At 71.5% G+C, this 230,686-nt stretch carries 206 protein-coding genes, 1 tRNA gene and 1 riboswitch (2 of these 208 cut by a window edge); of the genes, 76 read left to right on the top strand and 131 right to left on the bottom strand.

From position 1 onward, the window contains the following. On the top strand, window positions 1–3,365 hold the 3' portion of the coding sequence (locus WMR31_RS10770) for a multifunctional oxoglutarate decarboxylase/oxoglutarate dehydrogenase thiamine pyrophosphate-binding subunit/dihydrolipoyllysine-residue succinyltransferase subunit (protein WP_445321624.1). It extends 361 nt beyond the left edge of the window; 3,365 of the gene's 3,726 nt are visible here — the last part of the coding sequence; its start codon lies beyond the left edge, outside the window; its stop codon occupies window positions 3,363–3,365. Window positions 3,366–3,489: 124 nt separating this feature from the next. Here WMR31_RS10770 and WMR31_RS10765 read toward each other — a convergent pair whose 3' ends face one another. Together WMR31_RS10765 and WMR31_RS10760 are read right to left on the bottom strand one after the other, a co-directional pair. Beyond that, the gene (locus tag WMR31_RS10765; protein WP_340538813.1) at window positions 3,490–3,693 is read right to left on the bottom strand and encodes a hypothetical protein; all 204 of its coding nucleotides are present in this window, start codon (window positions 3,691–3,693) and stop codon (window positions 3,490–3,492) included. A gap of 11 nt (window positions 3,694–3,704) precedes the next feature. Next, entirely contained in the window at window positions 3,705–4,193 is a 489-nt protein-coding gene (locus WMR31_RS10760) for a DsbA family protein (protein WP_340538812.1), read from the bottom strand. A 222-nt stretch (window positions 4,194–4,415) separates the two neighbouring features. Here WMR31_RS10760 and WMR31_RS10755 point away from each other — a divergent pair, with 222 nt between their 5' ends. Genes WMR31_RS10755 through WMR31_RS10745 form a run of 3 tightly spaced genes read left to right on the top strand, consistent with a single transcriptional unit; the run spans window position 4,416 to window position 6,548 of the window. Then, window positions 4,416–4,592 (top strand): DUF6104 family protein, encoded by a 177-nt coding sequence (locus WMR31_RS10755; protein ID WP_340538811.1) that lies wholly within the window; start codon window positions 4,416–4,418, stop codon window positions 4,590–4,592. 4 nt (window positions 4,593–4,596) lie between these two features. Continuing rightward, window positions 4,597–5,253, top strand: a complete 657-nt coding sequence (locus WMR31_RS10750; RefSeq protein ID WP_340538810.1) for a thymidine kinase — start codon at window positions 4,597–4,599, stop codon at window positions 5,251–5,253. Between the two features lie 59 nt (window positions 5,254–5,312). Next, entirely contained in the window at window positions 5,313–6,548 is a 1,236-nt protein-coding gene (locus tag WMR31_RS10745) for an SGNH/GDSL hydrolase family protein (RefSeq protein WP_340538809.1), read from the top strand. Window positions 6,549–6,558: 10 nt separating this feature from the next. Here the strand turns inward: WMR31_RS10745 and WMR31_RS10740 are convergent, their stop codons facing one another. The 4 genes from WMR31_RS10740 to WMR31_RS10725 all read right to left on the bottom strand — a co-directional run bounded on the left by WMR31_RS10740 (window position 6,559) and on the right by WMR31_RS10725 (window position 11,762). Beyond that, window positions 6,559–7,695, bottom strand: a complete 1,137-nt coding sequence (locus tag WMR31_RS10740; RefSeq protein WP_340538808.1) for an alkaline phosphatase family protein — start codon at window positions 7,693–7,695, stop codon at window positions 6,559–6,561. Between the two features lie 14 nt (window positions 7,696–7,709). Continuing rightward, complete coding sequence (locus WMR31_RS10735) at window positions 7,710–8,315, bottom strand: DUF5998 family protein (protein ID WP_340538807.1); 606 nt, start codon at window positions 8,313–8,315, stop codon at window positions 7,710–7,712. 24 nt (window positions 8,316–8,339) lie between these two features. After that, complete coding sequence (locus tag WMR31_RS10730) at window positions 8,340–8,774, bottom strand: LysE family translocator (protein ID WP_340538806.1); 435 nt, start codon at window positions 8,772–8,774, stop codon at window positions 8,340–8,342. Between the two features lie 282 nt (window positions 8,775–9,056). Further along, entirely contained in the window at window positions 9,057–11,762 is a 2,706-nt protein-coding gene (locus WMR31_RS10725) for a bifunctional acetate--CoA ligase family protein/GNAT family N-acetyltransferase (protein WP_340538805.1), read from the bottom strand. Window positions 11,763–11,851: 89 nt separating this feature from the next. Here WMR31_RS10725 and WMR31_RS10720 point away from each other — a divergent pair, with 89 nt between their 5' ends. From WMR31_RS10720 to WMR31_RS10700, 5 genes are read left to right on the top strand one after another with little or no spacing between them, the layout of a single operon-like run. Continuing rightward, a complete protein-coding gene (locus WMR31_RS10720; protein WP_340538804.1) occupies window positions 11,852–14,356 on the top strand; it encodes a DNA gyrase/topoisomerase IV subunit A in 2,505 nt (834 codons plus the stop codon). A gap of 5 nt (window positions 14,357–14,361) precedes the next feature. Further along, window positions 14,362–15,072 carry an LppX_LprAFG lipoprotein gene (locus WMR31_RS10715; RefSeq protein WP_340538803.1) on the top strand — a complete coding sequence of 237 codons (711 nt, stop codon included), beginning with the start codon at window positions 14,362–14,364 and terminating at the stop codon, window positions 15,070–15,072. Continuing rightward, window positions 15,069–16,847, top strand: coding sequence for an MFS transporter (locus WMR31_RS10710; RefSeq protein ID WP_340538802.1), 1,779 nt, complete (start codon window positions 15,069–15,071; stop codon window positions 16,845–16,847). Before WMR31_RS10715 ends, WMR31_RS10710 begins: the two co-directional genes overlap by 4 nt. Before the next feature lie 17 nt (window positions 16,848–16,864). Next, entirely contained in the window at window positions 16,865–17,368 is a 504-nt protein-coding gene (locus tag WMR31_RS10705) for a beta-class carbonic anhydrase (RefSeq protein ID WP_340538801.1), read from the top strand. Window positions 17,369–17,387: 19 nt separating this feature from the next. Then, window positions 17,388–19,103, top strand: a complete 1,716-nt coding sequence (locus WMR31_RS10700) for a cation:proton antiporter (protein ID WP_340538800.1) — start codon at window positions 17,388–17,390, stop codon at window positions 19,101–19,103. Between the two features lie 13 nt (window positions 19,104–19,116). Here WMR31_RS10700 and WMR31_RS10695 read toward each other — a convergent pair whose 3' ends face one another. Next, entirely contained in the window at window positions 19,117–19,848 is a 732-nt protein-coding gene (locus WMR31_RS10695) for a TetR/AcrR family transcriptional regulator C-terminal domain-containing protein (protein WP_340538799.1), read from the bottom strand. 118 nt (window positions 19,849–19,966) lie between these two features. Here WMR31_RS10695 and WMR31_RS10690 point away from each other — a divergent pair, with 118 nt between their 5' ends. Beyond that, window positions 19,967–21,475: an MFS transporter gene (locus WMR31_RS10690; protein ID WP_340538798.1), complete on the top strand. Its 1,509-nt coding sequence runs from the start codon at window positions 19,967–19,969 to the stop codon at window positions 21,473–21,475. Window positions 21,476–21,651: 176 nt separating this feature from the next. On the opposite strand, the gene WMR31_RS10685 is transcribed toward WMR31_RS10690, so the two are convergent. Further along, window positions 21,652–23,757, bottom strand: a complete 2,106-nt coding sequence (locus tag WMR31_RS10685; RefSeq protein ID WP_510182518.1) for a DNA gyrase/topoisomerase IV subunit B — start codon at window positions 23,755–23,757, stop codon at window positions 21,652–21,654. A 332-nt stretch (window positions 23,758–24,089) separates the two neighbouring features. Here WMR31_RS10685 and WMR31_RS10680 point away from each other — a divergent pair, with 332 nt between their 5' ends. Beyond that, window positions 24,090–24,320 (top strand): DUF7455 domain-containing protein, encoded by a 231-nt coding sequence (locus WMR31_RS10680; RefSeq protein ID WP_340538797.1) that lies wholly within the window; start codon window positions 24,090–24,092, stop codon window positions 24,318–24,320. Window positions 24,321–24,404: 84 nt separating this feature from the next. On the opposite strand, the gene WMR31_RS10675 is transcribed toward WMR31_RS10680, so the two are convergent. The 4 genes from WMR31_RS10675 to WMR31_RS10660 all read right to left on the bottom strand — a co-directional run bounded on the left by WMR31_RS10675 (window position 24,405) and on the right by WMR31_RS10660 (window position 27,988). After that, on the bottom strand, window positions 24,405–24,968 hold the full coding sequence (locus WMR31_RS10675) for a hypothetical protein (RefSeq protein WP_340538796.1): 564 nt from the start codon (window positions 24,966–24,968) through the stop codon (window positions 24,405–24,407). A gap of 94 nt (window positions 24,969–25,062) precedes the next feature. Continuing rightward, on the bottom strand, window positions 25,063–25,629 hold the full coding sequence (locus WMR31_RS10670) for a hypothetical protein (protein WP_340538795.1): 567 nt from the start codon (window positions 25,627–25,629) through the stop codon (window positions 25,063–25,065). A 136-nt stretch (window positions 25,630–25,765) separates the two neighbouring features. Further along, window positions 25,766–27,262: an RNA polymerase sigma factor gene (locus tag WMR31_RS10665; RefSeq protein WP_340538794.1), complete on the bottom strand. Its 1,497-nt coding sequence runs from the start codon at window positions 27,260–27,262 to the stop codon at window positions 25,766–25,768. Window positions 27,263–27,418: 156 nt separating this feature from the next. Beyond that, window positions 27,419–27,988, bottom strand: coding sequence for an HhH-GPD-type base excision DNA repair protein (locus WMR31_RS10660; protein WP_340538793.1), 570 nt, complete (start codon window positions 27,986–27,988; stop codon window positions 27,419–27,421). A gap of 64 nt (window positions 27,989–28,052) precedes the next feature. Here WMR31_RS10660 and WMR31_RS10655 point away from each other — a divergent pair, with 64 nt between their 5' ends. From WMR31_RS10655 to WMR31_RS10645, 3 genes are all read left to right on the top strand, one after another. Further along, window positions 28,053–28,868: a GNAT family N-acetyltransferase gene (locus WMR31_RS10655; protein WP_340538792.1), complete on the top strand. Its 816-nt coding sequence runs from the start codon at window positions 28,053–28,055 to the stop codon at window positions 28,866–28,868. Window positions 28,869–28,974: 106 nt separating this feature from the next. After that, complete coding sequence (locus tag WMR31_RS10650; RefSeq protein ID WP_340538791.1) at window positions 28,975–29,214, top strand: DUF6458 family protein; 240 nt, start codon at window positions 28,975–28,977, stop codon at window positions 29,212–29,214. 191 nt (window positions 29,215–29,405) lie between these two features. Further along, window positions 29,406–30,533: a ScyD/ScyE family protein gene (locus WMR31_RS10645; RefSeq protein WP_340538790.1), complete on the top strand. Its 1,128-nt coding sequence runs from the start codon at window positions 29,406–29,408 to the stop codon at window positions 30,531–30,533. Here the strand turns inward: WMR31_RS10645 and WMR31_RS10640 are convergent. The 3 genes from WMR31_RS10640 to WMR31_RS10630 form a co-directional block, all read right to left on the bottom strand. After that, entirely contained in the window at window positions 30,523–30,900 is a 378-nt protein-coding gene (locus tag WMR31_RS10640) for a universal stress protein (protein ID WP_340538789.1), read from the bottom strand. The genes WMR31_RS10645 and WMR31_RS10640 overlap by 11 nt on opposite strands. A gap of 71 nt (window positions 30,901–30,971) precedes the next feature. Beyond that, complete coding sequence (locus WMR31_RS10635) at window positions 30,972–32,459, bottom strand: glutamate-cysteine ligase family protein (RefSeq protein ID WP_340538788.1); 1,488 nt, start codon at window positions 32,457–32,459, stop codon at window positions 30,972–30,974. 45 nt (window positions 32,460–32,504) lie between these two features. Further along, window positions 32,505–33,467: a DUF4192 domain-containing protein gene (locus WMR31_RS10630; protein ID WP_340538787.1), complete on the bottom strand. Its 963-nt coding sequence runs from the start codon at window positions 33,465–33,467 to the stop codon at window positions 32,505–32,507. A gap of 251 nt (window positions 33,468–33,718) precedes the next feature. Between WMR31_RS10630 and WMR31_RS10625 the strand changes: the two genes are divergently transcribed. Together WMR31_RS10625 and WMR31_RS10620 are read left to right on the top strand one after the other, a co-directional pair. Further along, window positions 33,719–35,089, top strand: coding sequence for a DNA polymerase IV (locus tag WMR31_RS10625; protein ID WP_340538786.1), 1,371 nt, complete (start codon window positions 33,719–33,721; stop codon window positions 35,087–35,089). Between the two features lie 9 nt (window positions 35,090–35,098). Then, on the top strand, window positions 35,099–36,103 hold the full coding sequence (locus tag WMR31_RS10620) for a GNAT family N-acetyltransferase (RefSeq protein WP_340538785.1): 1,005 nt from the start codon (window positions 35,099–35,101) through the stop codon (window positions 36,101–36,103). On the opposite strand, the gene WMR31_RS10615 is transcribed toward WMR31_RS10620, so the two are convergent. From WMR31_RS10615 to WMR31_RS10600, 4 genes are all read right to left on the bottom strand, one after another. After that, window positions 36,090–36,944 carry a 5-oxoprolinase subunit C family protein gene (locus WMR31_RS10615; protein WP_340538784.1) on the bottom strand — a complete coding sequence of 285 codons (855 nt, stop codon included), beginning with the start codon at window positions 36,942–36,944 and terminating at the stop codon, window positions 36,090–36,092. The two genes, WMR31_RS10620 and WMR31_RS10615, sit on opposite strands and share 14 nt — an antisense overlap. Then, window positions 36,941–37,585, bottom strand: a complete 645-nt coding sequence (locus WMR31_RS10610; RefSeq protein ID WP_340538783.1) for a 5-oxoprolinase subunit B family protein — start codon at window positions 37,583–37,585, stop codon at window positions 36,941–36,943. The genes WMR31_RS10615 and WMR31_RS10610 overlap by 4 nt, the downstream gene beginning before the upstream one ends. Window positions 37,586–38,019: 434 nt before the next feature. Then, window positions 38,020–38,721: a LamB/YcsF family protein gene (locus tag WMR31_RS10605; RefSeq protein WP_340538782.1), complete on the bottom strand. Its 702-nt coding sequence runs from the start codon at window positions 38,719–38,721 to the stop codon at window positions 38,020–38,022. 12 nt (window positions 38,722–38,733) lie between these two features. Beyond that, window positions 38,734–39,624, bottom strand: a complete 891-nt coding sequence (locus WMR31_RS10600) for a GNAT family N-acetyltransferase (protein ID WP_340538781.1) — start codon at window positions 39,622–39,624, stop codon at window positions 38,734–38,736. 46 nt (window positions 39,625–39,670) lie between these two features. Between WMR31_RS10600 and WMR31_RS10595 the strand changes: the two genes are divergently transcribed. From WMR31_RS10595 to WMR31_RS10585, 3 genes are all read left to right on the top strand, one after another. Beyond that, window positions 39,671–41,815 (top strand): S9 family peptidase, encoded by a 2,145-nt coding sequence (locus WMR31_RS10595; RefSeq protein WP_340538780.1) that lies wholly within the window; start codon window positions 39,671–39,673, stop codon window positions 41,813–41,815. A gap of 204 nt (window positions 41,816–42,019) precedes the next feature. After that, window positions 42,020–42,985 carry a sigma-70 family RNA polymerase sigma factor gene (locus WMR31_RS10590; protein WP_340538779.1) on the top strand — a complete coding sequence of 322 codons (966 nt, stop codon included), beginning with the start codon at window positions 42,020–42,022 and terminating at the stop codon, window positions 42,983–42,985. 93 nt (window positions 42,986–43,078) lie between these two features. Continuing rightward, window positions 43,079–43,858 carry an SDR family oxidoreductase gene (locus WMR31_RS10585; RefSeq protein ID WP_340538778.1) on the top strand — a complete coding sequence of 260 codons (780 nt, stop codon included), beginning with the start codon at window positions 43,079–43,081 and terminating at the stop codon, window positions 43,856–43,858. 57 nt (window positions 43,859–43,915) lie between these two features. Here the strand turns inward: WMR31_RS10585 and WMR31_RS10580 are convergent, their stop codons facing one another. The 5 genes from WMR31_RS10580 to WMR31_RS10560 all read right to left on the bottom strand — a co-directional run bounded on the left by WMR31_RS10580 (window position 43,916) and on the right by WMR31_RS10560 (window position 49,840). Next, entirely contained in the window at window positions 43,916–45,124 is a 1,209-nt protein-coding gene (locus tag WMR31_RS10580) for an HNH endonuclease signature motif containing protein (protein ID WP_340538777.1), read from the bottom strand. A 580-nt stretch (window positions 45,125–45,704) separates the two neighbouring features. Then, window positions 45,705–46,343, bottom strand: a complete 639-nt coding sequence (locus WMR31_RS10575; RefSeq protein WP_340538776.1) for a PepSY domain-containing protein — start codon at window positions 46,341–46,343, stop codon at window positions 45,705–45,707. A 56-nt stretch (window positions 46,344–46,399) separates the two neighbouring features. Continuing rightward, window positions 46,400–47,755, bottom strand: a complete 1,356-nt coding sequence (locus tag WMR31_RS10570; RefSeq protein WP_340538775.1) for a sensor histidine kinase — start codon at window positions 47,753–47,755, stop codon at window positions 46,400–46,402. Between the two features lie 3 nt (window positions 47,756–47,758). Beyond that, window positions 47,759–48,436: a response regulator transcription factor gene (locus WMR31_RS10565; RefSeq protein ID WP_340538774.1), complete on the bottom strand. Its 678-nt coding sequence runs from the start codon at window positions 48,434–48,436 to the stop codon at window positions 47,759–47,761. A 63-nt stretch (window positions 48,437–48,499) separates the two neighbouring features. Next, window positions 48,500–49,840, bottom strand: coding sequence for a VWA domain-containing protein (locus WMR31_RS10560; RefSeq protein ID WP_340538773.1), 1,341 nt, complete (start codon window positions 49,838–49,840; stop codon window positions 48,500–48,502). A 136-nt stretch (window positions 49,841–49,976) separates the two neighbouring features. Between WMR31_RS10560 and WMR31_RS10555 the strand changes: the two genes are divergently transcribed. Then, on the top strand, window positions 49,977–50,408 hold the full coding sequence (locus WMR31_RS10555) for a hypothetical protein (RefSeq protein ID WP_340538772.1): 432 nt from the start codon (window positions 49,977–49,979) through the stop codon (window positions 50,406–50,408). Between the two features lie 15 nt (window positions 50,409–50,423). On the opposite strand, the gene WMR31_RS10550 is transcribed toward WMR31_RS10555, so the two are convergent. Continuing rightward, window positions 50,424–51,659: an MFS transporter gene (locus tag WMR31_RS10550; protein ID WP_340538771.1), complete on the bottom strand. Its 1,236-nt coding sequence runs from the start codon at window positions 51,657–51,659 to the stop codon at window positions 50,424–50,426. Continuing rightward, window positions 51,656–52,246 (bottom strand): dephospho-CoA kinase, encoded by a 591-nt coding sequence (gene coaE, locus WMR31_RS10545; protein ID WP_340538770.1) that lies wholly within the window; start codon window positions 52,244–52,246, stop codon window positions 51,656–51,658. The genes WMR31_RS10550 and coaE overlap by 4 nt, the downstream gene beginning before the upstream one ends. A gap of 60 nt (window positions 52,247–52,306) precedes the next feature. Between coaE and WMR31_RS10540 the strand changes: the two genes are divergently transcribed. Next, entirely contained in the window at window positions 52,307–53,554 is a 1,248-nt protein-coding gene (locus WMR31_RS10540; protein WP_340538769.1) for a class I adenylate-forming enzyme family protein, read from the top strand. Between the two features lie 306 nt (window positions 53,555–53,860). On the opposite strand, the gene WMR31_RS10535 is transcribed toward WMR31_RS10540, so the two are convergent. Next, window positions 53,861–54,805: a helix-turn-helix domain-containing protein gene (locus tag WMR31_RS10535; RefSeq protein WP_340538768.1), complete on the bottom strand. Its 945-nt coding sequence runs from the start codon at window positions 54,803–54,805 to the stop codon at window positions 53,861–53,863. A 93-nt stretch (window positions 54,806–54,898) separates the two neighbouring features. On the opposite strand from WMR31_RS10535, the gene WMR31_RS10530 reads away from it, so the two are divergent. Beyond that, the gene (locus tag WMR31_RS10530; protein WP_340538767.1) at window positions 54,899–55,042 is read left to right on the top strand and encodes a hypothetical protein; all 144 of its coding nucleotides are present in this window, start codon (window positions 54,899–54,901) and stop codon (window positions 55,040–55,042) included. Window positions 55,043–55,108: 66 nt separating this feature from the next. Here WMR31_RS10530 and rpsA read toward each other — a convergent pair whose 3' ends face one another. Beyond that, the gene (rpsA, locus tag WMR31_RS10525; protein WP_340538766.1) at window positions 55,109–56,575 is read right to left on the bottom strand and encodes a 30S ribosomal protein S1; all 1,467 of its coding nucleotides are present in this window, start codon (window positions 56,573–56,575) and stop codon (window positions 55,109–55,111) included. A gap of 157 nt (window positions 56,576–56,732) precedes the next feature. Beyond that, window positions 56,733–57,647, bottom strand: coding sequence for a phosphotransferase family protein (locus WMR31_RS10520; RefSeq protein ID WP_340538765.1), 915 nt, complete (start codon window positions 57,645–57,647; stop codon window positions 56,733–56,735). 63 nt (window positions 57,648–57,710) lie between these two features. Between WMR31_RS10520 and WMR31_RS10515 the strand changes: the two genes are divergently transcribed. Both WMR31_RS10515 and WMR31_RS10510 read left to right on the top strand, forming a co-directional pair. Next, a complete protein-coding gene (locus WMR31_RS10515; protein ID WP_340538764.1) occupies window positions 57,711–58,061 on the top strand; it encodes a hypothetical protein in 351 nt (116 codons plus the stop codon). A gap of 53 nt (window positions 58,062–58,114) precedes the next feature. Next, window positions 58,115–59,008: a class I SAM-dependent methyltransferase gene (locus tag WMR31_RS10510; protein WP_340538763.1), complete on the top strand. Its 894-nt coding sequence runs from the start codon at window positions 58,115–58,117 to the stop codon at window positions 59,006–59,008. Here the strand turns inward: WMR31_RS10510 and WMR31_RS10505 are convergent. The 5 genes from WMR31_RS10505 to WMR31_RS10485 all read right to left on the bottom strand — a co-directional run bounded on the left by WMR31_RS10505 (window position 58,986) and on the right by WMR31_RS10485 (window position 65,105). Beyond that, window positions 58,986–61,187 carry a transglutaminase TgpA family protein gene (locus tag WMR31_RS10505; RefSeq protein ID WP_340538762.1) on the bottom strand — a complete coding sequence of 734 codons (2,202 nt, stop codon included), beginning with the start codon at window positions 61,185–61,187 and terminating at the stop codon, window positions 58,986–58,988. The two genes, WMR31_RS10510 and WMR31_RS10505, sit on opposite strands and share 23 nt — an antisense overlap. After that, window positions 61,184–62,434, bottom strand: coding sequence for a DUF58 domain-containing protein (locus WMR31_RS10500; RefSeq protein WP_340538761.1), 1,251 nt, complete (start codon window positions 62,432–62,434; stop codon window positions 61,184–61,186). The genes WMR31_RS10505 and WMR31_RS10500 overlap by 4 nt, the downstream gene beginning before the upstream one ends. Then, window positions 62,379–63,344, bottom strand: a complete 966-nt coding sequence (locus tag WMR31_RS10495; protein WP_340538760.1) for an AAA family ATPase — start codon at window positions 63,342–63,344, stop codon at window positions 62,379–62,381. The genes WMR31_RS10500 and WMR31_RS10495 overlap by 56 nt, the downstream gene beginning before the upstream one ends. A 26-nt stretch (window positions 63,345–63,370) precedes the next feature. Beyond that, window positions 63,371–64,276 carry a cell envelope lipid trafficking protein PgfA gene (gene pgfA, locus WMR31_RS10490; RefSeq protein ID WP_340538823.1) on the bottom strand — a complete coding sequence of 302 codons (906 nt, stop codon included), beginning with the start codon at window positions 64,274–64,276 and terminating at the stop codon, window positions 63,371–63,373. Between the two features lie 133 nt (window positions 64,277–64,409). Beyond that, the gene (locus tag WMR31_RS10485) at window positions 64,410–65,105 is read right to left on the bottom strand and encodes a class I SAM-dependent methyltransferase (protein WP_340538759.1); all 696 of its coding nucleotides are present in this window, start codon (window positions 65,103–65,105) and stop codon (window positions 64,410–64,412) included. Between the two features lie 100 nt (window positions 65,106–65,205). Here WMR31_RS10485 and WMR31_RS10480 point away from each other — a divergent pair, with 100 nt between their 5' ends. After that, a complete protein-coding gene (locus tag WMR31_RS10480; RefSeq protein WP_340538758.1) occupies window positions 65,206–66,366 on the top strand; it encodes a glycosyltransferase family 4 protein in 1,161 nt (386 codons plus the stop codon). Between the two features lie 44 nt (window positions 66,367–66,410). Here WMR31_RS10480 and WMR31_RS10475 read toward each other — a convergent pair whose 3' ends face one another. Continuing rightward, window positions 66,411–66,566: a DUF2613 family protein gene (locus tag WMR31_RS10475; protein WP_340538757.1), complete on the bottom strand. Its 156-nt coding sequence runs from the start codon at window positions 66,564–66,566 to the stop codon at window positions 66,411–66,413. 53 nt (window positions 66,567–66,619) lie between these two features. Beyond that, window positions 66,620–68,350: an MmpA family trehalose lipid delivery protein gene (locus WMR31_RS10470; protein WP_340538756.1), complete on the bottom strand. Its 1,731-nt coding sequence runs from the start codon at window positions 68,348–68,350 to the stop codon at window positions 66,620–66,622. Window positions 68,351–68,416: 66 nt separating this feature from the next. On the opposite strand from WMR31_RS10470, the gene WMR31_RS10465 reads away from it, so the two are divergent. Continuing rightward, window positions 68,417–69,649, top strand: a complete 1,233-nt coding sequence (locus tag WMR31_RS10465) for an oligosaccharide flippase family protein (RefSeq protein ID WP_340538755.1) — start codon at window positions 68,417–68,419, stop codon at window positions 69,647–69,649. Here the strand turns inward: WMR31_RS10465 and WMR31_RS10460 are convergent. Beyond that, a complete protein-coding gene (locus WMR31_RS10460; protein ID WP_340538754.1) occupies window positions 69,642–75,434 on the bottom strand; it encodes an alpha-(1->3)-arabinofuranosyltransferase domain-containing protein in 5,793 nt (1,930 codons plus the stop codon). The genes WMR31_RS10465 and WMR31_RS10460 overlap by 8 nt on opposite strands. Before the next feature lie 137 nt (window positions 75,435–75,571). Between WMR31_RS10460 and WMR31_RS10455 the strand changes: the two genes are divergently transcribed. Further along, complete coding sequence (locus tag WMR31_RS10455) at window positions 75,572–76,300, top strand: class I SAM-dependent methyltransferase (RefSeq protein WP_340538753.1); 729 nt, start codon at window positions 75,572–75,574, stop codon at window positions 76,298–76,300. A gap of 37 nt (window positions 76,301–76,337) precedes the next feature. Here WMR31_RS10455 and WMR31_RS10450 read toward each other — a convergent pair whose 3' ends face one another. The 4 genes from WMR31_RS10450 to WMR31_RS10435 form a co-directional block, all read right to left on the bottom strand. Then, window positions 76,338–77,153 carry a class I SAM-dependent methyltransferase gene (locus WMR31_RS10450; protein ID WP_340538752.1) on the bottom strand — a complete coding sequence of 272 codons (816 nt, stop codon included), beginning with the start codon at window positions 77,151–77,153 and terminating at the stop codon, window positions 76,338–76,340. A gap of 62 nt (window positions 77,154–77,215) precedes the next feature. After that, window positions 77,216–77,671, bottom strand: coding sequence for a DUF6892 domain-containing protein (locus WMR31_RS10445; protein WP_340538751.1), 456 nt, complete (start codon window positions 77,669–77,671; stop codon window positions 77,216–77,218). Between the two features lie 203 nt (window positions 77,672–77,874). After that, window positions 77,875–80,574 carry a DNA polymerase I gene (polA, locus tag WMR31_RS10440; RefSeq protein ID WP_340538750.1) on the bottom strand — a complete coding sequence of 900 codons (2,700 nt, stop codon included), beginning with the start codon at window positions 80,572–80,574 and terminating at the stop codon, window positions 77,875–77,877. 559 nt (window positions 80,575–81,133) lie between these two features. Next, window positions 81,134–81,691, bottom strand: coding sequence for a GNAT family N-acetyltransferase (locus tag WMR31_RS10435; RefSeq protein ID WP_340538749.1), 558 nt, complete (start codon window positions 81,689–81,691; stop codon window positions 81,134–81,136). A gap of 229 nt (window positions 81,692–81,920) precedes the next feature. Here WMR31_RS10435 and WMR31_RS10430 point away from each other — a divergent pair, with 229 nt between their 5' ends. The 4 genes from WMR31_RS10430 to WMR31_RS10415 are packed head-to-tail and all read left to right on the top strand — an operon-like array spanning window position 81,921 to window position 86,151. After that, window positions 81,921–83,342 (top strand): branched-chain amino acid ABC transporter permease, encoded by a 1,422-nt coding sequence (locus WMR31_RS10430; protein WP_340538747.1) that lies wholly within the window; start codon window positions 81,921–81,923, stop codon window positions 83,340–83,342. Between the two features lie 13 nt (window positions 83,343–83,355). Continuing rightward, the gene (locus WMR31_RS10425) at window positions 83,356–84,354 is read left to right on the top strand and encodes a branched-chain amino acid ABC transporter permease (RefSeq protein WP_340538746.1); all 999 of its coding nucleotides are present in this window, start codon (window positions 83,356–83,358) and stop codon (window positions 84,352–84,354) included. Then, window positions 84,344–85,321 carry an ABC transporter ATP-binding protein gene (locus tag WMR31_RS10420; protein WP_340538744.1) on the top strand — a complete coding sequence of 326 codons (978 nt, stop codon included), beginning with the start codon at window positions 84,344–84,346 and terminating at the stop codon, window positions 85,319–85,321. Before WMR31_RS10425 ends, WMR31_RS10420 begins: the two co-directional genes overlap by 11 nt. Further along, window positions 85,318–86,151 carry an ABC transporter ATP-binding protein gene (locus WMR31_RS10415; RefSeq protein ID WP_340538743.1) on the top strand — a complete coding sequence of 278 codons (834 nt, stop codon included), beginning with the start codon at window positions 85,318–85,320 and terminating at the stop codon, window positions 86,149–86,151. The genes WMR31_RS10420 and WMR31_RS10415 overlap by 4 nt, the downstream gene beginning before the upstream one ends. A gap of 175 nt (window positions 86,152–86,326) precedes the next feature. Here WMR31_RS10415 and WMR31_RS10410 read toward each other — a convergent pair whose 3' ends face one another. The 3 genes from WMR31_RS10410 to WMR31_RS10400 all read right to left on the bottom strand — a co-directional run bounded on the left by WMR31_RS10410 (window position 86,327) and on the right by WMR31_RS10400 (window position 88,580). Continuing rightward, a complete protein-coding gene (locus tag WMR31_RS10410) occupies window positions 86,327–87,640 on the bottom strand; it encodes an ABC transporter substrate-binding protein (protein ID WP_340538742.1) in 1,314 nt (437 codons plus the stop codon). Window positions 87,641–87,796: 156 nt separating this feature from the next. Continuing rightward, window positions 87,797–88,399, bottom strand: a complete 603-nt coding sequence (locus WMR31_RS10405; RefSeq protein ID WP_340538741.1) for an ANTAR domain-containing response regulator — start codon at window positions 88,397–88,399, stop codon at window positions 87,797–87,799. 28 nt (window positions 88,400–88,427) lie between these two features. Continuing rightward, complete coding sequence (locus tag WMR31_RS10400) at window positions 88,428–88,580, bottom strand: hypothetical protein (RefSeq protein ID WP_340538740.1); 153 nt, start codon at window positions 88,578–88,580, stop codon at window positions 88,428–88,430. A gap of 133 nt (window positions 88,581–88,713) precedes the next feature. Between WMR31_RS10400 and WMR31_RS10395 the strand changes: the two genes are divergently transcribed. Then, window positions 88,714–88,786: transfer RNA gene (locus tag WMR31_RS10395), tRNA-Leu, on the top strand. A 58-nt stretch (window positions 88,787–88,844) separates the two neighbouring features. Here WMR31_RS10395 and pyk read toward each other — a convergent pair. The 8 genes from pyk to trpC all read right to left on the bottom strand — a co-directional run bounded on the left by pyk (window position 88,845) and on the right by trpC (window position 101,341). Then, window positions 88,845–90,308: a pyruvate kinase gene (pyk, locus tag WMR31_RS10390; RefSeq protein WP_340538739.1), complete on the bottom strand. Its 1,464-nt coding sequence runs from the start codon at window positions 90,306–90,308 to the stop codon at window positions 88,845–88,847. Window positions 90,309–90,449: 141 nt separating this feature from the next. Continuing rightward, window positions 90,450–91,925: a glutamate synthase subunit beta gene (locus WMR31_RS10385; protein WP_340538738.1), complete on the bottom strand. Its 1,476-nt coding sequence runs from the start codon at window positions 91,923–91,925 to the stop codon at window positions 90,450–90,452. Beyond that, window positions 91,918–96,486, bottom strand: coding sequence for a glutamate synthase large subunit (gene gltB, locus WMR31_RS10380; protein ID WP_340538737.1), 4,569 nt, complete (start codon window positions 96,484–96,486; stop codon window positions 91,918–91,920). Before gltB ends, WMR31_RS10385 begins: the two co-directional genes overlap by 8 nt. 349 nt (window positions 96,487–96,835) lie before the next feature. Further along, window positions 96,836–97,921 carry a prolipoprotein diacylglyceryl transferase gene (gene lgt / locus WMR31_RS10375; protein WP_340538736.1) on the bottom strand — a complete coding sequence of 362 codons (1,086 nt, stop codon included), beginning with the start codon at window positions 97,919–97,921 and terminating at the stop codon, window positions 96,836–96,838. A gap of 19 nt (window positions 97,922–97,940) precedes the next feature. Next, entirely contained in the window at window positions 97,941–98,546 is a 606-nt protein-coding gene (locus WMR31_RS10370) for an SCO family protein (protein WP_340538735.1), read from the bottom strand. Continuing rightward, window positions 98,527–99,339 carry a tryptophan synthase subunit alpha gene (gene trpA / locus WMR31_RS10365; protein WP_340538734.1) on the bottom strand — a complete coding sequence of 271 codons (813 nt, stop codon included), beginning with the start codon at window positions 99,337–99,339 and terminating at the stop codon, window positions 98,527–98,529. Before trpA ends, WMR31_RS10370 begins: the two co-directional genes overlap by 20 nt. After that, entirely contained in the window at window positions 99,336–100,562 is a 1,227-nt protein-coding gene (gene trpB / locus WMR31_RS10360; RefSeq protein WP_340538733.1) for a tryptophan synthase subunit beta, read from the bottom strand. The genes trpA and trpB overlap by 4 nt, the downstream gene beginning before the upstream one ends. Next, on the bottom strand, window positions 100,559–101,341 hold the full coding sequence (trpC, locus tag WMR31_RS10355; RefSeq protein ID WP_340538732.1) for an indole-3-glycerol phosphate synthase TrpC: 783 nt from the start codon (window positions 101,339–101,341) through the stop codon (window positions 100,559–100,561). The genes trpB and trpC overlap by 4 nt, the downstream gene beginning before the upstream one ends. Before the next feature lie 148 nt (window positions 101,342–101,489). Between trpC and WMR31_RS10350 the strand changes: the two genes are divergently transcribed. Continuing rightward, window positions 101,490–101,822, top strand: coding sequence for a DUF4190 domain-containing protein (locus WMR31_RS10350; protein ID WP_340538731.1), 333 nt, complete (start codon window positions 101,490–101,492; stop codon window positions 101,820–101,822). 111 nt (window positions 101,823–101,933) lie between these two features. Next, window positions 101,934–102,266 (top strand): DUF4190 domain-containing protein, encoded by a 333-nt coding sequence (locus WMR31_RS10345; RefSeq protein WP_340538730.1) that lies wholly within the window; start codon window positions 101,934–101,936, stop codon window positions 102,264–102,266. Window positions 102,267–102,347: 81 nt separating this feature from the next. Here WMR31_RS10345 and WMR31_RS10340 read toward each other — a convergent pair whose 3' ends face one another. From WMR31_RS10340 to hisD, 13 genes are all read right to left on the bottom strand, one after another. Next, entirely contained in the window at window positions 102,348–102,821 is a 474-nt protein-coding gene (locus tag WMR31_RS10340; protein ID WP_340538729.1) for a DUF2752 domain-containing protein, read from the bottom strand. 7 nt (window positions 102,822–102,828) lie between these two features. Further along, on the bottom strand, window positions 102,829–103,029 hold the full coding sequence (locus tag WMR31_RS10335) for an HGxxPAAW family protein (protein ID WP_340538728.1): 201 nt from the start codon (window positions 103,027–103,029) through the stop codon (window positions 102,829–102,831). A 52-nt stretch (window positions 103,030–103,081) separates the two neighbouring features. Beyond that, window positions 103,082–103,711, bottom strand: a complete 630-nt coding sequence (locus WMR31_RS10330) for a Trp biosynthesis-associated membrane protein (RefSeq protein ID WP_340538727.1) — start codon at window positions 103,709–103,711, stop codon at window positions 103,082–103,084. After that, window positions 103,704–104,069, bottom strand: a complete 366-nt coding sequence (hisI, locus tag WMR31_RS10325; RefSeq protein WP_340538726.1) for a phosphoribosyl-AMP cyclohydrolase — start codon at window positions 104,067–104,069, stop codon at window positions 103,704–103,706. Before hisI ends, WMR31_RS10330 begins: the two co-directional genes overlap by 8 nt. Before the next feature lie 81 nt (window positions 104,070–104,150). After that, the gene (locus tag WMR31_RS10320; RefSeq protein ID WP_340538725.1) at window positions 104,151–105,980 is read right to left on the bottom strand and encodes an ABC transporter ATP-binding protein; all 1,830 of its coding nucleotides are present in this window, start codon (window positions 105,978–105,980) and stop codon (window positions 104,151–104,153) included. Further along, on the bottom strand, window positions 105,977–107,773 hold the full coding sequence (locus WMR31_RS10315) for an ABC transporter ATP-binding protein (protein ID WP_340538724.1): 1,797 nt from the start codon (window positions 107,771–107,773) through the stop codon (window positions 105,977–105,979). Before WMR31_RS10315 ends, WMR31_RS10320 begins: the two co-directional genes overlap by 4 nt. Before the next feature lie 62 nt (window positions 107,774–107,835). Further along, window positions 107,836–108,393 carry a Uma2 family endonuclease gene (locus WMR31_RS10310; protein WP_340538723.1) on the bottom strand — a complete coding sequence of 186 codons (558 nt, stop codon included), beginning with the start codon at window positions 108,391–108,393 and terminating at the stop codon, window positions 107,836–107,838. A 234-nt stretch (window positions 108,394–108,627) separates the two neighbouring features. Beyond that, window positions 108,628–109,401: an imidazole glycerol phosphate synthase subunit HisF gene (hisF, locus tag WMR31_RS10305; RefSeq protein ID WP_340538722.1), complete on the bottom strand. Its 774-nt coding sequence runs from the start codon at window positions 109,399–109,401 to the stop codon at window positions 108,628–108,630. Further along, a complete protein-coding gene (gene priA, locus WMR31_RS10300; protein ID WP_340538721.1) occupies window positions 109,398–110,129 on the bottom strand; it encodes a bifunctional 1-(5-phosphoribosyl)-5-((5-phosphoribosylamino)methylideneamino)imidazole-4-carboxamide isomerase/phosphoribosylanthranilate isomerase PriA in 732 nt (243 codons plus the stop codon). Before priA ends, hisF begins: the two co-directional genes overlap by 4 nt. A 31-nt stretch (window positions 110,130–110,160) precedes the next feature. Further along, complete coding sequence (hisH, locus tag WMR31_RS10295; RefSeq protein WP_340538720.1) at window positions 110,161–110,796, bottom strand: imidazole glycerol phosphate synthase subunit HisH; 636 nt, start codon at window positions 110,794–110,796, stop codon at window positions 110,161–110,163. 19 nt (window positions 110,797–110,815) lie between these two features. Further along, window positions 110,816–111,442, bottom strand: coding sequence for an imidazoleglycerol-phosphate dehydratase HisB (hisB, locus tag WMR31_RS10290; protein ID WP_340538719.1), 627 nt, complete (start codon window positions 111,440–111,442; stop codon window positions 110,816–110,818). Next, entirely contained in the window at window positions 111,439–112,533 is a 1,095-nt protein-coding gene (locus tag WMR31_RS10285; protein ID WP_340538718.1) for a histidinol-phosphate transaminase, read from the bottom strand. Before WMR31_RS10285 ends, hisB begins: the two co-directional genes overlap by 4 nt. Next, window positions 112,530–113,828 carry a histidinol dehydrogenase gene (gene hisD, locus WMR31_RS10280; protein WP_340538717.1) on the bottom strand — a complete coding sequence of 433 codons (1,299 nt, stop codon included), beginning with the start codon at window positions 113,826–113,828 and terminating at the stop codon, window positions 112,530–112,532. The genes WMR31_RS10285 and hisD overlap by 4 nt, the downstream gene beginning before the upstream one ends. A gap of 82 nt (window positions 113,829–113,910) precedes the next feature. On the opposite strand from hisD, the gene WMR31_RS10275 reads away from it, so the two are divergent. Continuing rightward, entirely contained in the window at window positions 113,911–114,576 is a 666-nt protein-coding gene (locus WMR31_RS10275) for an LON peptidase substrate-binding domain-containing protein (protein WP_340538716.1), read from the top strand. Window positions 114,577–114,593: 17 nt separating this feature from the next. Next, on the top strand, window positions 114,594–115,082 hold the full coding sequence (gene ybaK / locus WMR31_RS10270) for a Cys-tRNA(Pro) deacylase (protein WP_340538715.1): 489 nt from the start codon (window positions 114,594–114,596) through the stop codon (window positions 115,080–115,082). 20 nt (window positions 115,083–115,102) lie between these two features. Here the strand turns inward: ybaK and WMR31_RS10265 are convergent, their stop codons facing one another. From WMR31_RS10265 to mraZ, 26 genes are all read right to left on the bottom strand, one after another. Further along, window positions 115,103–117,082 (bottom strand): DUF3352 domain-containing protein, encoded by a 1,980-nt coding sequence (locus WMR31_RS10265; protein WP_340538714.1) that lies wholly within the window; start codon window positions 117,080–117,082, stop codon window positions 115,103–115,105. A gap of 66 nt (window positions 117,083–117,148) precedes the next feature. Beyond that, window positions 117,149–117,877: a hypothetical protein gene (locus tag WMR31_RS10260; protein ID WP_340538713.1), complete on the bottom strand. Its 729-nt coding sequence runs from the start codon at window positions 117,875–117,877 to the stop codon at window positions 117,149–117,151. Then, window positions 117,874–121,440, bottom strand: coding sequence for a DNA polymerase III subunit alpha (gene dnaE, locus WMR31_RS10255; RefSeq protein WP_340538712.1), 3,567 nt, complete (start codon window positions 121,438–121,440; stop codon window positions 117,874–117,876). The genes WMR31_RS10260 and dnaE overlap by 4 nt, the downstream gene beginning before the upstream one ends. Window positions 121,441–121,647: 207 nt before the next feature. Then, a complete protein-coding gene (locus WMR31_RS10250) occupies window positions 121,648–122,139 on the bottom strand; it encodes a GNAT family N-acetyltransferase (protein ID WP_340538711.1) in 492 nt (163 codons plus the stop codon). Continuing rightward, complete coding sequence (locus tag WMR31_RS10245) at window positions 122,126–123,055, bottom strand: RluA family pseudouridine synthase (protein ID WP_340538710.1); 930 nt, start codon at window positions 123,053–123,055, stop codon at window positions 122,126–122,128. Before WMR31_RS10245 ends, WMR31_RS10250 begins: the two co-directional genes overlap by 14 nt. Continuing rightward, complete coding sequence (gene lspA / locus WMR31_RS10240) at window positions 123,048–123,692, bottom strand: signal peptidase II (RefSeq protein ID WP_340538709.1); 645 nt, start codon at window positions 123,690–123,692, stop codon at window positions 123,048–123,050. Before lspA ends, WMR31_RS10245 begins: the two co-directional genes overlap by 8 nt. Further along, window positions 123,665–124,687 carry a TraR/DksA family transcriptional regulator gene (locus WMR31_RS10235; protein WP_340538708.1) on the bottom strand — a complete coding sequence of 341 codons (1,023 nt, stop codon included), beginning with the start codon at window positions 124,685–124,687 and terminating at the stop codon, window positions 123,665–123,667. Before WMR31_RS10235 ends, lspA begins: the two co-directional genes overlap by 28 nt. Window positions 124,688–124,867: 180 nt before the next feature. Further along, window positions 124,868–125,674, bottom strand: coding sequence for a DivIVA domain-containing protein (locus tag WMR31_RS10230; protein WP_340538707.1), 807 nt, complete (start codon window positions 125,672–125,674; stop codon window positions 124,868–124,870). Window positions 125,675–125,861: 187 nt separating this feature from the next. Further along, entirely contained in the window at window positions 125,862–126,152 is a 291-nt protein-coding gene (locus tag WMR31_RS10225) for a YggT family protein (protein ID WP_340538706.1), read from the bottom strand. A gap of 7 nt (window positions 126,153–126,159) precedes the next feature. Further along, window positions 126,160–126,705, bottom strand: coding sequence for a cell division protein SepF (locus WMR31_RS10220; protein WP_340538705.1), 546 nt, complete (start codon window positions 126,703–126,705; stop codon window positions 126,160–126,162). A 57-nt stretch (window positions 126,706–126,762) separates the two neighbouring features. Then, on the bottom strand, window positions 126,763–127,467 hold the full coding sequence (locus WMR31_RS10215) for a YggS family pyridoxal phosphate-dependent enzyme (RefSeq protein WP_340538704.1): 705 nt from the start codon (window positions 127,465–127,467) through the stop codon (window positions 126,763–126,765). Then, window positions 127,464–128,180 (bottom strand): peptidoglycan editing factor PgeF, encoded by a 717-nt coding sequence (gene pgeF / locus WMR31_RS10210; RefSeq protein ID WP_340538822.1) that lies wholly within the window; start codon window positions 128,178–128,180, stop codon window positions 127,464–127,466. The genes WMR31_RS10215 and pgeF overlap by 4 nt, the downstream gene beginning before the upstream one ends. Before the next feature lie 52 nt (window positions 128,181–128,232). Then, entirely contained in the window at window positions 128,233–129,525 is a 1,293-nt protein-coding gene (gene ftsZ / locus WMR31_RS10205) for a cell division protein FtsZ (RefSeq protein WP_340538703.1), read from the bottom strand. Between the two features lie 267 nt (window positions 129,526–129,792). Then, entirely contained in the window at window positions 129,793–130,608 is an 816-nt protein-coding gene (locus WMR31_RS10200) for a cell division protein FtsQ/DivIB (RefSeq protein WP_340538702.1), read from the bottom strand. Further along, window positions 130,605–131,972 (bottom strand): UDP-N-acetylmuramate--L-alanine ligase, encoded by a 1,368-nt coding sequence (gene murC, locus WMR31_RS10195; protein WP_340538701.1) that lies wholly within the window; start codon window positions 131,970–131,972, stop codon window positions 130,605–130,607. The genes WMR31_RS10200 and murC overlap by 4 nt, the downstream gene beginning before the upstream one ends. Further along, entirely contained in the window at window positions 131,969–133,048 is a 1,080-nt protein-coding gene (gene murG, locus WMR31_RS10190) for an undecaprenyldiphospho-muramoylpentapeptide beta-N-acetylglucosaminyltransferase (protein WP_340538700.1), read from the bottom strand. The genes murC and murG overlap by 4 nt, the downstream gene beginning before the upstream one ends. 50 nt (window positions 133,049–133,098) lie before the next feature. After that, on the bottom strand, window positions 133,099–134,394 hold the full coding sequence (gene ftsW, locus WMR31_RS10185; RefSeq protein WP_340538699.1) for a putative lipid II flippase FtsW: 1,296 nt from the start codon (window positions 134,392–134,394) through the stop codon (window positions 133,099–133,101). A 27-nt stretch (window positions 134,395–134,421) separates the two neighbouring features. Next, complete coding sequence (murD, locus tag WMR31_RS10180) at window positions 134,422–135,954, bottom strand: UDP-N-acetylmuramoyl-L-alanine--D-glutamate ligase (protein WP_445321623.1); 1,533 nt, start codon at window positions 135,952–135,954, stop codon at window positions 134,422–134,424. Beyond that, a complete protein-coding gene (mraY, locus tag WMR31_RS10175; RefSeq protein ID WP_340538697.1) occupies window positions 135,936–137,045 on the bottom strand; it encodes a phospho-N-acetylmuramoyl-pentapeptide-transferase in 1,110 nt (369 codons plus the stop codon). The genes murD and mraY overlap by 19 nt, the downstream gene beginning before the upstream one ends. Then, entirely contained in the window at window positions 137,042–138,415 is a 1,374-nt protein-coding gene (locus tag WMR31_RS10170) for a UDP-N-acetylmuramoyl-tripeptide--D-alanyl-D-alanine ligase (RefSeq protein ID WP_340538696.1), read from the bottom strand. Before WMR31_RS10170 ends, mraY begins: the two co-directional genes overlap by 4 nt. Beyond that, entirely contained in the window at window positions 138,412–139,983 is a 1,572-nt protein-coding gene (locus WMR31_RS10165; RefSeq protein ID WP_340538695.1) for a UDP-N-acetylmuramoyl-L-alanyl-D-glutamate--2,6-diaminopimelate ligase, read from the bottom strand. The genes WMR31_RS10170 and WMR31_RS10165 overlap by 4 nt, the downstream gene beginning before the upstream one ends. Window positions 139,984–140,014: 31 nt before the next feature. Continuing rightward, on the bottom strand, window positions 140,015–141,865 hold the full coding sequence (locus WMR31_RS10160; RefSeq protein ID WP_340538694.1) for a peptidoglycan D,D-transpeptidase FtsI family protein: 1,851 nt from the start codon (window positions 141,863–141,865) through the stop codon (window positions 140,015–140,017). 8 nt (window positions 141,866–141,873) lie between these two features. After that, window positions 141,874–142,341 carry a cell division protein FtsL gene (gene ftsL, locus WMR31_RS10155; RefSeq protein WP_340538693.1) on the bottom strand — a complete coding sequence of 156 codons (468 nt, stop codon included), beginning with the start codon at window positions 142,339–142,341 and terminating at the stop codon, window positions 141,874–141,876. After that, a complete protein-coding gene (gene rsmH, locus WMR31_RS10150) occupies window positions 142,338–143,375 on the bottom strand; it encodes a 16S rRNA (cytosine(1402)-N(4))-methyltransferase RsmH (RefSeq protein WP_340538692.1) in 1,038 nt (345 codons plus the stop codon). Before rsmH ends, ftsL begins: the two co-directional genes overlap by 4 nt. A 1-nt stretch (window position 143,376) precedes the next feature. Next, on the bottom strand, window positions 143,377–143,517 hold the full coding sequence (locus tag WMR31_RS10145) for a hypothetical protein (protein WP_340538691.1): 141 nt from the start codon (window positions 143,515–143,517) through the stop codon (window positions 143,377–143,379). Window positions 143,518–143,796: 279 nt separating this feature from the next. Continuing rightward, on the bottom strand, window positions 143,797–144,216 hold the full coding sequence (mraZ, locus tag WMR31_RS10140) for a division/cell wall cluster transcriptional repressor MraZ (protein ID WP_340538690.1): 420 nt from the start codon (window positions 144,214–144,216) through the stop codon (window positions 143,797–143,799). A gap of 621 nt (window positions 144,217–144,837) precedes the next feature. Here mraZ and WMR31_RS10135 point away from each other — a divergent pair. The 3 genes from WMR31_RS10135 to WMR31_RS10125 all read left to right on the top strand — a co-directional run bounded on the left by WMR31_RS10135 (window position 144,838) and on the right by WMR31_RS10125 (window position 149,607). Next, entirely contained in the window at window positions 144,838–145,779 is a 942-nt protein-coding gene (locus WMR31_RS10135; protein WP_340538821.1) for an AAA family ATPase, read from the top strand. Continuing rightward, window positions 145,772–147,061, top strand: coding sequence for a DUF58 domain-containing protein (locus tag WMR31_RS10130; RefSeq protein WP_340538689.1), 1,290 nt, complete (start codon window positions 145,772–145,774; stop codon window positions 147,059–147,061). The genes WMR31_RS10135 and WMR31_RS10130 overlap by 8 nt, the downstream gene beginning before the upstream one ends. 140 nt (window positions 147,062–147,201) lie before the next feature. Beyond that, window positions 147,202–149,607, top strand: coding sequence for a transglutaminaseTgpA domain-containing protein (locus WMR31_RS10125; protein ID WP_340538688.1), 2,406 nt, complete (start codon window positions 147,202–147,204; stop codon window positions 149,605–149,607). A gap of 253 nt (window positions 149,608–149,860) precedes the next feature. Here WMR31_RS10125 and WMR31_RS10120 read toward each other — a convergent pair whose 3' ends face one another. Beyond that, entirely contained in the window at window positions 149,861–150,307 is a 447-nt protein-coding gene (locus WMR31_RS10120; protein ID WP_340538687.1) for an SCO2097 family morphological protein, read from the bottom strand. Between the two features lie 150 nt (window positions 150,308–150,457). On the opposite strand from WMR31_RS10120, the gene WMR31_RS10115 reads away from it, so the two are divergent. Then, entirely contained in the window at window positions 150,458–150,865 is a 408-nt protein-coding gene (locus WMR31_RS10115) for a PaaI family thioesterase (protein ID WP_340538686.1), read from the top strand. A gap of 21 nt (window positions 150,866–150,886) precedes the next feature. Here WMR31_RS10115 and dinB read toward each other — a convergent pair whose 3' ends face one another. The 5 genes from dinB to WMR31_RS10090 form a co-directional block, all read right to left on the bottom strand. Next, entirely contained in the window at window positions 150,887–152,119 is a 1,233-nt protein-coding gene (gene dinB / locus WMR31_RS10110) for a DNA polymerase IV (RefSeq protein WP_340538685.1), read from the bottom strand. A gap of 30 nt (window positions 152,120–152,149) precedes the next feature. After that, window positions 152,150–152,893: a methyltransferase domain-containing protein gene (locus tag WMR31_RS10105; protein WP_340538684.1), complete on the bottom strand. Its 744-nt coding sequence runs from the start codon at window positions 152,891–152,893 to the stop codon at window positions 152,150–152,152. Between the two features lie 137 nt (window positions 152,894–153,030). Then, window positions 153,031–153,882, bottom strand: a complete 852-nt coding sequence (locus WMR31_RS10100; protein ID WP_340538683.1) for an endonuclease I family protein — start codon at window positions 153,880–153,882, stop codon at window positions 153,031–153,033. A 52-nt stretch (window positions 153,883–153,934) separates the two neighbouring features. Then, window positions 153,935–154,375, bottom strand: coding sequence for an SAV_6107 family HEPN domain-containing protein (locus WMR31_RS10095; protein ID WP_340538681.1), 441 nt, complete (start codon window positions 154,373–154,375; stop codon window positions 153,935–153,937). 128 nt (window positions 154,376–154,503) lie between these two features. Then, window positions 154,504–154,980, bottom strand: a complete 477-nt coding sequence (locus WMR31_RS10090) for a hypothetical protein (RefSeq protein WP_340538680.1) — start codon at window positions 154,978–154,980, stop codon at window positions 154,504–154,506. 42 nt (window positions 154,981–155,022) lie between these two features. Between WMR31_RS10090 and WMR31_RS10085 the strand changes: the two genes are divergently transcribed. The 5 genes from WMR31_RS10085 to WMR31_RS10065 all read left to right on the top strand — a co-directional run bounded on the left by WMR31_RS10085 (window position 155,023) and on the right by WMR31_RS10065 (window position 158,549). Next, window positions 155,023–155,496 (top strand): YbaK/EbsC family protein, encoded by a 474-nt coding sequence (locus tag WMR31_RS10085; protein WP_340538679.1) that lies wholly within the window; start codon window positions 155,023–155,025, stop codon window positions 155,494–155,496. A gap of 9 nt (window positions 155,497–155,505) precedes the next feature. Continuing rightward, a complete protein-coding gene (locus tag WMR31_RS10080) occupies window positions 155,506–156,102 on the top strand; it encodes a DUF4126 domain-containing protein (protein ID WP_340538678.1) in 597 nt (198 codons plus the stop codon). Between the two features lie 10 nt (window positions 156,103–156,112). Continuing rightward, window positions 156,113–157,477: a phytoene desaturase family protein gene (locus tag WMR31_RS10075; protein ID WP_340538677.1), complete on the top strand. Its 1,365-nt coding sequence runs from the start codon at window positions 156,113–156,115 to the stop codon at window positions 157,475–157,477. A 65-nt stretch (window positions 157,478–157,542) separates the two neighbouring features. Next, complete coding sequence (locus tag WMR31_RS10070; protein WP_340538676.1) at window positions 157,543–158,064, top strand: sigma-70 family RNA polymerase sigma factor; 522 nt, start codon at window positions 157,543–157,545, stop codon at window positions 158,062–158,064. After that, complete coding sequence (locus WMR31_RS10065) at window positions 158,061–158,549, top strand: hypothetical protein (protein WP_340538675.1); 489 nt, start codon at window positions 158,061–158,063, stop codon at window positions 158,547–158,549. Before WMR31_RS10070 ends, WMR31_RS10065 begins: the two co-directional genes overlap by 4 nt. Before the next feature lie 6 nt (window positions 158,550–158,555). Here the strand turns inward: WMR31_RS10065 and WMR31_RS10060 are convergent, their stop codons facing one another. Continuing rightward, the gene (locus WMR31_RS10060) at window positions 158,556–159,536 is read right to left on the bottom strand and encodes a gluconolaconase (protein WP_340538674.1); all 981 of its coding nucleotides are present in this window, start codon (window positions 159,534–159,536) and stop codon (window positions 158,556–158,558) included. A gap of 140 nt (window positions 159,537–159,676) precedes the next feature. Between WMR31_RS10060 and WMR31_RS10055 the strand changes: the two genes are divergently transcribed. Next, window positions 159,677–160,879, top strand: coding sequence for a sensor histidine kinase (locus tag WMR31_RS10055; RefSeq protein WP_340538673.1), 1,203 nt, complete (start codon window positions 159,677–159,679; stop codon window positions 160,877–160,879). Beyond that, window positions 160,876–161,514, top strand: coding sequence for a response regulator (locus tag WMR31_RS10050; RefSeq protein WP_340538672.1), 639 nt, complete (start codon window positions 160,876–160,878; stop codon window positions 161,512–161,514). Before WMR31_RS10055 ends, WMR31_RS10050 begins: the two co-directional genes overlap by 4 nt. 204 nt (window positions 161,515–161,718) lie before the next feature. Here WMR31_RS10050 and WMR31_RS10045 read toward each other — a convergent pair whose 3' ends face one another. Next, a complete protein-coding gene (locus WMR31_RS10045) occupies window positions 161,719–162,339 on the bottom strand; it encodes an SIMPL domain-containing protein (RefSeq protein WP_340538671.1) in 621 nt (206 codons plus the stop codon). A 50-nt stretch (window positions 162,340–162,389) separates the two neighbouring features. Continuing rightward, window positions 162,390–163,277: a methylenetetrahydrofolate reductase [NAD(P)H] gene (metF, locus tag WMR31_RS10040; RefSeq protein ID WP_340538670.1), complete on the bottom strand. Its 888-nt coding sequence runs from the start codon at window positions 163,275–163,277 to the stop codon at window positions 162,390–162,392. 31 nt (window positions 163,278–163,308) lie between these two features. Here metF and WMR31_RS10035 point away from each other — a divergent pair, with 31 nt between their 5' ends. Further along, the gene (locus WMR31_RS10035) at window positions 163,309–164,391 is read left to right on the top strand and encodes a polyprenyl synthetase family protein (RefSeq protein ID WP_340538669.1); all 1,083 of its coding nucleotides are present in this window, start codon (window positions 163,309–163,311) and stop codon (window positions 164,389–164,391) included. A 232-nt stretch (window positions 164,392–164,623) separates the two neighbouring features. Here the strand turns inward: WMR31_RS10035 and WMR31_RS10030 are convergent, their stop codons facing one another. From WMR31_RS10030 to WMR31_RS10020, 3 genes are read right to left on the bottom strand one after another with little or no spacing between them, the layout of a single operon-like run. After that, complete coding sequence (locus tag WMR31_RS10030; protein ID WP_340538668.1) at window positions 164,624–165,019, bottom strand: barstar family protein; 396 nt, start codon at window positions 165,017–165,019, stop codon at window positions 164,624–164,626. Next, on the bottom strand, window positions 165,016–165,474 hold the full coding sequence (locus WMR31_RS10025; RefSeq protein WP_340538667.1) for a guanyl-specific ribonuclease: 459 nt from the start codon (window positions 165,472–165,474) through the stop codon (window positions 165,016–165,018). The genes WMR31_RS10030 and WMR31_RS10025 overlap by 4 nt, the downstream gene beginning before the upstream one ends. Continuing rightward, window positions 165,471–165,842, bottom strand: a complete 372-nt coding sequence (locus tag WMR31_RS10020; protein ID WP_340538665.1) for an Rv2175c family DNA-binding protein — start codon at window positions 165,840–165,842, stop codon at window positions 165,471–165,473. Before WMR31_RS10020 ends, WMR31_RS10025 begins: the two co-directional genes overlap by 4 nt. 137 nt (window positions 165,843–165,979) lie before the next feature. Here WMR31_RS10020 and pknB point away from each other — a divergent pair, with 137 nt between their 5' ends. The 8 genes from pknB to WMR31_RS09980 all read left to right on the top strand — a co-directional run bounded on the left by pknB (window position 165,980) and on the right by WMR31_RS09980 (window position 178,272). After that, window positions 165,980–168,052, top strand: a complete 2,073-nt coding sequence (pknB, locus tag WMR31_RS10015) for a Stk1 family PASTA domain-containing Ser/Thr kinase (protein WP_340538664.1) — start codon at window positions 165,980–165,982, stop codon at window positions 168,050–168,052. A gap of 87 nt (window positions 168,053–168,139) precedes the next feature. After that, window positions 168,140–169,069: an ABC transporter ATP-binding protein gene (locus WMR31_RS10010; protein ID WP_340538663.1), complete on the top strand. Its 930-nt coding sequence runs from the start codon at window positions 168,140–168,142 to the stop codon at window positions 169,067–169,069. After that, a complete protein-coding gene (locus WMR31_RS10005; protein ID WP_340538662.1) occupies window positions 169,069–169,731 on the top strand; it encodes an ABC transporter ATP-binding protein in 663 nt (220 codons plus the stop codon). Before WMR31_RS10010 ends, WMR31_RS10005 begins: the two co-directional genes overlap by 1 nt. Window positions 169,732–169,739: 8 nt before the next feature. Then, on the top strand, window positions 169,740–171,896 hold the full coding sequence (locus WMR31_RS10000) for a hypothetical protein (RefSeq protein WP_340538661.1): 2,157 nt from the start codon (window positions 169,740–169,742) through the stop codon (window positions 171,894–171,896). Then, complete coding sequence (locus WMR31_RS09995; RefSeq protein WP_340538660.1) at window positions 171,893–174,904, top strand: ABC transporter permease; 3,012 nt, start codon at window positions 171,893–171,895, stop codon at window positions 174,902–174,904. The genes WMR31_RS10000 and WMR31_RS09995 overlap by 4 nt, the downstream gene beginning before the upstream one ends. A 28-nt stretch (window positions 174,905–174,932) precedes the next feature. Continuing rightward, window positions 174,933–175,850: a DMT family transporter gene (locus tag WMR31_RS09990; protein ID WP_340538659.1), complete on the top strand. Its 918-nt coding sequence runs from the start codon at window positions 174,933–174,935 to the stop codon at window positions 175,848–175,850. A 209-nt stretch (window positions 175,851–176,059) separates the two neighbouring features. After that, window positions 176,060–177,097 (top strand): 3-deoxy-7-phosphoheptulonate synthase, encoded by a 1,038-nt coding sequence (gene aroF, locus WMR31_RS09985; RefSeq protein ID WP_340538658.1) that lies wholly within the window; start codon window positions 176,060–176,062, stop codon window positions 177,095–177,097. 116 nt (window positions 177,098–177,213) lie between these two features. Continuing rightward, window positions 177,214–178,272: an NADase-type glycan-binding domain-containing protein gene (locus WMR31_RS09980; RefSeq protein WP_340538657.1), complete on the top strand. Its 1,059-nt coding sequence runs from the start codon at window positions 177,214–177,216 to the stop codon at window positions 178,270–178,272. A gap of 21 nt (window positions 178,273–178,293) precedes the next feature. On the opposite strand, the gene WMR31_RS09975 is transcribed toward WMR31_RS09980, so the two are convergent. The 3 genes from WMR31_RS09975 to WMR31_RS09965 form a co-directional block, all read right to left on the bottom strand. Continuing rightward, window positions 178,294–179,295, bottom strand: a complete 1,002-nt coding sequence (locus WMR31_RS09975; protein WP_340538656.1) for a threonine aldolase family protein — start codon at window positions 179,293–179,295, stop codon at window positions 178,294–178,296. 133 nt (window positions 179,296–179,428) lie between these two features. Next, on the bottom strand, window positions 179,429–180,781 hold the full coding sequence (locus tag WMR31_RS09970) for a class II 3-deoxy-7-phosphoheptulonate synthase (RefSeq protein ID WP_340538655.1): 1,353 nt from the start codon (window positions 180,779–180,781) through the stop codon (window positions 179,429–179,431). A gap of 26 nt (window positions 180,782–180,807) precedes the next feature. Continuing rightward, complete coding sequence (locus tag WMR31_RS09965) at window positions 180,808–182,262, bottom strand: APC family permease (RefSeq protein ID WP_340538654.1); 1,455 nt, start codon at window positions 182,260–182,262, stop codon at window positions 180,808–180,810. Between the two features lie 161 nt (window positions 182,263–182,423). On the opposite strand from WMR31_RS09965, the gene WMR31_RS09960 reads away from it, so the two are divergent. Together WMR31_RS09960 and WMR31_RS09955 are read left to right on the top strand one after the other, a co-directional pair. Continuing rightward, window positions 182,424–182,984: a TetR/AcrR family transcriptional regulator gene (locus tag WMR31_RS09960; RefSeq protein ID WP_340538653.1), complete on the top strand. Its 561-nt coding sequence runs from the start codon at window positions 182,424–182,426 to the stop codon at window positions 182,982–182,984. Then, window positions 182,981–184,477 carry an MFS transporter gene (locus WMR31_RS09955; RefSeq protein WP_340538652.1) on the top strand — a complete coding sequence of 499 codons (1,497 nt, stop codon included), beginning with the start codon at window positions 182,981–182,983 and terminating at the stop codon, window positions 184,475–184,477. The genes WMR31_RS09960 and WMR31_RS09955 overlap by 4 nt, the downstream gene beginning before the upstream one ends. 150 nt (window positions 184,478–184,627) lie before the next feature. On the opposite strand, the gene WMR31_RS09950 is transcribed toward WMR31_RS09955, so the two are convergent. Further along, window positions 184,628–185,656 (bottom strand): 6-phosphofructokinase, encoded by a 1,029-nt coding sequence (locus WMR31_RS09950; protein WP_340538651.1) that lies wholly within the window; start codon window positions 185,654–185,656, stop codon window positions 184,628–184,630. An 80-nt stretch (window positions 185,657–185,736) separates the two neighbouring features. Further along, window positions 185,737–186,411, bottom strand: a complete 675-nt coding sequence (locus WMR31_RS09945; RefSeq protein WP_340538650.1) for a hypothetical protein — start codon at window positions 186,409–186,411, stop codon at window positions 185,737–185,739. 42 nt (window positions 186,412–186,453) lie between these two features. Between WMR31_RS09945 and WMR31_RS09940 the strand changes: the two genes are divergently transcribed. Beyond that, on the top strand, window positions 186,454–187,278 hold the full coding sequence (locus WMR31_RS09940) for a DUF1028 domain-containing protein (RefSeq protein WP_340538649.1): 825 nt from the start codon (window positions 186,454–186,456) through the stop codon (window positions 187,276–187,278). Window positions 187,279–187,395: 117 nt separating this feature from the next. On the opposite strand, the gene WMR31_RS09935 is transcribed toward WMR31_RS09940, so the two are convergent. Genes WMR31_RS09935 through WMR31_RS09910 form a run of 6 tightly spaced genes read right to left on the bottom strand, consistent with a single transcriptional unit; the run spans window position 187,396 to window position 192,244 of the window. Continuing rightward, a complete protein-coding gene (locus tag WMR31_RS09935) occupies window positions 187,396–188,295 on the bottom strand; it encodes a hypothetical protein (protein WP_340538648.1) in 900 nt (299 codons plus the stop codon). Further along, window positions 188,292–189,140 (bottom strand): arylamine N-acetyltransferase family protein, encoded by an 849-nt coding sequence (locus WMR31_RS09930; RefSeq protein ID WP_340538647.1) that lies wholly within the window; start codon window positions 189,138–189,140, stop codon window positions 188,292–188,294. The genes WMR31_RS09935 and WMR31_RS09930 overlap by 4 nt, the downstream gene beginning before the upstream one ends. A gap of 10 nt (window positions 189,141–189,150) precedes the next feature. Continuing rightward, entirely contained in the window at window positions 189,151–189,789 is a 639-nt protein-coding gene (locus WMR31_RS09925; protein WP_340538820.1) for a response regulator, read from the bottom strand. Between the two features lie 58 nt (window positions 189,790–189,847). Beyond that, window positions 189,848–190,357: a flavin reductase family protein gene (locus WMR31_RS09920; RefSeq protein ID WP_340538646.1), complete on the bottom strand. Its 510-nt coding sequence runs from the start codon at window positions 190,355–190,357 to the stop codon at window positions 189,848–189,850. Between the two features lie 7 nt (window positions 190,358–190,364). After that, entirely contained in the window at window positions 190,365–191,480 is a 1,116-nt protein-coding gene (gene macS, locus WMR31_RS09915; RefSeq protein WP_340538645.1) for a MacS family sensor histidine kinase, read from the bottom strand. 32 nt (window positions 191,481–191,512) lie between these two features. Next, a complete protein-coding gene (locus WMR31_RS09910) occupies window positions 191,513–192,244 on the bottom strand; it encodes a lysophospholipid acyltransferase family protein (RefSeq protein ID WP_340538644.1) in 732 nt (243 codons plus the stop codon). Window positions 192,245–192,400: 156 nt separating this feature from the next. Between WMR31_RS09910 and WMR31_RS09905 the strand changes: the two genes are divergently transcribed. Then, on the top strand, window positions 192,401–193,174 hold the full coding sequence (locus WMR31_RS09905; protein ID WP_340538643.1) for an alpha/beta hydrolase: 774 nt from the start codon (window positions 192,401–192,403) through the stop codon (window positions 193,172–193,174). Window positions 193,175–193,191: 17 nt separating this feature from the next. Further along, a complete protein-coding gene (locus tag WMR31_RS09900; protein ID WP_340538642.1) occupies window positions 193,192–193,650 on the top strand; it encodes a hypothetical protein in 459 nt (152 codons plus the stop codon). Here the strand turns inward: WMR31_RS09900 and WMR31_RS09895 are convergent. The 5 genes from WMR31_RS09895 to WMR31_RS09875 are packed head-to-tail and all read right to left on the bottom strand — an operon-like array spanning window position 193,598 to window position 197,938. Beyond that, a complete protein-coding gene (locus WMR31_RS09895; RefSeq protein WP_340538641.1) occupies window positions 193,598–194,680 on the bottom strand; it encodes an ROK family protein in 1,083 nt (360 codons plus the stop codon). The two genes, WMR31_RS09900 and WMR31_RS09895, sit on opposite strands and share 53 nt — an antisense overlap. Before the next feature lie 4 nt (window positions 194,681–194,684). After that, window positions 194,685–195,647, bottom strand: a complete 963-nt coding sequence (locus WMR31_RS09890; protein WP_340538640.1) for an ROK family glucokinase — start codon at window positions 195,645–195,647, stop codon at window positions 194,685–194,687. Beyond that, window positions 195,637–196,155: a hypothetical protein gene (locus WMR31_RS09885; RefSeq protein WP_340538639.1), complete on the bottom strand. Its 519-nt coding sequence runs from the start codon at window positions 196,153–196,155 to the stop codon at window positions 195,637–195,639. Before WMR31_RS09885 ends, WMR31_RS09890 begins: the two co-directional genes overlap by 11 nt. Continuing rightward, on the bottom strand, window positions 196,152–197,441 hold the full coding sequence (locus WMR31_RS09880) for an ArsA family ATPase (RefSeq protein ID WP_340538638.1): 1,290 nt from the start codon (window positions 197,439–197,441) through the stop codon (window positions 196,152–196,154). The genes WMR31_RS09885 and WMR31_RS09880 overlap by 4 nt, the downstream gene beginning before the upstream one ends. A gap of 47 nt (window positions 197,442–197,488) precedes the next feature. Next, a complete protein-coding gene (locus WMR31_RS09875) occupies window positions 197,489–197,938 on the bottom strand; it encodes an SRPBCC family protein (protein ID WP_340538637.1) in 450 nt (149 codons plus the stop codon). A 125-nt stretch (window positions 197,939–198,063) separates the two neighbouring features. On the opposite strand from WMR31_RS09875, the gene WMR31_RS09870 reads away from it, so the two are divergent. The 10 genes from WMR31_RS09870 (at window position 198,064) to WMR31_RS09825 (ending at window position 209,736) form a co-directional block, all read left to right on the top strand. Next, complete coding sequence (locus WMR31_RS09870; protein ID WP_340538636.1) at window positions 198,064–199,908, top strand: AMP-dependent synthetase/ligase; 1,845 nt, start codon at window positions 198,064–198,066, stop codon at window positions 199,906–199,908. A gap of 239 nt (window positions 199,909–200,147) precedes the next feature. Next, on the top strand, window positions 200,148–200,846 hold the full coding sequence (gene cpaB, locus WMR31_RS09865) for a Flp pilus assembly protein CpaB (protein ID WP_340538635.1): 699 nt from the start codon (window positions 200,148–200,150) through the stop codon (window positions 200,844–200,846). Then, on the top strand, window positions 200,846–202,039 hold the full coding sequence (locus WMR31_RS09860; RefSeq protein WP_340538634.1) for a CpaE/TadZ family protein: 1,194 nt from the start codon (window positions 200,846–200,848) through the stop codon (window positions 202,037–202,039). Before cpaB ends, WMR31_RS09860 begins: the two co-directional genes overlap by 1 nt. Beyond that, window positions 202,036–203,793: a TadA family conjugal transfer-associated ATPase gene (locus tag WMR31_RS09855; protein WP_340538633.1), complete on the top strand. Its 1,758-nt coding sequence runs from the start codon at window positions 202,036–202,038 to the stop codon at window positions 203,791–203,793. The genes WMR31_RS09860 and WMR31_RS09855 overlap by 4 nt, the downstream gene beginning before the upstream one ends. Next, entirely contained in the window at window positions 203,790–205,784 is a 1,995-nt protein-coding gene (locus WMR31_RS09850; protein WP_340538632.1) for a type II secretion system F family protein, read from the top strand. Before WMR31_RS09855 ends, WMR31_RS09850 begins: the two co-directional genes overlap by 4 nt. Further along, window positions 205,784–206,710 carry a type II secretion system F family protein gene (locus WMR31_RS09845; protein ID WP_340538631.1) on the top strand — a complete coding sequence of 309 codons (927 nt, stop codon included), beginning with the start codon at window positions 205,784–205,786 and terminating at the stop codon, window positions 206,708–206,710. Before WMR31_RS09850 ends, WMR31_RS09845 begins: the two co-directional genes overlap by 1 nt. Before the next feature lie 41 nt (window positions 206,711–206,751). After that, the gene (locus tag WMR31_RS09840) at window positions 206,752–208,290 is read left to right on the top strand and encodes a sensor histidine kinase (protein WP_340538630.1); all 1,539 of its coding nucleotides are present in this window, start codon (window positions 206,752–206,754) and stop codon (window positions 208,288–208,290) included. 92 nt (window positions 208,291–208,382) lie between these two features. Continuing rightward, window positions 208,383–209,036 carry a response regulator gene (locus tag WMR31_RS09835; protein WP_340538629.1) on the top strand — a complete coding sequence of 218 codons (654 nt, stop codon included), beginning with the start codon at window positions 208,383–208,385 and terminating at the stop codon, window positions 209,034–209,036. 183 nt (window positions 209,037–209,219) lie between these two features. Continuing rightward, on the top strand, window positions 209,220–209,435 hold the full coding sequence (locus WMR31_RS09830) for a Flp family type IVb pilin (RefSeq protein ID WP_340538628.1): 216 nt from the start codon (window positions 209,220–209,222) through the stop codon (window positions 209,433–209,435). A 28-nt stretch (window positions 209,436–209,463) separates the two neighbouring features. Next, on the top strand, window positions 209,464–209,736 hold the full coding sequence (locus tag WMR31_RS09825) for a Flp family type IVb pilin (protein ID WP_340538627.1): 273 nt from the start codon (window positions 209,464–209,466) through the stop codon (window positions 209,734–209,736). A gap of 70 nt (window positions 209,737–209,806) precedes the next feature. On the opposite strand, the gene WMR31_RS09820 is transcribed toward WMR31_RS09825, so the two are convergent. The 4 genes from WMR31_RS09820 to WMR31_RS09805 form a co-directional block, all read right to left on the bottom strand. Beyond that, window positions 209,807–211,099, bottom strand: a complete 1,293-nt coding sequence (locus WMR31_RS09820) for a M48 family metallopeptidase (protein ID WP_340538626.1) — start codon at window positions 211,097–211,099, stop codon at window positions 209,807–209,809. Then, window positions 211,096–212,325 (bottom strand): hypothetical protein, encoded by a 1,230-nt coding sequence (locus WMR31_RS09815; protein ID WP_340538625.1) that lies wholly within the window; start codon window positions 212,323–212,325, stop codon window positions 211,096–211,098. Before WMR31_RS09815 ends, WMR31_RS09820 begins: the two co-directional genes overlap by 4 nt. Window positions 212,326–212,392: 67 nt before the next feature. Further along, window positions 212,393–213,391, bottom strand: a complete 999-nt coding sequence (locus tag WMR31_RS09810; protein WP_340538624.1) for a C40 family peptidase — start codon at window positions 213,389–213,391, stop codon at window positions 212,393–212,395. 12 nt (window positions 213,392–213,403) lie between these two features. Further along, window positions 213,404–213,597, bottom strand: a riboswitch (cyclic di-AMP (ydaO/yuaA leader). 138 nt (window positions 213,598–213,735) lie between these two features. Further along, a complete protein-coding gene (locus WMR31_RS09805; RefSeq protein ID WP_340538623.1) occupies window positions 213,736–213,951 on the bottom strand; it encodes a hypothetical protein in 216 nt (71 codons plus the stop codon). 327 nt (window positions 213,952–214,278) lie between these two features. Here WMR31_RS09805 and WMR31_RS09800 point away from each other — a divergent pair, with 327 nt between their 5' ends. Further along, window positions 214,279–216,048: a DEDD exonuclease domain-containing protein gene (locus WMR31_RS09800; RefSeq protein ID WP_340538622.1), complete on the top strand. Its 1,770-nt coding sequence runs from the start codon at window positions 214,279–214,281 to the stop codon at window positions 216,046–216,048. A gap of 16 nt (window positions 216,049–216,064) precedes the next feature. Here WMR31_RS09800 and WMR31_RS09795 read toward each other — a convergent pair whose 3' ends face one another. The 5 genes from WMR31_RS09795 to WMR31_RS09775 are packed head-to-tail and all read right to left on the bottom strand — an operon-like array spanning window position 216,065 to window position 221,908. Then, a complete protein-coding gene (locus WMR31_RS09795; protein ID WP_340538621.1) occupies window positions 216,065–217,024 on the bottom strand; it encodes an ABC transporter permease in 960 nt (319 codons plus the stop codon). Then, window positions 217,021–217,947: an ABC transporter permease gene (locus WMR31_RS09790; protein WP_340538620.1), complete on the bottom strand. Its 927-nt coding sequence runs from the start codon at window positions 217,945–217,947 to the stop codon at window positions 217,021–217,023. The genes WMR31_RS09795 and WMR31_RS09790 overlap by 4 nt, the downstream gene beginning before the upstream one ends. Beyond that, window positions 217,947–219,011, bottom strand: coding sequence for an ABC transporter ATP-binding protein (locus WMR31_RS09785; protein WP_340538619.1), 1,065 nt, complete (start codon window positions 219,009–219,011; stop codon window positions 217,947–217,949). Before WMR31_RS09785 ends, WMR31_RS09790 begins: the two co-directional genes overlap by 1 nt. Further along, a complete protein-coding gene (locus tag WMR31_RS09780) occupies window positions 219,008–220,069 on the bottom strand; it encodes an ABC transporter ATP-binding protein (protein WP_340538618.1) in 1,062 nt (353 codons plus the stop codon). Before WMR31_RS09780 ends, WMR31_RS09785 begins: the two co-directional genes overlap by 4 nt. A gap of 36 nt (window positions 220,070–220,105) precedes the next feature. After that, window positions 220,106–221,908, bottom strand: a complete 1,803-nt coding sequence (locus tag WMR31_RS09775; RefSeq protein WP_340538617.1) for an ABC transporter substrate-binding protein — start codon at window positions 221,906–221,908, stop codon at window positions 220,106–220,108. Window positions 221,909–222,194: 286 nt separating this feature from the next. On the opposite strand from WMR31_RS09775, the gene WMR31_RS09770 reads away from it, so the two are divergent. From WMR31_RS09770 to WMR31_RS09755, 4 genes are all read left to right on the top strand, one after another. After that, on the top strand, window positions 222,195–222,878 hold the full coding sequence (locus tag WMR31_RS09770; protein WP_340538616.1) for a winged helix-turn-helix domain-containing protein: 684 nt from the start codon (window positions 222,195–222,197) through the stop codon (window positions 222,876–222,878). 50 nt (window positions 222,879–222,928) lie between these two features. Then, window positions 222,929–224,287, top strand: a complete 1,359-nt coding sequence (locus WMR31_RS09765) for a HAMP domain-containing sensor histidine kinase (protein WP_340538615.1) — start codon at window positions 222,929–222,931, stop codon at window positions 224,285–224,287. Then, a complete protein-coding gene (locus tag WMR31_RS09760; RefSeq protein ID WP_340538614.1) occupies window positions 224,284–224,562 on the top strand; it encodes an Lrp/AsnC family transcriptional regulator in 279 nt (92 codons plus the stop codon). Before WMR31_RS09765 ends, WMR31_RS09760 begins: the two co-directional genes overlap by 4 nt. A gap of 160 nt (window positions 224,563–224,722) precedes the next feature. Continuing rightward, complete coding sequence (locus WMR31_RS09755; protein WP_340538613.1) at window positions 224,723–228,652, top strand: Ig-like domain repeat protein; 3,930 nt, start codon at window positions 224,723–224,725, stop codon at window positions 228,650–228,652. Between the two features lie 36 nt (window positions 228,653–228,688). Here WMR31_RS09755 and trpD read toward each other — a convergent pair whose 3' ends face one another. The 3 genes in view from trpD to WMR31_RS09740 are tightly spaced (at most 8 nt apart) and all read right to left on the bottom strand, a layout consistent with a single transcriptional unit that may run on beyond the window. Then, the gene (trpD, locus tag WMR31_RS09750; RefSeq protein ID WP_340538612.1) at window positions 228,689–229,723 is read right to left on the bottom strand and encodes an anthranilate phosphoribosyltransferase; all 1,035 of its coding nucleotides are present in this window, start codon (window positions 229,721–229,723) and stop codon (window positions 228,689–228,691) included. Window positions 229,724–229,727: 4 nt separating this feature from the next. Next, complete coding sequence (locus WMR31_RS09745) at window positions 229,728–230,141, bottom strand: Rv3143 family two-component system response regulator (RefSeq protein ID WP_340538819.1); 414 nt, start codon at window positions 230,139–230,141, stop codon at window positions 229,728–229,730. Window positions 230,142–230,149: 8 nt separating this feature from the next. Further along, window positions 230,150–230,686, bottom strand: partial view of a cytochrome c oxidase assembly protein gene (locus WMR31_RS09740; RefSeq protein WP_340538611.1) — the 3' portion only. It continues 495 nt past the right edge of the window; the window shows 537 of its 1,032 coding nt (coding positions 496–1,032); the start codon falls outside the window, past its right edge; it ends in the stop codon at window positions 230,150–230,152.

Raw genomic sequence — 230,686 nt, 5'->3', positions numbered from 1 at the left:
CCGAGAAGGCCGAGGAGTCCGACGAGCCCACCTACACCGTGCTGCGCGGTGCCCCGGCCCGCACGGTCGCCAACATGGACGCATCACTCACGGTGCCCACCGCGACCTCGGTGCGCTCGGTCCCGGTCAAGCTGCTGTGGGACAACCGCATCGTCATCAACAGCCACCTCGCCCGCGCCCGCGGCGGGAAGGTGTCCTTCACCCATATCATCGGCTACGCGCTGGTGCGCGCCCTGGCCTCGATGCCGGAGATGAACGTCGGCTTCGAGTTCGTCGACGGCAAGCCGAACCTCATCACCCCGGCCCACATCAACCTCGGGCTGGCCATCGACGTCCCCAAGTCCGACGGCTCGCGTCAGCTGCTGGTGCCCTCGATCAAGCACGCCGAGACCATGGACTTCGCGGCCTTCTGGACCGCCTACGAGGAGATCGTCCGCAAGGCCCGCGACAACAAGCTGACCGTCGACGACTTCAAGGGCACCACGATCAGCCTCACCAACCCCGGCGGCATCGGCACCGTGCACTCGGTGCCGCGCCTGATGGCCGGCCAGGGCGCGATCATCGGCGTCGGCGCGATGGAGTACCCCGCCGAGTGGCAGGGCGCCTCGGAGGAGGTCATCGCGCGCAACGGGATCAGCAAGGTGATGACCCTCACCTCCACCTACGACCACCGCGTCATCCAGGGTGCCCAGTCCGGGGAGTTCCTCAAGCGCCTCAACCAGCTGCTCCTCGGCGAGGACGGCTTCTACGACGACATCTTCCGCTCCCTGCGGATCCCGTACGAGCCGATCCGCTGGAACAAGGACATCGCGACGTCGCACGACGACGAGATCGACAAGCAGGCGCGGATCCTGGAGCTGATCCACGCCTACCGGGTCCGCGGACACATGATGGCCGACACCGATCCGCTGGAGTACCGCCAGCGCACCCACCCCGACCTCCAGATCGAGCAGCACGGGCTCACCTTGTGGGACCTCGACCGCGAGTTCCCGACCGGCTCCTTCGGCGGCGAGGGCCGGCGGTTCATGAAGCTGCGCCAGATCCTCGGCATCCTGCGCGACTCCTACTGCCGCACCATCGGCATCGAGTACATGCACATCATGGACCCCGCCCAGCGGCGCTGGATCCAGGAGCGCGTGGAGCGTCCCCACGAGAAGACGCCGCGCGAGGAGCAGCTGCGCATCCTGCTCAAGCTCAACCAGGCCGAGGCATTCGAGACCTTCCTCCAGACGAAGTTCGTCGGGCAGAAGCGGTTCAGCCTCGAGGGCGGGGAGACCACCATCCCGGTCATCGACGAGATCTGCGAGGCCGCCGCCGCGGCCGACCTCGACGAGGTGACCATCGGCATGGCCCACCGCGGCCGGCTGAACGTGCTGGCCAACATCGTCGGCAAGAAGTACAGCCAGATCTTCCGCGAGTTCGAGGGCAACATCGACCCGCGCACCGTCCAGGGCTCCGGCGACGTGAAGTACCACCTCGGCGCCGAGGGCGAGTTCGTGGCCGGCTCGGGCGACACCATCGCGGTGTCGGTGGCGGCCAACCCCTCCCACCTCGAGGCGGTCGACCCGGTGCTGGAGGGCATCGCGCGCGCCAAGCAGGACGTCCTCGACCAGGGCTCGGCCTACCCCGTGCTGCCGCTGCTGGTGCACGGCGACGCCGCCTTCGCCGGCCAGGGCATCGTGGCCGAGACGCTGAACCTCAGCCAGCTGCGCGGCTATCGCACCGGCGGCACGATCCACGTCGTCGTCAACAACCAGGTCGGCTTCACCACCTCCCCGGGCTCGTCGCGGTCCTCGCTGTACTGCACCGACGTCGCCCGGATGGTCCAGGCGCCGATCTTCCACGTCAACGGCGACGACCCCGAGGCGTGCATCCGGGTAGCCCAGCTGGCCTTCGAGTACCGACAGGCGTTCAACAAGGACGTCGTCATCGACCTGGTCTGCTACCGCCGCCGGGGCCACAACGAGGGCGACGACCCCTCCTACACCCAGCCCCTCATGTACGACCTGATCGAGCAGAAGCGCTCGGTGCGCAAGCTCTACACCGAGTCCCTCATCGGCCGTGGCGACATCACGATCGAGGAGGCCGAGCAGGTGCTGGCCGACTACCAGCAGCAGCTCGAGCGGGTCTTCACCGAGGTGAAGGAGAGCTCCAGCCACCCCGACGAGTGGACCACGGTTCCCGACTACCCCGAGAAGCCGGACGCCGACGCCACCACCGCGGTCACCCCCGAGGTCCTCAAGCGGATCGCCGACGCCTACGTCACCCCGCCCGAGGGATTCACGGTGCACCCGAAGGTGATGCCGCAGCTCCAGCGCCGGGCGGCCGCGATCACCGACGGCCCGATCGACTGGGGAACCGGCGAGATCCTCGCCTTCGGCTCGCTGCTCATGGAGGGCCGCCCGGTGCGGCTCTCGGGCCAGGACTCGCGGCGCGGTACGTTCGTCTCGCGCTTCGCCACGATCATCGACCGCAAGAACGCCGACGAGTGGACACCGCTGGCGCACCTCACCCCCGACCAGGCGAAGTTCTACGTCTACGACTCCCTGCTCTCCGAGTACGCCGCGCTCGGCTTCGAGTACGGCTACTCGGTGGCGCGCCCCGAGGCGCTCACGCTGTGGGAGGCGCAGTTCGGCGACTTCGTCAACGGCGCCCAGACGGTGATCGACGAGTTCATCACCTCCGGCGAGACCAAGTGGCGCCAGGAGTCCGGTGTGGTCATGCTGCTCCCCCACGGCTACGAGGGGCAGGGCCCCGACCACTCCTCGGCGCGGATCGAGCGGTTCTTGCAGATGGCCGCCGACGACGCCTACGTGATCGCCCAGCCCTCGACGCCGGCGTCCTACTTCCACCTGCTGCGCAAGCAGGCCCTGGGCGAGGAGCACCGTCCGCTGGTGGTCTTCACGCCGAAGTCGATGCTCAAGCGCAAGGAGGCCGCCTCGCAGCCCTCCGACTTCACCCACGGCACGTTCCGCCCGTTCATCGGCGACGCGGACGCCGACCAGGACAAGGTCGACACGCTGCTGCTGTGCTCGGGCCGGATCACCTGGGATCTGATGGTCGAGCGGGCCAAGCGCCCCGACGGCGAGCGGTTCGCGATCGCGCGCATCGAGCAGCTCTACCCCCGTCCGGTCGACGACATCCGCGCCGAGATCGCCCGCTACCCGCACCTGAAGCAGGTGCGCTGGGTGCAGGACGAGCCGGAGAACATGGGGCCGTGGTCGCACTACGCGCTCAACGTCTGGGGCGACCTCGACGCCACCGTCGAAGGGGTGACCCGACCGGAGTCGTCCTCGCCGTCGGTGGGCACGATCAAGCGCCACACCGAGGAGCAGAAGGAGCTCCTCGGGCGGGCGTTCGCCTGATCCACTCCGATCACCAGCGCGGCACCGCAAGGTGTCGCGCTGGTGTCGTCTGCGGGGCGCTAGCTAGGGCGTGTCTCCATACTGCTGGTGGATGCCGGTGTCGCCATGAATCGGGAGACACGCCCTAACGCCGGGTCGCCCTGATCGCGGCCTGCACCAGGTTGGAGGGGTCGCCGTCAGCGGTGACCGGCTGGTCGTTGACCACGACATAGGGAACGGCGGGCACTTCGTTGCCGCGGGCGAACACGTCGGCCTTGAGCACCGCGCCCGACTCCGCTCTGTCCTCGATCCCCGGGCGCACCGCAGCCTCGTCGGCGCCCGCCTCCACGGCCCGGGCGATCAGCCACTCGGTGTCGGGATAGGGACCTGTCTGCGCTGGCTGCTGCTCGAGCAGCAGGGACTGCAGGGCGAAGGCGACCTCGTCCCCTGCGGCGTTCCGGGTGACGAAGACGGCGTTGGCGGCTCGGCGGAGTAGCTGCCGTAGCGGCTCAGATAGTTCACGAAGCGCACCACGAGCCGGAACTCGCCGTTGCGCGCGCCCTGGACGAGCGGGTCGGACACCACGTGGAGCCGGGCGCACGGCGGGCACAGCAGGTCCTCGTAGACGACGATGGTGTCCTCGGCGTCCTCGGGCCCCAGCGCGATCCCGTATTGGTCGGACGGCGGCGTGGCCGGTTCGGTGGTGGTCTCGGCTGGGGTGGACTCGCTCTCCGGCGCCGACGCCGGTTCCGAGCCGGAGACGTGGTCGTGGGGGCCGGCGTCGGTGTCGTCGTCACTCAGCACGTAACCGACCACGACACCCCCGGCGACGAGAAGGACCAACACCACGGCGACGACGATCCAGATGCCGTAGCCGCCGGAAGAAGGAGGGCGGCCTCCGCTCGCTGTCGGCGGCCAGGCCGGCGGAGGGCCCGGAGGCGGTGGGCCGGCCGGCGGCGGACCGGCCGGCGGCGGACCGGACGGCGGCGGTCCCCACGGAGGCTCGGGAGGCGGTCCCGGCTGTGACATGCGGCGTCCTTCCCAGGGCGACGAGGTCCTACCCTACGGTTCATGTACTTCACCGATCGCGGCATCGAGGAGCTGGAGAGGCGGCGCGGCGACGAGGAGGTCACCCTGGCCTGGGTGGCCGAGCAGCTCCAGGCCTTCACCGACTCGCACCCGGAGTTCGAGACGGCCGTCGAGCGGTTCGCCACCTGGCTGGCCCGGCTCGACGACCCCGAGGACTGAGCCGATGGCCGAGCTCCAGTTCTTCACCGGCACCATGGACTCCGGCAAGAGCACGCTGGCGTTGCAGACCAACCACAACCACGCCGCGCGCCACCGCAGCGGCCGGATCTTCACCGCCCACGACCGCGCCGGCACCGCGACCTTGTCCAGCCGGCTCGGCCTGACCCACGAGGCGATCGAGGTCGACTCCGACTTCGACTTCTGGCGCTACGTCGTCGACTCGCTCACCCAGGGCGCCCGGATCGACTACCTCATCTGCGACGAGGCGCAGTTCTACACCCGCGAGCAGGTAGACCAGCTCGCCAAGCTGGTCGACGAGCTCCAGATCGACGTCTTCGCCTTCGGGATCCTCACCGACTTCCGCACCGACCTGTTCCCGGGCAGCCAGCGGCTGGTCGAGCTCGCCGACCGGATGCACGTGCTGCAGGTCGAGGCGTTGTGCTGGTGCGGCAAGCGCGCGACCCACAATGCGCGCACCGAGGACGGCGCCATGGTCGTGGAGGGCGAGGTGATCGTGGTCGGGGACGTCGAGGACGTCGACGCCGGCCCGCCGGCCGAGGTCGCCTACGAGGTGCTCTGCCGCCAGCACCACCGCCGGCGCCTCACCGCCGCCCGCGCCCAGGCCGTCAGCCTCGCCCCCGAGCCCCTCCCCTTCGGCTGAATCCGGTCGCGGAAGTCTCCTCTTCCGCTGTGACCCGGATCACCCCTAGGTTTCGTGAGGTGACCCGATCCTCGAAGCACCACGCGTCCAGAGTCCTCGGTCCGGTCGTCCTGCTCGCCCTGGTGGCGCCGCTCGTCGCGGTGCTCGGGCTCGCGCCTCCGGCCCACGCGGACGGGCCGGAGGCGGGGACGCCGTGGGTGGTCACGCTCGGCGACTCCTACATCAGCGGGGAGGCCGGGCGCTGGGCCGGGAGCAGCAACGCCTCGAGCGCCCGCGCCGACGCGCTCGGACCCACCGCGTACTTCGACAACAACGCCGGGACCGGCGAGCAGATCAACCGCTGTCACCGCAGCAGGTCGGCCGAGGCCTACCTCGGCGGCGGGGTCAACGGCCTCAACCTCGCCTGCTCGGGTGCCACCACCCGCACCAGCGCCGGCAGCACCTTCAAGCCGGGCCTCGACTTCTTCGACGACGGCGCGGGCCGGGTCGGCCAGGCCAAGGCCCTCCAGCAGTTCGCGGCGACCCACCACGTGAGCATGGTCGCGGTCTCGATCGGCGGCAACGACTTCGGCTTCGCCGACATCGTCGCCACCTGCGTCGCCGACTTCCTCTACTCCCCCAGCTGGTGGAAGGACTACTGCCGCGACGACCGGTCGGTGACCTCGCGCTTCACCGCGGCCAACGTCACCGCGGTCCGCGACCGGATCGCCGGCGCCTTCCAGAACGTACGGACCGCGATGCGCAACGCCGGCTACGCCGACGACTCCTGGACCCTGGTCGCCCAGACCTACCCCTCGCCGATCCCCCGCGGCAGTGGGCTGCGCTATGCCCAGAGCGGCTACACCCGTCAGTCGGTCGGTGGCTGCGGCTTCTGGAACGGCGATGCCGACTGGGCCAATGACACCGCGCTGCCCACCATCAACACCACCGTGCGCACCGCGCTGACCCAGTCCGGAGTCACCAACAGCGTGGTGCTCGACCTCGCCTCGGCGTTCAACGGCCGTCGCCTGTGCGAGAACGGCGTCGGACTCTACGAGGAGCGAGGTCTGGCCAACTGGCAGTCGCCGGGCGCCGTCGACCAGACCGAGTGGGTCAACCAGATCCGCACCGTCACCACCTGCTGCGCGAACAGCCCCTACTACATCCAGGAGTCGCTGCACCCGAACTACTGGGGACAGCTGGCCACGCGCAACTGCCTGCGCCAGGTGTGGAACGGCGGCGCGCCCCGGGGCGGCTCGTGCACCATCTCCGGGCCGGGACTGGTCGGCGGCGAGCCCCGGATGCAGTTGCGCTGACGACGTCCGGTCAGTCGAGCAGGATCGGGATGCTCATCTCGTCGGCGGTGAGCGAGCCGTGCAGGCCGACCAGCGTGGTCTCGTAACGGAAGCGCGTCGAGGAGAAGACCCCCAGGTCGTCGCGCGCCGCGACCACGACGTCGCCCAGGCGCGGCCGCACGGCCGCGTCGACCGGGCCGAACCAGCCGCGGCCGATCGCCTCGTCGCGGGTCAGGACGAGCGCCCGGTCACCGAGGAAGCCACGCCAGGTGGCCAGGACGTCGTCGACGGCCCCGCCGCGGCAATACAGGTGCCGGAACCTGGCCTCCCCGCCGATCAGCGCCAGCCCGTCGAGCAGCTCGGGGTGCTCGTCGACGTCGACCCGACTGTCGTGCGGGGAGTCGATCATGCCGTGGTCGGCCACGACCACCAGCCGCCGGTCGGAGGGAAGGGCGTCGCGCAGCTGCTCGGCCTCGGCGTCGATCATCGCCAGCTGTTGCAGCCACTGGCTCGAGGCGACCCCCCACTTGTGGCCGGTCCAGTCGAGGTCGCTGTCGTAGAGGTAGGTGAGCGAGGGCCGCTCGGCCGAGGCGGCCACCGCCGCGGCGATCCGCTCACCGGCCCGGTCGGCTCCGACGTAGCCGGCACCGCGGGTGGAGGCGACGCTGAGTCCCGAGCCGCGGAACTCGCGCTTGTTGACCACGCTCACCGTCGCACCGGACGCCGCCAGCGTCCCGAAGGCGGTGGGGTGCGGCTGCCACTCGGCGGGGTCGACCTGGGCGTCCCAGGCCAGATGGTTCAGCAGCCGGTCGGTGCCCGGCACCCGGGCGGTGAAGCCCACCAGGCCGTGCGCCCCCGGCGGCAGCCCGGTGCCGAGCGAGGTGAGGCTGGTCGCGGTGGTCGAGGGCACGCCGGCCGTTCCGCTGCCGCCGTCCGCACTTTGCGCCAGCAGCCCGGACAGGTAGGGGGCGGCGTGTGCGTAGCGCGCGAGGAGTCGGGCCCCGAGGCCGTCGACCAGGAAGAGCACGTACGCCGGCGCCGGTGGCAGCACCAGGGCGTCGTCCGGTGTGGCGTCGCGATCGCCCACGCCCAGGGCGCGACCGATCGCCGGGACGACGTCGGCCAGCGAGCGCCGCCCGTAGTCGGGCTCCACGAAGCCGGCGTCCACCGCGCGGCCCCGGCTCAGTGCTGGGTGCGCGCCGAGAGGGACGCCGCGAACGAGAGCAGCCCCCCGACGGCGTCGCGCCCGTCGGCCGCGGCGGAGACGCGCAGCGAGAAGTCGTCGGAGGCCAGCACGCCGGTGTAGCCGTGGTCGGCGTCGCACTCCGGGTCGCTGCACCCGGCCGGCTCGAGGTCGACCCGGCTCACCCCGCCCCAGCCGATGGTCATCACGGCCTCGGCGGGCGGGTTGGGGCCCTTGGTGGGGTTGGCCGTCATCCGGGTGACCACCACCGACTTCACTGAGGTGAGGCTCACCGCCTCGGTCGAGGTCGAGGTGTAGGGCTCGGGCAGCAGGTCGTCGCCCGCGTGCTCGTCGGTATGGGCCAGGATCAGTCGCGTCGGAGTGAGCACCACGACGCTCTGGTGGCGTCGCACCTCGTCGAGGTCGAAGGTCGGCTCGTGGTGCACGTAGAACGACACCACCTGCTCGCCGGCCACCGCTCCCGCCACGGAGTCGGCGACGACCTCCGGGTAGTAGCCGGTGCGGTCGATGGCCTTGCGAAGATCGCGCGAACGGTCCACGGTCTGCTCGGTGTCGTCAGCCGGGCCGGAGCGGTGTGCACGCATGAGGGGCAGTCTGTCACCCGCGCGCTACTGCTGGGCGGCCATCCCCGTTCCCAGGGCGATCATCATGACGCCCCCGGCCACCCCGAGTCCGTCGAGCCGCTCGGGACGGCGCACGAACCACGTCCTCGCCGTGCCTGCCGCCAGTGCCCAGGCGCCGTCGGAGAGCACGCAGAGCCCCCCGAACACGACACCGAGCAGCGCCAGCTGCGGGCCTGCCGGCGCACCGGTGGCGGCGAACTGCGGCAGGAACGCGACGAAGAACACGATCGTCTTGGGATTGGTGACGCCGACGACGAAGCCGGTGATCACCGAGCGTCCGCGCCGCTCGGGCTCGGCCAGACCGGCGTCCAACGCCAGGCGGGCGTCCCCGCGATGCCGGATCGCCTGCACCCCGAGGTAGACGACATAGCCCGCGCCGACGACCTTCAGCACCGTGTAGGCCATGGCGCTGGCCGCCACCCCGGCACCTGGATGAAGAGGATCGAGGCGACGAGGAACGCGATCCACTGACTCGAGCTGGGCACGCGAAGAGTGTGGCAGCCCCACGCCCCGACGTCGCCCGGGTTCGCTGGTTGAGCGGACGCAGGACGGGTTCCCTGACACCGCCGGACTCAGCCACGGGTGGTCTCGGACGTCCCGGGATTTCCCCGGTCGACCGGGGATCTCTGAACTGGGCGGCCGATATTTTGCCCGACAAGTTCATACTTCCCCGGTCGACCGGGGAAATCCCGCCCCGGCCCGCTACTCCGGAATCGTGTCGCCCGGCAGCTCGCTCATCCGGCGCACGAACAGGTCCGAGCGAGGCTGGCTGACGCGCGCGACGCGGGCGGTGGCGGTCAGGACGCTGGTGCCGGAGGCGCCGGCGAGAACCAGGGAGAGATCGAGGGAGCTCAGTTCGGGCAGATCGTTCTGGAGCTGGGCGACCCGGCTGATGAGGTACTCCACCGCCTCGACGTCGACCGGCTCGGTGCCGCGGTAGCCGAAGAGCAGCGGGGAGCTCTTCATCTCGCGCACCATGGCCGACACGTCGCGCTCGCTCAGCGGCGGGATCCGGTAGGAGCGGTCGGCGAGCAGGTCGATGATCGGGCCGGAGATGCCGAAGGAGACCACCGGGCCGAACAGGGGGTCCTCCAGGCTGCGGATGGAGACCGGCACGCCCGGAGGGGCGTTCTTCTGGACGACGAAGCCGGCCCGGTCGGGGTCGCGGATCAGCTCGCACAGCGCGTCCCAGGCCTGCCGCATCTCCGAGGGAGAGTCGATGTTGCGCCACACGTGCGCGAGGTCGGGGCGTTCGCGCAGGCCCTCGGAGGTCGCCTTGAGGACGACGTCCCAGCCGAGCTTGCGGCCCACCGACTGCGCCTTGCGGACCGAGGAGACCGGGTAGGAGGGCCATACCGCGATGCCGTAGGCCCCGAGCAGCGCCGAGACCTGCTCGGCGTCGAGGTCGCAGCCGTCGGGGTGGGCCGAGAGCGCCTTGTTGACGACGCGCTTGGCGCCCTGGGCGTCGACGTCCTCGGTGGGCTCGACCGGACCGTCGGGGGTGCGCAGCCACACCGAGTACTCGACGACGCTGGCCAGCGCCCGCACCGCCGACTCGACCGCCGGATAGGAGGGCACCGAGCCGCGGCCGGCGGCGGAGCCGGCGACGTCGGGGACCCGCAGCAGCTCCGGGACGCCCTCGGCGCCGAGGAAGGAGGAGACCAGCGGCTTGTCGGACTGCTCCCCCACCGCCGCGAGCACGTTGGCGACCTCCTCGCCGGAGATGTTGAGCGGCGGGATGTAGACGGCGATCACCGAGTCGACCTCGGGGTCGTCGATGACGTCGTCGAGGGCGTCCTCGAAGTCCTCGGCGGTGGGCTCGGCGCTCAACGTGACCGAGCGGGTGACCAGCAGCCCGACGGCGGCCGCGGCGTCGGAGGCCAGCAGGCCCAGCGCGTCGGAGTTGCCGACGATCGCGACCCGCCGCCCCCGCGGCAGCGGCTGGTGGGCCAGCAGCTGGGCGACGTCGAACATCTCCTCCAGCGTGTCGACCTGGATGATCCCGGCCTGCCGGAACATGGCGTCGAGGGCCTCTGCCGGGGCGGCGATGCGCCGTACGGCGTGGCCCATCGGCACACCCTGCGTGGTGCGGCCCGAGCGGACCGCGATGACCGGCTTGCGCTGGGAGACCCGGCGCGCGATGCGGGAGAACTTGCGCGGGTTACCGATCGACTCCAGGTAGAGCAGTACGACCTCGGTGGGGTCGTCCTCCTCCCAGTACTGCAGGAGGTCGTTGCCGGACACGTCGGCCCGGTTCCCGGCCGAGACGAACGTCGTCAGGCCGAGGCCGCGGTTGTGGACCTTCTCCAAGATCGCCGAGCCCAGGGCGCCGGACTGACAGAAGAACGCCGCCCGTCCGCGCGCGGGCATGACCGGCGACAGCGAGGCGTTCATCGAGACCGACGGGTCGGTGTTGATGACGCCCAGCGCGTTGGGACCGATCAGCCGCAGACCGTAGGAGCGAGAGAGCCCAACCAGGTGTCGCTGCCGCTTGCGGCCCTCCTCGCCGGTCTCGGCGAAGCCCGAGGAGATCACGATCATGCCGTGCACGCCCTTGGCGGCGCAGTCGAGCACGACGTCGGTGACCGAGTCGGCCGGCACCGCGACGATCGCGACGTCGACGTCGTCGGGGATGTCGCCGACGGTCTTGAACGCCGGCAGGCCCGACACCGCGGCGGCGTTGGGGTTCACGGCGTAGACGCGGCCGGTGAAGTCGGCGCTGACCAGGTTGCGCACCAGGACCTGGCCGATGGTGTCCTGGCGGCGGCTGGCGCCGATGACCGCGATCGAGCGCGGGTTGAAGAAGCGCTCGATCGAGGCGGCCTCGGCGCGGTGCTCGCGCCCGCGCATCACACCGATCGAGGTGTCGGTGGGGTCGATCGAGAACTCCAGCGTCATCACGCCGTCCTCGAAGTCGCTGACGACCTTGTAGCCGGCCTCGCGGAAGGTGTGGATCATCCGGCTGTTGTCGGGGAGCACCTCGGCGACGAAGCGGTGGATCCCCCGCTCGCGGGCCGCCTGCGCCAGGTGCTCGAGGAGCAGCTGGGCGATTCCGCGGCCGTGGTGCTGGTCCTCGACGAGGAAGGCGACCTCGGCCTCGCCGGGCGCGACGACGTCGTAGCGGCCCACCGCGATCATCTTGTTCCCGAGGAGCACCACGAGCGCGACCCGCTGGTCGTGGTCGACGTGGGTGAACCGCTCGACGTCGCGGTCGGAGAGCACCGGCATCGGGGAGAAGAACCGGTAGTACTTCGACCGATCGCTCACCCGGGAGTAGAACTCGACCAGCCTCTCGGCGTCGTCGGGCTGCATTGGACGGATCCGTGCCGTCCTGCCGTCGCGCAGCAGAACGTCGGCCTGCCAGTGCTTGGGGGCGACGGGTGCCGCAGTCGAGGGGTCCGCGCTCACGGGGCAAGGCTACCGGGGCGGCGTGGGCCACACCGCACCACGGCGTGCCGCCAAGACCCACGGCGGCCCGGCCGGTGAGAATGGCTCCCATGGCACGTGGCAAGACCAAGCAGGACCTCCCCGACGACTTCGAGGAGCACATCCTCGACATCGACGTCGGCGAGGAGATGCGCAACTCGTTCCTCGAGTACGCCTACTCCGTCATCTACTCCCGGGCGCTGCCCGACGCGCGCGACGGCCTCAAGCCGGTCCAGCGCCGGATCCTCTACACGATGCACGACATGGCGCTGCGGCCCGACCGCGGCCACGTCAAGAGCGCCCGCGTCGTCGGCGAGGTGATGGGACGGCTGCACCCCCACGGCGACGGCGCGATCTACGACGCGCTGGTGCGGATGGCCCAGCCGTGGTCGATGCGGCTGCCCACGATCGACGGCCACGGCAACTTCGGCTCCCCCGACGACCCGCCCGCGGCGATGCGCTACACCGAGTGCCGCATGGACCATCCGGCGGTCGCGATGACGGCCGACATCGACGAGGACACCGTCGACTTCAAGCCCAACTACGACGGCCGCGAGACCGAGCCGTCGGTCCTGCCGGCCGCGATCCCGCACCTGGTCGTCAACGGCACCACCGGCATCGCGGTCGGCATGGCCACCAACTGCGCTCCGCACAACCTGGTCGAGGTGGTGCAGGCGCTCAAGCACCTGATCAAGCATCCCGCCACCGGCGTCGACGGGCTGATGCGCTTCATCCCCGGCCCCGACCTGCCCACCGGCGGCAAGATCGTGGGGCTCGACGGGATCCGCGACGCCTACGAGACCGGGCGCGGCACGTTCAAGATGCGCGCCACGGCGCGGGTGGAGACCGTCGGACGCCGCAAGGCGATCGTGGTCACCGAGCTGCCCTACGGCGTCGGCACCGAGAAGGTCGTCGAGCGGATCAAGACGCTGGTGCAGGGCAAGAAGCTCCAGGGCATCGCCGACCTCAAGGACCTCACCGACCGCGAGAACGGGCTGCGCCTGGTCATCGAGATCAAGAACGGCTTCGTGCCCGAGGCGCTGCTCGAGCAGCTGTACCGGCAGACGGCCATGGAGGACTCCTTCGGCATCAACAACGTCGCCCTGGTCGACGGCCAGCCGCGCACCCTGGGTCTCAAGGAGCTGCTCGAGGTCTTCTTGGACCACCGCTACGACGTCGTCCGCCGCCGCACGCGGTTCCGCCGCGGGAAGAAGGCCGAGCGGCTGCACCTGGTCGAGGGCCTGCTGATCGCGATCCTCGACATCGACGAGGTGATCGCGCTGATCCGCTCCAGCGAGAACGCCGAGGAGGCCCGCACCCGCCTCATGCAGGTCTTCGACCTCACCGAGCCGCAGGCCACCTACATCCTGGAGATGCAGCTGCGCCGCCTTACCCGGTTCTCCACGATCGAGCTGGAGAAGGAGAAGTCCGAGCTCGAGCGCGAGATCGAGCAGCTCGACGCGATCCTCGCCGACGACGACCTGCTGCGGAAGGTGGTCTCCGACGAGCTCAGCGAGGTCGCCAAGACCTTCGGCACCCCGCGCCGCACCGTGCTGCTGGAGTCGGCCGGCACCGCCGTCACGGCCGCCAGCACGCCCCTGGAGGTGGCCGACGACCCGTGCTTCGCCCTGCTGTCCTCCAGCGGCCTCCTGGCGCGCACGACCGGCACCGACCTGGCCGAGGTGCCCGAGGGCGACAGCGACGACCCAGGCCCGCGGGCCAACCACGACGTCGTCGTCTCGGCGGTCGCCACCACCGTGCGCGGCGAGGTGGGCGTGCTCACCTCCGCCGGGCGACTGGTGCGCCTCGGCGTGCTCGAGCTCCCCGCCCTGCCGCCCAGTGCTCACGACCCCAACCTCCAGGGCGGCTACCCGCTCAGCGAGGTGCTCTCGCTGGCGCCGGGCGAGCGGGCGCTGGCCCTGTGCTCGCTGACCACCGAGGGTCCCGGTCTGGCGCTCGGCACCCGCGACGGCGTCGTCAAGCGGGTCAACCCCGAGGTGCTCGCACGCGAGGAGTGGGAGGTCATCGGCCTCAAGGACGGCGACGAGGTGGTCGGCGCGGTCGAGCTGCGCACCGGCGAGGAGACGTTGTGCTTCCTCACCTCCGACGCCCAGCTCCTGCACTACTCCGCGGGCCTGGTGCGGCCGCAGGGCCGCGCCGGCGGCGGCATGGCCGGCATCAAGCTCGCCGGCGGCCAGCGGGTCGCGTGGTTCGGAGCCCTCGATCCCGCGCAGCGCTCGGTCGTGGTCACCGCGTCGGGCTCCTCGACCGCGCTGCCGGGCACCGAGCCGGGCTCGGTGAAGGTCACCCCGTTCTCGGAGTACCCCTCCAAGGGCCGAGCCACCGGCGGCGTCCGGGCGCACCGGTTCCTCAAGGGAGAGGACACCCTGGTCCTCGCCTGGGCCGGGGCGGCCCCTCCTCGCGCGGCCGCCGCCAGCGGCGCGCCGGTCGACCTCCCCGCCGCCGAGGGACGCCGCGACGGCTCCGGCACGCCGGGCAGCCAGCCCATCGTCGCGGTCGCCGGGCCGCTGGGTGCCCGGCTGGAGTCCCAGGCTTCACCCGCTGTGGAAGGCTGAGCCGCATGATGCTCGACCGCCGCCTCGCCACGGCTGCACTCGCCCTCGCCCTGGCCGGTTCACTCGCCGCCTGCGGAGGCGACGACAAGGGCTCCGGCGACGGCGACGCCGGAGTCGACCCACAGGAGGCGCTCGCCGCCGCCAAGACCCGGCTCGACGAGACCTCCGGCGTCCGGCTGAGCCTCACCACCGACGGTGAGCCCGACGCCGACTACCTGTCCTCGGCCGAGGGTGTGATCATCGCCGACCCGCCGGCGTTCCAGGGCACCGCAGCCGGCAAGTTCCAGGGCATCCCCGCCAGCGACGTCGACGTCGTCTCCGTGGACGACATCACCTACCTGGCCCTGTTCGGCTCCTTCTCGGAGTTCGAGCTGCCCAAGTGCGTGCCCGACCCGGCCACGCTGCTCGACCCGGACACCGGCATCGCGAGCCTCCTGGCCCTCGCCGAGGACCCCGAGTCCGGCAAGTCGGTGCGCGGCGGTGAGAACAACGACCAGATCGTCACCCCCATCACCGCGACGGTCCCGGGCGAGGCGGTCAAGAACATCCTCCCGTGCGCGCCGGGCGCCACCTTCGAGGCGACCTTCACCATCGACGACGAGGACGCACTCACCTCGGCCGAGCTCACCGGCGAGTTCTTCTCCGGCACCGGTGACCTCACCTACGAGATCACCATCGACGCCTACGACGTCGAGCAGGAGATCAGCAAGCCGTGAGCGAGAGCCGGGCCCCGGCCCTGGACCATCGTTCGCGCGCCCTGCTCGTCTTCTGCTCGATCGCGGTGGCCTTCGCCGCGGTCGACACCTACGTGGTGGTGCTGGCGCTGCCCGACATGATGGCCTCGGCGTCGGTGAGCGTCGACCAGCTCCAGAAGGCGGCCCCCATCGTCTCCGGGTTCCTGCTCGGCTACGTCGCGATGCTGCCGCTGATCGGCCGGATCGCCGACCTGCGCGGCCCGGTCCCGGTGCTCGCGGCCTCGCTCGCGGCGTTCTCGGTCGGATCCCTGATCACCGCGGTGTCCTACGACCTCACGAGCATGGTCGTCGGCCGGTTCTTGCAGGGGCTCGGCGGAGGTGGGCTGGTGCCGGCGACCATGGCGCTGGTCGCCGCGCTCTATCCGGTCGAGCGCCGCGGCCTGCCGCTGGGGGTGGTGTCCGCGGTCCAGGAGTTCGGCAGCGTCCTCGGACCGCTCTTCGGTGCCCTCGTGCTCTCCCTCACCTCGTGGCGCGGCATCTTCGCGATCAACCTCGCCGCCGGCGTCCTGCTCTACGTCGTCGTCAAGGCGTTGTGGCGCTCCGAGCCCGCGGACACGCCGGACGCCGAGCACGCGAGCGACGGCGCCCCAGAGGCCCGACGACGAAACGCCCGGCCCCGCCTTCCCGACCTGATCGGCGCGGCCGCCCTCCTCCTCGCCTGCGGCTTCGCCTGGATCACCATCCATCCACCCCAGTCGCTCTACACCGACCTGACCTACGGCGAGTGGTGGGTGCCGGTGGTCGACGGCGGCGGCCGGTGGCTGGTGCCGGTCGGCCTGATCGCGATCGGCGCGTTCGCGGTGTTCTGCCTGCGCTGCGTCTTCGCGCGACGTCCGCTGGTCGACGTGCGCTCGTGGGTGCGCAGCATGCTGGACGCCGACCTGGTCGGCGCCACGCTCCTGGCGGTCGCGCTTGGCGGGATCGTGCTGGCCTTCGCGACCGCCGACCCGCAGGTCGCGGTCTTCTCTCCGCAGGGCCCGTGGTTCCTCGCCGGGTCCGCGCTCGCGCTGGTCGCCTTCGTGGTCCACCTGCGGCGGGCCGAGACTCCGCTCATCCCGCGTGGCGCGCTGGCCGCGATGCCGGCCTGGGGCGCCCTCCTGGTGAGCCTGCTGGTCGGCTGGGCACTGATCGCGGCGCTGGTCGACATCCCGCTCCTCGCACGCACCCAGCGGGGCCGCACCCAGCTCGACGCCGCGCTGTACCTGCTCCGGTTCCTGGTCGCCCTGCCGGTCGGCGCGGTCGTCGGCGGCTGGCTGGTGCGCCGGATGCCGGCCGGAGTCATCACCGCGGTCGGGATGCTCGCCGCGGCGGCCGCCTTCCAGATCATGTCGGGCTGGGACGCCGGCAGCCTGGCGCACGCGAGCAGCAACCTGGTCCTCGTCCTCGGTGGTATCGGCTTCGGACTCGCCCTGGCTCCGGTGAACGCCGCGATCCTGGCCACCACCCGCGCCGACGTGCACGGGGTGGCCAGCGCGCTGGTCGTCTCGGCCCGGATGATCGGCATGCTCGTCGGGGTCTCGGTGCTCACGACCTGGGGACTCCGACAGCTCGCCCGCGCCATCGAGAAGGACCCGTCGCTGCGCGAGGACATCCGCGGCGCCGCGGTCTTCCAGGAGCAGGCGGTGTTCCAGGGGGCGGCTCTGGTCGCGCTGCTCGCCGCGGTGCTCGCACTCGTGGTGTTCCGAGGCGCGCCCACCCGCGGCGTCGTGGGATCGGGTCTGCGGGCACCGGCCTGATCGGCTAGTTTTCGACGGTGCCCGAGACCTCCGACTTCTCCGACCTGCTGGCCGCCAACCGCGCCTTCGCCGCCGAGTTCGACTTCGGCGGCTTCGACGGCATCGCCCGTGCAGGCGTCGCGATCGTGACCTGCATGGACTCCCGCATCGAGCCGCTGGGCATGCTCGGCCTGCAGCCCGGCGACGCCAAGATCCTGCGCAACCCGGGCGGCCGCGTCGACCACTCCGCGCTCGAGGCACTGGTTCTCGGCGTCCACCTGCTGCAGGTCGACCGCATCCTGGTGGTCCCCCACACCCGCTGTGCGGTCGCCTCGAGCACGGTCGCCGAGATCCACGACGCGGTCGCCGCCTCCGCCGGCGACGTCGGCTCCTGGCAGCCCATGCACATCGTCGAGGACCAGCTCGCGGCCTTGCGGGACGACGTCGCCTCGGTGCGCGCGCACCCTCTCATCGGCGCCGACGTGCAGGTGGGCGGTTTCCTCTACGACGTCGACTCCGGCCTGATGACCCAGCACTGCTGAGCCGCGCCGGCTGATCGCGATGGAACACCAGTTCCTGCTCATCGCCGGGGCCGGCCTGGCGATCATGATCGTCGCCTCGGTGTCCTCGCGACGCACCGGCGTGGCCGCGCCGCTCCTGCTGGTCGCGCTCGGCATCGGCGCCAGCTACCTGCCCGGCGCCCCGACGGTCCACCTCGAACCCGAGTTCGTGCTGGCCGGCGTGCTCCCGCCGCTGCTGTACTCCGCGGCCGTCAACCTCCCGGTGATCGACTTCCGCCGCAACCTCCGGCTCATCGGCTGGCTCTCGGTGGTCATGGTGATCGCCTCGGCGGTGGTGATCGGCGCGGTGGTGCACCTGATCTTCCCGAGCATCTCGTTCCCGCTCGGTGTCGCGCTGGGCGCCGTGGTCGCACCGACCGACGCCGTGGCGGCCACGGCGATCGGACGCCGGGTCGGCCTGCCGCCGCGCCTGATGACGGTCCTGGAGGGCGAGAGCCTGGTCAACGACGCCTCGGCGCTCGTGGTGCTCCGTACGGCGCTGGCGGCTCTGGCCGCCACCGGCGACTTCTCCCTCGGCCGGACCGTGCTGGAGTTCGGCTGGGCGGTCCTCGGCGCCGTAGCCATCGGCGGCGCGGTAGGTCTTCTCACCGTGCTGCTCCGCCAGCGCCTCGACGATCCGGTCCTGAATGCGACGATCTCGCTGGCGACGCCCTTCTTGGCCTACTTCCCGGCCGAGGAGCTCGACGTGTCCGGCGTGCTCGCCGTCGTGGTGGCCGGACTGCTGAGCGGGGCGATGGGCGGACGCCGGTTCAGCGCTCGCGACCGCCAGACGCAGACCATCACCTGGTCGACGATCAGCTTCATCCTCGAGAGCGCCGTGTTCCTCGCGATGGGCTACCAGCTCCCCGAGCTGTTGAACTCGGCCGGGGCCGAGACCACCGCCGCCGAGATCACCGCGCTGGTCGGCGTCGTCGTCGCCCTGCTCGTCGCGCTGCGGTTCCTCGGCCTCGCCTGGCCGGCTCTGTCGAGTCGCTACGGCAAGGGCAACCGGGGAGAGCGCCGACGCTCCCGGCTCGACCAGTTCGAGGAGCGGGTGGAGTCGCTGGACAGTGCCGACGACCGCGACGAGGCCCAGCTCGCCTGGGCCCGCCGCAGACTGGCTCGCGGCAAGGCCGATCTCGCGTTCGAGGAGCGCGAGCCGATCACCGCCAAGGGCACCTTGGCGCTGGCCTGGGCGGGGATGCGCGGTGTCGTCACGGTCGCGGCGGCGCAGACGATCCCGGTCGGCACACCGCACCGGGCGACCGTCGTCCTCGCGGCGTTCCTGGTCGCCCTGATCACCCTCGGCCTGTTCGGCCTCACGTTGCCCGCGGTGATCTCGCGGCTGGACTTCCGCACCGTCAGCGCCGAGGAGCGGCGCAACTCCTTCCGGGCGCTCCTTCGCCAGATCGGCGAGCACGCGATCGACGAGCTCGGCCCGCTGGAGGAGCAGACCGTCGACGGCGAGCCGGTCGACCCCGCCCTGGCCGAGGCCCTGCGCGAGACGATCCTGCCGCGGCTCCTCACCGACGTCCGCGAGGTGCGCCGCCCGCGCCACGACGCGCTCGAGCAGAGCCGCATCCTCCAGCGCCGCTACCTCGACGCACTGCGCGAGGCGCTCGCCGACGAGCGCCGGATCGGCGCCTACCGCTCCGACACCTACAAGCGGGTCGAGGCGCTGCTCGACGCCCACGAGCAGCGGATCGTGCGGGAGTAGGGCGCCCGGGCAGTCAGCCCGACTCACCCGTGGCCTGGCGGACCAGGCCCGAGAGCAGGAGGTCGAGGCCGGCGGTGAACTGGTCGGCGTCGTCGTGGGTGCGGAACTCCTCGGCCATCGAGTGGATCCAGGCGAACTCGACGGGGTCGTTGGCCAGCCAGCCCTCGACGATCTCCCCGAGCTGCTCGGGCTTGGAGCGCTCGCGGTCGGCCTGGAGGTCCTGGGCGGCCATCTGGGCCGCCACGCCCGCGACGTAGCCGCTGACCGCGGTGCTGCCGTCGAACTGCTGGCGCGCGGTGAGCCCCATCGCGGCCAGGGCGCGGCCGATCCGCTCCCAGTAGCGCAGCGAGTTCGGCGAACCGGCTCCCTGCACCTGCAGCTGCAGCGCGAGCCAGGGGTGCTGCTGGGTCTGGTCGAACAGCGCCAGGGCGATCCGGCGGACGTCGGCCGCCGCGCGCTCGACGTCCGTGCCGCCGCCCTGCGCCGCGGTGGGGTCGGATTCGGCCCGGGCGAGTGCCGCTCCGACGAGGGAGTCGCAGGCCAGCTCCAGGAGCTCGTCCTTGCCCGCGACGTACCAGTAGATGCTGCCGAGTCCCCCGCCCAGCTCCTGAGCCAGGCCGCGCAGGGTGAGCCCGCGGATGCCGTCTCGGTCGAGGATCGTCACGGCCGTGGCGAGGATCTGCTCCAGCGAGAGCGTCGCGCGGGCCGGTTTGGAGCTGGGCGAGCGATGGCGAGGTGGCGTCATGGCGCACCCAGGCTACCGGTTCGGCGCGCCGCGCGATTGACATTCTCGAACATCGTTCTATTCTCGAACCATGTTCGATCGAACGTCGTTCGAGCCTCGCCTTAGCCAGGAGACCGCCATGACCGCCACTCCGAACACCACCCCGCGTACCGACCCCCAGGTCCCACCGGACCGCACGCAACCACCGAAGCCCGCGACCCTGCGTGCCGCGGCACCCGCCCTGCTCGCCCTGTGCCTGGCGATGCTGGTCGAGATGGTCGACAACTCGATCCTCACCGTCGCCCTGCCGACCATCGGCCGCGACCTCGCCGTCGGCCCTACCGGCCTGCAGTGGATCGTCGGCGCCTACTCCCTCACCTTCGGTGGCCTGCTGATGATCGGCGGCACCCTGGGAGACACCCTCGGCCGCCGCTGGGTGCTGCTGTGGGGCCTGGCCGGCTTCGGGCTCAGCTCACTGCTGGTCGTCTTCGCCCAGACCGAGTGGCAGGTCATCGCCATCCGGGCCCTGTGCGGCGTCTTCGCGGCCCTGATGGCGCCCGGCACCATGTCGCTGGTCTTCCGGCTCTTCGAGGACGCCGCGCTGCGACGTCGCGCCATCGGGCTGATCGTGAGCGTCGCGATGATCGGCGTCGCGATCGGCCCCGCGCTGGGCGGCCTGGCCGTCGAGCACATGGCCTGGCAGTGGCTCATGGTCGCCAGCGCCCCGGCGGCCGCCCTGGCGTTCTGGGGCGTGTGGCGCGGCATCGAGGCCGACTCCCCCGCCGACCTGCGTCCCGGCCGGGCCGACCTCCCGGGTGCCGCGCTCTCGGTCGCGGCCATCGCCGGCGGCATGTTCGCCTTCACCCTGGCCGTCGACGACGGCTGGCTGGCCTGGCAGACGCTGCTGGCCGCCGTCCTGAGCGTCGCCGCCGGGCTGGCCTTTGTCGCCCGCGAGCGACGCGCCCGCTTCCCGATGCTCGACCTGCGCATGTTCGCCCGCCCCACGGTGCGCGGGTCGGCGATCCTGCAGACCGCCGTGATGGTCGCGATGGTCGGCGTCGGCTTCGCCAGCACCCAGTTGTTCCAGTACGCGTGGGGCTGGAGCCCGATGGCCTCGGGTCTCGGCACCCTGCCGCTCGTGGCCGGCATGTTCGTCGCCGGCCCGCTCACCGACGCCGTCGTGGATCGCCTCGGCCATCGGCACACCGCCGTCATCGGCTGCGGCCTGCTGATCTCCTCGCTGCTGCTCCTGATCGCCTCCATGTCGACCTACCTCGGCTTCGCGACCGGCCTGTTCGTCCTCGCCCTCGGGATGCGCCTGGTCATGACCACCTGCGCGGTGGCGCTCATCGAGGCCCTCCCCGACGACCACACCTCGCTCGGCTCGGCCCTCAACGACACCGCCCAGGAGCTCGGCAACGCCGTCGGAGTGGCCGTCATCGGCACCGTGACCGCAGCGGTGATGGGGACCGCCCTCCCCGCCGGCCGCTGGAGCCAGTCGGTCACCGAGCAGTTCCTGCACAGCCAGCGGATCGGCTTCGCCGTCCTCGCCGCCCTGGTCGCCGCGATCACCATCGTCGGGACCCACACCCTGACCGACTCGCGCACCAGCGACGAGCACCAGCAACCCGAGGTCGCCGGAGGTTGAGCAAGCGGGACGGGCGAGGAACGAGCCCGACCCGCGCCGACGAAACCTCGTGACCGTCCTCGGGGACGTTGGCAGCGCCGGTTGCCGGGGTTTCGTCTGCGCTCGCTGGCGCTCGCTTGCTCAACCTCCGGCGGCGGGAGTCTCCTCGAGGCTGAGCGAGCCGGCCAGCGCACGAGTCAGGCGTCGAGCATCTCCACGTCGACCTCGTAGGCGCCCTGCACGATGAACTCCTTGCGCGGGGCGACCTCGGAGCCCATCAGGAGCTCGAAGACGTTGGCGGCCAGGTCGGCGTCGTCGACGGTGAGCTTGCGCAGGGTGCGGTGCCGCGGGTCCATGGTGGTCTCGGCCAGCTGGTCGGCGTCCATCTCGCCGAGGCCCTTGTAGCGCTGCACCGGGTCCTTCCAGCGGATGTTCTTCTTCTTCAGCTCCGCCAGCTTCCGCTGCAGCTCGTCGTCGGAGTAGGTGTAGACGTACTTGTCCTGGCCCTTACGCGGGTTGGAGATCTCGATGCGGTGCAGCGGCGGCACGGCGGTGTAGACGCGTCCGGTGGTGATCAGCTCGGGCATGTACTTGAAGAACAGCGTGGCCAGCAGGCAACGGATGTGGGCGCCGTCGGAGTCGGCGTCGGCCATGAAGATGATCCGGCCGTAGCGGGCCGCGTCGAGGTCGAAGGTCCGGCCCGACCCGGCGCCGACCACCTGGATGATCGCGGCGCACTCGGCGTTCTTGAGCATGTCGCCGACCGAGGCCTTCTGGACGTTGAGGATCTTGCCGCGGATCGGCAGCAGCGCCTGGAACTCGGAGTTGCGGGCGAGCTTGGCGGTGCCGAGCGCCGAGTCGCCCTCGACGATGAACAGCTCGGTGCGCTCGGCGTCGGAGGAGCGGCAGTCGGCCAGCTTGGCCGGCAGCGAGGAGGACTCCAGCGCGTTCTTGCGGCGCTGGGTCTCCTTGTGCTGGCGCGCGGCGATGCGGGTCTTGGCGGCGCCGTAGACCTTGTCCATCAGCGGCCGCGCCTGACGCTTGTCGGCCGCCTTGGTGGAGGTGAGGAACGCGGTGAGCTCGCGCGCCACGATCTTGCGGACCTCCGAGCGCACGGCGGGCGTGCCGAGGATCTCCTTGGTCTGGCCCTCGAACTGGGGCTCTGCCTGGCGCACCGTGACGACGCCGGTCAGTCCCTCGAGGATGTCGGACTTCTCGACGTCGGCGTCGCTGACCTTGAGCACCTTGCTGGCTCGCATGGCGTCGTTGAACGGCTTGACCAGCGCCGCCTCGAAGCCGGCTACGTGCGTGCCGCCCTTGGGCGTGGCGATCACGTTGACGAACGAGCGCAGCTCGGTGTCGTAGCCGGTGCCCCAGCGCACCGCGATGTCGACGCCGAGGTCGCGCTCGACGTCCTGGGGGGTCATGTGGCCGGCGTCGTCGAGCAGCGGGACGGTCTCGGTGAACGAGCCGGAGCCCTGGATGCGCAGCACCTCGGTGACCGGCTCGCCCTTGCTGAGGAACTCGGTGAACTCCGCGATGCCGCCGTCGTGGCGGAAGCTCTCCTCGACGGGCTCCTCGCCGCGCAGGTCGCGGATGACCAGCTCGAGGCCGGGCACGATGAACGAGGTCTGGCGCGCGCGCCCCAGGAGGCCGTCAAGCTCGAAGGTGGCGTCCTTGGTGAAGATGCGCCGGTCGGGCCAGAAGCGGATCCGGGTGCCGGAGGTGCCCTTGGCCACGCGCTTGCCCTTGCGGCTCATCCCGCTGCCGGGGGTGAACCCGGCCTCGGGCCCCGGGCCGTCGAAGGTGCCCGCGATGCCGTGCCGGAAGCTGATGCCCTGCACCGAGGGCGAGCGCTCGACGTCGATGTCCATCCGCGCCGACAGCGCGTTGACCACCGAGAGGCCGACGCCGTGCAGGCCGCCGGTGGCGACATAGGAGCCGCCACCGAACTTGCCACCGGCGTGCAGCTTGGTGGCGACCACCTCGACGCCGGGGAGCCCGGTCTTGGGCTCCTTGTCGACCGGGATGCCGCGGCCGTCGTCGTGCACCTCGGCCGAGCCGTCGGCGTGCAGCGTGACCTCGACCCGGCGGGCCTGGTCGGCCAGCGCCTCGTCGACGCCGTTGTCGATGATCTCCCACAGGCAGTGCATCAGGCCGCGGGTGTCGGTGGAGCCGATGTACATGCCGGGGCGCTTGCGGACCGCCTCCAGGCCCTCGAGGACGAGCAGGTGGGCGGCGTTGTAGGTGTTGTCGGCGATCGTGGGGCTCCTGGGAACGGGCAGGTGATTCCGGCGGCCCACGCCGAGCGCGACGGGGCGGGCACCCACCGAATCTACCCGCGACACGCCGGAGGCCGGTGCAGGCACGCCTGTGTGCGCAGGGACACGATGGCACCCAGATCACGTCCTGGATTTCCCGGTTCCGGCACCTGAGCGGCGCCCCGAGGTCACACTGGAGACCGACAGGCACCGCCGCGCAGCATTCGGCTCGGGTCCGGGGCATGGGACCGGCCTGCGAGGGGAAAGGGGGCTGTGATGGGATTCAAGTGGCACGCACCACGTGGCTTCGGGAATCTTGGGTCCGCTGGTTACGTTGGAGTTGGCGACCGACTGAGTAGAGATGAGGCCAGGAAATGACGACAGCAACCGCCCCCGGGGCTGCCCTGACTGCTGAGGACCGCTGCGACCGCTGCGGTGCCCAGGCCTACCTCCGTGTCGAGCTCCAGAGCGGCGGTGAACTGCTCTTCTGCGCGCACCACGCCCGCGAGCACGGCGACAAGCTGAAGGAGGTGGCCGCGTCGGTGCAGGACGAGACGCACCGGCTCGCCTCGACCCCCGCCAGCGCCCCCTCCGAGGAGCGCTGAGCCCGAGACAAGCATCAATCAGCACGCACATCGGCCCCGGACCACTCGGTCCGGGGCCGATGTGCGTTCTCGACGGGCTGCAGGTCAGCCGGCAGCCAGCCACGGGGTGAACTGGCGCGGTCCCGACATCCAGTCGGTGACCGGGTGCGAGGCGTCGTAGGTGTCGACCATCTTGACGGCCACGCGCAGCTGGTCCGGCGAGCCGAGGCACCAGTTGGCCACCGAGGCTCGGACCACCTTGCGCTCGAAGTCCAGGTTGACCCGGTGGGCGCATCCGAACGGATAGCCGACCGGACCCTTCCAACCGCGACGACCCACCAGCTCGAAGTCGCTCCCCTCGGCCAGACCGGCGGTGAGGTCGAACTCCGGCCCCTTGGAGCCCTTGCCCGCCTCGGTGTCGAAGTAGATCGACAACCGCGGCGTCGCACCCTCCGGGTGGGCCGGGAGGTCGGTGAGGCGGACCTTGACCCGCACCCGCCGGGCGCCGTGGTCGACCGCGACGCTTCGGATGTCGGTCGGTGAGGCAGTCGCGTCGGCGCCGTCGTGGACCCGGACCTGTTCGGCATGGGCCGGGGCCGCGGCTCCCAGCCCGGCGCCGAGCAGGGCGGTAACGGCGCTCGCGGCGATCATGCGGACTCGGTACTTCATGGCTCTCTCCTCAGCTCTTGGGGACATTTCGCGCGTGGGGGTGGTCGGCGCCACCGGCCGGGTGGCCGGTGGCGCCGGGGGACGCCGAGCAGGCTCAGGCGCTCTCGAGCCAGCGGGTCCACTTGCGCGGACCCTTCATCCAGTCGATGACCGGGTGGGAGCCGTCGTACTCGTCGGTCATCTTCACTCCGACGCGCAGGTACTCGGGGCGGTCCAGGCAGCGACGCGGGATGGCGGCGCGCAGCTCGTCGTTGCGGTAGTCGAGCTTGAGGCGCACGTTGCAGCTCAGCGGGTCGCCGGTGGGACCACGCCAGCCGGCACGCTCGGCCAGGGCGTAGTCGGTGCCCTCCTCGAGACCCGTGGCGAGCTCGTACTCCGGCCCGGTCCCACTGTCGCCGCCGAAGGTGTCGAAGAAGATCTGCAGACCGGCCGGACCGGCGTCGGAGTGGCGGCGCAGGTCGGTGAACTTGACCTTCACCCGCACCTTGGCGGCGCCATTCGAGACGTCGACGGCGCGGATGTCGTTCAGGGACGCCGAGGCGTCGACCGGGTCGGTGACATGGGCGCTCTCGGCGTTCGCCGGGGCGGCGAAGGCCAGCGTGCCGGCAGCGACTGCGGCGGCGAGCGGGCCGGCTGCGGCGAGGCGGAGGCGGGTGTTCATCGAATCGCTCCTTCAGTTCGGGTTCATCGTTCGGACCCCACTACGACGCACCCGCAACCGGGAAGGTTGTGCCCGCACTCCAAAAAAGAATGCGGACCGGGCCCTGTGGGCCCGGTCCGCATCGATCTTAGGTGGCTCAGTCCAGGTAGTCGCGCAGCACCTGCGAGCGGCTGGGGTGCCGCAGCTTCGACATGGTCTTGGACTCGATCTGGCGGATCCGCTCACGGGTGACGCCGTAGACCTTGCCGATCTCGTCGAGGGTCTTGGGCTGGCCGTCGGTGAGCCCGAAGCGCATGCTGACCACGCCGGCCTCGCGCTCGGAGAGCGTGTCCAGCACGGCGTGCAACTGCTCCTGGAGCAGCGTGAACGAGACCGCGTCGGCCGGGACGATCGCCTCGGAGTCCTCGATCAGGTCGCCGAACTCGCTGTCGCCGTCCTCACCGAGGGGGGTGTGCAGGGAGATCGGCTCGCGGCCGTACTTCTGGACCTCGACGACCTTCTCCGGCGTCATGTCGAGCTCCTTGGCGAGCTCCTCGGGGGTGGGCTCGCGTCCGAGGTCCTGCAGCATCTGGCGCTGGACGCGGGCGAGCTTGTTGATGACCTCGACCATGTGCACCGGGATTCGGATGGTGCGGGCCTGGTCGGCCATCGCGCGGGTGATGGCCTGCCGGATCCACCAGGTGGCGTAGGTGGAGAACTTGTAGCCCTTGGTGTAGTCGAACTTCTCGACCGCGCGGATCAGGCCGAGGTTGCCCTCCTGGATCAGGTCGAGGAAGAGCATGCCGCGGCCGGTGTAGCGCTTGGCCAGGGAGACGACCAGACGCAGGTTGGCCTCGAGCAGGTGGTTCTTGGCGCGGCGGCCGTCCTCAGAGATCCACTCCAGCTCCTCGGTCACCTTGGGGGTGATCTTGCCGCCCTTGGCGAGCTTCTCCTCCGAGAACAGCCCGGCCTCGATCCGCTTGGCGAGCTCGACCTCCATCTCGGCGTTGAGGAGCGGGACCTTGCCGATCTGCTTGAGGTAGTCCTTGACCGGGTCGGCGGTGGCGCCGGCCACCATGACCTGCTGCTCGGGCTCGTCGGTGTCGTCGGCCGCCGACACCACGAACGTGGCGGACTTCTCGTCCTCCTCGATCGTCGGGTCGGCCTTGACGTCCTTCTCGAACTGCTCGTCGGGGACGTCGGGCAGCACCTTCTTGCCGTCGGGGCCCACGGCAGCCGGCTCGGCGGGCGCGGCGGCCTTCTTGGCGGTCTTCTTCGCCGCCGCCTTCTTCGCGGCGGGCTTGGCCGCACCGTCCGCCCCGTCGGAGGCCCCGTCCGAGGCCGCGGCGTTCTTGGGCGCGGCCTTCTTGGCGGTGGCCTTCTTCGCGGTCGCGGTGGCCACCTTGCGGGTGGTGCTGGGCGCCGCGGCGACGCCCTCGGCCGCGACCGGCAGCGCGACGCCGAGGCCGAGCGAGCTCAGGTGCGCGAGGAGGGCCTTGAGGTGACGCGGCTCGACGCCGGCCTCGTCGCTGGCCAGGCGCACGGCGTCGGGGCTGAAGCTCCCGGTCGGGGTGGCGCTCTCGATGAGGGCGAGGACGGCGGGGTGCTCAAGCACCTCCGAAGGGATCTTGCGTGCGTTCGAGGACACGAACACCTCTCGTGGACAGGCGCGGATTGCTGGATGACTCCGGTCGGACAGCGGCAGGTCGGGCTGTGGGCGCGACAAGGACCGCTGTCGTCAAGAGCCGCTTGGGTCATTCTGCCACGCATCGGGTGAGCCCTCGCACACCCCCACCGTCGACGGGCAGGCTCAGGTGGTGGCGGCCTTGGCTGCCGCCTTCTTCTGCTTCTTGTAGTCGCGCACCTGCTGCAGACTCTCCGCGTCGACGACGTCGGCGACCGAGCGGTGACCCTCGAGGGCGTAGTCGCCGGCCGCCTTCTCCCAGCCGTCGGGCCGCACGTCGAGCTGCTTGGCCAGCAGGGCCACGAAGATCTTCGCCTTCTGGGCGCCGAAGCCGGGCAGCGCCTGGATCCGCTTGAGCAGGTCCTTGCCGTCGGCGGCCTCGGTCCACAGGCGCGCGGTGTCGCCGTCGTAGGTCTCCACGATCGCAGCGGCCAGGTCCTGCAGGCGAGCGGCCATCGAGCCAGGGAAGCGATGAATGGCCGGTGGGGTCGCACACAGGGCGGCGAACTCCTCCGGGTCAGCCTCGGCGATCGCCCGCGGGTCGATGCTCCCGAAGCGCTCGGCCACCTTCGCCGGCCCACGGAACGCGTGCTCCATCGGGTACTGCTGGTCGAGCATCATCCCGGCGAGCAGCGCGAACGGGGACTCGTCGAGGACGGCGTCCGCCTCGGGCAGCTGGGTGATCTGGAAGGCCATGGACCGACCCTAGTAGCCAGGCGCGGCGGCCGGCCCTCGGCCATCATCCTGGATCATGGCGGGTGTGACCACCACCGGCGACGAGCGCCTCCTGCGGGCCTACGACGACCAACTGCGCACGGACGCCGAGACGCCCGGGGCCGCCTCGGTGACCAGGCTGGGCCCGCTCCGCCTGGCGACCTTCGAGGGTGGCCGCGGGTTCGTCACCTACCGCGACCTCGGCGGCGGCGACGCCGGCGCGATCGACCGACTCGTCGGGCAAGCGCGGGCGCACTACGAGGCCGACCCCGCCATCACCCGGGTGGAGTGGAAGACCCGGGGGCACGACGTCGCGCCAGGGCTGCACGAGAGCCTTCTCGCGCACGGCTTCGAGCCCGAGGAGTCCGAGTCGATCATGATCGGTGAGGCCGCCGCGCTCGCGGTCGACCTGCCGCTACCAAGCGGCGTCAGCCTGCGCCGGATCGACACCGCGGACGACGTCCGCGCCATGTGCGCGATGAGCGGGGAGGCATTCGGCGACACCCCCGCGGAGGCGAGCGCCATCGCAGAGGCTGTGCTGCGCCGGCTCGCTCGCGACGACGGCATGGAGCTGTGGGTCGCCGAGGCCGCCGGCCGGATGGTCAGCGCTGGTCGCCTCGAGCCGGTGCCGGACACCGACTTCGCCGGCATCTGGGGTGGCTGCACGCTCACGGCGTGGCGCGGCCAGGGAATCTACCGCGCATTGACGGCCGCCCGGGCCCGATCCGCACTCCGCCTGGGCAAGACCCTCATCCACAGCGACTCGACCGAGGACTCGCGGCCGATCCTGGCGCGCTACGGCTTCGCGAAGGTCTCCACCACCACGCCGTATCGCTGGAACCGCGTTCATCCGTCGGGGTGAGTCAGACGTCGTTGCCTGACGGCAGAGTGCATCGCCGATACGATCAAACACTGCTGTAACGCGCTCGGGCGCGATCCTTGGAGCCGGACAGAGAGAGTTGATGCACATGGGTTACGGATTCGGAGCACTGCTGGTGGTCGTCGGCCTCGTGCTGGCACTGGCGGTCACCGACACCATCAACGACGTCGACCTCACGATGGTCGGCTGGATCATGGCCGGCGTCGGCGTGGTCCTGATCGTCCTGACCGCCGTCACCTGGAACAGCGGACGCCGCACGCGCAACGTGGAGACCGTCACGCACCCCGACGGCTCGCAGACCGTTCGCGACAACCGCTCGAGCAGCTGAGGCTCACCCACCAGGAACCTCACCACAGGGCCCGCCGCCGGATCACCGGCGGCGGGCCCTGTGCTGTCGGGCAGTGCTGTCGGGCAGTGGATGCCGGTCGAATTACCGCCGGCTGGGGATGATCGGCCACGGTCGTTGTGGGTGGATGAGCCTCGGACATGGGGACGTCTCCTCGCCAAAGGAACCCGGGCATGACCCACCACCGCATCACCTTCGCGGCACTGGCCGCCCTCGCTCTGATCGCGCCGGCCGTTCCGGCCACCGCGGCCCACCATCGCCTGCCCGATCGCCCGCGCGGCGTCCCGTCGCCGGCTCCGACGCAGGTGCTCGCACTCGACGGCCCGCGCGGCGTCGACGCCCTCGGCGGCGGCCGCACGCTGGTAGCCGAGAACGACGGCTCGTTCAGCCTGGTCATCGATCGGCGCCACGACGATGCGCGGAAGATCGCGCTCTCGAGTGTGCCGGCGACGGGCATCGCGCCGGCGATCTCGGGCGGACCGCACGGCAGCGTCTACGTCTTGACCGGCGCCGGCGCCGAACCGGGCGGTCCCCCGATCCCCGGCGCCGCCACCTTGTACCGCTGGCGCCCGGGGGACGCCGAGCCGTCGGTCGTCGCGGACATCGCGGCCTACCAGGCCACCGACCCCGATCCCGACGACCAGGAGGGCCAGCCGGCCGACTCCAACCCGTTCGGCGTGCTCGCGCTGCGCAACGGCGATGTCCTGGTCAGCGACGCCGCCGGCAACGACGTCCTGCGGGTGCACGGGGACGGCACGATCGAGACCGTCGCCCGGCTCCGTCCGCGCACCGTGCTGGTGCCGGAGGGCCTGCCACCGGGGACGCCCCCGGCGGGGACCCCGATCGTCTCCGAGGCAGTGGCCACCTCGATCGCAGTCGACCGGCGCGGCGACCTCTACATCGGCGAGCTGCGCGGGTTCCCGGCCACGCCCGGCACCTCGCAGATCTGGCGGGTCCCGGTCGGCAGCACCGACGCGGTCTGCGATCCGGCGGATCCGCAGCACGGCGCCTGCCAGCGGGTCGCGGACGGCCTGACCTCGATCGTCGACCTTGCGGCGGACGGACGCGGGTCGATCTATGCGGTCAGCCTCTCGGCCAAGTCGTGGCTGGCGATGGAGCTCGGTGTGCCGGGTGCCGACGTCGGCTCGCTGCTTCGCGTGCGTCCGTGCCGGGGCTCGCGCGAGCTGTTCACAGGGAGCCTGACCCTGCCTGGCGGCGTCGACGTCGCGGGCAACGACCTTTATCTGACCGGCCCGGTGTTCGGACCGGGAGCGCTGTCTCGCGCGCGCCTCAGGCCTTGACGGCCAGCACCGGGCAGTGCGCGTCGAGCAGGACGCGCTGCGCGTTGGACCCGAGGATGAGCTTGCCCACCGGCGTGCGGCGACGGAGGCCGATCACGATCAGGTCGGCCTTGCTGGCCTCCGCCACGCTGACCAGGTCCTCGGAGGCCTCGAAGCCGCGGACGAGCTGACGCACCTCGTGCGCGATCCCGGAGTCCTCGAGCTTGGTCCGCACCGACGACAGGTCGGGCTCGTCGCGATTGCCCTCCGCTCGATACGAGTTCACGACGATCAGTTCGGCCCCGCGCAGGCGGGCCTCCTCGATCGCTGTGTTGAGAGCAGCCTCGCCCTCCGGTTTCGGCACGTATCCCACAACCACGATCGACATGTCCGGCAGGCTATACCGGACGCCGTCGCGTCGGCACCCTCGGCGCGGCGGCACTCGCCGTCGTCGAGTGATCAGCTCCAGGTGTGCACGGGCTCGTTGGTGTGCATCCGCTCGACGTACTCCAGCAGCGTGGATCGCAACGCGTCGAAGCGGTCGATCCTCGGCACCGCGGCCTCGCGCCTGCGGACCGCATCGACGAACCATTCCGCACCGTTGGTGCGCAACAGGCAACGCTGCTCGATGATGCCGAGCAGCCGGTCGGCGGTGGCGGTCTCGACCCCCCACGCGGCCAGTCCCTCGTGGGCCAGGGGCAGCAGCCGGCGCAGGATCAGCTCGGTCGCCGGCACCTGACCGACGCCGGGCCAGTACACCTGGGCGTCGATCCCGTGCCGCGCCGCGACGTGGAAGTTCTCCTCCGCGGCGCTGAACGACATCTGCGACCACAGCGGCCGCTCGCTCTCGACCAGCGAGCGGACCAGGCCGAAGTAGAGGGCGGCGTTGGCCATCGTGTCGACGACGGTGGGTCCCGCCGCGAGGACCCGGTTCTCCACGCGCAAGTGGGGTACGCCGTCGTTGATGTCGTAGACCGGCCGGTTCCACCGGTAGATGGTGCCGTTGTGGAGGCGCAGCTCGGAGAGCTGCGGTGTGCCGCCGGACTCCAGGACGGCCAGTGGGTCCTCGTCGTCGGTGATCGGGAGCAGGGCGTTGAACCAGCGGACGTTCTCCTCGAACAGGTCGAAGACCGAGGTGATCCACCGCTCCCCGAACCACACGCGCGGGCGCACGCCCTGGGCCTTGAGCTCCTCGGCCCGGGTGTCGGTGGCCTGCTCGAACAACGGGATCCGGGTCTCGCGCCACAGCTGCTTGCCCAGCAGGAAGGGCGAGTTGGCTCCCGCTGCGAGCTGGATGGCCGAGATGGCCTGGGAGGCGTTCCAGTAGCCGGCGAACTGATCGGGCGAGGTCTGCACGTGCAGCTGGGTGCTGGTGCACGCCGCCTCCGGCACGATCGAGTCCGACGTCGTGCGGAGGGACTCCTTCGCCGGCTCCAGGCCGTCGACCTCGATGACCAGGTCCTCGCCGCGGGCCCGGAGGATCTGCTCGCTCAGCAGCTTGTAGCGCGGGTTCGCGCTGATGCTGTGCATGCCCATGTGACCGCCGTCGAGGGTCGGCAGGATCCCGATCATCACCAGGTGGGCGCCGACGTCGGCCGACTTGGCCTCGGCGTCGTTGAGGCTGCGGCGCAGGTTGTCCTCGAAGGTCTCCAGGCCGCCTTCGCGCAGCTTGGCCGGCGGGACGTTGATCTCGATGTTGAACTGCCCGAGCTCGGTCTGGAAGTCGGGGTCGGCGATCGCCTCGAGCGCCTCGGCATTGCGCAGCGCCGGGTCGCCGACCTCGTCGATGAGGTTGAGCTCCATCTCCAGGCCCGTCATCGGGTCGTCGGTGTCGAAGGCCGCCTCCCGGAGCATCCGCGCGAACACGTCGAGGCACTGGCGCACCTTCTCGCGATGCCGCGTGCGGTCCGCCGCGGTGAACTCCTGGAGGTCGACCTCTTCGCCCATGGCCCGACAATAGAGGGAAACCGCCCGCGGGAGGCGCGCGTCCACTCACGCCCCGTGCTGCCAGCTCGACGGCGGCAGCGCCGACTCCAGCGCCGCCGCGACCAGGGCGGCCAGCGGGTACTCGGGCGCGACCTCACGGCAGCGGTCGATCGCGCACCAGGCGAGTGCGCCGTCGCCGGCCTGCCAGGCCGCCCATCCCAGGAGCGCCGCCGGGGCGGGGAGCCATCGATCGGGACTGCGCCGGACCAGGTCGGTGAGGAGCCGGACTCCGGACGCGGCCGGTGCTTTTTCGAGCGCCCTCCACACCGCGTCTCGGGCCGCGGTGGCGCGCATCGTCTCCAGCAGCCGGGCCGTGTCGGCGTCGTCCAGCCGGGTGTCGGCGGCCAGGTGGCTCGCGGTCACCGCGGCCGCCCAGCGCGCCGTGCCGACCGGGCGAGGCTGGCCGACCGCGAGGATCGCGCTCACCGCGGCGGCGTCGGGCCCCAGGCTCGCCGCGAGGTCGGCGCGCGAGGCATGGGTGACCCGCCCGGCGAGCACGGCGTCGGCGAGGAACCGGTGGTGGGTGAGTGCGGTGGGGCTGAACGGCACCCCACGTTCAGCCCGCGCTCCGCGCCGCCCGGGTCCGAGGAGCGGGGTCCAGGTGTCGCAGCTGATCCGGATCGCCTCGACCACCTCGACGTGGTGGCCCTCGAAGGCCCGGCGCAGGACTCTCCAGGCCACTGCCCCGAGGTGGTCGTCGTCGGTGTAGACCAGGAGCACGACCCGTCGAGCCTCGTGCCGGACGGCCGGCTCGACCAGCGCGCCGGCCAGCTCACTCAGCTCATCGAGATCGTTCGGGTCCGGCGGCAGGTCGATGCGCGCGTGGAACCGATGTCGGGCCTCGAGGGTGAGCATCACCACCGATTCGGTCGGCCAGAAGCCCAGAACGACGGCCGCGGCCGCCAGCAGGTCCTCGGGGGTGCGTGCGGTGAGCGTGGTGGGTGCCGCATCGGGGCGTGGGAGCGTCATGCCGCGCACCCCTCCCACCCGGGCCGATTCCTACACCTCTCCCTCCCCCGCCTGTGGATGACCGCGCGGACGACGTGCCTTTCGCGACCGCTCCCGTCTCCGTGGCCACGCTGGCGCCGGCGCAGCGACCGTCCACTCTCCGCTGACCCGTCAGCTATAGCGGACGGGTCGGCGTGAATCCGACGGTGACCCGTCCGCTATGGCTGACGGGTCAGCGCAGGATCGGGGAGGGCCGGCGATAGGTTCGGTGGGTGCGGAGCACGGCGTCGGTCCTCCATCTCGACCTCGATGCGTTCTTCGCCTCCGTCGAGCAGCGGGACAAGCCCTCGCTGCGTGGCAAGCCGGTCGTCGTGGGCGGGGTCGGTGGGCGGGGCGTGGTGTCGACGGCGTCGTACGAGGCACGCAGGTTCGGCGTCCGGTCGGCGATGTCGACCCGCGAGGCCCGGGCCCGCTGCGGGCACGCCGCCTTTCTCGGCGGCCGGTTCCACGCCTACCGTGAGGCGAGCGAGCAGGTAATGGGGCTGTTGCGCGCGGTCTCCCCGCTGATCGAGCCGCTGTCCCTCGACGAGGCCTTCGTCGACCTCGCCGCCGCCGATCCCGCCGAGCTCCCCGACCTCGAGCTCGACACGGTGACGGCGTTCGCGCAGCGGCTGCGCGCCGAGGTGGCGGAGGTGACAGGCGGCCTGACGGCGTCGGTGGGCCTGGGCTCCTCGAAGTTCATCGCCAAGGTCGCCAGCGACCTCGACAAGCCCGACGGACTGGTCGTCGTCGCGCCCGGGACCGAGCGCGAGCTGTTGCGCCCGATGAGCGTCACGGTGATTCCGGGCGTGGGGCCGGCCACCGCCGAGCGCCTGCGCCGTGCCGGGATCACCACGATCGCCGAGCTGGAGGCGATCGGGCTCGACGAGCTGGTCCAGCTCGTGGGTCGCGCGCACGGCAGCGGGCTGTACGCCCTCGCCCGCGCCGACGACGACCGGCCGGTGGTCGCCGAGCGCGAGGCGAAGTCGGTGAGCGTGGAAGGCACCTACGAGACCGACCTCACCGACCGCACCCTGATGGAGGGCCTGCTCACCCGGCAGGCCCGCGAGGTGGCGGCTCGGCTGCGCAAGCACGGGCTGGCGGGCCGCACGGTCGGCATCAAGGTCAGGCTCTACGACTTCACCACCCTCAATCGCTCGGCCACGCTCCCCGAGCCGACCGACAGCGCCACCGTCGTGGCCCGGCTCGCCCGGTCCCTGCTCCAGGACCTCGACACCTCCGGCGGCGTCCGGTTGCTGGGGGTCGGCGTGTCCGGCCTCGCCGACTGGATCCAGGACGATCTCTTCGGCGAGAGCGAGGCGGGTCAGCCGAGCGAGGACGAGGAGGAGCTGCCCGATCTCGTGCCTCGCGGGCGGCAGGGCTACTCCCCCGGCCAGGACGTCGTCCACGACGAGATGGGCCGGGGATGGGTATGGGGCTCGGGACGCGGGGTCGTCACCGTGCGATTCGAGACCGCCCTGACGCCGCCCGGTCCGGTGCGCTCCTACGCCGTCGAGGATCCGGCACTGCGGCCCTGGCTACCCCCGTCGCCCCCCGACGCCGCCGGCGACAAACCGGTGGCCGAGGGCGACGCGGCCCCGTAGCGTCGCAGGGTGGACATCTCACCCGTCGACCTCAGCAGCGACCTGGAGCTGCGCGCCTCCTACGACCTCGAGCGACGCGCGACGATGGTCGGCCGCGAGGACTATCCGCACTACTCGTGGCCGGAGATGTCGGCGATGTGGCGTCACGACGACCCCGCTGAGCGGAAGGTGCTGCTCGCGGGCTATGACGACGGCCGGATGGTCGCCGGCGCCGTCGCCTACCTGCCGCTGGCCGACAACACCCACATGGCGTGGGTCGGTGTGTGCGTGGACCCCGACGAGCAGCACCGGGGCCTGGGTCGAGAGATGCTCGACCACATCGAGGGCGTGGCCACCGACGCCGGCCGCACCTCCCTGCTGTCGGAGGCCAAGCTGCCCTTCGACGAGATCACCACCCACCGCAGTCGCCGCTTCGCCGAGGACGCCGGCTACACCCTCTCGAACGTCGAGATCGTGCGACACCTGCCGCTCCCGGTGGCCGAGGCCGACCTCGCGACGTGGGAGAAGCAGGCCGCCGAGCGCCACGACGGCTACCGGATCAAGACCTACCTCAACCAGGTGCCCGACGAGCTGGTGCCGTCGCTGTGCGTGCTCCTCGGCCAGCTCGTGGTCGACGCGCCCACCGGCGAGGCCGAGTGGGAGGAGGAGAAGATCACCCCCGAGCGCTTCCGCGACAACCTCTCCTCGCTGGTCGCCGCCGGCCGACGGATGTACGAGACCGTGGCGATCGCCCCCGACGGCACGGTCGCGGCGCAGTCGACCCTCGCCGTCCCTCCCGATGGCGCGCGCACCGACGTGTCGCAGTGGGGCACCTTCGTGCACCGCGAGCATCGCGGCCACCGGCTCGGCCTGGCGGTCAAGGTCGCCAACCTCCGTGCGGTCCAGAGCGCACACCCCGAGATGACGCGCGTCGTCACCCAGAACGCCGAGACCAACGACTACATGGTCTCCATCAACGAGCTGATGGGCTTCGATCCGGTCGAGGCGTCGGTGGAGTTCATCAAGCGCGCCTGAACTCCACCGGCTCCCCCGGCCGCAGCTGCGCACAGCGCGCCAGGTCGACGACGTCGACCACCGCGACCACGGGGTAGCCGCCGGTGGTCGGGTGGTCGGCGAGCAGCACCACCGGCAGTCCGTCGGGTGGCACCTGCACGGCGCCGAGGACCATGCCCTCGCTGGCGAGCTCTCCCTCGACGACCCGGGTCAGCGGGGCGCCGGTGACCCGCAGCCCGATCCGGTCGGAGTCGGGGGCGACGTGGTAGGTCGTCGCGCAGAGCCGGTCGAGCGCGTCCGGGGCGAACCAGTCGGCGCGCGGACCCGGATGGACCCGCAGCGGTCCGGGTCGCACCGGGCGGTGGACGTCGACCGCCCGCGGTGCCCCGGCGGGGCGTCCTAGCGGCAGCACGGCGCCGGCCGTCACCCGCGGCGGACCCACCCAGGCCAGGGTGTCGGTGGCCCGCGAGCCCAGCACCGGCTCGACGTCGAGGCCCCCGGACACCGCGAGATAGCTCCGGACGCCGTCGAGGGCGGGACCCAGCCGCAGCTCGGCCCCCGCGGGGAGCCACACGGCGACGCCGTGGCCGCGGGCGACGCCGTCCACCCGGACCTCGCACGAGGCGCCGGTGACCGCGATCCACCGGGCCGCGCCGGCACGCAGCCGCAGGCCGCCGAGCGTGACCTCGAGCAGCGCCGCCGACTCGTGGTTGCCGAGCAGGCGGTGGGCCCGGCGCGCGGCCGGGGCGTCGAGCCAGCCGGCGTGCGGCACGCCGAGGTGGGCGAGCCCGGCACGGCCGGCGTCCTGGACGGTGACCAGTCCCCCGACCTCGAGGATCTCCCACGTGTCGGCGGCGCTCATCGCGGCACGAACCTGACCCGCGTGCCGGGCGCCAGCAGCGCCGGGCGCTCGCGCGCGGCGTCCCAGAGAGCGACGTCGGTGCGCCCGATCAGGCGCCAGCCTCCGGGCGAGGCCGTGGGGTAGACCCCGCACCAGGTGTCGGCGAGCGCGACCGAGCCGGCCGGCACCCGCGGCCGCGGGGTGGCCAGCCGCGGCACCGCCAGCCCTTCGGGAAGGCCGGACAGGTAGGCGAAGCCGGGTGCGAATCCGCAGAACGCCGAGACGAACTCGATAGCGCCGTGCCGTTCGATCACGCCATGGCGGTCGGTGCCCCACAGGTCGGCCAGGCCGTCGAGGTCGGCGCCGTCGTAGGCCGTGGGGATCTCGACGGTCTCGCCGGGCGGCAGCGCGCTCCGGGGCGACCAGGCCGAGACGATCTCGTGGACGACGGCGTGCGCCCGGGCGTCGTCGAGCCCGTCGAAGAGCACGGTCGTGGCGGCCGGCACGACCTCTCGCGCCGGAGCCCGCGCGGCGCGGGCGTGCAGGGCCAGGCCGAGCGCGGCGTCGGCCGAGCCGACCTCCGCGAGCAGGGCGCCGGGCCCGAACGGCACGAGCCGTACGCCGTCCGCACGGGCGTCCGCGTCGTCGTCGTTGCGGGCCATGCGGGTCAGTGTTCACGACGCGGTCGTCGGCCGCTCATCGCCGCGTCGATCGCCGGCCCGTCCCTTGGTGGAAAAAGGATGAGGGCCTCTTGATGGTATGAGCATCAGGAGGCCCTCGGTTTGTCCGGCATGGTGACGTCCGAACGATCTGACAGTCTCGTCGACCACGCCGACCCCGTCACCGGGCAGACGCCGCGAGTCGCCTCGCGGGATAGGTCTCTCGATCCTGCCGATCCCCTCCGCCTCGGCCTCCCTTGCGGGCGACCTCGGTTTCGGTAGGGAGAGTTCTACGGGTCTCAGACCCCCGGGAGCAAGGGGTTCGTCGAACAATTTCCGACATTCCTTCGGTCCCACAGCACTGCCCACAGGTAGGCGGGTGTTCTCCACAGCGGGAGCCCCGGCTCCTCCACAGGAGTCACCGATTCATCCACCTCTCATCCACAGGGTGGATCGAGGGTGAACGCCGCGAGCTCGAAGCCGGCCGACTCCAGCGCCCGTCGGCAGGCGACGGCGTGCGCGACCGCGCCCGGTCCGTCGCCGTGCACGCACACCGACTCCACGCCGCGCGCCAGCTCGACCGCACGCGCCGCGATCTCGGCGCTGTCGTCGAGGACGGCGCCGGGCCGATCCCGTGGCAGCAGTCGGCCGTCGGGGCCGTAGCCGCGGTCGGGGAAGCCCTCCAGGACGACGCGGCGCCCGGCCGCGGCGGCCGCCTCGAGCAGGAGTCCTGGCATGCCGAGCACCGGCAGGTCGCCGGACCCGTCCAGGACCGCCGCGGCCTGGTCGGCGTCGTCCATCGTGCGGTGGTAGAGCGCGCCGTGCGGCTTGACGTAGGAGACGTCGACGCCTGCCGCCCGGGCGATCGTCCGGAGCACGCCGACCTGGTCGGCCACCTGAGCCCGCAGGACGTCGGCGGGCACGTCGAGCGCCACCCGGCCGAAGTTCTCCCGGTCGGCGTAGGAGACCTGGGCGCCGACCGCGACCCCGCGCTCGGCCGCGCCGTCGCAGACCGCGCGCATCACCTCCTCATTGCCGGCGTGATAGCCACAGGCGACGTTGGCGCTGGTCACGACCGCGAGCAGCCCGGCGTCGTCGGTGATCTCCTCCCCGAGGTCGGCGTTGAGGTCGATGCGCACCCTGACCCCCGCCTAGAGCCGCCGGCCGAGATAGGTCTCGACCACCAGGTAGCCGAGCCGGTCGTAGAGCGCGCGGGCGCCGTGGTTGTGGCCGAACACGTTGAGCCCGAGGGCGTGCGCGCCTCGCTCGCGCGACCACAGCGCCCCGGCCCGCATCAGGCCGGCGCCATAGCCCTTGCGCCGGTGGGCGGGGTCGACGGCGACGTCGTAGACGAAGGCCATCGGTCGCTCGGTGCCGATCCACAAGGTGCCGACGACGTCCTCGCCGACCCTGCCGACGAAGAAGTGGTGGTGCTCGGTCTCGAGCCCGTCGGGCAGGAGGTCGGCGAACTGCTGCTCCGACACCTCCCGCGCGCGCTCGGGCGACTCCCCGGACTGTGCGCGCTCCTCCGCATAGGTCGCGACCTGGTCGACGACCCAGGCATCGTAGGCGGCGTGGTCCATCCCAGCCAGGACGACGGCGTCCTCCTCGGGCAGGGCGTGATCGAGGTCGAGCCGCATCTGGGTGGCGGCCACCTCGAAGCCGCCGCCGACGACGAAGGCCTCAGCCACCAGGTCACCGGCTGTCACTCCGATCGTCAACCGCCCGGCGCCCTCGGACCGGGCCAGCTCGACGGCGAGCTCGCGGACGCGCGCGGCGTCCTCGGCGTGGTCGAGGCGCAGGTCGAGGACGGCGCGGTCGGGCCCGTCCTCGCTCCACCACAGCCACGCCACCCCGCTCCCGGCCCCGTCCCGGATCTCGTAGCCGCGCGTCCGCGGTCCGACGCGCTCGACGTAGGCCGTCGCGGCCGCGTGCGCCAGGTCGGGATCGGCGTACTCGCCGAGATAGCGCCGGTAGCGCATCCGCTCGATCAGGGCGGTCGTGTCGGCGTCCGGAACGAGGTGGAGCGACAGGTCGGACATAGGTCGACCCTCTCACCCCGGACGAGGCCCGGCTACGGTTCCCGACATGCCTGAGCAGCCACCCGTCGCCGACCGCCGTCCCGTCACCGCCGAGCACCACGGACACACCCGCGTCGACGACTACGACTGGCTGCGGGAGAAGGACTCACCCGAGGTCGTGGCCCACCTGGAGGCCGAGAACGCCTACACCCGCGAGCGCACCGACCACCTGGCCGGGCTTCGCGAGAAGATCTTCGACGAGATCCGCTCCCGCACCCTGGAGACCGACCTGTCGGTGCCGACCCGCGGCCGCGAGCACTGGTACTACGGGCGCTCCTTCGAGGGCCGCGAGTACGGCGCTACCTGCCGGGTACCGATCGCCGGTCCCGACGACTGGACCCCGCCGCAGCCCGCCGAGGACGCTGCGCCCGACCAGCCGGCCCTGCCCGGTGAGCAGGTGCTGCTCGACCTCGACGCCCTCGCCGAGGGCCACGAGTTCTTCTCCCTGGGCGGCTCGGCGATGAGCCCCGACAGCCGTCTGCTCGCCTACGCCACCGACGTCGTGGGCGACGAGCGCTACACGATCCGGATCCTCGACGTCGACACCGGCGAGCTGCTCCCGGACGTGATCGAGGGCGCCCTGGGCGGCGGCACCTGGGACCGCTCCGGCGAGCACCTCTACTACACGACCGTCGACGACGCGTGGCGCGCCGACAAGATCTGGCGGCACCGCCTCGGCACGCCCCAGGCCGACGACGAGCTGGTCTTCCACGAGACCGACGCCCGGTTCTGGGTGGGCGTCGGTCGTACCCGCAGCGACCGGTTCATCGTCGTGGCCAGCGGCTCCAAGACCACCTCGGAGTACCGGTTCCTCGACGCCGACCGGCCCGAGCTGGGGCTGCGCACCTTCTTCCCGCGCACCGAGGGCGTCGAGTACTCGATCGAGCACGCCGTGCTCGGCGGCGAGGACCGGTTCCTGGTGCTGCACAATGCGGCCGGACCCGACTTCGAGGTCGGCGTGGCCCCGATCGAACCCACCCCGCGCGAGGGCTGGACGCCGCTGATCGCCCACGACCCGGCGGTCCGGCTGGAGGAGGTCGACGCCTTCGCCGGGCACCTCGTCGTCCACCAGCGCAGCAACGGCCTCACCCAGCTGCGGATCCTGGAGCTCGACCCGGCGGCGCAGCACGGGGTGGGAGACGACTACCTCATCGAGTTCGACGAGGAGGTCTACACCGTCGGCTCCGGGGGCAACCCGCGATTCGACCAGCCCACCGTGCGCCTGGGCTACGTCACGATGGCCATCCCCGCCTCGGTCTACGACTACGACGTCCGCACCCGCGAGCTGACCCTGCTCAAGCGGGCTCCGGTCCTCGGTGGGTACGACCCCGCCGACTACGAGGAGCACCGGCTCTGGGCTCCCTCGTCGGACGGCGAGCCGGTGCCGATCTCGCTGGTCGTGCGCCGCGACGCTCGCGCGTCGGGCGAGCCGGTCCCGCTGCACCTGTACGGCTACGGCGCCTACGAGACCTCGATCGACCCGTCGTTCTCGATCGCGCGCCTCTCGGTGCTCGACCGGGGCGCCGCGTTCGCGATCGCGCACGTGCGCGGGGGCGGCGAGATGGGGCGCCGCTGGTACGACACCGGCAAGCTCGACCAGAAGCAGCACACCTTCGACGACTTCGCCGCCGCGGCCCGCTACCTGGTCCAGGAGGGCTGGACCACGCCGGAGCTGATCGTGGGCGAGGGCGCCAGCGCCGGCGGTCTGCTGATCGGGGCGGTGGCCAACCAGGCGCCCGAGGCGTTCGGGGGGCTGGTCGCCGGCGTCCCGTTCGTCGACGCGCTCACCACCATGTTGGACGCGAGCCTGCCGCTCACCGTCACCGAGTACGACGAGTGGGGCGATCCGTCGAGCGACGCGGCGGCCTACGAGACGATCGCGTCCTACGCCCCCTACGACAACGTCACCGCTCAGCGCTACCCCCGGATCCTGGCCGAGACGTCGTTCCAGGACACCCGCGTGCTCTATGTGGAGCCCGCCAAGTGGATCGCCAGGCTGCGCGAGCGCGCGGTGGACCCCGACGTCCTGCTCCGCGTCGAGATGGCGGCCGGTCACGGCGGCGTCAGCGGGCGCTACAAGGCGTGGCGGGACCGCGCCTTCACCCTCGCCTGGATCCTGGATGTGATGGGCCTCGCCGACGCCGCATCCTGAGGGTTCTCCGTCGGCCCTGAGAAGTCCCTGAGATCTGCCGAGAAGGGCAACTCTTCGCGGCTTCTGTACGTCATTCCAGTCGAAGGCTGTTCGGGCCTTCGGGGTGTGGAGGGAATCCGAGACCCCCCGGAAGCGTTGTGAATGACAGGCATGAGTTACCCGCTACCGCGGGTACCGAAGGCCACAGACCGAAGGAGGGTCCCCATGGCAACTCGGACCGCAACCAAGCCCAGCGGTGCCTCGCGCGAGATCGAAGGACGCGACAGCGTCGGTCTCTACCTCGACGAGATCGCCCGCAACCCCCTGCTCGACGCCGCCATGGAGGTCGAGCTCTCCAAGACCATCGAGGCCGGCCTGATGGCCGAGGCCCTGCTCGCCGAGGGCCGCGTCGGCCGTCGTAAGGGCGGTGCGCCGATGCGCGCCACCCAGGAGGAGCTGGAGTGGCTCGCCGAGGAGGGCCGTAAGGCGGTCGACACGTTCATCACTGCGAACCTGCGCCTGGTCGTCTCGATCGCGCGCAAGTACGGCCGCGCCCAGATGCCGATGCTCGACCTCATCCAGGAGGGCAACACCGGCCTGATCCGTGCGGTCGAGAAGTTCGACTACACCAAGGGCTACAAGTTCTCCACCTACGCCACCTGGTGGGTGCGTCAGGCCATCACCCGCGGCATCGCCCAGCAGGCCCGCGTCGTGCGGCTGCCCGTGCACGTCGTCGAGGAGCTCAACCAGGTCGGCGGCGCCCGCCGCACCCTGGAGCGCCAGCTCGGCCGCGAGCCCGACCCGGCGGAGATCGCCGAGGAGCTCGGCCTCGACGTCGACCGGGTGCTCGACCTGATCGCCTGGGGCCGCGAGCACGTCAGTCTCGACACTCCCGTCGACGAGGACGGCGACACCTCCCTGGGCGACCTGATGGCCCAGGAGACGGCGCCCTCCCCCGACCTCACCGTGCTCGACGTGGAGTCCCGCGACCGGCTCAACAACCTCGTCGGCCAGCTCGACGACCGCGCCGCCGACATCATCCGCTCCCGCTACGGTCTCACCGACGGCCGCCAGCACAAGCTCGCCGACATCGGCGCCAAGCACGGCATCTCCGCCGAGCGGGTGCGCCAGCTCGAGCGCGAGGCACTCCAGAAGCTGCGCCGCCTTGGCGACCCCGACCTCGCCGCCTGAGGTCTCCCGCTCCACCCGTCCTACGACTCCGCTGGCCCGCCGTCGATCAGATGGCGGGCCGGCGTCAATTTCGGGGCCGATACGCTCCCGGGCATGTCGCTGCCTCTGGCCGGTCGGACCGCGCTCGTCACCGGCGTCAGCCGGCATCGTGGCATCGGTTTCGCCGCCGCCTCCCGGTTGGCCTCGATGGGCGCCTCGCTCGCTCTTCATCACCACCAGCCGTACGACGTCGAGACCTACGAGACGAGCGACCGTCTCGATGACCTGACCGGCCACCTGCGCTCCTCGCTGCGCGGCGACGCGGTGCTCGTCGATGTGGCTGGCGACCTCGGGGATCCAGACGTCGCGGAGGGTCTCATCGGCGTCGTCAACGACCGTGTCGGGCATCTCGACATCCTGATCTGCAACCACGCCCATGGCGCGGATGCGGTTACCCTCGCCGACCTCAGCACGCACGCCTTGGACCGGCACTGGGCCGTGAACACGCGGGCCACGCTCTTGCTCACCAAGGCCTTCGCGGCCCAACACGACGGCCGGCCCGGTGGACGGGTGATCTGGATGACCTCGGGTCAGTCACTGGGGCCGATGAGCAACAACCTCGCCTACGCGACGTCCAAGGCGGCGCTCGAGGGTGCCACGTGGTCGACCGCCGACGATCTGATCGGCCACGGCATCGTGCTGAACACGGTCAATCCCGGCCCGGTCAACACCGGGTATCTCGACAACGCGCCGGAGTCGGTGCTCGAGGCGTTCCCGCAGGGCCGGATCGGAGAGCCCGACGATCCCGCTCGACTGATCGCTTGGCTGGTCAGCGACGACGGAGTCTGGGTCGTCGGCCAGATCCTCAACTCCGAAGGCGGCTTCCGCCGCTGACGTCGGTGGGCGTGCCGATAGCCCCGCCGGTGGTGGCGGGGTGTTGGGGCGGGGTGGTCAGGGTTCGGCGTAGGTGAGGGCGACGGTGCCGGTGTGGTCGCGGCGGTAGGTCTGGCCCGATGGCGTGGTCCAGCGGTAGGAGCCGGGGTGTTCGAGGAGGTAGCGCCACGTGCCGTGGGTCTTCGCGCGGTGGTGGCGTCGGCAGAGCGGGGCGAGGTTGCACGAGCAGGTGGTGCCACCGCGACTGTGGGGGCAGACGTGGTCGAGGTCGCAGCGGGTGGCCGGCTTCTGGCAATGCGGAAAGACACAGGTCAGGTCGCGGAGCTCGATGTGGCGGCGGAGCCGGTGGGGGGCTTCGTAGGCCTCGACGTGGACGGTGTCGTTCAGGTCGATCACGGGACGGAGGTACACCTTCGCCGCGCTGCCGACCCAGGTGCGGATGGTCTCGAGGGTGACCGGGGACCGGGTGGTCTCGCAGCGGCCGACGTCGGGTGAGTCTTGGTGGAGGTGGACGATCACCGACGGGCCGGGAAGGTCGAGGGTCTGGTCGCCGCGAGCGAGCTCACCGAGTGCCATCGACCGTCGGACATCCAACGTGTCGTCACAGCCGGCGTCGGCCAGCCGTTTCGCGCCGGCGCGCAGGGCGTGTTCGAGGTCGTGGGCATCCGGTGCGGCGAGGACCGCGTCGACCGGGACATTGCCGTGGGTGTCGGTGAGGTGGAGGTCGACGAACACGCGGCGCCGGTCGGTCGTCTCCTCTTTGGCTTGGTCGGGGGCGTAGCGCAGGATCGCCTCCTCGACCAGGCGGCGGATCTGGGTGAAGGAGATCTTCGTGACCGCCTGGGCCAGGCGCTGGTCGACGTAGGCCGCGCCCTCGACGGGCAGAGCGATGGTGGCCTCGGCGATCTTGCGGGCCTTCCACACCACCAGCCGTCCCGCGGTGACCGCCGCCCACAGCCGCGGGAGGCGGTAACGCAGCTCCAGCGCCTGACCCAGATAGGCGCACCCGCTCTCCGAGGACAGCCCCAACGCGGCGGCGAGATCGTAGGCCGCGAACTCATCGACCACGGGCGCACCAGCGCCGGCCAGGTGCAGCGGGCATTCTCCGAACGACGTCCGGTCCGGATCCCCAGCACGCTCGATGGTGTGCTCGGCTGCCCATGCCAGCACCGCGTGGAGCTTGGTGACCTCTGACTCGCGTACCACCGTCTCGGCGGCGCGGACCGCGGCGAGGGCCGGGTCGGCGTGGCGGGTGGTTGTGGGCATGGCTGATTCTACCGCGACCTGCGTTGATTCGCCAGTGTGTTCTAGTGAGGGTGTGGGTCAATGGGCGCTCGCTGGCGCTCGCTTGCTCAACCTCCGGCGGGTGGGCCGTTCTCGGAGGTTGAGCAAGCGGGACGCGTGAGGAACGAGCGCGGACCGCGCCGACGAAACCTCGCAACCGACCCCGGAAACGCGAGCGGCGTGAGTCGGGCCCGAGTGAGTCGACCTACCCGGACCGAGCAGGGGTGGCCGCGCAGGCGGCGGCGCGGGCGGAGCCCGTGCCGGTAGCGCGCCGGATGAGTCGACCGACCGGGACCCGCAGTCAAGGACGGACGTAGTCCGCCGCGAAGCGGGCGCCGAGGGCGATCCTTGACGGCGGGTGTCGGTCGACTACGCGCGCGGCCACCCCACCACCCAGGCCGGTCGATCCACCGAAGCAACAAGAGCCCGCCACAGCCGCGCAGTCGGGTGCCGGGGTTTCGTCAGCGCTCGCTTGCTCAACCTCCGGCGGGGCGCTCGCTTGCTCAACCTCCGGCGGTGGAGTGGGGCTCCAAGATCGAGCCTCAACGTCCGGAGGGGAGAGTCAGTCGAGCTGGTGGTCGAGCACCTTGAGGTCGGTGTCGAGGGTGACGTCGTACTGCTTGCCGTCCTCGCCGGTGATCTCGACTTGGTAGGCCACGGCCTTCTCGGCGGCGGTGTCGTCGGCGTCGGCGACCTCGGCCTCGATCTCGGTGACGGTGCCGGGGACGGCGGCCTGGGCGGCGGTCGCGATCGCGGCGACGTCGGTGTCGGGGATGGCGCGCTCGGAGTCGTCGATGCGGATGCCCTCGACCGTGCGGGTGGTGTCGTCGGAGTCCGTCTCGCGCTGGTCGTCGTCGCCGTCGTCGTCCTGCTCGGTGGACACAACGTTCGCGTCCTTGTCGAGGCTGACGTCGTACTCGGTGCCGTCGGCGGCGGTGAGCTCGACCTCGTAGGCGGCGTCGCCGTCGTCGGACTTCTCGACGTCGGTGGCCTTGGCGTCCTGGTCGTCGATGGCGGTGCGGGCGGCGGCGACCAGGTCGTCGCGCAGCGCGCCGTTCGAGACGTCGTCGGAGTCGTTCCCGACGCCGTCCTGGGCGGCGATGGCCACGCCGCCGGTGCCGAGGACGGCCACGGCGGCCACGCCCGCGATGGCGAGCTTCTTCTTGGAGGGGCGGATGTTCTTCAGGTTCTTGATGTTCATGGCACCAGAGTGCGGGAGCGGCGCTGAAGCCTGCCTGAACGCACCTGAAAGCCCGTTCAGGCAGGCATCGTGACCACGAACCGTGCGCCGCCGGCAGGCGACTCCTCGACGCGCACCGAGCCGCCGTGGGCGCGGGCAAGGTCGCGGACGATCGCCAGGCCGAGACCGCTGCCGCCGTCGTCGCGCGCACGGGCCTCGTCGAGGCGGACGAACCGGTCGAAGATCCGCTCCCGCTCCCCTGCCGGGACGCCGGCGCCGTCGTCGTCCACGATCAGCACGCACTCCGGACCCACCAGGGCCAGGCGCAGGGTGACCGCCGAGGCGGCATGGCGCTGGGCGTTGTCGGCCAGGTTGCGCACGATCTGCGCCCACGCGATCCGGGAGGCGTGCATCCGCACCGCCTGGACGCCGGACGAGTCGACCTCGAGGCCCGCCCGCCGCAGCCGGGTCGCCTCGGCCAGCACCAGGTCGTCGACGTCGATCTCCTCCGGCGTGCCGATCCGTCCCTCGTCGGTGCGGGTGAGCACCAGCAACTGCTCCACCAACCGCTGCATCCGGGTGGCTTCATGGGTCACGGTCTCGGCGAACTCCCCGGGCTCGAAGGCGTCGGGGTGGCCGTGCGCGACCTCGGCCGACTGGCGCAGTGTCGCGATCGGCGAGCGCAGCTCGTGGGAGGCGTCGGAGACGAACCGCTGCTGCTGCGCCCGCGAGCGCTCCAGCCGGTCGAGCATCTGGTTCATCGTGCCGGCGAGCCGGCCGATCTCGTCGCCCGACCCCGGCTCGGGCACCCGGAGGTCCAGGCGGTCGTCGGTGATCTCGGCGACCTCGCTCCGGATCCGCTCCACAGGGGCCAGCGCGCGACCGACGACCAGCCAGGTCGCGGCACCCACCACGACGAGCAGCAACGGGATCCCGACCGCCAGCGGCGGCAGCAGAGCAGCCGTGGTGTCGTCGACGTCCTCACGAGACACCGCCACCGTGACCAGGTAGGTCTCCCCCTCCCACGTCGCCCGCTCCTGGCGGACGACGAAGGTCGCGTCGGCCCAGTCGCCATCGAGGCGCACGTCGTCGGCGTCGTCGTCACCGACGGTCGCGGCCAGACGGAGCCCAGGGGCGTTGGTGTCGATCACCTCGCCGTCCTCGGCGGCGACCTCCACCAGGGTGTCCTCGACGTCGGGATCGTCATCCTCATCGCCGCGCTGACCCCCGACCGGACGCGGTGGTCCGGACGCCTCGATCTGGGCGGCAGTGCTCTCCGCTCGCGTCTCGGCCGAGTTCTGCGCGGCGTCGACCAGCGACTCGCGCACCAGGAGTACCAGCGCCGTGGCGCCGGCCAGCAGCGCGATCGCGACGATCAGGACCGCCACCACGGTGGTGCGCACCCGGATCCCGGTGCGCGGCTGCGACCCCATCTCTCAGCCCCCGTTGCCGTGCAGTCGGTAGCCGGCGCCGCGGACGGTCTGGATCGCCTCGCGAGCGAACGGCCGGTCGACCTTGTTGCGAAGGTGCCGCACATAGACCTCGACGATGTTCGGGTCGCCGTCGAAGGCCATGTCCCAGACGGCGTCGAGGATCTGCTGCTTGGAGACCACCTCGTCGACGTGGCGCATCAGGAATCCGAGGAGGGCCGCCTCGCGGGACGTCAGCGCGACCTCGGTCTCGCCCCGCCAGGCGCGCTGGGCGGCCGGGTCGAAGACCAGGTCCCCGGCCTCCAGGCGCGACGGGCGCGCGGTCGCGCCCCGCCGCAGCAAGGCCCGCAGCCGGGCCACGAGCACGGGGAAGGAGAACGGCTTGGTGAGGTAGTCGTCGGCCCCGGTGTCGAGTCCCTCGACCTGGTCCCACTCGCCGTCCTTGGCGGTGAGCATGAGGATCGGCGTCCAGTTGCGCTCGGCGCGCAGGGCCTCACAGACCTTGTAGCCGTTCAGGCCGGGCAGCATCAGGTCGAGCACGATGGCGGCGTAGTCGTGCTCGCGGGCCGCCCACAGCGCGTCGGTGCCGTCGTGCACGACGTCGACGGCGAAGCCCTCCGCCTGGAGACCCACCTGGATCCCACGCGCGAGCCGTACCTCGTCGTCCACCACCAGTATCCGCACGACACCACTGTGCCCGGTGTCGGCTGAATGCCGGCTGAAAGCCGGCGAACGACGGCGCGTCGGCTACTGGGTCGGCGGCGTCGTGGGGTCCGGGTCGGGGACGACGCCGGGATCGCCGGTCAGGGCCGCGAGCTCCTCCGCGGTGAGCCGGACGATCAGGTCGTCGAGCGAGAGCTCCTCGTAGTCGGTCCGGTCGATGTCGCTGTGCTCGCCGGTGGCCGCTCCGCCCGCGCCGTAGCTGAGGAACACGAACCGCGCCCCGGTGGCCTGGGCGAGCTGGCGGAAGACAGCCTCGGCGGCGTCGTCGCTCTCCGAGGAGGCGACCGGGAAGATCTTGATGCCGCGCGAGATCGCCTCGCGAGCCGAGTCCGGGTAGGTCTTCTGGAGGTCGCGGCCGGTCTGCGGTGGGGCGTCGCCGACGAGGAAGACCAGTTGCACCGCCTCGCCGCTCGGTCGCCACGACGGCTCGGACAGGGCCTCGGCCAGACCCTCCTCGAGCGCCTCCGGATAGTCGCCGCCGCCGTCGGCCTTCACCTTGGACAGCGCGGAGCGGAACTCCTCGACGTCGTCGGTGAAGTCGTAGGTGGAGGTGACGAAGGTGTCACCCCGGTCCCGGTACAGCGTCATCGCGAACCGGACGTCGGGATTCCCGTCCAGCCGGTCGACGCGTTCGGCCACCGAGTCGATCGAGGTCTTGAGCTGGTCGATCTCGTCGCCCATCGAGCCGGTGGCGTCGAGGAGGAACAAGATGTCGAGCGGGACGGCGTCATCGGCCCCTCCGGTGCGCGCCACCTGCAGCGCCGCCTTCTCGCCGGCCTCCACCTCGGTCTCGGCATCGCCGGCTCGCACGGTGAACCTGCCATCGACCGGCGCGCCGTAGACGCCGGGCAGGAACCGTGCGGTGCCGTCAGCGGTGGTGCGCAGGGTGGCCACCTCGTCGCCGTCAGCGCTCACCACGACCTCCTCCCCTGCCGCCGGGCGGCCGTCGGAGCCGGTCACGGTGACCAGCACGCGGCCGCGGGCGTCGAAGGGACGCAGCCGCTCGCCGAGGTCGCCGATCCGGTCGAGGTAGCGCAGGTAGGCCGGGTAGGCGGCGTTGTCGTCGACGTTGCCGGCGCGCAGCGGGCCGTCCGACGGGCCGGGCGTACCGGGCGGACCGGGCGGACCGGGCGGAACGGCGTCGGGGGCCATCGACGGCGTTACGCCCTCGGCGCGGTCGAGGTCGTCTCCGGAGCTGTCGCCGGACCAGTCGGGCTCGCCGCCCACCCAACCGCGGCTCGCACCGGCGGCGCTGCCCTCATGCTCCTTGCCGGGGTCGGCTCCGTCGCCGCCACAGGCCGCGAGGCCGATGGTCAGGACCAGGAGCGGGACGGGAAGGACGAGCAGTCGTGCGCGGGAGGTCATGTGAGTGCGACGGTCGCCCACGGCGTTCGGTTCCCGCGCGCCCGCACACGGGACCTGGTCTAGGCCGGCCCTTCAGTCGCCGAGGTCGGCGGCCGATCCTCACAGGAGAAGTCGAGTCCGACAGGCGGGGAGAGCAGTGATCACGACCTACGTCGTCATCGGCCAGGTGTGTGCGGTCCTGCTCGTCTGTCGCCTCGCCTACCCGAGCGCCAACAGCCCACGCGGCCGCGCCCGGCGTCGCCGCGCGGTGCAGGCCGACCCGGGCTTGGTGCTCCTCGACGACCTCATCAGGGAGCTGCGTCGTGACGGCATCGCTCCCGGACGGGTGACGCTGGTCCTCAACCGGGCCCGTCGTCTCGGCATCGCGCTCGACGTCCAGTGGCGCTGGCTGGCCGCCCACGGTGCGGTGAAGTTCCTCGCGGCCATCGAGGCCGACCTCACCGAGCCGCAGCTCGTGGCCCATCTCGACGCCGGCACCCAGCCCAATCTCGACGAGCTGCTGGTGTTCGCCGCGGCCAACGGCTTCGCGACGCCGCCGATCCGCCCGCGTCGCGCCGCCCGGTCCTGACGGTACGGCGCTCGGTCAGGCGCGGTCGCTCGTTGCGCGCACCGGATCGGGCAGCTCGTCCTCGAGGTAGCGGGGCCGCGAGACGGCCAGACCGCAGTAGGTCAGCGGTGCCACCAGGACCGTGAGCACCAGCAGGGGAACGTTCCAGCCTCCGGTGAGGTCGTGCAGGACGCCGACGCCGAAGGGCCCGATGGCCGAGAGCAGGTAGCCGACCGACTGGGTGTAGGCCGAGAGCGCGGCGGTGCCGGCCGCGGTGCGCGCCCGCAGCCCGATCAAGGTGAGCACGAGCGGGAACACCGACGTGCCGGCGCCGACGAACAGCGCCCAGACCACCGCGCCGCCTTGCGGGGCGAAGATGAGCCCGAGGTAGCCGATCGGGTAGCAGGCACACAAGGCCAGCATCAGTGGAGCGACGTTGGCCATCCGGCCGGCCAGCGACGGGATGACGAAGGAGAGCGGGATGCTGATGCCGGTGATCAGTCCGAGCAGCACGCCCGACGTCGTCCCGGAGAAGCCGGCGTCTCGGTAGATGTCGGCGAACCAGCCGAAGACGGCGTACGCCTGCAGCGACTGGAGCCCGAAGAGCAGGGCCATCATCCGGCCGATGCGGGTACGGCCCACCGCGCCGAGCGAGATCCGTCGTGAGCCCGGCTCCTCGACCCGGCCGCGATCGCGGCCCAGCAGCGCCAGCCACGGCAGGAGCGCGACTCCGGCGAGGACCGCCCAGGTCGCCAGTCCGGTGCGCCAGCCGTCTGCACCGCCGGCCGCCTCGCTGATCGGGACGGTGAACATCGAGGCACAGGTGAGGCCGACCGCCAGGGCGGTGGAGTAGATCGCGGTGACGGTGCCGATCCGGTTCGGGAAGTGCTGCTTGACCAACGAGGGCAGCACGACGTTCGCGGTCGCCATGCCTGCCACGGCGAGGAAGGTGAAGACCAGGAACGGGATGACGGCGTCGACCTGGCTGCGCACGAACAGGCCCACGGCCACACAGGCCAGGGCGAGTGCGGTCAGCCGGTGCGGGCCCACGAGATTCGCCAGGCGTGGCGCGAGGGCTCCCACGCCCGCGAACGCCAGGACCGGCAGCGCGGTGAGGATCCCGGCCTCGGTGCCCGACATCCCGAGTGCGTCGCGCACCTCCTCGAGCACGGGTCCGACACTCACCGCGGCGGGGCGCAGGTTGAGTGCGAGAGCGACGATGCCGACCAGGACGAGCACCTGCCCACCCGGGTGTGACCGAGCGGCCGTCATGGGGCGCTGGTCAGTTCGGCATAGAGACTCTCGACCCGCGCCCGGAGGTCGTCGAGGGTCCCGCTGTTGTCGACGACGTGGGTCGCCGCGGCCAGTCGGTCCGCCCGGCTCGCTTGAGCGGCGATCCGCGACTCGGCGTCCTCGCGGGTCCACCCACGGTCGCGCAGCAGCCGCTCGATCCGGACGTCGTCGGGCACGTCGACGACGATCACCGCGTCGAAGTCCTGGGGCTGTCCGGTCTCGACCAGGAGCGGGATGTCGTGCACGACCAACGCGTCGGGACCCGCCTCCTGCTCCAGCTCGGCGGCGCGTGCCCGTACCCGCGGGTGGATGATCGCCTCGAGCTCGCGGCGTCGCTCCTGGTCGGCGAAGACCACGGCGCCCAGGCGTGGGCGGTCGAGCTCGCCGTCGGGGCCCACGACGTCGGGGCCGAAGGTCGCGACCACCTGCTCGAAGCCGTCGGTGCCCTGGGCCACCACTTCGCGGGCGAGCACGTCGGCGTCGATGACGACGGCGCCGAGCTCGGCGAGGAGCGCCGAGACGGTGCTCTTTCCGGAACCGACGCCGCCGGTGAGTCCTACTCGCACCGGGCGAGACTAGGACAGGGCATCGCAGGGTGGTGAATCGCGGTCAGTAGGGTCGCTCCGGTGCAGGTGATCGCGCTGATCGTCCCCGGCTCACGGGCCTACGTGGAGGCCGTGTGGTCGATCCTGGCGCGCGGAGACGTGCCGATCCCGCTCGACCCGCGTCTCACCGATCACGAGCAGCAGCGCATCCTCGGCCCCCTCGCACCCGATCTGGTCGTCACGTCCGCCTCCGAGCTGGCCGCGGTCACCTCGGCAGATCGCGGACTCCCCCGCGCCCGGCCGATGCACTGCACCAGCGGCACGACCGGCGTGCCGAAGGGCGTGTGGTCCGGCCTGCTCGACGACGCCGCCGCGGCGGCTCTGGTGGCAGAGGAGCAGGAGCTGTGGGGATTCGCCGACACCGACGTCAATCTGGTGCTGAGCCCGCTCTACCACTCCGCACCGTTGCGCTTCGCCCTCGGCACGATGCTCGCCGGAGGACGGCTCAGCATCCCCGGGCCGTTCGACCCCGCCGGCGCGACGGCCGCGATCGAGCGTGACCGGCCCACGACGATGTTCTGCGTGCCGACCCACCTCCAGCGGCTCTTCGCGCACTGGGACGACGTCGGCGTGCCCGACCTGTCGTCGTTCCGGCTGGTCGCCCACGCCGGTGCGCCCTGCCCGCCCGAGGTGAAGCGCCGGCTGATCGAGCTGTTCCCCGCGGGCTCGACGTGGGAGTTCTACGGCTCGACCGAGGGGCAGTTCACCGCCTGCCGCAGCGAGGAGTGGCTCGAACGGCCGGGGACCGTCGGCCGCGCCCGCCCGGGCCGGACCCTCACGCTCGACGACGACGGCACGATCTGGTGCGAGGTGCCCGACTACGCGCGGTTCACCTACTACCGCGACCCGGAGAAGACGGCCGCCACGTGGCGCACCGAGGGAGATCGCGCGAGCTTCACCGTCGGAGACCTCGGCCGGCTCGACGCCGACGGCTACCTCTACCTCGACGGCCGCCGTGAGGACCTGATCATCACCGGCGGCGTGAACGTGTACCCACTGGAGGTCGAGCAGGTGCTGCGCGAGCATCCGGGCGTCGCCGACGTCGCGGTGTTCGGCGTCCCCGACCCCGACTGGGGCACCCGGGTGTGCGCCGCCGTGGTCGGCTCGGCCTCGGAGGCCGAGCTGCGCGACTACGCCGCCGGCCACCTCGCACCCCCGAAGCGCCCGAAGACGTGGGCCTTCCTCGACGACCTGCCGCGGACCCTCACCGGGAAGGTCCGCACGCAGGACCTGCGACGAAGGAGCAGATCCGTCGCGGGTGGAGGTTGAGCGAGCCCCGCGGTTGAGGAACGAAGCCGCGACGGGCGAGACGAAACCCTCGCAACCGACCTCGGGGACCCTGGCAAGAACGGTTGCCGGGGTTCGAGCAATCAACGAGCGCTCGCTGGCGCTCGCTTGCTCGACCTCCGGCGGAAGCCCGTCTCGGAGGTTGAGCAAGCCGACGAGTGAGGAACGAACTCGCCTGACGATCGAGTGCCGACGAAACCTCGGGGTGCCCTCGCCAACGTTGGCAGCGGCGGTTGCCGGGGTTCGATCGATCAACGGGCGCGCTTGCTCATCCTCCGGCGGCTCGGCTCAGCAGGCGAACTGACGCCGGTAGACCTGCGGGCTGACGCCGCGGGCGCGGGTGAAGTGGTGGCGGAGGGTGGCGGCGTTGCCGAAGCCGACGTCGGCGGCGATCTGGTCGATGGAGTTGTCGGTGCGCTCGAGCATCTCCTCGGCCAGCTGGAGACGCTGGGCGGTGACCCAGGCGTGCGGCGTGGTGCCGGTCTCGTCGCGGAACCGGCGGGCGAAGGTGCGCGGTGACATGTGGGCCTGGCGGGCCATCGTGTCGACGTCGAGGGGCTCGGAGAGGTTCTCCACCGCCCAGGCGAGGACGGCGCCGAGGGTCTCTGCCTGGCAGTCGACGACCTGGCGGGTCACGAACTGGGCCTGGCCGCCGTCGCGCTGCGGGGGCACCACCATGCGGCGCGCGATCGTGCTGGCGACGGCGGCGCCGTACTCCTGGCGCCACACGTGCAGGGAGGCGTCGATGCCGGCCGCGGTGCCGGCGCTGGTGATGATCTGGCCGGAGTCGACGTAGAGCACCTCGGGCACGACCAGCGCCTCTGGGAAGCGGCGGGCCAGCTCGTCGGTGTAGCGCCAGTGGGTGGTGCACTCCCGCCCGTCGAGCAGGCCGGCCTCGCCGAGCACGAACGCGCCCGAGCACACCGACAGGATGCGCGCCCCGCGCTCGTAGGCGGCCAGCAGGGCCTCCATGACGCCGGGGAGCACCACCGCGCTGCGCGGCACCGCGGGGATCGCCACCAGGTCCGCCTCGGCCAGCCGGTCCAGGCCGTGCTCGACGTTGATCGAGAAGCCGACCGACGTGGCCACCCGCCCCACGACCGGACCGCACACGGCGAAGTCGAGGACGGGCACTCCCTCGTCGGAGCGGTCGAGCGCGAACGTCTCGCAGAGCACTCCGAGCTCGAAGGGGGCCACACCGTCGTAGACGAGCGCGGCGACGTTGGTGAGCATCCGGTCAGCGTGGCACGCGGATGGCAGTAAATCAACGAACTTCGTCATTCCTGCCACTCGTGGCAGGATCACGAGCGGCGCATGATTTCAGACATGACCTTCCTGATCCTCCTCGCCGTCCTGGCGGTCCTCGGCGTCTTCGCCGCGATCCGCGCCCTCCACCACGACGGGCCTGCCCGCCCGCCCCGCTCCCACGCGGTCGACCCGACCTTCCTCAACCCGTCCAGCCGCATCTGAGCCCCGAACGCCAGAAGGGCCCGATCCCCCAGGGGATCGGGCCCTTCTACGTGCGACTGGTGAGCGTCAGTTGCCGCCGGTGAGCTTCTCGCGCAGCGCCTGCAGCGCCTCGTCGGAGGCGAGCGAGCCGCCGTCGTCGGTGGCCTCGACGTCGCCGCCGGAGGAGTACGAGGTGGCCTCGCCTGCCTCGGCGTCGGCCGCCTTGGCCTCCTGCTGCTGCTTGACGTGGGCCTCCCAGCGGGCGTGCGCCTTGGCGTACTGGTCCTCCCAGGTCGCGCGCTGCTCGTCGTAGCCCTCGAGCCACTCGCCGGTCTCGGGGTCGAAGCCCTCGGGGTAGACGTAGTTGCCCTGCTCGTCGTAGGTGGCCGCCATGCCGTACAGCGTGGGGTCGAACTCCTCGACGTCGGCCGCGGTGACCGTCTCGTTGGCCTGCTTGAGCGACAGCGAGATCCGGCGCCGCTCGAGGTCGATGTCGATGATCTTGACCATCACGTCGTCGCCGACCTGGACGACCTGCTCGGGGATCTCCACGTGGCGCTCGGCCAGCTCGGAGATGTGCACCAGGCCCTCGATGCCCTCCTCGACGCGGACGAAGGAGCCGAAGGGCACCAGCTTGGTGACCTTGCCCGGCACGATCTGGCCGATCTGGTGGGTGCGGGCGAAGTGCTGCCAGGGGTCCTCCTGCGTCGCCTTGAGCGACAGCGAGACGCGCTCGCGGTCCATGTCGACGTCGAGGACCTCGACGGTGACCTCGTCGCCGACGGTGACGACCTCGGAGGGGTGGTCGATGTGCTTCCAGGACAGCTCGGAGACGTGGACCAGACCGTCGACGCCGCCGAGGTCGACGAACGCACCGAAGTTGACGATCGAGGACACGACGCCCTTGCGGATCTGGCCCTTCTGGAGCTGGGTGAGGAAGCCGTGGCGGACCTCGGACTGGGTCTGCTCGAGCCAGGCGCGACGCGAGAGCACGACGTTGTTGCGGTTCTTGTCGAGCTCGATGATCTTCGCCTCGAGCGTCTGGCCGACGTAGGGCTGCAGGTCGCGGACGCGACGCATCTCCACCAGCGAGGCGGGCAGGAAGCCGCGCAGGCCGATGTCGAGGATGAGTCCACCCTTGACGACCTCGATGACGGTGCCCTCGACGACGCCGTCCTCCTCCTTGACCTGCTCGATCGTGCCCCAGGCGCGCTCGTACTGGGCGCGCTTCTTGGAGAGGATCAGGCGGCCTTCCTTGTCCTCCTTCTGGAGGACCAGGGCCTCGACCTTGTCGCCGACCGAGACGACCTCGGACGGGTCGACGTCGTGCTTGATCGACAGCTCGCGGGAGGGGATGACGCCCTCGGTCTTGTAGCCGATGTCGAGGAGGACCTCGTCACGGTCGACCTTCACGATGGTGCCGTCGACGATGTCGCCGTCGTTGAAGTACTTGATGGTCTGGTCGATGGCGGCCAGGAAGTCTTCTTCGGACCCGATGTCGTTGATCGCCACCTGGGGCGCGTCGTAGTCCGGGAGAATGATGGTGCTCGTCATAGGGGAAAGGGATCCTAGGGTGGACAGATGTCGGATGGCACACCCGTTGTCCGGTTTCACTACCCTTGCCGAGGCCTCACCGAGGACTAGATAGAAGCAGCGAGCCGTTGTCCGCGCGGTATGGGACGTGGGCAGACAACTGGCGCGATTACCGAGTCTACGCGGGCGGCTCCGACGGAGTCCAATGGGCGTCCCCCGATCCGCTGATGCCTCGGAGCAGGGCCTCGGCGGCCGTCGCCACCGGGTTCTGCCCGCGGCGTCCGGCCAGGTCGATCAGCGCCCACAGGTCGGCCGCGCGGGCCAGTTCGAGGGCCTCGGACGGCGGGGTGCCGCGGCGCCGCTGGTAGGAGTCGAGGACGGCGTCGACGTAGACCGGATCGCGCTCGAAGCGGAGCACGTTGCCCAGGTCGGTGAACGGATGGCCGGCGTGGGCGTACTCCCAGTCCAGCAGACCGGTGATCGCGAGGGTGTCGGGATCGACGAGCAGGTTCTTCGGGTTCAGGTCGCTGTGCACCAGGCAGGTACGGGCGGCGGTGTCGAGGAGGTCCTGGGCCCGCTCGGCGACGTCGAGCAGGCCGGCGCGCTCGGCCGGGGTCCAGTGCCCGAAGGACTGCTCGTCCCGCTCGACCAGCTCGACCAGGCCGTCGGGCCAGTCGGGACCGAAGGGCTCGATGCGCAGGTCGCTCCCGACGAAGCCTCCGGGACCGACCATCGGCATCCCGCCGAGGATGGCGACCAGGTCGCCGACGTTGCGGCCGAGGACGGCGAGCCCGTCGGCGTCGAGGCGGGGCCAGACGAGGTCGCCGCGCTCCCCCGGCAGGTGTGAGGTGAGCAGGAGCGCGGGCAGTTCGGCGCGCGCCCGTCGCAGCTCGCGGACGTCGGCGACCGGCACCAGTCCGCGCACCAGCCCGAGCAGCGCGGCGTCCACCTCGGCCCGGCTCGGGTCGCGGCCGTAGATCCGCACGACGACCGGGTCCTGAGTCTCGTCGGCGACCCGGGCGAGGAAGGTCTCCCCCGACCAGCCGCCCGCGAGCGGCTCGAGCGAGGCGAAGTCACCGAGGTCGTCGAGCACAGGGGGACGCTACTCGGCCTTTCGGGTGGATTGGCTTCGGCGGGTGCGGGGAACGCCGAAGCCATGAAGATGCTCCTGAGCGCCTTGGGCGCTTTCTTCCTGCTCGCCGCCGCCGTGGTCGGCCTGGTGGTCCTCGTCGCACTCGACGGCAGCCTGCACACCGACTCCACCGAGTCCTGCGTCTCGGCTCCCGACGGCTCGACCCAGAGCACGAACACCGACTGTGAGACCACGGACGAGGCCGGCGGTCTGCTCGTCGTCTCGGTGTTCGGCGGCGCCTCGCTGGTCGCCGGCTCGCTGCTGCTCATCGGCGCCGGCGTCGCCCCGGCCAAGCAGGCCGGTCGCCCGGCCTACGCGAGCGCAGGGCCGGGCGGGCCGCCGGCGGGTCCGGGGTGGAGCGCCCCGGGGCACTGAGCCTGCATCCAGGCTGAGCGCAGGTCTCGGCTCGGGAGGACTACGGTGCCTGCATGCCAGGCGCCGACCCGCTCGCTCCCGACTCGCGCCACCATCCGCCGCTGCCGGCCTCGGTGCGCTCGGATCGCCGAGCGATCACCGAGGAACAGTCGCGCCGGGCGAACGGGCCCGACTGGGACCGCTACGCAGACGAGTATCAGGCCACCCACGGCGCCTTCCTCGGCGACGTCGGCTTCGTGTGGGGCCCTGAAGGCCTCACCGAGGACCAGGCGCAGGTCCTCGGCACCCCGGCGGCTCTCGCCGGGCGCGACGTCCTGGAGGTCGGTTCGGGTGCCGGCCAGTGCTCACGCTGGGTGCGCGCCCACGGCGGCCGGGCGGTCGGCCTCGATCTCTCCTTCCGCCAGCTCCAGCACGCCCGTCGCATCGACGAGGAGACCGGACTCGCGGTCCCCTCTGTACTCGGCACCGCCACCCAGCTGCCCTTCGCCGACGACTCCTTCGACGTCGTCTTCTCCTCCTTCGGAGCGCTCCAGTTCGTGCACGACATCCAGGCCGCGGTCGCCGAGACCGCGCGGGTGCTGCGTCCCGGCGGGCGGTTCGCTTTCTCCATCACCCACCCGACGCGCTGGATGTTCCCCGACGACCCCTCCGAGGCAGGCCTGACCGCCAGCCAGTCCTACTGGGACCGCACGCCCTACGTCGAGGTCGACGACGCGACCGGCGAGGTCACCTACGCAGAGCACCACCGCACCCTCGGCGACTGGGTCGCGCTCCTCGCCGGGGCCGACTTCGTCATCCGGACGCTGCTGGAGCCGGAGTGGCCCGAGGGTCACGACCGGGTCTGGGGCGGCTGGTCGGCCGTGCGCGGCCGCCTCACGCCGGGGAGCGCGATCTTCGCCGCCGACCTCCAGCGCGCCACGCCGATCAGCGCGACCGCAACGACCTGAGACTGAAGGTCGCCCGCGCCCGACGCCAGCGCGACTCGCCCGCGTTCAGCGCATCCAGCGTGCGGTGAACGCGAGCCCAGTACTCACGAGCATCGGTCGGGTTCGGCGGCTCTGCTGTGTAGATGCTCCGATCGGCCTCGTCTGCCAGGTCGGCAGTGCCGTCGATGGCCCGTGCCTGAGTGGGACGCGCTACCCCTACCGGAACGTCGTGCCCGAGGTCACGCGCCCGGTCGACCAGCTCGTCCCAGGCTCCGGCGTAGCGGGTGCTGACCGCTCCCCCGCCGAGGCGGCGCCGGCGTCGCCACCACTTCGCCATCGGCACCGCTCCCGCTGCCATCGCTCCCAGCGGGATCGCCAGGAGCCACCAGGGTCGACGATCGGCGGGCCCGGAGTCCTCGGCGACCGTCTCGTCGGGTCGGTTCGTCTCCGGCGGCGGCTCGTCCGGGCGATCATCCTGCTCGGGCCGCGGGTGGTAGTCGCGCGGGGTCGGGAAGGTGGCGTCGAGACGGTCCGGTGGACGCCGCCCCATGAACGTCTCGGTGGGAAGGGTCCTCCACGTGCCGTCCGCGGCACGCAGCTCGACCCAGGCCGTGACGTCGGACCCGCGCACGACGCCGTCGTCGGGCACGATCGCGCCGACCACCACCCGGGCAGGCACTCGCATCCGGTTGGCGAGCAGCGCCATCGCCGCGGCGTACTGCTCCTCGTCGCCGACCGATGGCACCGCCAGCAGGAAGTCCGTGGTCAATCGATGCAGGTCGTGTCCGGCGCTGAAGGACTGCTCCCAGGACTGCACGCCATGGCTGTATCGGCCTTCCTTGCGGATCCCGGCGGCCACCTTGAAGACGGCGTCGACCGGGGTCAGGGCGGTGTAGCCGGACTTCCAGTACGCGATCACCTGGTCGAGGACGGGACCTTGTCGATACAGATCTTGGTCGAGCAGTGTCGACTCGCGCATGTCCCGGTCCGCCAGGACGTCGGTGTCTCGGGTGATCACTGTGTAGCTGACGTCCTGGGTCAGACCGTCGGGCAGCACCGCCGTCTGCGTGGCGGGGTTGTAGAGCAGCTCGTCGCCCAGCTCATCGTCGGGTCCGTCGAACTCGAAGGACTGGACGGCGCCGATCGTCGGCACCCACGGGCGCCGCCACTCGCCGGTCGCTCGGATCGTCACGGTGCGTTCGGCGCCCGATGCCGGATTGCGAGTGGTGGACGAGACGTGAAGGAAGCGGTCGTCGTCGCGGGCGGGGTCGGTGTCGTTCTCGGCCGACCACGACTGACCGTCGTACTGGTCGAGCGCTGCGAACCGGAGCCGGGACCCACCGGGCAGCCCGTCGACGAAGAACAGTCGACGGTCGCTCAGAACCAGACTCCGGAACTCGTCCAGTGGCGTTCTGATGCCCGCGACCGAGTACGGGCGGACCTGGTCGCGCAGCACGAAGCGGTCGCCGTCGGATCGATCGTGGAGCAGCTGGACCGAGAGGAGCGCGCATCCCAGCACGATGACGGCGGCCAGGACGGCGCGCCGCCGTCGTCCGGGATCGAGACCGAACCGCGCTCGATCGAGGCGATCTGCGCGCAGCCGCACCCAGCACGCCATCAGCAGCGCGGCGCCCGCGCCGAGGCCCACGATCGACGCGGGCTCGTGCTGGCCGAGCACGAGCACGACCGCCAGGCCGGGGATCAGCGCGAGCAGCGGCGCCGCGGGGATCCGGGACCCCATTGCCAACGACATCGAGAAACCGGCGCTGAGGATCGCGGTGAGGATCGGCGGCAGCAGGGCGGCCCCGTCGGAGTCGATCGGCGGATGCGTGACCAGCAGCGTGCGCCATATCTCGCCGGTACTGGTGAGACCGTCGAGGAAGACGTCCCAGCCGTCGATCGCGAGACTGCCCCTGGACAGAGGTCCGGCGGCCGCCACATATCCGAGTGCCAGCGCCAACCCCACCAGCTCGCCTCGACCACCCGCGTCGCGGACGACGATCACCACCATCACGGCGAGCACGGCAGCGGCGAGCCCAGCGATCCACCAGCCCGACCCGGCGAAGGTCGTGCGCCAGCCGAGCAGGACGATTCCCCCGCCGATCAGCGCACACAGCACGTCGGAGGCCGCCGGACCTCCTCCGGCCGGCTCGCGCGCGACCTGTGGCGACGGGGCGATGCTCGTCGATCGAGAGCTCATCGGGCCGGGCCGAACACACTCGCCGCGAGCGCCGCGGGCAGTTCGGCCATCCGGCGCACCCGCAGCATCCGGGAGGGCCCGTCGCCGAACCCGCGCGGGGGCTGATCGCGGGCCTCCCCCGGGAGCCAGCCGGTCACCACGCCCAGAAACTGGACGTCGGGCGGGAAAGCCTCCCGCGCAGCCGCGATCCGGGTCAGCTCCCGCCGCACCCCCGACACCAGGATCAGCTGGCTCGACCCGGGGGCCGACCGGGCCGCGGTCACCGCCGTCTCCTCGAGGTCGTCGGGGCCGAGGACGGCGCGGCACGTCGCATCGAGGATCAACGAGACCTCGTCGGCGGCGAGCGTGGTGCCGCAGGCGAAGGTGACGGGATAGGCCTCCTCGGCGAGCCGCGCAACGACCGAGGCCGCGATCGACAAAGCGAGCTCGAAGTCCTGGGGGCGTGGGTAGGCCGCCTCGGCACGATCGACGACGACCACGACGTGGCTTCGACGCGTGTCGTGGTACTGCCGCACGTGCAGGACCCCGGCACGTGCCGAGGAGCGCCAATGCACGTGGCGCAGATCGTCGCCCGGCACGTACTCGCGCAGCGCATGGAAGGACAGGTCGCTCATCGAGATCTCTTCGCTCGCCGTTGCGTCATGCTCGGGGACGTGACCGGTCGCCATCGTGCCGACCGGGATCATCCGCGGGCGCACGGCCAGGTCGGCGACGTTGGTCCAGTCGCGTAGGCGCAGGAAGAGTCCGAGCGGGTCCGATCGCCGTTCGGCGACGGGGCCCACCTCCGCGATGCCGCGCTCCATCGCCGGTAGCACGACATCTTGACGATGCGTCTGCCCGTGCTTGAGAACCGGGAGCCGCGCGAAGCTCTGCGCCTCCTCGGTCGCGGACCTCATGGGCACGACCACCACCGGGTTGCGCACCGAGCGGCGACCTCGGTTGGTCACCCACAAGGTCGCGCGTCCCGAGCGTCCTGCGGTCGTCGCCGCCGGGCGGAGCTCGAGACGAGCCTCGACCCGACTCGGCGTCACGAGTAGCACGGCGCCGAGGACGAGGACGAGCAGGCAGAACAGCGCCACGACCAGCAGCTCGCGATAGCCACCGATCTGCCCGGCCACCGCGGAGGAGACGCCGAGGAGGATCACCGTCCATCCCGTCGGCGTGATCGCTCGTCTCAGCGCAAGGACTCTGTCACGCACGATCGCGGGGTGGCGGTACTTCACGAAGGAGGCGGTCGATGACCTCATCGACGCCCACTCCGCTGTACTGGGCGTGGGCGTCGAGGAGGATCCGGTGGCAGAAGACGGGATGAGCCAGGTCGGCGATGTCTTGCGGAACGACCGCCGTACGCCCCATCGAGGCGGCCCATACCTTCGCGACACGGATCAGGGCCAGGCAGCCTCGAGCCGAGAGGCCGAGCTTGACGTGCTCGGCCTCGCGAGATGACTCGGCCAACCGTCGGATGTACCCGATGAGCGCAGGATCCACGTACACCTGGGTCGCAGCCGCGGCGAGCTCACCGACGGCCGCTCTGGTGAGCAGCGGATGAACCAGCGCCGCGCGATCACGCACCCCTGCATCGAGCAGCAGCTGCTCGGTGGCCTCCGCGTCGGGGTGGCCCACCGAGGTCTTCATCAGGAATCGGTCGAGCTGGGCCTCTGGCAGCTGATAGGTGCCGGCTTGCTCGATCGGGTTCTGGGTCGCGATCACCATGAAGGGGGACGGCACGTCGTGGGTGATGCCGTCGACCGTGACGTGCCCCTCCTCCATCACCTCCAGCAACGCCGACTGGGTCTTCGGCGAGGCCCGGTTGATCTCGTCGGCGAGCACGATGTCGTGGAAGATCGGGCCACGGTGGAACTCGAAGGTGCCCCGATGCTGGTCGTAGACCGTGACCCCGGTGACGTCGGTCGGCAGCAGGTCCGGCGTGAACTGGATGCGTGCGTGACTTCCCTCGACCACGTTGGCAAGCGCCCGAGCCAACATCGTCTTGCCCGTTCCGGGCAGATCCTCCAGGAGCAGGTGGCCCTCGGCCAGCAGGCAGCTGAGGGTCAGGCGGACGACTCGCTCCTTGCCCAGCAGGGCGCGGCCCATCGCCGCCACGACCTCGTCGAAGATGCCGTGGAAGGTGTCCGCCCGTTCAGCGGCCAGCGTCACCGAGGAGACCCCACTCACGGGGCCGGTCAGGCGTTCGGGCCGTCGGCGTAGACATCGTCGCTAGCGGTGTCGGTAGGTCGACGCTCCTCGCGCAGCACCAGGAAGAGCCCGCCCACCAAGGCGATCAGTCCGCCGACGATGCCGCCGATCGGCACCCACTTGGTCACCAGGTCGAGCGAACGCTGGTTGCTCTTCGCATCCTCGACGTTCTTCTTCTGCTGCTCCTCGGTGAAGCTCAGGTTCAGTTCGAGGGCCTGAGGACCGTCGTCGATCCAGCGCTCCTGGTCGTCGGTCTGATGGATGATCGCGCCGGTGATGGGATCGATGTAGATCTCCTTGGTGCTGCTGTAGGTGCCCGTGATCCCCTCGGCGACCTCGATCGGCGCGTCCTCGACGACGACCTTGTACACGTAGGTGGTCATGCCCTGGATGCGCTGCTCACGGTCATAGACCGCGTCGACGGCCATGCCGGCAGTGCCGTCCCAGTACGGGTAGGTCTTCTTCTCGGCGTCGAACGGCCACTTGTTCTGCAGGCCCTCGGCCTGGGGACTCCCCTCGGGAAGGAAGTTCCCATTGGGAACCGTCAACGCGGTCTTGCGGTCGGTGGCGAACAGGCTCGTGCTCGCGCTCAGCAGACGGGGATCGGTGTCGTCGACGCAGTCGGGCACATCGCCCTCATCGATCATCAGACACGAGTGGTTGACGAAGACCGCGACGTCGTCCGTCGATGCTTCGGAGTCTTGCTTGGTGATGCTCGAAGCGACCACGGGGCCGACCTCGATCTCGCCGGTGGACGTGTCGATCTTGCCGCCGGTCCCGGCCAGGTGGGTCACCGAATCGACGTCCTTCGGCGTTCGTTTCACCACGCCCGGCGCCCAGATCAACGCAACAAGACCGGCGACTAGCAGGAACCCCCCTACTGCGAGCAGCACTCGACCCAAGATGGTTCGCACCGACAAACTCCTCTCGCCGTCCCAGTGACGTCGCCGAACCGTAACGCATCGCTACCGGCAAGTACACGAAACTCGCGGCGCAGATCTCCGGCGACCAGTCAGGCCGGTTGGATCAGCGTCGGCGCAGCACCAGTGCGAGGTTCCAGGTCAGGAGTTCTCGCGCGATCGGCACGCGCAGCACCCACCGGGCCCACCAGGGGTGGTAGCGCGGCAGGACGGCCACCACGTCAGCCTGGCTCTGCGTGCCGGCCCACCGCAGTGCGTCGGCGACGGTGACCTTGAACAACGACTCGCCGTAGCGGTTCTTCGGCTCGCGCCCGTGGGTGCGCCGGTAGCGGGCGCGCGCCCTCGCACCCCCCAGGAAGTGCCACGGCGCGGTCTCGTGCCCGCCCCACGGCCCGTACCAGACCGTGTAGCTCAGGTAGACCGTGCCGCCCGGACGCGTGACCCGGAGCATCTCCTCGGCCATCCGCCATGGATCGCTCACATGCTCGAGGACGTTGGAGGAGTAGCAGACGTCGACGCAGCCGTCGCGGAACGGCAGCGCCATGCCGCTCCCGAGCACCGTGCCGTCCGGCACCCGTCCGAGCCCGGACAGCTCCCCCACGTCGGCGTCGAGTGCGACGTAGCGAACCCCGGCAGCGCGGAACGCGTCGCGAAAGTAGCCAGGGCCGCCACCGACGTCGAGCAGGAGGACTCCCTCGAGATCGGTGTACTCCGACAGCTGCTCGACCGAGTCCCGAGCGAGCGCGGTGTAGAAGCGCGGCGGGTCGGGCTGCTCGTAGCGGAAGGCACGCAAGAGCTCCACGGAACGTTTGAGGGTGGAGCGCCGCGATCGGCGCGGGCCGCCACGCCCAGGGTTGGCGATCACAGCGTGAACCCTAGCGGCGTGCTCTACCGTGTCGCGGATGCATCAGCTCGACGCCCTCGCCGGAAAGCACGTGGTCTTCCTCAGCTGGCGAGACACCCGTAACCCCGAGGGGGGCGGAGCCGAGCGGTACCTGGAGAAGGTGGCCGAGGGTCTCGCGCGGCTCGGCTGCAAGGTCACGGTCTTCTGTGCCGCACATGCCGCCGCTCCTCCCGAGGAGACGGTGCGCGGCGTCCGGTATGTGCGCCGTGGTTCCAAGCTGACGGTGTACCTGCGCGGCATGATCGCGCTGGCGTGCCGCCGGTTCGGCCACGTCGACCTGGTCGTCGACATCCAGAACGGGCTGCCGTTCTTCTCCCGAGTGGTCACCCGAGTCCCGGTGGTCGTGCTGGTGCATCACGTGCACCGCGAGCAGTGGGGCGTGCTCTTCGGGGGCGTGATGGCCAAGGTCGGATGGTGGATCGAGCGCCGCTTCGCACCGTGGCTGTACCGCAACTGTCAGTACGTCGCCGTCTCGCGCGCGACCCGCGAGGAGCTGCGCAGCCTCGGCGTGGACGGCAGCCGGATCGCCGTGGTCCACAACGGGACCGACAGGGTCCACGACATCGACGAGGCCAAGGCCGACCGCCCGACGATCGCCGCGGTGGGCCGGCTGGTCCCCCACAAGCAGGTCGAGCACGCGGTCGACGCCGTGGTGGCACTCCGCGACCAGCACCGCGGAGTCCGTCTGGAGATCGTCGGCGACGGGTGGTGGGAGGCGAACCTGCGCGAGTATGTCGCCTCCCGGGGCGCAGCCGACCTGGTCACGTTCCACGGTCATGTCGACGAGCAGCTCAAGCACCAGATCTATGCGCGCTCATGGGTGCTCGCACTGCCCTCGATCAAGGAGGGCTGGGGCCTGGTCGTGGGTGAGGCAGCGATGCACTCCACCCCCACGGTGGCCTACGCGTCGGCGGGGGGCACCCAGGAGTCCGTGCAGGACGGCGTCACCGGAGTTCTCGTGGAGACTCCGCAGGAGTTCACCGCCGCACTCGACCGGCTCCTCGGCGACCATTCCCTGCGCGGCACCATGGGGGCCGCTGCGATGGACCTGAGTCACTCCTACACCTGGGAGCACGCTCAGGAGTCGTTCGGGGTCGTCGTCCTCGCGGCCCTCGAGGGTCGGCGGCTCGACGCCCAAGACCCCGACGAGGGCGCCTGACCGAGTCAACCCGGCCGGGGGTCGGCCTACTGGCCGTACCGGGCCTACTGGCCGTATTCGATGACCGGCTTCTCGACGCTGATCGGGGACTTGTCGGGTGCCGCGGTCTGGCTGCTCACGAGCCCGACGATGCCGGCCGCTCCGAGCGCGCCACCGACGACCACCGACGCAACAAGCGTCACAATGCTGCTGATCCCCACGATTGCCTCCTAGTCGGGCTACACCCTAGCAGCGCGATCGCCAGGTTTGGCACTTACCGCCCCGATCGGCGCGGGTCACGCTGGCGACGTCGTGACGCCGCCCGCACGACGGCCAAGCCGAACCCCACCGCGCCACAGCCGAGGAACGCCGTCCACGCAGCCACCATGGCTAGCAGCCAAGAACGTGGCCGGTCCGGCTCGTCCGGTGAGTCGAGCTCGACGACGAGCAGGTCCCCCTCGAGCAGTACGTCGCCGGCGACCTGCGGCGGGGCGTCGCCGGCGGCGGTGCGGTCGGTCACGACGATGCCGATGCCCTCTGCGGCCAGTGCCCTCGCGCGTTCCTCCGGGGTCCGACGCTCCAGTGCGGCGCGTACCCGATCCACCCGCGGATCCTCACCGGCGATGGTCGTGCCACCCACGACGAGCACATCGCTGGCGACGTAGTCGTGCGACAGGTACCGCCAGACGGGGTCGAGCACCTTGCGTCCGTCGTTCCACTCCGGCTGTCGATAGCTCGTGAGGGGCAGGCTCAGCACCGCCCCCGGGGCCTGGGCGATGGCGGCGCGCGCATCGACGTAGGACTGGGGATACTCGACCGCGGTCAGTCCTCCGGCGTGGACCCCGTCGGGTAGCAGCACGATCGGTGCGGCCACGAGCACCGGCGCGAACACGAGCCGGGCGGCTGCCTCGGGAGCCAGGACACGCAGGGCCGATTCGACGCCGTGGGCCACCAGCACACACAGCAGCGGTGCACACAGCGCCAGGGCGCGTGCGCCGTCTCGGAACAGCCCCGCACCGGGGACCGTGCCGAAGAACCACCCGGATGCCTCCGGCGCGATCCAGGTCGCGACGGCCAGCACGTAGCCGATCAACGCGATCACGACCAGTGCGACGGCATCTCGCCGTTCGGTGCTGCGCCACCAGGCTCGCGCACCCCCGACGGCGAGCGCACCCAGCACCGCTGTGGCGATCCACCCGAGCAGCCCGGCTCGGGTGTCGGGCACGACCTCGGAGTTCCAGATGCCACCAAGGGTCAGGGCGGCCAGTGGAGCCGGCAGGGATCCCTCCTCGGCGAGCGCGAACGCGCGGGCGCCGCTGCTGGCCGTTGTGGCGGTACCTGCGTGCAGCAGCCCGCTCACCAGCCACGGTGCGTTCGCAGCCATCACCAGACTCGCGATCCGGAGCAGTTGCACCGGCCGGGTGGTCGCGGCCATGGCTGTCAGCGTGATCGCTGTGACCAGACCCGAGCTCGCGCTCAACGACGCGATCGGCAGCACGACGCAGAGCCACGGCGGGATCCGGCCAGAACGCCGCCACCGGGCCGCACCGACGACGATCCAGGGCAGCGCCGCGTAGGCCACCAGGACGGGCCAGTGGCCGATGTGCAGCCGCTCGACCACGAACGGATTCCACTGGTAGACCGACACCGCGGCCAGTCGCCCGGCCAAGGGCAACCCGGTGAGCAGTCGGTTCGCTCCCAGCCCAGCGCCGATCAGGGCACCGAGGAGGACCAGCTTCTGGAGGAGCTCCCCCGGCACGATCTCATCGAGCACGGCGACCACGGCGTCACTGGGAACGGCCCGCGGGAGACCACTCGCCAGACCGAGCGCGTCAGCGCCGAGGGTGAGGTCGGGCACCCACACCATGTCGTAGCTGAGGACGAAGCCCCTGCCGAGCGCGGACCAGAGCATCAAGACGGCCAGCGAGATCGACCACAGCGCCGGCAGAGCGGACTTGACCGCGAGATGCCGCGCAGGTCGATCCCCTCGCGCGTGACTGGCCACGACCGCGATCCAACCACGAGCCTGTCGATACCTACTGACCCCTTGCCGGAGACTAAGGTCCCTCCGGTGACCTCCCCCAGCGACGACTCGACCGGACTGCGCGGCAGCGCCGGAATCGCTGTCGCAATGCTGGTCGCCAACGTGGCGACCTATGGATTCCAGGTCGTCGCAGCGAGGTTCCTCGGGCCCGCCGAGTATGGCGCGGTGGCCAGCCTGATGGCGTTTCTTCTGGTCCTGTCCGTGCCGCAGCTCGGGCTGCAGGCGACGGCGGCCAGGCGAATCGCCGCCGACCCCGAGCACGCACCTGTCGTGGAACGGGCGATCGTCCGGCTCTCCTACCGGGTCGGGCTCGTCCTGGCCGTGGGATGCCTCGCCCTGACACCGCTCCTCGCGCACGTGGTCCGCCTCGACAACATCTGGCCCGTCGTGCTGATGGCACTCTCCACGGCCCCCTTGACGGTGGTGGGCGCGCAGGCCGGGGTACTGCAGGGCGAACGTCGATGGCGCTCGCTCGGAGTGGTCTACCTGGGCCTCGGCGTCGGTCGACTCGCCGTCGGGACGGCGTGCATCGTCCTGCGTCCCGATGCCACTGCGGCGATGGCCGCGGTCCTGGCCGCGATGTTCATACCGATGGCAGCGGGCTGGATCGCGCTTCGCCGACCGCGCGAGGCATCGGCAGCCCCCGCCGGCACCCTCCGCATCCGTAGCGTGCTCTCAGAGATCGGCACGAGCTCCGCGGCCCTGCTCGCCTTCTTCGCGCTGACCAACGTCGACATCCTGATCGCCCGCCAGATCCTCGACGAGCACACCGCGGGCCTGTACGCCGGCGGCCTCATCGTCACCAAAGCGGTCCTGTTCCTACCGCAGTTCGTGGTCGTGGTCCTGTTCCCATCGATGTCGAACGACACCTCGCGCCGCGCCGCCCTGGTCCACGGGCTGCTGGTGATGGCCGGCACAGGAGTGGCCTGCACTATCGGTGCCTACGCGCTAAGCCCAGTGGCGCTGCTGTTCGTCGGCGGCGCCGACTACGCGGAGGTCGAGTCACTGCTGTGGCTGTTCGCCTTCCTCGGCATCCTGCTCGCGACGCTTCAGTTCCTGGTCTACTTCGCGCTGGGGCGGCAGAGCCATCGATCGACGTACCTCATCTGGTGCGGCGTGGTGTCGATCATCGTGGTGGGCCTGAACCTCGACGGTCTCGCCCCGTTGGCCTACTGCGTCGTGGCGATCGACGCGATCATGGTCGCGGTGCTCGCCACTCTCGCGCTCCGCGGCGTCGATCGTTCTGTCCCGGTCAGCTAGCTGGCACCAGGACGCCCCTCTCCACGGTCGTCACGCACGCGCCGTCGCCGCCGCTCACCCAGGCGTCGACGGCGCCGGCGAGCCCGGTCACCGAGATGTAGGCCTCGCCCACGCCGGCCGGTATCGAGACCGCCTGGTCGACCCCATCGATCTCGACATGCATCACGCCGGCCTTCCCGGCCAGGTAGGAGAGCCGGAGGATCCGCTTGTCCGACACCGCGTCGAGAGTGAGCAGTCGGCGCGGCTCGCGGTTCAATGCCCACCCACACTGCGGCGCCGGTCCTGTCTCACTGACGTCGACATATGACAAGCGCATGGGCACCACATGTCCTGACCCGTCGACGCCGTACGGGACGGTTCCCGGCCGGTCGAGGACCTGACGCATGCCGACCGACCCGAGGAGCATCTCCGAGCTGCGGAGCAGGGCTATGTCGTCTGGTGCGTAGGCCGAGGAGATCGATGCGCCCGGATCGGACCCGACACCCTCCACGAGGTTCTCGACGTATCGACGCGCCTCCTCGTGCTGTACAGACGGTGCGAGCAGCGAGGTGGTGACCAGCCCGCTGACGGCGACGGCGGATGCGAGGGCGACCGGAATCGCGACGCGCGACCAGGAAGCGCGGCGCGAGGTGCCGACATCTCCCCCGCCCTCGTCCACCGGCGGCCGGCGTCTCGGTGCAGCGAAAGCCGCCGAGACGGCGATGAGCACCACCGGCACCGCGTCGGTGAAGTAACGCGGATCGCGTGAGACGAGGCCGAGGAACTCCGCACGACCCGCGAACAGCAGGAGGGCATCCCCGGCCACATAGCCCACCGCAAGGATCCAACCGGCAAGCGCCTTGCGGCCGCTACGCAGCACACTGGCCACCACCACGAGGAGCACCAGCACCAGGCCGATCACCTGGACGGCCAGCGGTGCGTTGGGGAAGGCCGAGTTCGAGGCGCCGTAGCCCGTCCACGGACCTCCGAACATCCCAGGGATGAAGACCTTCAGCAGCATGTCCTGCAGAGCTTCGGGGACGTCCTTGCTCACGGCCCCGCCGAACGACTCCGATGTCGTCAAAGACAGATAGACCGCGATGTAGACGACGAGCACGCCGACCAATGCGCTCCAGAGCCACCACAACCCGCGCCACGCCCGAATGCGCTCGCGCAAGGGCAGCCCGGCGCCCAGCACGAGAACGTCGACGGCGACCAGCACCGGAAGCACCACGGCACTCTTCTGCCAGCACAGCAACCCGAACGTGAACCCCAGGACCGACACCAGGCCCCACGGCCAGTTCCCCGTACGACGCAAGCGCACCAGCCCGAGGAGTGCGGTGAACATCGCGATGTGCAGGGTGAATGCCTCGACGCCGGAGGCGAACCAGGTGGCACCTACCAGGCTGATCGGGGTGAACAGGTACGCGGCGAGCGGGATCAGGAGCCAGATGCGTCGTCCGAAGATCTGACACAGAAGAATCCAGAAGAGCAGGGCCGCGACGAGCTGCAAGGCGACCAGGGCGATCACGGCGGGCACGAACGTCACCCCGTCGGCGAGGCTCAGCACCCAGTAGAACGCGAACGGTCCGAACTCCACGTGCTCGTTGTGCTGGCGCACGATGAGTTCCTTGCTCAACCCGACCCGGTGCGCCATGTCCAAGTGGACGAAGTCGTCCTGCCAGTAGTACGAGCCCTGTGCGATCGCCAGGCGCACGACTGCCTGAGCGACGATGAGGCACAGCCCGGCCACCACGACCGGGTTGGACCGGATCGAGTGCGCCAGGACCCTCAGGCGGCTGCGGACCGAGCGCCGGCAGGCGGACCACGACGCGGTTCGCGCACCGAACGCGACAGATCCGACCAGCAGTCCCACTCCCAGGCCGGCGACGAGGTTCGCCGACGTCGGGGGCCTACCGCCGAGTGTCGAGGAGGCCCAGGCCGAGAGCAGGCCGGAGGCCACGATCGACACCAGTCCGAGGGGGACCGCCACGGCGCGCAGGCGACGCATCGCCGGTGCCACGAACCCGAGTGCGGCAGCCGGGCCGCCCAGGGCGAGGAAGCCCGTTCCGCACAGACCGAGCGCCACCCACCGCCGGACCCCGGTCAGCGAACGGCGGGGTCCCGACTCGGTGACGGGCTCCCGATCGCCGGACGCACCGGTGCGACGCTCGCTCCGGCGCTCGGTGATCTGTCCGTAGGCCGCTGCGAGGACCAGCAGCACGGCGAGTACGAGACCGATCAGCAGTCCGGCACGATAGATCCCGTCAGGCCGGTAGGCCAGGACCACGCGGCCACCCTCCCCAGCCGGCACGATGTAGCCCTGCTGCCAACCGTCGAGGCTGACCGTCTCCAGGCTCTCGCCATCGAGCGTCGCGACCCAGCCGTCGTTGAGGTTCTCCGGGACTCGCAGCACCGCCGCGTCACCTGGGCCGACCTGAACCTCCCGATGCGAGTCCGACCAGGACTCCACCTCGACCGATCGAGCCGACCGCGCGGTGTCGGCCACCGCGGCACCGTCCACCGGTCGCCAACCCAGCGTGGCAGGGCGGAACTGGAAGCTGGGCACTGCCTCGATCAGATGGCGTCCCGGCGCCAGGTCCACCGGGCCGTCGCACACGGTCCAACGCAACGGGGTGCCGAGTCGCACGTCGTCGACGGTTCCGCTGACCGACGTCGATCGCGCGACGCCGTCGACGATCACCTGCGGGCCGAGCCCACACACCGCGCCGGTGCGGGCGTCGAGGTCAGGGGCGTGGGCGAGCCCGTTCAGACCGCCGACCTCGATCTCGCCGATCCCGAGGGGCGCGCGTCGGGTCGTGACGTCGTCGCCGCGCCGCAGCGTGATCGTGACCCGCCGGCCGGTCCGAAGCGGCTCGAAGGAGTTGTCGAAGCCCAGGTCCACGGTGCGCGACTCACCTCGCGAGCGGATCACCGCGACGGTCGGCGTGACGCCGCGCCCAGGGGCCCCGAAGACCTTCAGCGAGTCGATCGTCCTGCTCTCGGGCAGTCGTAGGACCAACCGCGCTTGCGGAGCTCCCGGTTCGCTCAGCCACGGGGTTCGCGGATCGCCGTCGAAAGCGAAGACCCCGGAGACCGCGGGATCGCCGGCGAGCACCGAGTAGGCGCGCGCATCAACCTTGCCGTCCAGGGGCGCCAACAGTGCGGCCGCTGCTCGCGTCGGTGCTGCGACGACGGTGCCGCTGAGCTCCCAGGAACCAGCCTCCGTGACCTCGACCAGTCGATCGATGCGCCCTGCATCAGCGGGGTCGACACGATCCGACGGCGTGCAATTGGGTCCGAGCCCGATGTCGACGCAAGCGCGACGCGGCGGGTCGGTCCGCAGCACCAGGGAGTCGATCGGCCGTAGCGGGGTCGAGATCGCCGTTGCGCGCCCCGTCGGCACCGCCGGCAGGGACACCTCCGAGATCGCGACGTGCCCGAAGGCGGGGTTCTCCCCTCGGGTCTCCTCAGCCGCGATCCGAACCCGGTCGATCGGCGCGGCGGGCACCGGAACCAGCAGGACGCCGTCGGCGGGGACGCCGTACACCGCTTCGAACACCTGGCCGTCGGTGTCCCGCATCGTCACCCGGGCCCGTACGACGGTCGCACCAGACGCGACGTCGGCGAAGGTCACCGCCATCGAGCCACCTTCGACCGGCTTGACGAGGTCGAGCTGGAGCCACTGATCGGTACTCGAACGCAACGAGCCGGACTGCCACGCAGTGTTGGCGTTGCCGTCGAACGCGGCGCTCGGCGCGAACTCGGGACGCACGGCGCCATACTCGTCGGCGTAGCCCCGCGACGAGGAGGCCGTCACCATCGCGCCGGCAGGCTCTGAACTGACCCGCGGCACGCTGGGAACCCCGGGGAAGTCGACCTGCCGGCGGTCCTCGTGCCGGGGCTCGCCCCGAGCACGGATGTCACTGGTCGCGTCGTGGACCCTGCCGAACTGTCGCTCGACGTCTGCGTAGGAGTCGCCGACAACGGCCGGGGCGTCGCTGCCCTCGGTGTTCGGCTCGATGATCGCGGGCGCGGCGGACAGCAGGCCCGCTTCCATCGCAGGCAGCAGATCGTCCGGCGATCCGACCACACGTGGGATCTGCTCGAGGTCGAGCAGGCTCACACCGCTGTCGGCGCCCTCAACCCGGTAGACATCGATCATCGGGACCCCCGCGAACCCGCTGTCACCGAACGACGCCACCGGAGCTATCCCCGGAGAGCGGAGCAACGCGGTCTCGGCACGATCCGCGGGGACCGTCTCGGTCCTGAACGGATCGAGATCGCGTCGCAGCACGACGTGGGTGATTCCCCCGCGGGCGAGCATCGCGGCCAGCTCAGGGCTGCCCTCGCCGGAGTTGATCCGTCGCTCGATGGTGTCGAGGTAGCGGGCTGTCGGCCCGGGAACCAGCGGCACCTGGCTCCGGGTGACCCATGCCGAGCGCGCCTCGCCCTGAAGCGGTTCGTCGATCGTCCAGCCCCACGACTGCAGACCGAAGCCGGACCCCGGAAGCACCAGCGCTCGACTGTCGGGCTGGTCGGCAAGGTAGTCGGCCGTCTGAGCCCACGCATCGGGCCGGTGGTCGAAGCCCGGCATCCGAATGTCCCCGGCGAACAGGGGCAGGCCTGCGGCCAGGACGCCGACGGCGATGACACCGCCGACCCAGCGGCGAAGTTCGGCGTCCCGGACCCGCCGGCACAGCAGCCCGAACGCGTGCGCCGCGCCCAGGGCCAGCGGAAGCCGGATGATGGGATCGACCTTGTGCACGTTGCGCAGCGGCGCGAGGACGCCGTCGAGCAGGCTCTGCACCTCCGAGGCGAGCAGTGAGCCCCCCGTCGCGACGTTCCCGGCGGTCAGACACAACAGACCGATCACCGCCGAGGCCACCAGGACTCCCCGCGCGGGCATCTGACGATGAACCAGGCCGCCCAGTCCGAGCGCGGTGATCGCCGCGCCGAGGATGATGAGCGCTGGTGTGGTCGCGATGGCGTGCGCACCTGGCCACCACGGTTGGTCGCCGATGACGAAGTAGCCGAGCCAGTGCTCCGAGCCACGTACGTCGTTGGCCCATCCGGTGGAGTTCGTGGTCGAGGAGGCCGTCTCGATGAAGTCGAGGAAGGGCGGGCTGTACCGTCCGAGCAGCAGCAACGGGATGGCCCACCAGGCTGTGGCCGCCACTACTGCGAGGGCACTCCAGGCCACCAGGGCGACGTCTCGCGAGCGTCTCGCCACATCGAACATCAACAAGATCAGCAGGGGGAACGTCGCCACCGTCCCCGCGGCGTTCACCCCACTCATGAACAGCAGCGCCACACCCGTCCACAGCGCCGCCTGCCGGTTGCTCAGCCGGCCGCTGCGCGCGAGCACGAGTGGGAGAACCGCCCACGGCAGGACCGCGGTCGGAAGGACCTCTCCGCTGAGGATCCCCACCGCACCGAGCAGTCTGGGCGAGAGCGCATAGACCAGGCCGCCGATGATGGCCGACCCGCGACCCGCGCCGAGCGCACGCGCCACCGCACGCGTTCCCTCGAACGCGCTGATGAGGAGGAGAGCCGACCAGAGTCGCTGCACCACCCAGTCCGGCATCGAGACCAGCTCACCGAGCAGGAAGAACGGCCCCTGGGGGAACAGGTATCCGTACGCCTGGTTCTGGAGCTCGCCCATCGACGAGTCCGGGTTCCACAGATGCAGGCTGCGGGCCAGGAACTCGCCCGGGGCGGCAGTCAGGTCGTACTTGGTGTCCCAGGTCGTGCGACCCGGTTGCTGCAGCAGGTTCGCGCCGATCAGCAGCACCCACACCAGCACCCGGGCGGCCGAGACACCGTCGAGCGGAGCCGGGAACGACCAACGGCGCCACGCTGCGATGGTGTGCCTCCCGGGGCTCGTGACTACTCGTGCGTAAGGTGCGGCGCGAGTGTAGTCACTGACCCTAGGATGTCCGCGTGCCACGCCAGAATCCGCTAGCTCCCGACGCGACCTTTGCGCAACTGTGGGAGGTCGCCGACCGGATCAAGGGCTGGCTCACCCGGGACCAGGCCCAGCTGTTGCACGACGAGGCAACCCGACTGGCCCCCGGTTCGGTCGCCCTGGAGATCGGGAGTCATCAGGGCCGCTCGACGGTTGTCCTCGCTCACGCGCTGCGTGCGCGCGATGCCAGCTTGATCGCGATGGATCCATTCGTCGAGGGCCGGCTCTTCGGAGGCTCCCCCACCCGTGCGATCTTCGAGCGGAACCTGCGCGACGCCGCCGTCGAGGACGTCGTGGAGCTGATCCCCGAGTACTCGACGCGGGCACGCCCCACCTGGAACCGCCCCCTCGACCTGCTCTACATCGACGGAAAGCACGACTACTGGACCCTGTCGGACGACCTCAAGTGGGCGCGCCACCTACCGGAGGACAGCGTGGTGCTGATCCACGACTGTTTCTCCTCCATCGGGGTGACGCTGGGGATCCTGCGACACGTCCTGTTCTCCGACGACCTCGCCTATGAGTCCCGAGCGACCTCACTCGCGCTATTTCGTCGGCGGCGCGTCACTCCTCGCGATCGACTGCGGTTGATCGCCCAGCTCCCCTGGTGGATCCGTAACGTCGGGATCAAGGTGCTCCTCCGGCTGCGGCTGCGCTTCGTGGCTCGGGCGCTCGGGCACGACTCGCCCTACGATCCGTACTGACCCGCCGTACTGACCCGCCATACTGACCCGCCGGCGATCACGGGTGGGAGCCGGGTGAGTAGATCCGGCGCTCCAGGTAGGAGCCGTCTCCACGGCGCAGCTCTGGACGGACGATGTCGTCGTAGCGGATCCGGCGCCGTCGGATCGCGCGCTGGCGGCGCCAGGTCACCACGTCGGTGGCGGCGGCGATCACCGACGCCCGCACGTCCTTGGTGTGCCCGGGTTGCTCGAGTGCGACCCGCATGAAGTCCGAGGGCACCTCGCCCTCGATCCGGTAGGCGATCCGGTCGGACCAATGGAGCATGACCACACGATCCTCGAAGCGACCGTCGAGAACTCGGGCGACCGCGTTCTCGAGTCCGGTGCGCTCGAAGTATCGGCCGATCTCGGGATCGGCCCACCGGCTCGACTTCGGCTCGAAGGTCAGGGTCGGTGGTGCGGTGCTCTCGTCCAGCCGGATCCACCACACGTGACTCGGGAAGTCGACGATCTTCGCACTGGCGGCTTCAGGTACCTCGATGTACCCGGCTCGGGAGACCCGCATCAGCTCGTCCATCACCCTGCCGGGGTCGGGAACGTGCTCGAGCAGGTTCGAGCAGATCGTGTAGTCGAAGGCGCCGTCGGCAAAGGGCATCTCAGCCGCGTCGGCCGCGAAGAGAGGCCTGCTCACCCTCGCCGACCGCGTGCCCGAGCGCTGCCCGGCGAACTCGTCGCCGACGTAGCGATCGAGGAGGACATCGGCCCGCCACGACGGCTTGTCGCCGCTGCCGACGTCGAGGACCAAGGCGTCGTCGTCGACCGGGAAGGAGAGACGGCGGTCGATGAACAGCCGCACCTGACTCGCGAAGGACACGGGCGCCAGTGTGCCAGCGGCTGACCCGACCACCTCGACTCGGTTCCCCGAGCGTCGAGGTGTCAGAACTCCTCGACCTCGACGCCGGCCTCCTCCAGCGCCTCACGGACCGAGTCCTCGAGCTCGCCGGCGTAGGTGAGGCTCTCGAGGTTCGGGAACCGCTCGGGCGTGACGTCGACCCAGGTCTCGACGTCGTAGAGGTCGTCCTCGCCGTCCCAGCTGGGCGCGAGCAGCAGGAAGATGCCGTTCCCGCCGTCCCAGGTGAGGTCGGTGACGGTGGCGAGCTGATCCTCGGTGATCTCCAGCTCGCGAGCCCACTTCTCGGCCTCGGGGATGCGCTTGGCGTACAGGTCGCCGTAGAGCAGGCCCTCCGCACCTTGGAAGTCGATCCCGCGCTCCCCCTCGAGCCAGTCGTGACCGTTGTCGTAGGGCGGCTCGAGCCCCTCCTCCTCGATCAGGTGGTCGATCACCAAGAGCTTGACCACGAAGTCGGTGAAGGGCACTGCGGACTCAGACATCTATTGCTCAACCGTTCGGTTCGGACGGGTTCTCCCGTCGATGAGTGGTACGGCTTCCGACTACCACCCGGGTCGGCCGGCCAAACCGGCCGAACGACCGGGTCTCGACACGTCGGTTCACCCGCCTCGCTTCGCTCCGCGGGTGACTCCTTGCTCGACCACCATCGACGAGGGCGCGCGCTCGCAGGCTCGCGCGCCCCTCGTCAGTGCGCGGCGTCGTGCCAGGAGCGGCCGGTGCCGACCGAGACGTCGAGGGGCACGGTGAGGTCGGCGGCCCCGGCCATCTGCTCGCGCACCAGCGCCTCCAGCGTCTGCGCCTCACCGGGCGCGACCTCGAACACGAGCTCGTCGTGGACCTGCAGCAGCATCCTCGAGCCCAGGCCGGCCTCGTCCATCGCGGCCTGGGTGCGGAGCATCGCGACCTTGATGAGGTCGGCCGCGGAGCCCTGGATCGGGGCGTTGAGCGCCATCCGCTCGGCCATCTCGCGACGCTGCCGGTTGTCGCTGTTGAGGTCGGGCAGGTAGCGGCGGCGTCCCATGATGGTCTCGGTGTAGTCGTCCTTGCGAGCCTGCGCCACGACGCCGTGGAGGTAGTCGCGGATGCCGCCGAAGGTCTCGAAGTACTCATCCATCAGGCCACGAGCCTCCGCGGGCGCGATGCCCAGCTGCTGTCCGAGACCGAAGGCCGACAGGCCGTAGGCCAGGCCGTAGTTCATCGCCTTGATCTTCGCGCGCTGCTCGACGCTGACCTCCTCGGCCGGCACGTCGAACACACGCGCGGCGGTGATGGAGTGGAAGTCGCGGCCGGAGCGGAAGGCCTCGATGAGCAGCTCGTCGGCCGAGAGGTGCGCCATGATCCGCATCTCGATCTGGCTGTAGTCGGCGGTGAGCAGGCTCTCCTGGCCCTCGCCGACCACGAAGCCCTCGCGGATCCGGCGGCCCTCCTCGGTACGGATCGGGATGTTCTGGAGGTTCGGCTCGGTGCTCGAGAGCCGGCCGGTGGCCGCGATCGTCTGGTTGAACGTGGTGTGGATGCGGCCGTCGGGAGCGACGGTCTTGAGGAGTCCCTCGATGGTCTGCCGCAGCCGGATCACGTCGCGGTGCCGCAGCAGGTGGGCCAGGAACGGGTGCTCGGTCTTGACGTACAGCGACTGCAGCGCGTCGGCGTCGGTGGTGTAGCCGGTCTTGGTGCGCTTGGTCTTCGGCATGTCGAGCTCGTCGAAGAGCACCACCTGCAGCTGCTTGGGCGAGCCGAGGTTGATCTCCTTGCCGATCGCGTCGTAGGCCGCCTCCGCGGCGGCGCGGACCTCGGAGTCGAACTCTCCCTGGAGCGACTCGAGGTGATCGATGTCGACGGCGATGCCGGTCTGCTCCATGCGCGTCAGCAGGTGCACCAACGGCAGCTCGACCTGCGCCAGCAGCTCGGTGCCGCCGCGCTCGGCGAGCTGCTCGTCGAGGGCCTCGGCGAGGTCGAGGACCGCGCGGGCGTGCAGCATCGCCGGACCGGCGACGTCGGTCTCCTCCTCGAAGAGCGCCCCCTGATCGGCGTCGGCCTCGGCTCGCTCCTCCTTCAGCTCGCGCTTGAGATAGCGCACGGTGAGGTCGGCCAGGTCGTAGGAGCGCTGGTCGGGGCGCACCAGGTAGGCGGCCAGCGCGGTGTCGCTCACCACGCCCCGCAACGGCCAGCCGTGGGCCGCGAGGGCGAGCTCGGGCCCCTTGGCGTCGTGGAGGACCTTGGGCCGGTCGGGGTCGGCCAGCCAGGCGGCCAGCGCGGCGTCGTCGTCGGGGGTGAGGCCGGCGACGTCGAGGTAGGCCGAGCGGCCGGTGGCGGTGGCCAGACCGAGGCCCTCGACCCGGCCGGTGCCGGCACCCCACGCGCCGCGCACGTGCAGGCCGGTGCGCTCGGCGGCCTCGAGCTCGGCGAGCCAGGCTCCGAGCTCGCCGGGGGCGACGACCTGTCCCTCGAGCGCGAAGCCGCCCTCCTCGATCACCTCGGTCGACTCGATCTCCTCGAACAGCCGGTTGCGCAGCACGCGGAACTCGAGGCCGTCGAAGAGGGTGTGGACCTCGTGGCGGTCCCACGCCTGCCGGGCGAGGTCGGCCGGGGTGCGCTCGAGGTCGAGGTCGCGGACCAGGGCGTTGAGCCGCCGGTTGCGCATGACGTCGCCGAGGTGAGCGCGCAGGTTGTCGCCGGCCTTGCCCTTGACCTCGTCGGCCCGGGTGATGACGTTGTCGAGGCCGTCGTAGAGGCCGAGCCACTTCGCCGCGGTCTTCGGGCCGACGCCGGGGATGCCCGGGAGGTTGTCGGAGTCCTCCCCCACCAGCGCCGCGAGCTCGGGATAGCGAGCCGGCGCGACGCCGTACTTCGCCTCGACCGCCTCGGGTGTCATCCGCGCCAGCTCCGAGACGCCTCGGGTGGGATAGAGGACCGTGGAGTGCTCGGTGACCAGTTGGAGCGAGTCGCGGTCGCCGGTGAGGATGAGCACCTCCATGCCGTCGGCGAGCGCCTGGGTGGTGAGCGTGGCGATGATGTCGTCGGCCTCGTAGCCCGGCTTCTTCAAGAACGGGATCCGCAGCGCGTCGAGCACCTCCTCGATCAGCGGCAGCTGGCTGCTGAACTCGCCGGGAGTCTTCTGCCGCTTGGCCTTGTACTCGGAGTACTCCTCCATGCGGAAGGTCTGGCGCGAGACGTCGAAGGCGACGCCGATGTGGGTGGGCTGCTCGTCGCGCAGCACGTTGATGAGCATCGAGGTGAACCCGAAGACGGCGTTGGTGAACTGCCCGGTCGTGGTGGAGAAGTTCTCGACCGGCAGCGCGAAGAACGCGCGATAGGCCAGCGAGTGGCCGTCGAGCAGGAGCAGGCGCGGGCGGGCATCGTCGGCGGTGGTGGGTGCCTCGGTCACGTGCTCGACCCTAGCCGCCGCCACCGACGCTGCAGTGAGGGCCGGAGGCGTTGCCGTCTGGGAGGCTGGGCGCCGACGAGTGAGGAACGAACTCGTCGGCGCCGACGAAACCTCGTGGGCCTCCCCCACCAGCGTCGGCAGCGACGGCCGCCGGGGTTTCGTCAGCGCTCGCTGACGCTCGCTTGCTCAACCTCCGGCCGCCGCACCCCCTCGGAGGTTGAGCAAGCCGACGAGTGAGGAACGAACTCGTCGGCGCCGACGAAACCTCGTGAGCCTCCCCCACCAAGGTTGGCAGCGACGGCCGCCGGGGTTTCGTCAGCGCTCGCTGACGCTCGCTTGCTCAACCTCCGGCCGGAGCGACTCCCCGGAGGTTGAGCAAGCCGACGAGTGAGGAACGAACTCGTCGGCGCCGACGAAACCACGCGAGCCTCCCCCACCAAGGTTGGCAGCGACGGCCGCCGGGATTTCGTCAGCGCTCGCTTGCGCTCGCTTGCTCAACCTCCGGCGGAGGCGCACTGCCGGCGTAGCGTCGGCGCTGCTTGCTCAACCGCCGGCGGCGTCAGTCCTCGTCGGAGCGCTCGTTGCGTCGCATCGAGCGGCGGGCGGTGAGCACCAGGCTGCGCCGCCTCGAGGATCCCGGCGTCGCCAGCCTGGCGCGGACGGCTCCGGTGGGGGCGAAGCGGTAGGTCACCGCCGCCGCCAGTCCGAGGCGCGCCATGTAGCGGTTGGCATCGCGCGCCCCCGAGTCCACGCCGGTGGCCACGTGCGGGAGGCCGATGTCCTCGGCGAAGGCGACTCCGCACTCCATGAGCGTGCGGCCGATGCCGTGGCGTCGGAACTCGGGCAGGACGGTGGGCGCGATGATCTGCACGGCCGGCTCGACGTTGAGGGGGGTCACCGTGCCGACGCGGAGCAGCACGGCACCGGCCGGACACTCGTTGTACTCGGCCACCACGAGCCGCTGCTCGGGCGAGGCCTCGGCGGCCTTGATGGTCTGCTCGAGGTCCGCAACGTGCTCTTGGCGCTCGGCCTTGCGCACCACCGCCGACCACAGCTCCGCGAGGAATGCGGCATCGGCCAACTCGGCCGAGCGCACACCGATCGGCGATCGCGACATCGTGAATCCTGCTTCCCCTCGCGCCGGTCCCGGGCGCAAGTCGGTCACGCACTCTACGCGCAGCGGGCCGACCTGTCAGATGAGGCCGCAAACGCGGTCCCTCCGCAGACAAGTCTGGCTACGTTTCGGTGTCGACGGGGTACCTCGGGGCCCCGGTGGGTCTATTGTCTCAGCGCATGCCACTGCGCACGGCCTCGCCCGAGGCGACGAAACGAGGGACCGCTTGACCATGTCCAGCTCCACGGCCAGCCCCACTCCCCGACCACCCGGACGGCGCGGGATCGTGCTCGGCGCGCTCGTCGCGCTGCTGCTCGCGCCACTCCTCGCCTTGATCGCGCTCGGCGCACCGAGCGCGTCGGCTGCCACCGCCGGCGCCGCTCCCGCCGGTTGCCAGTTCCCCACCAGCGACGACGGTGCGATCCACATCCAGGGCTGTCTGCGCGACCAGCGCACGTCGCCGCCCACACCGGTCCCCGATGTGAAGGTGAGCGTCACCGGACCCGACGGCGCCGTCATCGGCGATGCCGTCACCGACGCGAACGGCATCTTCGACGTCGCGCTCCCGGGCGACCCGTTGAGCAACCTCAACAAGGACTTCACGATCAAGATCGACACCGACACGCTGCCGGAGAACGCCGCCCTGCGTGATCCGAGCCAGGTCGAGCTGAAGGTCAACTTCAACACCACGAACAACTACACGGTCACCTTCCCGATCGACGAACCGCTGCCCGACCCGCCGGGCAAGTTCATCGAGGGGCTCCAGCTCCTCGTCGGCGGCATCGTGTTCGCACTCCTGCTGGCGATGGCCTCCCTCGGGCTCTCGATGATCTTCGGGACCACCGGCCTGACCAACTTCGCCCACGGCGAGATGATCACCTTCGGCGCGCTGGTCGGGCTCTGGGTCGATCAGCTGCCCGGGAAGATCTCCCTTCCCGGCATCGGCAACGTGACCGTGATCGTGGGCGTGCTCGCGGCCTTCGTCGTCGGAGGGATCTTCGGCTACGTCAACGACCGGGCGCTGTGGCGTCCGCTGCGACACCGGGGCACCGGACTGATCGCGATGATGATCGTCAGCATCGGCCTCTCGATCTTCCTGCGCAGCGTCTTCCAGTACCTGGTGGGCGGGAACAACAAGTCCTACTCGCAGTACTCCTCGGTCGAGCCCTGGAGCATCGGCCAGATCCTGATCACCCCACGCGACGTCGCGGTCGTGCTCGTGGCCTTGGCCGCGCTGATCGGCGTCTCGCTGCTGCTGCAGTACACGCGTCTGGGCAAGGCGACCCGCGCGGTCGCGGACAATCCGGCGCTCGCGGCGTCGTCCGGCATCAACGTCGAGCGGGTGATCGCGGCGGTATGGACCGTGGGCGGCGCGCTGGCCGCGCTCTCCGGCGTCCTGCTCGGTATCACCCAGGGCTTCAACTTCCAGCTCGGCTTCAAGATCCTCCTGCTGGTGTTCGCGGCCACGGTGCTCGGTGGTCTCGGCACCATCTGGGGCGCGATGCTCGGCGCGCTGGTGATCGGCGCGTTCGTGGAGGTCTCGACGCTGTGGATCCCCTCCGAGCTCAAGTACGTCGGAGCGCTGGTGATCTTGATCCTCGTCCTGCTCGTCCGTCCCCAGGGTCTGCTCGGCCGGGCCCAGCGCATCGGATAGAAAGGAGGAACCCGTGGACTTCGGCAGCATTCTCACCTTCACGATCGAGCAGGCCTTCGGTCCGCTCGCCATCGTCTACTGCCTGGCGGCGATCGGCCTCAACGTGCACTTCGGCTACACCGGGTTGCTCAACTTCGGCCAGGCGGCCTTCATGGCCGTCGGCGGCTACACCATGGCCTCCTTCGTCGCGGTCTTCGGCCTCAGCCTGTGGCTGGGCCTGGCCGTCGGCGTGCTGATGGCGGTCGTCCTCGCGCTCCTGCTCGGCATCCCGACCCTGCGGCTGCGCGCCGACTACCTGGCCATCGTCACCATTGCCGCGGCCGAGATCATCCGGCAGACGCTCGGCTCGGTGACCTTCGACCGCAAGTTCGACTTCGGTGGCCAAGACGGCCTGCAGAGCAACTTCGTGGCCGACTTCCGTGCGCTCAACCCGCTCGACGGCCCGATCTCGATCGGCCCGATCAGCTGGCGGGTCAACGACGCCTGGGTGATGATCGTGGGCTGGGCGCTCGTGGCCATCTGCTGCGTCGTCGTCTGGCTCCTGATGCGCAGCCCGTGGGGCCGCGTGCTCAAGGCGATCCGCGAGGACGAGGACGCCGTGCGCAGCCTCGGCAAGAACGTCTACGCCTACAAGATGCAGGCCCTGATCGTGGGTGGCATCTTCGGTGCCTTCGCCGGCTTCATCTACGGCTTCTACAAGAACGCGGTCATCCCCACCGACTACGCCACCGACACGACGTTCTACGCCTTCACGGTGCTGCTCGTCGGTGGCGCCGCACGCGTGCTCGGCCCGGTGGTCGGGGCCGTGATCGTGTGGGGCCTGCTCAGCGGACTCGGCGCGTTCTTCACCCAGGCCGCCCGCAACGACGTCATCCCCAACTGGCTGATGAACGACCAGCAGGCCAGCCTGATGCGGTTCATCATCCTCGGCCTGGCGCTGATGCTGATCATGATCTTCCGCCCCCAAGGCATCTTCGGCGATCGGAAGGAGTTGGCGATCGATGGCCGCTGACGACGACAACCAGGTCCCCTCGCTGCGCAAGTCGACCGACGAGTCGCCGGCGGCACCCACCCGCGCGAACCTGCGCGAGGTCTTCAAGGACGTCGAGCACGAGCCGGGCGCCAAGAAGCCAGACCCGATCGTGGTCGCCTCCGGCGTCCGGCGCACCTTCGGCGGACTGACCGCCGTCGACGTCAAGCACGTGGAGATCCAACGCGGTGCCATCACCGCGCTCATCGGACCCAACGGTGCGGGCAAGACGACCTTCTTCAATCTGCTGACCGGGTTCGACCGGCCCGACGAGGGCAAGTGGTCCTTCAAGGGCCAGAACCTCGCCGGCGTCCCGGCCGCCAAGGTGGCCCGGATGGGCATGGTGCGCACCTTCCAGCTCACCAAGGTCCTCTCCAGGCTCACCGTCATCGAGAACATGCGAGTCGGCGCCGGCAAGCAGGTCGGCGAGAAGATCTGGGCCGCGATGTTCTCCTTCCTCTGGCGCGACCAGGAGGCGAAGAACACCGAACGGGCCGACGACCTGCTGCGCCGGTTCCTGCTGCACGAGAAGCGCGAGGACTTCGCCGGATCGCTGTCGGGCGGCCAGCGCAAGCTGCTGGAGATGGCGCGCGCGCTGATGGCCGACCCCGAGCTGGTGATGCTCGATGAGCCCATGGCCGGCGTCAACCCCGCCCTGAAGCAGTCCCTGCTCGGCCACGTGAAGTCGTTGCGCGACGAGGGCCGCAGCGTGCTCTTCGTCGAGCACGACATGGACATGGTCCGCGACATCTCCGACTGGGTCATCGTGATGGCGCAGGGTCAGGTGATCGCCGAGGGGCCACCGGATACGGTGATGAGCGACCAGCGGGTGATCGACGCCTACCTCGGCGCGCACCACGATCAGGAGCTCACCTTCGAGGCCGAGGAGCGGATCATGGCCGAGGCGGAGGCCGAACTGGCCGCCGAGCACGAGGAGGAGGCCCGATGAGCGAGTACGAACGCCCCACGCTCGCCAAGGACGGCGCCACGGAGACCGGCGAGGCCACTCCCCCCTCCGGCGCGGACGCCGTCCGGGAGGCCCACCTGGCGGCCGCCGAGGGCGCGGTCCTCCGGGCCGACGCACTCGTGGCGGGCTACCTGCCCGGCGTCAACATCCTCAACGGCGCCGACCTGTACTGCGCCGAGAACGAGCTGGTCGGCATCATCGGGCCCAACGGCGCCGGGAAGTCGACCCTGCTCAAGTCGCTGTTCGGGCTGGTGAAGATCAAGTCGGGCACGGTGAAGCTGAAGGGTGAGGAGATCACCAACCAGCGCGCCGACTCGCTGGTCGCCAAGGGCATCGGCTTCGTGCCCCAGACCAACAACGTGTTCCCCTCCTTGACCATCCAGGAGAACCTGGAGATGGGCTGCTACCAGGAGCCCTCGAAGTTCAAGGACCGGTTCGCCTTCGTCGCCGAGATCTTCCCCTCCCTCTACGAGCGCCGCGCCCAGCGCGCGGGCTCGCTGTCGGGTGGCGAGCGGCAGATGGTGGCGATGGGCCGCGCGCTGATGATGGAGCCTTCGGTGCTGCTGCTCGACGAGCCGTCGGCGGGCCTGTCCCCCGTGCTGCAGGACGAGGTGTTCGTGCAGACCCGGCGGATCAACCGCGCCGGCGTCTCGGTGATCATGGTCGAGCAGAACGCCAGCCGCTGCCTGCAGATCTGCGACCGCGGCTACGTGCTCGACCACGGCCGCAATGCCTATACCGGCACCGGCCGCGAGCTCGCCAACGACCCGAAGGTCATCCAGCTCTACCTCGGCACCCTCGCCAAGGCCTGAGCCGCATCAGCCCCGCCCACACCGAGCCGTCGTCGTCGTGACGACGGCTCGGTGTCGTTTCAGGGTGTCTTCATCGCCGCCGGACGGCGATCGGACGCGCAGCGGGGCCCGGCCGGTCGGCCGGGCCCCGCTGTGGGCATTGCAGGTCAGACGCCGACAGCGCCTGACGCGCGGATCACTCCAGGACGCCGCCCACGGAGTCGATCTGCTTGTACTTGTTGCCGGTGTACTCCTGGATGCCGATGGTGGCGGCATTCGGGCTGCCGTTGTCGTTCAGGTCGACCGGGCCGGAGACGCCGTCGTAGTCGATGTCCTCGCCGTCGGCGAGCAGGTCGGCGCACTCCTTGAAGGCGGTGCACTTCGTGCCGTCGCGCGAGACAGCCTGCATCTGCGAGGCGATCGACTCGCCGGAGTCGTCACCGGCCGCAATGGCGGCCAGGGCGACCAGGACCGTGGCGTCGTAGGACTGCGGTCCGTAGGTGTAGTCCTCGAGCTTCCCGCCGTTGGCCCCGTCCAGACGCTTGTTGAACTCGGGGTCGACCTCGGCCGGAGCCGGGAAGGTGCCCTTGACGCCGGTCAGGTCGAACTGCTGGTCGCTGTAGTCGGCCATGTTGCCGTCGACGAAGTAGTACTGCACCTTGTCCGGACCCAGGCCCTTGGCGGTCAGTGCCGGGACGATCTTGGTGATCTCCTCGAAGGTGATCAGCACGATCGCGTCGGGCTTGGCCGCGGCGAGCTGGTTGATCTCGGCGGTGAAGTTCTCCGCGTCGGCGGCGTAGAGGATGTTCGCCGGGACCGAGGCGCCCTTCTCCTTCAGCGTGGTCTCGACCTGCTCGGCCAGACCCTCGCCGTAGGCGTCCTGACGCGCCATCACCGCGACGTTGGAGAATCCGTCCTTGACCGCGAGATCGCCGATGACCTGGCCCTGGAGCCGGTCGGACGGCGCGGTGCGGAAGTAGAGACCCTTGTCGTCGTAGGTGTCGAAGGCCGGGGCGGTGTTGGCCGGCGAGATCTGGAGGACGCCGGCGCTGGTGATCTTGTCGATGACGCTGAGCGAGACGCCCGAGGCCGCCGCACCGACGATCACGTCGACGTCCTCGCCGAACAGGGCGTCGACCGACTGGCCGGCGATGTCGGGCGTGCCGTCGCCGGAGTCCTCGAGGAGGACCTTCTCATCGAGCATCTTGCCGTTGACGCCGCCCGCGGCGTTGATGTCGTCGATGGCCAGCTGGACGCCGGCGATCTCCGGCGGACCGAGATAGGCGAGGTCACCGGTCGTCGGCAGCAGGGCACCGATCTTGAGCGTCCCGTCACCCGTCTTGGCCGGAGCGTCCCCGGTGGTGTCACTGGTCTCCGAGGTTCCCGGGTCGGGAGCGCTGGACTCGTTGTCGTTGTCGTCGCCGTCGTCGCTTCCGCAGGCGGAGAGCGAGAGAGCGGCGACTGCGACCAGCGCCGCGGCGCGGCGCGCAGTACGTCGGGTGGGGGTCAAAGCAGCCTCCATGGTCTCGGCAATCCGGGCCGGCGGCCCGAATCTGAATCGTGCTGCGAGCAACCTAATCGGGAAAACCCCCGAGTACGACGGTCCGGCGCGGATGATTTACGACGTTGTGCAATCGTGACCTGACGCGCTACGGCACCCGGACTGTCAACGATCGGCAATCTCGGGGCCGTGCTCGACGACGCCGTCGGCGACCTGACGCATCGAGAGCCGCAGATCCATCGCGGTCTTCTGGATCCAGCGGAACGCGTCGGGCTCGCTGAGTTCGAGGCGCTCCTGGAGGATCCCCTTGGCCCGGTCGACGGCCTTGCGCGTCTCCAGCCGCTCGGTGAGGTCGCCGACCTCCGACTCCAGGTGGGCGATCTCGGCGAACCGGCTCAGCGCCATCTCGATCGCGGGCACCAGGTCGGACTGGGTGAACGGCTTGACCAGGTAGGCCATCGCGCCGGCATCGCGGGCCCGCTCGACCAGGTCGCGCTGGGAGAAGGCGGTGAGGATGACCACCGGGGCGATCCGCTTGGCGGCGATCGCCTCGGCGGCCGCGATCCCGTCGAGGACCGGCATCTTGACGTCGAGAATCACCAGATCCGGGCGCAGCTGCTCGGCCAGCTCGATCGCCTTGGCGCCGTCGGCCGCCTGACCGACGACGTCGTAGCCCTCGTCGGTGAGCATCTCGGCCAGATCCATCCGGATCAGGGTCTCGTCCTCGGCGATCACGACGGAGCGGGCGGACGACGTCGCGGAAGTCACGGCTCCAACCTATCGGGCCGGCGAGCCGCTAGCGGACGTGCGCCTCCCGCAGGCGTTCCTCGCCGGGCATCGGGCCGGCGGGTCGCGCCAGTGCGAGCTCGACCTCCGCGCGCTCGACCCGCCGCCTGCTGCACTCCGTCGCGCCCTGGCGGGCGTTGCGGATGGCTCGGTCATTGCTCACGACGGCCCAGATGAGGACATTCCACACGACGGCTCCCGGAGGATGGAGGAACGGAGCCCAAAGTCTAGTTAGTTGATCGTCTTTAGGCAATACGTGCTCGCCGGCCCGTCTCGGATAGGGTTTCGTCGGCTGCGCCCCGGTAGCCCAACGGCAGAGGCGATGGTCTCAAACACCATTCAGTGTGGGTTCGAATCCCACCCGGGGCACCCGAGGCACCACGCCGTCCAGGACCCGTTCAAGACCCGCCGGGGGCTCGTCCGGTGACTAGTCCAGGCCGCGGTAGGCCGGCGCGACACCGTGCATCGCGTCGCCCATCCGGTGGATCCGCAGCGCATTGGTGGAGCCCGGGATGCCGGGCGGCGCTCCGGCCACGATCACCACCAGGTCCCCCTCCTTGACCCGCCCGATCGCGAGCAGCTGCTCGTCGACCTGGCGCACCATCTCATCGGTGTGCTGCACGGCCTGGGTCCGGAACGTCTCGACCCCCCAGACCAGCGAGAGCTGCGAGCGCACCCGGTTCTCCGGCGTGAAGGCCAGCGTGGGGATCGCGCTGCGCAGTCGCGCGATGCGGCGTGCGGTGTCGCCGCTCTGGGTGAACGCGACGACGTACTTGGCGTCGACGCGCGCCGCGACCTCCTCGGCCGCCTTCGCGATGACCCCGCCGCGGGTGTGCGGGTCCCACTGGATCCGGGTGATCTGACCGGCGTCGGTGGCCTCCAAGGCGTGCTTCTCGGTGGCGCAGATGATTCGCGACATCGTCTCGACCACATGGATCGGGTGCTCGCCGACACTCGTCTCGCCCGAGAGCATGACCGCATCGGCGCCGTCGAGGACGGCGTTCGCGACGTCGCTCGCCTCGGCCCGCGTCGGCGCCGGGCTGGAGACCATCGACTCCAGCATCTGGGTGGCCACGATGACCGGCTTCGCATTCAGGCGCGCCTTGCGGACGATCTCCTTCTGCAGGAACGGCACGTCCTCGAGCGGGCACTCCACGGCGAGGTCACCGCGCGCCACCATGAAGCCGTCGAAGGCCTCCATCACCTCATCGAGGTTCTCGATCGCCTGCGGCTTCTCGATCTTGGCGATCACCGGCAGCATCTGCCCGACCTCGCGCATGATCCGGCGCACGTCCTCGACGTCGCGGGCATCGCGCACGAAGCTGAGCGCGATGAAGTCGACGCCGAGTCGCAGCGCGAACCGCAGGTCCTCGATGTCCTTGTCCGACAGCGCCGGCACCGAGACCGCGACGCCGGGAAGGTTGATCCCCTTGTGATCGCTGACCCGGCCGCCGACGACCACCTCGGTGACGACGTCGGTGTCGCCGGCGCGCTTGACCTTCAGGCGCACCTTCCCGTCGTCGATGAGGATCGGGTCGCCCGCGGCGACGTCGCCGGCCAGTCCCTCATAGGTGGTGCTCGCGATCTCGGCGTCGCCCGGGACGTCGCGGGTGGTGATGGTCCACTCCTGGCCGCGCTCGAGCGTGACGGGTCCGTCGGCGAAGGTGCCCAGCCGGATCTTGGGACCCTGGAGGTCGGCAAGGATGCCCACTCCGCGCCCGGACTCGTCGGCTGCCTGCCGGACCCGGCGATAGGACTCCTCGTGCTGGGCGTGGCTCCCATGGCTCATGTTCAGCCGCGCCACGTTCATGCCCGCATCGACCAGTTCTCGGATCCGCTCCGCGCTGCTGGTGGCCGGGCCAAGGGTGCACACGATCTTTGCTCTCCGCACGGCATCACCCTACCGGACTTTGGATCGTTCCAAGAGGGTCTTCGACGCTGACCCGTCAGCTATAGCGGACGGGTCAGCGCGAAATGGTGCCGACCCGTCCGCTATAGCTGACGGGTCGGCGAGAAACGGGACGGTCGAGGGTCAGACGACCAGCGGACGCGCGGTCGGCGGGATGGGCGCGGGAAGCGTGGTCGAGCCCATGAGGAAGGTGTCCACGGCGGCGGCCGCCGCCCGGCCCTCGGCGATCGCCCACACGATGAGCGACTGGCCGCGGCCGACGTCGCCGGCGGAGAACACGCCGGGCACGGAGGTCTGGTAGCCCTGGTCGCGGGCCACGTTCCCACGCTCGTCGAGCTCGACGCCGAGCTCCTCGACCAGCCCCGGGCGCTCGGGGCCCACGAAGCCCATCGCGAAGAGCACGAGCTCGGCGGGGATCTCCCGCTCGGTGCCCTCGATCTCGGTCAGCCTGCCGCCGTCGAACACGACGTCGACCAGGCGCAGGGCCCGCACGTTGCCGTCGTCGTCGCCGAGGAACTCCTTGGTGGAGACGCCGTAGACCCGGTCGCCGCCCTCCTCGTGGGCCGAGGAGACCCGGAAGATCATCGGGTAGGTCGGCCACGGCTGACTCTCAGGCCGGTCCACGGGAGGCTCGGCCATGATCTCCAGCTGGGTGATCGAGGCCGCGCCGTGGCGGGTGGAGGTGCCGAGGCAGTCGGCACCGGTGTCGCCGCCACCGATGATCACTACGTTCTTGCCAGTGGCGAGGATCTGCTCCTCGAGCTCCTCCCCCACGGCCGCACGGTTGGCCTGCGGCAGGAACTCCATCGCCTGGTGGATGCCGCCCAGCTCCCGTCCGGGCACCGGCAGGTCGCGCGCGGCCGTGGCGCCCATGGCCAGGACGACGGCGTCATAGCGCTCGCGCAGCCGCTCGGTGCTCAGCGCGGAACCGGGCGCACCCACCTCGATGCCGGTGCGGAAGACGGTGCCCTCGCGGCGCATCTGGTCCAAGCGCCGATCCAGGTGCTGCTTCTCCATCTTGAACTCGGGGATGCCGTAGCGCAGCAGGCCGCCGATCTTGTCGGCGCGCTCGTAGACCGCGACCGTGTGGCCGGCCCGGGTGAGCTGCTGGGCGGCGGCCAGGCCGGCCGGGCCCGAGCCGACGACCGCGACCGTGCGGCCCGAGAGCCACTCGGGCGCCTGCGGCCGCACCATGCCCGACTCCCAGGCGCGGTCGATGATGGAGACCTCGATGTTCTTGATCGTGACCGGGTCCTGGTTGATCCCGAGCACACACGCCGTCTCGCACGGCGCCGGACAGAGCCGGCCGGTGAACTCGGGGAAGTTGTTGGTCGCGTGCAGGCGCTGGATCGCGTCGTCCCAGTCGCCGCGCCAGACCAGGTCGTTCCACTCCGGGATCAGGTTGCCCAGCGGGCAGCCCTGGTGACAGAACGGGATGCCGCAGTCCATGCAGCGGCCCGACTGCTCGGTGATGATCGGCAGCAGCGCACGACCGGCCGAGCCTGGGTAGACCTCGTTCCAGTCGCCGATCCGCTCCTGGACCGGACGGCGCTCGGCGACCTGGCGGCCGCTGGTGAGGAATCCGCGGGGGTCAGCCATGGAGGGCCTCCATCATCGCGTGGGCGGTCTGGTTCTCGTCGAGTCCCTCGGCCTCGGCCTTCGCCTTGGCCTCCAGGACGATCCGGTAGTCGCGTGGCATCACCTCGGTGAAGCGGGTCAGTGCCTGGGGCCAGTCGGCGAGCAGTGCCTCGGCGACCGGCGACCCCGTCTCCTCGAAGTGCTCGCGAACCAGCTCCTCGAGCTCGGCGGCCGCCTCGCCCTCGACGGGACCCAGCTCGACGAGCTCGCGGTTGACGCGCCCCTCGGCAAGGTCGAGGACCCACGCCACCCCGCCGGACATGCCGGCGGCGAAGTTGCGCCCGGTCGAGCCGAGCACCACCACCCGGCCGCCGGTCATGTACTCGCAGCCGTGGTCGCCGACCCCCTCGGTGACCAGCCAGGCGCCGGAGTTGCGGACGGCGAAGCGCTCGCCCACCCCACCGCGCAGGAAGATCCGGCCCGAGGTGGCGCCGTAGGCGATCGTGTTCCCGGCGATGATCTGCTCGCGGTCGTCGAGGGAGGCCGTGCGGTCGGGGCGGACGACGATCCGGCCACCGGAGAGCCCCTTGCCGACGTAGTCGTTGGCGTCGCCCTCGAGGCGCAGCGTGATGCCGGTGGGCACGAACGCGCCGAACGACTGGCCGGCCGAGCCGGTGAAGGTGAGGTCGATCGTGCCCTCGGGGAGCCCGGCGCCGCCGTAGCGCTTGGTGACCTCGTGGCCCAGGATCGTGCCGACGGTGCGGTTGACGTTGCGGATCCGCACCTGCGCACGCACCGGCTCGCCGCGCTCGAGCGCGGCCTCGGCCAGCGGCACCAGCTCGGTGACGTCGAGGGAGCGGTCGAGCCCGTGGTCCTGGTCCCCGATTCGACGACGAGCCTGGTCGGGGAACTGGGCGTGGTCGACCTCGTGCAGGATCGGCGCGAGGTCGAGCCCCGAGGCCTTCCAGTGGTCGACGGCGTCGCCGACGTCGAGAGCCGAGACCTGTCCCACAGCCTCGTCGATCGAGCGGAACCCGAGCTCGGCGAGCAGCTCGCGAACCTCCTGGGCGACGTACTCGAAGAAGGTGACGACGTACTCGGCCTTGCCCGAGAAGCGCTCGCGCAGCACCGGGTTCTGGGTCGCCACGCCGACCGGACAGGTGTCGAGGTGGCACACGCGCATCAGGATGCAGCCCGACACCACCAGCGGCGCCGTGGCGAAGCCGAACTCCTCGGCGCCCAACAGCGCCGCGATGACGACGTCGCGACCTGTCTTGAGCTGGCCGTCGGCCTGGACGACGATCCGGTCGCGCAGCCCGTTGACCAGCAGGGTCTGCTGGGTCTCGGCCAGGCCGAGCTCCCACGGCCCGCCGGCGTGCTTGAGCGAGGTGAGCGGCGAGGCGCCGGTGCCGCCGTCGTGCCCGGAGATGAGGACGACGTCGGCGTGCGCCTTGGAGACGCCCGCGGCGACCGTGCCGACACCGACCTCCGAGACCAGCTTGACGTGCACCCGCGCCTGCGGGTTGGCGTTCTTGAGGTCGTGGATCAGCTGGGCGAGGTCCTCGATGGAGTAGATGTCGTGGTGCGGCGGCGGGCTGATCAGGCCGACGCCCGGCGTCGAGTGCCGGGTCTTGGCCACCCAGGGGTAGACCTTGTTGCCCGGCAGCTGGCCGCCCTCGCCGGGCTTGGCGCCCTGCGCCATCTTGATCTGGATGTCGTCGGCGTTGGTGAGGTACTCCGAGGTGACGCCGAAGCGGCCGGAGGCGACCTGCTTGATCGAGCTGCGCCGCTCGGGGTCGTAGAGCCGCTCGGGGTCCTCGCCGCCCTCGCCGGTGTTGGACTTCGCCCCCAGCCGGTTCATCGCGATCGCGAGGGTCTCGTGCGCCTCCCGCGAGATCGAGCCGTAGGACATCGCGCCGGTGGAGAACCGCTTGACGATCTCCGAGACCGGCTCGACCTCCTCGATCGGCACCGGCGCGCGACCGGTGTCCTCGGCGTCCTTGAACCGGAACAGGCCGCGCAGGGTCATCAGCGCGCTGGACTGGTCGTCCACGGCGCGCGTGTACTGCTTGAAGATGTCGTAGCGCTGGTTGCGAGTGGAGTGCTGGAGGCGGAAGACCGTCTCGGGGTTGAACAGGTGCGGCTCGCCGTCGCGGCGCCACTGGTACTCACCGCCGACCTCGAGCTCACGGTGGCCGGGCAGGACGCCGCCGCGCGGGTAGGCCGACGCGTGCCTGCGGGCGACCTCCTCGGCGATGGTGTCGAGACCGATCCCGCCCAGTTTGGAGGTGGTGCCGGTGAAGTAGGCGTCGACGACGTCCTGAGAGATGCCGACGGCCTCGAAGATCTGGGCGCCGGTGTAGGAGGCCACGGTGGAGACGCCCATCTTCGACATCACCTTGAGCACGCCCTTGCCGAGCGCCTTGATGAGGTTGGCGACGGCCTGCTCCGGCTCGGTCTTGACGTAGTAGCCCTGCCGCGCGAGGTCCTCGACCGACTCCATCGCCAGGTAGGGGTTGACGGCCGCGGCGCCGTAGCCCACCAGCAGCGCGACGTGGTGCACCTCGCGGACGTCGCCGGCCTCGACCAGCAGCCCCACCTGGGTCCGGGTCTTCTCCCGCACCAGATGGTGGTGGACCGCGGAGGTGAGCAGCAGCGACGGGATCGGTGCGAGGTCGGCGTCGGAGTGCCGGTCGGAGAGCACGATGATCCGGGCGCCGCTCGCGATCGCCTCGCTCACCTCGGCACAGATCTCCTCGATCCGTCCAGCCATCGCGGCGCCGCCGCCGGCGACCTCGTAGAGACCGCGGGAGACGTGGGTGATGAAGCCCGGCATGTCGCCGTCGTGGTTGATCTGGCGGATCTTGGCCAGGTCGTCGTTGGAGATCACCGGGAACGGCAGCACCACCTGGCGACAGGACGCCGGCTGCGGGCGCAGCAGGTTCGACTCGGGTCCGATCGTGCCGTTGAGCGAGGTGACCAGCTCTTCGCGGATCGCGTCCAGCGGCGGGTTGGTGACCTGCGCGAAGAGCTGGGCGAAGTAGTCGAACAGCAGCCGCGGCTTCTCACTCAGCGCGGCGATCGGCGAGTCGGTGCCCATCGACCCGAGCGCCTCTCCGCCGGTGTTGGCCATCGGCGTCAGCAGGATCCGCAGCTCCTCCTCGGTGTAGCCGAAGATCTGCTGGCGGCGGGTGACCGAGGCGTGGGTGTGCACGATGTGCTCGCGCTCGGCGAGGTCGTCGAGGTGGATCAGCCCGGCGTGCAGCCACTCGCCGTACGGGTGCTCGGCGGCCAGCTCGGCCTTGATCTCGTCGTCCTCGACGATGCGGTGCTCGTCGGTGTCGACGAGGAACATACGCCCGGGCTTGAGCCGGCCCTTGCGGACGATCGTGGCCGGGTCGAGGTCGAGGACGCCGACCTCCGAGGCCAGCACGACCAGGCCGTCGTCGGTGACCCAGTAGCGCGAGGGGCGCAGGCCGTTGCGGTCGAGGACGGCGCCGATCTGGGAGCCGTCGGTGAAGACCACGCACGCGGGGCCGTCCCACGGCTCCATCATCGAGGAGTGGAAGGCGTAGAAGTCGCGGCGCTGCTGGTCCATCTCGGTGTGGTTCTCCCACGCCTCGGGGATCATCATCAGCACCGCGTGCGGAAGCGAGCGCCCGGCCAGGTGCAGCAGCTCGAGCACCTCGTCGAAGGACGCGGAGTCGGAGGCGCCCGGGGTGCAGATCGGGAACAGCCGCTCCAGGTCACCGGGGATCATGTCGGAGTCGAGCAGCGCCTCGCGCGCCCGCATCCAGTTCCGGTTGCCCATCACGGTGTTGATCTCGCCGTTGTGCGCGATGAAGCGGAACGGGTGCGACAGCGGCCAGCTCGGGAAGGTGTTGGTCGAGAACCGGGAGTGCACCACGGCCAGCGCCGAGGCCATCCGCTCATCGCGCAGGTCGGGATAGAACCGGTCGAGCTGGTCGGTGGTGAGCATGCCCTTGTAGGCGATGGTCCTCGATGAGAGCGAGGGGAAGTACACGTCGGTCTCGCGTTCGGCTCGCTTGCGCAGGCAGAACGCCATCCGCTCCAGGGCCATCCCGGTGAGCCGGGCACCGGCTCCGGCGACGAAGAGCTGGTGGAACTGCGGCATCACCGAGAGCGCCATCGAGCCGAGATCGGAGGCGTCGATCGGCACCTCGCGCCAGCCGAGGACGGCCAGACCCTCCTCGGCGGCGATCTCCTCGATCCGGGCCCGGGTCTTCGCGACCTGCTCGTCGTCACCGGGCAGGAAGGCGGTGCCCACGGCGTAGGAGGCCGGCGGGGGGAGCTCGATGCCGTCGTCCGCGGCGACCTCGCGCAGGAACGCGTCGGGCACCTGGAGCAGGATGCCGGCGCCGTCACCGGAGTTGGGTTCGGCACCGGCGGCGCCGCGGTGGTCGAGGTTGCGCAGCGCGGTGAGCGCCTTGGCGACGATGTCGTGGCTGGCCACGCCGGTCAGGGTCGCGACGAAGGCGACGCCGCAGGCGTCGTGCTCCTGCGCCGGGTCGTAGAGCCCCTGGGCCGGCCAGTGCGGCGGGAACGTGTCCTGGTAGGGCACCTCGAAGTACTCCCGTCGGTGGGTGCCGCGGCCTCGCTGGTGGGAAACCCCCGAGGTGAACGCGGAACGTGTGGACGCAAGGGACAACGCTGGCCCACGCGGCGGAGGTTCGAGACTATCACCGCGCGGTGCCGCCGCGACCCCCTCGCGTTCGATCGTGGACACCGCCGCGCAGGACGTGTGGCGGTGCGGCCCCACCCCTCGCAACCCCCTGGCAACTCCTCACACCTACCGCGCCCACCGCACCCCTCCCCCCGGGCTCTGTGGCGAGTGAGTGCACGCTCACCCGTCAGCCATAGCGGACGGGTCACCGCAGAGTTGTGCCGACCCGTCAGCCATAGCGGACGGGTCAGCGAGAACTGGGGTCCTCGGCTGTCGCGTCGTCGGTGGAGTCGTCGGACTTCCCAGATGGGGTCGGTGAGTCCGCTTGGGCGGCGGGGGCGTCGTGGGACGGGTCGCCGTCGGTGCTGGCGCTGCCGCCAGCGCCCTCGGCGGCCGAGCCGGTCTCATCGGTCTCGTCGCTCGCCTCGCTCTCGTCACTCTTGGCGGCGTCGGTCTCGGGGACGTCGTGATCGACCGGCTGGGTGGACTCCGGGTCGGGCGAGCGGTCGTCGAGGTAGAGCGAGGGCTCGATACCGGGGTGACGGCGCGCGCTCCAGACGAAGTAGATCGCGGCGAGGACGAACAGCACGATCGAGGTCCACACGTTGAAGCGCAGCCCGAGCACGTTGTCGAGTTGGACGGCGTCGATGCGCAGGTACTCGATCCAGCCACGACCCAGCGTGTAGCCCATCACGTAGAGCGCGAAGACCCGGCCGTAGCCGAGCTTGAACCGGCGCTCGGCCCAGATGAGCAGCCCGAAGATGCCGAGGTCCCACAGGCATTCGTAGAGGAAGGTGGGGTGGAACGTGGTGCCGGGCGGATAGCCGTTCTCGCGGGCGATGTCGTCGGTCACCGAGAGCGCCCACGGCAGGTCGGTCTGCTTGCCGAACAGCTCCTGGTTGAACCAGTTGCCCCAGCGGCCGATCGCCTGGGCCACGATGACGCCGGGCGCCAGGACGTCGAGCATGGCCGAGATCCGGACGTCGTTGCGGCGCGCCCAGATCCACACCCCGAGCGCGCCGAGGGCCACCGCCCCCCAGATGCCGAGGCCGCCTCGCCACACGTACAGCGCGGTGATGGGGTTCTTGCCCTCGCCGAAGTACTTCTCCCAGTCGGTGGCGACGTGGTAGAGCCGCGCGCCGACGACGCCGAAGGGCACCGCCCAGATCGCCAGGTCCTGGACGGCGCCGGCCCGGCCGCCCCGCGCCACCCAGCGCTTCTCGCCGATCCAGATGGCGGCGACGATGCCGATGATGATGCACACCGCGTAGCCGCGGATCGGGAACGGACCGAGGTTCCAGACCCCGTCGCCGGGCGGGTGCGGGAACGTCATGGGGAGCATCACGGCCGGATCAGGACTCCTGGAGCAGGGTGTGGATGTCGTCGGCGTACTGCGAGGGACTGGTGTCGGCGCTCCAGAAGACCCCCGCCTCGTCGGCCGAGTCGACGCCGAGGACCTGGGTGGTGTGACCACCTGGATCCTTGCGGTCCAGTCCGACCGCGAGCGCCTTCGCGACGGTGGAGATGGAGTCCCAGTCACCGCTGAGGCCGATGAAGGACTCGTCGAACCGGTCGAGGTAGGTGCGTAGCGTCTTGGGTGTGTCGGTGTCCGGGTCGCTGGTGACCAGCACGACCTGGACGTCGTCGCGGTCGGCCTGGTCGAGGCGGGTCAGCGCCGAGGCGAGGTTGGTGAGCACCGCAGGGCAGATGTCGGCGCAGTTGACGTAGCCGAAGAACACCAGGGTGAGCCGGCGATCGGTGTCGGCGGTGAGCGAGAACGGCTCGCCGTCGGTGTCGGTGAGGGTGGTGTCGGGCACCTGGAACGGGTTCTCCAACACCGTGCCCGAGAACGGCGCGGCCTTCTCGTCGTCGCCGCACGCGGCCAGACCGAGCGCGAGGACGAGCACCAGTCCGATGACGCGCAACGGGAGCAGAGCCCTACGACCGAGCCGGCGCACGGCGCACCCCCTCGGCGAGCTCCTCGGTCAAGGTGGCCAGCGCCCGCAGCCCGGCGGCCCGGTCGTCGGGGTGCTCGAGCAGGGTGCGGACCAGCGCCGTGCCGACGATGACGCCGTTGGCGTAGGCACCGAGCTCGGCGGCCTGCGCGCCGGTGCGGACGCCGATCCCCACGCCGATGGGCAGGTCGGTGGTCTCGCGGGTGCGCGCGACGAGGGGCCCGGCGACCTCGCTGCTGGCGGCGGCCCCGCCGGTGACGCCCATGACGGCGGCCGCGTAGACGAAGCCGCGGCACGCCGCGGTGGTCATCGCGATCCGCTCCGACGTCGAGGACGGGGCCACCAGGAAGACCTTGTCGAGATCGTGCTCGTCGGCCGCGGCGATCCACTCGGGCGCGTAGTCGGGGGTGAGGTCGGGCGTGATGAGACCGGCCCCGCCGGCGTTGGCGAGGTCGGTGGCGAAGCGCTCCACGCCGTAGCGCTCGACCGGGTTCCAGTAGGTCATCACCAGCGTCGGGGTGCCGGTGGCGGCCACGGCCTCGACGGTGCGGATCACGTCGGTGGTGCGGATGCCACCGTCGAGCGCGTGCTGGGCGGCGGCCTGGATCGACGGGCCGTCCATGACGGGGTCGCTGTAGGGCAGCCCGATCTCGATGATGTCGCAGCCGGCGTCGACGAGGGTCTTGAGGGCGGTGATGCCGCCCGCGACGTCGGGGTAGCCGGCCGGCAGGTAGCCGATCAGGGCGGCACGACCCTCGGCGCGGGCGGTGTCGAAGGCGGTGCTGGTGCTGCTCACTCGTGGGCCTTCCCGAGTCCGAAGTACTCCAGGGCCGTGCCCATGTCCTTGTCGCCGCGCCCCGAGAGGTTCACCAGGATCGTCTCGCCGGGGCGCTCCTTGGCGAGGTCGAGCGCGCCGGCGACGGCGTGGGCCGACTCGATGGCGGGGATGATCCCCTCGGTGCGGGCCAGCAGCGCCATGGCGTCCATCGCGGCGGCGTCGGTGATCGGCAGGTAGGTGGCCCGCCCGCTCGCGGCCAGGTGCGCGTGCTGCGGGCCGACGCCGGGGTAGTCCAGACCGGCCGAGATCGAGTGCGACTCGATCGTCTGACCGTCGTCGTCTTGGAGGAGGTAGGTTCGCGCGCCGTGGAGGACGCCGGTGGCACCGGCGTGGATGGTCGCCGCATGCCGAGCGGTGTCGACGCCCTCTCCCCCGGGCTCGAAGCCGTAGATCGCGACCTCCGGGTCGTCGAGGAAGCCGGCGAAGAGCCCGATCGCGTTGGATCCTCCTCCGACGCAGGCGGCGACCGCGTTCGGGAGCGCTCCGGTGAGGTCGAGGCACTGACGGCGCGCCTCGTCGCCGATCCCGCGCACGAACGACAGCACCAGGCTCGGGAACGGGTGCGGGCCGGCGGCGGTGCCGAAGAGGTAGGCGGTGTCCTCGACCGTGGCGACCCAGTCGCGCAAGGCCTCGTTGATGGCGTCCTTGAGGGTGCGCGAGCCAGTGGTCACGGGAACCACCTTGGCGCCGAGCAGCTGCATCCGGGCGACGTTGAGGGCCTGTCGCTCGGTGTCGACCTCGCCCATGTAGACGGTGCAGTCGAGCCCGAGGTAGGCGGCCGCGGTGGCCGAGGCGACGCCGTGCTGACCGGCACCGGTCTCGGCGATGACCCGCTTCTTGCCCATCCGCTTGGTGAGCAGCGCCTGGCCGAGCACGTTGCGGATCTTGTGGGCGCCGGTGTGGTTGAGGTCCTCCCGCTTGAGGAGGATCCGCGCGCCGGCGCGCTCGGAGAGCCGGTGGGCGTCGTAGAGCATGCTCGGGACGCCTGCGTAGTTCTGGAGGAGCGCGTCGAACTCGTGGCCGAACGCCGGATCGGCGAGCGCCTTGTGCCAGGCGGTGTCGAGCTCGTCGAGGGCGGCGATCAGCGCCTCGGGCATGAAACGGCCGCCCCACTGGCCGGGCGTCCCGAACCAGCCCTGCTCGTCGGCGTCCCACTGGCCGGAGGCGAGTGCGTCGCTCATGGGAGCACCCCCGTCATCGCGGCGACGGCGGCGCGCGGCTCGCCGTCGCGGACCAGCGCCTCGCCCACGAGCACGGCCCGGGCTCCTTCGCCGACGAAGCGCTTGACGTCGGTCGGGTCACCGATGCCGCTCTCCGCGACCAGCACCCGGTCGTCGGGCACCTGGGGCGCCAGTCTTCCGAAGACGTCGTTGTCGACCGCGAGGGTCTTCAGGTTGCGCGCGTTGATCCCGACGAGCTCGGCGCCGAGGTCGATCGCCCGCTGGGTCTCGGCCTCGTCGTGCACCTCCACCAGCACCGTGAGCCCGAGCTCGCGCGCCTCGTCGTGCAGGCGACGCAGAGCGTCGTCGTCGAGCGCGGCGACGATGAGCAGCGCGAGGTCGGCGCCCGCGGCGCGGGCCTCGACCAGCTGGTAGCTCTCGACGATGAAGTCCTTGCGCAGCAGCGGCACGTCGACGGCATCGCGGACCGCGCGCAGGTCGGCCAGGCTGCCCCCGAAGCGGCGCTCCTCGGTGAGGACGCTGATCGCCGCGGCGCCGCCGGCGGCGTACTCGGCGGCGAGCGCAGCCGGGTCGGGGATGTCGGCGAGGGCGCCCTTGCTGGGGCTGCGCCGCTTGACCTCCGCGATGACGCTCGACCCGGGCGCGCGCAGCGCCGGCATGGGGTCGCGGGGAGCCGGCGCATCGGCGAGGGCGGCGCGCACCTCGGCCAAGGGCAGCTGCGCCTCCCGACGGGCCAGGTCGAGGCGGACGCCGGCCACGATCTCGTCGAGCACGGACATGCGAGTTCCTCTTCAGCGGCGGCAGTCAGGGCCCTTCGAGCCCACCTGCCAGTCTGGCACGACGTGGTTAGGGTCAGTCCTCCGGTCCGCCCCACGGCGACCGGCCCTGCCGAACCGATCGCCGGCGCGACGACGAAGGACTTCGACGATGAGCTACTCCCCTCCCCCGCCGGGCTACGAGCCCCCCGGGGCCTACCCGGCGCCGCAGCGCACCTCGACGACGGCGATCATCTCGCTGATCACCGGGATCCTCGGCGTGTTCCCGTGCTGCACCGTCGGCATCTTCTCGATCGCGGCCATCATCCTCGGCGTCCTGGGCAAGAAGGAGACCGCCGGCTCAGCGGGCTCGGTCCGGGGCGAGGGGATGGCGATCGGCGGCCTGACGCTCGGCATCGTCGGCCTGGTGCTGGGCGTGACCTACTGGGTGCTCGTGGGCGTCGGGGTCATCGACCTCGACGTGTACGCAGGTCTCGACAGCTGACCTGGGCAAGACACCGGACACGTTCGAAAACGGGGTGTCGTGCACCGGGGTCCCGCGCAGCGATTAGGGTTCGGGCCTAGTCCGCGAGAGTCCCCAGGAAGGTTCCACCGCATGAGCTACGGTCCCCCGCCGCCCGCCAACCCCTACGGCTCCACACCCGGATACGGAGGTGCCCCGCATGACCACCCCAAGGGAACCACTGTCCTCATCCTGGGAATCTTGAGCCTGGTCTGCTGTGGGATCTTCACCGGCATCCCGGCCATCATCATGGGCAAGAACGCGCTCCGCGAGACCGAGGCGGCCCCCGGCGTGTACAGCAACGTGGGGACGATCAAGGCCGGTTACATCTGCGGCATCATCGGTACCGTGTGGTCGGCCATCGCTCTCGTGGTCAACATCATCGTCCTCGCCACCAGCGGCTCGCTCCTCTTCGGCGGCAACTGATCGGACCGCCGATCGGTCGGCCGACCGGTCGGCGCCGGTTCGCCGTCTGGGCCCGGGGTCAGGCTCAGCCTGGAACCAGGCTCAGGCGGCGAGCCAGCCGAACTGCGGCAGGTTGCGCAGCACCGTGAACACGGCCAGCGTGACCAGGCCGAGCACCACCAGCGGCATCGTCAGCGGCGAGGACGAACGCGATCGCCCGACCCAGGCGTCGACCAGCCAGCGGCCGAGGAAGTAGATCGCCACCGGCATCATCGCCACCAGCAGGACGTTGCTCGAGGCGGCATCGAGGAATCGCCCGTGGGTGAGGTCGTTGACCGCGCGCAGGCCCCCGCACCCGGGGCAGTCGATGCCGAGCGCGGCACTGGGGCACATCCCCCACGACCCCTTGGCGTGAGGATCCCTCAGCGCCAGCGCGAGCGTCGTGGCACCGAGACCGGCGATGGTGAGCGCCGGCCACAGCACGCGCGCCCACCGGGCGCTGCTGCCCGACCGCACCTGCGGGGCTGACGTCGTCGGCGCAGGCTCGGCCTGTTGCGCGACCATCGGCTCGGTCATCTGATGATCAGTGACTCGAGCCGTTGAGGCCTGCCTTGGCCATCGCGATGAAGAGGATGCCGGCGACGACGTTCAGCCCGACGCCGACCCAGAAGATCGTGTAGCTGATCGGGTCGAGCATCAGACCAGCCGCGCCGACGATGAAGCCGACCAACGCCACCACGACCGCCGTCCATGCGGCGGGGGTGTTGCCGTGGTTGTCAGACATGCGGGCTCCTCTTGGTACGGGGCTGATACGGGGTGCTGCCGGTGACCCGATCCTAGTGGTCGGAGCCCTCGGTCGGGTCGCGACCCTCGTCCATCGCCTTCCAGAGGTCCAGGTTGTTGGGCTCGAGGTCGCTCCCGGCGCCGCGGGCGGGATCGGCGGCGGCGCGCGCCGCGTCGGCGGCGTCGGCCGGCGAGTCGTAGCGACGTCCCATCTCCGGCCAGGACCGCACATCGCGCACGGCGCGGGCCGAGGTCACGACCGCGACCAGGCCGGCGGCGACACCGCAGTACGCCCAGACCGAGGGACTCACCCCGACGCTGAGCGGCTTCACGGCGTCGGTGACGTCGCCGGGGTGGGTGACCAGCGCGGCCACCGAGAACCCCAGCACGGCGAGCGCGGCGACCAGCGCCAGCCACGCGATCGCCACGCGGAAGCGTCCGCGCGTGACCAGCAGGACTCCCCACGCGGCGAGGAGCACCAGCGCGGTCGCGGTGACCGGCGGCGCGGTCAGGTCGACCTGTCCGGCGCGCAGATAGGCGGCGTCCCCGGTGCCGTTGTCGTCGATGGCGACCCAGTCCCGGTTCCCGATCACCGCCGCCGCACCGGCCGCGGCCAGTCCGGCGAGCACGATGACGGCGAAGCGGGAGCGCTTGGCCGGACTCCTCTGTTCGGGGTCAGTCATCGGAGACCTCGCGCAGGAGGTCGGCGTCGAAGCAGGTGCGCTCGCCGGTGTGGCAGGCGGCACCGACCTGGTCGACGCGGACCAGCAGGGTGTCGCCGTCGCAGTCCAGGCGCACCTCCTTGACATGCTGGTAGTGCCCCGAGGTGTCGCCCTTGACCCAGTACTCCTGGCGCGAGCGACTCCAGTACGTCGCCAACCCGGAGGTGAGCGTGCGGTGCAGCGCCTCGTCGTCCATCCAGCCCAGCATGAGCACCTCGCCGGTGTCGTGCTGCTGAGCGATCGCGGCCACCAGCCCGCGCCCGGAGGCATCGGGCGTGCGCTTGAGCCGGGCGGCGACGGCGGGATCCAGCGAAGTCACTCCTCCAGTATCCCGGTCCCCCAGCAACGCCGAGTCGGCAGTTCTGCTTAGCCAAGACGCCGACTCGGCGAGCATGGACGGCTAGCGACCCTGTTGGGCCACCCAGCTGGCGTGCAGCCCGGCGTAGACACTGCCGTCCTGCGACACCAGCTCGGCGTGCGGGCCGCGCTGCACGATCCGCCCGCGGTCGACGACGATCACCTCGTCGGCGCGCTCCGCGGTCGACATGCGGTGGGCGATCGTGACGCTGGTGCGTCCGTCCATCAGTCGCTCCAGGGCGCGGTTGATCCGCATCTCCAGGCGCGGGTCGACCGCGCTGGTGGCCTCGTCGAGCACGAGGAGGTCGGGATCGGCGAGATGGGCCCGCAGCAGCGCGATCAGCTGGCGCTCCCCGGCCGACATCGACTCCCCCCGCTGCCCGACGCGGGTGTCGAGGCCCTCGGCGAGGCCGGCGAGCCAGTCGCCGAGGCCGAGCTCGTCGGCGCTGGCTCGGATCTCGTCCTCGGTCGCGTCCAGCTTCCCGTAGCGGACGTTCGCGGCGATCGTGTCGTCGAACAAGAAGCCCTCCTGCGGAACCAGCACCACGCTGGAGCGCAGCGATGCGGCACCGATGCCGCGCAGGTCGATCCCGTCGAGCCGCACCGTGCCGGCGCCCGGGTCCATCAACCGGGTGAGCAGCTTGGCGATCGTCGACTTGCCCGACCCGGTCTCGCCCACGACGGCGATGCGGCGTCCGGCGTCGATGTCGAGGCTCACCTCGCGCAGCACCGGCGGGCCGCCGGGGTAGGCGAAGGAGACGTCGTCGAAGCGCACGTCGATGGGGCCGCGCGGCAGCACGTGCCCCGCGGCGCCGGGGTCGACCAGGTCGGCGGGGGTGTCGAGGATGCCGATCACCCGGCGCCATCCGGCGATCGCGTTCTGGGCGTCGGTGAGGATCTGGGTGCCCATCTGCACGGGGCCGACGAAAAGCGTGACCAGGAAGGCGAAGGCCAGCACCTCGCCGGAGGTGATGTCTCCGGCGAACCCGAGCCAGACCCCGACGATGATGACCCCGGCGTTCGCGAGGCCGGCGGAGAGGCCGCCCAGGGAGAACGACACCGCGGTGAAGCCCTGGGCGCGGGTGCTCGCCCGCTGGTGGATCGCCACGGCCTCGTCGATCCGCGCCTGGGTGCGGGCCTCGACCGCGTAGGACTTCACCACCGCGGCGCCGACGACCGGTTCGGAGATCGCCGAGAGCATCGCGCCGACCTGCCGACGGACCAGGCTGTAGGCCTGGGAGAGCTTGCGCTGGAAGTAGCGCAGGGACAAGAACAGTGGCGCGAAGCACAGCCAGACGACCAGGGCCAGCTGCCAGGAGTAGACCACCATCACCACGGTCGCGATCAGCACCTGACCGACGCTGATGATGAAGAGCAGTCCGCCGAAGACGAGGAACTGGCTGACCTGATCGACGTCGCTGGTGACCCGGGAGACCAAGGCTCCGCGACGCTCGGTGTTCTGGGTGAGCAGGGGCAGGTCGTGCACGTGCCGGAACGCCTTGATCCGCAGCGTGGCCAGGCCGCGCTCGGCGACCCCGAACAGCCGCGCGGTCATCGCGTACGACGCCAGGCCGGTGACCACCACGGCCACGACGGCCGCCAGGCCGACGAGCACGGTGAACGACACGTCGGGGCCGCCGGGCGCACCGAGGCCGCGGTCGAGGGTCTGCTGCACCGCGATCGGGACGACGACCTGCCCGATCGAGGCGATGACCGCCAACGCCAGCGTGCCGGCGAAGCCCTCCTTGAGCTCCGGGGAGTGCCGCAGCCCACGCCGGATCGTCTCGATCGCGCCGAGTTCCTCGCCGGTGGTGACCGTCGTCCCGCTCGTCGAGGCGGTCGAGGTCTTGGTGTCCCCGAGGGTGTTGCTCATTGGGGCACCTCCTCGTAGGCGTTGACCAGGCGCGCGTACTCGGGTGAGGTGTCCAGAAGGTCGCGGTGGGTCCCGCGGTCGGCGATCCGGCCGTCACGCAGGTGCAGGACCTCGTCGGCCAGCCCGATCGTGGCCTTGCGGTAGGCGACCACGACCAGGGTCGGGTCGCCGGCGGCGTCCCCGGAACGCAGACCGGCGAGGATGCGCGCCTCGACCTCGGGGTCGACCGCGGAGGTGGCGTCGTCGAGGATCAGCAGTCGCGGACGGCGGACCAGCGCGCGGGCCAGTGAGAGCCGCTGCCGCTGGCCACCGGAGAGCGAGGCACCGCGCTCGCCGAGGCGCGTGTCGAGACCGTCGGGCAGGGCAGCGACGAAGCCGTCGGCCTGAGCGACGCGCAGGGCCTCCCACACGACGTCGTCGGTGACCTCGGCGCCGAGGGTCACGTTGCCGCGCACGGTGTCGTCGAAGAGGAACGGCGTCTGCGGCACGATCGCGACGACGTCCGCGAGCGCCCCGTGGGCCAGGTCGCGCACGTCCACGCCGTCGACGCGGACGGCGCCGTCGTCGGGGTCGACCAGCCGGGTGAGCAGCGTCGTCAGGGTGCTCTTGCCGGACGCCGTGGCGCCGACCAGCGCCACGGTGCGCCCGGGCTCGACCACGAAGCTGAGGTCACGTAGGACCGGAGCGGCACCGGGGTAGGCGAAGTCGAGTCCGTCGACCTCGAGCCGGGCTCCCCCGCTGCCCGAGTCCGGCGCGACGGCGTCGCCGAACTCCATCTCCCCGGTGCTGCGCAGCACCGCGTCGACGCGCCGGTAGCCCACCACGCTGCGCGGGAACTCGCCGAGCAGCCAGCCGATCGAGCGGATGGGGAAGGAGACGATCGTGAGCAGGTAGGCGATGGTGACGACGTCGCCGGGCGCGGTGGCGCCGGTGCCGACGCGGTGGACACCGACGGCGAGCACGAGCAGCACGCCGAGGTTGGGCAGGGCGGCCAGGATCGGGTCGAACGCGGCCCTGATCCGGCCGACCCGGATGTTGGCCTCGCGCAGCTCGCGTGCCTTGCGGGCGAAGCGGTCGGTCTCCTCCTGCTCGCGTCCCAGGGTCTTGACCACCATCGCGCCGTCGAAGGACTCGTGCGCGATCTCGCTGACCTCGGCCCGCAGCTCCTGGGCCCGCGTGGCCCAGGCCTGCGACTTGTTCTGGTACACGATGTTGGTGACGATCACGGCCGGGAAGACCAGCAGCCCGACGGCCGCGAGCACCGCGTCGGCGAGCACCATCTGGATCACCGCGATCACCATCATCGCCACCGTGCCCACCGCCATCGGCAGCGGCGCGATCGGCCCCCAGGCGGCCTCGACGTCGGCGTTGGCGTTGGAGAGCAGCTGACCGGTCGGGTGGCGCTGGTGCCATTGCATCGGCAATGCCAGGTAGCGCCGGGTGACGTCGCGGCGGTAGCGCGCCTGCATGCGGTACTGCATGATCCCGGCGCCGAGCCGGCGCGCGACGATCCCGACCGCGCGCAGGATCGCGACGCCGACGAACAGGGCGAGCACCGCCCACAGCAGCCGGGCGTCGATCTCGCCGTCGCGGAACGCCGGCAGCACGACGTGGTCGGTCGACCAGCCCAGGACCCAGGCGTCGGCGACGGTGAGGGCACCGAAGAGCACGCTGCCGAGTGTGGAGAGCGCGAAGATCCACGGCTCGCGGCGGATCGCGACCCCCAGCACGGCGAAACCGGCCCGGGTAGCGCTCTGCGCCGGGCGTGCGGCGTCGGCGCCTGCGTCGCTCACGGTTCTCCTGTCGTCGGCTCCGGGCGAACCCCGGGAGCGTGCAGGCTATTCCGCCGACGGAGCTACGGCGCCAGCAGCCGCCAGAGGTCGACCTCGACGACGCTCGCCGCGGCCACCTGGGCCCGTCCGGTGAGCACGTCGGCGTCGAGGTCGAGGACGACGTCCCAGCCGGTGCCGTTGTTGCCCAGAACGGTCAGCCGGGTGCTGTCGGGGTCGGCCACCCAGTACTGCGCGATCCCGGCCTCGCAGTACTCGGCGGTCTTGCGCAGGGTGTCCTCGACCCGGGTGCTCGGCGCGACCACCTCCCCCACCAGAACCGGCACGTCGGGCGCCCAGGCGGCGTCGAAGGGATGCTCGGTGGCCACGACGTCGGGGATCCGGATCCGCTGGGCGCCGGTCCACACGCCGCACCCGCCGACCACGAAGAGCTCGGGCGCTCCGCGCTCGATCAGTCCGGCGAGCCGGTGGGCCACCCGCTGGTGACGCGCGGTGGGCGGCGGGGTCATCACGACGTGGCCGTCGACGTACTCCGAACGCGCCACCTCCGGCAGCGAGCGGTACTCCTCGAAGCCCAACGCCACCCGCTCCGGACGACGTGGCCGCTCAGGCACGGTCGACATGCGCTTCCCCCTCGCCGGCCGGTCGAGGCGCGACGTCATCGGACATGCTGCCAGCCCCGTGCTCCCGCAGGCGAGCACCCACGCCGCGCGCCCCAGCGGGGATAGTTTGAGGCGTTATCAACCTCTGGAGCCCTCCCGAAGGTTGATAACGCCTCAAACTATCCCCGGCAGCGCCCCACCAGCCTCACCAGCCCCACCAGCCCGGCCCCGTCAACAGGCCCGGCACATTGGGTCTCAGGTCCGCACCGGATGACCCTCGGCAGCCAGACCGGCCTTGACGTCGGCGATGCGCAGGGTGCCGAAGTGGAAGACGGTGGCGGCCAGGACGGCGTCGGCACCGGCGTCGACGGCGGGCGGGAAGTGCTCGACGGCGCCGGCCCCGCCGGAGGCGATGACCGGGATCGAGACCTCGGCGCGGACGCGACGGATGAGGTCGAGGTCGAAGCCGTCCTGGGTGCCGTCGGCGTCCATGGCGTTGAGCAGGATCTCCCCCGCGCCGAGCTCGGCGGCTCGGTGCGCCCACTCGATCGCGTCGAGGCCGGCGGACTTGCGGCCCCCGTGGGTGGTCACCTCGAAGCCGGACCCGGTACGGGCCTCGCCGGTCACCCGGCGGGCGTCGACGGAGAGCACCAGCACCTGGTTGCCGAAGCGGTCGGCGATCTCGGCGATCAGCTCGGGACGGTGGATGGCGGCGGTGTTGACCGCGATCTTGTCGGCGCCGGCGCGCAGCAGCCGGTCGACGTCGTCGACCGAGGAGATGCCGCCGCCGACGGTGAGCGGGATGAAGACCTCCTCGGCGGTGCGGGAGACGATGTCCATCGTGGTCGCGCGCCCCTCGTGGGAGGCGGAGATGTCGAGGAAGGTGAGCTCGTCGGCACCCTCGGCGTCGTAGGTGCGGGCGAGCTCCACCGGGTCGCCGGCGTCGCGCAGGTCGAGGAAGTTGATGCCCTTCACGACGCGTCCGGCGTCGACGTCGAGGCACGGGATCACCCGCACCGCGAGCGTCATGGCTGCTCGCCCCGGGTGAGGGCGAGGGCGTCCTCGAGGGTGAAGCGGCCCTCGTACAGCGCGGTCCCGGCGATCGCGCCCTCGACGCCCACCTCGACCAGGCCCATCAGGGCCGCGATGTCGTCGAGCGTCGTGACGCCGCCCGAGGCGATCACCGGACGGTCGGTGGCCGCACAGACGTCCTGCAGCAGCTGGAGGTTGGGGCCCTGCAGCATCCCGTCCTTGTTGACGTCGGTGACGACATAGCGCGCGCAGCCCTCGGCGTCGAGCCGGGCGAGCACCTCGTAGAGGTCGCCGCCCTCGCGGGTCCAGCCGCGGGCGGCGAGGGTGCGGCCGCGGACGTCGAGGCCGATCGCGATCCGGTCGCCGTGCTCGGCGATCACCCGGGCGCACCACTCGGGCTGCTCGAGCGCGGCGGTGCCGATGTTGACCCGGCGGCAGCCGGTGGCCAGTGCCGCCGCGAGCGACTCGTCGTCGCGGATCCCGCCGCTCATCTCGACGTCGATGTCGAGCGCGCCGACGATCTCGGCCTGGAGCTCGCGGTTGGTGCCGCGGCCGAACGCGGCGTCGAGGTCGACCAGGTGCAGCCACTCGGCGCCGGCGTCCTGCCAGCGCCGGGCCGCGGCGATCGGGTCGCCGTAGGTGCGCTCGGAGCCGGCGACGCCCTGGGCGAGCTGGACGGCCTTGCCCTCGGTGATGTCGACGGCGGGCAGCAGTTGGAGGGTCATCGGCTGTGCTTCTCCTCGGTGTGGGCTCGGCTCACAGCCCGGCGACCCAGTTGCGGAGCAACGCGGCGCCGGCGTCGCCGGACTTCTCGGGGTGGAACTGGGTGGCGCTGAGCGGGCCGTTCTCGACGGCGGCGACGAACCGGTCGCCGCCGTGCTCGGCCCACGTGACCAGCGGTTCGCGGGTGTGGCCGGTGGTGACCAGGTCCCACGAGCGGGCGGCGTAGGAGTGCACGAAGTAGAAGCGCTCGTCCTCGACCCCGGCGAACAGAGCACTGCTCTCGGGAACCTCGACGGTGTTCCAGCCCATGTGCGGCACGACGTCGGCCTCGAGTCGGGTGACGGTGCCCGGCCACTCGTCGCAGCCCTCGGTCCGCACGCCGTGCTCGACGCCGCCGCCGAAGAGGATCTGCATGCCGACGCAGATGCCGAGGACCGGGCGGCCGCCGGCCAGTCGGCGTCCGATGATCCGGTCGCCCTTGATCTCGCGGAGTCCGGCCATGCAGGAGGCGTAGGCGCCGACCCCGGGCACGAGCAGACCGTCGGCGTCCAACGCGGCGTCGAAGTCGCCGGTGAGCTCGACGTCGGCACCGGCCCGCTCCACGGCGCGCACCGCCGAGCGCAGGTTGCCCGAGCCGTAGTCGAGGACGACGACGGACGGTCGGCTCATGCACTGCCTCCGGGGTGGGTCACAACGCGCCCTTGGTGCTGGGGATCCCGGTCTCGCGGGGGTCGAGCGCGATCGCGTCGCGCAACGCGCGCGCGAACGCCTTGAACTGGGTCTCCACGATGTGGTGCGGCTCGCGGCCGGCGAGGACGCGCACGTGCAGCGCCAGGTGGCCGTGGAAGGCGAGGGTCTCGAAGACGTGCTGGGTCAGCGAGCCGAGGTAGGGCACGGTGCCCGGCACCCCGCCGCCGAGAGCGACGTACTGCTGGCCCTCCGGCTCCCCGGTGTGCACGCAGTAGGGGCGCCCGGACACGTCGACCACGGCCTGCACCAGCGCCTCGTCGAGCGGCACGGTGGCGTCACCGAAGCGGCGGATGCCGCGCTTGTCGCCGAGCGCCTCGCGTAGCGCCTGGCCGAGGGCGATCGCGGTGTCCTCGACGGTGTGGTGGGCGTCGATGTGGACGTCGCCCTCGGTCTGCACGGTGAGGTCGATCAGCGAGTGGCGGGCCAGCGCGGTGAGCATGTGGTCGTAGAAGCCGACGCCGGTGGAGATGTCGTGGCGGCCGCTGCCGTCGAGGTCGACCTCGACCAGCACCTTCGACTCGCTGGTCTGGCGCTCGACGCGTGCGGTCCTCGACGGGCTGTTCATGCTTGCTCCTTCATCGCCGCGACGAGGGCGTCGCGGAACTCGGTCATCTCCTCGGGCGTGCCGATCGAGACCCGCAGCCACCCGTCGGGGCCAGTCTCCCGGATCAGCACACCTCGGTCGAGCACGGCCTGCCAGACCGCGTGCCGGTCGGCGAAGGTGCCGAAGAGCACGAAGTTGGCATCGGAGTCGGCCACCTGCAGCCCCTGGGCGCGCAGCCATTCGACGGTGGCGTCGCGCTCGGCGCGCAGGGTGTCGACGTAGCCGAGCAGCTCCGGCGCGTGTCCGAGCGCGGCCAGCGCGGCGGCCTGGGTGACCGAGGAGAGGTGGTAGGGCAGCCGCACCACGCGGATGGCGTCGCAGATCGCGGGGTCGGCGGCCAGGTAGCCCAGCCGCAGTCCGGCAGCGGCGAACGCCTTGCTCATGGTGCGGGTGACGACGAGGTTGCGGTGCGCGGGCAGCAGCTCGAGGGCCGAGGTCGTGCCCTCTCGACGGAACTCGCCGTAGGCCTCGTCGACGACCACCAGACCGTCGTCGCCGACCAGCTCGCACAACGCCGTGATCGCGGCCGGCTCCAGGGCCGTGCCGGTGGGGTTGTTGGGCGAGGGCAGCAGCACCACGTGCGGCCGTTCGGCCTCGATCAGCGCCCGAGCGGCGTCGAGGTCGAGGCCGAAGTCGGCGTCGCGCCGTCCGGCGACCCAACGGGTGTGGGTGTCCCGGGCGTACTCCGGGTACATCGAGTACGTCGGCGCGAAGCTCACCGCGGTGCGTCCGGGCCCACCGAAGGCCTGGAGTAGCTGGAGCATGATCTCGTTGGAGCCGTTGGCCGCCCACACCTGCTCGACGCCGATGCCGTGCGGGGTGTCGCGGGAGAGGTAGTCGGCCAGGGCGGTGCGCAGCGCGACGTGCTCGCGGTCCGGGTAGCGGTTGAGGCCGGCCGCGGCCTCGCGGACGGCGGCGGCGACGTCGTCGGCGCACGCCTCGGAGGGCCCGTAGGGGTTCTCGTTGGTGTTCAGACACACCGGGACGTCCAGCTGCGGAGCCCCGTAGGGCTCGATGCCGCGCAGCTCGTCCCGCAGCGGCGGGAAGGTCATCGGTCGAACCGCACCCTGACCGCGGCGCCGTGGCCGGGGAGGTCCTCGGCCTCGGCGAGCGTGACGACGTGGTCGGCGACCTCGGCCAGCGCGTCGCGGCTGTAGTCGACGACGTGCATCGACTTCAAGAACGCCCGCACCGACAGGCCCGAGGAGTGGCAGGCGCATCCGCCGGTGGGAAGCACGTGGTTGGAGCCGGCGCAGTAGTCGCCCAGGCTCACCGGCGCGTGCGGCCCGACGAAGATCGCCCCGGCGTTGCGGACGCGGGCGGCCCAGGCCGCGGCGTCGGCGGTCTGGATCTCCAGGTGCTCGGCGGCGTAGGCGTCGACGACGGCGAGGCCCTGCTCGAGGTCGTCGACGAGGACGATGCCCGACTGTGCGCCGCCCAGCGAGGTGCGGATCCGCTCGGCGTGCTTGGTGGCGGCCACCTGGGTCTCGAGCTCGGCCTCGACCGCGGCGGCGAGAGCCTCGGAGGGGGTCACCAGGACCGCGGCGGCCAGGGGGTCGTGCTCGGCCTGGCTGATCAGGTCGGCGGCGACGTGGGCGGCATCCGCGGTGTCGTCGGCGAGGATCGCGATCTCGGTGGGCCCGGCCTCGGAGTCGATGCCGATGACGCCCTTGAGGAGTCGCTTGGCGGTGACGACGTAGATGTTGCCCGGTCCGGTGACCAAGTCGACGCGCTCGCACGGGCCGACGCCGTAGGCGAACATCGCGATCGCCTGCGCCCCGCCGACGGCGTAGACCTCCTCGACGCCCAGCAGCGCGCAGGCAGCCAGGATGCTGGGGTGCGGCAGGCCGCCGTGGTCGCGCTGCGGCGGACTGGCCAGCGCCAGTGAGCCGACGCCGGCGACCTGCGCGGGGACGACGTTCATCAAGACGCTGGAGACCAGCGGCGCGAGGCCGCCGGGGACGTAGAGACCGACCCGGCCGACCGGCACCTTGCGGTGGGTGACCGTGGCGCCCGGGCCGAGCTCGGTGACGGCGTCGTGCTCGAGCTCGGCGGCGCAGGTGGCCCGCAGCCGGCGGATCGACTCCTCGAGTCCGGCCCGGATGTCGGGGTCGAGCCCCTCCAACGCCGCGGTGAGCGCGGCGGCGGGCACCCGGATGTCGTCGCCGGCAGTGCCGCCGTCGAAGCGCTCGTTGAACTCCAGCACCGCCTCGACGCCGCGGGTGCGCACCGCCTCGCAGATCTCATGGACCGCCGGGATCGCCGCCTCGATGTCGAAGTCGGCTCGGGGCACCACGGCGCGGTAGTCCGGCACGCTGGTGCCGCGCAGGTCGATGCGGCGGATCATGGCACCGATTCTAGGTCCGCGACGCGCCGGCCTCCGACCGGGCGACGCAGCATGGACGCCGCACTGGGCTAGGTTCGGGGTCGTGAGCGAGCAGTTGCCGATGTTCCCGTTGAACACGGTGCTCTATCCCGGCCTGAGCGTCCCGCTGCACATCTTCGAGGACCGCTACCGCGCCCTGGTCCACCATCTGCTCCGGATCGAGGACCCCACGCTGCGCATCTTCGGCTCCGTCGCGATCCGCGAGGGCTACGAGATCGGCGACCACGGCGCCCAGTCGTTGTTCCGGGTCGGCTGCAAGGTGCTGCTCACCGACGTCGAGAGCCACGCCGACGGCACCTTCGACGCCGTCGCGGTCGGGCTCGAGCGAATCCAGCTCGATCGCCTCGACACCGGCGGGCCCTTCCCGATCGGGCACGTCGAGGAGCTCTTGGAGCCCGAGTCCGAGGTGAGCGACGACGTGCTGGAGCAGGCCCGCGCCACGTTCACCGCCTACCGGCAGGCGCTCGCGCAGATCCGGGCCGACCCGTACGAGGGCTCGCTCCCCCGCGATGCCTCCTACCTGTCGTGGACCCTCGCCGCCTGTGCGCCCCTGCCGCTCCCGCAGCGGCAGTCCCTTCTCGAGGCCGACGACGCCGGCGAGCGCCTCATCCTGGTCACCGACCTGCTCCGCTCCGAGCTGCGCGCGATGAACGTGATCCCCTCCCTCCCGGCCACCGAGGTGGCCAGGACCCGCTGGTCTCCCAACTGAGCGCGAAGGAGGCCACGATGGCCAAGAAGAGCGGGGGCGGCACTCCGGCGACGGTGGCGCTGACCCGCGCGGGCGTCGACTTCGTGCTGCGCGAGTACCACCACGACCCGCGGGCGGAGTCGTTCGGTCTCGAGGCCGCCGAGGCTCTCGGCGTCGATCCGGAACGGGTCTTCAAGACTCTGCTGGCCGAGGTCGACGGCGCCCTCGTGGTCGGGATCGTCCCGGTGACGGGGCAGCTGGACCTCAAGGCCCTGGCGAAGGCTGTCGGCGGTCGCCGCGCGAGCATGGCCGACCCGGCCGTCGCCGAGCGGGCCACCGGATACGTCGTCGGCGGGATCTCCCCGATCGGGCAGAAGCGCCGCCACCCGACCCTCCTGGATGCCTCCGCGCTGGACCACGAGACCGTGCTGGTCTCCGGCGGACGCCGCGGCCTGGACCTGGAGATAGCTCCGGCCGACCTCGTCGCGGTCACCGGGGCGACCACGGCCGAGATCGGCCGGAGCTGAGTCCTACGCGGACCGACCGGTCAGTCGGTCGTGACCTTGAGGAGCGAGTGGACGATCCCGTCGTCGACCCATCCGGTCATCCCGACCGCGGACAGCGGGTCCAGGTTGGCCTTGGCCTCGGGGTCCTCCTCGGCCAGGCTCTGGAGCCAGTCGGCGTTGAAGTTCACGAAGAACACGCCGTTGGCGTCACCGGAGTCCTCGATGACCGACTGATAGGCGTCGGTGTCGCCGAGCTTGCCGCCATCGAGCAGCTGCTCGGCGTACTCGGGCGAGAAGCTGACGACGACGTAGTCGCCGTCGACCTTGTAGTTGACCTGGTCCTTGGCGTCGGCGGGCAGGTCGGCGTCGGCGAGCAGGCGGTCGATGATCTCGGTGATCTTGTCGGGGTCGCCCTTGATCTTCACGCCGATCGGGAGGCTGCCGGTGTCGGTGCCGTCCATGCCCTCGATGCTGGCCGGGTCGAAGTCCCCGCCGAGCGCCACCGCGAGCGACTCGCCGGTGAGCGTCTCGAGGTCCTCGGGCAGGCTGAGGCCGGACTCGTCCTCCAGCTGCTGGAGCGCCTGGTCGAAGTCGGCCCCGGCGCCACTGTTCTTCTTCACGAAGTCGAGGAGCTGCTGGGCCCAGCCGGACTCGAATCCGACTCCGAGCGCGATCGCGGTGTCGTCGGGAAGGGTCGAGACGACGTCGTCGCCGTGGTCGTTGTCGTAGAGCTTCTCCAGGCCGAGGTAGTCGACGCTGGACACGCTCTCGACCTCCACGCCGCCGTCGTCGAAGCGGACGGTGAGGGCCGCGCCGTCGAAGTCCTTGAGAAGGTCCGCCAGGGCGTCGGTGCTCGGGGTGGAGGACGGGAGGGCGTCGCAGGGGTCCTCGGAGTAGTCCGGGAGGCCCGAGGACTCCGGGGAGTCAGGAGTCGGGTACGGCGACGTCGGGGCCGGGCTCGTGAGCGGGTCGGCGGGCTCTACCGGCGTGGCCGAGCCTTCGAGGCCGCACGCCAGGTCCGAGCCCAACGAGCCGGCATCCTCGGCGGCCAAGGCCAGCAGCGGTCCGGCCTCGGGAGCGGCGTAGGCGGTCAGGATGCCTGGGTCGCCGGCCGCCTCGGTCCACTTCTGGTAGTCGTCGTCGTCGGAGAGCGGGTTCTCCTTGGCGGCGTCGGTCACCTGCTTGGCGATGTCGTCGGTCTCGGCGAGGACGACCCAGTCGCCCTGGACGGACCAGCCGAACGCGTCGGCGGACTCGCCCTCGTCGACGAGAGCAGCCTGGTCGGCGTTGGTGGTGCCGGAGTCACTGTCGGGAGTGCTGTCGTACTCGTCGTCGGGGGTGGCGCTGCTCGACCCGCCGACGACCAGGCACTCGCGCAGCTTCTTCAGGCCCTCCTCGGCCTTGTCGGCGTCGTCGAGCTGGACGACACCCACCCCGACCACGCCCTCGGTGGCGTCGCCGCCGTCGAGGTCGACGCCGGCGAAGCCGAAGCGGTCACCGAGCCAGGGGTCGATGTCGTCCTCGAAGCTGATGTCGGGGCAGACGCCCTCGCTGTCCTGCAGCATGTTGAAGAACTTCTCGCGCAGGTCGTCGTCGCTGTTGAGGTTGACGTTGTCGTTGAACGCGGGGAACTTCTTCAGCGTCTTGAGCGCCTCGATCTTCTGCTTGCCGCTCGGGTCGAGGTCGACGCTGACGTAGCCCACGGTGCTGTCGGGAAGGGCCTCGGCAGGCTGGGGGCCGGTCGCGAAGTAGGCCGACCACGCGAAGTACCCGCCGGCGCCGACCGCTGCCAGGCCCACGACGGCGCCGCCGCCGATGAGCCACTTCTTGCGTCCGCTGCCACCGGCGCCTCCACCGGCACCTCCGCGAGCCGGGAGCGCGGGTCCACCCGAACCACTGTCGAGGAACTCCGGGGCAGGGACGGTCGGCGGTCCCGCCGGCGGACCGGAGGGCGGGCCGACCGGGGGCTCGGCGGGGTTCGGGGCTCCGGGAGGCGGCCCGTTGGGTGGGAGGTTGCTCATGGCGGCTACCTGCTTTCAGGCATCGGGGTCACGCGCCGGGTCACGGCGCGCTGCACAGCAATGGTGTTACGACGGGGGTGTACCCGAAGCGGTTCCCTCCGAACCGTCGGGGTGACCTGAGTCACTCGCGACGGCTGCGTCACCGCCGGCAGCTCCCGCGGCGGCGTGGCGCGGGGCCCGCCCGGGACGCGCCGGCCGACCGTAGGGCGTCGGGACGATGAGGAAGTACAAGAACGCCAGCGCCGCCAGGGCGGTCACCGACCAGGCGACGAACGGGCTGAGCTCGGTGATGGCGAGGTCTCCGACCAGCATCGTGCCGTTCTTGGCGGAGGCCGCCGCCACGTCGGGGTCGCTCGGACCGAGCGCGAGCCCGACCCGGTAGCACACGACCGCGGCGAGCACTCCCCCGACCAGCACGGCAGCAAGGGTGGCCAGCTCGGAACGGCGGCACAGCAGCGCAGCGGCGACGCCGAGCAGCAGCCCACCGACCAGCCCGATCACCACGAAGGTGCCGATGACGCCGAAGCCGTGACCGAGGCTGGCGTAGTCGGAGACGAGGAAGTCGCCCCGGATGCGGTAGCCCAGACGCCACTTGCCGTCGTTGACCACGCCTTCGGGTGGGGTGACCCAACGCTCCCAGATCCAGCCGCCGATCGCCCCGGCCACCGCGAAGGCGACCACCACGGCCACCGCCTCGGCCAGGACGCCGCGCCACGAGCCGGAGGAGGGTGCCGGCTCGGCGGTCGGTTCGGCGCCTGGCGCGGGAGACGGGTGCGCCGGAAGCTCGGTGGTCACGCTGTCAGACAACCTGGTCCGAGCAACTGCTTCAAGTCCGCGAACAGCGCCGGGGTCGGGGTGACCCGCAACCGGTCGTCGAGACGCATCACCTTCGTCGAGGAGCGCGACAGCAGCCGTAGCCGGACCTCGGTCATGCCCGGATGGGTGCCGAGGACGTCGCGCAGCTGCTCGATCACCGGCGCCGTGCAGCGGGTCGAGGGCAGGCTGATGGTGACCGGGCCGCTGGGTCCCTCGGTCAGGTCGGGGACCGAGACCTCCTGGCCGTGGATCTCGGGCTGGTCCTTGCTCCGTGAGAGCCGGCCCTTGACGGTGATGATGGCGTCCTCGATCAGGTGGGGACTGGCCAGCTGGTAGGCGCTGGGGAACAGCAGGACGTCGATGGCGCCGTCGAGGTCCTCCAGGGTGATCATCGCCCAGGCGTCGCCGCGCTTGGTGATCTTGCGCTGCACCGAGGTGATCAGACCGCTGATGGTGAGCGTGGAGCCGTCGGCGCGCTCCTCGTCGAGCATCAGCTGACCGATGGTGCAGTCGGTACCGGCCGAGAGCACGTGCTCGAGACCGAGCAGTGGGTGGTCGGAGACGTAGAGACCGAGCATGTCGCGCTCGTGACCCAGCAGGGTCATCTTGTCCCACTCGTCGAGGTCGGGGAGCTCGACGCTGACGCCGAAGCCACCGGAGCCGCCGTCGTCGTCGAGGCCGGCGAACAGCGAGTCCTGGCCGATCGCCTCGTTTCGCTTGATGTCGACGTACTGGTCGACGGCCACCTCGTGGACCGCGACCAGGGCACGGCGCCGGTGCTTCATGTCGTCGAAGGCGCCGGCCTTGATCAGCGACTCGATGACCCGCTTGTTGCAGACCTGGGCAGGCACCTTGGCCAGGAAGTCGTTGAAGTCCTCGAAGCGGCCTCGCTCGTCGCGAGCCGAGACGATGGCGTCGACGACGTTGGAGCCGACGTTGCGCACCGCGGTGAGCCCGAACCGGATGTCGCGGCCGACGGCGGTGAAGTTGTGGGCCGACTCGTTGACGTCGGGCGGGAGCACCTGGATCTTCATCCGGCGGCACTCGTTGAGGTAGATGGCCATCTTGTCCTTGTCGTCCTTGGCGGACGTGAGGAGCGCGGCCATGTACTCGGTCGGGTAGTTGGCCTTGAGATAGGCCGTCCAGTAGGTGATGACGCCGTAGGCGGCCGAGTGCGACTTGTTGAAGGCGTAGTCGGAGAAGGGGAGCAGGATCTCCCACAGCTTGTCGATCGCGGCCTGCGGGAAGCCGCGCTCGAGCATTCCGGACTGGAACCCGGCGTACTGCTTGTCGAGCTCCTCCTTCTTCTTCTTGCCCATCGCGCGACGCAGGTTGTCGGCCGCGCCCAGGGTGAAGCCGGCGAGCACCTGGGCGATCGCCATCACCTGCTCCTGATAGACGATCAGGCCGTAGGTCTCCCCCAGCACCGGCTCCAGCGCCTCGGCCAGCGCCGGGTGGATCGGCTCGATCTCCTCGCGCCCGTTCTTGCGGCGGGCGTACTTGTTGTGGGAGTCGGCGCCCATCGGGCCGGGACGGTAGAGCGCGCTGACGGCGGTGATGTCGGCGAACTGGTCGGGCTGCATCGACCGCAGCAGCGCCCGCATCCCGCCACCGTCGAGCTGGAAGACGCCGAGGGTGTCGCCGCGGCTCATCAGCTCATAGGTGGCCCGGTCGTCGAAGGGCAGCTCCTCGAGCTCGACGGTCTTGTCGAGGTTGGCGGTGATGTTCGCCAGGGCGTCCTCGAGGATCCGCAGGTTGGACAGCCCGAGGAAGTCCATCTTGACCAGGCCGAGCGACTCGCACATGGGGTAGTCGAACTGGGTGATGACCGCGCCGTCCTGGGGGCGGGCCATGATCGGCACGATGTCGATCAGCGGCTCGCTGGACATGATGACGCCGGCCGCGTGCACGCCCCAGTTGCGGATCTGGCCCTCGAGGCCGGTGGCGGTCTGGTAGATCGTGCGGACGTCGACGTCGGCCTCGTAGAGCGCGCGGAACTCGCCACCGTCGTGGTAGCGCTTGTGCTCGGGGTTGAAGATCTCCTTCAGCGGCACGCCCTTGCCCATGACGTCGGGGGGCATCGCCTTGGTGATGCGGTCGCCGATGGCGAAGCCGTGGTCGAGCACCCGTGCGGCGTCCTTGATGGCGGCCTTGGACTTCAGCCGTCCGAAGGTGGCGATCTGGGCGACCCGTTCGGCGCCGTACTTCTCGCTGACGTAGGCGATGACCTCGCCGCGGCGGGCGTCGTCGAAGTCGATGTCGAAGTCGGGCATCGAGGGGCGCTCGGGGTTGAGGAAGCGCTCGAAGAAGAGGCCGTGCTCGAGGGGGCACAGGTCGGTGATCCGCAGCGCGTAGGCGGCGATCGATCCGGCACCGGAGCCACGGCCGGGGCCGACGCGGATGCCGTGGTCCTTGGCCCAGTTGATGAAGTCGGCGACCACGAGGTAGTAGCCGCAGTAGCCCTTCTGCGAGACGATCGCCAGCTCCATCTCGACCCGGTCTCGCACCTGCTGGGTGAGCCGGTCGCCGGGGTAGCGGGCCTCGATGCCGCGCCACACCTCGGCGCGGAACCACGACTCCTCGGTCTCCCCGGCCGGGATGTCGGCCCGCGCCATGTAGCCGCCGGTGGACTCGGTGAACTCCACCTCGCAGCGCTCGGCGATGGCCAGGGTGTTGTCGCAGGCCTCCGGCATGCCGAAGCGGTCGGCCCACAGCTCGCGCATCTCGGCGGCGGACTTGATGTAGTAGCCGCCGCCGTCGAACTTGAGCCGGTTGGTGTCGGCCAGCCGCTTGCCGGAGGCCACGCAGATCAGCGCGTCGTGGGCGTCGGCGTCCTCGGGGTTGTTGTAGTGGGAGTCGTTGGTGGCCAGCGGCGGGATGGAGAGCTCGCGTCCGAGGCGGAGCAGATCGTCGCGGACCCGCTTCTCGATGTCGATGCCGTGGTCCATCAGCTCGAGGTAGACGTTCTCGCGACCGAAGATGTCCTGCAGCTCGCCGGCCTCGCGGACCGCCTCGTCCCACTGCCCGAGCCGCAGCCGGGTCTGGATCGCGCCGCTGGGACAGCCAGTGCTGACGATGAGCCCCTCGCTGTGCTCGGCGAGGATCTCCTTGTCCATCCGGGGCTTGTAGAAGTAGCCCTCCAGGCTCGAGCGCGAAGAGAGCCGGAACAGGTTGTGCATGCCGGCGGTGCTCTCTGCCCACATGGTCATGTGGGTGTAGGCGCCGCCGCCGGCGACGTCGTTGCCGCCCTCCTCGGCCAGGTCGCCCTTGCCCCACCGCACGCGGCGGCGCTCGCCGCGAGGCGTGCCGGGCGTGACATAGGCCTCGATCCCGATGATCGGCTTGACGCCGTACTTGCGGGCCTTGGAGTAGAAGTCGTAGGCGCCGTGCAGGTTGCCGTGATCGGTCATCGCGATCGAGGTCATGCCGAGCTTGTCGACCCGTTGGAACAACCCGTCGAGCAGCGAGGCGCCGTCGAGCATGGAGTACTCGGTGTGGACGTGCAGGTGGACGAAGGAGTCCTGGCTGGAGCCGGCGGACATCTGGCGGAGCGCTCCTCAGGAGGTCGTGGACTTCGCCACCGCACCCTCGGCCGGAGCCATTGCGCGGTGGTAGGGGGCAGGCCAACGGAGGAAGGTCGTCGATCCTGAGGGAAGGAGATCAGCCTACGCGAGCCGTCGACCCGATCCTGGCACCCACCGCCGACAACGCCCCCGAATCGGTCCCCGGTCGGTCGCAAGTCGGTCGGATCAGCGCGCGCGGGCCGGCTCCCAGGACATCCGCAGGTCGGGCTCGCCCTCCTCGTTCTCGCCGCCGTCGGTGTGCTCGCGCTCGACGAGGCCGCGCCCCCGGTAGAAGGCACGGGCGGGATGGTTGGTCTCGAAGACCCACAGCGAGAATCCGTCTGGGCGGCGGGACTTGGCGAGGTCGAGGAGCATCGAGCCGATCCCCTGCCCGGCGTGGGCCGGGGCGACGTAGAGGTCGTCGAGCCAGGTCGAGGTCATCCGCAGGTAGCCGACGGGCTCCCCCTCCACCTCGCCGTCCACCGCGGCGACCCACACCTCGTCGGTAGAGGCCAGACGCGCTGCGAGCCAGGCGCGGACGTCGTCGGGCGGGTGGATGCTCGCCGGCATCGGCGCGGCCGACCGGGCGGCCAGGTGGATCCTCGCCAGGGCGGCGGCGTCCTCGACGTTCCCCGGGCGCAGGAGCACCTCGGGGACCTCGTCGTCAGTGGGACTCACGAACCGCCTCGAGCGAGCGCGCCAGGTCCTCGGGATAGGGCGAGGTGTACTCGACGTAGGCGCCGGTGTCGGGGTGCTCGAAGCCGAGTCGGACGGCGTGCAGCCACTGTCGCTGGACGCCGAAGCGCTTGGCAAGGGTCGGGTCGGCGCCGTAGGTGAGGTCGCCGACACAGGGATGCTTCAGCGCCGACATGTGGACCCGGATCTGGTGGGTGCGCCCGGTCTCGAGGTGCACCTCGAGCAGGCTGGCGAAGCGATGCGCCTCGAGGGTGGAGTAGTGCGTGACGCTGGGTCGGCCGCCGTCGAGGACCGCGAACCGATGGTCGGCGCCCGGATGACGGGCGATCGGGGCGTCGATGGTGCCCTCGAGAGGATCGGGATGACCCTGCACGAGGGCGTGGTAGGTCTTGTCGACCGTGCGGTGCCGGAAGGCGTTCTTGAGCTTGGAGTAGGCGTGCTCGGACTTGCAGATCACCATCACGCCCGACGTGCCGACGTCGAGACGCTGCACGATGCCCTGCCGCTCGGAGGCACCGGACGTCGCGATCCGGAAGCCGGCCCCGGCCAGGTGCCCGACCACGGTCGGGCCCGACCACCCCGGGGAGGGGTGCACGGCCACGCCGACCGGCTTGTCGATGACGACGATCGAGTCGTCGTCGTGGATGATCCCGATGCCCTCGACGAGCTCGGGCCGCACCTCCAGTGGGTCGGTCTCGACCGGGATCGTCACCTCGAGCATCGAGCCGGGCAGCACCCGGTCGCTCTTGCTCGGCTCGGTGCCGTCGACCTGGACCAGGTTGCGGGCGATGAGGTCGGCGGCCCGCGTGCGGGACAGGCCGAACATCTGGGCCATCGCGGAGTCGACGCGCTCGCCGCCGAGGCTCTCGGGCACCGGAAGGCTGCGGAAGTCAGTCATGGGTGTCCTCCCCCTCCTCGGCCGGTGCCGTCGGGCGCTCGGCATCGGTGTTCTCGGACTCGGCGAGGTCGACGTCGTCGTCGGCCGGCTCACCACCCCGGTCCTCGCGGGTGCCGTCCAGGCGCACGCCACGGATCGCCTGGATGATGATCAGGGCTGCGGCGATGTTGATGCAGATGTCGGCGACGTTGAAGACCGGCCAGTTCGGCAGCTTGAGGAAGTCGATGACGTGCCCGTGGAAGGGCGAGGGGTCTCGCAGCATGCGGTCGGTGAGGTTGCCGGTGATGCCGGCGAACAGGAACCCCAGCGCGACCGCCCACAGGGTCGTGCCGACCCGCCGGGCGAACCAGAGCACCACGCAGGTCGCGATGATCGCCACGACGCTGATCACCGGCGTCAGGTTCGTGCCGGTGCTGAACGCCGCGCCGGGGTTGCGCACGAGCGTCAACTGAAGCAGGTCGCCGACGACCTCGACATCGGGACGCCCGTCGAGCCGCTCGACCGCCACGATCTTGGTGACGACGTCGACGACGTAGGCCGTGAGCGCGACGGCGAGGAAGGTCAGTCGGAACCGGCGACCGGTGCGGGGTGCCTCGGTGGCGTCCGGGTCTACCGGCGTTCCTCGCGCTGCTTGCATGTCATGCAGAGTGTCGCACGGGGGAACGCCATCAGCCGATTCTTACCGATCGGGTTGCCGCAGGACTCGCACACGCCATAGGTGCCGTCGTCGATGCGCGCCAGGGCCCGGTCGATCTGAGCGACCTTGTCGCGCTCGTTGCTGACGACGGTGAGCTCATGGTCGCGCTCGAAGCTGGAGGCACCGAGATCGGCCTGGTCCTGGCCGGCGCCGTCGCCGGCGTCGCGCATGAGACCGGCGAGCTCCTCCTCCATCTCCTCCACGATGCGCGCGCTGTTGGCGCGCTGCTCGTGGAGCTCGTCGAGGACCTCGGTCAGCTCGGCCTGGGTCCACGCCGACTCCCCCGCCTGGACCACCAGCGCACTGGCGGGCGCCTTCTTGGCCGGCGCCTTCTTGGCGGGCGTAGCCTTCTTGACCGCAGGGACCTTCTTGGCGGGCGTGGCCTTCTTCGCGGGAGTGGCCTTCTTGGCGGGCGTGGCCTCCTTGGCCGCAGTCGCCTTCTTCGCCACAGGGGCCTTCTTGGCTGCGGTGGCCTCCTTGGCCGGGGTCGCCTTCTTCGCGGTGGTCGCCTTCTTGGCCGGCGCCGCCTTCTTCGCGGTGGTCGCCTTCTTGGCCGGCGCCGCCTTCTTCGCGGCGGTCGCCTTCTTCGCCGGCCCCGCCTTCTTCACGTCGGTCGCCTTCTTGACCGGCGTGGCCTTCTTGGCGGGCGTGGCCTTCTTGGCCGGCGCCGCCTTCTTGTCCGGCGCAGCCTTCTTCACGGCGGTCGCCTTCTTGGCCGGCGCAGCCTTCTTCACGGCGGTCGCCTTCTTGGCCGGCGCAGCCTTCTTGGCCGGCGCAGCCTTCTTCGCGGTGGTCGCCTTCTTCGCGGGCGCCGCCTTCTTGGCGGGCGTCTTCGCTGCCGAGGTGCTCTTGGCCGCCGGCGTGGACTTCTTGGTCGTCCTGCTCACGGCCTTGCGCACTGCCTGCGCGACCTTGCGGGGCGTACTGCGAACCATCGCCGGCCTTCCTGCCGCCGTGGCCGCTGCGGGGTGCCACGGGCGGCACGAACGGTAGCGGGTGGCCTCGGGTGTCACAAACAGGCGCACGGAAGCCGTCAAAAAACGACTACGGCGGCCACCCCGAGGGGTGACCGCCGTGCGTCGGGTGCCGAAGCCTGGGCCGGGGAGCCGAGGAGGTCAGCCCTCCTCCTCCCCGAGGATGGAGCGCAGCCGCTTGGGGGCCGGAGAGTCGTCCTGGCCCTGCTGCGGCTGCTGCGGGACCTGCGACTCGTGACCGGCGAGGGCCTCGAGCTGCTGGGTGAAGTAGCTCTTCAGGCGCGAGCGGTACTCGCGCTCGAAGGAGCGCAGGTTGTCGACCTCGACGCTGAGCTTGTCGCGCTCCTTCTCCAGGTCGCCGAACAGCTGGGTGCGCCGCTCGGCCGTCTCGGAGTCGAGCATCTGGGCGCGGGTGCGTGCGTCGGTCTCGAGGCGGTCGGCCTTGCCCTTGGACTCGTTCTCGAGGCGCTCGGCCTTGGTGCGGGCCTCACCGATGATCTTGTCGGCGTCGTTCTTCGCCTCCTCGACCAGCTCGTCGGCGTTGCGGGTGGCGATCTCGAGCAGGCGCGCCGCGGCGTTGGAAGCCTCGGGCACGGTCTCGACGCGGATCGTCTCGACGCCGCCGGCGGCCGCCATGGCGGGCGCGGGCGCCTGCTGCGGGGCGGGAGCCGCGGCAGGCGGCGCGGGGGTCGGGGGCGGGGTGGGCGCCGGGGTGGGTGCGGGCGCCTTCTCGATGACGACCGCCTCCTCCACGGCGGTGACCTGAGCGGGCGGGGCGGACTGAGCGGCGGCCAGCTTGGCTCGCAGCTCGTCGTTCTCTCGGGTCAGCCGGGCGAGTTCTGCCTCCACCTCGTCGAGGAACTGGTCGACCTCGCCCATGTCGTAGCCCTCACGGAGCCGGACGGGAGTGAACCGCTTGTTACTCACGTCCTCAGGCGTCAACGGCATGGTTTCACTCACTTCTTCGTCGGTTGATGCTTGCGATGTCTGCACCCGCGAGGTGGCCCGCGAGATCCTGCGAAAATCCTTGGATCGTTCCTGTGCGAACGATGCTTCGGGTGGTGCTGGAGGTGTCAGCGTGATCTGACCAGAAGCACCTTAGCGCTTCCGACCGAGCAGGCGTTATCGGCGCCCATCACAACAGCGTACGCATCGCGACCTGGAGCAGGATGTAGGAGCCGATGAAGACGATGAGGAAGCTGAGGTCCAGAGCGAAGTTGCCGATCCGGAGCGGCGGGATCACCCGGCGCAGCGCCTTGATCGGCGGGTCGGTCAGGGAGTACACGCCTTCGAGGATCACCAGCAGGACTCCCCGTGGGGTCCAGGAGCGTGCGAAGACCTGGACCCAGTCGGTGATGAAGCGCACCCACATACAGGCGATGAAGACCAGCAGCAGCCCGACGACGATCTGGCCGAAGACGTTCAACGATGTCCTAGCTCTGGTTGAAGAAGCCGCCGCCCTCGGCGATCCGCTGCTTGTCCTCGGCGGCGACCGAGACGTTCGGCGGGGAGAGCAGGAACACCTTGTTGGTGATGCGCTCGATGGTGCCACGGGTCGCAAACACCAGGCCGGCCGCGAAGTCGACGAGCCGCTTGGCGTCGTTGTCGTCCATCTCGGTGAGGTTCATGATCACCGGCGTGCCGTCGCGGAAGTTCTCGCCGACGACCCGCGCCTCGTTGTAGGTGCGCGGGTGCAGGGTGGTGATCCGCGACAGCTCGGCCACGGCCGGTGCCGGCACTGCGGTCGGGCCGGTGCGGCGGCGCTCTGCCAGGTCGGCGACCGTGGCCGCCCGCTGCTCGCCCTGCTCGGGGCGAGAGGTCTTCTCGAGCCGGTCGGTGCGCTCTGCTCGCCGCTCGGGGCGCGTGGGCGCGACCTCGTCCGCGGTGACCTCGGTCTGGTAGTCGTCGTACTCGTCGTAGCGACCGGTGTCCTCGAGCAGGCCGAGGTACTCACCGATCCTGCGCATCGCACCGCTCATGACACTCCACTCATCTCAGACTCGTCCTGCATCGCTTGCTCGGGGGCAGTTCGGACATTACTTGACCGCAGGCCTCGAACCGAGGACCGCGGAGCCAACGCGCACGTGTGTCGCGCCATGGGCGATGGCGGCCTCGAGATCGCCGCTCATCCCGGCCGAGAGGACGCCGGCATCAGGATGCGCGGCCAGGAACGGCCGGCGGATCTGGGCCAGTCGCTCGAACGCCGCGCCGGGGTCCTCCCCCAGCGGGGCGACCGCCATCAGGCCTCGAAGCCGGAGGCCCTCGGCCTCCTCCACCCGCTCGGCGAGCGGTGCGAGCTCGGCCGGGTCGACACCGCTGCGACCGCCAGCGCCCGGTGGATCCAGGCTGACCTGGATCAGGACGTCGAGCGGGCCGCGGCCCCGGGCGGCCGCGCCGCGCTGGAGGCCGCTGAGGAGCTTGACCCGGTCGACGGACTCCACGACGTCGGCGTAGCCGGCGACGGCCGCCGCCTTGTTGCTCTGCAGTCCGCCGATGAAGTGCCAGCAGAGGTCGAGGTCGGCGCACTCGGCGGCCTTCGCCTCGGCCTCCTGGTGCCGGTTCTCGCCGACGTCGGTGACGCCGAGATCGGCCAGGATCCGCACGTCGGAGGACGGGAAGAACTTGGTGACGACGACCAGCCGGACCGAGTCCGCCTCGCGTCCGGCGTCGGCGCACGCAGTGGCGATCCGCTCACCGACCGCGGCGAGCCGGGCGGCGATCTCCTCGCTCCGCTGGCTCATCGCGGCACCCCTTGCTCACTTTGCTCACTGCCGTGGATCCGGATCAGCCCGGCCAGCCTGCCCGACCCGGCGCCGTCGCGCCGATAGGAGTACAGGTCGGCCGACTCGCGGGTGCAGCCGGACGCATCCACCTCTCCGATCAGCCGGACGCCGGCGGCGGCCAGCTGCGCGGCCACTCCGGCGCCGATGTCGAGCGCCGGCGTCCCCCAGGTCGTGGTGGCGCGGGTCGCGGGCACCACGGCCGCGACCTCCTCCTGGAGCTCCGCGGGGACCTCGTAGCACGCCCCGCACACGTGGGGCCCGATCCAGGCGACGAGGTCGCGCGCACCGAGGTCGCGCATCGCGCCGACGGTCTCGGTGACCACGCCGGAGGCCACTCCGGGGCGCCCGGCGTGCGCGGCGCCGATGACCCCGGCCCGCGGGTCGGCGAGCAGCACGGGGACGCAGTCGGCCGCGCGCACGAGAAGGACGACGTCGGCCCGGTCGGTGACGATGCCGTCGGCCTCGGCACGCGGCGAACCAGGCTCGGCGAGCACCACCCGGGACCCGTGCACCTGGCTCAGGTCGGCCAGGGGCACGCCGGGGGCGAAGTCGTCGAGCAGCAGGGCGAGGTTGCGGGCCGGTACCTCTCGCTCACCGTTCTCGAAGAAGGCGAGATTGAGGGAGTCGTACGGCGCGCCACTGACCCCGCCGTGCCGGTCGGTGAAGGCCAGCTCGACGGGGCCGAGGGAGGTGCGCAGGTGGTACAGAGCGGTGACCTACTGACTACTTGAGGAAGTCGGGGATGTCGAGCTCGTCGTCGTCGAAGACCGGCTGGCTCGGCTGGGACCGCTGACCGGAGTGCCCGTCCTGGCTCGACGGGCTCGACGGCGTCGGCCGGGTCGACTGGTCGGCCGGGGCCGTCTGGGCTCCCTGTGCACCCTGACCGGTCTGACCGCCCTGCGGGGTGACCGCGGGGCGCTCGTGGGTGTCGCCGATCGGGCGGCGTTGCGACGTGGCGTCGCCGGCGCGGTTCTCCTGGTGGGCGGCGACGGCCGCCTTGACCTCGGCCTGGCTGACCGGCTGGGGGGCCTGCTGCCGCAGGGCCGATCCCTCGGTGCGGCGCTTGGGCGTGCCTCCGTCGAAGCCGGCCGCGATCACGGTGACCCGCACCTCGTCACCGAGGGCGTCGTCGATGGTGGCTCCGAAGATGATGTTGGCCTCGGGGTGCACCGCGTCGGCCACGAGCGCGGCGGCGGTGTTGATCTCGAACAGACCGAGGTCGGAGCCGCCGGCGATCGAGAGCAGTACGCCGTGGGCGCCGTCGATGGAGGCCTCGAGCAGCGGCGAGGAGACCGCCATCTCGGCGGCGGCGACCGCGCGGTCCTCACCGCGCGCCGAGCCGATGCCCATCAGCGCGGAGCCGGCATTGGCCATGACCGACTTGACGTCGGCGAAGTCGAGGTTGATCAGGCCCGGGGTGGTGATGAGGTCGGTGATGCCCGAGACACCCTGGAGCAGCACCTGGTCGGCCTGCTTGAAGGCGTCGAGCACCGAGACGTTGCGGTCGCTGATCGAGAGCAGCCGGTCGTTGGGGATGACGATGAGGGTGTCGACCTCTTCGCGCAGCGCGGCGATGCCCTCGTCGGCCGAGGTGGCGCGGCGACGTCCCTCGAAGGCGAAGGGACGGGTGACCACGCCGATGGTCAGTGCGCCCAGCGAGCGGGCGATCCGGGCCACGACGGGGGCGCCACCGGTGCCGGTGCCACCGCCCTCGCCGGCGGTCACGAAGACCATGTCGGCGCCCTTGAGGACCTCCTCGATCTCCTCGGCGTGGTCCTCGGCCGCCTGGCCTCCGACCGACGGGTTGGCGCCGGCGCCGAGGCCGCGGGTGAGCTCGCGGCCGATGTCGAGCTTGACGTCGGCGTCGCTCATCAGCAGGGCCTGGGCGTCGGTGTTGATCGCGATGAACTCGACGCCCTTGAGTCCGACCTCGATCATCCGGTTCACGGCATTGACGCCACCGCCGCCGATGCCGACGACCTTGATGATGGCCAGGTAGTTCTGTGCTGCAGCCACGACGGCTTCCCCTCGGGTGTCGGGTATGGGATCGGTCTGTGGAGGCGCCGGGACTGTCCCCGGAAACTGTGACCCTCAGGCTGAGGGTTATAGTTATGTCAACCTCGTCGTGGTGAAGACAGTAGGGATCGCGGGGTCGCGATCTCGGGACGACGCGCGGCGTGTCGCCCGGTCGGATCAATTGACCGAGCTGCCGGACAGCTGCCGGACAGCTGCCGGGCAGCCATCGGGCAGCCATCGGGCAGGAGGCACGGGGCGACGAACCGGCTACTTCGCAGGGCCCTTGATGGTCGGCTGGCCGGGCACGCTGACGTCGTAGACCCGGCCCTTCTGGGCCAGCAGCGCGAGGGCGATCTCCCCCTTGTCCTTCGACGCCTCCGCGCTCCCCCACCGCACGATCCGCTCGTCGCGCAGCACCAGGTCGATCTGGTCGGCGCTGCGCACCTCGACATGGTCGACCATGGTCGCGAGCTCGTCGGGGAGCGCCGCCACGACGGTGACCGCCGCCTTCAGCACGTCGGGGTGCGCACCGGCGGTGGGGTCCTCTCCGTCGTCCTCGGCGCTCTCGATCAAGGGCAGCCCGTCGCGCGCCTGCCTCGGGGATCCGAACAGCACCCCCTCGACGTCGACGGCGCGCAGCAGCGTGCCACGCCGGACCACCGCCACCGGCTGGCGCTCGGTCACGGTGATCAGGACGTCATGGGGCCACTTGCGGGTCACCTCGACGCTGCGCACCTCCGCGATGGCCGCCACCCGGCGTTCGATCGCGACCAGGTCGACGGTGGCCAGCGGCCCACCGAGCGGCACGTCGGCCGCGGCCAGCACGTCCTTCTCCTCGATGCTCTTGGCGCCGGACACCTCGACACCCTGCACCGAGAGGGCGCTGGAGAAGTAGACGGCGTAGATCGCGCCGCCCACCAGCGCGAGCACCACCACGACGGCTACGACGTAGCGCCAGGTCAGCCACCGTCGTGCCCACTGGCGGCGGGCGAACCGGCGACGGGTGCGCTCGGCCGGGCTGTCCTTCCCGGGCCGCTCACCGGAGCGGCGCCCAGGCAGGCGCTCGAGCCGTGGGAACCTCATCCGGCGGCCCCGGTCCCCCGCGCGTCGAGCAGGTCGAGCAACGCAGGCCCCACCTGGGTGACGGTTCCCGCGCCGAGGGTGAGCACGAGGTCGCCCGGCCGTGCGCGCGCGGCGAGCACGGCGGGTGCGTCGTCGAGGGAGGCCAGTGCGACCCGATCGGCGGGCAGCGGGACGGCGTCGGCGACCAGCCCGGAGGTGACGGCGGGGTCTGGTTCCTCGCGCGCGAGGTAGAGGTCGAGGACGACGACCTCGTCGGCCGCGCCGAGCGCCTCCCCCATGGCGGCACCGAAGATCCGGGTGCGGGAGACCAGGTGCGGCTGGAAGGCCACCACGAGCCGCCCGTCACCGGCGAGCAGCCGCGCGGACTGGAGGTCGCCGACGATCTCGGTGGGATGGTGGGCATAGCTGTCGTAGACCCGGACGCCGGAGCTCTCGCCCTTGCGCTCCATGCGGCGTCGGGTGCCGGTGTAGCCGGCCAGGCCGCGCCGCAGGTCGGCACGCGACAGCCCCAGCGCCTCGCCCGCGGCGAGGGCGGCCAGCGCGTCGGCGACGTAGTGGTCTCCCGGAGCCCACAGCGAGACGCCGTCGAGTGCGGTGGCGTCGGCCGCGCTGACCCGCACCACCCGCCGTCCGGACGCCTCCTGGCGGTCGGCCAGGCGCGCCGCTCCGGGATCGTCGACACAGCAGACCAGGAAGCCGTCGGGGTGGACCCTGTCGGCGAACTCGTCGAACGCCGCGGCGTAGGCCTGCGGCGTGCCCCACTGATCGAGGTGGTCGGCATCGACGTTGGTGACGATCGCCGCGAACGGCTCATAGACCAAGAAGGCGCCGTCGCTCTCGTCGGCCTCGGCGACGAAGGTCTCCCCGGTGCCCAGCGCCGCGTTCACCCCGGTGGCCGCCAGGTCGCCGCCGATGGCGTAGGTGGGGTCGGCGCCGGCGGCCTGGAGCGCGACGGTGAGCAGCGAGGTGGTGGTCGTCTTGCCGTGCGTGCCGGCGACCGCGACGACGCGGCGACCGGCCATCACCGCCGCGAGCGCCGCCGAGCGCGGCAGGATCCGCAGCCCGCGCCGCACCGCCTCGAGGTACTCGGGATTGTCCTCGGCGATCGCGGTCGACACCACGAGCGTGTCGCCCGGCCCGAGGTCGCCCAGGTGGGAGGCATCGTGGCCGAGCCAGACCTGCGCGCCGAGTGCGCGCAGCGACTCCAGGGTCGCGGAGTCGGTGCCGTCACTGCCGCTCACGACGAGCCCGCGCGCCAGCATGAGGCGGGCGATACCGGACAGGCCCGCTCCGCCGATGCCGACGAAGTGCACCCGTCCGAGCTCGTCGGCCGGCTCGATCCGCTCGGGGACGGGCACTCTCACCTGCGGGCCCCGGCGGTCTCGGCGACGATCGCGGCCAGCCTGTCGTCGGCGTCGCGGGGAATCAGCGCCGCCGCCGCACTGCCCATGGCGGCCAGCCGCGCGGGACCGAGGATCAGCGGCGGGACGTTCTCGGCGATCCACTCGGCGGTGAACTCGGCGTCCGGGACCATCAGCGCGCCCCCGGCGTCGACCACCGGCTGGGCGTTGCGCGGCTGTTCGCCGTTGCCGATCGGGAGGGGCACGAAGATCGCCGGGACGCCGACGGCGGCCGCCTCGACGACGCTGTTGGCGCCGGCGCGGCACACCATCAGGTCGGCCGCGGCGAGGGCGTAGTCCATCCGGTCGACGTAGCCGACCGGGTGGTAGGTGGGCACGTCGGCCTGGGGCACGACGTCGTTCTTGGGTCCGACGACGTGCAGCACCTGGATGCCGGCCTCCCCGAGTACGCGGGCGGCGGCGGCCACGGCGGTGTTGACGTTGCGGGCACCCTGCGAACCACCGGTGACGACCAGGGTCGGCAGGTCGGGATCGAGATCGAAGAAGGCCCGCGCCTCCTCGCGGGTGGCGGCGCGGTCGAGTCGCGAGATCATCGTGCGGATCGGGAGACCGACGTACTCGGCGTTGCGCAGCGGGGTGTCGGGGAAGCTCACCGCCACCCGGGTCGCGGCCCGCGCGCCGACCTTGTTGCCCAGGCCGGGCCGTGCGTTCTGCTCGTGCACGACGATCGGGATGCCGGCCTTGCGGGCGGCCAGGTAGGCCGGGACCGAGACGTATCCGCCGTACCCCACCACGACGTCGGGGCGCACCCGGTCGATGACGGCGCGAGCCTGCTTCACCGCACCGCGCAGGCGCCCGGGGACCCGCAGCAGGTCGGCGTTGGGGCGCCGCGGCATCGGGACGGGCGGGATCAGCTCGAGCGGGTAGCCGGCCTCGGGGATGACGCGGGTCTCGAGTCCACGAGGCGTGCCCAGGCAGGTGATCTCGGCCTCCGGGTCGAGCCGGACCAGAGCGTCGGCGGTAGCGAGCAGGGGCGAGGTGTGGCCGGCGGTGCCGCCACCGGCAAGAAGGACGCGCATGGTGGATCCAAACTATCCAAACGGTGCGAGGACGACGCGCGGGGCGCGGCTCAACGGCGCGCCGAGACGCCGGACGAACGCCGCCTGCGGCGCTGCGCCAGGGCCCGGGCGGCGGCCGGCTCCCGCCGCGCGAATCCGACCAGCAGCCCCAGGGCCACCAACGTCGGCAGCAGGCTGGACCCGCCGTAGGACACCAGCGGGAGCGGGATCCCGATGACCGGGAGCAGGGCGAGCACCATCCCGATGTTGATCATCATCTGGCCGATGAGCCATACGACGATCCCGAAGGAGGCGTAGCGCACGAAGGGGTCGGTGGTCTGCCGCGCCACCCGCAGCGCCGCGAAGGCGATGGTGAGGAACAGTCCGATCACCAGCAGGGTGCCGACCAGGCCCAACTCCTCGCCCAGCACGGCGAAGATGTAGTCGGTATGGGCCTCGGGCAGGGTCCCCCACTTCTGCTGGCTGGCGCCGATGCCCTGCCCGAAGAGTCCTCCCGACGCGATGGCGTACAACCCGTGAGCGGGCTGCCAGCCCGAGCCGTGGAAGTCCTGGAACGGGTCGATGAAGTTGGTGAGCCGATTCAGCCGCTCGGCGTCGGTGGCGGCCAGGGCCAGCGCGGCGACCGCGATCGGCATCGTGGCGAGCAGGAACAGCCGGATCGGCGCACCCACCACCCAGAGCATCCCGGCGAGAATCGCCATCATGACCAGCGCGGTCCCGAGGTCGCGTCCGATGACGACCAGGCCGATCGCGAGCAGCATCCCGGGGACGACGGGCACCATGATCTCGTGCACCCGGCCGAGGCGTCGGTCCTTGTTCGCGTAGATGTGGGCGGCCCAGATCACCAGGGTCAGCTTGGCGATCTCCGAGGGCTGGATCTGGAACGGTCCGAGCGCAAGCCAGTTCTTGTTGCCGTTGATCAGCACGCCGAAGCGCGCGGTGGCCAGCAGGAGCAGCAACGAGATCGAGAACGCGGGATAGGTGAGCCGACGCACCCACTGGTGGGGCACCCGGCTGGCGACGAAGGCGGCCGGAAGACCCACGATCACCCAGGTCAGCTGACGGAGGACCACGCTGTAGGAGTTGCCGGTGTCGCGGTAGGCGCCGACGCTCGAGGCGCTGAGCACCATGATCAGGCCGATGGTGAGCAGCAGCGCGGCGGCGCCGAGGATGAGGTAGTACGTCGTCAGCGGGCGGTCGAGGGCCTCACGGAGCGCCCCGATCCAGGAGGACGGGCGCGAGGTCAGACCACGCCGAGGAGTCTCGACCTTCGTCGCGCCCGACGCGGTGCGTCGCAGTGTGGGGACGCGCGGCCGCCAGGAGCGCTCGGGGGTCGCGGTGGTCAACGAGGGGTCTCCTCATCTGCGGTACTGCTACGGGGAAGTGATGCTGTGCACCGCCTCTGCGAACATCTCGCCTCGGGCGGCATAGTCGGTGAACTGGTCCTGCGAGGCACAGCCCGGGGCCAGGAGCACCGTGTCGCCGGGGACGGCCAGATCGGCAGCCGCCTCGACGACGCGCCGCATCAGGTCCGGTCCGCCGTCTACGGATCCAGTGTCACCGCCCTCGACCGTGATCACCCGGACATCGGGTGCGTGTCGCGAAAGGGCCTCGGCGATGACGTCGCGATCGCGGCCGATCAGCACCACTCCGCGCAGCCGCGAGGCCACAGAGCGGACGAGCTCGTCGAACCTGGCGCCCTTGGCCAGGCCGCCGGCGATCCACACCACCGGGTCGTAGGCCTGCAGGGAGGACTGCGCGGCATGGGGGTTGGTGGCCTTGGAGTCGTCGACCCAGGTGACGCCGTCGGCGCGGGCGACCACGGCGATGCGGTGGGCGTCGAGGCGGAAGGAGCGCAGCCCCTCCCCGACCGCGGCGCGATCGACGCCGTGGGCGCGGGCCAGGGCGGCCGCCGCGAGCGCGTTGGCGACCACGTGCGGCGCCGGGGCCTCGGCGGCGTCGGGCGCGAGGTCGGCCAGCGTGCACAGCTCGGCCGCGCTGGTGGCGCGCTCCTCGATGAACGCCCGGTCGACGAGGATGTCCTCGACCAGGCCGAGCATCCCGACGCCGGGCATCCCGAGGGTGAAGCCGATCGCCCGGGCTCCCTCCACGACGTCGGCCTCGCGGACCAGCTCCTCGGTGCCGGGATCCGCGACGTTGTAGACGCACGCGCGCTGCACGTCGTGGTAGATCCGGCCCTTGTCGGCGGTGTAGCGCTCCATCGCGGTGCCGGTGCCCCAGCCCTCGTACCAGTCGAGGTGGTCCGGTGCGAGGTTGAGGACGGCGGCGGCCTGGGCGCTCATCGAGTCGGTGTAGTGCAGCTGGAAGCTCGACAGCTCCACCGCGAACACGTCGTAGGGCGCCGGGTCCATCACGGCCTCCACGATCGGCAGTCCGACGTTCCCGGCCGCGACGCTGCGAAGGCCGGCGGCGCGCAGGATGGAGTCGAGCATCTGGGTGGTGGTGGTCTTGCCGTTGGTGCCGGTGACGCACAGCCAGGGCGCCGGCTCGCCGTCGGGACCGGGCGCTCGCAGCCGCCAGGCCAGCTCGACCTCCCCCCATACCGGGACGCCGCGGGCCACGGCCGCCTCGAGCAGTGGCGAGTCGGGGCGGAAGCCGGGTGAGGTGACGACCACGTCGACGTCGTCGGGGAGGGTGCGCGTGGCGCCCTGGTGGATCTCGACCCGGGCGCCGAGGATCTCCAGCAGCTCGGCCTTCTCCAGCTGGGCGGCGGTCGCGCCGTCGGCCAGCGCGGTGACGCTCGCGCCGAGGTGGGTGAGGTTGTCGGCCGCGGCGAACCCGGAGACGCCGAAGCCGAGCACGACCGCCCGGACGCCGTCCCAGGAGGACTCCCGGTTCAGCGCGGCGACGTCAACCGGTCCAGAGGTCATAGCCGGGCCACCCACTCGGCGTAGAAGATGCCCAGGCCGGTGGCGACGAAGAGGCCAGTGATGATCCAGAAGCGGATCACGATCGTGACCTGCTCCCAACCCAGCATCTCGAAGTGGTGGTGCAGCGGCGCCATCCGGAAGACCCGGTGCTGGGCCTGGACGCGGAAGACCTTGCGGAACAGCGCGCTCTTGCGACTGGCCTTGAACACCGTGGTCTGGATCATCGACGACAACGTGATGAGCACGAACAGGCCGCCGAGGATCACCAGGAGCAGCTCGGTCCGGGTGAGGATCGCGAAGCCGGCGAGCGCGCCGCCGAGCCCCAGCGAGCCGGTGTCGCCCATGAAGATGGCGGCAGGCGACGCGTTCCACCACAAGAACCCGAAGCAGGCCCCGGTGATGGCGGCGGCGATGATCGCCAGGTCGAGCGGATCTCGCACGTCGTAGCACTGCGGGCCCGGGCTGTTCTCGCACGACTGACTGCTCTGCCAGATGTTCACCAGCATGTAGGCGCCGAACACCATCATGCACGCGCCGGTGGCGAGTCCGTCGAGGCCGTCGGCGAGGTTCACCGCATTGCTCGTGCCGGTGACGATGAGCCAGATCAGCACCACCGCGACGACCATCGGCAGGGCCAGCCAGTCGATCTCGCGCAGGAACGAGATCTTCTCCGAGCCGGGGGTGCGACCGCGGTCGTCCTCGAGCCACGGGGAGAGCGCCAGGATGCCGAAGGTGACCGCCACCAGGGTCTGTCCGACGATCTTGGCCTTGCTGCGCAGGCCGAGCGAGCGCTGCTTGTAGATCTTGATGAAGTCGTCGAGGAAGCCGACCAGGCCGCAGCCGACGAAGAGACCGATGAGCAGCAGGCCGGACGCCGAGGGCCGGGTCAGCGTGATCAGGTTGGCCCCGAAGTAGCCGATCACCGTGGCCCCGATGATCACCACGCCGCCCATCGTGGGCGTGCCGCGCTTGGTGTGGTGCGACGTCGGCCCGTCGTCGCGGATCTCCTGGCCGTAGCCGAGCCGGGTGAACTGCCGGATGGCGACGCGGGTGCCGAGCAGCGAGATCAGCAGCGCGAGACCGCCGCCGAGGAGGATCGCTCTCATCGGGCCGCTTCTCCTCCGGTTCGTGGATCGTGTTCGAGCAGGTCGACGGCGATCTGCTCCAAGGCCGCTGCCCGCGAGGCTTTGACCAGGACGACGTCGTCCGCCGAGGCATTCTTCCGCACCCAGGCCGATGCGTCGTCACGCCCCGCCGTGAGAATCACCTCGGGGACACCGGCCTCGCGCGCACCGGTCGCCGTTGCGGCCGCCTCGTCGCCGACCACCAGCACCACATCCACGCCCGCGGCAGCGCGACCGACCTCCAGGTGGGCCGCCTCGTGCTCCTCGCCGAGCTCCCGCATCTCGCCGAGGACCGCGACCAGGCGTCCGCTCCGCTCGCGCCCGAGGGCACGCAGCGCGTCCAGCGCGGCGACCATCGAGGCGGGGTTGGCGTTGTAGGAGTCGTTGAGGACCAGGAGCCCGTCGCCGCGGCGGTCGAGCTCCATCCGCCAGCGCGACGCCGTTCGGGCCGTGCCGAGCCGGGCGGCGATCTCGCGCAGGTCCATCCCTGCGGCCAGTGCCACCGCGGCGGCCGCGGCGGCGTTCGAGACCTGATGGGCACCGGTCTGGAGCAGTTCGACGGGCTCCCAGGCGCCGTCGTGGCCGAGCTCGAAGCGGGCCCGGCCGAGGGCGTCGAGCTCGAGGCCGCGCCAGGTGACGTCTCCGGCGGCGCCGAAGGTGAGGATCCGCGCGGCGGTGCGCGAGGCCATGGCGGCCACCCGCGCGTCGTCGGCGTTGAGCACGGCGGTGCCGGAGGCCGGCAGGGCCTCCACCAGCTCGCCCTTGGCCGCGGCGATCGCCTCGACGCCGCCGAACTCGCCGATATGGGCGGTCCCGACGTTCAGGACCGCCGCGATGCTCGGCGTCGCGATCTCGCACAGGTAGGCCAGGTGCCCGACGCCGCGGGCGCCCATCTCGAGCACGAGGTGGCGGGTGCCGGCATCGGCGCGCAGGACGGTGAGCGGCACGCCGAGCTCGTTGTTGTTGTTCGCGGCGGTCGCAACCGTGGCGCCGGCGCCGGCGAGCACGTGGGCCAGGAGATCCTTGGTGCTGGTCTTGCCCTGCGACCCGGTGAGCGCGGCGACCGGCGTCCCGACCTCGTCGAGGACGGCGCGCGCGAGCCGGCCCAGGGCGACGGTCGGGTCGTCCACGACCACGGTCGGCGCCGCGGTCGGCCGGCTGCCGAGGACGGCGTGCGCCCCGGTCGCGAAGTCGTGTCCGTCGACCCGCTCCCCCACGATCGCGACGTAGAGCCCGCCGGCGACGGGGTCGCGACTGTCGAGATAGGCGGCGCCGTCGACGACGAGGTCGGGGTCGCCGTGCACGGTGCCGTCGACCGCGCGGGCGATCCGGCCCAGGGGCCAGGGGATCATCGGGTGAGCGCTCCGCGGGCGACGTCCCGGTCGTCGAAGTCGTGGACCACGCCGTCGATCTCCTGCCCGGTCTCGTGCCCCTTGCCGGCGATCAGGACGACGTCGCCGGTACGCGCCAGGCCGAGGGCGCGCTCGATGGCTGTGCGCCGGTCGCCGACCTCGACGACGCGATCGCGGTGCTCGGGCGCCACCCCCGCCAGCATGGCGGCGCGGATCTCTGCCGGCGCCTCGGTGCGCGGGTTGTCGTCGGTGATCACCAGCACGTCGGCCAGACGTGCGGCGATCTCGGCCATGATCGGTCGCTTGCCGGGGTCGCGGTCGCCGCCGGCTCCGAGGACGACGATCACCCGACCGCCACCGGCATCGGCCAGCGGCCGGAGGGTCTCGACGGCGGCTGCCACGGCGTCGGGCTTGTGCGCGTAGTCGACCACGACGAGGAAGTCCTGGCCGGCCTCGACCCGCTCGAGCCGGCCGGGCACTCCGGCCGAGGTGCGGATCGCCTCGGCGACGGCGGCGGGGTCCTGCCCGGCCTCGCCCGCCGCGGCGATCGCGGCCAGCGCGTTGGCGACGTTGAACTCGCCGGGCAGCGGCACCCCGGCGGCGAACCGGAGACCGCCGGGCCCGAGCACGGTGAACGTCGAGCCCTCTCGCTCCAGGGAGAGGTCGACGGCTCGCCAGTCGGCGGTCTCGTCGTCCAGCGCGAAGGTGGTCAGGCGCAGCTCGCTCGCTTCGGTCACCTCGCGGGCCAGGCGACGCCCGTGCTCGTCGTCGAGGTTCACCAGCGCGACGCGGGCGCGGTCCGCGGTGAACAGCGAGGCCTTGGCGAGGTAGTAGTCCTCGAGGTCGCGGTGGAAGTCGAGGTGATCGCGACCGAGGTTGAGGAACACCGCGACGTCGAACACGACGCCGTCGACCCGGCCCATCACCAGGGCGTGGCTGGAGACCTCCATCGCGCACACGGCGACGTCGGCCTCGCGCATCACGCCGAACAGGGCGTGCAGGTCCGGCGCCTCCGGCGTGGTCAGCGAGGTGGCGATGTCCTCCCCCGCGATCCGGGTGCCGACCGTGCCGACGACGGCGGCGCGGACGCCGGCCCGCTCCAGGCCGGCCTCCAGCAGGCGGGTCGTGGTGGTCTTGCCCTGGGTGCCGGTGACGCCGATCATCTGCATGCTGACGGCCGGGTCGCCGTACAGCCAGGCCGCGAGCGCGCCGAGCACCCGGCGCGGCTGGTCGACCTGGAGCGCCGGGAACCGCGGGTCGACGCCGACGTGGAGCGCGTGCGCGAGGCCGTCGGCGTCGGTCAGGTAGGCCACGGCGCCGCTGTCGATCGCGGGCTGGAGGTAGTCGGCGCCGTGCACGCGTCCACCCTGGAGGGCGGCGTACAGGTCGCCGGGGGCCACGCGGAGCGAGGACAGGGTGAGCCCGGTGACGTGGCGGTCCTCGCGCGCGCCGTCCTCGGCACCGGTCAGCGTGGCACCCAGCCACTGCGCGACCTCCCCGAGCGTGCGCGGGGTCACCGCGCGCGGGCGGGGCGGTGGAGATGCCTGCGGAGAGGTCAATGCATTCATCGGGCGACCATCCTCGCCCATCGAGCGTCGTTCACCACACGACGGGCAGCTGCGAAGGCTTGGTCCCCGTCGGGGGCACGCCGTACTTGCGCAGGGTGTAGCCCATCAGCTTCGAGAACGCCGGGCCCGCCACCGAGCCACCGCCGCCGCCGTTGCGTGGGTTCTGGACCACCACGTAGATCGTGAACCGCGGGTCGTCGGCCGGCGCGAACCCCGCGAAGGAGACGGTGAAGGTGCCGTCGTAGCCGCCCTCCCCGGCCCGCTGGGCGGTACCGGTCTTGCCGGCCACCCGGTAGCCCTCGACGGCCGCGGCGGGGGCGACACCGATCTCGGGGTCTGGGTCGACCACCCGCTCCATCATCCGGGCGGTCTGACGTGCCGCCTCGGGGCTGACCACCTGGCGCTTGGTCGCCACTCCGGTACCGACCTCGGTGCCGTCGTCGAGGGTTGCGGTCCCCTGGATCAGGCTCGGGTCGACCCGGACCCCGTCGTTGGCGATGGTGTTGACCGCCGCGGCCATCTGCAGTGCATTGACCGACATCGACTGGCCGAACGCGATCCGGTCTCCCGCCTGGCTGGTCCAGTCGCTGCCCGCCGGGAGGATGCCCTTGGTCTCGCCGCGGATCCCCACTCCCGTGCGCTGGCCGAGGCCGAACGCCGAGAGATAGCGACGCAGCTGGCCCGGGCCGTACTCGTCGGCAGCCATCACGGTGCCGATGTTGGAGGACTTCGCGATGATCCCGGCCAGGGTGAGCCTGATCCACCCGTGGTCGAAGTGGTCGCCGATGCGCCGGTCCTGCCGGAACAGCTGCGGTGGCACCCTGAACTTGGTCCTCGGCGTCACCAGCCCGGCGTCGATGAGGCCGGCCGCGGTGAGCACCTTGGACACCGATCCGGGCTCGTAGACGTCGGTGAGCGCACGGGAGTTGTAGTTCGACTCCGGCGACAGCTCGGGATGCGCGGCGTCGTAGGTCGGGTAGTCGGCCAGCGAGAGGATCTCGCCGGTCCGCGTGTCCATGACCACCGCGTAGCCGGAGTCGGCGCGGGCGCCCCTGACGGTCTCGGCGAGCACCTGCTGGGTGTACCACTGCAGGTCCCGGTCGAGCGTGGTGGTGAGTGGTGCGCCGTCGCGGGCCGGGTCGACGGTGTTGTCGCCCAACGGGATCCGGCTGCCCCCGGCTCCGGTCTGGTAGCGGGCCTCGCCGTCGTGGCCCGACAGCCAGCGGTTGAACGCCACCTCGAGGCCGGCCAGTGGCTGGGCCGCACCGTTCTTGTCCGGCGTGCCGAGGAAGCCGACCAGGTTGGCCCCGACGTCGCCGGACGGATAGACGCGCACGGGGTCATCACGCGTCTCCAGGCCGACGAAGCCCTCCTCCTTGGCCGCGGCGACGGCGTCGCGTGCGGTCGCTGCGGGCACCTGTCGGGCGATGTACTGGAAGCGGCTGTCCTTGGCGCGGAGCCGGTCGAGGGTCTCGAAGTAGTCGATGCCGAGGCGCTTGGACAGGAAGGTCGCCAGCTCGGGCGCGTCCTCGCTGGTGAGCGAGGGGTCGGCGACCACCATCAGCCCGTCGATGGAGTCGGCGAAGGGCTTGCCATTGCGGTCGAGGATGTCGCCGCGCTCGGCGGGAAGGACGACGCTGACCTTGCCCTCGGCAGCGGCCATCGCGGCGTACTGCTTGGGGTCGATGCCCTGCAGCTGCACGAGCCGGGCGGCGAACACCGACATCACCATCGCGATCACGATGAACCCGATGCGCAGGCGCAGCCCGGTGGCGCCGCGGGCGCTCCCGCGAGGGCGGCTCCGCAGCCGGGGTCGCGCGGACGCGCGCCCCGAGGCGCTGGGCCGCGAGCCTTTGAGTGCGGGTCGCTTCTTGCTCGGCATCGTTCCCACTATCGGTTGCCTGCGCGGTTCGCGGCACCCGACGCGCCGGGGCACGGCCCGGCGACCGCGGCGCTGCGCGTCCCGGTGACCTTGCCGGTGGCCAGGTCGATGAAGGCGGCCGGTGGCGCGGCGACCATGCCGAGATCGCAGGCGCGCTCGGCGATGTGGGTCGGGTTGCTGAGCTCGTCGATCTCGGTCCGCAGCGCCTGCTGGCGCGCGCTGAGCACCGCCGCCTCGTCCTCGAGCCGGTCGGCGGTGAACGAGGCCTGCTGCATCGAGGTGTTGAACAGCAGGAGTCCGACGACGCCGGCCAGGAGCAGCACGCTGACCAAGGAGACGAAGGGCACCCGCGGTGCGCGGCTGCGCAATCGCGGCACCACTGCCAGGCGGGCCCGGTCGACGGCGCCGCCGCGGGCCAGGGCGCCCCACCGGCGCGAGAGGGGGGTGCTCGACGGGTGACGCAACGGGCTGCTCATCGGGGTGCTCCCTGGTGTGGTGCTCTCGAACCTCGAGACGGTGTGGACTCGGCAGCGCGGACCCGCTCGACGGCGCGCAGCCGCACCGACGCGGCCCGCGGGTTCGCGGCGATCTCGGCGGCGTCGGCCTTCTCCGCGCCCCGGGTGACCAGGCGCATAGCGGGCTCGCTGCCTTCGGGGACGAACGGGAGGTCGGGCGGGACCTCACTGCGGGTGACGGCGGTGAAGGCCTGCTTCACCAGGCGGTCCTCCAGCGAGTGATAGGCCTCCACGACGACGCGGCCGCCGACGTCGATGGCATCCAGAGCCGCCGGCAGCGCCCTGCGGAGCACCGACAGCTCGTCGTTGACCTCCATCCGCAGCGCCTGGAAGGTGCGCTTGGCGGGGTGGCCGCCGGTACGCCGGGCCGGTGCCGGGATCTCGGCGTAGAGGAGCTCGACCAGGGCGCCGCTGGTGGTGAATGGCGCGGCCTCGCGCTCGCGGACGATCGCCGCGGCGATCTTGCGGGCGAACTTCTCCTCGCCGTAGTCGCGCAGGACCCGGGTGAGCTCGGCGGCACTATAGGTATTGAGGACGTCGGCCGCCGTGGGGCCTCCCGCTCCCCCGCTCCGGTCCATCCGCATGTCCAGCGGGGCGTCCACGGCGTAGGCGAACCCTCGCTCGGCGACGTCGAGCTGCATCGAGGAGACCCCGAGGTCGAACAGGACGGCGTCCACGGCCGGCAGCCCGAGGTCGGCGGTCACCTCGGCGATCTCGTCGTAGACGGCGTGCACGCCGGTGAACCGGTCGCCGAAGCGGGAGAGCCGGGCCGAGGCCAGGGCGAGCGCGTCGGTGTCGCGGTCGATGCCCACGACCCGGGCGTGCGGACAATGGGTGAGGACCGCCTCGCTGTGCCCGCCGAGCCCGAGGGTGGCATCGATCAGCACCGTCTCGCGCCCGGCGTCGTCGCGCCCGGGGCCGCCACGCTCGAGGGCGGGACTCAGCAGGGCCACGACCCGGTCCAGGAGCACCGGGTCGTGCTGGGGAGAGGCCACCTCAGCGTCCCAGCGCGGCCAGGAGGAGGAAGCCGGCGGTCAACGCGAGCGAGACGACCAGGGAGAAGCTCATCAGCACCGCGACCTCGCGCGCCTGCTCGCGCACGCGCGGCGCCGGCGTCTGGGCGGGTGTGGCGCTCATCGGTGTCGACCTCACTGATGCCTTGGGGAAGAGATGTGGGGAAGAAGAGGGTGGTGCGGGGTCCTGCGGGTGTTCGCCGGAGCGGATCCGTAGATCGGGGTCCCAGGCCCGCTTCCTCGCGCTTCGCGGGGTGAGCCGGAAGTCAAGGGGAAGTGCGCCTTCTGGAACCGGGGAAGGTGCCCCAGACGGCGTGGAGGAAGCGGGCCCAAGGCCTCGTCCTACGGATCCGCTGTGCTGTTGTGGGTGGTGCTGGGTGGTGCTCGGTGTTGGGGGTGGGTGCTACTCGGCCTCGTCGAGGTCGGAGAACTTCTGGATCTCGGCGGCCTGGTAGGCCTCCCACGCGGTGGGGTTCCAGATCTCCAGGCGGTTGCGGACGCCGATGACGACCACGTCCTTCTCGAGCCCGGCGTAGTCGCGCAGTCCGGCCGAGATCGAGATGCGCCCCTGCTTGTCGGGAGCCACCTCGTCGCCGCCGGAGAAGAACATGCGCTGGTAGCCGCGGGCCGCCTTGTCGGTCATCGACCGTTCGGCGGCCTTGTCGGCCTCCACGTCGAAGACGTCGGGAGGCCACACGACCAGGCAGTTCTCCTGTCCCTGCGTCACCACGACCCCATCGGCTAGTCGATCCCTGAACTTCGCGGGGAGGAAGAGGCGGCCCTTCTCGTCCAGCTTCGGCCGGTAGGTGCCCATGAAGCGCATCGGGCACCTCCCACTTCAACCACGAGACACCACCACCGTGCCCTCGTCCTCCACTTTCCCCCACTCTACGCCACTTCTCCCCACCGTCAACCACATTCACCCCATCTCCCCCACTTCTCACCCCTCCTCGAGCGCGCCGGGGTTCGCTGCGAGGGCCGGCGCGCGCAGCGACCGAGACCGGCCGGCCGGTCGCGAGCGCGGCGGTCACCGAGAGAGGCGCGCAGAGAGGACCGGAGGGTGGCCCGGCGAGAGGGAGAGTGGGAGCCAGAGCGGCGTCGTACCGAACGTGCAACCAAATCGTGACCGGCGGCGTCGGAAGAAGTTGGGACTAGCGCGTATGTTGCGCGCTAGTCCTACGGTGGAGGTGGTCGATCCGCGTCCCTGCGGGTCAAGCCCGCATTCAGTGACACGTAATGACACGCGATGACACTTAACGATCTGCAGGACACCTCAGCCTCAGGGAACAGGGAAGGACCAGCACCCGTGGAGCAGCCGCACCAGCCGCAGCCCGCCGCCCCAGTCGGTCAGGTCGGCCAACCGCGCCACGCCGGCCAGCCGGACCATCCAGCCCCGCACGGTCACAGCGACCAGGCGGGCTCGCGCACCGGCGATCTCGACACCTTGGCGCGCGTCGCCGGCCGGATCCGGCACAACATCGAGCGCGTCATCGAGGGCAAGCCCGACGTCGTGCACTCCGCGCTCGTCGTCCTCCTCGCCGAGGGGCACCTGCTGATCGAGGACGTGCCGGGCGTCGGCAAGACCATGCTCAGCAAGGCTCTCGCGCGCAGCATCGACTGCTCGGTGCGACGCATCCAGTTCACTCCCGACCTGCTGCCCTCCGACGTCACCGGCGTGTCGGTGTTCAACCAGAACACCCGCGAGTTCGAGTTCCGTCCCGGCGGGGTGTTCGCCAACATCGTCGTCGGGGACGAGATCAACCGGGCCTCCCCCAAGACCCAGTCGGCGCTGCTGGAGTGCATGGAGGAGCGTCAGGTCACCGTCGACAACGCCACCTACCAGCTCGACTCGCCCTTCATGGTGATCGCGACCCAGAACCCCATCGAGATGGAGGGCACCTACGCCCTCCCCGAGGCGCAGCGGGACCGTTTCATGGCGCGGGTGTCGGTCGGCTACCCGGTCGAGTCGGCCGAGATCGCGATGCTCGACTCCCACACCGACGCCCGACCGCTCGACGACCTCGAGCCGGTCACCGACGCCGGCGAGGTGCGCAAGCTCGCCGCGATCGTCGGCCAGGTCTACGTCGCCCCCGCCATCCAGCAGTACGTCGTCGCCCTCACCGGCGCCACCCGGCGCAGCAGCGACCTGGTGCTCGGCGCCTCCCCGCGCGCGACGCTGCATCTGGTGCGGGCCGCCAAGGCCCACGCGGCGATCGAGGGGCGCGACTACGTCCTGCCCGACGACATCCAGCGCCTGGCCCAGCCTGTGCTGGCACACCGGCTGCTGCCCAGCGTCGAGGCCGCGATGGGCGGACGCTCGACCTCCACCATCCTCGACGCGATCCTCGCCGGCGTCCCGGTGCCGACCCCGCAGAGCCGTGCGTGAGGCCCTCGCCGGACTGACCGTCCGCGGACGGGCTTTCCTCGCGGCCGGTATCACCGCGATCCTCTGCGCGATCCTGTTAGGCCAGCCCTCACTCATCCGGGTCGGCGTGCTCGTGGTGGCCGTGCCGCTGGTCACGGCCCTGGTGATCGGCCGGTCACGCTATCGCCTCGCCCTGGTCCGCACGGTCACCCCGCAGCTGGTGACGGCCGGGCAGCCCGCGCGGGTCAACCTCGCCCTGACCAACGAGGGGCGCACGCCGAACGGCGTCCTGATGCTCGAGGACCACGTGCCCTACGTCCTGGGCACCCGGCCGCGCTTCGTCCTCGACGGCATCGGACACGGCTGGCGGCGTCAGGTGACCTACCAGGTGCGCTCCGACGTGCGTGGGCGTTTCGAGATCGGGCCGATGACCGTGCGGGTGGGTGACGGATTCGGCATGGTCGAGCTCGGTCGCGCGTTCCGGATGACCGTGCCGCTGATCGTCACCCCGCGCACCGTGCCGCTTCCGGTGATCCCGCTCGGCGGCGGCTGGACGGGGTCGGGAGACAACCGCCCCCGCGCGTTCGCATCCGGCTCGGCCGAGGACGTCACCGTGCGCGAGTACCGGCAGGGCGACGACCTGCGCCGGGTGCACTGGCGCAGCTCGGCGCGCATCGGCGAGCTGATGGTGCGTCGCGAGGAGCAGCCCTGGCAGTCGCGCGCGACGATCGTGCTCGACAACCGCCTGATCGCCCACCGAGGACAGGGCATCGCCTCCTCGCTCGAGGCGGCGGTCTCCGCTGCCGCCTCGATCGCCGTCCACCTCAGCCAGCGCGGCTTCCAGGTGCGGCTCGTCACCGCCGCCGGCGAGGACACGGCCACGCCGTGGCACGTGCGCGACGCCGATCTCAACATCCGCACGCTGCTGGAGTCGCTCGCCGTCGTCAGCTTCGACGACCGCGACCGACTCGACACGTCCTGGATGGGCGAGGCCGCCCACGGCGGTCTCACCGTCGCCGTGCTCGGTGCCGTCGACCAGGCCGACGCACCGGCGTTGCGCCGGATCGTGCACCACACCGCCGCGGCCCTCGCCATCGCCCTCGACGTCGACGCCTGGAGCGGAATGCCGGGCAACGGCGGCGCCGCCCCGTTCCTGACCAGGTCCGGCTGGCGCGCCGTCGCCCTCGCGCCCCGCGACCGCCTCGAAGCGGTGTGGGAGGACCTCGGCCGCACGTCGGCGCGCGAGGGGGTCGGGCTGGAGAACGGCATCGACCCGGCGGTCGGTGCGGGGGTCGGCTCATGACCGCCACCCAGGCTCCCCCGGGCTCCACGCCACCGCCCCCCTCTAAACCCACCACCTCGGGCCTCCGCTCCAGCGGTCGCGGCACTGGTCGCCACCGCGACTGGGCCAGGGAGCGCTCGGCGCTGAGGATCGAGCTGCGGATGGCCGCAGCGACCGTCCTGACCACCTGGCTGGCGATGTGGTCCTGGCGCGGCTTCACCGCCGAGCCGGGCGGCTTCCTCGGCCCGCTGCTCCTCGTGGCACTCACAGTCGGCCTCGTCGGGGCGCTGGCGCGCTGGCGCCGAGTGCCCGGCGTCCTCGTCGTCGTACTGCAGGCACTGATCGGCGGCGTGGTCGTCTGTCTTCAGGTGGCCGGCCGCCCCTACCCGGGCCCGGCATTCTGGGAGGCCTTCGCCGACGCCGTCCACGACGCCAACACCTACGCGCCGCCGGTCCCGGTGACGGCGACGATCGACGTCGTCCCGCTGCTCCTCGTGTCGGGCCTGATCGCGCTGCTGATCGTCGACCTGTGCGCCGGCACACTGCGCCGCGCGCCGTTGGCAGGTCTCCCGCTCCTCACGATCTACAGCGTGCCCGTCAGCCTCCTGGGCGGCGGCCTGTCCTGGCCGCTGTTCGCGGGCACCGCGGCGGGCTTCCTGGCCATGTTGTTCTTCCAGGAGGAGGAGCACCTGACCAGGTGGGGCCGCTCGCTGGACGGCGCCGGCGAGCCGGTGCGGCGGATGAGCGACTCCCTTCGCGGGAGCGCGTTCGGCATCGGCGCCGCCGCGGTCGCCGCGGCCGTCGTCATCCCGATGGCGATCCCCACCTTCAACTTCTCGATCTTCGACGTCGGCCCCGGTGGCGACGGCGACGGCGACATCCAGGTGACCAACCCGATGGCCGACCTACGGCGCGACCTGCAACGCGGCGAGGACATCCCGTTGCTGACCGTCCGCACCGACGACCCGATGCCCAACCACCTCCGGATCTCGGTGCTCAACCGCTTCACCGAGCGCGAGTGGAGCGCCGGCGACCGCAGCGTCCCGTCGTCACAGCTGGCCCAGGGCGACCTTCCGGCCCTGGCCGGGGTCGAGGCTCCGGTCGCCGAGGAGTCCGCGACCTACGACTACCAGGTCGAGGTCTCCGACAGCTTCGACTCCCGCTGGCTGCCGACCCAGGCGCCGATCGACTGGATCCGCGCCGACGGCGACTGGCGGTTCGACACCAGCTCGATGGACTTCCTCGCCGGGGGCGAGGACCAGACGACCGCCGGCATGTCGTATGAGATGAACGCCGTACGTCTGGCCTACGACGATGCGCGACTCCTCGACCTCGACACCCAACCCGCCGCTGCTCCCAGCGAGCTCACCACCCTGCCGGACGACGTCAGCAAGCTCCAGATCGAGGACCCGAGCGGCACTGCCTCGCTGGAGACCCTGACCCGGCGCATCGTCGGCGGCACGACCAGCGACTTCCAGGCCGCCGTCGCCCTCCAGCAGTGGTTCCGCAAGGACGGCGGCTTCACCTACGACCTTGCCAAGTCGCCTCCGGAGGTCGGCGCCGACGAGCTGCAGGCGTTCTTGTCGGCCGGCGAGGGCGGCCGGGTCGGCTACTGCGAGCAGTACGCCGCCTCGATGGCGGTGATGGCCCGCATCCTGGACATCCCCTCGCGGGTCGCGGTCGGGTTCCTGCAGCCCGACGGCCCCGACGTGACCGGCGAGGCGAACACCTACGTCTACAGCTCGCACGACCTCCACGCCTGGGTCGAGCTCTTCTTCCCCGGCGCCGGCTGGGTCCTGTTCGACCCGACGCCGCAGCTGCGGGTGCCCCAGGACATCCTGCCGACCTACACCACCGCCGACATCGGTTCCGAGCCGCTGCCGACCGGCACCAGCGAGCCGCGGCCGACTCGCGAGCCGAGCGCGACCGCTCCGGCGCCGACCCGGACCTCCACCCCCGCCACCCAGCCACAGACCGCCGAGCCCGCCACCGAGTCGGGGTCGCGGTTCCCGTGGGGCTGGCTCGTCGGCGTCCTGGTGGTGATCGCGCTGGTGGCGCTGCTGGTCCGCCTTCCGCACGTGATCCGCGGGCGGCAGCGTGCGCGGCGGCTGTCCGGCGGTCCGGAGGCGGCCTGGGCCGAGCTGCGGGCCTCCGCGCTCGACCACGGCCGAACCTGGCCCGAGGGTCGATCGCCGCGCGAGACCGCGGACGTCGTCGGCGGCTGGTTCGGGCGCCGCCCCGGCGCCGAGGACCACGACGACAACGAGCGACCGGCACACGGGCCCGGCGTCGACCCGGACGCCGACGCCGCCCTGGCCCGCCTGGTCGACGAGCTCGAGCGCGCCCGGTACTCCCGTGGTCACGTCGTCGAGCCGGGCACGCTGCGCCCCGACGTCCTCGCCTGCTGCGCGGCGCTCTCCGCGGGCTCGACCCCCCGCGCCCGCCGTCGAGCGGCCTGGGTGCCCGTCTCGGTCCTGCACCGCCAGGACCCGGCCGAGCACCAGTCCCCCGAGCCGCCCCCGGACTCCGAGCCGGTCGGCTCCAACGCCCGCGTCGACCACATCTGACCACCCGGGCCGACCCACCCACTTTCGCTGACCCGTCCGCTATAGCTGACGGGTCACCCACCCATTTGCGCTGACCCGTCCGCTATAGCTGACGGGTCAGCGTGAATGCGGACCGACCCGTCGGCTATAGCGGACGGGTCGGTGGGGTGCAGGTGGCGCCGGGGAGCGGGGAAGGGTGCCGAAGAGCGGGGAGGGTGTGGCGAGTGCCGGTGGCCCGAGGGCGGGGTCAGACAGGCGGGGTCAGACCGGAGGGTCAGAAACCGCCGCCCTCGCGACGACGGCGCCAGCGGGCGTCCATGCGCTCCATGAAGCTGCCGCGGGAAGATGAGCCCGAGCGGCCACGGGGCCGAGAGCCTCGGCCGAAGCGGCGGCCGCCGTCGATCGAGGTCAGACCGGAGGGGTGCTGGGAGATGCCACGCGGATCGGCCGCGGCATGACGACCGCGGATCGCGCCCAGCCCGACGACGGCTGCGCCGAGCATGAGGACGAAGCCGAGGATGCCGACGTACCACTCGGTGAGCACCCCGACGAACAGCAGCGCGACGCCGACGGCGAAGACCAGGCCGGCCGCGATGGCGCGGCGCCGGACGCTGTGGCGCAGTGCGGTGCCGCGCAGCGTGGAGGCGAACTTGGGGTCCTCTTCGACGAGGGCGCGCTCCATCTGCTCGAGCAATCGCAGCTCCTCTTCGGAGAGTGGCACCGGAACCTCCTGCGGATGATGATCTTGTGCTGACATGACCCGGACCGTGGGTCGTGCTCATGCCCAGTCTAGGCAGGATGTTCGCGCGACGGTAGGACGGATCGAAAATCCGTCCGACGGCGCTGGGAAGCCGACTGGCACAATCGCCGCGTGACATCAATCTTGGAACGTGGACTGGGTCCCTTCGCGGAGTTTCTCGGCCTGGAACTGGTGAGCGCCGACCCCGACGGGATCGTGGCCACCTGGACCGCGCGGCCCGAGCTCCACCAGCCCTACGGGCTCGTGCACGGCGGCGTGCACTGCTCGGTCGTCGAGACCCTCGCGAGCGTCGGCGCCGCGGTCTGGCTCGGCGACCGCGGGCAGGTGGTGGGGGTGAGCAACCAGACCGACTTCTTCCGCGCCACGACCGAGGGCGCGATGACCTCACGTGCGGTACCGGTCCATCGAGGGCGCTCGCAACAGGTGTGGGACGTGGAGACGACCGACGAGGAGGGTCGGCTGGTGTCCCGCGGGAGCGTGCGACTCCAGAATCTGACCTCCCCCTCCCCCCAGCCGTAGCCCTAGCCCGCAGCGGCCTGCCTAGCCGACCACGTCGGTGCGCAGGCTGTCGGCGCCAAGCAGGGACGCCGGGCGCACGGCTCGGGAGCCGAACCGGTCGGCGGCGCGGTCGGCTGCCCGGTCTGCCGCGCGCCAGCCGGGCTCTCGCTCGCCGAGGACTCCTTGGCGCTGGACGCCGGCGCGCGGGACCAGGCCCTCGACGCGGACCCCGACCAGCCGCAGACGGGTCCGGCCGAGCCCGAGGGCGTCGTAGAGGCCGACGGCCACCGCGTAGATCTCCCGGGTGGTGTCGGTGGGTTCGCGCAGCGTGCGGCTGCGGGTGATCGTGCGGAAGTCGGTGAACCGGACGGTCAGGGTGACCGTGCGTCCGACGAGGTCGGCGGTGCGCAGCCTCCGCGCGACCTTGGTGGTGAGCCGCAGCACCTCTCGCAGCACACTCTCCCGGTCGCCGGTGTCGTGACCGAAGGTCTCCTGGGCGCCCATCGACCTGTCGGGAGCACCCAGGCCCGACCGGACTCCGTGGCCGAAGTGGCCGGTGGTGCCCACCTCGAGGGTGCTGCGGTCGGTGCCGTGCGCGAGCCGGTGCAGATGCGCGCCGAGGTGGCGACCGAGTGCCTGCTGCAAGAAGCCCACCGGCTGCCGCGCGACGTCTCCGACGGTCTCCAGGCCGATCCGGTGGAGCTTGGCGCGGGTGCGTTCGCCGACACCGTAGAGATCGCCGACGTCGAGGGGCGCCAGGTACTCGGCGAGGTCGCCGGGGGCGAGCACGAGCACGCCGTCGGGTTTGGCCCGCTTGCTGGCGAGCTTGGCGATCGAGATCGTGGCGGCGATGCCCACCGAGCAGGTGATGCCCTGCTCGTCGTGAACCACCGCTCGGATCCGCTCGGCGATCCGCACCGGATCGCCGAGGCGTCGCGACGCACCGCGGACGTCGAGGAAGGCCTCGTCGGGCGAGGGCGACTCCACCAGCGGAGTGATGGTGTGGAACACCTCGAGGACCGCGGTCGAGACGATCGCGAACGCGTCGTAGTCGGGGGCGAGGGCGATGACCTGGGGGCAGACCCGGCGCGCCTCCACCCCGCTCATGCCCGCGCGGACGCCGTGGGCGCGCGCGGGATAGTTGGCCGCCAGGACGACGCCGCGGTGGCCGCCGCCGACGACGACCGGCAGCTCGCGCAGCTCGGGCCGCTCGCGCAGCATGACCGAGGCGTAGAACGCGTCGAGGTCGACGTGGAGCAGCGGCGTGGCGCTCATCGAGTGCCCCGGGGCCGGGACCCGACGGGCTCAGTGTGCGAGCAGGTGCAACTGGGTCGCGAGCGGGAGGTACTCGGGCCGAGAGGCCACGTCGCGTTCGAGGTCGACCAGTGCGGCGGTGGCGCCGGGTTCGAGGTCGAGCAAGGAGCCGGGGACGAGGTCGGCGAAGACGCGGACCCCGTGGATGGAGTCGATCGCGAAGCCGGCCGAGACGAGCACCGAGGAGGCCTCCTCGGCGGTGAACCGGCGCCCGGCGCGCACCCGCTGATCGGCCGGGACGCTCGCCGGATCGGTCGCGAGCAGGGCCGAGGCCTGGGCGAAGTGCCCGGCCATGGCGCGCGCGATGACCGCCGCGTGCCGCTGGGCCACCAGCAGGGAGAGCCGCCCTTCGGGGCGCAGAACCGAGCGCAGGCCGGCCATGGCACCGACCGGGTCGTCGACGACCTCGAGCACGCCGTGACACAGCACCAGATCGACGCTGCCGGGGTCGAGCAGATCGGGCACCTCGGCCAGGTCTCCTTGTCGCCCGGTGACCTCGACGCCGCGCTCGTGGGCCCGGCGATCGAGCGCGGCGAGGGCGTCGGGGCTCGGGTCGACGACGGTGACGCGATGACCGAGGCCGGCGATTCGCACGGCCGATCCGCCGGTGCCGCCGCCGATGTCGAGCACCGAGAGCGGTGCGGCCGAGAGATACGGCTCGAGGTCGTCCCACACCACGGCGGTACGGGGGGCGGCCGCCGGCGCCAGGGAGGGACGGCGTTGGCTGGCGGACATGGTCGTGACTCTAGTGGGTCGGTGACCGGCGCAGCGGGCACGGGAACCTCCAGTCGTCGTCGACCCGGACGTCGATGCGCCTATTATCGAACCTCTGTTCTATTCACGCAAGGCCGTCGGGACATGGCGGTGCTGGCTCACCAGATGCTGTCGGCCCACTCGGGATGATCGATGAACGGATTGCGGTTGCCCTGGAACTCCTGCTGGATCAGGTCGTTGCGCCGCCTCTCGGCCTCACTGGGGGGATCCTGCTCGTGCCAGCGCAGCAGCACCGAGACCCTTCCGTGCCGGGGCGCCGAGCCGTTGCCGGCCACGTCGTTGACCTCCAGGTCTGGGAAGCCGTCGCCACCGTCGTAGCGCACCGACATGTAGAAGATCATCCGGGCGACGTCGCCCTTGTCCTCGGCGCGCGGCTCCCAGGAGTCGGAGTCGGAGTAGTTGCCGGGCGCCTCGTCGTTCTCGGTGCCCCCCTCGTCGAAGTCGAGGTTTCCGCGATCGGAGTTGACCGTGACGTCGGCCGGGCGCAGGTGGTGCAGATCGGTGCCCGGACCGGCGGTCGTCCCGAAGTCCCCATGGGACTTGGCCCAGACGTGCTCGCGATTCCACTGGTCCGGATCGCCCCCGTGACTCGCGGCCGGCACGGAGGTCCCTTGGTAGAGGAGGATCACGTTGTCGGGGTCATCCGGGTCGCGGTCGGTGACCGCGAGCGCGTCCCACACCTCGCCGTAGCCGAGCACGGTGACGTCGGTGGAGATGATCTCGTGCAGGGCGGCCTCGAGCTCGGCGCCGCGCTTGCCGGCAGCGGGTTCCCAGTAGCTCTCGTCATAGTCGCCTTGGTCGCCCCGCGGAGCCGGCGCGGCCGCCGCGGGTCCCGGATCGAGCGGACCGGGAGCCGGCCAGAGGACGAGGCCGAAGGAGATGAGCACCACGCCGACGCGGCGCAGGGTCCGGCGCGGTCGCGGCGGGGCCGAGGGCTGAAACGGGGTCATGGGTCGACCCTTCGTCCTCACCCGCCTGAAGTCGACCAGGGAATCCCTCGCGTCACGAGACCCGTTGCTGGGCGGGATAGGAGACGGTCTCGGGGCCCGTCCGGGACGACCCGGGCACCAGGCCGAGCGACTGCTCCACGACGGCGAGGAACCGGTCGGCATCGCGCACCAGGTCGTCGGCCTCGCGCTCGGAGACGGCACGGGTCGAGCCGGCCTCGGCGGCCGCCCGCTTGCCGGCGCCGGCAGCGAAATAGGTGGCCCACTCCCCCAGCTCGGGTGCCACCTCGGCCAGCAGGACCCAGGCGTTCTTCTGCGGACGACGCCGAGTGGCCCCGGCGGGCCGGGCCCGCGCCGCGAGCAGCGCGGCCGCGGCACGCAGGGCCGCCACGTGCGCCAGCGCGTAGCGAGTGGGCACCTCGGGCGTGGCGACCGCCTCGCTGAGCGAGTCCGCGGCGCGGAGGAGGTATGAGTGCGTGGTGGCCGGGAGGATCATGGCGGCGCTCCTGCAGTGAGGGAATCGGTGTTCGAACACGTGTTCGAACACCGAGAACGCTACACCCGGCCACCGACAGCCGGTCAAGAGCCGACCACGAGCCGGTCACTGGCCGGTCCGGACGCGGATCACGACTGCCGCGCGGCGTCCGCCCCTCGCCCACCCACCGGCACCAGATAGGCGGTGGTCTCGGGCCGGTACAGCAGCACGACGATGAGCACGTCGAGGACCAGGCTCAGCAGTCCGCCGAGGACCGCGGCCGCCGGAGGGTTGCTGTCGAGCATCGCCGAGACCGTGCCCACCGCGATCAGCGCGACCGTCGCCGCGAGCGTATGGCGACCCCACACGTGTCCGCCGAGCAGCATCGCGGTGAGCACCAGCAGCAGGCTCGAGACGGTCACCCACAGCACCACGGCCACGGGGGCGAACGACGGGGGCACGCGGGTGTCGTCGGCGGTAGCGCCGGCGGCGCCGAAGGCGCGGACCAGCTCGTCCTCGAACACCACCGAGAGGGCGGCGAGGACGCCGGCCAGGACGATCAGGGCCCAGACCAGCCGCACCGCCCAGGTGACCGTCGAGGGGCGGCCGGCGGGGGGCGCGGTCATGCTCGTCTCCGTTACGGGTCTCGGACGGTTAAGGTCGGGGCCGTGTCCAGCGAACACCCGATGATCGGCCGGTTCCGTGAGGAGCATGCGCGCCTGGGCGGCACCGGCGAGATCGTCATTCTGCCCGACTCGGTCCATACCGCCGTCCTCGCCGCCGAGGCGCTGGGCTGCGAGCCCGGCGCGATCGCCAACAGCCTGCTCTTCGACGCCGGTGGGTCGCCCGTGCTGATCCTCACCTCGGGCGCACACCGGGTCGACGCCGCGCTCACCGCCCAGCGCATCGGCGTGGACCGACTCCGGCGCGCCAGCCCCGAGTTCGTCCGCGAGCACACCGGCCAGGTGATCGGCGGGGTCTCCCCGCTGGCGCACCCCGCTCCGGTACCGACCTACCTCGACCCGTGGCTGTCGCGCCACCCGGTCGTGTGGGCCGCGGCCGGGCATCCGGCCGCCGTCTTCTCGACCACCTACGACGAGCTGCTCCGCCTGACCGGCGCGAGCGTCGTCGAGGTCGAGTAGGCGACACCGGTGGACTCTCTGGCGCTCACCTTCTCCAGCGGGTGGGCCAGCGGCGTCAACGCCTACCTGGTCGTGCTCGTGCTCGGCCTCGGGTCGCGGATCGGCGGCGTCGACGACGTCCCCGACGTGCTGGCCCGCTGGGACGTGCTGGCCGTGGCCGGGTTCTTGTACGCCTTCGAGTTCGTGGCCGACAAGATCCCCTTGATCGACTCGACCTGGGACGCCATCTCTACCGTCATCCGACCTACCGCGGGCGCGGTCATCGGCGTCCTGCTCGCCGGCGACGCCGACTCCCTCGACCAGGCCCTGAACGCCGCGGTCGGCGGAGGCACCGCACTGGTCTCTCACGTGATCAAGGCCGGCGGCCGGCTGGCCATCAACTCCTCCCCCGAGCCGGTCACCAACGTGACCGCGAGCGTCGTGGAGGACCTGGTCGTGCTCGCCCTCGTGGCCTTCGCGATCCGGCATCCGGTCGCGGCCGCCTCGATCACCGCCGTGCTGCTGCTGGTCGGGCTCGGCGTCCTGGTGCTCGCGATCAAGGTGATCCGCCGCGGGTGGCGGCGCTTCCGGGCCCGCCGCGAACGGCGGATCGTCGACACCACATGAGGAGCACCCGATGCGCATCGTGGTGATCGGCGGCGGCTTCGGTGGTCTCGCGTCGGCGCTGAGACTTGCGAAGGTGGGACACCAGGTCACCCTGGCGGAGAGCTCGGACCGGCTCGGCGGCGCGGTCACCACGGTCGAGGCCGACGGCTTCGCCTGGGACGCCGGGCCCCGCTCGGTGGCCCTTCCTGCCGTGGTGCGCGACCTGTTCCGCAAGACCGGCAGACCCTTGGAGTCCGAGCTCGGTGGCGACCTCACGCCGCTCGCCGTGCTGCGCGAGCACCGGTTCGCCGACGGCAGCATTCTGCGGCTGCCACCCGGCGCCGGGGCCCAGCGCGCCGCGTTCGAAAGGCTCGCGCCGGGGCTGGGCGAGACCTGGGCCGCCTACCTCGCGCCCTACGCCGAGGTGTGGGACGTCCTGCGCCGCCACTACTTCGAGGAGCCGTGGACCCCCGCCGCGCTCCCCCGGGAGGTCGCCGCACTCCTCGATGCCCGCACCACGCTCCGGCGCCGACTGCGCACCGCCCTCCGCGACGAACGCGCCGCCCTCGTCGCGGGGCACGGGTTCACGTCCGAGGGGCACCGGCTGCGCGACGTCCCTGTGTGGGCGGGGGTCCACTCCTATCTCGAGCAGCTGTTCGGCACCTGGACGATCCCCGACGCCGACGGCGGTCTCGCCCGAGTGCGCGACCTGCTCGCCGGACGGCTCTCCACCCGAGGCGTGCAGGTGCACCTCGAGACGCCGGTCCGCGACATCGTGGTGCGAGATGGTCGCGCCGTCGCCGTGGACACCGCCGCCGGCGAGCTGCCCGCCGACGCCGTCGTGTGCGCGATCGACCCGCGCCGCCTCCCGGCACTGAGCCCGCACGTCAAGCGGACCGCGCCGGCCAGGGCGCCGACGGTCACCCATCTCGGCGTCACCGCAGACACCGATGACGACGGCGGCGGGACCGGGGCCTGGCCCGAGCACGAGACCGTCCTGCACCACTCCGGCATCTCGGACACGATCGTGCTGCGCCCAGGCGGCCGGGCACCCGACGGGACGCGCGCACTCACCCTCCTCGTGCCTCCGGGGAGCGATGTCGCCGACCCGGTGGCGGCACTGGCCGCTCGTGGACTCGATCTTCGTGGCCGCGTGGTGGCACGGGTCGAGCGGAGTCCGGCCCAGGTCGCGGCCGCCGGCTCGCCGTACGGCGTCGTGTGGGACGGCCGCGGCACGGTGCGACGTCGACTCGGGCCGGCCACACCGATCCCCGGCGTCTACGCGGCCGGCGCGCACGCCACGCCCGGGTCCGGACTCGCCTACGTGGGGCTGGGGGCCGCGTTGGTCGCGACGCTCATCGGACCTGCCGAGAAGAAAGTCCCGCCACGTCGGTAACGAACCGGGCGAGCCGCCCCGTCTATTCGCTGTGAAGGGCCGAGACGACGAGAGGGGGTCGGTCGATGGATGACTTCGAGGAGTTCGCCGCAGCGGCGATCCCCGGCCTGCACCGCACGGCGTGGCTGCTCACGCACGACGCGCACCGTGCCGAGGACCTGGTCCAGGAGACGCTGACCCGGATGTACGTGAAGGCCCACCGCCGGGGCCCCCGCGGCAGGATCGACCACCCGCTGGCCTATGCCCGGCGGACGATGCTGCGGCTCCACCTCGACGAGCGACGACGCAAGCGCTCCGGCGAGATCCCGGTCGACGCGGTCCCCGACGCCGCGGCTCCCGCCGCCGACCTCACCGCCACCCTCACGCTGCGCGAGGCACTCGACGAGCTCAAGCCCACCGACCGCGCCATCGTCGTGCTGCGGTTCTACGAGGACCTCACCCACGCCGAGATCGGGGACCTTCTCGGACTGTCCGAGGCCGCCGTCCGCACCCGCACCTCGCGTGCGATGGGCCGGCTGCGGCAGACGGCGGCCCTCTCCGACCACCACCCACCACACGAGCCCCAGACCCTTGCGAGGCGACCATGAACGACATCCACGACCTGCTGACCCGCTCCGCCCACGAGGCGCCCGTCCCGACGCCCGATCTCCTCGAGCACGCGCTGCGCGAAGGTGGCGACCGTCGCCGTCGCGCTCGGCGCACCGCCCGCCTCGGGCTCGCCGGAGCCGGAGCGGCGCTCGCCCTCGCGACCGCGGTCGCCGTCACGACCCCCTGGCCGTGGGACGGCGCCCCCGATCGCACCGCCACGGACTCCCAGTCCGCCGGCGCCGGCCTCCCACAGGCGCCGGTCGCCTCCGGGGAGCCCGGCTCCGACGCACTCGAGGCCGCCGGCAAGGCGCTCATCGAGTCGCCGGAGGCCAAGGGCTGGAGGCTCGTCGCGATCTCCTACGACCCGGAGTGGAAGGGCATCGAGATCATCCTGGACCGCGCCGAGCCCGATCCCGCCGTGGAGAAGGCGATCGAGGAGGCAGCGGGCGTGCCCGTCCGGTTCCACTACGAGTCGCGCCGGTGACTCCGGTCACCACACGAACGGATCGGTCACGACCTCGTAGGGCGGCGTGGCGACCTGCTCGTCGAACTTGCTGTCGACGTAGAGCGTGCGACCGGCGAGCCGCTTCGCGGTGGTCAGCACCCGGCCCGGGTCGGTCGCCCGGTCGCTGACGAGCCGGGCCGAGCGTGCGTCGTAGGAGAGCCGCAGCGTCGTCACCGCACGCGAGAAGTTGCGGACGACGGTGAGCCTGGTGCCGTGCCGCACGAGCCCGTCTGCGTTCAGGAGCGGGGCATCACCCGTCTCGACCCGGGTGACCGCGCGGGTGCGGAGGTCGAAGCGCCACAGCGCCCCGACGTTGCCCTGCGCCACCACGAGTGCGCGCCGGTCGGGGCTCAGCACGATGCCACCGAGGTTGAAGCCCGGCTGCTGCTCGATGACCTCGGAGGCCTCGACCCACAGATCCATCGTCCAGCCGTGGTGTCCGTTCGTCACCCGGAAGACCTCCGGCGCGTTGGAGTTCGTCACGTACGCCGCGCCGTCGGGACCCACCCACACGTCGTTGAGGAAGGCGTTGTCGCCGGGTGCCCGCAGGGCCGCGAGCAGGCGGCCCGAGGGCGAGTAGACCCACAGGTCGGGCCGGCCGTTGTCGGTGCCGTCGTCGCCGATCCCGTTGGGTCCACCGGCGACGTAGACGTTGCCGGCCCGGTCGGTCGTGACCCCGCGAGCCGTGAAGCGCCCGTCGACGCCGTCGCCGCCGAGCCACTCGTGGGTCCGCGCCGTCCATGCCGACCCCCGGTGGATCTCACCGCCGGTGGTCTCGCTCACGTAGAAGCGGCCGCGCCGCTCGTCGGTGCCGATCCCCTCGAACTTCGAGCCGCCTTCGTCGCCGGTCAAGACATAGGTCGAGGGACGCGTCGGGCGATGCGCGTCGGCGCTGGGCGTGATGGCTGCGGTCGCGGCGAGTGCCGCGACGGCGGTGACTGCGCTTGCTGCGAACCTGCGGTTCATGGGGTGCTCCGATCCGGTCGAGTGGCTGGTCCCGCCAGCCTCGCCGCGTCGCCGCCCCGGTCGAATCGGCCGGGCGGCCGGTCCGCGATAGCCGATCGGTTGATGCCGCACAGGTCTCGGCGCGCCTACGCTGTGCGGTCATGAGCGGGCCAGCCAACGGCATGCGCGGCGTGCTGGCGCCGGTGCGTCAGCTCGACCGGTGGCTCGATGCCGCCCTGCTCGTTCTCGTCGCCGTCTGCACGATGCGCTACCTGGCCCGTCATCCGCTCGACGGCGCCGGCGTCTTCGTGCTGTCCGGCGCCGCCGTGTTCGCCGCTGCCTACGCGGTGCGCGGCCGAGTCCGCGGGCGCACGTGGTGGCCGACCGCGTGGATCCTCGGGGTGATCACGCTGTGGGCGGCTCTCACCCTGGTGGCTCCGTCGTTCGCGTGGACCGCGGTCCCCGTGGCCTTCGCGACGCTCCGGGTCCTCCGCGTGCCCTATGCGGCGGCACTCGTCGCACTGATGACGCTCGTGGTGAGCCTGGCGTGGGCCCGGCTCACCGACGGCGTGGACCCGACGATCGTGGCCGGTCCGATCGTGATCGCGTTCGTGACCGTCGTCGCGTTCCACACCCTCGCTCGTGAGGCCGCCGAGCGTCAGCGGCTGCTCGACGAGCTGACGGCGGCCCAGGACGAGCTCGCCAGCGCCGAGCGGCGCGCGGGAGCGATCGCCGAGCGCACCCGGCTCGCTCGCGACCTCCACGACTCGATCGGGCAGGGCCTGACGAGCATCAACCTCATGCTCCAGGCCGCCGAGCGGGACTGGGACCGGGAGCCTGCCGTAGCACGCGACCTGGTGACCACCGCCGCGGGAACGGCCCGCCGCGAGCTCGACGAGAGCCGTCGCGTCGTCCAGAACCTCGCCGCCACGGGTCTGGACGGTGAGCTGGTCTCGGGGACGGCGCTCGCCGAAGCCCTGCGCTCGGCGATCACCGAGTCGACCGGCGCGACCACCACCGTCGCGAGCCTCGCGCTGCACGGCGAACCGCAGCCGGTGTCACCCGCGATCGCGACGGCGCTGATCCGCACCGTCCGCGGCTCGCTGGCCAATGTCGTCGAGCACGCCGACGCCGGTCGCGTCGCGGTGACCCTCACCCAGCTTCCGGGCGAGGTCCTGCTCGACGTGCGCGACGACGGCCGCGGCTTCGACCCCGCGGCACCGCCCGGCGGGAGCCACCGCGGCACCGGCCTGCGCGGCATCCGGCAACGGGCCGAGTCCCTCGGTGGACGGGTCAGCCTCGAATCGGCGCCCGGCGAGGGGACCGCCGTCTCCGTCGCGCTCCCGGTCGGGACGGCCACATGAACCCGTCCGTGCGGGTAGTGCTCGTCGACGACCATCCCGTCGTCCGAGCCGGCCTGCGCGCCCTTCTGGCCGCGGCGGGCGACCTCGACGTCGTGGGCGAGGCCGCCGACCTGGCCGAGGCGCTCGAGGTGGTGCGGCGCACCGGCCCCGACGTCGTGCTGATGGACCTCTCGCTGGGCGACGGTCCGGGCGGCGTCGAGGTGACGCAGCGGCTGCGGGACCTCGACCCCGCCCCGGAGGTGCTGGTGCTGACGACCTACCACACCGACGCGGACGTCCTGCGCGCCCTCGATGCCGGGGCGCGCGGCTATCTACTCAAGGACGCGCCACCCGACGAGCTGTTCGCCGGGGTGCGGGCGACCGCCCGCGGGGAGACCGCGCTGGCGCCCCCGGTCGCCGCGACGCTGGTGCGCCGGGCGACCGCCGGGGCCGGTGCCTCGGTGATCACCGAGCGCGAGGTGGAGGTGCTCGAGCTGCTCTCGGAGGGACTCGGCAACCGCGAGCTCGCGCGTGCGCTGCTCGTCTCCGAGGCGACGGTGAAGAGCCACCTCTCGCACATCTACACCAAGCTCGGCGTCGACACCCGCGCCGGTGCGGTCGCCGCAGCGATCGAACGCCGGATCATCCGTCGCTGAGCCTGGAACCACCGATTGTCGGCGTTTGCTGCGCGTCATCAGATGGGTTCGATGGCAAGGCGCGGTCGCGAAGGGCGGTCTGGTTGACCGTCGAGCGGCCGCAACGCCGCCAACGCGCTCATATGGTGGCGCGCAGCAGGCGAGAATCGGTGATTCCAGGCTGAGCCTGCTCGCGCGCCGCGGCTGGGCACAGGGCCAGAGGATTCAGACCAGCTCCCACGTCACCGTGACCGAGGCGACGACGTCCTGCTCGCCACTCTCGAACCCGACGTCGGCCTTGGCGCTCGTCATCCGGACGGCGGCCTCCGCGCCGATCGCTCCGGGGCCGGCCTCTCCCTCGACCACCGAGAGCACGCCACCCAGCGCCGAGCCGGCGAGCCCCGCCAGGTGCTCGGCGACGGAGCGAGCATCGGCGAAGGCCCGCTCCCGTGCGGTCCGGCGGTCGTCGTCGGTGGGCGCGGCGGCCGGCGACACGCCGTCGAGGCTGATCCGGTCGCCGACCTCGTCGGCCAGTGCCCGCACGAGCTCGGCGGCGGCGTCGAGGCTGGCCACCCGGATGCTCAACGAGTGCCGGGCCTCGTGGCCGTCGGGGCGTCCCTGCATGTCGGTGGTGGGCCAGATGTCGAGGCTCTGAGTGGCGATCGCGGACGGGTCGACCAGACGCCGGGCGACCTCGACGACGGCGGCTCGCGCGGACTCGGCGCCGGCGAGCGCGTCGGCCAGACCCGGCGCGCGCTGGATCGCCGAGACCCGCACGAGCGCGATCGAACGCGGCAGGCTGACCCGGCCGGCGCCGGTGGTGGTGACGGTGCGCGCAGTCAACATGCACGCGAACCTACCTGCGCCGCCTCGGCGCGGGCAGGCTCAGCCTGGAATCACGCGCGGATCTGGAGCCGCTCGAAGATCTCCAGGGTCGCCCGGGAGAAGTTGAGCGTGTAGAAGTGCAGGCCGGGCGCGCCACCGGCGAGGAGCTCCTCGCACAGCTCGGCGGCGATCGCGATCCCCTCGGCGCGGATCGCTGCGGGGTCCTCGTGCGCCGAGATGCGAGCGACGATCTCGTCGGGCACGTCGGCGCCGATCAGCTCGCTCTGCCGCCGGATCGCGGCCAGGTTCAAGATCGGCATGATCCCGGGCAGGATCGGGATGTCGACGCCCCGGGAGCGGACCCGCTCCACGAGCTCCACGTAGTCGGAGGCCCGGAAGAACATCTGGGTGACCGCGAACTGGGCGCCCGCGCGGGCCTTGGCGACCAGCACGTCGGCGTCGGCGTCGCGGGACTCCGCGTTGGGATGTCCCTCGGGGAAGGCCGCCACCCCGATCTGGAAGTCGCCGCGGCCACCGGCGAGCTCGACCAGCTCGCTGGCGTAGTCGAGGCCTCCCTCGGTGCGGGTCCAGGGGGCGCGCGGGCCCTCGGGTGGGTCTCCGCGCAGGGCCATCAGGTGGTGGACACCCGCCTCGGAATAGGTGTCAAGGATCTTCTCGAGCTCCTCGCGGGTGTGGCCCACACAGGTCAGGTGCGCCACCGGCGTCAGGGAGGTCTCGCGAGCGATGCGGCCGGTGATCTCGACCGTGGTGTCTCGGGTGGTCCCGCCGGCACCGTAGGTGACCGACACGAAGGTCGGCTTGTAGGGCTCCAACGCCTGGATCGCGCGCCACAGACGCTCGGCCCCGGCCTCGTCCTTCGGGGGGAAGAACTCGAAGGAGATCGTGCGCTCGCCGCTCTCGATGAGCTCGGCGATGCTGCGTCCACGACCCGTTGCCATGGCCTCAAGACTAGGCATCTAGCCTCGATGCGTGGTCATCGGCGACGAAGGTTGGGACGAGGCGGGATTCCGCGCCGGGATCGAGCAGGCGCTGACCGAGTTCCTCGACCTGCAGGCGGTGCGCCTGGCCCCGCTCGGCCCCGACGCCGAGCGCCTGCTCGCCGAGGCCCGGGTAGCCGTCGCCGGTGGCAAGCGGTTCCGGGCGGCGTTCTGCTACTGGGGTTTCCGGGCGGTGGCCGAGCCCCTCGACGAGGCAGAGGATGCAGCGCTGCTGCGCGCCTGCGCCGCGCTCGAGCTCCTGCACGCCAGTGCGCTCGCCCACGACGACCTGATGGACGCCTCCGACACCCGACGGGGCCGCCCGGCCACCCACCGCGAGTTCGAGGGCCAGCACCGCAGCGAGCAGTGGCGCGGCGACCCCGAGCAGTACGGCGCGGCCGCCGCCATCCTGCTCGGCGACCTGCTCCAGGGTTGGGCCGACGAGCTGCTGCGTCGCTGTGGATTCGGCTGGGACCGGGTCGGCCCAGCCCTGGAGATCTTCGACCTGTGCCGGTCGGAGGTGATCGCGGGCCAGTTCCTCGACGTGTCGGTGCAGGCCCGCGGCCGCGCCGACGTCGAGGCGGCGATGACGGTGCTGCGCTACAAGTCGGCGAAGTACTCCATCGAGCGCCCGCTGCACGTGGGGGCCGCCCTGGCCGGCGCCTCCCCCGACACGATCACGGCGCTCACCCGCTTCGGCCTCCCGCTCGGTGAGGCCTTCCAGCTGCGCGACGACCTGCTCGGCGTCTTCGGCGACCCCTCTGCCACCGGCAAGCCGGCCGGCGACGACCTGGTGGAGGGCAAGCGCACCGTCCTGGTGGCCCTCGCTCTCGACGCCGCCGACGCCGAGGACGCCGCCCTCCTCGACGGCGCCCTGGGCTCCCCTCTCACCGAGCCCGAGGTCCAGCGGCTGCGCGAGATCATCGACACCTGCGGCGCCCGCGCCCAGGTCGAGGCCGTCATCGCCGAGCTGGTCACGATCTCCCTCGCCGCCCTCGACGACGCCGCCCTCGACCCGCACGCCACCGCCGTCCTGCGCTCCCTGGCCGACGCGGTCACGCAGCGGGTGGTGTGAGGCGGCCGTTCGCCGCATCGCCGGAGGTTGAGCAAGCGAGCGCCAGCGAGCGCCCGTTGATTGATCGAACCCCGACAACCGGCGCTGCCAGCGTTGGCGAGGTCGGTTGCGAGGTTTCGTCGGCGCCGACGAGCTCGTTCCTCACTCGCCGGCTTGCTCAACCTCCGAGACCAGCCCGCCGCCGGAGGTCGAGCCAGCGAGCGCCGACGGGTGCGAGGTCTCGTGAGGCGGGTCAGCCGAGGGTCGGAAGCCCGGTCTCGGGGCCGGGGCCACGCAGGAGGAGGGTCAGGGACTCGCCGAGGAGATCGACGGCGATGGAGAAGACCCGCGGCTCGGCGCGCGCGAGGACCGACCAGGTGTCCCACAGCAGCAGCTGCTTCTCGGGGAGCTCGGCCAGGCACTCGGCGAGGGCGTCGAGGTTGCGGCCGTAGTACTCGGGCAGGTCGAGGGCCTGGGACAGCGCCTCGTGCAGGTCAGGCACCGACTCGATCCGGGCGCCCTCGAGGTGGGCGAAGCGCCACCCCGCGTGCTCGACGGTGTGCCGGATCTCGTCCGGCGACCAGTTCGAAACCCAGTGGTAGGCACCCTGGGGTGCTCGTCCGCTGAGGACCTCCGCCAACCCGCTCACCGGACGATCCTCTCAAACGATGCGTAATGGTCGGTGGTCCAGTAGAGCTCGCCGGCGTCCCCGGCCACGATCCGCAGTGGACCGCGGTGGCTCAGACCGGGCGACTCCACGGTGAACTCCCGGTAGTAGCCGCGCTCGTGGTCGGGCAACAGCCCCTCGTAGTTGCCGAAGGTCCGGCCGTCCTCGTCGTAGGGATAGGGACCGCCGGCATCGATCAGGTCGAGGGTGTCGAGCGCCTCGGGAGGCAGGTCCTCCACCGCGATGCTGCCGTCCGGGACGCCCGGCTCCGACGTGGTCGAGGGCGAGGTGTCCGAAGCCGAGGATGAGGCCGAGTCGCGCGCCGACGGGGCCGGATCGGTCTCCTGATCGCCACCGTTGCCCGCGAGCAGCCAGACCACGGCCACCAGGACCAGGACGACCCCCGAGACGAGCGTGCTTCGCAGCCGTGGGCTCACCAGGCCAGCGCCTGGGCGCGGCGCTTGACCTCGGTCCCGCGGTTCTCGCGCAGCGCGTCGATCGCGCGACCGGGGAAGTCCTGGTCGAGGAAGAGCCACGCGATGCACTCGCGGTCGTCGTAGCCGTTGTCGTGGAGGACGGTGAGCAGGCCGGGTAGGCCCTTGACCGGGAGGGCGTCCTGGATCAGGTCCGCCGGGATCAAGATGCCCTCACCGGGTACCGGGACCGCGGCGGCCAACTGGTGCTCGCGCACCATCGTGCGCACCTTAGCCGGCGTCACCTCGAGGCGACGTCCGGCCTCGGCCCAGTCGATCCAGTCGTCGACGAGCGCGGCCAGGTCGACCTGCGCCAGCGGGGGTGTGCTCATCGGAACATGGTCCCAGTCGGCTCGGATGCCTGTCACATTGGCAGACACACGGGGCCGCGACCTGCCGGGACAGGTGGGGTCGCGACCGTAGGATGACGCCCGTCGGCATCTTCCCCTGCCGGCACAGGAGGGTCGAGGTGGCGACAGACGCGGACGGCGCCGCGCCGTCGACCGGGCATGCCGGTCGACTGCTCGACGGTCGCTATCGCATCGGTCCGCGCATCGCCCGCGGCGGGATGGCCAGCGTCCATGAGGCCCACGACATCCGCCTCGATCGCACCGTCGCGGTCAAGATCATGCATGCCGGGCTGTCGGACTCCGACAGCGACCGCGACTTCGCCGACCGGTTCGTGCGTGAGGCCCGGGCAGCGGCCCGGCTGTCGCACCCCAATGTCGTCGCGGTCTACGACCAGGGCGACGACGACGGCACGGTCTTCTTGGCCATGGAGCTGGTGAGCGGCCACACGCTGCGCGACACCATCGCCAAGGAGGCCCCGATGTCGCCGGCGCGGGCGCTCGCGCTGATCGAGCCCGTGCTCTCCGCTCTCGCCGCGGCCCATCGCTCCGGGCTGATCCACCGCGACGTCAAGCCGGAGAACGTGCTCATCGCCGACGAGCCGGGACACCCGGGCGGCGCCGGTGTGCTCGGCACGCGGATCAAGGTCGCCGACTTCGGCCTCGCCAAGGCGGTCGGCGCCGACACCCAGCACACCGCCACCCAGGGCGTGTTGATCGGCACCGTGTCCTACCTCGCGCCCGAGCTGGTGGTCGACGGGCGCGCCGACGCTCGGGCCGACGTCTACGCCGTGGGCGTGATGCTCTACGAGCTGCTGACCGGTGAGAAGCCGCACGAGGGTGAGAGCCCGATCGCGGTCGCCTATCGCCACGTGCACCACGACGTCCCGCTGCCCTCCGAGCTGGTGCCGGAGACACCCGCCTACGTCGATGCCCTGGTGGCCCGGGCCACCGCACGCGACCGGGCGCTGCGCCCCGCCGACGCCGGCGTGCTCCTGCACCAGGTCCACCGCGTCGCGCACGCCCTCGACCGGGGCGTGCGCGACGACCCGGAGCTCACCCTCGACCTCACTCCGATGGTCCGGCCGGAGTCCCCCGACGCCGTCGAGGACGGCGAGCAGTGGATCGAGAGCGGCCACGAGCCCACCACCACGCTGCCGGTGCTCGGCCCCGACTTCGATCCGCCACGCCCGGTCGGGCCTCCGATCGCGCCACCCGCGGGTCCGCCGGCGAAGCCGCCCGGACGATCTGGTCACCCCGCCGGTGCCGCTGGTCCGCCTCGCCTCCCCGCGGAGGCTCGCCCTGCCCGGCCGCGCCGTTCGCGCAGGGGACCCCTCCTGCTGGTGCTCGCCCTGGTACTGGCTCTGGTCGTCGGCGGCGGCGCGTTCTGGTACGGCTGGGCCCGCTACACCGCCGCCCCCAGCGTCACCGGGCAGGATCGCGCCGCCGCGGTGGCCGCGATCGAGGACGCCGGGCTCGAGGTCGACTTCGCCGACCCGGTCTACGACTCCGAGGTGCCCGAAGGGTCGGTGGTCTCGGCCGATCCCGGCGGGGGCGCGAAGGTGCTCCCGGGCGACACGGTCACCCTCACCTTGTCGTTGGGCAAGCTGATCGTGCCGAAGGTGCGCAACCTCAGCGAGGACGAGGCGCAGGACGCGCTGCTGGAGTGGCAGCTGAAGATCGGTGAGCGGATCGAGCGCTACTCCGAGACCGTGGAGGAGGGCACCGCGCTCGGCACCGTGCCGAAGGCGGGAGCCGAGCTGTCGGCCGGCGACACCGTACAGATCGTGGTGAGTCGCGGCCGGCGCCCGATCAACGTCGGCGACTGGGTCGGCAAGCCCCTCGACACAGCCGTCAAGGCGCTGGAGAAGCGCCAGCTGGGCTACGAGACCTCCGAGGAGTACAGCAGCGACGTCCCGGAGGGACACATCATCTCGCAGGACCCGTCCAGTGGCACGCTGTTCCGCGGCGACGTCGTGACGCTCGTGGTGTCGCAGGGCCCCGAGCTGGTCGAGATGCCGAAGGTGACGTTGTTCGGCATCGACGCCGCCGAGCAGGCGGTGCGCGATGCCGGTCTGGTCCCCGAGCGGGTGGAGTCCGACGACTACTACGGACTCGGGTTCGTCGTGCGGACCGATCCTGACGCCGGCGAGATGGTGCCGATCGGGAGCACCGTCCGGCTCTTCGTGGTCTGACCGCGTCACGCTCCGACCACGTCACAGTCGGGTAACACTGCCGGTCCCCCGGTTGTGCGCCGACGACGGGCACTGTCGGATAACCCGGTGTCGGTCATCGATCTGGACGAGCCCTGGTCCGCCGACGGCGCTCCGCCGCCGAACGGAGGCATCGAGGTGCGTTGCGAGGGAGTGGTCCACCTCTACCGCACCTTCGCCGGCCACGACGTCGTGGCGTTGCGGGGCATCGATCTCACCATCGGCGCCGGCGAGCGCGTCGCCTTCCTCGGGCCCTCGGGCTGTGGCAAGTCCACCCTGCTGACCCTGCTCGGCGGGATCCAGCGTCCCAGCGCCGGACGGGTCTTCCTCGACGACGTCGACATCTCGCGGCTGAGCGAGCGCCGGCTCACCAAGCTGCGCTCGCATCTGGTCGGCACCCTGCTCCAGGGGGCCACCCGCAACCTGCTCCCCTACGCGACCGCCCACCAGAACCTGGCCTTCGCGCGACTGGGCGTGGGTGGCCGCGGCGAGTCAGCAGGGCGGCCGCTCCCCCACCCCGAGGAGCTGCTCGAGATCGTCGGGCTGGCCGACCAGCGTGACCAGGTCGTCTCCACGATGTCCGGCGGGCAGCGCCAGCGGCTCGCCCTCGCCTGCGCCGTCGCGACGGGACCCCGGCTGCTGCTCGCCGACGAGCCCACCAGCGCCCTGGGGCACGCCGACCGTGATGCCGTCGTGGCCCTGATGCATCGCCTCGGCACCGACTTCGGCACCACCTTGGTGGTCGTGACCCACGAGGCAGCAGTGGCCGCGACCTTCCCACGCACCATCACGATGGCCGGCGGACGCATCGGCACCGAGGGCCGCTCGGGCTCGGAGTACGCCGTCGTGGGCGACGAGGGCCTGCTGCATCTTCCGGCCGACCTGGTGCAGGCGTGGCCGGCCGGCACGCTGGTACGCATCGAGGAGTCGGCCGACGGGGAGTCCCTCGCCATCACCCGCGAGGACGCGAACGCGGCCGGCGACGCGGGAGCCTCCTGATGATCCAGCTCTCCGGTGTCGCCTACGACATCGCCGGCCGGCCCGTTCTCGCCGGCATCGACCTGGGCTTCGAGCCCGGCCGGATGACCGCGGTGTCCGGCTCGAGCGGCTCGGGCAAGACGACGCTGCTCTCGGTCGCCGGTGGCCTGATCGAGCCGACCCGCGGGACCGCGACTCTGGACGGCACACCGACTTGGACCGGGAACGGCGACCCGAGGCCGGAGATCGCGTTCGTGCTCCAGGTCTACGGCCTGGTGCCGATCCTCTCGGCCCGCGAGAACGTGTCGATCGCGCTGCGCGCTCGCGGCACCCCGCCGGCCGAGGCCGACGCCCGCGCCGAGGAGGCGCTCGCCGACCTCGACGTCGGCGACCTCGGCGGACGCCAGGTCGAGGAGCTGTCGGGCGGCCAGCTCCAGCGGGTTGCGATCGCCCGAGCACTCGTCGTCCGGGCTCCGGCGCTGCTGGCCGACGAGCCCACCAGCGAGCTCGACGTCGGCACCCGCGGCCGGGTCCTCAACCTGCTCCGCGCACAGGCGGACGCCGGTGCGATCGTCGTCGTGGCCACCCACGACCCCGAGGTGATCGCGTTCTGCGACGACCACTACCCGATGTCCGAGGGGCGGTTGGTCCCGGAGGCCGTGCCGAGGCACCGCCAGCCGTGATGCGAGCCGTGGGAGCCCTCCGAGCCGCCGCCGGCCCGTTGCTGCACCTGGCCGCCACGGTGGCGGTGCTGACCGGCGCGGTGCTGGTCGCGGTCGCCGCGGCGGGGCCCGAGGGCAGGGTGACCGGTGCGGTAGCGCTGGTGCTGCTCGGTCTCGTCGTGGTGCCCTCGTCGGCGCTCGAGCTCGCGCGGCGGCAGCGTGCCGAGGTGACCCTGGCGCGTGTGCGTGGAGCCTCGGTCCTCGTCCTGGCCAGGGTCGCGCTGGGCCGTCCGTTGGCCGCCGTGGTGCTCGGCACCGCGGCGGGAATGGGTGCCGGCACTGCCGTGGTGTCGTGGCGCAGCGATGCGTGGGCGCTCACCGGCTCGGGCGCCGGGAGCCCGCTGACCTGGAGTGCCGTCGCCGCGGCGGTGAGCCTGGCACTGAGTCTGGGGACCTGCGCCTGGGCCGCGCGGGAGCCGCTGTCGGTGGCGCTGGTGCGGCCGCACTGGCGCCCGGGAGGTCGAGGAGTCGGGGCACTGGACGCCGTCACCGTGGCCGCCCTGGTGGTCGCGGCGCTGCTGGTGCTCTACCGGTCCCGGTCGGACGACGGCGGGGTGCTGGTGCTGGCGGGGCCGGCGCTCCTCGGGATCGCGGCGGGGCAGGTGCTCGTTGTCGGACTCCGCCGGCTCGCCCCGGTCGCGGTCGGGACCGACCGCCCGACCGCTGCCCTCCTGGCGCTACGGCGGGTGTTCGGTGGCGATCACGGTGGGCGCACGCGTGCCGTCGTCGCGGCCGGCATCGTCTTGGTCGCGGCAATCTCGGCCGCCGTCGCGGTCCACGACTGGGCGGACCGGAGCGCAAGGATCGACGCCGGGGCGCCGGTCCGTCTCCCGATCGACGACGACGCCTTGTCGGTGCTGGAGATCACCCGTGAGCTCGACCCGGAGGGCCGCTGGCTGATGGCCGGCGCGGTCACGGCCAGTCGCGCCGAGGCCGAGCAGCGCACGGTGTGGCTCGACCTCGAGCGCTACGAGCGGGTGGCGGGCGACTTCCTCTCCGGCACCGGCTTCGGCCTCTCGACGGGGAGCATCGACCGGCTCCGCGACGCCGCGGGGGTCGCCCTCGTGTCCGGGACGGAGGTCACCGCGACCCGAGCGGATGCCACCAAGCCGGTCACCCTCACCCTCACCTATCGCGACGACGACGACGTCACCGCCACCGCCACCATCGATCTCGCGGCGGGTGCCCGCGGGGGCAGCGCCAAGGTGTTGGGGTGCACCACGCGCTGTGTCGTGGTCAGCCTCGGCGCCGACGCACCCACGGAGGTGACCGAGCTGCGTCTTGGCGAGCACGACCTGGCAGCCGAGCAGTGGGGCGGCGCCGTGCCGCTCGACCCGGACACGCCGAGCGTCCCGAGTGCTGGTGCCGCGGCGGAACCGGTGCTCACCGCCGGCCGTCCGGAGTGGCCGGAGACGGGGCCGGCAGTCGCGGGGATCGGCGGAGGAAGTCGCTCGGCCGAGGTGATCGGACGCCCCGAGGCGCTGCCGCTGGTCGCCGCGGCCGGAAGCCTGGCCGACCTGCCCGTGGCGTTGGCCGCTGCGCCGGCGTCGGTGCCCGACGTCGACGTGCTCGTCCTCGCCCGCGAAGACACTCCCGACGAGATCCTCACCGCCCTTGCCGAGGCCGGCGCGGAGCCGCCGGTCCGGTTCGCGGCCTCGGATGCCGAGGTGGTGCTCGGCCCCGCCCGCGCCGGGGAACGACGAACCCTGGTCGTCGTCGCCGTCGGAGCCGCGCTGCTCGGCGCGCTCGCCCTCCTGGCTGGACGCCGACGGCGGGCACTGGAGGCACGTCGCGAGAGCGCTGCTCTCCGACTCATCGGCCTGCCGCCCGCCCTCGAGCGCCGGGCCAGGGTGCTGGAGCTCGGGGTGCGCGGAGGCGTCGTCCTCCTGGTCGTGGCTCTGGTCGGGGCCGTTGCCGCCGCGGCGCTCGGGGCCGCCGGACTGGTGCCGACAGGCCCCGACCTCCCGTCGTTCGGTGGCGCGGTCGTGGTGCCCGTCGTCCTGCTCGGCGCGGCAGCGGCTGCGATCGCGTGCGTGCTCGGCGACGTCGCGCCCCGGCTCGGCGCTAGCATCCACAGCGAGCCGGCGGCCCTCCTGAGCACACCCGAGAACGGAGCAGGGCGATGACTTCGGCGACGGGACCGGTCACCGTCCTGGCCGCGGTGCTGCGCGGCGTCCGCTCCCGGGGACTGCTGTCACTCACCAGCCTGGCGATGATGGTGCTGGCGATCGCCGCCGCGGTGCTCGGGCCCGCCTACCAGGAGGCCGCCACCACGTCGTACTCCCTGTCCCGCCTGGCCGACGCGTCCGCACCCACGACCGCACTCACCTTCGACCTGGAGCCCGGCACCGAGGGCAGCCTCGAGGAGGTCGTCGACGCCGGCGTCGCCGCCGTCGAGCGCGAGCTGCCGCAGGCCTACTCGGCGCCTGAGGTCACCATCCTGTCCACCCCGCTGCTCCGCGCGCCCGACTTCGCCGAGATCACCTATCTGGCCCGAGACGACGTGTGCGCACTGCTCACCGTGACCGGACGCTGCCCCACTGCGCCCGGCGAGGTGCTGATCAACGAGGCCGACCTGGGCCGCAAGGCGATCGGCGACACCGTCGACGGCCCGAGGCTCGGCACGTTGCGCATCGTCGGCACCTATCCCACGCCGAGCGGTCCCGACGCCGTCGACGACTGGCTCTTCCCCACGCTGCTAGCGCCACGCCCGGCGTCCAACGTGGCGAACCGGTCACCGGGCCCCTACATCGTCACCGAGGACGTGATCGACACCCTGCCGCGGCGGCTGTGGTTCGCCTCCCTCGACAGCCGGCTGCAGGTCCCCGACAGCATGCCGGCCACCGAGGTCGACCGTCTGGTCACCACCACCGAACGACTCAATGCGGCCGAGATCGACCTCGGGCCGACCGGTGTGGTCACCGGCACCTCGACGGTGAACGCGTTGCCTGCCGTGCTGGCCGACATCCGGGTCCAGCGCGAGGCCGCGGGCTCGGCCGTCGCCCCGGCAGTCGTGTCGCTGATCCTGGTCGCGCTGGCGATGCTGCTGCGCCTGCAGACCGCGACCGCAGAGCTGCGCGGCCCGGAGCTGGCGCTGGCCGCGCTGCGCGGCGTCGGACGACGGCGGGCGTGGGTCCTGGGGCTGAGCGAGCCCTGGCTGCTGCTGGTGCTCAGCGTTCCGCTCGGCGTCGCCGCCGGCTTCGGCGCCACCCTCGCGCTGGCTCGCTCCTCGCTGCGCGAGGGGCTGCCGATCACGGTGCCGACCCCGTCGATCCTCGCCGCCGCGCTCGTCGTGCTCGGCATCGCCGCGGTCTCGGCGATCGCCATCGGCCAGGGCATGCGCGAGAGCCTCGGCTCGCGTCTGGCGGGTGTGCGTCGGCCGGCCGCGCCCGGCGCGGGCGGCACCCTGGGAGTGGTGATCGAGGTCGTGGTCATCGCCCTGGCGGCGTTGCTGCCCCTGGCCCGCATCGGCGCCGATGGCGACGGCCTCGGCGTCACCGACCTCCTGCTGCCGGTCGCCATCGCGATCGCCGCCGGCCTGATCGGAACCCGCGTCACCACCTGGCTCGCTCGCTGGTGGGTCGAGCGCGGCGCCGACCGGCCCCTGTCGGCGTTCGTGGCCGCTCGCGCCGTGGCCAGGCGGTCGCAGGGCACGCTGGTCATCCTGCCGGTCACGGCCGCGATCGCGATCGCGGTCTTCGCCGTCGGCGTCGACTCGGTCGCCAACCGGTGGCGCGACAGCGTCGCCGCCACCAGCGCGCCCGGCGACCAGGTGTGGGCCTCCCCGCTCGACGCCGACGCGAACTGGCGGCTCACGCGCTCGGTCGACCCCGACGGGCGGTGGACGATGGCGGTGACCTCGTTGGCGGTGCCCGACACCGGCCCGATGGTGCTCGTCGACTCCGAGCGGCTCGCGCGGGTCGGGCACTGGTCGGAGCAGTGGCTTCCCGACGGCGGCGACGGCGCTGCAGCCGCCGCGCTCCTCCGGCCCACGACGCCGGTCCCCGTGCTCACCGGGACCGAGGTCGCCCTCGACGTCGACGCGGATGCGCCGGGGGGCGCCATCGTGCTCCAGGTCCGGGGGGCCGACGAGGCCCAGTACCTCCGCCTGGGCGCGATCGCGGCGGGTCCCACCACCCTCACCGTGAGCGCCCCCGGCTGCCGGAGCGGCTGCCAGGTGCTCGCGATCGAGGTCGAGGACACGACCGGTCCGGTGCGCATCTCCGGACTGCGTGCCGACTCGGCCGAAGCCACCGGAGCCGCGGTCCTGGGCACCGACTGGGTCGACTCGGCGACCGGGCGGCCGGCAACGGTCGATGGCGACGCCCTGGAGCTCGAGCCGGACCAGTCCTACGAGCCCGCCGTCGCGGTCGCACCGCTGCGCGTGATCGAGGGCGTCTCCGCCGGCGACACGGTGCACGCCGGCGAGTCGGCGGACGCACGAGTGATCGATGCACCCACCGGCGTCCTCCCGGTCCAGGTCGTCTCGCGGGCCGCGAGCGTCCCGCTCGCGGGCCCCGGCGGCGTCCTGCTCGACCTGTCCTCCTACCTCGCGCAGGAGGAGCCGACCCTCGCGCTCACCGAGAGCATGGTCCTGGTGCGCGGCGACGCTCCGGCGTCGGTGACCACGGCCCTGAGCGATGCCGGGCTGACCGAGGAGATCGACGCCGCCACGACCCGACGAGCCCTCGACGACACCGCCTACGCCCAGGCGCTGCGGCTGTATCTCGTGGTCGCGGCCGTGATCCTGCTGATGGCACTGGGCGGCCTCCTGGTGTCCACCGCGGTCCAGATGCGCGGTCGCCGGCGCGACGCGGCGTCGCTGCGGGTGGTCGGCGTCCCACGACGCACGATCGTGCTCTCCTCGTTGTGGGAGTCCCTGGTCGTGCTCGGCACCGCGGCGGTGGCCGGTCTCGCGGCCGGCTGGCTCGCCCAGAGGGTGCTTCTGGGGTCGCTCACCCTCGGCCTCGTCGAGGACTCAGCGACGCCACGGGTCCAGTCCGACCCGGACACCGCACGACTGCTGCTCCTCGCGGGCTCGGTGGGCGTCGTCCTCCTGGTCGTCGCCGTGCTCACCTCGGTGGCCGTGGTCCGTCAGGCGCGCGCGGCCACCCTGCGGGAGGACGCGCGATAGCCGGCCCCACCGGTGCCACACTTCTCCGGTGAGCGAGCAGAACCGGACGCAGGAACGGCGACGGGACCGGACGACCGTCCTGGCCACCTTCGCTCTGCTCGCGATGGCCGCGACCTGGGGCTCGACGTTCATCTTGATCAAGGACCTCCTCGACCGGATCCCGACCCTCGACTTCCTCGCCGTCCGCTTCCTCATCGCGGGGTTGGTGATGGTCGCGGTCGCCCCGAAGGCGCTGGCGCGTCTCTCCCCCACCGCGCGCCGACGGGCGGTGGTGCTCGGCGCTCTGTACGGCGCTGCTCAGATCCTCCAGACCGCCGGGCTCGCCCACACCCCGGCCAGCGTGTCGGGATTCGTGACCGGCCTCTACGTGGTCGCCACCCCGCTGCTGGCCGCGGTGCTGCTCCGGACCCGGCTCACCGCGTTCACCTGGACCGCCGTGGTGCTCGCCGCGGTGGGTCTCGGCGTACTCACCCTCGACGGCTTCTCGATCGGCTACGGCGAGGCGATCACCCTCGTCTCGGCGGTCATGTACGCCCTTCACATCGTGGCGCTGGGCGCCTGGGCGAGCGCCGAGGAGGCTCTCGGACTCTCGATCCTGCAACTGCTGGTGATCGCGGTGATCTGCCTGGTGGCCACCGCACCCAACGGCCTGGTGCTCCCCGACCGGACCGGCGACTGGATCTCGATCCTCTACATGGCCCTGATCGCCGGAGCGGCGGCCCTGATCGGGCAGACCTGGGCCCAGGCCCACATCGCACCCACGCGAGCCGCGATCGTGATGAGCATGGAGCCCGTCTTCGCCGCCGCCTTCGCGGTGGCCTTCGGCGGGGAGTCGCTCACCTGGCGGCTGCTGCTGGGCGGCTCACTGGTCCTGACGGCGATGCTGGTGGTCGAGGCGGGGCCGCGACGTCCGATCGAGGGCGAGGTCCAGCATCTGGCCGTGTGAGGCTCTCGCCGGCCGGTGGGCTAGAATCCTCGACGTGGCGCACACCTATTTCTTCGGACACCTGCCGGGAGCCCCCGTGCAGGCTCGTCCCTAGACGCGCCTCCACACCGACGCCCCGGCCGCTGGCCCGGGGCGTTTCTCATGTCGGGGGCCGGAGGTCGGGGCCTACACCGACACACAGAGAACCGAGGAACATCATGGTCGTCGTCATGTCTGCGGACGCCACCGACGAGGACGTCGCGCACGTCGTCGAGAAGGTCGAGAGCGTGGGCGGTGAGGCCTTCGTCAGCAAGGGCGTCCTGCGCACCATCATCGGCCTGGTCGGCGACATCGAGTCGTTCCACCACCTGAACCTGCGCACCCTGCGCGGCGTCGCCGACGTCCACCGGATCTCCGACCCGTACAAGCTCGTCAGCCGTCAGCACCACGCCGAGCGGTCCACGGTGTGGGTCGGGCCGGTCGGACGTCGCGTGCCGATCGGCCCCGACACCTTCACCTTCCTGGCCGGACCGTGTGCGGTGGAGTCGGCCGAGCAGACCCTCGAGGCCGCGCGGATGGCGCAGTCGGCGGGAGCGACGATCCTGCGCGGCGGGGCATACAAGCCGCGTACCTCGCCGTACGCCTTCCAGGGCCTCGGCGTGCGCGGCCTGGAGATCCTCGCCGACGTGCGCGAGGCCACCGGGATGCCGGTGGTCACCGAGGTCGTCGACGCCCGCGACGTCCCGGTGGTGGCCGAGCACGCCGACATGCTCCAGATCGGCACCCGCAACATGGCCAACTTCGGTCTGCTGCAGGCCGCCGGCGAGTCCGGAAAGCCGGTCCTGCTCAAGCGCGGGATGACCGCGACGATCGAGGAGTGGCTGATGGCGGCGGAGTACATCGCCCAGCGCGGCAACCTCGACGTCGTCCTGTGCGAGCGCGGGATCCGCACCTTCGAGCCCTCCACGCGCAACACCCTCGACATCTCGGCGGTGCCGGTGGTGCAGGCCACCAGCCACCTCCCGGTGATCGTGGACCCCTCCCACGCCGCAGGCCGCAAGGACCTGGTCGTCCCGCTGTCGCGGGCCGCGATCGGCGTCGGCGCCGACGGCGTGATCGTCGACGTGCACCCCGAGCCCGAGACGGCGCTGTGCGACGGCCCCCAGGCCCTGCTCGGCACCGAGCTGCGCGACCTGGCCCAGGCCGTGCGGCTGCTTCCCGAGGCCGTCGGACGGGTCGGATCGGGCGAGCGCGCCGAAGGGGCCTGAGCATCCCGCTGCGCGCCGCCAGGCGGGCGGGTTTCCTGGATGTGCCGCGATCTCCCCTAGGGTTGGGGCCCGAAACAGCGACCAGGAGACCCGGACGAAGGAGCAGGTGACCAGCGATGGGCGATTGCGCGCACTGCGGCCACCCCCTCCCGCCCGGCGGCGCGGGCCGGTTCTGCTCGCACTGCGGGCACGCCGTCGATGCCGGCGGTGCCGGCGGTGCCGGCGATGTGCGTGCCGAGGACTGGCGCACCGACACCGCGGAACGAGCACCGGTGCAACCCGCGGTGCCCCCGCCGGCCTGGGACTCGCCGTCGCGGCCCCGGTATCCCCTGTTCGCCGACGAGGCCCAGACTCCGCCGCCCGGGCCCGCGCCGACGGCTCCGCCCGCCTCGGCCGCCGCCGAGACGGTGCTCGCACCCGACGTGCCCGAGGAGCCGCTGGTACCCCTGGAGTACGACGATCCCGAACCTCGGCAGGGCAATCACCTGCTGCCGTGGGTGCTCGTCGCGCTGGCGCTGCTGCTGGTGGCGGGAATCGGCGGGTTCCTGCTGCTCGGTGGCGACGACGACAACGCCGAGGATCGCGGCTCGGCGGACACCACGCCGTCGGCGGGCGGGAAGTCATCGGCGCCGTCGGCTCCCCCATCGGACTCCGACTCCCCCACTCCTCCGCCGTCGTCGGCGCCACCGCCGGGCGACGGCAAGCCTCGCGACGTCGCGAGCGACGCCTCGGCGAGGGTGCCCGCGACGGCCAAGCCCTCCCGCGCCGTCGATGGCGGCGTCGTCCGCTATGACGCCGCCAACCTGTTCGACGGCGCGGCCGACACCGCCTGGCGGATGCCGGGCGACGGCGCCGGGCAGAGCATCGAGATCACCCTGGGCGAGCCGGCCACGCTGTCGAAGGTCGGCCTCATCAACGGCTACGCCAAGCGGGAGCCGGGCTACGACGGCTATCAGGCCAACCGGCGCATCACCGAGGTCGAATGGGTCTTCGCCGACGGCACCACCGTGCCGCAGACCCTGCGCGAGGGGGTCGGGATGCAGACGGTGAAGGTCGACGTCACCACCGACACCGTCCAGCTGCGGATCCTCAAGGTGACCCGGCCGGCCAAGGGCCCGGCCGGACGCGACTACACCGCGATCAGCGAGGTGAGCCTGGTCGGCGTCCCGGCCTGACCGGCTCCTCTCCCGTCCGCCTCAGCTGCTCAGCACCCGCGACAGGATCGACGCCGCGCGCTCGGCGTCGGCGCTGCTCACGTCGAGGTGGGTGACAATCCGCACCGTGCGCGGACCGACCGTCGCGACCCGGACGCCCTCCGCAGCGGCCCGCTCGACGACCGTGGCGGCGTCGGGGCGATCGAGGACGACGATGTTGGTCTCCACTCCCGCCGGGTCGAGGCCGCACGCCTCGGCAAGGAGCCGCGCATGGGCGTGGTCGTCGGCCAGCCGCTCGAGGTGGTGGTCGAGCGCGTAGTCGCCGGCCGCCGCGAGGACGCCGACCTGGCGCATCCCGCCGCCCATCCGCTTGCGCCACACCCGGGCCTCCGCGACGACATCGGCGCTGCCCACCAGCAGCGAGCCGACCGGGGCGCCCAGCCCCTTGGACAGGCACACCGAGACGACGTCGGCGGTCGCGCCGTACTCGTCGAGTGGGACGCCGGTCGCGACGTGGGCGTTCCACAGCCGCGCGCCGTCGAGATGCACCCCGGCGCCGGTCTCGCCGGCGTACGCCTTGAGCTCGCGCAGCACCTCGATCGGCTGGATCGTGCCGCCGGCGAAGTTGTGGGTGTTCTCGACCGAGAGCGCGGCGGTCCTGACGAAGAACGGGCCGAGGTCGGGGGCGAACAGGCCGCGGACGGCGTCCAGGTCGACCAGGCCGCGCGGATGGGTCCAGGTGCGCATGGTGAGTCCGGTGTAGGCGCCGTGGGCGCCGAGCTCGGCCCGCGCGATGTGAGCGCTCGACTCGCACAGCACCTCCTCGCCCGGGCCCACCAGAGACCGCACGGCGAGCACGTTCGACATCGAGCCGGTCGGCATGAACAGGGCAGCCTCGTGCCCGAGCAGGCCGGCCACCCGCTCCTGCAGTGCCGTGACGGTCGGGTCCTCGCCGTACACGTCGTCGCCGACCTCGGCCGCGGCCATCGCCGCTCGCATCCCCTCGCTCGGCCGCGTCACGGTGTCACTGCGCAGATCGATCACGCCCCCATCCTCGCCGACCCGTCCGCTATGGCTGACGGGTCACCCACCCATTTGCGCTGACCCGTCCGCTATGGCTGACGGGTCAGCGTGGCTGGGAGGGTCGCGCCTGTGGACAAGGCGCTGCTCGGCCCGCTCAGGCGGACCGGGCGCGCAGCATCTCGGCCACGAGGAAGGCGAGCTCGAGGGACTGGACCCGGTTGAGGCGGGGGTCGCAGACCGACTCATAGCGTTGGGAGAGCGCGGCCTCGCTCAGCTCCTCGCCGCCTCCCACACACTCGGTGACGTCGTCGCCGGTGAGCTCGACGTGGACGCCGCCGGGCCAGGTGCCGAGCTGGTGGTGGACGTCGAAGAAGCCCTGGACCTCCTCGATGACGTCCTCGAAGCGGCGGGTCTTGTAGCCCGAGCTGGCCTCGAAGGTGTTGCCGTGCATGGGGTCGCAGACCCAGGCGATCTCTAGGCCGGCAGCGGTGACCTTCTCCACGACCTGCGGCAGCCCGTCACGGATCTTCCCGGCCCCGAAGCGGGTGATGAAGGTGAGCCGGCCCGGGATGTTGTCCGGGTTGAGGCGGGCGGCCAGCGCGATCGCGTCGTCGGCGCTGGTCGTGGGGCCGAGCTTGACGCCGATCGGGTTGCGGATGTGGCTGAGCAGCTCGACGTGGGCGCCGTCGAGCTGCCGGGTGCGCTCCCCGATCCAGACGAAGTGGCCGGACAGGTCGTACGGCGCCTCGGTGCGCGAGTCCAGGCGCGTCATCGCGTGCTCGTACTCGAGCACGAGCGCCTCGTGCGAGATGTGGAAGTCGACCCGGTGGAACTCGTCGGGGTCGGCGCCGATCGCGGCCATGAACGACATCGCCCGGTCGATCTCGTGCGCCATCGCCTCGTAGCGCTGGCCGGCGACGGAGTCGGCGACGAAGTCGGTGTTCCAGGTGTGGACCTTGCGCAGGTCGGCATATCCGCCGGCGATGAAGGCGCGGATCATGCTCAGTGTCGCAGCCGAGGTGCGGTGGACGTCGAGAAGCCGGCCGGGATCGGGGATCCGGGCCTCGGCGGTGAAGTCGAAGCCGTTGACGGCGTCGCCGCGGTAGGCCGGCAGGGTCACCGGCGCGCCGTCGACGGTCCGGGTCTCCTGGTCGGAGCTGCGCGGCTTGGCGTACTGCCCCGCGAGCCGGCCGAGCTTGACCACCGGCACCGAGGCGGCGTAGGTGAGCACCACCGCCATCTGGAGCAGCACCCGCAGCTTGTTGCGGGTGTTGTCGGCGGTGACGCCGGCGAAGGTCTCCGCGCAGTCGCCCCCCTGCAGCAGGAAGGCCTCGCCACGGGTCACCGCGGCGAGCTGGTCGGTCAGGTCGTCGCACTCGGCGGGGAAGACCAAAGGCCGGGCGGCACGCAGTCGCTCGACGACGTCGTCGACGACGTCGCGATCGGGGTAGGTCGGCTGCTGGGCCGGGTGGAGCGCGTGCAGCGCGGCGAGATCGGGAAGAGCCACCCGCCAAGACTACGCGGCCCGGCGGGTCACTCCTCGAGGTGCTCGATGTCGCGGAATCCGGTCTTCTGGCCGCGCGCCCCGCGGTTGATGAGCCAGGTGATCGCCCACAGCACGATGCCGATGCCGAGCAGGCCCGCGGCGATCTTGTACTGCACCATGTCGGCCTCGAGGCGAGCCCACGGGCCGAGGAGGTACAGGCAGGCGATGGCGCCGATCACCGGGATCGCGGTGGGCGCCCGGAAGGAGCCCGCGGGGTCCTTGCGCAGGATCAGCACGCACACGTTGACCACCGCGAACACGGCCAGCAGGAGCAGGGCGGTGGTGCCAGACAACGCCGAGACGATGGTGCTCTCCGACTGGGTGCGCACGTAGACGATGAGGCCCAGCGCGAGGAGCGTGGTGAACGCGATCGCGAAGTAGGGCGCACGCCGGCCCGACGACACCCGGCCCAGCTGCCGCGGCAGGACATCCTGCTGGGCCATGCCGTAGATGAGGCGGCTGGCCATCAGCATGTTGATCAGGGCGGTGTTGGCCACGGCGAACACGGTGAGGAACGGGAAGATCTTGTCGATCGGGATGTCGGGCGCCCCGACGCGGACGACGTCGAGCAGGATGCCGGCCTCGGGGTTCTTCGGCTCCGCGATCGCACCCGCGGGGATGACCGCGACCACCGAGATCGCCACCAGCACGTAGATGATGACGGCGATGCCCAGGCCGGTGAGCATCACGCGCGGGAAGATGCGCTCGGGATCCTTGGTCTCCTCGACCATGTTGACCGAGTCCTCGAAGCCGACCATGGAGAAGAACGCGATCGCCGTCGCGACGGTGACCGCCATGAACAGGCCCTTGTCGTCGGGGCTCTCGAAGACCGTGATCCGGCTCAGGTCGCCGTCGCCCTTGGCGATCGCGACGAACCCGACGCCGATCACGATCGCCAGCGCGGTCATCTCGATGACGGTGAGGATGACGTTGAACTTCACGCTCTCCCCGACACCGCGCAGGTTGATCGCGGCCAGCAGCAGCATGAACGCGAGGGCGACGAGCAGGGTGGCGGTGTCGCCGGTCGGGACGCCCGGGATGAACTCGTCCAGCCCGATCATCAGGTTGGAGGCCAGCAGGCCCGAGGACGTCGAGGCGCTGGTGATGCCCGAGCACACCACGGTGAACGCCACGAGGAAGGTGACGAAGTGGATGCCGAACGCCTTGTGGGCATACAGCGCCGCTCCCGCCGCCTGCGGGTACTTGGTGACCAGCTCGAGGTAGGAGAAGGCGGTCATCGTCGCGACGGCGAAGGCCACGATGAACGGTAGCCAGGCGATGCCGCCGACCTGGCCGGCCAGCTTGCCGGTGACGGCGTAGATGCCGGCACCGAGGATGTCGCCGACGATGAAGAGCAGGAGGAGCTTCGGGCCCATCACCCGCTTCAGGTCGGGGGAATCGCCCCCGTTGACGTCGGGGTCCTTGCTCAGATCGGTGGTCATGCCCGAACACCTCCGGCCGTGATCGATGTGTGCCTGCTCACACTCAACACCTCGGCGCCCCGGCTTGTCTGCACCCCGCACCGAGGGTGTCATCTCTAGATTTGAGTCACCGTCGTCTCAAGTGAGACACTTATGTCTCATTCGATCGAGGAACAAGCATCATGCCCACCCGTGACGAGATCCTGGGCGCCGCCCAGCGTCAGCTCAACGCCCAGCCGACCGCGTCGATGGCAGACCTCGCCGCCGCCGCCGGAATCGGACGCGCCACCCTGCACCGCCACTTCGCCACCCGCGAGGACCTCCTCCACGAACTGGGCACCCGCTCGATCGACCGCTGGCGCGACAGCCTCGACGGCGCCGATGTCGCCGGGGTGGCCGCCTCGGGCGACCCCGTGCGCATCCGCACCTGCCTCGACGACCTCCTGAGCCGCTACCTCGCCGACTCCGACGACTTCGGGTTCGCACTCACCGACTTCTCCCTCACCGCGGCACCCGACCTGGTCGCCCGCTCCGAGCGGCTGGTGGCGCGCGAGGTGGCCTTCTACGCCGCCGCCCAGGCGGCCGGCGTCCTGCGCGCCGACCTCCCGCCGCGCTGGCTCGCCCACGCCGTCTACGGGCTCCTGGTCGCCGCGCGCGACGCGCTCGCCGTCGGCGACGTTGCCCGGCGCGACCTCGACACCCTCGTCCTCTCGACCTTCCTCACCGGAGCCCAACAGCCGTGACCACGCCACACACCACCCGCCCGACCCTCCCCCGAGTCGAGTCCGACCCGCGCCGGTGGGCCGGACTCGCCGTCCTGACCGCGAGCCTGCTCGTGATCGTCATGGACATGACGATCCTCAACGTCGCGCTGCCCGACCTGACCGCCGACCTGCAGCCCAGCGCCGTCTCGCAGCTGTGGATCGTCGACGCCTACGCGCTCGCGCTCGCCGGCCTGCTCGTGCCTCTGGCCGCGGTGGGCGACCGCTGGGGCAGACGCCGCATGCTGCTCACCGGGTTCACGCTGTTCGGCGTCGCCTCGCTGCTCGTGCTGCTCGCCGACTCCCCCGGCGACGTCATCGCCGTGCGCGCCCTCCTCGGCGTCGGCGGAGCGATGATCATGCCCTCCACGCTCTCCCTGATCCGCACCCTGTTCCCCGACCCGCGCGAGCGGGCGCTCGCCCTGGGCGTCTGGGGCGCCATGGCCGCCGTCGGCGGGGCGATCGGGCCGATCGTCGGAGGCGCCCTGCTCGAGGTCTTCAACTGGCACGCGGCGTTCTTGTTCAACGTGCCGGTGATGGTCGTCGCGATCATCGCCGCCGTGCTGCTGCTCCCCGAGAGCCGCTCGGACCGGCCCGGCCGCCTCGACCCTGCCGGCGTCGTCCTGTCCTCGGGCGGGATGGTGAGCCTCGTCTACGGCATCAAGCACCTCGCCAAGGACGGCCTCACCGCGGACTCGCTGCTCACCCTGGCCATGGGCGCCCTGCTGCTCACCGTGTTCGTGCGCCGCTGCCTGCGCGAGGACGATCCGATGCTGGAGGTCCGCCTGTTCGGTCGTCCCCAGTTCACCGCCGGCGTGCTCGCCGCCCTGTGCACGAGCATCGCCATGGTCGCCCTGCTGCTGGTGGCCTCGCAGTGGCTCCAGCTCGTGCACCGCTGGTCGCCCCTGGAGACCGGGGCCGCCCTGCTGCCGATGGCCGTCGGCGGCATCATCGGCTCCCCGCTGGCACCGGGCGTGGCCGAGCGCATCGGCGCGCGGACCGTGCTGGCAGGCGGTCTGGCCATCGCCGGGCTGGGGCTGCTCCTGCTGTTCGTGGCACCGAGCCCGCTGACCTACCCCTTCCTCGCCGTCGCGCTGACGCTGGTCGGCATCGGCACCGCCTCGCTGGCGGTCGCCTCGGCGGTGATCATGGGCGCGGCGCCGTCGGACAAGGCCGGGAGCGCGGCCGCGATCGAGGAGTCGTCCTATGAGATCGGCGGCGTCCTGGGCATCGCGGTCCTTGGCAGCCTGGCCGCCTGGGTCTATCGCGACGGCCTGCCCGGCGGCGCCGACGACGCCGCCCGGGAGTCGCTGGCCGGCGCGCTGGGGACCCCGGTCGCCGAGCAGGCGCTGCGCTCCTTCGAGCACTCCTTCGCCGTCCTCGGCCTCGCCTCCGGCCTGTTCCTGCTGGCCGCGGCCGCACTCGTGTGGTGGCTCACCCCCGCCGATCTCGACCTCGCCGACGTCGAGCACTGATCCGCGCAGAGGTAGAGCAAGCCGGGAGGGCGATTCATCCGGAGGTTGAGCAAGCCGACGAGTGAGGAACGAACTCGTCGGCGCCGACGAAACCTCGCAACCCTCCTCGCCAACGCTGGCAGCGCCGGTTGCCGGGGTTTCGTCGGCCCCCTACCCGAAGAACACCTGCGCCTCGGCGTACTCCTCGGGGCTGACCAGCTTGAGCTCGCCGGTCCCCTCGGCGAGTGGGACGCGGTCGATGCGGGTGCCGCGCAGGGCCATCATGGTGCCGAAGTCGCCGTCGGCGACGGCGTCGATGGCCTGGAGGCCGAAGCGGGTGGCCAGCCAGCGGTCGAACGCGGTGGGGGTCCCGCCGCGCTGGATGTGCCCGAGGACGACGGCGCGGGCCTCCTTGCCGGTGCGCTCCTCGATCTCCCCGGCGAGGCGGTCGCCGATGCCGCCGAGCCGGACGTGGCCGAAGGCGTCCTTCTCGCCGGAGGCGAGGGTCATCTCGCCGCCCTCGACCGGGACGGCGCCCTCGGAGACCACGATGATCGGGGCGTACTCGCTCTGGAAGCGGGTCTCGACGTGGGCGCAGACGCGTCCGATGTCGAAGGGCTGCTCCGGGATCAGCACCGCGCTGGCCCCGCCGGCGATGCCCGAGTGGAGGGCGATCCAACCGGCGTGGCGGCCCATGACCTCCACCACGAGGACCCGGTGGTGCGACTCGGCGGTCGTGTGCAGCCGGTCGATCGCCTCGGTGGCGATGTTGACCGCGGTGTCGAAGCCGAAGGTGAAGTCGGTGCCCGACAGGTCGTTGTCGATCGTCTTGGGGACGCCGACGACGTCGACGCCGAGCTCGGCGAGCTTCGTGGCGACGCCGAGGGTGTCCTCGCCGCCGATCGCGACGAGGGCGTCGACGCCGTGGTCGGCGAGGTTCTGCTTGATCTTCTCCACGCCGCCCTCGATCGTGAAGGGGTTGGTGCGGCTGGAGCCGAGGATCGTGCCGCCGCGCGGGAGGATCCCGCGGCACTGCTCCACGCCGAGCGGCATGGTGATGCCCTCGAGCGGACCGCGCCAGCCGTCGCGGTAGCCGACGAACTCGAAACCGTGGTCCTTGGTGCCCTTGCGCACCACCGCTCGGATCACCGCGTTCAGTCCGGGACAGTCGCCCCCGCCGGTGAGTACTCCGACCCGCATCGACGTCTCCTTCTGGTTCATTGGATCGTTCAAACCATTCAAGGTCACCTAACCATGCCGCGGGTCGCGTGGCGAGGGCCTCACCACAGCGTGAGCACGAGCGCAGCGATCAACAGACCGGTGCCGATGCCGAGCAGGAGCGCGCCACCCAACGGCAGGTAGCCGCCGACGACGCGACGGTCGCTCGGCAGCCGCTCGGTGCGCCAGCGCGGGTCGGCCTCGACCTCGGCCAGCCGATCGGGGGTGACCCTGTCGTCGAGCACCGCCGCCTCTCGGTGCTCCGGGTGCACCAGCAGCACCGCCGGGACGTCGCGCACCTGCGAGAACCCCAGGTCGGGCGGCACCAGGGCGGCCACCCGCCGCGGCGGCTCGTCGCCGAGCGCGACGAACACCGCGATCTCCGACGGCGCGGGCCCGCTGCCCCGCACCGGCAGCCACCAGCCGTGTCGCCGCTCGGTCCGGGCTCGCACCAGTCGGCCGATCTCCGGCACCGGCGAGACGTCGCCCGCCGCAAGCTCGTCCGTCGCCGCGGCCACCTCTGCCGAGAACCGGCGCTGGGCGCGGCCGGCCCACACCGGGAACGCGGAGATCACCACGAGCTCGACCGCAATGCCCACGAACAGCAGGGCGAACGCCGTCGTGGAGTCGCTGGTGTCGCCGGACGTGCCGAACGCGGGACCGCCGATGATGAGTCCGAGCGCCAGGCCGAAACCGGCCACCAGCGCCCGGGTGGGCCAGCGGATGTCGTTGAGCACACCGACATCGTGCCCGGGCGGCCACGGTCTACCCTCGCCGGCATGACGTTCTCGATCGTGGCCCGCTCCGACGACGGCGAGTCCTGGGGCGTCGCGGTCGCCTCCCGGTTCCTCGCCGTCGGCGCGATCGTGCCGGCCGCCGTCGCCCAGGTCGGCGCGCTGGCCACCCAGGCCAACTCCAACGTCGCCTACAAGGGCCTGGCGCTGTCCCACCTCGACGAGGGCGCGACCGCCGAGATCGCGCTCCAGCGCCTCCTCGAGGAGGACGAGGGCCGCGAGCAGCGCCAGGTCGGCATCGTGGACCTCGACGGCGGCGCCGCCTCCCATACCGGTCGCGCCTGCGTGCACTGGGCCGGCGGCGTCACGGGCGACGGTGTGGCGATCCAGGGCAACTGCCTGGCCGGCCCGGAGGTGATCGAGGCGATGCGGTCCGCCTGGGACGCCGGCACCGACCTGCGCTTCGAGCGGCGTCTGCTCGCCGCGCTGGCCGCCGGGGACGACGCCGGCGGCGACTGGCGCGGACGCCAGTCCGCGGCGCTGCTCGTCGTCCGCGACGGCGCCGGCTACGAGGGCGGCGACGACATCGCCGTCGATCTCCGCGTCGACGACTCCCCCGCCCCGATCCCCGAGCTGGCCCGGCTGCTGGACCTCAACGACCTCTACCTGGTCGCCTCCACCGAGGAGGAGAAGGTGGAGGTCGACGACGCCCTGCGCACCGAGCTCGAGGCCTTCGCCCGCGACCAGGGCCACCCCGACTTCGCCACCTGGGTGGGCACCGAGAACTACGAGATGCGCGTCGACCCGGCGCTGGCCTGGATCGACCAGCGGATCCTCGACGTCGTCCGCGCAGTCGCCTCGGTGTCCTGAGCCCCTCGACCCCACCCGCCCCAGGAGCCCCGGATCCGGGATAGTCCCGGGACTTTGGGTTGGGTTCCGCGGCCGGAGCCAACCCGAAGTCCAGGGACTATCCCGGCCGGCGGGCACTCACGACAGGCGGGCCAGGGCGGCGGCGGCCTCGTCGCGGTCGGAGCGGGCGGAGGCGAGGTGGACCTCGGCCTCCTCGCGGACGGCCTCGGCATCGCCGAGCTCGTCGTCGACCTCGTCGTAGGTCTCCTCGAGGTCGGCGATCCTGCGCTTGAGCTCGTCGATCTCGGCCTCGACCTGGAGCTGACGGGCGCGGAGCTGGTCGACGTCGGCGACCGCCTCGTCGTAGGCGCCCTGGGCGTCCTCGAGGATCACCTCGGTGCTGGTGAGGTGCTCCTGCGCGGCGGCGCGGGCCTTCTCCTCGGCGTCGGGGTCGGGGACGACGCGCAGGTCGGGCCGCGACGGCGCCTCGTCGTGGTCGGTGCCCCTCGATGGGGTCGCGACGTGGCCGATGGCCTCGGGCACGGCCACCGCCGCGTCGAGGTCGACGTCGCCGATCCCGGTCGTGGTCAAGGCGGTGACGAGCAGGCCGCTGCGGACCGCCTCGCCACAGCCCGCGGAGACCATCGCGGCGGTGAGGGTGGCCTCGACCTGGTCCGCGACGGCCGGGGTGACGCGCACCCCCTCCTCCCGCGCGAGAGCCCGCGCCTGGGTGGTGATGGCGGCGGTGAGCTGGCGGCGCTGCTTGGTGAGCTCGCGCAGCTCGGCGCCGGACATGCCCTCCTGGGCGGCTCGCAGCGCGGCGCCGACGTCGAGCACCTGGGTGACCTGCTCGCCCTCGCGGCGCGCGAAGAGGTTGACTACCCACGCCGCCAGGGACGGCTTGCGCAACGCCTTCACCGCGGCCGACAGGTCGGCGTCCTGCTTCTTCAGCGCCTTGGCCCGCGCGTCCCGAGCCGGAGTGAACTCACCGAGCGGCAGCGCGTACAGCTCGTCGGCGATCTCGAGGAGGGTCGTCACGGGCGCCCTTCCTCCACCCAGGCCCGATGGGCGACCAGGGTCCGGTCGAACAGCGCGCGCACCTCGCCCTCGGGGACGTCGGCGAGGGGAAGCCGGAGCTCGGCGAGCGCGTCGCGCCACTCGTCGTACGTCGTCGCCTCGTGCTGGTGCAGCCCGGCCTCGTCGACGCGCACCACGACGCAGCCACGCACGGTCAGCATGGCGTCGGGATCGCGGCGCTGGACCACCAGCTTCTTGGTGAAGGTCCCGTCCGGCGGCGTCGACAGCCGCCGGTGCGCGGCCTCGACGGCGTCGGCGCCCACCGGCAGCGCCCGCACCTCCAGGCCGGTGAAGCTGCCCCGCGGGTCGTTGCGGAACGACCAGCCGTCCTCGCTCACCTCGGTGACCGACATCGTGAGCGGACCGTCGTGGATCGTGCCGACGACGAGCGGAACCGGGTCGAGGAAGCCCTCGCCGAGACCCGCGTCGGGCCACCAGCGGCCGCCGGGATTCGCCTCGGTGGGCAGTCCGGACACCGAGAGCACCAGATGGTTGAGGTCGGTGCGGTCCCGATCGGCCGGGTCGAACCACACCGCGCCGTGGTGCCGCCTGACGGCGTACCCGAGGTCGGTCAGCAGGGCCTCCAGCGCGCCGTTCTGGTGGAAGCAGTAGCCGGCCCGTCCGATCGTGGCCACGCGGTCCAGCGAGTCGCGCGGGTCGACCGAAACGGGACGGCCGAGCATGATCTCGAGGTTGTCGTAGGGCACCTGCTGCACGTGGGCGCGGTGGATCGCGGTGAGCGTGTCGAGGGTCGGCTCGGGGTCGGGGTCGAGGCCGAGTCGCTCCAGGTACGCCGCCGTGGTCACCCGCGTGACACTAGTCGGCGTCCAGGCCCTGCTCGATGGCATACCGCGTGAGCTCGACCCGGTTGTGCATCTGCAGCTTGCGCAGGGTGTTCTGCACGTGGTTCTGCACGGTGCGGTGGGAGAGCACCAGCCGCTCGGCGATCTGCTTGTACGACATGCCCTTCGCGACCATCTTGAGCACCTCGGTCTCACGCTCGGTGAGCTCGGGGTTGCCGGTGATGGCGGGACCACCGGCCGGATCGGACAGCCGCCGGAACTCCCCCAGGACCAGCCCTGCGAGTCCGGCGGTGAACACCGAGTCACCGCGCGCGACCCGCCGCACGGCGTCCAGCAGCTCCTCGCGCGAGGCCGACTTCACCAGGTAGCCCGTGGCTCCCGCCTTGACCGCCTCCAGGACGTCGTTCTGCTCGCCGGACGCCGACAGGATCAGCACTCGCGCGCTCGGGTCCTGCTGGAGCACCTGCCGGGTCACCTCGACGCCGTTCGGCCCGGGGATCTGCAGGTCGAGGACGACGACCTGCGGCCGCGCCGCCGGGAACCGCGCCAGCGCCTGGTCGCCGTCGGCCGCCACCGCGACGACGTCGAGCCCCGCGCCCTGCAGGTCGCGTTCGACGGCGTCGCGCCACATCGGGTGGTCGTCGACCACCATCACCCGGATCGCTGCCGCCTCGCCGCTCACGACCGTGACCCTAACCGCACCCCGGACGTCAGGGGCGCGCGTACCGCCCGCGCCGGTGGAGCAGCGGCTCGTCGTCGGCGCCGACGACGACCTCGGTGATCGGGCAGGTGAGCAGGAGCGACCAGCCGACGGGGCTGGCCGACTCGAGGGTGACGTCGGCCCAGGTGGTCGCCCCGCGCAGCCGCGGACCCGACGGCGTCTGGTCGAACTCCGCCATCCGGAACGGACCCCCGGGGGCGGGAGCCACACCGGCGAAGGCGTCGGCGAGGTCGCGGTGCCCCCACGAGAGCAGCTGGACGACGGCGCGCCCGGTGTCCTCGAAGACGTCGGCGAAGTCGGAGTCCGGGTCGACCAGCGCGAGCAGGCGCGGCGGGTCACCGTTCGCCAGCAGCACCGAGGTGATCGTGAGTCCGGCCCGGGTGCCGGGGGTGGTGCCCGCGCCCGAGGTCCACAGCGTCACCGCCGCGCCGAGGCGGCCGCGCAGCCGCCTGGCCGGGTCGTCCTCGGTCGGGAAGGGGTGCCCGGAGTGGATGGTCACGGTCCGATCATGCCTCTCCGCGTGGCACCACGAGCTCCCACTCGGTGCCGAACGATCCCGAGGTCACCACCGCGGTGCCGCCGAGATCCTCGATCCGTCCGCGGATCGAGCCGGTCACACCGAGCCGCCCGTCTGCGGCGGCCTGTTCGAGCCGTCCCGGCGCGATGCCGGGGCCCTCGTCGCGGACCGAGACCTCCACCCGGTCGGGGAAGGCCTCCAGCAGCACCCAGGCCGGCGCACCCTCGCCGACGTGCACCGTCACGTTGTCCAGGCACGCGGCGACGGCGGCGACCAGCTCGGCGGCGACGGCGCCCGGGAGCTCCACCGGCCCACCCGGCACGACGACGTCGACGCCGGGCCGCAGGCTCAACCGGCCCAGCCGCGAGGCGACGTCGACCACCTCGTTCGACGTCCCCCCGGCATCCTCGCCCACCGCATCCTGCGAGCGGATCAGCGTCCGCAGGCGCGACTCCTGCTCGCCGGCCAGTCGGCCGAGCTCGGCGGCGCCTCCCCCCAGCTCGGCGCCGCGCCGCTGCACCAGCGCCAGCACCTGGAGCACCCCGTCGTGGACGACGCGGGCCAGCCGCGCACGCTCGGCGGCGGCCGCCGCCGAGCGCTCGGCGGCGTCACGTTCGGCCGCCATCTCCTGCAACGAGCCACACATGTAGCCGACGATCGGACCGCCGATGAACAGCAGGTACACGTTGGCGTAGTTGGTCTGGGTGAGCTCGTCGCGCAGCAGCAGGTCGGTGGCCCCGATCAGCGTCGCGGCCACCAGGCCGCCCCACAGCCGGAACCGGATCGCCCAGGCGAGCAGGGCCGCCATCACCCAGAAGCCCGGGATCGTGGCGTTGAAGGTCGGGCCCTTGAAGACCGGAGTGAGGGCGATCGCGGTCAGCGCGACCGCGAGGTCGAGGACGAGCAGTACCCACGTACGACGCAGGGCATCGGAGTAGGCCCAGGTGGCGATCGCCGACCACACCACCATGCCGCCGACGACGGCCCACGCGCCGATCGGGTGGTCCAGGTTGTCGCGCCGGTAGATGTTGAGCCCGACGGCATTGATCAAGGTGACGATCCGCAGGACCGCCAGCGCCCGGAACAGCCGGTCCTCGACAGCCACCGCCGCGAGGACCCCACGGGACCCGAGACGGCTCAGGACGCCAGCTTCCGCTCGGCGGCGGTCTCGGCCTTCGCGGCGGCCTCGGCCCGCTTCGACTCCTCCTTGGCGACCGTGGCGTACTTGTCGACGTACTCCTGCCCGGAGAGCCGCATGATCTCGTACATGATCTCGTCGGTGATCGAGCGCAGGATGTAGCGGTCGTTCTCCATGCCCTCGTAGCGGGAGAAGTCCAGCGGCTTCCCGAAGCGGACCACCGGCCGGGTGAACGATCCGAACTTCTTGCCCGGGGGCGCCACGACGTCGGTGCCGACCACGGCAGTGGGGATCACCGGGACGCCGGTCTCGAGCGCCAGGCGCGCCACTCCGGTCTTGCCTCGGTAGAGCCGGCCGTCATGGGAGCGGGTGCCCTCGGGGTAGATCCCGAACAGGCCGCCGGCGCCGAGGACCTTCTTGGCCGACATCAGGGCGCCGGCCGCGGCGTCGGCGCCCGAGCGGTCGATGGGGACCTGGCCGGCTCCGGAGAAGAACTGCTTCTGCAGCCAGCCCTTGATGCCCGGGGTGGTGAAGTACTCGGCCTTGGCCACGAAGGTGACCCGGCGCGCCAGGGTGAGCGGCATGAACAGCCAGTCGGCGTAGGAGAGGTGGTTGCTGGCCAGGATGGCCGGTCCCACCTCGGGCACGTTGACCTCGCCCTCCACCCTGGGCCGGAAGATCACCCGGAGCAGTGGGCCCAGAGCGATCCACTTGAGGAACCAGTAGAACAACGCGACCCCTTACACCCGTGGCACCGTGGACACGCCGACCCGCCGGCCCGCCCGTCCTGACCGACGAAGCGTAGTACCTCCGCGCGGGTGCTCCCATCCATCGGACCCGGCCCCCGGGCCTGCGCGTGGGCGTTCGCACTGCGGCATGATCTGCCCATGCCCCTCGACCCGCGGCACGACCCGCTCACCATCGCCGCACGCCCGGAGCTGACCGGCGGACGTCGCGTCGGCGTCCTGCTCAGCCACGGCTTCACCGGATCGCCGTACGCGATCCGCCCGTGGGGCGAGTTCCTCGGCGAGCGTGGCTACGGCGTCCGGGTGCCGAGGCTGCCGGGGCACGGCACCACCTGGCAGAACCTCAACGCCCACCGCTGGAGCGACTGGTACGGCGAGGTGTCGCGTGCCTTCGACGCGCTGTGCCTCGAGCACGACGCGGTGGTGGTGGGCGGGCTCTCGATGGGCGGCGCCCTGGTGACCAGGCTGGCCGAGGAGCACGCCGAGCAGATCTCCGGGGTGATCCTGGTCAACCCCGCTGTCGCCAGCAAGCGGCTCGACCTCAAGGCGCTGCCACTCCTCAAGCACCTCATCCCTGGACTTCCGGGTATCGCCAGCGACATCAAGAAGCCGGGACAGCTCGAGCACGGCTACCCCCGCACCCCGCTCAAGGCGCTGCACTCCTTCGTCCGTATGTGGCCGCAGCTGGTCGAGGACCTGCCGCGGGTCACCAGCCCGCTGCTCTACTTCCGTTCCACCGTGGACCACGTGGTCGACGACGCCACCCAGCCGCTCATCGTCGGCCGGGTCTCCTCGACCGACATCACCGAGGTGTCACTGCCCGACAGCTATCACGTGGCCACCCTCGACAACGACGCCCCGACGATCTTCGCGGACAGCGCCGACTTCATCGCCCGCGTGACCGCCTCCGCATGACGACGTAGTCTCAGGTGGTGCCCATCGACGACGACGAGGCCTGGCAGGCGATCGTCGACAACTACGGGGAACGGCCGGCGCTCGACGACGAGCCCGCGCTGCCGTCCACCGGCCGGGAGTCCGGCTCGGCCGACGACCTCGGCGAGGAGTCCGCGGGGGTGTGGGACACCCTCGACGACGACCCGCCGCCGACGGCGTCCTGGGACGACGAGTATCCCGACTCCGACTGGACCACCGATCGGTTCGTGCCGCCGCCCCCGCCGCCGATCCCGACGACCACCCCCGACCGGTACGCCGCGTGGAGCGGGGTGCTGGGCGCGCCCGCGATCTTGCTGATCTGCCTGATCTTCCGGATCTCGCTGCCGCAGCTGGTGGCCTACTTCCTCGTGGCGGCGTTCGTCGGCGGATTCCTCTACCTGGTCTTCAAGATGTCCCACGAGCCCCGCGACCCGGACGACGACGGCGCGGTTTTATGACGCCCGAGCGGTAGTCGCCGGGTCCGATCGTCTGGATGCCGCGCACGCTGCGCGCGGTGCGAGCGGTGCGGGCCGAGCCGGCCCAACGGGCCGAGCGGGCCAGCAGCGCCGCACCGATCAGGCCGGCCTCCGGACCGAGACCGGCGGCGGTGACCTGAGGCGGCGTCCGATGCCCGGCGCCGACGACCGTGCGTGCCAGTGCCTGGCGGGCCGGATCGAGCAGGATGTCTCCGGCCGCGGAGACGCCACCCCCGACCACGATCAGCTCGGGGTCGAAGGCCGAGGTGAGGGCACCGAGGCCGGCCCCGAGCCACTCGCCGATCACCGCGAACGCCTGGCGGGCGAGCGGGTCGCCGCGCTCGGCGGCCTCGGTGACCATCGGGCCCGTCAGCAGGTCGAGATCACCGCCGCACAGCTCGCGCAGCAGGGCTCCGTCGGGGCCGTCGAGATGAGCACGGGCGAATCGCACCAGCGCGTTCCCCGAGCAGTACTGCTCCCAGCAGCCCGACATGCCGCACTCGCAGTTGCGCCCGTCGGGGACCAGCTGCATGTGTCCGAACTCGCCGGCCATGCCCTGGGCGCCGCGCACCAGCTGGCCGGCCAGCACGATGGCGCCGCCGATGCCGGTACCGAGAGTGATCATCAAGGCGGAGGACGCACCGCGCACGACCCCGAAGGCGGTCTCTGCGACGGCGGCGCAGTTGGCGTCGTTGTCGAGCGCGACCGGTGCCCCCCAGCGCTTGCTGAGTCGTTCGCGCACCCGCTCGCCGGCCCACGGCAGGTGCGGTGCGAACATGACCCGCTCCCCCGCGGCGTCGACGAATCCCGCCGCGGCGAGCCCGACCCCGGCGATCCGGCGACCCCCCGCGACGTCGAGCACCGCCTCGGTGAGAGCGTCCTCGACCGCGCTGATGTCGACCCGGCGTCCGGGGGTGCTGCGCCGCGCGGTCCGGACGACGGTGCCGGCGCGCGTCACCTCGCCGGCCAGGACCTTCGTCCCGCCGACGTCGACGCCGATGTAGAGAACCATGAGATCAGTACCGTGCCAGATCGGCGGCACCGATGACGCCGGCGCGGTTGCCGAGCGAGGCGGCGCGGATCTCGGGGACCGGCCGGTGGCCGCGGCCGGTGAGCTCGCGGGCGAAGGCCTCGCGGGCCGGGTCGAGCAGCAGGTCGCCGGCCTCGCTCACCCCGCCGCCGATCACGATGACGCCGGGATCGAGGACGGCGGTCAGGGAGGCGATCGCCTCGCCGAGCCAGCGCCCGGCCTCGGCGACCCGGTTCCTGGCGAATGCGTCGCCGGCGGCCGCGGCCGCGGTGATCGTCGGGCCGTCGATGGCCTCGGGGTCTCCTCCGGCACGAGCCAGGAGGGCGGCGGCCTCGGGCGTGTGGGCGAGGGCGCGGGTGTCGCGCACCAGCGCCGACCCGCTGGCGTACTGCTCCAGGCAGCCCCGGTTGCCACAGCCACACGGCAGGCCCTCGGGGACGACCCGCAGGTGGCCGATCTCGGCGGCCGACCCGGAGGCTCCTCGGTAGAGGGCGCCGTCGATGACGATGCCGCCGCCGACGCCGGTGCCGACGGTGATCATCAGCATGTCGTCGGCGTCGGTGGCCGCCCCGAAGGTGAACTCTCCCCATGCGGCGGCGTTGGCGTCGTTCTCGACGACGACGGGAAGACCGACCCGCTCGTGGATCTCGCGGCCGAGGTCCTCGTCGCGCCAGGCGACGTTGGGAGCGAACATGACGATCCTGCGGCCGGAGTCGACGTATCCGGCCGCGCCGATGCCCACCGCCTCGATCCGGTGACGCGATCCGAGGTCGCCCACCAGCCGAGCGATGGCGTCCTCGACCGCTTCGGCATCGGTCGCCGGCGAGGTGACGCGCTGCTCCTCGAGCACGTGCCCCTCGGCATCGACCACGGCGCCGGCGATCTTGGTGCCGCCGACGTCGATGCCGCAGGTCAGGCCGCCGGTCCCGGCGGCGGGACTACTCGTCATCGAGGTCGATCCTCTCGAACCCGCGGCCGGTGTCTCGCCCCGGGGCGCCGGCCGAGCCGCTGGCGGCGCCGGGCATCAGTCCTTGGAGAGCCAGGAGCAGGGAGCTTGCCGCCTGGGTGAGGTGCTCGACGACCTCGGGATGGGTGGTGCGCAGCAGTCGCGCGGTCCGGCACAGGGGGCAGTAGCTGCATTCGCACTGCCTCGGGGAGTCCTCGGCGCCGTCTGCTGTCTCACCGGTCGGCCGAGCCTCCTCCCAGGAGGCCGCAAGGCTCTCGGCGGCCTGTCCGGCGAGTCCGGCCAGACCGGAGACCAGTCCGGCAGCCTGCTCGGCCACGCCCCTCGCCGCATCCTGCGCGGCGTGACCGTCGGCGACCGATCCCTCCGGCTCGCCGCCGGTCAGGGCGCCGTGAAGAGCGCCGAGGAGCCGGGCCGCCTCCTCGCCGACGCTTCCGACGGACTCGGTCCACCCGTTCGAGGCGCGGTCGCCGTCGCCCTGGTCGGTGCTCACCCTCGTGCCTCCTGTCGTGCGCCCGTCTGCCCGCCTTCTCGCCCACCGGTTCGCGTGTCTCTCGGCTCGTCACGGAAGCGGACCCGGAGCTCGCCGTCCTCGACCCGAGCACCGGCCACCGAGAGTCGCGCGAGCCCCGAGGGCAGCGTGAGGAGCCGACGATACGGCCCGACGGTCACCACGAGCTCCTCGCGGTGCCGAGTGAGGTCGACGTCGCTGCTGCGCGCACCGGGCAGGGCGAGGTGGAGGACGGCGCCCTCGGCGGTGCGGGTGACCCGGAACGGTCCGGCGCCGCTGGACGGTGCGAACGGGTCGGCAGCGGCCGGCTCGGAGTCGTACAGGTCGCGGGCGAGAGCCGCGAGCGCCGCCACGCCCACGGGCTCGCTGGGCTGGTAGGGCGCCCGCCACACCGGCAGCCCTTCGAAGGACTGCCCTACCTGCTCCAGGACCTCCGACTGCGCCTCCACCCAGCGTGCGCGCCAGGCGTCCGAGCCGTCGGCGGGGAAGATCCGGTTGGCCACCACTCCGTCGACCCGGTAGCCGAACAGCGACAGGCTGGTGTGACTGCGCCGGGCCTCTGCCAGCACCACCTGCTCGGGCGTGAGCACGATCCGCACGCTGGCCCCCGGCGCGCTGAGCAGCGCGTGCACCTCGCCGAGCTCGGCGTGGAGTCGCTCGATGGCCCCGAACACCGAGCCCTCCGGCATCGGGACGCCGGCGGCTCGGTTCAGCACCGGACGCAGCGCCCGCACGACCCGCTGTTGGGTCGGGAAGATGCGCTGCATGTACCAGCCCAGCGCCTCGGGCAGGGCCAGCAGGCGCAACGTCTCTGCGGTGGGAGCGCAGTCGACGACGATCACGTCCCACGCCGGCTCACCCCGCTCCGTGCGGCCCCTCGGACGGCGGCCGGCTGCGTGGAGGCCGAGCGCGTGCTGGCGCAGCTCCAGGAGTGCGAGCACCTCCTCGGCGCCCGGGATGACGGTCAGCTCCTCGGCGGCCACCGGGTCGACACCGACGACGTCGAGCACCGAGAGCAGGTAGCCCTGCACGTCGGCCCACGACTGCTCGAAGCGCAGCTGCGCATCGACCTGCTGCACGAACAGCCGGTCGGCCACCTCGGTCGGCTCGGCACCGACCTCGACGCCGAAGGCGTCACCGAGGGAGTGCGCGGCGTCGGTGGACAGCACGAGGGTGCGCAGTCCTTCGGCAGCCGCCAAGGCGGCGGTACCGGCAGCGACCGTGGACTTGCCGACACCGCCCTTGCCGGTGAACAGGAGGATGCGCACGCGAGACTGAGCTGCTGAGTGGTCGACGTCGGGCAGTGGGTGGCTACTCAGGCGAGCGACTCGACGCGCTGCTTGAGCCCCTTGAGCGCGGTGTCGATCAGGATCTTCTCGCCCTTGCGCTTGATCATCCCGATCATCGGGATCGACACGTCCAACGCGAGCCGGTAGGTCACCTCGGTCGAGCCGTTGCCGAGGTCGCGCAGGATGTAGGCGCCGTCGAGGGCCTTGAGCATCTTGCCCTCCACGAGGGTCCAGGTGACCTGCCGGTCGCCGTCCCACACGTAGGCCAGCGTGTACTCGTCCTTCACCGGTGCGACGTCGAGGGCGAAGAACACCTCGCGGGCCCGGTCGTCCTGCTCGCCCTGGTACTCCGACTGCACCTCGCACACCTTCACGCCCTTGGCCCAGGCGGGGTACTCGGGGAAGTCGGCGATCACGTCCATGACGTCGGACGGCGCGGCCTCGACCACGATCGAGGAGGTGGTCTGCTCGGCCATCGGGACCTCTCTCTCCCCTGCGGGGCGTCGGTGCTGGCGGGTGCGCTGATGCGTGCGGCGGCGGCTCGCAGGAGGCTACCGGATCGGGTGATCCCTCCGAGCGGGTCGGGCGGTAGCGTGCCCCCGTGCGCGAGTTCTCGACCCCCTTGACCGTCGATCTCCCCACCTCGGGCAATCTCACCGACGACGTCGTCCGCAATGCCGCCGAGGCGCCGGACGTCGCCGTGCTCTCCCGCCGTGTCGGGAGTGGTGAGGATGCCCGCTGGGAGGACGTCACCGCCGCTCAGTTCCTGGCCGAGGTCGTCGCGGTCGCCAAGGGGCTGGTGGCCGCCGGTATCGAGCCGGGCGACCGGGTGGCGATCTTGTCGCGGACCCGCTACGAGTGGACCCTGGTCGACTACGCGATCTGGTTCGCCGGCGCGGTCACGGTGCCGATCTACGAGACCTCCTCCGCCGAGCAGATCGAGTGGATCCTGCGTGACTCCGGCGCGGCCGCGGTGGTGGCCGAGGGCCCTGCCCACCTGGCGCGGATCGCCAGTGTGCGCAGTGGGCTCGACGACCTGCGCCACGTGTGGAGCCTCGAGGTCGACGACCAGGGCGCAGACGGCGGCCGCGGGGCGATCGACGTGCTCACCCGGCTGGGCGACGACGTCTCCGACGCCGACCTGGAGGCACGCCGCACCGCGGCCGGGCCCGACGACCTCGCGACGTTGATCTACACCTCCGGGACGACCGGACGCCCCAAGGGCTGCCTGCTGACCCACGGGAACTTCCAGACCGAGCTCGGGGTCGCGGTCGCCGAGCTGCCCGAGCTGTTCGAGCCAGCCGGCGGCGAACCGCCCGCGACCCTGCTGTTCCTCCCCCTCGCCCACGTGTTCGCGCGGATCATCCAGGTCGGCTGCATCCAGGCGCGGGTCCGGCTGGGCCACAGCGCCGACATCGCCAACCTGGTGCCGACGCTCCAGGAGTTCCGCCCGACGTTCGTGCTGGCCGTCCCGCGCGTGTTCGAGAAGGTCTTCAACACCGCCTCGCAGCGCGCGACCGCCGACGGCAGGGGAAAGATCTTCGACAAGGCGGCCGAGACCGCGATCGCGTGGTCGCGCGCCCAGGACAAGGGCCGTGTCTCGCTGGCGCTGCGCGCCCGGCACGCCCTGTTCGAGCGCCTGGTCTACGGCAAGCTGCGCCAGGCGCTCGGCGGGGCCTGCGAGTACGCCGTCTCAGGGGGCGCCCCGCTCGGGGAGCGGCTGGGCCACTTCTTCCGTGGGATCGGGTTGACCATCCTGGAGGGCTACGGCCTGACCGAGACGACGGCCGCGATCACCGTCAACCTGCCCACCGCGCAGAAGGTCGGCACCGTCGGGCGCCCGCTGCCCGGCACCGCCGTCCGGATCGCCGACGACGGGGAGCTGCTGGTCCGCGGCGGCACCGTGTTCCACGGCTACCGGGACAACGAGGAGGCCACCGCCGAGGCGATCGACGCCGAGGGCTGGTTCCACACCGGCGACATCGGCGAGGTCGACGACGAGGGCTTCGTGCGGATCACCGGCCGCAAGAAGGAGATCCTGGTGACCGCCGGCGGCAAGAACGTGGCCCCCGCGGTCCTCGAGGACCGGATCCGCGCGCACGCGCTGGTGAGCCAGGCGCTCGTCGTCGGTGACCGCCAGCCCTTCATCGCGGCGCTGATCACCCTCGACCCCGAGGCGGTGGCCGTGTGGGCCGAGGTCAAGGGCAAGCAGGCGGGCAAGGACCCGGTGGCCGACCTGATGCGCGACCCCGACCTGGTGGCCGAGATCCAGGCGGCCGTCGACGACGCCAACTCCGCGGTCTCGAAGGCCGAGGCGATCCGCAAGTTCACCATCCTGCCCATCGACTGGACCGAGGAGGGCGGCCAGCTGACCCCGAGCCTGAAGCTGCGCCGCAACGTCGTGGTCCGCGAGTGCAAGGACGAGATCGCCGCGCTCTACGAGTAGGCCCCGGCGAGTAGGTCCCGGCTTGACGCGATTTGACCGATCGAGCACGGTACAGGGGTGACCAGGGCGGTCGGTTGGTGCGGGCGCGGCATCGTAGGTGAGAATGTCGCCAGCCGAGACGGCTCGACGCGACTTCTCACCGATTTCCATGTGAAGCGGCGGCGGGCTCCCTATCCTCAGGGCGGCGTCGCGGAGAGCTCCGTGGACACCGGGTGTCCGTTGGGGAGGGAGACACAAGCGTGAGCAGGCGCACCGTCATGCTGGTCGTGGCAGTCGTGGTGGCCCTGATCGGGGCCGGCCTGGTCTTCCTCTATGCCGCCGGCGCCGACGAGCGTGCCTCGGCGAAGACCTCCACCCGCCAGGTGGTCACCGCCATCGGGCAGATCCTCCCCGGCGAGTCGTTCGAGGAGGCCACCTCGCAGGGCAAGATCCAAGTGGTCCCGGTCCCGGTCGATGAGGTCCTCGAGGGCTCGGCCTCCGACGGCCGTGATTTCGAGGGCAAGATCGCGGTCACCACCATCTATCCCGGTGAGCAGCTGTTGGCCCAGCGGTTCACCGACGACCTCGCCGACGTCGAGAGCGCGGTCACCCTGGAGATCCCCCAGGGCATGCAGGGCGTCGCGCTCACCCTCGACGACGAGGAGCGGGTCGGCAACTTCACCCGCCCGGGCTCCCGCGTGGCCGTCTACGTCAGCGGCGTCCCAGGCGTCGACGGCGCGCTGTTCACCGAGGTCCTGGTGATCGGCGTCGGCAGCACCACCCTCGCCGAGCAGCCCGGCCTCGACGCCAATGGCAACCCGCTGGCCGCCACCCCGAGCACCGTCATCACGCTCGCGCTCTCCCCCAAGGACGCCGACCGGCTGATCACCGCCCGAGACAGCGGGGCGAAGGTCCGGCTCACCCTGCTTCCCGCGACGTCCACAGGTGGGAGCGGCTGATGCCCGTCCTCGTCGAGACCGACTCGGCCGCCGTCTCCACGCTGCTCGGGGCGATGCCTCCGGGCGCGCAGGCGGTCAGCGCCCCCGACCGGATGCTGGGCTGGCTCGACCAGCACCCCGACGAGTACGTCGTCGTGCTCGGTCCGAGCCTCCCGCTGGAGACCGCCCTCCAGGTCTGCCAGGACCTCAGCGTCGACAAGCCGGTCGTGAGCGTCGTGCTCGCGGTCGACTCCCCCGACGCACACGTGCTGGCCGGGGCGATGAAGGCCGGGGCCCGCGACGTCGTCGCGGCCGGCGACCCCGGGGCCACAGCGGCGGCGATCCAGCGCGCCCACCAGCTCGCCGAGGCGCTGCGCGGCCCCTCCGGTGCGCGCCACCTCGGCCGGATCGTCTCGATCTTCTCCCCCAAGGGCGGCGTCGGGAAGACGACGATCGCGGTCAACGTCGCCCTGGCGCTCGCCGAGGGCGGGGCCCGCAAGGTCTGTCTGGTCGACCTCGATCTCGGATTCGGCGACGTCGCGATCACTACCCAGGTCTTCGCGACCAACTCCATCGAGCAGGCCATCGGCGCCGAGGACCAGATCGACCTCACCATGGTCCAGGGCCTGCTCACCAGACACCAGGACTCGCTGATGATCCTGGCCGCGCCGCCTCACCCCGATGCGCGTGATCGGGTCACCCCGACGCTGGTCACCCGCATCCTGCGAGCGCTGCGGGAGGGCTTCGACTACGTGGTGATCGACCTGCCACCGTCCTTCGACGACCAGGTGCTCACCGCGCTCGACGAGACCGACGAGTGCGTCATCGTGACCACCCTCGACGTCCCCACCCTGAAGAACGTCAAGCTCGCCCTCGAGACCCTCGAGGTGCTCTCGATCGCCAACGGCCATCGCCATCTCGTGCTCAACCGGGCCGACGACGCCGTCGGCATCGGACCCGCCGAGGTCGAGTCGATCCTGGGCATGCCGATCACCGCCAGGCTCGCCACCTCCATCGACGTGGCCGCGGCCACCAACGCAGGCACGCCGATCATGCTCCAGTCGCCACGCCACCCCGCGAGCGTGGCGATCCGCGGGCTCGCCTCCGCGCTCGCCGGGCAGCCGGTCGGCGCTCCGCTTCCGCTGAACGGCTCGACCGCCGGGCCCGGCACCAAGCGCCGGCTGTTCCGTCGGCGCCGGAAGGCCCGCGGATGAGCAGTCTGTCGGAGCGGCTCGCGGCGGCTCGACGGGCAGCCAAGGAGCGTGACGAGCCGCCGCGGGTGGTCGACGCCGATCGCCCGCGACCCCAGTCGGACCGCGCCGGCACTGAGCCGACGGTGAGCGGACCGCCCACGCTGGACAAGCACCCCGACGACCAGCACCCCGACGACCAGACGCAGGTTCCCGCCGTCACCGAGGGCAAGAGCGAGGCCGGCCAGGCGGCTCCCCCGGCTCCCAGCCACCCGCCGACGCCGCACCCGATCGGTGCGCCCTCCTACGCTCAGGCGCCGTATCCCCCGCGGCAGCCCGGCGGCCCGGTACCACCAGGGCTTCCCGCCCGCGTCGACTCGACCGTCGGCCCGATCATCGACCGGGTGGGCGGCACTCGCCGGGCCGGACCGGAGCGGGTCGGGGCGCACCAGGGCTCCGGCGGGCGCGGGTCCGAGACCCCCGGACGTCGTCGCGCCGGCCAGAGCGATCGTCTCGACGAGCTGAAGAGCAGCGTCCACGTCGAGCTTCTCAAGCAGCTCGGCCCCCACCTGTACGACCCCAACATCGATCAGGGCGAGCTCGAGCAGCGGGTCCGCGTGGTCCTCTCGGACGTGCTCAGCGCGCACGACCGGCCCTTGAGCAACAGCGACCGCGCACGGGTCACCCAGCAGATCAGCGACGACATCCTCGGCTACGGCCCCCTCGAGCCCTACCTGCGCGATCCCGAGGTCTCCGAGGTCATGGTCAACACCTACGACTCGATCTGGCTGGAGAAGCACGGTCGGCTGGTGAAGGCCCACACCTCGTTCACCGACGAGGCGCACCTGCGCCGGATCATCGACAAGATCGTCTCCCGGATCGGGCGCCGCGTCGACGAAGCGAGCCCGATGGTCGACGCCCGCCTGCCCGACGGCAGCCGGGTCAACGCCGTCGTCCCGCCGCTGGCGCTCGACGGCTCCGCGCTCACCATCCGCAAGTTCGCCGCCGACCCGCTCGGGATCGACGACCTGGTGAACTTCGGCACGGTCACACCGCAGACCGCCGACTTCCTCGACGCCTGCGTGCGCGGCCGTCTCAACGTCATCGTCTCCGGCGGCACCGGCGCCGGCAAGACCACCACGCTCAACGTGCTCTCCTCCTTCATCCCCGAGGACGAGCGCATCGTCACCATCGAGGACGCCGCCGAGCTCCAGCTCAAGCAGCAGCACGTCGTCAGGCTCGAGTCGCGCCCGGCCAACATCGAGGGCAAGGGCGCGGTGACGATCCGCGACCTGGTGATCAACAGCCTGCGCATGCGCCCCGACCGGATCGTGGTCGGTGAGGTCCGCGACGCCTCGGCGCTCGACGTGCTCCAGGCGATGAACACCGGCCACGACGGGTCCATCTGCACCCTGCACTCCAACGGCCCACGCGACACCCTCTCCCGGATGGAGACGATGGCGCTGATGGCCGGGATGGAGCTGCCGATCCGGGCGATCCGCGACCAGATGGCCTCCGCGATCGACCTCATCGTGCATCAGCACCGCTTCAAGGACGGCACCCGGCGCATCACCAGCATCACCGAGGTCGAGCGGATGGACGGTGACGTCATCACGCTCAAGGAGCTCTTCGTCTTCGACAACTCCCTGGGCTTCGACCCCGACGGCCGGACCCTCGGCCGGCTGCGCGCCACCGGCCTGCGGCCGGGGTTCTTGGAGAAGATGGAGAACTCCAACGTCACCGTCGACCCGATGCTCTTCTACTCGGATCGAATGTGAGGGCCACCGACATGAGGCCCACCGGCAGCCGCATGGGGCGCGCGGGTGCGGCGGTCACAGTCCTGGCCCTGGCGGCCCTGACCCTCGGCCTCGCCCTGGCCCTCGGCTCCGGGCTGACCTCGGGGGCCGCCAGCGCCGCCGACGACGAGTTCGGGATCAGCGGCGCCGAGCGCAAGGACCCCGGCGTCGTCCTCAACGTGGCCGTCCCGGAGGGGGTCCAGGTCGACCTGGGCGGCGTCAGCGCCACGATCGACGGCGAGGACTACGAGACCGAGGCCCGCCTGATCAAGGACAGCGCCACGCGGGTCACCCGCACGACCGTGCTCGCCATCGACATCAGCAGGTCCATGACCGGCGCCCGCTTCACAGCCGCGAAGGCCGCCGCCCGGACCTTCCTGGAGAGCGCGCCCACCGACGTGCTGGTCGGCATCGTCACCTTCGACAAGACCGTCGAGGTCGCGCTGGAGCCGACCACCGACCGCGAGGCGGCCCTCGACGTCGTCGACGGTCTGCGCGTCGCCAAGGTCAAGGACACCCAGCTCTTCGACGGCATCGAGCAGGCCCTGACCCAGGCAGGTGACGACGGCCAGCGCTCGGTTCTGGTGATCTCCGACGGCGAGGACACCAGCGGAGCGCTGCCCGACGAGATCGCCGCCGAGGTCGCCGAGTCCGGTGTCGACGTCGGCGTCGTCGCCCTCGACCAGAGCGAGTCGGCCCTCGCGATCCTCGAGGAGGTCGCCGGCGATCGCGGTGCCGTCCTGGACGCCAGCGCCGAGGCGCTGACCGCGGAGTTCGCCGCCGAGGCCGAGATCCTCAACCGCCAGATCGCCGTCGCCATCACCGCGCCGGCGGAGGCGGTCTCGGAGGACAAGTCGATCTCGGTCTCGATCACCCTGCCGCTGCCCGAGGGCGAGAAGTACCTCTACTTCACCCTGCCCGCCCTGTCCGGGGGTGAGGTGGTCACCGACCCGGCGAGCACGATCCCCGTCGTGCTCCCCCCGTCTGCAGACGACGGCAACCGGTGGGTCATCTACGCAGGCTCCGCCGTCTTCGGCCTCGGCCTCTTCGCGATCGCGCTGGCCCTCGTCCCCGCCAAGCCCAAGCCGCTCACCGCCGAAGCCCGGATCAGCGACTTCCTCTCCGGTGGCCTGGGCCCCATCAACGTGCCCAAGGAGTCGCACACGCCGCCGGTCTTCCAGCAGATGGCCGACGCGCTGGGCAGGGTCCTCGAACGGCACCGGACCCTCGACCGGTGGATCAGCGTCAAGCTCGACGCCGCCGGCAGCGAGCTGCGCTCCTCGGAGTGGGCACTGCTGTCTATCGGGATCTTCCTGGTCTCCAGCGCCTTCGGCGCCCTGGCCGGCCAGGGCGACCCCGTGGTCATCCTGCTCTTCATGATCATCGGCGCACTCGGGCCGATCGCCTACCTCAGCATGCGCATCTCGCGGCAACGGCGCGCCTTCGACGCCGTCCTGCCCGAGACGCTCAACCTGATGGCGGGATCGCTCACCGCGGGCCTCTCGTTCGTGCAGGCGATCGACGCGATCGTGCGTGAGGGCCTGGAGCCGGTCGCCTCCGCGTTCGGGCGCGTGCTCGTCGAGACCCGAATCGGGGTGTCGCTCGACGACGCGCTCGAGCGGGTGGCCGACCGCTACGACAGCCGCGACTTCCATTGGGTCGTCATGGCGATCCGGATCCAGCGCCAGGTCGGCGGCAACCTGGCCGAGTTGCTCACCACCGTCGCCACCACGATGCGCGAGCGGGAGTTCCTCCGCCGTCAGGTGAACGGCCTGGCGGCGGAGGGTCGGCTGTCCGCACTGATCCTCGGCGCACTCCCGCCGCTGTTCTTGACCTACATGCTGATCGCGCGCCGCGACTACATCCTGCCGCTGTTCACCGATCCGCGCGGCCTGGTGATGATCATCGGCGCCGCCATCTGGCTCTGCATCGGCATCTTCTGGATGAGCCGGATCGCCCGGGTGGAGGTCTGATGGCCACCGTGCTGTTCCTGCTCGGCGTCGCCCTGGTCGTCGGCGCCCTGGTGTTGGCGGTGGTGGTGCTCACCAGCGAGCGTCCGCCGACCGGCGTCCAGAAGTCGCTGGCGGCGATCGAGGCCATGACCACCGTGGCCCCCATCGAGACGCCGGAGGAGGACGAGCGCCCCTTCTCCGAGCGCATCATCGAGCCCCTGTTGCGCCGCACCGCCCGGATCGGCCGCGTGTTCACCCGCTCCGAGACCTCCAGCCGGCTCCACCACCGACTCGACGTCGCCGGCAACCCCGGCGACTGGAGCGCCGACCGGGTGGCCTCGGTCAAGGTGATCGGCGCGGTCGTGGTCTTCCTGATCGGCCTGGCCGCCGGCGCCCTGATGAGCGACCGGCTGGTGGTGATCGCGCTCGTGGCGATCATCGGACTGCTCCTGGGCTTCTTCCTGCCGGACCTGTACCTCTACCAGACCACCTACAACCGGTCCGAGCAGCTGCTGCGCGAGCTGCCCGACGCCATCGACCTGCTCACGATCAGCGTCGAGTCCGGGCTGGGGTTCGACGCCGCGCTCCAGCAGGTCGCCAGGCACACCGACGGCGCGCTGGCGATGGAGTTCGCGCGGGTGCTGGCCGAGATGCAGATCGGCCGGAGCCGTTCCGCGGCGCTACGCGACATGGCCGAGCGCACCACCGTGCCCGACGTCCGCTCCTTCGTGAGCGCGATGGTGCAGGCCGACTCCTTCGGCATCCCGATCGGCCAGGTCCTGCGGGCCCAGTCGGTCGAGATGCGCTCCAAGCGGCGCCAGCGCGCGGAGGCCAAGGCACAGCAGGTGCCGGTCAAGATCACGCTCCCCCTCATCATCTGCATCCTCCCCTGCCTGTTCATCGCCGTGCTCGGTCCGGCGGCCCTCTCGATCCTGGACACGTTCTAAGCCAACGCGTCCAGCCCACCCAGATCGGTGACCACACCCACATGAGAATGAGACTCAGCCGGATCTCCATAGGCGCGCGTGTATTCACTGTCATCGCGCTCGCTGCGCCGATCCTGGCCTACAACCGCAGTCGGGGTGCGCTCGTAGCGCTCGGCCTGCTCTGCCTGGTCTGGCTGGCCACCAGCGTCGCCGAGCGCCGCTCCGACCTCGCCCCGTACACCCCACTGATCGAAGCGGCCGCCGTCGGCGCCATCGCCGGCGCCTCGATCGACATCACCACCGGTTTCCTCCTGGCGCTCGCCCTGCCGCCGTTCATCGCGGCGATCCGACTCGGTCCCCGGGGCTGCATCCTGGCGGTGTGCGCCGAGCTGGCCACCGTCGTACTGACAACGTTCATCGCCATCGGACCGAAGCCCGATGACAGCCAAGTCCTATCGATCTTCTCCTGGACGATGGCCGGGCTCGGCTTCGGCCTGGTCGGCAGCGTCATCCACGCCGGTCTCGAGCGAGAGCGCGCCGGGCTCGCGCCCTACCTGGACGCCCAGCACCTGATCAAGCAGCTGCTCGACCTCTCCGACGACCTCAGCTCGGGCCTGGACGTGGCGACCTTGTCCGGGACGGTCCTCAGCGCCGTCGGCGACACGGTACCCACGACCGCCTCGGGCCTGTACCTGCCGCGTGGCGAGGTCCTGATCCCGCTTGCGGCCCAGACCCTCGACCGCACCGACCAGTCCGGGCTCAGCCTGGCCGAGGAACTGGCCGTGACCGCGCTGACCCGTGGCGAGACGGTGATCGACGCAGGCGGCTTCGCGTTCAAGGTGGGCGACGCCGCCGTCTTCGCCGGCATCCTCCCCTTGCGCTCCACGTTCGGCTCCCAGGACCTCGAACGCCTGGTCGGCCGCATCCGCCGGGACCTGCGTACTCAGATCGTGCAACTCGACACCGCCCTGCTGTTCGCCGACTTCCGAGACTCGGCCTCGGCCGACGTCCGCAAGCGGCTGGCTCGCGAGATGCACGACGGGGTGGCCCAGGACATCGCCTCGCTCGGCTACCTCGTCGACGTGCTGGCCGCACGTCCGGCCGATGAGAAGCAGGCCCAGCAGTTCGCGATGCTCCGCGGCCGGATCACCTCGATCGTCGCCGAGGTCCGGCAGTCGGTGCTCACCCTGCGCACCAGCATCGGGGAGGCCGAGAGCCTCGGTACGGCGATCGGGGCGGTGGCGCGGCACCTGAGCGAGTCCTCGCAGATCCCGATCCACGTCACCCTCGACGAGCACGCCACTCGCCTGCGCCCGGAGGTGGAGGCCGAGCTCTTCCGCATCGCGCAGGAGGCGATGAACAACGCGATCAAGCACGCCCAGTGCAACTCGATCGACGTCCACTGCCGGGTGCATGCACCCGAAGCCCTGATCACCGTCACCGATGACGGCCGCGGCCTCCAGAAGGGCCGCAGCGACTCCCACGGTCTCAAGATCATGCGCGAGCGGGCCCGGCTCGTCGGCGCCGAGATCTCCATCGGCGACCGTCCAGAGGGTGGGCTCGCCGTCGCTGTGGAGATCTCCCACCAAGACAACCGTTAGAGTCGCCTGGCCGCGCCATGACGCGCGTTCCGGCTGGGGGGTCGGGCGGCTACCCTTCCCTCAGCGCGCCGAGACCCCGAGAGAGTTCCTTCATGAGCGACACACCCACCCGGATCCTGCTGGTCGACGACCACGAGCTGATCCGCAGCGGGCTGTCCATGGTCCTCGACCTCGAGGACGACATGGACGTCGTCGCCACGGCCGGCTCGGTCGCCGAGGCACTGGCCAGTTACGAGGAGCACCAGCCCGACGTCGTGGTCGCCGACCTCCAGCTCCAAGACGGCACCGGGCTCGACATCGTGCGCACCATCCGCAAGGACAACGACGCCACCGGCCTGATCGTGCTCACCATGCACTCCGGCGACGACCAGATCTTCGCCGCCATGCAGGCCGGCGCCTCGGGCTTCGTCGGCAAGGACGCCCCCTCCTCGGAGGTCGTCAAGGCCGCCCGCCACGCCGCGATCTCGCCGCGTGCCTTCATCTGCGCGGGGCTGGCGGGCGCGATGATGCGCCGGGCGTCGGGCGAGTCCACCAGCCTCACCGAGCGTGAGCACGACGTCCTGCTGCTGCTCGCCGACGGTCTCGGCGCCGCGGCCATCGGCGAGCGCCTCTACCTCAGCGAGTCCACCGCCAAGTCCCACATCGCCCGGATCTACCAGAAGCTCGGGGCCGCCAACCGGGCCCAGGCCCTGGTCACCGCCATGCGGATCGGGCTGCTCTCCAGCATCCAGCCCGGCGAGAGCTGAGCCTGCATCCAGGCTGAGCCGAGGACCACCTTCCGGTGCGTCATCTAGTCATAAATGACTAGATGCGTTCGGACGATCGCCTGAGGTATCGCCGCTGCGCGCCGCGCGAGAATACCTGCGTGAGCACTTTCGGTCTCGGGGCCTCTCACACCCCATCGCATCAACTAGAGGAGCCAGCACCCCATGCTTGACTACCTGCTCATCATGATCGGCGCCCGCAAGGCGCGGATGGACGAACGGGGCGCCTCGGCCGTCGAGTACGGCCTGCTGGTCGCCGGCATCACCGCCGTCATCATCCTCGTCGTCATGGCCCTGGGCGGAAAGATCCAGGACATCTTCAAGGAGACCTGTTCCGGAATCTCCGGTGGGGAGGCCAACGCCCCCGCCAACTGCAAGTAGTAACTGAGGGACGATGGGAGACAGCACCATGGACCACGTAGCGGACCACGCTGCGGATCTGGCCACCGAAGGCCCTCGCACGCTGCGCAGCCGGCTGGCCTTCTGGCGCCGTCGCGGTGAGCGCGGCGCCTCCGCGGTCGAGTACGGCATCCTGATCGCCGGCATCGCCGCCGTCATCGTGCTCGCGGTCGTCGCCTTCGGCGACAGCGTGAACAACCTGTTCGGCGACACCTGCTCCACGATCGACAAGGTCGGTCCGGGCGAGTGCAAGGAGACCCCGTCCCCCGGCACCACCCCGTAACCACGCCGCTGCCGATGCCCCGGATCTCTCGATCCGGGGCATCGGTGCGTACTGAGCCGGGCTGAGCCTGTCAGTCCGCGACGCGCTGGGCGATCGCGATCCGGGTCAGCACGCCTGGATGACTGGCGAACCACAGCTGCGCCAGCGCCGGCGGGGTCGGGTCGGCCAGCGAGCGCTGCGCCAGCCGTCGCTGGACGCCGATGAACGCCGCCTGCGCCTGCGCTCCCCCGTCGACCGCCGAGCTCGCCCGGACGGCGTCGACGTCGGCGCGGGTCTCGAGCTGACGGCTCACCGCGTTGGTCACCGGCGCGACGACGAACATCGCCAGCGCGGCCAGGGCGAGCACCAGGGGCACGACCTGGGGGTCCCCGGGCTCCGGCGCGCCCCGTCGTCGGGCCGCTGCGAGTACCAGGCCCAGCAGGCCCACCCCGGCCAGGACACCGGCGGCCCCGAGGACGGTGCCCGTCACGACGTCGTGGTGGCGGGCGTGGGCGAGCTCGTGCGCCACCACCGCGAGCACCTCGTCCTCACCCGACGTCGCGAGCGTGCCGTCGTCGCGCCGGGCGGCCGGCCGCCCCGCCTCGGCGAGGAGGGTGTCGTAGACGACGACCCGTCGTGTCGCACCGAAGCCGGACACGTAGGCGTTGAGCGTGGTGGTGCGCCGCGAGGCGTCGGCGACCAGCACGTCGTCCACCTCGACTCCCTCGGCCTCGGCAAGCGCCAGGATCCGGGTGCGCAACGACCCGTCGGGCAGGGGCTCGACATCGGTGAACAGAGGCTCCACGATCACCGGATAGGCGAAGGAGCCCGCCACGACGAGGACCGCGAGCACACCACCGGCGATGGCCGGCCAGGCCCGCTTCCACCGCCGGGCGCAGCCCACCAGCACCAGCACGACCACCGAGGTCGACACGATCGAGACCGCCTCGGTGCGCGCGACGTCGAGCCCGAACGCCGCCCAGGACTGGTGGGTGAGTCCCTCGTCGAGCCGCAGCCGGCGCAGCGCCACCGCGCACGGGAAGGTGACCAGCCGTCCGATTAGGATGAGCGCCGAGACGGCCAGCGGTACCCGCACCCACCACCGGCCCGGCAGTGCCGAGACCAACCGACGACCGCGGTCGGTGAGACCGAACCAGCAGGCGACCAGGATCGAGGCGCCCAGCGAGGACCAGCTCCACAGCCGGGACCAGCGGGCGAACGCCTCGGCGCGGTCGACCTCCTCGGGAGTGAGGACCTGGGCCACCGGCACCGGCGTCAGACGACCGCCCGGCACCGGATCCCACGGCACGAGCAACACACCGCCGACCACGAGCGCGAGCAGCCCGACGGCGAGCGTGGCGAGCGCGACGCGGCGTTCGGTCACGAGCCCAACTCCGCCAGTCGCGCCCGCCAGGCGCGTACCAGGTCTCCCTCGGTCCAGCCGAAGCCGGTGCGCAGCCCGTCTGCGAGTGGCACGCCGGCCCCGACGCGGTGGACCAGCCGAGCCAGGGCGTCCGGCCCGCGACGCTCGGCGAGGGTGACGCACGCCAGCCACGCGGCCTCGTAGGCAGCGCCGAGATGGGGAGCCTCCGCGTCCAGATCGTCTTCGCCGGGCAGTCGCGCCGGGAGTCCGTCGGCGCGGACCCGATCCGCGATCTGGGCCGCGGTTCGCGTCAACGGGAGGGGTCCGGTCTCCGTGCGTCCGGCCCCGCGGAGCGCGACATAGTCGGCGAATCCCTCCACCAGCCAGGTCGGCGCGGCGCTGGCGGGCGAGTCGGTGGCCACGTGGGTGGCCTCATGGGTCATCACGACCTGTCGGGCCGCCGGTCCGAGCCGGTCGAACACGTCGGGATTCACGACCACATGCACCGGCGCGTCCTGGACCATCCCTGGCGTGCTCGGCGCCGCGGTGGCGGCGATCGGCTCGTGGCTGCCCGGCTCGGCGCCGAGGGTCCGATCGACGGCGTCGGCATCGGCCGGCACCTCCACCACCAGGCTCGGCCGCCACCCGCGCACGATGCGCGAGACCTCGGGAAGGGCCCGCACGGCGGTGCGCAGATAGGACTGCGGCCGACGGGACGCGGACGCCACGACGAGGACGTCGGCGGTGCGTGCCGTCCGGACCGGGCCCGCAAGCCAGATCGGCAGCCGCTCGCGGCCGGCGAGCTCGTCGGCACCGATCGAGCTGACTCGCACGGCGTCGTCGACGATCCGGAAGCCGATCGGCACCTCGACGGTGGCCGGCTCGTCGTCGAAGCCGGCGTAGGACCACGTCACGTCGACGACGCCGAGCCAGTCGCCGTCGTCGAGCGGCTCTCCTCGCTCGCCGGTGTAACGCAGCCGCACGTCGTCGATGCCGACGTTCTCGACGGCGTCCGCGGCTGCACCGAGCCGATCCGACGTCGCGGTATCCCCCGGCACGGCGAGCGCCTCGGCCGCACTCCGGTCGCCGGCGCGCAGGGCGTCGGCGAGACGGCGCACCGTGGCCGCGGCCGCCGCGGGTGCGGGTGCGTCGGTGCTCGACCGTGACGCCGGGGCCGGCTCGTGGTCCTCGAGCATCAGGTGCACCAGCACGGCTGCGCCGGCGACCAGGCAGGCGGTCAGCAACAACGAAAGACCGGCCGCCCACCATCGGGGGCGACCGGTCCTTCGCGGGTGGTCGGTCAGGGTCGAGCCGTCAGCCGGGGCGCACCGCGCCGACGTAGGGCATCGAGTTCACTGGCGCGGTCGTGACACCGGAGCCCGGGTTGGCGGCGTGCACGATCAGGCCATTGCCGATGTACATGCCGACGTGGCTGATCGGGCTGTAGTAGAAGACCAGGTCTCCGGGCTGCAGGTCGGACTGCGAGACGCGGGCCCCGGAGGAGTACTGGGCGCTCGAGGAGTGCGGCAGGCCGACGCCGGCCTGTGCCCAGGCCATCATGGTGAGGCCGGAGCAGTCGAAGGCGTTCGGGCCGGCGGCACCGTAGACGTAGGCGTCGCCTACCTGGGCCATGGCGTACTTGATCGCCGCGCCCGCGCGGCCCGAGGCCGGCACGCTGGTGGCCGGGACCCGGGTGGAGGTGGTGCTGCGCGACAGCATCTCCTGGCGCTCCTCCTCCTTGAGCCGGTCGAGGAGGTCGTTGGCGTCCTCGAACTTGTTGTCGATGGTCTCCTTCTCCCGCGCCAGGTCGGCCTCGACCTCGGCGACCTGGTCGACGCGCCGCTGGACGGCGTCGGTGCGGATGGAGAGGGCCTCGAGGTTGGTCGTGTAGTCGTCGAACACGCCGTCTTGGATGTCCTGGTAGGACGACATCGTCGAGAGCCGGTCGAGGAAGGCGCCGGAGTCGGTCGCGGTGACGACCTGGGTCACTGCGCCGAGGTCGCTTCCGCCACCGGTGTACTGGCGCAGGATGCTGTCGCGGGCCTCGCTGCGCACGGCGTCGAGCGCCTTGCGCGCCTGCCGCTCGTCGGCGCGCAAGGAGTCGAGGTCCGACTCGAGCTCGGCGAGCTGGAGCTTGGCGTCGTTGTAGCGCTCCGAGGCCTGCTCGGCCTCGTGGTAGAGCTTGTCGACGCGCTCTTGGACGTCGTCGACAGTGGGCTCGGCCTGGGCCGGGGAGGAGTTGAGCAGGCCGAAGGTCGAGACGAGCACGACACCCGAGACCGCTGCGCTGGCGCGCACCCGGAACTTGGTCACTACGTGTGGGTCCTTTGCAGTCGTAACGCTTACCGGGTGAGCTGACGGATTCGGGCACGACCTGCCCTACCTCTGCTCCCCGGCTTGATTCTCGGCACCCGGGTCGGGCGCCTTGAACCAGTCCGCCTTGCAGAGGATTCACCCCAGGAGAGTTGGTTCCCCGGCTCCCCCGCCGCGGACGGCGAGAGACTCAGCGTGGCCTCCGCGCGGGACCTGGTGGACCCACTTCCACGGATGCCTCGGTCGCCCACCGTAGACCCGCCCCGAAGGGGCCGCCAAATATCGGTCCAGATCGCGGCGTGGCGTGCCCCACACGCCACATGGGTCACACGTGGGGACGGCGCTCACGCCGATTCGACGGCCGGCCCGTCGACGGGCTGCACCAGCCGCAACGGAGGCACCAGGCCGCCGTCGGCCAGGACGTCGAGCGCGCGCCGCTCGTCGTCGTCGATGCTCAAGTCGGCCAGCTCGGGCGGCGGCCCCAGCAGCACGGTGACCACGCAGTCGTGGCACGCCAGCCCCCGCACCAGGCAGGAGTCGCAGTCGATTCGTGTCGTCATGGCGGGCACGCTGCCAGTCGCCACCGACAGTCCGTCCCGACCCGTTCCGCGCAATTGCGCCGTTCGGGTCGTCCGCCGGCCCTCGGACTGCACCGTTCCGCGCAATTGCGCCGTCCGGGTCACCCACCGCCCCTCCGACTGCACCATTCCGCGCAATTGCGCCGTCCGAGTCACCCACCACCCCTCCGACTGCACCATTCCGCGCAATTGCGCCGTCCGGGTCACCGCACGCCATCCGACAGCCACTCGCCACCCAACCCAGCCAACCCACCCAACCCACCGCGCGGCGGCACCACCTTGTCGGTGCCGCCGCCTACCGTGCCGGACATGGGCACGACCACCTCCGCCGTCGAGGGAGCCGCCACCGGCTCGCGCTGGGAGAGCCAGCGCAGCTTCGACGAACTGGGCCGGTCCCTGGCCGACGTCACGTTCTGCGTGGTCGACCTCGAGACCACCGGCGGGTCGGTGCAGGCGGGCTCGATGATCACCGAGATCGGCGCGGTCAAGGTGCGGGGCGGGGAGGTGCTCGGCGAGTTCCAGACCCTGGTCAACCCGCACACCGAGATCCCCGCCTTCATCGCGGTCCTCACCGGCATCAGCAACTCCATGGTCTGCGACGCCCCGCCGATCGAGTCGGTGCTCCCGGCGTTCCTCGAGTTCGCCGCCGGGTGCGTTCTGGTGGCGCACAACGCGCCGTTCGACGTCGGCTTCCTCAAGCACTTCGCCCAACAGCAGCAGCGGCCCTGGCCCGCGTTCGAGGTGGTCGACACCGCCGTGCTCGCCCGGCGCGTCATCACTCGCGACGATGCCCCCAACTGCAAGCTCTCCTCGCTGGCCAAGCACTTCCGCTCCGCCACCACGCCGAACCACCGGGCCCTCTCCGATGCGCGCGCCACGGTCGACGTCCTGCACGGGCTGATGGAGCGGATCGGCACCCAGGGTGTGCGGACGCTCGAGGAGCTCCAGACCTTCTCCTCCCGCGTCACCGCCGCCCAGCGCAAGAAGCGGCACCTCGCCGACGGGCTGCCGCACTCCCCCGGCGTCTACCTCTTCCAGGACGACGCCGACCGGATCCTCTACGTCGGCACCTCGCGCGACGTGCGCACCCGGGTCCGCTCCTACTTCACCGCCTCCGAGACCCGGTCCCGCATGGGTGAGATGGTCCGGCTGGCGGCGCGCGTCACGGCCATCGAGTGCGCCACGCCGCTGGAGGCCGAGGTCCGCGAGCTCCGCCTGATCGCCAAGCACAAGCCGTCCTACAACCGCCGCTCGCGCCATCCGGAGAAGGTCACCTTCGTCAAGCTCACCCGCGAGCCGTGGCCGCGTCTCTCGCTGGTCCACAAGGTCCTCGACGACGACGCCGACTACCTCGGTCCGTTCTCCTCCCGCGGCGCCGCCGAGCGCTGCCTGGCCGCGCTGCACGACACCTTCCCGGTCCGCCAGTGCACCGATCGCCTCGGCCGTCGCCCGTCCCGCACCGCCTGCGTCCTGGCCGAGATGGGGCGCTGCCTCTCGCCGTGCGACGGCAGCGTCGACGAGCACACCTACGCCGCCGTGGTCCGCCAACTGCGCGAGACCCTGCTCCAGCGCCCCGACGAGGTGGTCGAGGCGGTCAACACCCGCATGGCCGTGCTGGCCGCCGACGAGCGATTCGAGGAGGCGGGGGTGCATCGCGACCGGCTGGCCGCCTTCGTGCGGGCCGCCGCCCGCACCCAGCGCCTCACCTCGCTCACCCGGTGTCCCGAGGTCGTCGCCACCCGGCGCGAGGACGACGGCCGGTGGGCCGTCCACGTCGTCCGGTTCGGCCGGCTCGCGGCAGCCGGCGTCATCCCGCCCGGCGCCAACGCCCACGCCTACGTCGCCCAGCTCCGGGCCGGCGCCGAGACCGTCCCCGCACCGGCCGGCACGCCCGGCCCCACGCCCGCGGCCACCGCCGAGGAGACCGAGCGGGTGCTGCGCTGGCTCGAGGCGCCCGACCTCCGCCTGGTCGACATCGATGGCGAGTGGACCTGCCCGATCTCGGGCGCGACCCGGCATCTTGCCCGGCACGCCGGCTCCAAGCGCCTCCTGCCGGCGCCCTTCGAACAGGCCGGGTAGCGCCCCCGGACCCGGCTCAGTGCAGCCGCACCCGGGGGTCGAGGAAGGCATAGCCGACGTCGACCAGGATGTTGGCGACCACCACGGCGGCCGAGGCGAAGAGCACCACGGCGATGATCACCGGCAGGTCCTGCTGATTGATCGCGTCGATGGCAGTCTTGCCGAGCCCCGGCAGGCTGAACACCGTCTCGATGATCACCACCCCGCCGATGAGCTGTCCCAGGTCGATGCCGAACTGCGTCACCACCGGGGTCAGGGCGCTGCGCAGCCCGTGCCGGACGATGACCCGGCCCTCTCGCAGTCCCTTGCTGCGGGCGGTGCGGACGTAGTCCTCGCCGAGCACCTCGAGCATCGAGCTGCGGGTGAGCCGGGTGTAGGTCGCCGCCAGCAGCAGCGCCAGTGAGAGCCACGGCAGGATCAGGTGCTGGGCCCACGCTCCCACGCTCTGCGTGATCGGAACGTAGCCGCCCGGCGGGAACCATGGATGCCCGGCCACGGTGAGCTTGTAGTAGAGCAGGTAGAGCAGCATCAGCCCGAGGAAGAACGAGGGCATGGAGTAGAAGAACAGCGCGAGCACCGTGAGCGCGCGGTCGGCGAGCGAGCGCGGCCGGACCGCGGAGATCACGCCGTTGGTGACGCCGAGCAGCAGCCAGATGACCGCCGCGCCGAGCGCGAGGGAGAGGGTGATCGGCGCCGCCTGCCCGAGGATGCGGGTCACCGCGACCTGGTGGTAGTAGTCGTAGCCGAGGTCGCCTCGCAGCGCCTTGGTCACGAACGACCAGTACTGCTTCCACAAGGGGCGGTCCAGGCCGAGGCGATGGTTGATCAGGTCGATCGTCTGCGGGGTCGCCTGGCGTCCGGCGAGGGTCCGGGCGACGTTGCTGGGCAGCACGAAGAACAGCCCGAAGACCGCGAGCGTGATGACCCACAGCACGAAGATGCCCAGGGCGACTCGGGTGAGCAGGAACCGGATCATGGTGTGGTCCTGGGATCGACGGCGTCACGCACACCGTCGCCGAACAGGTTGAACGCGAGGGTGGTGACCACCAGGGCGAGGCCGGGAAAGACCACGAACCACCAGGCCACCGTGTAGTCGGTGCGAGACTCCGCGATCATGCCGCCCCAGTCGGCGGTCGGCGGTTGCAGACCGAGTCCCAGGAACGACAAGGCGGCCTGGGTGACGATGACGACAGGGATGAGCAGCGTGGCGTAGACGATCACCTGCGCCGTCACGTTCGGCAGGATGTCGACGAACATGATCCGGACGCTGCTGGCTCCTAACGAACGCGCCGCCTCGACGAACTCGCGCTCGCGCAGCGAGAGCACCTGACCGCGCACGATGCGCGCCATCGAGGCCCAGCCGAAGAAGCCGATCACCAAGATCGTGACTGTCAGCCCGGGAGAGGTCACCGAGACCAGGGCGATCGCGGCGAGCAGGAACGGCACGGAGAGGACGACGTCGATGAGCCGGGCCAGCACCGTGTCCACCCAGCCGCCGAAGAAGCCGGCCGCCAGTCCCACGACGACGCCGATCGCCACCGTGAGCAGGGTGGCCAGGACACCGACGCCGAGGGAGATGCGGGCGCCGTAGGCGATCCGGACGAGGACGTCGCGTCCGAGGTCGTCGGCACCGAGCCAGAAGCTGCCGTTCGGTCCCACCGGCAGGCCGTCCGGCGTCGTGGCCTCGGTGAGATACTGCTGGTTCGGAGGATGGCCGGTGACCGTGGCGAAAAGCGGAGCGAAGATCGCCATCAGCGTGATCAACACGATCACCGCCAAGGAGACCATCGCGACCCGGTCGCGTCGCAGCCGCTGCCAGGCCAGTGCCCAGGGGCTGCGTCCCCGAATCGTCGGAGTGTGGTCGACCGTGGCGGTGCTCGCCGGTATCGAAACGGCCATCACGACCTCGTCTCCGAGTCGGTCCTGGGCTGTCCTTCCGAGCCGACCAGCTCCTCGCCGCGGTGCAGCGGGAAGTGGCAGGCGGTCACGTGGACGACGTCGTCGTGGAGCACCGGCACCAGGCTCGGATCATCGAGGGAGCACCGCTCCTGGGCTCTGGGGCATCGTGGGTGAAAGTGGCAACCGGCCGGTGGGTCGACCGCCGACGGCGGATCTCCCGGAAGCAGCGTCGTGGTCCGGCTGTCTGAGGCGTCCGGATCCGGGATCGGCACCGCCGAGAGCAGCGCACGGGTGTAGGGATGGCGCGGCGTCGAGAAGATCTCCTCCGTGGGAGCCGACTCCACGATCCGGCCCAGGTACATCACCGCGATCCGGTCGCTCACATGCCGCACCACCGACAGGTCGTGGGTGATGAACACGTAGGTGAGGCCGAGCTCCTCCTGCAGGTCGCTGAGCAGGTTCAGGATCTGCGCCTGGATGGAGACGTCGAGGGCCGAGACCGGCTCGTCGCACACCAGGAGTCGTGGCTGCAGGGCGAGCGCCCTGGCCACCCCGATCCGCTGCCGCTGCCCTCCGGAGAACTCGGCCGGGAAACGGTTGTAGTGCTCGGGATTCAGGCCGACCATCTCCATGAGCTCCTGGACCCGCGTTTTACGGTCACGCCGACCGGCCACGTGGTGGATCACGAACGGGTCGCCGATGATCGAGCCCACCCGCCGCCGCGGATTCAGTGATCCGTACGGGTCCTGGAAGATCATCTGCATCTCTCGCCGGATCGGTCGCAGCGCACGCCTGGAGTGGTGCGTGATGTCCTCGCCGTCGAAGTACACCGCGCCACTGGTGAGGTCGTAGAGGCGCGTCATGCATCGTGCGAGGGTCGACTTGCCACACCCGGTCTCCCCCACCAGCCCCAGCGTCTCCCCGGCCGCCACCTCGAGGTCGACGCCGTCGACGGCTCGGACCCGGGCACCACGGACACCGCGCTCGTGGAACGTCTTGGTGACGGCGTCGAGAGCAAGGAGGGGATGGCGGCTCTCTCGCCGGCAGTCGGTCATCGCGCTCATCGGGCCGGCACCCCCTCCGGCGCTGACGAGGCGCTCGGGCCGCGTGGCGCGCCGGGGAGGGCCTCGTCGGCGTGATCGGGTGGCAACCAGCACGCCGAGAGATGAGCCGCACCCCGGGAGTCGGCGCGCACAGCGCTCGGAATCGGCCTGGGCGGCGGCGGGGTGGTGCGGCAGGCGTCGAAGGCCCGAGGACACCTGGGCACGAAAGGGCACGGCTCCAGCCTTCCGACCAGGCTGGGCGGGCTGCCGGCGATCGGCGTCAGCCGTTCTCTGTCCCCCGTGCCCCTGGCCGGCAACGACGCCAGCAGCCCGCGTGTGTAGGGATGATGCGGGTGATAGAACAACTCGCGACGGCTGGCGCGCTCCATCGCCTGGCCCGCATACATCACCACGACGTCGTCGGCCATCTCGGCGACGACTCCCAGGTCGTGGGTGATCAGGACGATCGCGGTGCCGAACTCGCGCTGCACGCTGGACATCACCCCGAGCACCTGCGCCTGGACCGTGACGTCGAGTGCCGTGGTCGGCTCATCGGCGATCAGCAGAGCCGGGTCGAGCGCCATCGCCATGGCGATCATCGCGCGCTGACGCATGCCGCCGGAGAACTGGTGCGGATAGTCGTCCACACGACGCGCCGGGTCGGGGATGCGCACGAGCCGCAGCAGCTCGATCGCGCGGGTCCGGGCCGCTCGCCTCGACATCCTCCGGTGGGCACGGATCATCTCGCTGATCTGCCAGCCGACGGTGTAGAGCGGGTGCAGGCTCGACAACGGGTCCTGGAAGATCATGCCGATCCGCGCGCCCCGTATCTCGCGCAGCTCCGACTGTGTGGCCTGCAGCAGATCGATGCCGTCGAAGGTCGCGCTGCCGGTGATCCTCGCTCCGGGCAGCAGCCCGGTCAGGGTCTGGGTCGAGACGCTCTTCCCCGAGCCCGACTCGCCGACCAGGCCGAGCGTCCGCCCGGCGTCCACCGAGAACGAGAGACCGCGCACCGCCTCGACCACGCCGTCCGCGGTCTCGAAGGAGACCCGGAGATCGGAGACCTCGAGCAGCGCCATGACGTCGTCCGTGGTGTGGTCTGGTCGGCGGTCTCGTCAGTTGCCGTTGGCGTCCGGGCTGAGCCAGACGTTCGCCGGGTCGAAGTTCTGGAAGGCCGGCACGTACACGGCGTTGTGGACCTGGCTGGCGTGATAGGAAGCCTGCTGCGGGTTGGTGATCGGGAAGAAGACCGCCTGGGTCATCACCCGCTCGTCAGCCTTGGCCCACAGCGCAGTGGACTCCGCCGACGTCTTCGCGGTACTCGCCTGCTCGATCAGCTTGTTGGTCTGCGGATCGTCGTAGAAGCCGAAGTTGCTTCCGACCGGAGGGAACGACGGGGCGCCGGAGAACAGTGGCGCGAAGAACGACAGCGCCGCATCGCCGTACCAGTCGGCTCCCCATCCGGCGATCGCGAGATCCCAGACACCGCGCTTGGCGACCGTCGGGACCTGGAGATAGCGGGTGTAGAAGTCCGCGTCCGGAGAGGGGACGCCGGTCACCTTGATCCCGACTTTGGAGAGGTCCTGCTGGATGACCTGGAAGACCTTCGAGGAGCCCTGGGACTGGTTGCGGTACAAGACCTTCAAGGTAAGCCCGTTCGGGTAGCCGGCCTGCTTGAGGAGATCGGTGGCCTTGGTGTCGTCGTGCTGGTAGAGGTCGATCGAGGTCGAGCCGTCGATCGACGACGGGAGCACGTGGGTCAGCGACTGGTTGAGCGAGGGGCCGCCGAGGACGCGGATCATGTCGTCACGGTTCAGCGCGTACTCGAGCGCCTGCCGGACCTGGAGGTTCTGGAGCGCCGATCCGTTGTTCGGCGAGACCATGTTGAAGACCACGTAGGGATTGCTCGACGACGTCGGTCCGAGGTCGAGGCCCGGGTCCTTCTTGGCGAGCAGCCCAGGCACCTGGGACGGTGGCGGCGCCATGTCGAAGCCCATGTCGGCCGAGGGGGTGTTCGTCTGGAGCTGCTGCTGGATGGAGTCCTGGCTGACGGACTCATCGATGTTCACCTGGTCGACGTAGGCATGTCGGACAGGGTCGGTGGCGGCGTCCCATGCCGGATTGCGGACGAACTGGATGCTCTTGGTCGGGTTGTACGACTTCACCTCATAGGGCCCGTCGCTGATGGTGTGCTGAGCCTGCTCCGCGCTCGCGGGCAGATAGGCCAGCTGCTCCACCGGCGCCGGAGAGAAGGCCGTCAGGGTGAGCATGTCCACGAAGTAGGTTGCCGGATGGGTCAGATGGAACACGACGGTCTGGGGGTTCGGGGCCGCGACGCCGGGGAGGTCGGTCTTCTCGATGTAGCTGCGGAACGCCGAGACGTTCGTCGGCACCTTCGCGAAGCCGTCGCAGAAGGTCTGATAGCCCTCGATGAGACCGGCGAAGTCTGGAATGCCCCCGAACGGCTGCTGCGGATTGCAGGTGCGCTTGACGCCGCGGACGACGTCTGCCGCGGTCACCTGCCGCGCGGGCGAGGTGTTCCACTTGGCACCCTGGACGAGGTGGATCGTGTACGTCTTGCCGTCCGCGCTGATGCCGCCATTGGTCGTGGTCGGCATCACCGTGGCCAGGTCCGGGACCGCGGTCTCGGTCTGGCCGGGCTCTGCGGGATAGGTGAACAGCTGACGGCTCCACAGCCGGAGCGCGAGATAGCCGACGGAGTAGTAGCTGATGTTGGGGTCCATGTAGTCGACGTCGCCGGCGCCCAGCATGTTGAGCGTGCCGCCCTGCTGGGCCCCCTGGGTCGTGCCGTTGCGAGCGTTCTGGGTCACCTGGCCGGCGGCCGAGGGGTTGTTCGACGACGACCCGCCGCACGCCGACAGCGCGAGCAAGCCGACTGTGACGAGCGACAGTGCCACGGTCCGACGGCGTGACCGACTGCTTGAGTTCGACAGCGAGCGCATCGTTCCTCCTCGGCCGCCTCGGTGGTCGCGGCCACTCCTCGCGACGCTAGGTGTCCCCCGGCGCCGCCAGGACGAGCCCGGCGAGTTGTCATGCAACTGCCATCGGCGCGCACGCGCACGCGGGGCCGGGCCTCGCGCAGGGCAGCCGGGATGACGGCCGTCATGGTCGTCATCGATCCGACACCCGGCACCACCCGACTTGGGGCTGGGATCCGTCGCCGTCCGGGGGCATCCTGGAGAGGTGAAGCGGCGGGTCCTCTTGGTCGAGGACGACCCCAGGGTGCGACGGGTTCTCCGGCTCGCCCTGGAGGACGAGGGGTACGAGATGCTCGAGGCGGCGACCGGCCGGGAGGGCATCGCCGCGCTCCGCCTTGCGCCCGATGTCGTGCTGCTCGACCTGATGCTTCCCGACACCGACGGCTTCGGCGTGTGCCGCTGCATCCGCCGCGACTCCGCCGTGCCCGTGATCATCGTGACCGCACGCACCGACAGCCACGACATCGTCGCGGGGCTCGAGGCCGGCGCAGACGACTACGTCACCAAGCCGCTGGTCGCCAAGGAGCTCTCCGCACGGATCCGGGCCCTGCTGCGCCGGACCCGCAGCGTCGAGGACGTCGTGTTCGAGGCGTTCACCGTCGGCGAGCTCGAGCTCGACGTCGAGGCCGCGACCTGCCGTCGCGCCGGCGTCGAGCTGTCCTTGACCCGCACCGAGTTCCGGCTGCTGGCCGAGCTCGCTCGCGCCGAGGGCCGGGTGTGCAGCCGGGACCACCTGCTGGAGAAGGTGTGGGGCTACGGCTACTTCGGCGACAGCCGGCTGGTCGACGTCCACATCCGCCGGCTCCGCAAGAAGGTCGAGCGTGATCCGGCGACGCCCGAGTACGTCGTCACCGCGCGCGGCATGGGCTACCGGCTCGTGCCGGGCTGAGCTAACAGATGGCTGGGCGCTGGCGTCGGAGGCTGGGTCTACGGGCCCGGGTGACGCTCGCGCTGGGTGCCCTCTCGCTGGCCGTCGCCGGGTCGATGGCGATCGTGTCCTGGACGTTGGTTACCCACAGCCAGCTCGACCAGCGACGTCAGGAGGTGCTGGCCGAGGCCGAGGACGACGCAGGACTGGTCGGACTGGTGTTGGCCCGGGGCGCCGCTCCCGGCCAGGCCATGGCCGCGTTGACCGGGACCCCGCCACCGGTGGCGCTGCTGTGGCGCGATGGCGCGTGGTACTCCGCGGGGCTGCGTCCCGAGGATCTCCCGGCCCGCCTCTCGGACCCGACGCACAGCGGCCGCACCCAGCTGAGCCCGGAGCAGATCGGTGGCCGCGACGTCCTCTTGGTCGAGGTGCCGATCCGTCCGACCGGCTCCCTCCCGCATGCCCACGGAGGCGGTCGGTACTACGCCGTCTTCGGGCTCGACGCCGTGGAGAGCCTCGAACGCCGCCTCGCGCTGATCCTGCTGGCGGCCGCCGTCGGCACCGGCGCCGCGGGGATCGTGCTCGGCCGATGGCTCAGTGACCGCGCCCTACGCCCCCTCCGCGGCCTCACCGAGGCCGCCGAGGCGTTCGCACAGGGCGACGTCGAGGCCCGCCTCGAGGCCGCCGGCGATCCTGACCTGATGGGGCTCGCGCGCTCCTTCAACGAGACCGCCGAGGCGTTCGGCAGACGGGTGGCCGCCGACGCCCGGTTCGCCGGCGACGTCAGTCACGAGCTGCGGACGCCGCTCACCACCATGCTCAACTCGCTGGAGCTGATGGAGAACCGCCGCGACGAGCTACCGGACCGGCTTCGAGAGCCACTCGACCTGCTCGCCGGCGATCTGGCCCGGTTCCGGACGCTCGTGGTCGACCTGATCGAGATCTCGCGCGACGACACCGCCTCGCACTGCGACCACGATGAGCGGGAGCGCATCGAGATCATGCGGCTGTGCCGGCACACCGCTGCTGCGACGGTTGGCCGCGACGTGCGGGTCGATGGCCCCGACGAGCTGTACCTGGACGGTGACAAGCGGCGTCTGGCGCGCGTGGTGGCGAACCTCGTGGCGAACGCCGAGACCCATGGTCATGGCGTCCGACGCATCGAGGTGACCGGCTGTGGAGCCCGCCTCTGTGTGGCCGTCGAGGACCACGGCCCCGGCGTCGCCCCGGCCGAGCGCGACCGGATCTTTCAGCGGTTCGCGCGCTCGGTGGACCCCGCCGGCTCCGACAGCGGCGGCGTCGGGCTGGGACTGGCGATCGTCGAGCGGCACCTGTCCTGGCACGGTGGCGGCGTTCTGATCGAGGACGCCGACGGCGGTGGCGCGCGCTTCGTCGCCTGGGTTCCGTGGGACCGTAGGCTGAGGCCATGATCACCGCCATCGTGTTCGTCAAGGCCGAGGTCGACCGGATCCCCGAGGTAGCCGAGACGATCGCCTCGCTCGAGGGGGTCACCGAGGTCTACTCGGTCACCGGCCAGATCGACCTCATCGTCATGGTCCGCGTCCGCAACCACGACGACGTCGCCGCGGTGATCGCCGACCGCGTCAACAAGGTCGAGGGCGTGCGCGAGACCGAGACCCACATCGCCTTCCGCGCCTACTCCCGCCACGACCTGGAGTCCGCGTTCTCGCTCGGCCTGGACTGACCGGCAGGCCGGACCCTCGCACAACCCCCCGGTGAACCGGGGTTGACCGGTCTGGACCGCTCCCAACCGACCGGCTCGGCTTCTCAAGTCGCCACGAGGACCGACCGAGATTCCCGATGCCCCCACATCGGTGGGCAGCCGTCCTATCGGGAGTTCCTGCATGCGTCAGCGTCGTACTCGTGTCCGCCTAGCGAGCCTGCTCGCCACCCTCGTGGTCGCCACCGGGGTGGTGACCACCAGCGGCGCCGCTCCGGCGACTGCCGCGGTCACCTCGCCCGGAAACCTGCGGGCCAGCGATGCCCCCACCCCGGTCCTCGCCTGGGACGTGGTCAGTGGCGCCACCGGCTACGACGTCGAGGTCTCGACGACCTCGACCTTCGCGACCAAGCTCGTCTCGGCCTCGACCGTCAACCGCCAGTACGTCCCGGTGGGTCAGATGCCGACCGGCGAGGTGTGGTGGCGGGTCCGCGCCAAGGACACCAGCGGCGCCGGTGAATGGACCACCGCGAGCTTCTCCCGTTCCGCGGCGGCCGCACCGACCCTGGTGGCTCCCGCGCCCGGCGTGTCCTTCCAGGCACCTCAGACGCCGCGCTTCACCTGGGACCCGGTGCCGGGAGCGACCTCCTACACCGTCGAGACCAGCCGGGACCCGGACTTCACCGACCCGGCCGGAACCTCCGCACTCACGCAGAAGACCACGGCCGCCTACCTCAAAGGCTATCCGACCGTCGGCGACTACTACTGGCACGTGCGCGCCGAGCTCAGCGGAGGCCACTGGACCCGGTGGTCCGAGCCGCGCCTCTACTCGATCCGCGGTCTCGACCCCGCGCAGCTCACGGCGCCGGCCGACGACTTCTCCGGCATCACCGACGTCGTCCTCGACTGGGAGCCCGTCCCCGGAGCGGCGACCTACGAGGTGCAGGTGAGCCCCGACGACGGCTTCCTCGCCGCTACCACGAGCACCACCAAGGACATCGCCGGTACCCGGTTCACGCCGCCGAGCGCGCTCAATCACGACGAGTACTACTGGCGCGTACGCCCCGTCGACGCCAGTGGCAATGCCGCCCCATGGCCGGCGACCCCGTGGAAGTTCCGTCGAGCCTGGCCGGATCAGCCGACGCTGGTGCACCCTCTCGGGCAGGTGAGCAGCGACGTCCCGTTCTTCTACCAGTGGGACGCGATCGACCGGGCAAGCAGCTACGTCGTCTATCTCTTCAACGACGCCGGCGAAGAGATCTGCAACTCCATCAACCGGCCGACGATCCACACCACCCTCGCCAACACGTGCGTCCCCTCAAAGACCGGCGACTACAGCTGGAAGGTGCTCGCGCGCAATGACGTCGCCTCCGGCAGCCAGACCCTCACGACCCTTCTCGCGCAGACGGCCGGCACGTTCCACTACACCGCACCGGGCCCGATCACCCCTGCCTCGCCCGGAAGCCTGTCGACCGATCAGGTGACAGGTCAGGCGGCATCCCTACGCGGCACCACCAGCTATGGTCTCGGCACGGCGCAGGATGCCTGCAGCACGCGGCTCCCCGGGACGTGCATCGATCTTCGCAACACGCCGGTCCTCACCTGGGATCCGGTGCCGGGGGCCCTGTCGTACAAGGTCACGATCTCCCGCGACAAGGAGCTCACCAACAAGCTGACCACCTACGACGGGGTCGTGGTGAACAGCTCGATGTTCACCTTCGTCTCGAGCCTCCCCGACAGCCAGGCCGGGTCGGCCTACTTCTGGGTCATCCAGCCCTGCTACGACCTCAACGGCGCCCAGTGCGCACCGATCCAGTACCCGGCCAACTCCTTCGCGAAGAAGAGCATCGCTCCGACCCTGCTCGGTCCCGCCGACGGCGCCACAGTCTCCGACGACGTGACCCTGTCGTGGACCACCGCGCTCGCGGCACAGCGGGCTCCGGGGGCATCGACCGGATCCACGCTCACCACCGACGGTTCGGTCGAGGCGAAGTCGTACGTGGTCGAGACCTCGGTGGATCCGACGTTCGCGTCCACGATCGAGACCGCCACCGTCGACCAGACCAGCTACACCTCCCCGTCGGCGACCTATCCCGAGGGGATCGTCTACTGGCGCGTCCGCGGGATCGACAGCAGCAACAACCAGACGGTCTACAGCGAGGTGCGGAGCTTCGTGAAGCGCTCCCCCGTGCCGGTTCAGCTCACCCCCGCGGACGACGCCGAGATCGGCACGGACTTCGCCGTCAGCTGGCAGCCGTTGCCGTTCGCGAAGTCCTACAAGATCGAGGTCTACGCCGGTTCGACGCTGGTCAGCCCGGCCGGCGCCTCCACCATCTACTCCTCGTGGTCCCCGTCGTCGCCGTTCCCGGTGAGTGCGGAGAGCTACACCTGGCGGGTCCGCCGCGTCGACGCGAAGGGTCGGGAAGGAGCCTGGAGCGACTTCCGCCGGTTCAAGGTGGTCGGCTTCCCTCCCGCGCTGGCAACGCCCGCCGCGGGGCAGTTGGTCGAGCCGACCGGCGGCCTGTTCTCCTGGGACACCGACCCGCGAGCAGCCACCTACCGCTTCGAGCGACGCAAGCCGAACGACGCCACCAATAGCATCGCGGAGAGCCAGGTCACTCGGGCCACCTCGTGGGCACCGACCTCGGCGCTGCCGGCTGGTACCGCCCAGTGGCGGGTGGTCAGCCTCGACGCCTCCGGCAAGGACCTCGCCGCCTCCCCGTGGCGCGAGTTCGTCGTCATCGACCCGCCCGCTGTCGCCACGGCCACCACCATCTCCGGCAGCGGTCAGATCGGCACCGAACTCCGGGTCTCGGCGCCCATCTTCGACCCGGCGGCGGAGACGACCACCTACCAGTGGATGCGTGAGACCTCCAAGATCACCGGGGCCACCGGCGAGGTGTACACCCTCACCACCGCCGACCTAGGCAAGAGGATCAGCGTGGTCGCCACCGGCACCCGGACCGGATACAAGTCGGCCTCGTCGCAGAGCAACGGCATCACCGGTATCGCCGGCAGTGCCATCGCAGCGACCGCACCGCCGGTGATCACCGGAGACGCGCACCCGGATCGCCGGCTCACCGTAACCCCCGGCGTCTGGGAGAACAGCCCCTCGGTCACCCGACAGTGGCACCGCGACGGCGTCGCGATCGCCGGTGCCACCAGCACGACCTATCTCGTGGCCGCCGCCGACCTCGGTCACGACCTGACCGTGGTGGAGACGGCGAAGAAGACGGGGTACGAGAACAGCACGGCCACGAGCAACCCGGTCCAGGTCACGACCGCGCCGGCGCTCGAGCCGACCACCTCGCCCGCGATCACCGGGACCCCATACGTCGGGCAGGTGCTCCGAGCCACGGCGGGCACCTGGCCGAGCGGATCGAGCGTCACCCGCCAGTGGTACCGCGACGGGGAGCCGGTCGCCGGCCGGACCAGCACCTCCTACACGCTGACCGCAGCCGACGGCGGCCACGAGATCACCGTCGTGGAGACCGCGAAGAAGACCGGTTGGTCGAACGGAACCGCCGCGAGCGACCCGGTCTTCGTCGAGGCGCCACCCGCGGTGTCCATGCTCTCCAAGCCCGCGGTGACCGGGACGCCGAAGGTCGGCCAGACGCTCACGGCGAACCCGGGCACCTGGAACGCGACCTCGGCGCGATTCACCTACCAGTGGTTCCGCAACGGCGTCGCAATCGCCAATGCGACGCGGTCGTCCTACACGCCGACCGCCGCCGACGCCGCCCGCCGGGTGCACGTCGTCGTCACAGCGACCGCCACGGGCTACTCGCCCGCCTCCGCCGCGGCCGCGCCGGTGACGATCGCCAAGATCGCCTCGACCACCGCGGTGACGATCTCACCGACCAAGGTCACCAAGAAGATCCGTGCGAAGGCAGCGATCCGGGTCACGGTTCCTGGGCTCACCACCCCCGGAGGCACCGTCACCATCTACGACGGCGCCCGCAAGCTGGCCACCAAGCCGGTCGGCACCGGAAGCATCACCTACAAGCTGCCGAAGCTGTCGGTGGGCAAGCACAAGATCAAGGTGGTCTACAGCGGCGGCGCGCAGGTGGCCGGCTCGTCCAAGACCGTCACGGTCAAGGTCACCAAGAGGTAGCCACACCGCGGGAGGGGCGTGGCCTCCTGAGTCAGCTCAGGAGGCCGCGGCCACCCAGCGTGCGAGTGCCTCACGAGCGGCGCCGGTGTCGATCGCGGCGGCCGCACGCACGATCCCGGCGGCCAGCGCCTCGTCGACCGGGTCGCCCGGAGCCTGGTGCACCGCCAGGGCCGCGCCGGCGTTGAGGACGACGGCGTCGCGGACCGGCCCGGGCTCGCCGTCGAGCATCCGGCGCACGACGTCGGCGTTGTGGGCGGCATCGCCGCCGCGCAGGTCGGCGGTCGTGGCGCGGGCCAGTCCGTGGTCTGCGGGGTCGATCGTCACCGCGGCGACCTCGCCGTCGTGAACGGTCCACACCTGCGAGGTGGTCGTCGTCGTGAGCTCATCGAGGCCGTCGTCGCCGCGCACCACCCAGGCGTCGTCGCCGCGACGGGCGAAGACCCCCGCCATCACCGGCGCCATCCGCAGGTCAGCGCAGCCGATCGCGGAGGCCGCCGGTCGGGCCGGGTTGGCCAACGGGCCCAGATAGTTGAACGTCGTGGCGATGCCGAGCTCACGGCGCGGGCCGGCCGTGTGCCGCATCGCGGGGTTGAACGCCGCGGCGAAGCAGAATGTGATGCCGGCCTCGCGGGCGACGTCGGCGACCCGGTCGGGCGCGAGGTCGAGCCGGATCCCGAGCGCCTCGAGCACGTCGGCGCTGCCCGACATCGAGGAGGCCGAGCGGTTGCCGTGCTTGACGACGGTCGCCCCGGCACCGGCGGCGACGATCGCGGCCATGGTCGAGATGTTCACCGACATCGAGCGGTCGCCGCCGGTGCCGACGACGTCGAGCAGGCGGCCCTCGACCGAGATCGGGACCCGTCGCTCGTACATCGCGTCGGCGAGGCCGCTGAGCTCCTCGCTGGTCTCGCCCTTGGCCCGCAGCGCCACGGCGAACCCGGCGACCTGTGCCCCGGTGGCCTCTCCGGCGAGGATCTCCCCCATCGCCCAGCCGGTCTGCTCCGCCGAGAGGTCCCGTCCGGCGACCAGGTCACTGAGCAGATCGGCCCAGGTGGTGGGCTGCTGGCTCACCGGATCAGGTGGCCGGGACGCGCGAGTGGAGCAGGCCGATCACGACGTCGGCGAGCACCAGCGGGTCGATCGGTTGCGGCACCGCGGCGTCGGCCCGGGACCACGTGGCCAACCACGCGTCTTCGGGGCGGCCGGTGAGCACCAGGATCGGCGGGCATCCGAAGATCTCGTCCTTCAGCTGCTTGCAGATCCCCATGCCTCCGGCGGGCGCGGCCTCGCCGTCGAGGATCGCCAGGTCGATGCCGCCGACGTCCATGTTGGCGATCACGACCGGCTCGGTAGCCACCTCGACGTACACGACCTCGGGCAGGTCGGGATAGGGGCGTCGCCCGAGCGCCAGGATCACCTGCTGACGGGTGTTCACGTTGTCGCTGTAGACGAGCACCTTGAGCGGGGGTGTCGACTCCCCCGACTGCATGTCATCGGTCACGAGCCGGATCCTACGCGTCCACTGTCGCCGGCTCGCGTCGCGTCGTCCTCGGCGGACCTCTCGGCCTTCGTGGTCGGGGGCTCTGCCCTGCCGGCGCGGGCGGCTCGCGCCTCCATCAGGTCCAGACGCCGATCCTCCCGTTTGGCCTCCTGCATCGAGGAGCGCACCCATTGGGCGAACAGGACGCCGAAGAACGAGAGCCCGATGAGGTCCCCGGAGGCCCACAAGATGCCGCCGGCGAGCTCCTGGTCGACATAGGGGTCGGGCAGCCAGGCGCCCATCGGGCCGTTGTGGAGCGATGGGTACCAGTCGCCGCCGATGAGGGTCGACTGGCCCATGATCGTGACGCCGAGGAAGGCATGGAAGGGCAGGGTGAGCACGGTCAGCAGCACCCGGAAGGGGTACCCGACCCGACCGGGCACCGGATCGATGCCCATGAGCGGCCAGAAGAAGAGGGCGCCGACCAGGACGAGGTGCACGTGCATCATCTCGTGGATCCACACCGACTCCAGCGAGGCGCGGTACCAGCCGGA

The organism is Nocardioides epinepheli (genome assembly GCF_037936805.1).
Lineage (GTDB): Bacteria > Actinomycetota > Actinomycetes > Propionibacteriales > Nocardioidaceae > Nocardioides.
The sequence above is the reverse complement of the archived record's forward strand: the minus strand, read 5'-3'. Positions and strand labels throughout refer to the sequence as shown.

Coding starts and splice junctions, on each gene's coding strand:
- WMR31_RS10060 (WP_340538674.1), bottom strand. CDS start 159,536: ATGAACCGCAGGTTCGCAGCAAGCGCAGTCACCGCCGTCGCGGCACTC.
- WMR31_RS10670 (WP_340538795.1), bottom strand. CDS start 25,629: ATGAACACCCGCCTCCGCCTCGCCGCAGCCGGCCCGCTCGCCGCCGCA.
- WMR31_RS10335 (WP_340538728.1), bottom strand. CDS start 103,029: ATGTCTGACAACCACGGCAACACCCCCGCCGCATGGACGGCGGTCGTG.
- WMR31_RS10515 (WP_340538764.1), top strand. CDS start 57,711: ATGAAGATGCTCCTGAGCGCCTTGGGCGCTTTCTTCCTGCTCGCCGCC.
- WMR31_RS10445 (WP_340538751.1), bottom strand. CDS start 77,671: ATGTCTGAGTCCGCAGTGCCCTTCACCGACTTCGTGGTCAAGCTCTTG.
- WMR31_RS10560 (WP_340538773.1), bottom strand. CDS start 49,840: ATGACCTCCCGCGCACGACTGCTCGTCCTTCCCGTCCCGCTCCTGGTC.
- hisH (WP_340538720.1), bottom strand. CDS start 110,796: ATGAGCCGACCGTCCGTCGTCGTCCTCGACTACGGCTCGGGCAACCTG.
- WMR31_RS10095 (WP_340538681.1), bottom strand. CDS start 154,375: ATGATCCTCCCGGCCACCACGCACTCATACCTCCTCCGCGCCGCGGAC.
- WMR31_RS09965 (WP_340538654.1), bottom strand. CDS start 182,262: ATGACCACCGATCTGAGCAAGGACCCCGACGTCAACGGGGGCGATTCC.
- WMR31_RS09995 (WP_340538660.1), top strand. CDS start 171,893: ATGACTTCGGCGACGGGACCGGTCACCGTCCTGGCCGCGGTGCTGCGC.
- WMR31_RS10480 (WP_340538758.1), top strand. CDS start 65,206: ATGCATCAGCTCGACGCCCTCGCCGGAAAGCACGTGGTCTTCCTCAGC.
- WMR31_RS10580 (WP_340538777.1), bottom strand. CDS start 45,124: ATGCCCACAACCACCCGCCACGCCGACCCGGCCCTCGCCGCGGTCCGC.
- WMR31_RS10055 (WP_340538673.1), top strand. CDS start 159,677: ATGAGCGGGCCAGCCAACGGCATGCGCGGCGTGCTGGCGCCGGTGCGT.
- WMR31_RS10615 (WP_340538784.1), bottom strand. CDS start 36,944: ATGAGCGCCGCCGACACGTGGGAGATCCTCGAGGTCGGGGGACTGGTC.
- WMR31_RS10750 (WP_340538810.1), top strand. CDS start 4,597: ATGGCCGAGCTCCAGTTCTTCACCGGCACCATGGACTCCGGCAAGAGC.
- WMR31_RS09830 (WP_340538628.1), top strand. CDS start 209,220: ATGCTTGACTACCTGCTCATCATGATCGGCGCCCGCAAGGCGCGGATG.
- WMR31_RS10510 (WP_340538763.1), top strand. CDS start 58,115: ATGCCAGGCGCCGACCCGCTCGCTCCCGACTCGCGCCACCATCCGCCG.
- WMR31_RS10005 (WP_340538662.1), top strand. CDS start 169,069: ATGATCCAGCTCTCCGGTGTCGCCTACGACATCGCCGGCCGGCCCGTT.
- WMR31_RS10075 (WP_340538677.1), top strand. CDS start 156,113: ATGCGCATCGTGGTGATCGGCGGCGGCTTCGGTGGTCTCGCGTCGGCG.
- hisD (WP_340538717.1), bottom strand. CDS start 113,828: ATGATCCGCCGCATCGACCTGCGCGGCACCAGCGTGCCGGACTACCGC.
- WMR31_RS10600 (WP_340538781.1), bottom strand. CDS start 39,624: ATGTCCGACCTGTCGCTCCACCTCGTTCCGGACGCCGACACGACCGCC.
- WMR31_RS10145 (WP_340538691.1), bottom strand. CDS start 143,517: ATGAGCGCCACACCCGCCCAGACGCCGGCGCCGCGCGTGCGCGAGCAG.
- rpsA (WP_340538766.1), bottom strand. CDS start 56,575: ATGACGAGCACCATCATTCTCCCGGACTACGACGCGCCCCAGGTGGCG.
- WMR31_RS10245 (WP_340538710.1), bottom strand. CDS start 123,055: ATGACTGACTTCCGCAGCCTTCCGGTGCCCGAGAGCCTCGGCGGCGAG.
- WMR31_RS10755 (WP_340538811.1), top strand. CDS start 4,416: ATGTACTTCACCGATCGCGGCATCGAGGAGCTGGAGAGGCGGCGCGGC.
- WMR31_RS09905 (WP_340538643.1), top strand. CDS start 192,401: ATGCCCCTCGACCCGCGGCACGACCCGCTCACCATCGCCGCACGCCCG.
- WMR31_RS09895 (WP_340538641.1), bottom strand. CDS start 194,680: ATGGTTCTCTACATCGGCGTCGACGTCGGCGGGACGAAGGTCCTGGCC.
- WMR31_RS10215 (WP_340538704.1), bottom strand. CDS start 127,467: ATGAGCCAGCGGAGCGAGGAGATCGCCGCCCGGCTCGCCGCGGTCGGT.
- hisB (WP_340538719.1), bottom strand. CDS start 111,442: ATGAACAGCCCGTCGAGGACCGCACGCGTCGAGCGCCAGACCAGCGAG.
- WMR31_RS09790 (WP_340538620.1), bottom strand. CDS start 217,947: ATGGCCGTTTCGATACCGGCGAGCACCGCCACGGTCGACCACACTCCG.
- WMR31_RS09875 (WP_340538637.1), bottom strand. CDS start 197,938: ATGGCCGAGCAGACCACCTCCTCGATCGTGGTCGAGGCCGCGCCGTCC.
- WMR31_RS09845 (WP_340538631.1), top strand. CDS start 205,784: ATGGCCACCGTGCTGTTCCTGCTCGGCGTCGCCCTGGTCGTCGGCGCC.
- WMR31_RS09795 (WP_340538621.1), bottom strand. CDS start 217,024: ATGATCCGGTTCCTGCTCACCCGAGTCGCCCTGGGCATCTTCGTGCTG.
- murG (WP_340538700.1), bottom strand. CDS start 133,048: ATGCGCGTCCTTCTTGCCGGTGGCGGCACCGCCGGCCACACCTCGCCC.
- WMR31_RS10550 (WP_340538771.1), bottom strand. CDS start 51,659: ATGACGGCCGCTCGGTCACACCCGGGTGGGCAGGTGCTCGTCCTGGTC.
- WMR31_RS10350 (WP_340538731.1), top strand. CDS start 101,490: ATGAGCTACTCCCCTCCCCCGCCGGGCTACGAGCCCCCCGGGGCCTAC.
- WMR31_RS10695 (WP_340538799.1), bottom strand. CDS start 19,848: ATGACGCCACCTCGCCATCGCTCGCCCAGCTCCAAACCGGCCCGCGCG.
- mraY (WP_340538697.1), bottom strand. CDS start 137,045: ATGAGAGCGATCCTCCTCGGCGGCGGTCTCGCGCTGCTGATCTCGCTG.
- metF (WP_340538670.1), bottom strand. CDS start 163,277: ATGGCAACGGGTCGTGGACGCAGCATCGCCGAGCTCATCGAGAGCGGC.
- WMR31_RS10020 (WP_340538665.1), bottom strand. CDS start 165,842: ATGAGCACACCCCCGCTGGCGCAGGTCGACCTGGCCGCGCTCGTCGAC.
- WMR31_RS09800 (WP_340538622.1), top strand. CDS start 214,279: ATGGGCACGACCACCTCCGCCGTCGAGGGAGCCGCCACCGGCTCGCGC.
- aroF (WP_340538658.1), top strand. CDS start 176,060: ATGTCTGCGGACGCCACCGACGAGGACGTCGCGCACGTCGTCGAGAAG.
- WMR31_RS10415 (WP_340538743.1), top strand. CDS start 85,318: ATGAGCGAGTACGAACGCCCCACGCTCGCCAAGGACGGCGCCACGGAG.
- WMR31_RS10125 (WP_340538688.1), top strand. CDS start 147,202: ATGGCCGCAGCGACCGTCCTGACCACCTGGCTGGCGATGTGGTCCTGG.
- WMR31_RS10610 (WP_340538783.1), bottom strand. CDS start 37,585: ATGGCCCGCAACGACGACGACGCGGACGCCCGTGCGGACGGCGTACGG.
- WMR31_RS10045 (WP_340538671.1), bottom strand. CDS start 162,339: ATGTTGACTGCGCGCACCGTCACCACCACCGGCGCCGGCCGGGTCAGC.
- WMR31_RS09940 (WP_340538649.1), top strand. CDS start 186,454: ATGACGTTCTCGATCGTGGCCCGCTCCGACGACGGCGAGTCCTGGGGC.
- WMR31_RS09925 (WP_340538820.1), bottom strand. CDS start 189,789: ATGGTGGTCGACGACCACCCGATGTGGCGCGACGCCGTCGAACGCGAC.
- dinB (WP_340538685.1), bottom strand. CDS start 152,119: ATGAGCGCCACGCCGCTGCTCCACGTCGACCTCGACGCGTTCTACGCC.
- WMR31_RS10505 (WP_340538762.1), bottom strand. CDS start 61,187: ATGAGCTCTCGATCGACGAGCATCGCCCCGTCGCCACAGGTCGCGCGC.
- WMR31_RS10700 (WP_340538800.1), top strand. CDS start 17,388: ATGGAACACCAGTTCCTGCTCATCGCCGGGGCCGGCCTGGCGATCATG.
- WMR31_RS09980 (WP_340538657.1), top strand. CDS start 177,214: ATGGGCGATTGCGCGCACTGCGGCCACCCCCTCCCGCCCGGCGGCGCG.
- WMR31_RS10570 (WP_340538775.1), bottom strand. CDS start 47,755: ATGGGGTCGCAGCCGCGCACCGGGATCCGGGTGCGCACCACCGTGGTG.
- WMR31_RS10170 (WP_340538696.1), bottom strand. CDS start 138,415: ATGATCCCCTGGCCCCTGGGCCGGATCGCCCGCGCGGTCGACGGCACC.
- WMR31_RS09840 (WP_340538630.1), top strand. CDS start 206,752: ATGAGAATGAGACTCAGCCGGATCTCCATAGGCGCGCGTGTATTCACT.
- WMR31_RS09785 (WP_340538619.1), bottom strand. CDS start 219,011: ATGAGCGCGATGACCGACTGCCGGCGAGAGAGCCGCCATCCCCTCCTT.
- WMR31_RS10070 (WP_340538676.1), top strand. CDS start 157,543: ATGGATGACTTCGAGGAGTTCGCCGCAGCGGCGATCCCCGGCCTGCAC.
- priA (WP_340538721.1), bottom strand. CDS start 110,129: ATGACCCTCCAACTGCTGCCCGCCGTCGACATCACCGAGGGCAAGGCC.
- WMR31_RS10105 (WP_340538684.1), bottom strand. CDS start 152,893: ATGTCCGCCAGCCAACGCCGTCCCTCCCTGGCGCCGGCGGCCGCCCCC.
- lgt (WP_340538736.1), bottom strand. CDS start 97,921: ATGACGTTCCCGCACCCGCCCGGCGACGGGGTCTGGAACCTCGGTCCG.
- WMR31_RS09755 (WP_340538613.1), top strand. CDS start 224,723: ATGCGTCAGCGTCGTACTCGTGTCCGCCTAGCGAGCCTGCTCGCCACC.
- WMR31_RS10530 (WP_340538767.1), top strand. CDS start 54,899: ATGACCTTCCTGATCCTCCTCGCCGTCCTGGCGGTCCTCGGCGTCTTC.
- WMR31_RS09860 (WP_340538634.1), top strand. CDS start 200,846: ATGCCCGTCCTCGTCGAGACCGACTCGGCCGCCGTCTCCACGCTGCTC.
- WMR31_RS09890 (WP_340538640.1), bottom strand. CDS start 195,647: ATGACGAGTAGTCCCGCCGCCGGGACCGGCGGCCTGACCTGCGGCATC.
- WMR31_RS09825 (WP_340538627.1), top strand. CDS start 209,464: ATGGACCACGTAGCGGACCACGCTGCGGATCTGGCCACCGAAGGCCCT.
- WMR31_RS10640 (WP_340538789.1), bottom strand. CDS start 30,900: ATGTCGATCGTGGTTGTGGGATACGTGCCGAAACCGGAGGGCGAGGCT.
- WMR31_RS10230 (WP_340538707.1), bottom strand. CDS start 125,674: ATGCCGTTGACGCCTGAGGACGTGAGTAACAAGCGGTTCACTCCCGTC.
- WMR31_RS10220 (WP_340538705.1), bottom strand. CDS start 126,705: ATGAGCGGTGCGATGCGCAGGATCGGTGAGTACCTCGGCCTGCTCGAG.
- WMR31_RS10500 (WP_340538761.1), bottom strand. CDS start 62,434: ATGAGGTCATCGACCGCCTCCTTCGTGAAGTACCGCCACCCCGCGATC.
- WMR31_RS10420 (WP_340538744.1), top strand. CDS start 84,344: ATGGCCGCTGACGACGACAACCAGGTCCCCTCGCTGCGCAAGTCGACC.
- trpB (WP_340538733.1), bottom strand. CDS start 100,562: ATGAGCGACGCACTCGCCTCCGGCCAGTGGGACGCCGACGAGCAGGGC.
- WMR31_RS10345 (WP_340538730.1), top strand. CDS start 101,934: ATGAGCTACGGTCCCCCGCCGCCCGCCAACCCCTACGGCTCCACACCC.
- WMR31_RS10310 (WP_340538723.1), bottom strand. CDS start 108,393: ATGTCGACCGTGCCTGAGCGGCCACGTCGTCCGGAGCGGGTGGCGTTG.
- WMR31_RS10660 (WP_340538793.1), bottom strand. CDS start 27,988: ATGGCCTTCCAGATCACCCAGCTGCCCGAGGCGGACGCCGTCCTCGAC.
- WMR31_RS10585 (WP_340538778.1), top strand. CDS start 43,079: ATGTCGCTGCCTCTGGCCGGTCGGACCGCGCTCGTCACCGGCGTCAGC.
- WMR31_RS10435 (WP_340538749.1), bottom strand. CDS start 81,691: ATGTCGCGATCGCCGATCGGTGTGCGCTCGGCCGAGTTGGCCGATGCC.
- WMR31_RS10050 (WP_340538672.1), top strand. CDS start 160,876: ATGAACCCGTCCGTGCGGGTAGTGCTCGTCGACGACCATCCCGTCGTC.
- WMR31_RS10265 (WP_340538714.1), bottom strand. CDS start 117,082: ATGAGCAACCTCCCACCCAACGGGCCGCCTCCCGGAGCCCCGAACCCC.
- WMR31_RS10645 (WP_340538790.1), top strand. CDS start 29,406: ATGACCCACCACCGCATCACCTTCGCGGCACTGGCCGCCCTCGCTCTG.
- WMR31_RS10430 (WP_340538747.1), top strand. CDS start 81,921: ATGTCCAGCTCCACGGCCAGCCCCACTCCCCGACCACCCGGACGGCGC.
- WMR31_RS10690 (WP_340538798.1), top strand. CDS start 19,967: ATGACCGCCACTCCGAACACCACCCCGCGTACCGACCCCCAGGTCCCA.
- WMR31_RS10235 (WP_340538708.1), bottom strand. CDS start 124,687: ATGGTTCGCAGTACGCCCCGCAAGGTCGCGCAGGCAGTGCGCAAGGCC.
- WMR31_RS10535 (WP_340538768.1), bottom strand. CDS start 54,805: ATGCTCACCAACGTCGCCGCGCTCGTCTACGACGGTGTGGCCCCCTTC.
- WMR31_RS10635 (WP_340538788.1), bottom strand. CDS start 32,459: ATGGGCGAAGAGGTCGACCTCCAGGAGTTCACCGCGGCGGACCGCACG.
- WMR31_RS10200 (WP_340538702.1), bottom strand. CDS start 130,608: ATGAGGTTCCCACGGCTCGAGCGCCTGCCTGGGCGCCGCTCCGGTGAG.
- ftsL (WP_340538693.1), bottom strand. CDS start 142,341: ATGAGCAGCCCGTTGCGTCACCCGTCGAGCACCCCCCTCTCGCGCCGG.
- hisF (WP_340538722.1), bottom strand. CDS start 109,401: ATGACGCTCGCGGTGCGGGTGATCCCGTGCCTCGACGTCGACGCCGGA.
- WMR31_RS10675 (WP_340538796.1), bottom strand. CDS start 24,968: ATGAAGTACCGAGTCCGCATGATCGCCGCGAGCGCCGTTACCGCCCTG.
- WMR31_RS10340 (WP_340538729.1), bottom strand. CDS start 102,821: ATGACCGAGCCGATGGTCGCGCAACAGGCCGAGCCTGCGCCGACGACG.
- WMR31_RS10100 (WP_340538683.1), bottom strand. CDS start 153,882: ATGACCCCGTTTCAGCCCTCGGCCCCGCCGCGACCGCGCCGGACCCTG.
- WMR31_RS09950 (WP_340538651.1), bottom strand. CDS start 185,656: ATGCGGGTCGGAGTACTCACCGGCGGGGGCGACTGTCCCGGACTGAAC.
- WMR31_RS10590 (WP_340538779.1), top strand. CDS start 42,020: ATGGCAACTCGGACCGCAACCAAGCCCAGCGGTGCCTCGCGCGAGATC.
- trpC (WP_340538732.1), bottom strand. CDS start 101,341: ATGTCCGTGCTCGACGAGATCGTGGCCGGCGTCCGCCTCGACCTGGCC.
- WMR31_RS10165 (WP_340538695.1), bottom strand. CDS start 139,983: ATGAATGCATTGACCTCTCCGCAGGCATCTCCACCGCCCCGCCCGCGC.
- WMR31_RS09960 (WP_340538653.1), top strand. CDS start 182,424: ATGCCCACCCGTGACGAGATCCTGGGCGCCGCCCAGCGTCAGCTCAAC.
- WMR31_RS10680 (WP_340538797.1), top strand. CDS start 24,090: ATGACGACAGCAACCGCCCCCGGGGCTGCCCTGACTGCTGAGGACCGC.
- mraZ (WP_340538690.1), bottom strand. CDS start 144,216: ATGCGCTTCATGGGCACCTACCGGCCGAAGCTGGACGAGAAGGGCCGC.
- WMR31_RS09760 (WP_340538614.1), top strand. CDS start 224,284: ATGATCACCGCCATCGTGTTCGTCAAGGCCGAGGTCGACCGGATCCCC.
- WMR31_RS10320 (WP_340538725.1), bottom strand. CDS start 105,980: ATGAGCAACACCCTCGGGGACACCAAGACCTCGACCGCCTCGACGAGC.
- WMR31_RS09780 (WP_340538618.1), bottom strand. CDS start 220,069: ATGGCGCTGCTCGAGGTCTCCGATCTCCGGGTCTCCTTCGAGACCGCG.
- WMR31_RS10720 (WP_340538804.1), top strand. CDS start 11,852: ATGGCACGTGGCAAGACCAAGCAGGACCTCCCCGACGACTTCGAGGAG.
- WMR31_RS10285 (WP_340538718.1), bottom strand. CDS start 112,533: ATGACCTTCCCGCCGCTGCGGGACGAGCTGCGCGGCATCGAGCCCTAC.
- WMR31_RS10735 (WP_340538807.1), bottom strand. CDS start 8,315: ATGCGTGCACACCGCTCCGGCCCGGCTGACGACACCGAGCAGACCGTG.
- WMR31_RS10330 (WP_340538727.1), bottom strand. CDS start 103,711: ATGACTGACCCCGAACAGAGGAGTCCGGCCAAGCGCTCCCGCTTCGCC.
- WMR31_RS10090 (WP_340538680.1), bottom strand. CDS start 154,980: ATGACCGCGCCCCCCGCCGGCCGCCCCTCGACGGTCACCTGGGCGGTG.
- WMR31_RS09835 (WP_340538629.1), top strand. CDS start 208,383: ATGAGCGACACACCCACCCGGATCCTGCTGGTCGACGACCACGAGCTG.
- WMR31_RS10650 (WP_340538791.1), top strand. CDS start 28,975: ATGGGTTACGGATTCGGAGCACTGCTGGTGGTCGTCGGCCTCGTGCTG.
- dnaE (WP_340538712.1), bottom strand. CDS start 121,440: ATGTCCGCCGGCTCCAGCCAGGACTCCTTCGTCCACCTGCACGTCCAC.
- WMR31_RS09745 (WP_340538819.1), bottom strand. CDS start 230,141: ATGCAGTCGGGGGAGTCGACACCCCCGCTCAAGGTGCTCGTCTACAGC.
- WMR31_RS09855 (WP_340538633.1), top strand. CDS start 202,036: ATGAGCAGTCTGTCGGAGCGGCTCGCGGCGGCTCGACGGGCAGCCAAG.
- WMR31_RS10595 (WP_340538780.1), top strand. CDS start 39,671: ATGCCTGAGCAGCCACCCGTCGCCGACCGCCGTCCCGTCACCGCCGAG.
- lspA (WP_340538709.1), bottom strand. CDS start 123,692: ATGCAAGCAGCGCGAGGAACGCCGGTAGACCCGGACGCCACCGAGGCA.
- WMR31_RS10630 (WP_340538787.1), bottom strand. CDS start 33,467: ATGACGCTCCCACGCCCCGATGCGGCACCCACCACGCTCACCGCACGC.
- WMR31_RS10385 (WP_340538738.1), bottom strand. CDS start 91,925: ATGGCTGACCCCCGCGGATTCCTCACCAGCGGCCGCCAGGTCGCCGAG.
- WMR31_RS09805 (WP_340538623.1), bottom strand. CDS start 213,951: ATGACGACACGAATCGACTGCGACTCCTGCCTGGTGCGGGGGCTGGCG.
- WMR31_RS10065 (WP_340538675.1), top strand. CDS start 158,061: ATGAACGACATCCACGACCTGCTGACCCGCTCCGCCCACGAGGCGCCC.
- WMR31_RS10160 (WP_340538694.1), bottom strand. CDS start 141,865: ATGCCGAGCAAGAAGCGACCCGCACTCAAAGGCTCGCGGCCCAGCGCC.
- ybaK (WP_340538715.1), top strand. CDS start 114,594: ATGGCCAAGAAGAGCGGGGGCGGCACTCCGGCGACGGTGGCGCTGACC.
- WMR31_RS10715 (WP_340538803.1), top strand. CDS start 14,362: ATGATGCTCGACCGCCGCCTCGCCACGGCTGCACTCGCCCTCGCCCTG.
- WMR31_RS10575 (WP_340538776.1), bottom strand. CDS start 46,343: ATGAACATCAAGAACCTGAAGAACATCCGCCCCTCCAAGAAGAAGCTC.